The following is a 228,168-nucleotide window of genomic DNA, read 5'->3' on the forward strand; positions in this document are numbered from 1 at the left end:
GTCGAGTGAGGCGTAGCCCTTGGTACGGCTCTTCAACTGGTCGAAGAAGTCGTAGATGATCTCGGCGAGGGGCAGCGTGTAGCGCAGTTCCACCCGGTCGGCGGAGAGGTAGTCCATGCCGAGCAGGCTGCCGCGCCGGCCCTGGCACAGCTCCATGACCGCGCCCACGTAGTCGTTGGGCGTCAGCACGGTGGCCCGCACCACCGGCTCGTACACCTCGGCGATCTTGCCGGTCGGGTACTCGCTCGGGTTAGTCACCACGATCTCGGCACCGTCGTCCTGAATCGCCCGGTACACCACGTTGGGCGCCGTGGAGATCAGGTCGAGGTTGTACTCGCGCTCCAACCGCTCCCGGATGATCTCCAGGTGGAGCAGGCCGAGGAAGCCGCAGCGGAAGCCGAAGCCGAGCGCGCCGGAGGTCTCCGGCTCGTAGTCCAGGGCGGCGTCGTTGAGCTTGAGCTTGTCCAGGGCCTCGCGCAGGTTCGGGTAGTCGGACCCGTCGATCGGGTAGAGGCCGGAGTAGACCATCGGCTTCGGGTCCTTGTACCCACCGAGGGGCTCGGCCGCCGGCTGGCTGTTGATGGTGACCGTGTCACCGACCCGGGACTGCCGGACGTCCTTCACGCCGGTGATCAGGTAGCCGACCTCGCCCACGCCGAGGCCGTCGGCCTTGACCATCTCGGGTGAGATGACGCCGATCTCCAGCAGCTCGTGCACCGCGCCGGTGGACATCATCTTGATCCGGTCGCGGGCGCTGATCCGCCCGTCGACCACCCGGACGTAGGTGACGACGCCACGGTAGACGTCGTACACCGAATCGAAGATCATGGCCCGGGCGGACGTCTCGGCGTCGCCGACCGGTGGGACGAACTGCCGGACGATCTCGTCGAGCAGGTGCGGCACGCCCTCGCCGGTCTTGCCGGAGACCCGGATGCAGTCGGCGGGGTCGCCGCCGATGAGGTGGGCCAACTCCTCGGCGTACTTCTCCGGCTGGGCGGCCGGCAGGTCGATCTTGTTGAGCACCGGGATGATGCGCAGGTCGTTCTCGAGCGCCAGGTAGAGGTTGGCGAGGGTCTGCGCCTCGATGCCCTGGGCGGCGTCGACGAGCAGCACGGCGCCCTCGCAGGCGGCCAGCGACCGGGACACCTCGTAGGTGAAGTCGACGTGCCCCGGGGTGTCGATCATGTTGAGCACGGCCTGCTCGCCGGCCCGCTCGCCCTCGCGGATGGTCCACGGCATGCGAACGGCCTGGCTCTTGATGGTGATGCCGCGTTCGCGCTCGATGTCCATCCGGTCCAGGTACTGCGCGCGCATCTGCCGGGGGTCGACCACGCCGGTGAGCTGCAACATCCGGTCGGCCAGGGTCGACTTCCCGTGGTCGATGTGGGCGATGATGCCGAAGTTCCGGATGCGACCGGGGTCGGTGGCACCAGGGGCGTTCGCGCCGGGATCGAGCTTCGGTGGCACAGCGGTCCGTTCTGGTCGGCTGACGTGAACAGGCCGGCGCGCCGCCGACCCCCTCCATGTTCCCACGCCGCCGGGGTACGCCCACTGCGCGGGCGACGGATCGGTCCCCGGGACGCCTCACTCCTCCGGCGGCTCCACGAAGAGCGCGGCCAGCCGGGGCAGCCGACGGTGGGCCTCGTCCTCGTCGTCGAAGTCCCAGAAGTCGTTCAGGTCCGGCGTCCGGATCGGCTCGCGGTCCGTCGGCAGCTCCGCCGCGGTGGCCCGGCGGTACGCGTCCCACGGCACCGCCAGCATCTGCTCGGCGGAGAACTCCTCGCCGCTGAGCGAGGCGGCCCGCACCTGGGGCAGTTCGGCCAGCGAGTCCGGGTCGCCGACGGCGCGGGCGAACACCGCCCGGCCCTGGGTCATCAGCCAGCCCCGGAAGTGCTCGAAGCCCTCCGCCGAGGCACCACCGTTGATCAGGTACGCCGCGCCCCACAGGTCCGCCTTGTGCGAGGCCGCCAGCACCTTCGCCTGGTGCTGGGCGTACCCGACGATGTCCTCCGGATCGCGCTCGGCGAGCAGCGCCACGGCCCGCGCGGCGACCGGCCCGGGCTCACCCCCGCCCCCGGCGCGGGCCTGGTCGATCAGCTGCCAGAAGTCCTCGGTCCTCATGGCTTGGCAGTCTGGCAGTGTCGCCGCGCGCCGCGCACGGACCCCGGGGCAGCATGGTGGCATGTCCTCCCCGTCGCCGTACCACGCGGGCGCGCTGCGCCCGTCGTGGTCCGAGCTGCCGGCGGCGCTGCGGGCCGCCATCGCCGACCGGCTCGGCGCGCCGGTGGTCACCGCCCGGATCGCCGCCGCCGGCTTCACCCGGGGCTTCGCAGCCGTGCTGCACACCGCCGACGGTGGCCGGGCCTTCGTCAAGGCGGCACCCGCCGTCGCGCAACCGCACCTGGTGCAGGGGTACGCCCGGGAGGCCGCGATCCTCGACCGGCTGCCGGCCGATCTACCGGTGCCCCGGCTGCGGTGGACGCTGGACGCGGCCGGCTGGTTCGCGCTCTGCGCCGAAGCGGTCGACGGCCACGTCCCACGCCTGCCCTGGACGCGTGCCGAGCTGGACGCCACCCTCGCCGCGTACGCCGAGGTCGCCGCCGCGCTCGCCGACCCACCGACCGGCCTGACCGCGCTCGGCCTGCCCCGCCTGGCCGACCTGGCCCGCTCGGACATCCTGTGGTGGGAGGAGGTCGCCGCGGGTCGGGAGCCGCCACCGGCGCTGCCCGCCGCCGCCCGGGGCCGACTCCCGGAGTTGGTGGCGCTGGAGTCCCGCCTCCCCGGGTACGCCGAGGGGGCGACCGGCGTGCTCCACGGCGACCTGCGGGTGGACAACGTGCTCGTCGACCCGGACGGCCGTGCCTGGCTCTGCGACTGGACCTGGGCCTGCACCGGGCCGGCCTGGTTCGACCTGGTCACCCTGCTGCTCACCGCGTACGGCAGCGGCCTGTACGTCGACCGGATCTTCGCCGCGCAGCCGGCCAGCGCGGGCGCTCCCCCGGACGCGCTGGACGCCACCCTCGCCGCTTTGGCCGGCTACTACCTCACCGGGGCGGACGCGACACCGGTGACGGCCTCGCCGCACCGGGCGGCGCACCAGCGGTCCAGTGGTGCGCAGGCCCTCGACTGGCTCGCCCGCCGGCAGGGCTGGCGGTGACTGCGCTGGTATCCCCCGGTGCGCCCGAGGCTGGTATCCCCCCGCGCGCCCGAGCCGTGATCCACTCGGGTTCCGGGAAGTCGGGCAGTCAGCGGACGGCGGATACCCTGGCTTCCAGGAAGCCGAGTGGATCACGACCCGAACGCCCGGGTGCACGCGGGCGGCGGAGCCGTTTTGGCTCGTCCCGGGCGACCTGGTAACCTGGCTCTTCGCGCGGCGATGACTCATGTCGTCATGTCGCGCACAAGCTGACCAACCCGAGCTATCAAGACGAGGCTGTCGCGTGGCGAACATCAAGTCCCAGATCAAGCGCAACCGGCAGAACGAGAAGGCCCGGCTGCGCAACAAGTCGGTCAAGTCGTCGCTGAAGACCGCCGTCCGGAAGTTCCACGAGGCTGCCGAGGCCGGTGACGTCGAGAAGGCGACCGCCCTCATGCTGGACGCCTCGCGCAAGCTGGACAAGGCCGTCAGCAAGGGCGTGATCCACGCCAACCAGGCCGCGAACCGCAAGTCCGCGATCGCGAAGCGCGTGGTTGCCCTCTCCGCCTGACGCTTCACCGTCAGACTGCTTCGGAAAGCCCCGGACCCTCGGTCCGGGGCTTCCGTGTGTCCGCGAACGCGCGGCAGTGATCACCGACCGGCGCACGGCCGGGGCCCGGCGGTCGGCACGGCCCGGGCCCGGCGGTCGGCACGGCCCGGGCCCGGCGGTCGGCACGGCCCGGGCCCGGCGGTCGGCACGGCCCGGGCCCGGCGGTCGGCACGGCCCGGGCCCGGCGGTCGGCACGGCCCGGGCCCGGCGGTCGGCACGGCCCGGGCCCGGCGGTCGTCAGTCCAGCGGGTCCCGACGACGCCGGGGCCGCACCGGATCGGTCGTGACCACCACCGGGGTCACGGCGCCCCACTCGACGCGGGCCCGGCCGACCACCGGCTCCATCTGCCGCCGGAAGCGGTCCCGCTCCTGCTCGGGTACGAGCGCGGCGGAACGGATCACCACCGCGGCCACCATGTCGTTGAGCTTGACCATCGCCGCCACGACCACGGGTAGCACCAGCACCGCCCACCAGGTGACCAGCTCCGCGAGGGCGAGCAGCACGGCCAGGGCGATGGTGCCCTCGAAGAACAGGAAGCAGAGCACCCCACCGGGGTTGACGAACCGCAGGCCGAGGAGGCGGGCGTAGAGCGGCCGGTACCGCTCCTCGTCGGCGGACACGGTGGCCCACGCCGTACGGTTCGGCCCGGTCACCGGATGCTGCCCTGCCGGGCCGCCGCGACCGAGAAGACAGCCCGTTCCAGGGCGTACGCCCGGTCGTCCGAGCCCCCCTTGACGGCCGCGTTGCACTCCGCGGCGACCTGCATGGCCCGGACCAGACCTTCCGGGGTCCAGCCGCGCCCCTGTCGCTGCGCCCGCTCGATCTTCCACGCCGGCATCCCGAGGCTGCTGGCGAGCTGGTACGCGTTGCCCCGCCCGGCCGACGCCACCCGGGCCACGGTCCGTACCCCGTCGGCGAGGGCGTCGGCGATGGGCACCGGGTCGACACCGACGTGCAGGGCCCAGCGCAGCGCCTCCAGGGCGGCCGGCACGTCACCGACCATGGTGGCGTCGGCCACGGTGAAGCCGGTCACCTCGACGCGCCCCCGGTAGTAACGGGAGACCGTCTCGGCGCTGATCCGCCCGTCGGTGTCGGCCATGAGCTGGGAACAGGCGGCGGCCAGCTCACGCAGGTCGTTGCCGACCGCCGCGATCAGCGCCTCGGCGGCGTCGTCGGCGCATCGACCACCGGCCCGGCGGATCTCGTCACGGACGAAGGCGACCCGATCGCGGTGACCCTTGAGCTTGGCCGCCGGGACCACCGTGGCGCCGGCCGACCGCAGCCCGTCGGCGAACGCCTTGCCCTTGGCGCCGCCCAGGTGCAGCACCAGGAGCTGTACCTCCGGGTCGGGATTCTTCGCGTACGCGAGCAGCGCGGCGACCAGGTCCTTGCGGGCGTCCTGGCCGGAGCGCAGGATGAGCAGCCGCCGGCCGCCGAACAGCGACGGGCTGAGCATCTCGGCGATCTCGCCGACGGTGAGCGCACCCGCCTGGTACTCGCGGACGTCCACCTCGGGGTCGGTGGCGCGGGCTCGTTCGACAGCTTCGGAGACCGCGCGCGTGGCGAGCAGCTCCTCGTCGCCGAGGACGAGCACAATGGGGGCGAGGCTGGCGGGGGTCACGTCGCCCATATTCGCACGGCCTGCGGCGGGTACGGGCCTGCTCATTCGTCGCCCGGTCAGCGCAGCCCGCACTTAGCGCAAATCCAGACATTTATCTCGGTTCACCATCCAATCCGCAAATCGATGGGATTTCGGGTCGAGTGCGCGCAATTTCCACGCGTCTCCAACGGTGGTGGCCGTCCCGGCGGTGCCCCTCGACGAGCCACCGCCAGCCCGTCGGTCGTCCGGATCGCCGCCACGTCGCCGTCGGTGTCGGTCCGCAGGACCCGGGCGCCGTTCCTGCTCAGCCGGGCCAGCAGCGCCGGATTCGGGTGCCCGTACGTGTTGCCCGTGCCGACCGGCACCAGCGCGACGGCCGGCCGTACGGCGGCCAGGAAGCCCTCGTCCTGGTACGCCGAGCCGTGGTGCGCGACCTTCAACACGTCCGCCCGGAGCTGCTCGGGCGGCGTCCGGGCCAGGACGGCGTGCTGCTCCTCGGTCTCGGCGTCGCCCGGCAGCAGGACCGAGACGCCGGCGACCGTGGCGCGCAGCACCAGCGAGTTGTTGTTCGGGTCCGAACGGGTGCCGCCCAGCGGGTACGGCGGACCCAGCACCAGCAACTCGACACCGCCGACCCGGTGACGTGCCCCGGCCGTGGCCTCCCGCATCGTGGCCCGGCCGGCGGCCGCCGCCGCGCGGACCGCCGCCCGGCCGCTCGCCGGCTCCGTCGCGGATGGGGTCAGCACGGCGCCCACCCGTCGCCCCCGGAACACCCCGGTCACTCCGCCCACGTGGTCGAGGTGGAAGTGGCTGACCACCAGCAGCGCCACCTCCCGGATGCCGAGCCGCCGCAGACAGCCGTCCACCGCGCCCGGCTCCGGCCCCGCGTCGACGAGCACCGCCCGGCCGGGCGCGACGGGCAGGACGAGGGCGTCACCCTGCCCCACGGCGCAGGCCACCACCACCCAGCCGGGCGGCGGCCAGCCGCTGGCCACGAACCGGACCCCGAGGGCGCCGACCAGGGCGGCGACGGCGACCACCGCCACCAACCGGCGTACCAGCGGTCGGCGTGCCGCCACCAGCAGCGCCACGGTCAGCCCGGCCAGCAACAGGGCACCCCGGACCCCGCCCGGCCACCCCAGGGTGCCGGCCGGGAGGCGGGCGCCGTGGCGGGCGATGACGACCAGCCACCAGGCCGGCCAGCTCGCCAGCCACGCGACGAACCCGGCCCCGGCCGGCCAGACCGGCGACAGCACGGCGGCCGTCACGCCCAGCACCGTCGCCGGTGCGATGGCCGGCACCGCCAGCAGGTTGGCCGGCACCGCCACCAGGCTGACCGTGCTCGAGATCCCCGCGACGACCGGTCCGCAGGCCACCTGGGCGGCCGCCGGCACCGCCAACGCCTCGGCCAACCCGGCCGGTACGCCCCGGCGGCGCAGCCCGTCCCGCCAGCGCGGCGCGAGCAGCAGCAACCCTCCGGTGGCCAGGACGGAGAGCGCGAACCCGGCGTCGCCGGCCAGTTCGGGGTCGACGAGCACCAGCACGGTGACGGCGGCGGCCAGCGCCGGCAGCGCGGCCCGGGGTCGGCCGACGGCCAACCCGACGAGCCCGATCGCCCCCATCGTGGCGGCCCGTACGACGCTCGGCGACGGACGTACCAGGATGACGAAGCCCACCAGCGCCACCCCGCAGAGCAGGCCGGCGAGCCATGGACCGGCGCGCGCCCAGCGGGCGACCAGCAGCACCGCGCCCACCACGATCGCGACGTTGCTGCCCGAGACGGCGTTCAGGTGCGTCATGCCGGTCGCCCGGAAGTCCTCCTCGACGGCGGGCGGCAGGCGGCTGGTGTCCCCCACCACCAGCCCCGGAAGCAGGCCGCCCGGGTCGTCGGGCAGCGGCGCGCAGGACCGTTGCAGACCCGCGCGCAGGGTGCCGGCGGCGCGCTGCGCCCACGAGGGCGTACCCCGCCGCTCAGGTGGACCGGTGGTGGCGAGGACCGCCGCGGTGAGGTCGCCGCCGCGCGGCACGCCGAGCCGCCCCTCGGCGGTCAGCCGCTGCCCCGGCAACAGCCCGCGCCAGGCCGGGTCGGTGGCGAGGACCAGCACCCGCACCGACGCCCGGAGCCGCTGGCCGTCCGGACCGGTCAGCCGGATCAGCTCGCCCGACACCAGCAGCATGCCGGGACGCCCGGCGGAGCGGATCGGGCGCGGATCGTCCCGCACGACGAGGTCGGCGGTGACCGGGGCACGCTGCTCGGCCAGTGCGCGGACCGGCGGCGCGTCCCGGACGAGCAGCCGGGCGGAGGTCGCCGCCGCACCGCAGAGCACGCCGAGGCCGACCGCGACGACGATCCAGCCGTACCGGCCGGCGAGCGCCCCGGGGCGACCGAGCCGGCCGAGCAGGCGCAGGGTGCACAGCGCCGTCGACACGGCCGCCCCGGCCGCCACGAGCAGCAGCGGTCGGGGGCCGAGGTGCAGGCCGGTGAGCGCGGTGAGCCAGGCGGCCACGGCCAGCCCGGCGAGCCGGAGATCCGGTGGCGGCGGGTCACCGACGACGGGTGCGCCGGTCACACCGTCACCAGGTCCTTGAGCTGCTCGTACCGCGCGTCGCCGATCCCGTCGACGTGGCGCAGGTCGCCGACGGCCGCGAACCCGCCGTGCTGGTCCCGGTAGGCGAGGATGCGCTGGGCGAGCACCGGCCCCACCCCTGGCAACGCGTCGAGCTGGGTGAGGGTGGCGGTGTTGAGGTTCAGCACCGCGCCGGGGGCCGGCGCTCCACCGGCAGCGGGACCGGCCGCGGGGCCCGGTGCCGGTGGCGGCGTCACCCCGACGACGATCAACTCACCGTCGGTGACCTTGCGGGCGGGGTTGAGCAGCGCCACGTCGACGCCGGGCAGCGGGCCACCGGCCTCGGACAGGGCGTCGGCGACCCGGGCCCCGGCCGGTACGCGGACCAGGCCCGGTTTGCGTACCTTGCCGGCGACCGCCACCACCAGCTCGCCGGACGCCGTCGCGCTGGCCGACCCGGCCACGACGGCCGAGGTGGTCACGCCGAGCGGTGGGGTGAGCGGTTCCGCGTGCGGTCGGGACCGCCAGGCCCAGCCGGCGGCGGCCAGCACCACCACGAGGGCCACGGCCGCCAACGCCCGCACACCGCGTCTGCCGGGGTCGAACGCTCCGGGGCCGGGCAGCCGTGCCGCACCGCCGCCGAGACCGGCGGGCCCGTCGGCCGCCGACGGACCACCGTCCGACGACGTCGGCGACACACCGCTGCCCGACGACGTCGGCGACACACCGCTGCCCGACGAAGTGGGCGGCGGGCCACCCGTCGCGGCCGTCAGCCGGCGCAGACGCTGCCGTACCGCTGTCTCCTCGTCCTCTGCCACGCCGCGACGCTAGGACGCCGGACGCCACGACGGGTGCGTCGCGGCGCCGGCCTGTGGACAGTCGACGCCTCTGTGGACAACGCCCTGATCATGCTCGTGTCTGCTACGGCGCGAGGACCGCCGGGAGGTAGCGCGCATTCATGGACGGGGATTAATGTTAGCGCTATCACGCGTGACATCACCCCCACCACCACCGCCGCACCGCAAGGGGAATCCATGGACGTGAAGACAAGGCTGCGCCGTCTGCTGGCCGCGGCGGGGACCCTGCTGGTCCTCGTCGCCGGCGCCGGCGTCTATCTGGTCACGGAGACGCCCGGCGTCGCCCGGGCGGCCGGCACCGGCCCGTGCGACATCTACGCCGCCGGCGGCACGCCGTGCGTCGCCGCGCACAGCACCACCCGAGCCCTGTACGGCGCGTACAACGGCCCGCTCTACCAGGTCCGCAGATCGTCGGACAACACCACCCGTGACGTCGGCGTACTCAGCGCGGGTGGCGTCGCCAACGCGGCCACCCAGGACACCTTCTGCGCCAACACGAGCTGCGTGATCACGGTCATCTACGACCAGTCCGGCCGCAACAACCGCCTGACCCAGGCACCTCCGGGCGGCTTCACCGGCCCGGCGCCCGGCGGGTACGACAACCTCGCCGACGCGAAGGCAGCACCGGTCACCATCAGCGGCCAGAAGGCGTACGGCGTCTACATCGCCCCCGGCACCGGCTACCGCAACAACAACACCAACGGCGTCGCGACCGGCGACCAGCCCGAGGGCATCTACGCCGTCGTCGACGGCACGCACTACAACCAGTGGTGCTGCTTCGACTACGGCAACGCGCAGACAAACGTGCAGGCCGACGAACGCGCCATCATGGAGACGGTCTACTTCGGCGCGAACAAGCAGTGGGGCTACGGCGCGGGAGCGGGTCCCTGGATCATGGCCGACCTGGAGTGGGGCCTTTTCTCCGGCGTGAACGCGGGCTACAACAACATCGCGTCCATCAACCACCGCTTCGTGACGGCCATCGTCAAGGGCGAGCCGAACCACTGGGCGATCCGCGGCGGCAACGCGCAGTCCGGTGGTCTGACCACCTACTTCGACGGTCGCCGGCCCAACGGCTACAACCCGATGAAGAAGGAGGGGGCCATCCTCCTCGGCATCGGCGGCGACAACAGCATCACCGGTCGCGGCACCTTCTTCGAGGGTGTGTTGACCTCCGGCTACCCGTCGGCCGCCACCGAGGATGCCGTCCAGGCCAACATCGCCGCTGCCGCCTACACGCCGGCCAGCGGCGGCAACCCGCAGCAGAACGCCCAGATGGTGGGCGCGCAGTCGGGTCGCTGCGTCGACGTGCCGAACGGCACCACCACCAACGGCACCCAGGTGCAACTGTGGGACTGCATCAGCAACAGCACCGCGCAACGCTGGACCTACACGGCCGGCAAGCAGCTCCAGGTGTACGGCAACAAGTGCCTCGACGCCAACGGCCAGGGCACCGCGAACGGCACCCAGGTCATCATCTGGGACTGCCACGGCGGCACGAACCAGCAGTGGAACGTCAATGCCAACGGCACGGTGACCGGCGTCCAGTCCGGGCTCTGCCTGGACGCCAACGGCGCCGCCACCGCCAACGGCACGAAACTCATCCTCTGGGCCTGCAACGGGCAACAGAACCAGCAGTGGTCCCTGCGTAGCTGAGCGGGCAGCCGTCGGGCCGCCTCCCGATGGAGGCGGCCCGACGGCACCGGATCAGCGGGCCTCCGGGTCGAGGCCGAGCACCGCCCGTCCCCCGTCCACCGGCAGGGTCACCCCGTTGACGAAGCTCGCGGCCGACGACAGCAGGTACGCGACCGCCTCCGCCACCTCGTCGGCACGCCCGATCCGGCCCACCGGGTGCAGCCGGGCCAGCTCGGCGTCGATCCACTCGGCCCGGGCGGGCTCCTGCGCGGCCAGGAACTCGGCGTGCCGCTCGGTGGCGATCGAGCCGAGCGCGACGGCGTTGGCGCGGATGCCGTGCCGCCCGTACTCGACGGCCAGCGCCCGGGTCAGTCCCTCCACGGCGGCCTTTGCCGTGGCGTACGGCAGGGCACCCGGCACCGGCCGACGGGCCTGGTGCGACGAGACGTTCACGATGGCGCCGCCGGTGCCGGCGGCCAGGAACCGGCGTACCGCCACGGCGGCGCCCACCACGGCCGGGCGCAGGTTCAGCCCGATCAGGTCCAGCACGGTGTCGGCCGACGCGGTGTGCAGGTCCGCGTCCCGGAAGACCGCCGCGTTGTTCACCCAGCCGGTGAGCGGGGCGACGCGTTCGGCCACCTCGGCGGCGTGCGCGGCCACCCGCTCGTCACCGGCGTCACCGACCACCGCACGCAGCCGGTCGACGGCCGGATGTCCGGCGAGCCAGTCCACCGCCTCGGCGTCGCGTTCCACCACGACGACCGTGACGCCGGCCGTAGCCAGCCGGTGCGTCACGGCCCGGCCGACGCCACGGCCGCCACCGGTCACCACGCACGCGCCGGCCACTCCGGTCAGCTCCGGGGCCGACGGTGCACCACCACGCACGCCAGGCCCGGCCCGGCGTGCGCGGCGACGACCGCCCCCGCCTCGGAGACGTACGTGTCGCGCACCCGTTCGCTCAGCCGGGTGGTGAGCGCGGCGAGCAGCGCCTCGGCGCGCTGCGGCGCGGCCAGGTGGTGGACGCCGAGGTCGACGTCGTCGTCGCCGGCCGCCTCGACGGCCAGGTCGACGAGCCGGGCGACTCCCCGGCTGGCGGTACGCACCTTCTCGCGCAGCACGATAGCGCCGTCCGGCATGTGCATGATCGGCTTGACCGACAGGGCGGTGCCGAGCAGCGCCTCGGCGGCGTTGATCCGGCCGCCCCGGCGCAGGAACTCCAGCGTGTCGACGTAGAACCAGACGGTGGTCCGGGCGACCGCGGCGAGCGCCGCGTCGCGTACGCCGGCCAGGTCCGCCCCGGCCTCGGCGGCGGTGGCGGCGGCGATGGCCGGGAAGCCGAGCCCCATGCCGGTGGAGCGACTGTCGACGACCTCGACCCGACCGCCGACCTCGACGGCGGCCAGTCGGGCCGCCTCGACGGTGCCGGACAGACCGGCGGACAGGTGCACCGAGACCACGCCGTCGGCGCCCTCGTCGAGAAGGCGGCGGTAGGTCCGGGCGAACTGTTCGGGCGCCGGGCGGGAGGTGCTGGCCGACACCCGCCGCCCGCTGAGCGCGCGGGTGGCGTCGGCGGGTTGGGTCTCCACCCCCTCCAGCCCTTCCGCGCCGTTGAGCACGACGGTCAGCGGGACGACGGTCAGCCGGTGCCGCCGCACCAGCTCGGGCGGGAGGTAGGCGGTGGAGTCGGTGACGACCGCGACGGGCATGCCCGGCACGCTAGCCGATCACGACGCGCTGCGCCGAGGTGCGCGCGGCGGCCCGGGTGGGATCGGCGCTCAGACCGCGTCGACGACGGCCGGGGCGGTGACGAGGCCGACGTTGTGCCCGCGGAGCTGCCAGCCCCGGACGTCGTCGTGCCGCACCTCGGTCCAGTGGCAGTTGGCCAGCGAGCCGATGGTGCGCAGCACCTCGGGAGGCCAGCCGAGCAGGTGGCCGACGCCCTGGCGGGAGGCGCCGCCGTGGGTGGCGAGGACCACCGTTCCGCCGGGTGTCGCGTCGGCCGCCGCCAGGAACGCGGCGGCGACCCGCTCACCGAGATCGTGCAGCGGCTCCAGATCCGCGCCCGGGGCCGGGTCGCCGGCCCGCCAGCGGGCGTACTCGCCGGGGAACCGCTCGGCGACCTCGGTGAGGTGCAGGCCCTGCCACCGGCCGAAGTGCCGTTCGCGCAGTCGGGCGTCGGTGCGTACCCCGAGCCCGGTCAGCGCGGCCAGCGCCGCAGCCGTCTCCGCGGCGCGGCCCAGGTCGCTGGAGACGATGGCGTCCGGACGCAGCGACGCGAGCAGCGGCGCGGCGGCGCGGGCCTGGTCGCGGCCCAGTTCGTTGAGGGGTACGTCGGTCTGCCCCTGGACGCGGTTCGCGGCGTTCCAGTCGGTGTTGCCGTGCCGCCAGACGATCAGCCGGGTCATTCGGCTGCGGCGGACCCGCTGGCGTCGGCCTCGACCAGGTCGCGGTCGACGAACGGGATGGTGGGGCAGTCCTTCCAGAGGCGGTCGAGCCCGTAGAACTCGCGCTCCTCGGTGTGCTGGACGTGCACCACGATGTCGACGTAGTCGAGCAGCACCCAGCGGCCACCGCGCTCACCCTCGCGGCGCACCGGCTTCGCCTTCTCCGGCAGCTCCAGCAGGCGCTCCTCGATGGCGTCGACGATGGCGAGCACCTGACGCTCGTTGGGGGCGGCGGCGAGCAGGAACGCGTCGGTGATGGCGAGCTGGTCGCCGACGTCGATGATCGCGATGTCCTGCGCCTTCTTGTCGGCGGCGGCCTGGGCGGCGGCGATCGCCAGCTCGTGCGCGCGTTCGGAAACTGTCACCGTTCTCCTTCGATCAGGCGTGCGATCCTCCAAGCGTCTCACACCCGGCGCGGTCCCGACCCGTCAGTTCTGGTCGGTTAGGCCCACGAACCGGCGCATACCGGGCGCAATCAGGGCTGATACAGGCGTCGCTTGGCGATGTACTGCACCACACCGTCGGGCACCAGGTACCAGACCGGCTCACCCCGGGCGACCCGGGCACGGCAGTCGGTCGACGAGATGGACATCGCGGGCACCTGGATCAGGCTGACCGTGTCCGCCGGAAGGTGCTTGTCGGTCAGCGCGAAACCGGGCCGGGTCACCCCGATGAAGTGGGCCAGCTCGAAGATCTCGTCGAGGTCCTTCCAGGACAGGATGCGTTGCAGCGCGTCCGCCCCGGTGATGAAGAAGAGCTGCACCTTGGGGCCGTACTCGGCCTGCAGGTCGCGCAACGTGTCGACCGTGTAGGTCGGACCGCTGCGGTCGATGTCGACCCGACTGACCTGGAAGCGGGGATTGGAGGCGGTGGCGATGACCGTCATGAGGTACCGGTCCTCGGCGGGGCTGACCGGCTCGTCGGCCTTCTGCCACGGCTGCCCGGTGGGGACGAAGACCACCTCGTCCAGGCCGAACCGGTCCGCCACCTCGCTGGCCGCGACGAGGTGCCCGTGGTGGATCGGGTCGAAGGTGCCACCCATGATCCCGATCCGCCGGATATCTTCCTCCACCCCGTGATCGTAGGCCGGACGTCCGAGCCGGTCGTGTCGGCCCGAGGGCTGGTGGCGCGGATACTCGCATGCGTATACTCGTCGACAAGTATTTGGGAGGTGCGTCATGCCGAAACGACGCAAGGTCGGCAACCTGCTGGCGCTGGCCGTGCTCTCCGCGCTCGTCCAGCGGCCGATGCACCCCTACGAGATGGCCAGCACGCTGCGCGCCTGGGGCAAGGACCAGGACATGGAGTTCAAGTGGGGCTCCTTCTACACGGTGATCCGCAACCTGGACAAACACCAGTTGATCGTCGCCGTGGAGAGCGTCCGCGAGGGCCGACGCCCGGAACGCACCGTCTACCGGATCACCGACGCGGGGCGGGCCGAGCTGGTCGACTGGGCACGCGAACTGGTCGGCACACCCATGCCGGAGCATCCCCGCTTCCGGGCCGGCCTCTCCGTACTCGCCGCCCTGCATCCCGACGAGGCCATCGACCTGCTCCGGCAGCGGCTCGACCGGCTGGACGACGCGCTCCGCCGCGACCGCGACACGCTCGACGCCCACCTGCGGGAGATCCCGCGCCTGTTCCTCGTGGAGAGCGAGTACGACCTGGCCATCCGGGACGCCGAGGCCACCTGGCTCCGCGCCCTGCTGGCCGAGCTGACCTCGGGCAGCTACCCGGGGCTGGACACCTGGCGGGCCTTCCACGAGACCGGCGAGATGCCGGCCGAACTGACCGAACTGGCCGCGAGGACCAGCGAGCCCGACACCGCCGACTGACTAAAAAGCTCCGGCGGGGTGCGCCAACACCCCGCCGGAGCCCTACCTCGAACCGACACCTGAGCAGGCACCCGGCCCGAAGCGGCAACCACGAGGATAACCGGGTTCCCTCCCAGGACGGTTCGTCCGCACCCACGCGACGACACCAGGGAGAAAGAGCATGACAACGGTACGAACCGCGCTCGTCATCGGCGGCGGCATCGCCGGGCCGGTGGCGGCCCTCGCGCTGCACCGCGCCGGCATCACCGCCACCGTCGCCGAGGCGTACCCGGCGACCGCCACCGGCGCGGGCGGCATCGGCGGCACCCTCGCGCTCGCGCCCAACGGCGTGGCCGCCCTGGGGGCGGTCGACGCGGACGAGGCGGTGACGGCGATCGCCACACCCATTCACCGCAGCGTCATGGCCGTCGGCGCCCGACGCATCGACCTGCCGACGCTGGCCGGGGTGCCGCCGCTGCGCGTGGTGCACCGGGCCGAACTGCACCGGGTGCTGCACGACCGGGCGGTCGCCGAGGGCGTCACCTTCACGTACGGCAGACGACTTGTCGACGTCACGCAGACCGACGACGGCGTGACCGCGCGCTTCGAGGACGGCACCACGGCGACCGCCGACGTCCTGGTCGGCGCGGACGGCATCCGGTCCACGGTCCGTGGCCTCATCGACCCGGCCGCGCCCGGCCCCCGGTTCACCGGCCTGCTCGGCTTCGAGGCGGTCGCCCGGCACCAGGTGGACGCCGAGGCCGGAACGATGACGTTCGCCTTCGGGCGACGCGGCTACTACCTGTACTGGCCGGAGCCGGGTGGCGGCACCCGCTGGGGCGCCAACCTGCCGGGGCAACGGCCGATGAGCCTCGTCGAGGCCCGTGCGGTGCCCGCGTCGCAATGGCTGGACACGTTGCGCGCCACCTACGGCGACGACGACCCGGGCCGGGAGCTGATGGCCACCAGCTCCGCCGACGATCTCCAGACGGTCGGCGCGTTGCAGATCATGCCGCCCGTGCCGCACTGGCACCGGGGCCGCATGGTGCTGGTCGGCGACGCCGCGCACGCGCCGTCGAACAGCTCCGGGCAGGGCGCGTCGCTGGCCATCGAGAGCGCGGTGCAGCTCGCCCGGTGCCTACGGGACCTGCCCGACGTGACGTCGGCGTTCGAGGCGTACGTGCGGCTGCGGCGTACCCGGGTCGAGAAGGTCGCCGCCCGCGCGGCGCGGATCAACCACGCCAAGGCCCCCGGACCGGTCGCCCGGACGCTGATGCCGCTGCTGATGCCGCTGCTGATGCGCACCGCGATGGACCCGGAGCGGACCATCGCGCACGAGCAGCGCTACGTCATCGACTTCGACGCCCCGGTCACGGCCGAGCCCGCACTTCGCTGAGCACGGGCGCGGGGTGACCGGCGGGCCACCCCGCGCCCGACCGCTCCGGGGGTGGCCGGCTCGGACTCGACCGGGCCGGCCACGCCACCCCGTCGACCTCAGGCCGAGGCGGCGGCCACCGCCGTGCGGGCCACGAGCGCCCGCCGCAGGTCGTCGTCGGCGTCGGTGACCACCCGCCGCAGGCCCGCCGTCAGGTCGTCGCGGGCCAGCAGCGCCGCGGCCGCCTCCCGGGTCGGCTGCGCCACGGCGTAGCGGGGAAACGCCAGCTTCGCCACCCGGTCGGCCGTCCAGGAGGTACGCCGACGAGCGGCGGCCGGCATCTCGGCGAAGTACCGCTGGACGTACCCGGCGGTCAGGTCGGCCTGCTCGGGCTGCCAGAACCCCTCGGCCGTCGCCTCCAGCAGTCGGTTGGACAGCTCGGCGTCGCGCACGATGATCTCCCAGGCCGCCTGCTTCGCGGCCGGGTCGCCCACGGCGGCCCGGCAGTACGCGGCCTGTTCCGCCCCGGCGGCACTGACGTCGGCCCGCGCCTCGGCGGCGATCTCCGCCTCGCCCGCCGCGCCCAGCACCACGAGCCGGCGCAGTACCGCCCAGCGCAGCTCCGCGTCGACGGCCAGCCCGGCCGGCACGTCCCGGCCGGCGAGCCACCCGACGAGCAGGTCGCTGTCGGTGGTCGCGGCGATCCAGCCGCGCGCGGCGGCGAGCTGCAGCGACTCCCCCGCCGGCGCGCCGTCGAGCAGACGCCGGCACGCCTCGGCGATCCGGGCCAGCGCCGCCGTCCGGGCCAACGGGTCGAGATACCGGTCCACCAGCGAACGGCTGAGGACCAGCACGTCCTCCGCGATGATCACCTCGGTCTCGGCGGGCAGCGCCGCGACCATCAGATCGACCAGGCCGCCGACCGGCCGTTCACCATCGGTCACCGCGTCCAGCGCCTCACCCCAGAGCACCGCCCGGGCCAACGGGTCGGTCAGGCCCGGCAGCACCAGCGCGACGGCGTCCGCCGACGCCGCGTCGAGGCGCACCTTGGCGTAGGTGAGGTCACCGTCGTTGGGCAGCAGCACCTGGGCCGCCGGCTCGCCGGTCAACGCGCCGAGCACGGTACGACCACCGTCGACGGCCGGATCGAGATCCACCTCCGTGCGCTGGACGGTGCCGTCCGCCGCGTACCGGCCCACGCCGATGCGGTGCGGACGCAGCACCGGGTGGGACTCGGGGGCGGTCTGCACCACGGCGACCTCGGTGTAGCGGCCGTCGGCGTCGACGCCGACCTCGGCCCGCAACGTGTTGACCTGCGGCCGACGCAGCCACAGCTCGGCCCAGCCGGACAGGTCCCGGCCGCTGGCGGCGGAGAGGCTGGCCAGCAGGTCGGCCAGGGTGGCGTTGCCGAAACGGTGCGCGGCGAAGTGCGCGTTCAGGCCGGCGAGGAAGGCCTCGTCGCCGAGCCAGGCGACCAGTTGCCGCAGCACGGCGGCGCCCTTGGCGTACGAGATGCCGTCGAAGTTGAGCAGCCCCTCGTCGGCGTCGGCCACCTCCTGCGGCGCGACCGGGTGGGTGGAGGGACGCTGGTCGGCCGCGTACCCCCAGGCCTTGCGGCGCATGGCGAACGTCGTCCACGCCTGGTCGAAGCGGGTCGCCTCGGCGGTGACCCGGTAGCCCAGGTACTCGGCGAAGGACTCGTTGAGCCACAGGTCGTCCCACCAGCGCATGGTGACCAGGTCACCGAACCACATGTGCGCCATCTCGTGGGCGATCGTGCTGGCCCGCAGCTCGCGCTGGCTGTCGGTGACCGCCGACCGGAACACGTACTCGTCGCGGAAGGTGACGATGCCCGGGTTCTCCATCGCGCCGGCGTTGAACTCCGGCACGAACGCCTGGTCGTACTTGCCGAACGGGTAGCGCTCGGTGAAGAGCTGGTGGAACCGGTCCAGGCACCGCCCGGTGATGTCGAAGATCTCCTCGGCGTCGGTGTCCAGGTGCTCGGCGAGCGACCGTCGACAGTAGATCGCCATCGGGATGCCGTCGTGCTCGGCCCGGCGCACGTGGTACGGCCCCGCGATCAGCGAGAAGAAGTACGTGGCCAGTGGCGCGGTCGGGGCGAACTCCCAGCGCCCGGGGGCCGGGTTGGCGGCCACCTCGGCGTTGCTGGAGACCGTCCACTCCGGCGGCGCGGTGACCGAGAGGGTGAACGGGGCCTTGAGGTCGGGCTGGTCGAACGCGGCGAAGATGCGCTGGACGTTGTCGAGGAACGTCACCGCGTAGAGGTAGGTCTCGCCGTCCGCCGGGTCGACGAAACGGTGCAGCCCCTCCCCGGTGTTGGAGTAGACCATCTCCGCCTCGACGACGAGGGTGTTCGTCGGGTCGAGGTCGGCCAGCGGCAGCCGGTTGTCGGTCAGGGTGGCGGGGTCGACGGGGCGGTCGTTGAGGCGTACCGAAAGCAGGTTTGCGGGCTTGACCTCGGCGAAGGTGGCGGCGCCGGCGGTCGCCCGGAACCGGATCTCGACGCGGGACCGGAACAGATCCCCGTCGCCGGTCAGGTCGAGGTCCACCTGATAGGACTCGACAGTAATCGCCACGCCACGCGCGGTCGCCTCTACACGGGTCAGGCTCGGCATCCGCTTATCCTGCCCGATGGGGATCGGCAGGCGGTCCCCACCTGGCTCCGGCAGTGGAGGAAAGAAGCATGGCGCAGCACCCCAAGGGCGATTTCGACCTCTCCCGAGCGGTTTGGCAACGGGCCGAGGGGGACACCTCCGAGAGCGCTGTCGAGGTCGCCTTCGTCGACGACCTGATCGGGATGCGCAACTCCGCCGAACCCGAGGGCCCGGTGCTGGTCTTCACCCAGGCCGAGTGGGACGCGTTCGTGGCCGGCGCGCAGGACGGCGAATTCGACCTGGACTGAGCCACCGGCGATCGTCGCCCGTGCCGGCGTCTTCGCGGCGAGGACGCCGGCACGGGCGACACCCGATGGGTCACACCGTGTGCGGAAGGACGCTCAACCGCGCTCGGGCCGGTCGCCGTCGCCCCAGCCCAGACCGCCCGGGCCCGGCGCGTGGTGGAAGCCGGGGTGGTCGGCGACGTCGACGCAGCGCTCGCCGTCCGGGCCGACCGCGCCGCAGAACAATCGGGCGGCCCGGTGCCAGGCGTCGGCCGGCGACAGGGCCGCCGCCCCGAGCGCCAACTCCGGGCGGAGCAGGCTCAACGCCTCCGCGTACGCCACCGCCTGCTCACGGGCGTCGACCGGGCCCGGCGCGGTGAAGCCGAGGTGCACGGTGAAGAACCGGCGCGGTCGTGCCGGCCGTCCGGGCGGGCCGATCAGCGGCCGGGCGGAGCGGCCCGCGCCCGGCGTCTCGACCGCCCGCCGCCGCCAGCGCGGTGACCTGTTGTCGTGCATGTCGCCCTCCCCGTGGTCGTGGACCGTCGGCCCGGCGGGGTCGCGCCCGTCGACCGGTGCTGCCGACCGGCGACGTCCCCACCGGCCAGCAAACCAGGTTCCGCCGCCCGTGGGAGGGGCCAGCGGACGTGCGGTGGACGCGGGGATTGCGCGGCGGCGACGGGGGTAGACGTGCCACGGCGGCGACGCGGGCCGCCGCCGGAACCTCGAGGAGTCCCGATGGCGACCATGCCGGCCGACCGCAGCCCGGACAGCACCCTCGCCCTGCTGCGCGCCGGCTACCGGTTCATCGGCGAGCGCTGCGAGCGCCTCGGCAGCGACGTCTTCGCCACCCGGATCCTGCTCGCACCGGCCATCTGCCTGCGCGGGCGGCCGGCCGCGGCGCTGTTCTACGACACCGAGCGCTTCCAGCGCGAGGGCGCCATGCCGCTGCGGGTGCAGCGGACGCTCACCGGCCGGGGCGGCGTGCAGGGGTTGGACGGCGCGGCGCACGCCGAGCGCAAGGCCATGTTCATGTCGATCATGACGCCGAGCGCGATCGGGCGGCTCGGGCACCTCTTCGACGCCGAGTGGCGGGCCCGGATTCCCGCCTGGGAGGCGGCCGGCGCGGTGCCGCTCTACGACGAACTGGGTCGGCTGTTGACCCGGGTGGTCTGCGCCTGGGCCGGCGTGCCACTGGAGACTGCGCAGGTCGACCGCCGCGCCGTCGACCTGCACGCCATGATCGAGGGCCCGGCGGTCGTTGGCCCACGGCACTGGCGGGGCCTGCTCGCCCGCCGCCGCGCCGAACGCTGGATCGGCGACCTCGTCGAGCGGACCCGCAGCGGCATCCACCCGGCTCCGGCCGACAGCCCGCTACAGGTCGTCGCCGAACACCGCGACGCGCACGGGGCGCTGCTCCCCCGCCGGATCGCCGCCGTCGAACTGCTCAACCTGCTGCGTCCCACCGTCGCCGTGGACCGGTACATCGTCTTCGCCGCACTCGCCCTGCACGACCATCCCGCCTGGCGACAGCGGCTCCATGGCGACGACGAGGCCACCGAGCAGTTCGTCCAGGAGGTACGCCGCTACTACCCGTTCTTCCCGATGGCCGCGGCCCGGGTCCGGCGCTCCTTCGACTGGCAGGGCCACCACTTCCCGCAGGGCCGCCGGGTGCTGCTCGACCTCTACGGCACCAACCACCACCCGGCGCTCTGGCCCGAACCGGAACTCTTCCGGCCCGAGCGGTTCGCCGACCGCCGGGTGGACCCGTTCGCGCTGATCGCACAGGGCGGCGGCGACCACACCACCGGGCACCGCTGCGCCGGCGAGTGGATCACCATCGACCTGATGAAGCGGGCGGTCACCCACCTGACGGACAGCATGCGGTACGACGTACCGCCGCAGGACCTCCGCCTGGACCTGCGCCGGATGCCCGCGCTGCCGCCCAGCGGCATGACCCTCACCAACGTCCGCCGCGCCTGACCCGGGTGCGGCCGGCCCAGCGGACGGCCGTTGACCGCACCCACCCGCCCAGGAGACCCCGATGCCCGCTGCTGACGCCCGTCGAGCCGGGCGCGACGACGGGTCGCCGCCGGTCGCCGTACCGTCGACGGCCCTGCCGATGGCGTACGTCCTGCCGCTGCGCTGGCACACCGACGCCGACCTGGACGAGCTGACCGGCTACCTGCGCCGGCTGGGCGGTCTCGTGGACGTGATCGTGGTCGACGGGTCACCGCCGGAGCTGTTCGCCCGGCACGCGGCGGCCTGGCACGGGCTGGTCCGGCACCTGCGGCCCGACCCCGCCGGACGAGGGCTCAACGGCAAGGTGGTCGGGGTGCACACGGGAGTCGACGCAGCCCGCCACGAGCACGTGGTGATCGCCGACGACGACGTCCGGTACGACGAGGCCGGGCTGCACGCGGTGCACCGGCTGCTGCACCGGGTCGACCTGGTCCGGCCGCAGAACTACTTCGATCCGCTCCCCTGGCACGCCTGGTGGGACACCGGGCGGACGCTGCTCAACCGGGCCCTCGGCAACGACTATCCCGGCACCCTCGCGGTACGCCGCAGCACGTTCCTCGCCATGGGCGGGTACGACCCGGACGTGCTCTTCGAGAACCTGGAGCTGATCCGCACCGTGCGCGCGTACGGCGGAAGCGAGGCCGCGCCGCCCTGGCTGTACGTACGACGGCTGCCGCCGGACGCGGCGCACTTTCGCGGCCAGCGGGTCCGGCAGGCGTACGACGATCTGGCCCAGCCGGCCCGCCTGCTGACCGCGCTCGCGGTGCTGCCGGCGCTCGGCGCGGCGGTCGCGTTCCGCCGGCCGCGGCTGCTGCTCGGCGCGGCGGCCGTCGTCGTCGCGCTGGCCGAGGCGGGCCGTCGCCGCGCCGCCGGCACCGCAGTCTTTCCGCCGACCACGGCGCTGGCCGCCCCGCTCTGGCTGCTGGAGCGCGGCACCTGCAGCTGGCTGGCACTGACCCAACGCGTTCTACGAGGTGGCACCCCCTACGCCGGAACCAGAATCCGCACCCCAGCCCAGCCCCACCCCCTGGTCCCCGCGATCTTGCACTTTCCGCTGGGACAAAAGCCTCGCTAAGCGACATAACAGCAACAGAAAGTGCAAGATCGCGGGGAGATGCGGCGACGGCTCGCAGCCACCGGGGTGGCCGCGAGCCGTCGTCGACGTCGGTGTCTCTAGGAACTCACCTGCTGGCGGGCCTGCTGGGCCTGGTTCTTGACGTCTTCGGCGGCCGAGGCGCCGTCGTCCTTGACCGTGTGCACAGCGTCCTGGGCGGTGCTCTTCACCGACTCGGCGGCGTGCTGGGCCGGCTCGCGCAGCTCGTCCTTGAGCTCACTGGCCACCTCGCCCAGCTTCTCCTTGACGACGCCGCTGTGCTCGCCGACCTTCTCCTTCACCTGGGCGGCGGCCTGCTGCTCCCGGCGGGAGGCCGGGATGAGCGAGGAGGCCAGCCAGCCCACGCCGAAGGCGATCAGGCCGGCGGCGAGGGGGTTGCCCTGCGACTTCTGCCGGATGACCCGGGGCGCGCTGTGGGCGGCGTCGCTGACGGAGGAGGCCGCCGAGTGCGCGGCGTCGCTGACGCTGGACGCCGCCGACGACGCCCGGTCGCCCACCGAGTGGGCGGCGTGGCCGGTACCGTGGCCGAGGTCGGTAGCGGTTCCCATGACCTTGTCCCTCACATTCTGCAGCGCGGAGCGGGCCCGCTGCTTACGGTCGTCGACGATGCGGCTGGGGCTGACCTTGTACGCCAGCGCGTCCACATCGGAGCTGAGGCTGTTGCGGGTGGCTTCGATCTCCCGGCGGATCTGGTCGGGGTCGGTGCTCATCGGGTGACTCCCTCCGGGTGGGGCTTGAGCGCGTCGGGGATCCGCTGCACGCTGTCGTTGGTCTGCTTGAGCCCGCGTACGTGCTGGGCGTTCTTCTTGGCCGCCGAGTAGAGGACGGCGGCGACCACGGCCCAGATCACGGCCACGATCAGCGCGGCGAGACCGGAGTCCATGACGTTGTCCAGGAACTGCCAGATGGCGATCGACACGAACAGGGCCACCATGTAGCCGCCGAAGCCGGCGCCACCGAAGAGGCCCGCGGCCTTGCCGGCCTTCTTGCCCTCCTGGCGGATCTCGGCCTTGGCCAGCTCGACCTCCTGGCGCATCAGCGTCGACAGGTCGGTGGTGACCTGGCGCATCAGGTCACCGAGCGAGCTGCCCTTCACCTCCGCAGCGGTGTGCGGCGCACCCGCGTCGGGGTGGTATCCGGAGTCCAGTCCGGACCCCTGCGTCGGCATGGTCATGCCGCCGCCTCCCTTCGGATGACTCGGTGGCTCACGGGCGGGGGCTGGACGGCACGCCCGGCAGCGGGTCCGTCTGGGTCACCGGCGGCAACGGCTGACCGGTGCCGGCCGGCTCGGTGTAGCCACCCGGCGTCGGCTCGGCGTAACCGCCGGAGGCCGGCTCCCGGTAGGTGCCCGGGGTCGGCTCGGCGTAGGTGCCCGGGGTCGGGTCGAGGTAGCCACCGGCCGGGGTGGCGTCCGCGGCGGTACGGGGCGCCGGCGGCGGCGTCGGGATCACGGCGGTGCGCTCCGGGTCGTACGCGCCCGCGCCACGGTAACCAGCGGAACCGTTGCCGGAGTCGTCGCCGGCGGCGGAGATGCCCCGGGTCAGTCGACCGGCCAGCACACCGAGGACCGCCGCGCCGACCAGGAAGGTGCCCGGGTTACGCCGCGCGTAGTCGCGTACCTCGTTGATCAGGTCGCCGGGCTCGCGCTCCTCCAGCCAGCCGGCCACGCCGTGCACCCGGTCGGCGGCCTGGCGGGCCAGCTCGCTCACCGGGCCGGCCTGGCCACCCTGCTCGGCCATCGAACGCATCTCGTCGGCGATCGACCGCAGCCCGCCGGCCGCGCGGCGCTGCTGCTCACCGGTCTGGCTGGCGAGCTGGCTGCGGGCCTCGCCGTAGAGGTTGCGGGCCTGCCGGACGGCCTCGCGACCGACCTCGGTGCCCTGCTCCTTGGTGGTCTGGGCGACCGCGCCACCGGCGTGCGCCGCCTCGGACCCGACGTGCCGGGCCTGCTCGCGGACACCGCCGCCGTTGCTGGACTCCTGGCCGTACGTGGCGGTCGTGGGGGACAGATCGTAAGTCATGATTTGCCTTCCGCTCGGAAGTGTCTTCGCGGTTGTGCTGGGGGGATGCGGCCGCGTCGCCGTGGCCGCTGACAACTCACCTACCCGGCGTTCTGCCTTCCATACCTGTTCGTGCATTTCTCTGCGGGAGCGCCGGGACGGACTTCAAAATGGAGGATCGTCGGGCTGCGTCACGTCGCCGCTGCGGACAGCGACGTTCGCGGGACCGGGCAGATCCACGAAAGGGGCACCGATGGCACGAGACGCGCGAGGTCGCCGACCCGCCGCGCCCCGACCCCGGGTGCAGGTCGCCGCGCTGGTCGTGGCCGGGGTCTTCCTGCTGATCGGCGTCCTGGGCTTCATCCCCGGCATCACGACCGACTACGGCGAGCTGAGCTTCGCCGGGCACCACTCCGAGGCCAAACTGCTCGGCGTGTTCCAGGTCTCGATCCTGCACAACGCCGTACACCTGCTGTTCGGGCTGGTGGGCCTGGCGCTGGCCCGCAGCGTCGCGGGCGCGCGGGTCTTCCTGGCCGGCGGCGGCGCGATCTACCTCGCCCTCTGGCTGTACGGGCTGGCGATCGAGGCGGTCGACGAGAGCGGCGGCGCGAACATCCTGCCGGTCAACGACGCCGACAACTGGCTGCACCTCGCGCTCGGCTTCGGCATGCTGGCGCTCGGCCTGCTGCTGTCGAACGAGGCCGGGACCGGCGGTCGCCTCGACACCCCTGTCGACCGGCCCTGAGCTGCTGCTTCACACGTTTGACGGCGGCAGTGCGGCCGACCGGTCGGCCGGTGGCCCGTCAGGCCGCGACCGGGAGCCGCTTGGCGAAACAGACGCTGTACGGATTGCCGACGTACTCGCCGTACACCGGGATCGGTTCGTAGCCGCACGACGTGTACAGCCCGATGGCCGCCGGCAGGTACGTGCCGGTCTCCAGGCAGACCACCGTGTGCCCCTGCCGGAACGCGCACTCCTCCAGGGCGGCGAGCAGTTGCCGGGCGATGCCCCTGCCCCGGTACGCCGGCCGGACGTACATCCGCTTGATCTCACCGGTGACGGCGTCCAGCGACTGGAGTCCGCCGCAGGCGACCGCCCGACCGCGCACCACCACTGCCAGGTAGCGGATGTCGTCGTGGGTGACGGTGACCTGCCCGTCCAACCCCCCGTCCGCCTCGCGCAGCTCACGCTGCTGGGCGACGACCAGGGCGGCGATCTCGGGATCGATGGCGGGCCGCGACTCGATCAGCATCACCCGACGCTAGGCGGGGTGGATTTCGCGGAGGTTTCCGGCAGTCAACCCGATCACGGAGCGCAATCGGCTACTCGGCGTCATCCTCGATGTCGTCGTCGCCCACGTCCGCGCCCATCTCGTCCGCGCCCATCTCGTCCTCCGGGCGCACCCGGCGGGCCTTGCGGGCGGCGAGCCGCTCCGCCGCCGACGCCCGGCTCGACTTCTCCTCCAGGCGTACGTCGGTGCCCCGGTTGCCGGGCACGAACTCGACACCCGCGTACAGCGTCGGCTGCCAGTCGAACTCGCGCTCACCGATCCGGACCAGGTCACCGGGCTCGGCGCCGGCCTTGGCGAGCTTGTCCTCCACGCCGAGTCGGGCCAGCCGGTCGGCGAGGTAGCCGACCGCCTCGTCGTTGTCGAAGTTGGTCTGCTTGACCCACCGCTCCGGGCGCACGCCGCGCACGGTGAACGACCCGTCGGCCTCGGCCGTGATGGTGAAGCCGGCGTCGTCCACGGCAGTCGGCCGGATCACGATCCGGGTCGGCTCGGCCGGCGGGGCGGCCTTACGCTCGGCCTCGACCAGCTCGGCCATCGCGTACGTCAGCTCCTTGAGGCCCTCGCGGGTGGCCGCCGAGACCTCGAACACCCGGTAGCCGCGCTCCTCGAGGTCGGGACGGACGATCTCGGCGAGGTCCCGCCCGTCCGGCACGTCGACCTTGTTCACGGCCACCAGTCGGGGGCGGTCGGCCAGCCCGCCGTACTGGCTCAGCTCGGCCTCGATCGCGTCGATGTCGGCGACCGGGTCGCGGCCCGGCTCCAGGGTCGCCGAGTCGATCACGTGCACCAGGACCGCGCAGCGCTCGATGTGCCGCAGGAACTCCAGGCCCAGACCCTTGCCGGTGGCCGCGCCGGGGATCAGGCCCGGCACGTCGGCGACGGTGAAGGTGTGGTTGTCCAGCCGGACCACGCCGAGGTTGGGCACGAGGGTGGTGAACGGGTAGTCGGCGATCTTCGGCTTCGCGGCGGAGATCACCGAGATCAGCGACGACTTGCCGGCCGACGGGAAACCCACCAGGCCCACGTCGGCGACGCTCTTCAGCTCCAGCACGATGTCGAGCTGGTCACCGGGCTCCCCCAGCTCGGCGAAGCCGGGCGCCTTGCGCCGGGCGTTGGCCAGCGACGCGTTGCCGCGCCCGCCACGCCCGCCCCGGGCCACCTCGAAGGTGGTGCCGGCACCGACCATGTCGGCCAGCACGGTGCCGTCGGTGGTCTGCACGACCGTGCCGTTGGGCACCTTGAGCACCAGGTTGTGGCCGTTGGCCCCGTCCCGGTTCGACCCGGCGCCGCCCTTGCCGTTGTCGGCCTTGACGTGCGGGTGGAAGTGGAAGTCGAGCAGCGTGGTCACCTGCGGGTCGACCACCAGCGACACGCTGCCGCCGTGACCGCCGTTGCCGCCGTCCGGCCCGCCGAAGGGCTTGAACTTCTCGCGGTGGATCGAGACACAACCGTGCCCACCATCGCCGGCCTGCAGATGCAGGACGACCCGGTCAACGAACGTCGCCACGGCGTCAATCCTTCCAGCGAGGGTCGACCCCGCACTACGAAAAAGCGAAGCGGGCCGGGACCCGGAGGTCCGCGGCCCGCCCAGCGAGAGAGCTACTGCTGCGGAACGATGCTGACGGTCTTGCGACCGCGCTTGGTGCCGAACAGGACCGAGCCGGCGGCCAGGGCGAACAGCGTGTCGTCGCCGCCACGGCCGACCAGGTCACCGGGGTGGAACTTGGTGCCACGCTGCCGGATGAGGATCTCACCGGCGCTGACGACCTGACCACCGAAGCGCTTCACGCCGAGTCGCTGGGCCGCGGAATCGCGACCGTTACGCGAGCTGGACGCACCCTTTTTGTGAGCCATTGGAGGACGACCTACTTCCCGCTGGAGATGCCGGTCACCTTGACCTGGGTCAACGGCTGGCGGTGACCCTGGCGCTTGTGGTAGCCGGTCTTGTTCTTGAACTTGTGGATCCGGATCTTCGGGCCCTTGGTGTGCGCGGCGATCTCGCCGGACACCGCGACCTCGGCAAGCTTCGCCGCGTCGGTCACCAGGTCGTCACCGTCGACGAGGAGCACCGCGGTGAGCTTCACCGCGTCACCGGGGGCACCGGTGAGCTTCTCGACCTCGATCACGTCGCCCTCGGCGACCTTGTACTGCTTGCCGCCGGTCTTGACGATCGCGTACATCGGAGGCGGACTCCCTGTCGTTGAGGCTGCTGACTGGTCGTCCCCGCGGCGGCTCGCCGGGTAGCAGTGCACGGCGGCGCGGGCACGCGGGAACTCGGCACACCAAAGGTGGGCCGTAGGCAAGAGTACGGCATCGCCGCCGTGGACCCCAAACCGGCCCGCCCGGCTCACTGCGCGCAGAGCTGATCGAGGCGCTGCTGGAGCCGGTCCAGCTCGGTCTCGTCGATCGACTCGACGTCTCCGCCGAGCGCGGCGACCTCCGTGCCGAGGTCACTGAGCAGCATCCTGAGCTGCGCGTCGGCGGCCCGTGCCCGCTGCTCCCGCAGCGCGGCCTGCCAGCCGGCCAGCGCCGCCTGCGCCCGGGCCCGGGCCGCGTCGGCCGTCGCGGTGTCACCCGCGCCCGCCGCCGCGACCATCCGGCCCAGCTCCTCGACGTACTCCCGGACCGCGGTGGCCCCGGCCCGCCGCGCCTCGGCGCAGACCTGGACGTCACCGCCCGCCACCCGATCGACCGGGGTACCGGTCGACGGCGCGGACCCGGCCGGGTCCGCGCCACCCGAGCGGCCGTCGGAACAGCCCGCTCCGGCCACGAGTACGACCACCAGCACGGTACGAGCGAGCAGGCGACGCATCTTCTTCTCCTGACCGGGGCCGACCGTTCCCGCGTCGGGGTGACCCGAGCGACGAGGTCCCTCCCGGCAGCACATTGCCGAAGAAGGGACCTCGTCAAACACCGGGCCGGTCAGCCGTCAGGGACGGGTCCGCCGGCGGGCGCCACCCCGGCGGGAACGACGACGTCCGCTGCCACCCTCGGCGGCCTCCTCGTCGCCGTCGGCGTCGGCGAGCGCGTCCGGGTCGTCCGCAGCGGCCAGCCGGGCCGACTCGCCCCGCTGGCTGTCGGACACCGCCGGGGCGGCCTCCGTCTCCGTCTCGTACCGGGACAGGTCGTACCCCATGGTGTCCTGGTAGTCGGCGTCCGGTTCGGCGTGGTTGTCGGTGTCGACGACCTCGACCACGGCGCGCTCGGCCGGGGCGCTCTTGCGCGCCCGGCGGCGGGCGGACGGCGTGCCGTTCTCCGCGGCCGGGGCGGCCGGCGCCGACGACGCGACGGCCTTGACCTTCTCCGCGGCCCCGCCGTTGCGCGGCTTCTCCGGCACCGGCTCGGTGTGGATGATGACGCCCCGACCCTTGCAGCACTCGCAGGTCTCGCTGAACGCCTCCAGCAGGCCCGCGCCGATCCGCTTGCGGGTCATCTGCACCAGGCCGAGCGAGGTGATCTCGGTGACCTGGTGCTTGGTGCGGTCCCGACCCAGGCACTCGGTGAGCCGGCGCAGCACCAGCTCCCGGTTCGACTCGAGCACCATGTCGATGAAGTCGATCACCACGATGCCGCCGATGTCCCGCAGCCGGAGCTGGCGGACGATCTCCTCGGCCGCCTCCAGGTTGTTGCGGGTGACCGTCTCCTCCAGGTTGCCGCCGGAACCGGTGTACTTGCCGGTGTTCACGTCGACGACCGTCATGGCCTCGGTCTTGTCGATCACCAGCGAGCCGCCGGACGGCAGGAAGACCTTGCGATCCAGCCCCTTGATGATCTGCTCGTCGATCCGGTACTCGGCGAACACGTCGTTCGTGCCGACGTGCCGGCGGACCCGGTCGACCAGGTCCGGGGAGACGTGCGACAGGTACGACTCGACCATGCCGTACGACTGCTCGCCCTCGATGACCAGCTCGCGGAAGTCCTCGTTGAACAGGTCCCGGACCACCCGGATGACCAGGTCGGGCTCCTCGTAGAGCAGCACCGGGGCGCCACCCTCGGCGGCCTTGGCCTGGATGTCCTCCCACTGCGCCTGCAACCGCTTGACGTCGCGGGCCAGCTCGTCCTCGCTGGCGCCCTCGGCGGCCGTCCGGACGATCACGCCGGCGCCGTCCGGGACCAGCTTCTTGAGCACGTCCCGCAGCCGCTTGCGCTCGGTGTCCGGCAGCTTGCGGCTGATCCCGGACGCGTTGCCGTTGGGCACGTAGACCAGGTGCCGGCCGGAGAGCGCGATGTGGCTGGTCAGCCGCGCGCCCTTGTGCCCGATCGGGTCCTTGGTGACCTGGACCAGCACCGAGTCGCCGGAGCGCAGCGCCTGCTCGATCGAGCGGGCCCGCCCCTCCAGCCCGGAGCTGTCCCAGTTGACCTCACCGGCGTAGAGCACCGCGTTGCGGCCCCGGCCGACGTCGACGAACGCCGCCTCCATGCTGGGCAGCACGTTCTGGACCTTGCCCAGGTAGACGTTGCCGGCCATGGTGCCGGAGGAGTTGCGGGTGACGTAGTGCTCGACCAGCACACCGTCCTCCAGGACGGCGATCTGGGTACGGTCACCGCGCTGCCGGACCGCCATCACCCGGTCCACCGACTCGCGCCGGGCCAGGAACTCCGACTCGCTGAGGATCGGCGGGCGGGTACGCCGCTGCTCCCGGCCGTCCCGGCGGCGCTGGCGCTTGGCCTCCAGCCGGGTCGAGCCGGACACGCCCTGGACCTCGTCGACCGTACGGCGGGGTTCGCGGATCTTGACCACGGTCGGCACGCCGTCGTCGGCGGCCCCCTCGGTGTCACCCGCGCCCCGGCGACGGCGACGGCGGCGACGGCGGGTCATCCCGTCCCCGCCCTCGGACTCCTCATCCTCGTCGCCCTCGGCCTCGGCCTCGGCGGTCTCCTCCTCGGCCTGCGCCGCCTCGTCGGACTCCTCGTCCTCGGCCTCGTCGGCGCCACCCTTGCCCCGGCCCCGACCACGGCGACCACGGCGACGGCGACGGCGCGCGGCGGCGCTGTCCTCGTCGTCCTCGTCCACCTCGGTGGTCTCGTCGGGCTCCTCGGTGGGCTCCTCCTCCGCCTCGACGGACTCGACCGGCTCCACCGGCTCCGCGTCGCGGCGGCCGCGCCGACGCCGACGGGACGGCTCGGCCTCGACGGCCGGCTCCTCGGCGACCGGCTCGGGCTCCGCCGGGCGGCTCACCGGCACGGCGTCCGGCTGGGGCGCCATGAACAACACGGTGGGCGCGGAGAGCGCGGCGCGTCGGCGACGGGTCTTCGGCGGCTCCGCCTCGATGGCCTCAGCGGGCTCGATCGGCTCGTCCGTCACATTGGCCACCGCGACACCGGGCGCCACGTCGCCGAACGCCTGCTCGGCCGCGCCCGGCGGGGTCTGCTCCTCGTCCAGCTCGGCTTCGGCCTCCCGCAGGTCGGACTCCGCCGGGTTCTCGTCGGCCGGGACGGCCGCCTCGGGCTCGGGCTCGGTGACGCCGGCCGGCTCCTCGACGGCCGGCTCCGGCTCGACGACAGCGGCGGGCTCGGGCTCGGTGACGGCGGGCGTCGCCTTCTTACGCCGGGTGCGGGTCACCTTGACCGGCGGAACGACCTCGGGGGACGCCAGCTCCGCGCTGGCCGCGACCAGCGGCTCCTCGGCGGTCGTCTCGACCGGGGCGGCCTTGCGGCGGCGGCGGGGGGCCTTCGGGGGGACGTCCAGATCACCGGAGATCGGCGCGAAGACCTCCGCCTGCGGCGACTCGACGGCGCCGACCCCGCCGGTGGACGCCTCGACGGGCGCCTCGGCCTGCTCCGGCTGGTTGAGCGGGGCGGCCCGACGCCGCGTGGTCCGCGCCCGGCGCGGCTTGGCGGCCGGCTCGCCGCTCTCGGCCGCGGCCTGCTCCGCTCCGGCGGTCTGCTCCGCTCCGGCGGTCTGCTCCGCGCCGGTGGCGCTGTCGGTGGTGCTGCTCTGCTCAGCGGTGTCGCCGGCCGGCTGTGAACCGGTCCGTTCGCCGCCCTCGGGCTCGTTCTCGAGCATGGACGTTCTCCAGTTCTGGCTGCCCCGGGCGCGGGTGAGCGCTGCCACGCAGGGTCGCCGCAAAAGTGTTTCCGCCGGGCGCGCGTGGTGCGCGACCGCCGAAGTCTGCCTGCAAGAGCGCTGACCGTCGGTCAGTGCCCAACGATGGCTGCCCCGTCGCGGTCCGCATCCAACGGATCCACGATCGCACCCTGCGCGGTCAGCGTGCCCTGAGCCAGCCGGGTCACCCTCGGCGAGACCGGCGGCTCCAGGTCGGCCACCACGCGGAGGCCGGAAAGGACGTCATCGGGCCGCACGGACGGGGTGACCTGCCGCACGACCAGTTCGAGTATCGCACACGGTACGGCCGGCACCCCGGAAGGCGTCAGCGTCGGGGAGAGGACATCGATCGACATGACGGCCGCTCGGGCGTCGAAGGTCCGTCGTCCCTGCTTGGTCATCCGCTCGACCATCACCTCGTCGGCGGCGGTGAAGGCGTCCACGGCGGCGCGCAGCGTCGCCGTCTCGACCTCGGGCAACTCGATCCGCCAGTGCGACGCCTCGATGCGGTCGGCCAGGCTGCCCCCCTCGGCGATCACCACCTCCAGCACGTCCAGCCCGGGCGAGAGCGCGGCGTCGAGCGCGACGCGCAGCGCCTCCGGGTCGACCGGCGCCTGGAGGCCGATCTCCAGGTACTCCGCCTCGCTCGCCACCCCGGTGGGCGCGGCGCTGGCGTAGGAGATCTTCGGGTGCGGGGTGAAGCCCTGGGAGAAGGCGATGGGTACGGCGGCACGGCGCAGCGCGCGCTCGAAGGCTCGGGCGAAGTCCCGGTGCGAGGTGAACCGCAGCGGCCCGCGCTTGGCGTACCGGATGCGGGCGCGCTGGACGACCGGCGCCTGCCCACCTTCCGGCTGGTTTCTCTTACTGATCGTCTCGCTCCTCGAAACTCAGCACCGCACCTGAACGGAATCGGGTCAGGAGGCGGGGGTTCTCAGGGGGGTGATCGGCGTCAGGGGCAGGAGTTTCTTGCCGGTCGGGCCGATCTGGATCTCGGTGTCCATCGACGGGCAGACGCCGCAGTCGAAGCACGGGGTCCAGCGACAGTCGTCCTGCTCGAACTCGCTCAGCGAATCCTGCCAGTCCTGCCAGAGCCAGTCCTTGTCCAGGCCCGAGTCCAGATGGTCCCAGGGCAGGACCTCCAGCTCGTCGCGCTGACGGGTGGTGTACCAGTCGAGGTCCACCCCGAAGGTGGGCAGCGTCTCGGCCGCCGCGTCCACCCAGCGCTGGTACGAGAAGTGCTCGCTCCACCCGTCGAACCGGCCACCGTTCTCCCAGACCCGGCGGATCACCGCGCCGACCCGGCGGTCACCCCGGGAGAGCAGGCCCTCGATCAGCGACGGCTCGCCGTCGTGGTAGCGGAAGCCGATCGCCCGACCCAGCGAACGGTCCGCGTTGATGGCCTGCTTGAGCAGCTTGAGCCGGTGGTCGATGACCTCGGGACGCTCCATCGAGGCCCACTGGAACGGGGTGTGCGGCTTCGGCACGAACCCGCCGATGGAGACCGTGCAGCGGATGTCCTTGGAGCCCGTCGCGGCCCGACCGGCCCGGATCACCTCGTGGGCCATCTCCGCGATCTCGAGGACGTCGTCGTCGGTCTCGGTGGGCAGGCCACACATGAAGTAGAGCTTCACCTGCCGCCACCCGTTGCTGTACGCGGTGACGACCGTGCGGATCAGGTCTTCCTTCGACACCATCTTGTTGATGACCTTGCGGATCCGCTCCGACCCGCCCTCCGGGGCGAAGGTCAGACCGGTACGCCGCCCGTTGCGGGACAGCTCCTGCGCGAGGTCGATGTTGAAGGCGTCCACCCGGGTCGACGGCAGCGACAGCGAGACGTTGGTGCCCTCGTACTGCTGGGCGAGGCCCGAGCACATGTCGCCGATCTCGGAGTGGTCGGCGGAGGAGAGCGACAACAGGCCCACCTCGGAGAAGCCGGAGAACTCCAGGCCCTCCCGCACCATCTGCCCCACGGTGGTGATCGACCGCTCCCGCACCGGGCGGGTGATCATGCCGGCCTGGCAGAAGCGGCAGCCCCGGGTGCAGCCCCGGAAGATCTCCACGGCGTACCGCTCGTGCACCGTCTCGGCGAGCGGCACGAGAGGCTTCTTCGGGTACGGCCACGCGTCCAGGTCCATCGTCGTGCGCTTGTGCACCCGGAACGGCACGTCCGCCCGGTTCGGCACGACCCGCTGGATCCGGCCGTCCGGGAGGTAGTCGACGTCGTAGAAGCGCGGCACGTAGACGCTCTCGGTACGCGCCAGCCGCAGCAGCAGCTCGTCCCGGCCACCCGGGGAGCCCTCGGCCTTCCACTCCCGGACGATCGCGGTGATCTCCAGGACGGCCTCCTCGCCGTCGCCGAGCACCGCGGCGTCGATGAAGTCGGCGATCGGCTCCGGGTTGAAGGCGGCGTGCCCACCGGCCACGATCACCGGGTCGGCGTCGGTGCGGTCGGCCGCCAGCAACGGAATGCCGGCCAGGTCGATCGCCGTGAGCATGTTCGTGTAGCCCAGCTCGGTGGAGAAGGAGATGCCGAACACGTCGAACTCGCGCACCGGCCGGTGCGCGTCGACCGTGAACTGCGGCACGCCGTGGGTGCGCATCAGGCTCTCCAGGTCCGGCCAGACCGCGTACGTCCGCTCGGCGAGGGTGTCCGGCAGCTCGTTGAGCACCTCGTAGAGGATCTGCACGCCCTGGTTGGGCAGGCCCACCTCGTACGCGTCGGGGTACATCAGCGCCCAGCGCACCGTCGCCGCGTCCCAGTCCTTGACGACCGCGCCCAGCTCACCGCCGACGTACTGGATCGGCTTGGAGATCTGTGGGAGCAACGGCTCGAGCCGGGGCCACACCGAATTGGTCGCGGTTGCGCGAGGTGTCGTGGACGGGGCACTCATGATGCCCAAGGGTACGCGCCCGCCCGGAGGGGACCGCGCGCACGCCACGATGCCGGCCGACCGGCCACCCTCGGCTCCGCGCTCCGGTGCCCGGGCGGCGGTGGTGGCGGCGCGGTACTAACCTCGGACCGGCGCGAGAGGAGATTGCCGCGATGCCGGAGCCCCAGCCGGGAGCACGGCCGGCCGACGGGCGCACCCCTGGCCCGGAGCCGGACGACGCGCCGGCGGTCGCCGACGAGTCGACCTCCCCACCCGTACCCCCGGACCAGCCTGCCGCCCCCGACCAGCCGGAACCCGCGGCCGACCGGACCGCGACGGCCCCGGCGGACCCGACGACGCCCGAGCCCGCGGCCACGCAGGACCCGACGACGCCAGAGCCGAAAGCGGAGCCGGAGCCGACGGCGTCCGAGCCGAAAGCGGAGCCGGAGCCGACGGCGTCCGAGCCGAAAGCGGAGCCGGAGCCGACGGCGTCCGAGGCGGCAGCAGGGCCGGAGCCGACGGTCAAGGAGCCGGTGGCCGAGCCCGGGCCGGCCGCCGGACCCGACCCGACGGCCCGCGAGCGCGTGGGTGACCGCCCCGACTCCCCCGCCGCGCCACCCACGCCCGCACCCGCACCGCCCGAGCCCGCGCCCCGGTGGAGCGGGTCCGCGCCGGTACCGCCGCCGCTACCGCGTCGGCGCGCCTGGGGGGAATCGGCCGAGCCGACCCCGCCGCCACCGCTGCCGGAGCAGCCGCCCGAGCACCGCACCCCGGTCGACCCGTGGGCCGGGGTGGACACCGGCGGCTGGGACCTGCCGTCCGCCGAGCTGCCGCCGCTGCCGCCGACGCTCGACTATCCGGTCCCGCCGGCCACCCGGCAGTGGTCCGCGCCGCCGGTCGGCACGCACCCCGTCTCGCCGCCGCCGATCGGGACGCACCCCGTCTCACCGCCGGCCCACCAGCCGCCGGTGGCCTACCCGCCGCCGCACGCCCGATCCGCCCCACCGCCACCACCGATCGCCGGCCGACCCGCCGCGCCGGTCCGGCCGGCGCCGCCGGCTCCGGTGCCGAAACAGCGCCGGGGGCGGGGTCCGGCCACGCCACCGCCGGGCCGGGAGGCCCCCAAGGGGTACCCGCCCCCTCGACCACGTCGCCGGCGGCGGCGCTGGCCGTGGCTGCTGCTGTTCACCCTGGCCTGCTGCTGCGGCTGCCCCGCCTACTACGGTCTGCCGATCTCGTCCCAGTACCCGGCCAGCGCCGCGCTGCCCGAGCAGGTCGCCGACCTCAGCCTGCGGCAGGACGACGGCAGCGCCGAGACGGCCAAGCAGTTGGAGCGGGAGGTACGTCAGGAGCACCTGCTCGCCGAGGACACCTTCGCCGGTGTCTACCGGACGGCGGACGGCAAACAGGTGACGGTCTTCGGCGGCACCGGCTTCCGGCTGACCCCCGAGGCGGACGCGGACGAGGAGATCACGCGGCTCGGTGAGCGCTACGCGCTGGAGGCGTCCGAAACGGTGCGGACCGGCGTACGGGGTCGCTACGAGCGCTGTGCGGTCGGCCGGCCCGCCGAGGGCGAGGTGGTGGTGTGCACCTCAGTGGACCACGGCAGCATCGCCACCGGCGTGTTCACCCGGCTCTCCGTCGCCGACAGCGCGACCTTGCTGGACACCCTGCGTACGCAGATCGTCCAACCGAAGCAGGGCTGAGCCGCATCCGTGACGCTGCGTGAGGTCACGCGGACGGCTCGGGCCAGTGAGCCTGATGCCTGTGAGTCATATTTATGACTGACAGGCATCAGGCTCACTGGAGCGAGCGCCTCCCCGCGGGGCGTGCGGGGTCCGGTTGGCGCCCGAGGCAGGGAACGCGGGTCAGATCTCGGCGGCCGGGTCGGTGTCGGCGCGCTTCGGGGCGTAGCGCGGGACGTACTCCTGGCCGGTGAGCTTCTGGATCTCGCTCATCACCTCGTCGGTCATCTGCCGCAGCGAGGTGCGATCGTCCGGGCGGCCGGTGAAGTCCAGCGGCTTACCGAACTTCACAGTGATCTTGGCGGTGCCGGGGCGGGGCACCCGAGCCCCGATGGGCTGCGCCTTGTCCGTGCCGATGGTGCCCACCGGAATGATCGGCACACCGGCGGCGATCGCCAGCCGGGCCGCTCCGGTCCGACCCCGGTAGAGCTTGCCGTCCGGGGAGCGGGTGCCCTCCGGGTAGACCACCACCAGGTCACCGCCGCGCAACGCCGGGATGGCGGCGTCGAACGCGGACAGCGCGGCACGCCCACCGGCCCGCTCGACCGGGATCGCACCCAGACCGGTGAGGACGAACTTCGAGAACGCGCCCTTCGCGCCGGTGCCGGTGAAGTACTCCGACTTGGCCCAGAACGCCAGGTGCCTCGGCACCACCGTGCCGAGGAACAGCTCGTCCGCCACCGAGAGGTGGTTGCCGGCGAAGATGGCGCCGCCGGTCTCCGGCACGTGTTCCAGACCCTCCACGGTCGGGCGGAACGCCAACCGCAGCGCGGGCGCCACGGTGAGCTTGCCGATGGTGTAGAGCAGGGGCACTGGTCCTCCGGCAGATGAGGTGCGAGCAGGCGGTGTCACCGTAGCGGACGCCTCCACACCCCGCAGACGGAGGTGTGGAGGCATCCGTGTCCGTGTTCTACGACCGACGGACGGTGACCGTCACCCGCTCGCCCTCGCCCACCTCACCGGCGAAACCGTCGAGGCCCTCGGCGAAGTCGACCGAGTCGGCCAGCACCTCACCCGACACGAACTCCCGGTACGCGGCCACCGCGGCGCGCACCTCCTCGGACGCCGACACCGACACCACGATCCGGTCCGAGACGTCCAGGTCGGCGTCGCGGCGGGCCTGCTGCACCACCCGCACCACGTCGCGGGCCAGGCCCTCGGCGGCCAACTCCGGGGTGACCTCGGTGTCGAGCACCACCACGCCCTCGCCGCCGGGCAGCGGCGCGGAGTGCTCGGCGTCGGCGGCCACGAGACGAAGCTCGTACTCGCCCTCGGCCAGGGTGATGCCGGCGGCCACCGGTGCGCCGTCGACAAGCTCCCAGTCGCCCGCCTTGACCGCCTTGATCACCTGCTGGACCTGCTTGCCGACGCGCGGGCCGAGCGCCCGGGGCACCACGGTCAACACCTGCTCGCAGTACGCAGCCAGTTCGGCGCTGAACTCCACCGCCTTCACGTTGACCTCGTCGGCGATCAGGTCGGCGAACGGACGCAGCTGATCCGCCGCCGGGGACGCCACGGTCAACGTCGACAGCGGCAGCCGTACCCGCAGCCCCTTGGCCTTGCGCAGCGACAGCGCCGCCGAGGCCACCGCCCGAACGTTGTCCATGGCCGCCACCAGGTCGTGGTCGGCCGGGAACTCCTCGGCGGACGGCCAGTCGGTCAGGTGCACCGACCGCTCGCCCGTCAGGCCACGCCAGATCTCCTCCGCGGTCAACGGCGCGAGCGGCGCCACCACCCGGCAGAGCGTCTCCAGCACGGTCGACAGCGTGTCGAAGGCGTTGGCGTCACCCGACCAGAACCGGTCCCGGGACCGACGCACGTACCAGTTGGTCAGCGCGTCCAGGTAGGACCGGACGGTGGCGCACGCCCCCGAGATGTCGTACGCGTCCATCTGCGCGCCGACCGTCGACACCAGCTCGTTGGTCTTCGCCAGGATGTACCTGTCGAGCAGGTGCGTCGAGTCCGTGCGCCGCCGGGCGGTGTACCCGTCGGCGTTGGCGTAGAGCGAGAAGAAGTACCAGACGTTCCAGAGCGGCAGCAGCACCTGCCGCACGGCGTCCCGGATCAGCGTCTCGGTGACCGCCATGTCACCGCCGCGCAGCACCGGCGAGGACATCAGCATCCAGCGCATCGCGTCCGACCCGTACGAGTCGAAGACGTGGTAGACGTCCGGGTAGTTGCGCAGGCTCTTGGACATCTTGCGCCCGTCCGAGCCGAGCAGGATGCCGTGACTCAGGCAGTTGCGGAACGCCGGCCGGTCGAACAGCGCGGTGGCCAGCACGTGCATCGTGTAGAACCAGCCACGGGTCTGCCCGATGTACTCGACGATGAAGTCACCCGGGTAGTGGTGCTCGAACCAGTCCGCGTTCTCGAACGGGTAGTGCACCTGGGCGAACGGCATCGACCCGGACTCGAACCAGCAGTCCAGCACCTCCGGCACCCGGCGCATCATCGACGTGCCGGTCGGGTCGTCCGGGTTGGGGCGGACCAGGTCGTCCACCGCCGGCCGGTGCAGGTCGCTCAGGCGTACGCCGAAGTCCCGCTCGATGTCGGCGAGCGAGCCGTAGACGTCCAGGCGCGGGTAGTTCGGGTCGTCGGACTTCCACACCGGGATCGGCGAGCCCCAGAACCGGTTCCGGCTGATCGACCAGTCCCGGGCGTTGGCCAGCCACTTGCCGAACGAGCCGTCCTTGATGTGCCCGGGCGTCCAGTTGATCTCCTGGTTCAGCTCGACCATCCGGTCCCGGAACTGGGTCACCGCGACGAACCACGACGACACCGCCTTGTAGACCAGCGGGGTGTCGCAGCGCCAGCAGTGCGGGTACGAGTGGGTGTAGGTGTCCTGCCGGAGCACCACCCCCCGCTCCTTCAGCTCCCGGATCACCGGCTTGTTGACGTCGAAGACCTGCTCACCCTGGTACGGCGGAACCAGCGCGGTGAACCGGGTGTGGTCGTCCACGGTCACGATGGTGGGGATGCCGGCGGCGTTGCAGACGTTCTGGTCGTCCTCGCCGAACGCCGGGGCCAGGTGCACGATCCCGGTGCCGTCCTCGGTGGTGACGAACTCCGCGCCGAGCACCTGGTACGCGTTCTCGCCGGCCTGCTCGACCAGGAAGTCGAACAGCGGCGTGTAGCGGCGTCCGACCAGGTCCCGGCCGTACACCGTGCCGACCTGCTCGAACCCGTCCAGCTCCTTGGAGTACGCGCCGAGGCGCGCCGCGCCGACGACGTACCGCTCCCCGTCGCGGTCGAGCACCGCGTACTCGATGTCCGGGCCGACGGCGAGCGCCAGGTTCGACGGCAGGGTCCACGGCGTGGTGGTCCAGACGCCCAGCTTGACCGGCCCGCGCAGCAGTTCCGGCGCGGACTCGTCGGCGGTCAGCCCGAACCAAACGGTCAGAGTGGGGTCGTGGCGGTCCCGGTAGACGTCGTCCATCCGGGTCTCGGTGTTCGACAGCGGGGTCTCACAGCGCCAGCAGTAGGCCAGCACCCGGAAACCCTCGTAGATCAGACCCTTGTCGTGCAGGGTCTTGAAGGCCCACATGACGCTTTCCATGTAGTCCAGGTCGAGCGTCTTGTAGTCGTTGGTGAAGTCGACCCAGCGAGCCTGCCGGTTGATGTACCGCTCCCAGTCCTGGGTGAACTCCAGCACCGAGGTGCGGCAGGCCTCGTTGAACCGTGCCACGCCCAGGTCGATGATCTCGGCCTTGCTGGTGATGCCGAGCTGCTTCTCGGCCACCACCTCGGCGGGCAGGCCGTGGCAGTCCCAGCCGAAGCGCCGCTCGACGTGCCGGCCGCGCATGGTCTGGTAGCGCGGCACCACGTCCTTGACGTACCCGGTGAACAGGTGGCCGTAGTGCGGCAGGCCGTTGGCGAACGGCGGGCCGTCGTAGAAGACGTACTCGTTCTTGCCGTCGGTCCCGGCGGGACGGGCCTCGACCGACGCCTCGAAGGTCTTGTCGGCCGTCCAGTGCTCCAGCACCCGGCGCTCGACCGCGGGCAGGTCCGGGCTCGCCGGGACACCGGCGGCGGTCGGGTCGTGCAACGGATAGGCCATCGCCTGTCGCTCTCCTCAGCAGCTCACGCAACGTGGGTCTGCGAGGACGAACCGTCCGGGGTACGCCGACGACGCTCCCCGGGTGGCCCGCGGTACCACCCCGCTTGGCGGTCAGGATCGACCGCCCGCTCATTGGCCGGCTGTGACGGGCCGGACCCGTCCGGTTCTACTGGGCCGGTCACCCGGCTGTTCTTCCGGAGGCTCACCGGTGATGGCCGGGTCATCGCCTTACGACCCCCAACGATACAAGACCCGCCCCCGACTCCGCCGCCGAGTAAACCCGCCGCCGCCCCCACCCGCCCCCGGTGATCAAGAGGTTTGCGTCAGATCCGCGCCGAATCCTGACGCGAACCTCTTGATCACCAGAGCGACGTCCCCGGGGCCAGGGCCGGGGTCAGGGGGTTGGGAGGGTGGTGGTCCAGAGGGAGGCGCCGTCGCGGTCGCGGAGGTTCACCGTCAGGGCACCGGACTCGCCGTCGATCTGGACGTCGCCGAAGTGTTGGAAGCCCTCGGCCGGCCCGGTGTTCGCCCTCGGCGGGGCGTGCACGAAGACCGCCTGCGGTCCGAACGTGCCGTCGAGGGCGTTCGGGCCGAACGCGCCGGCGTGCGCCGGGCCGGAGACGAACTCCCAGAACGGCGTGAAGTCACCGACCGCCGCCCGGGACGGGTCGTAGTGGTGGGCGGCGGAGTAGTGCACGTCGGCGGTGAGGAAGACCATGCCGGTCACCCCGGCCCGGTGGGTGGCCCGCAGCACCTCGGCGAACTCCAGCTCACGCCCGGCCGGCGCGCCCGGGTCACCTTGCGCCACGCCCTCCTGCGCGCCCGGGCCGTCCGGCACCACGACGCCGATCGGCAGGTCGTTGGCGATCACCTTCCAGGTCGCGGTGGAGCGCTTCAGCTCCCGGATCAGCCACTCCCGTTGCTCGCGGCCGAGCAGCCCGCGCCTCGGGTCGGCGTACGTGTTGCCGTCGTTGGGGTCCTTGTGGGTCCGCATGTCGAGCACGAAGACGTCCAGCAGCGGCCCGTACGGGATCCGCCGGTACAGCGGCCCGTCGTCCGGCACCGGCAGCCACTCGTGGAACGCCTGGCTGGCCCGCGCCGCGAGCACGTCGACCCGCCGCTCGGTGTAGCGCGGGTCGTCCAGGATCTCCCCCGGGTACCAGTTGTTGAGCACCTCGTGGTCGTCCCACTGGTTGATCTGCGGCACCGCCGCCGCGAACTCCCGCAGGTGCTCGTCGAGCAGGTTGTAGGCGAACTGCCCCCGGTACTCGGTCAGCGTCTCGGCGACCTTGCTCTTCTCGGGGGTGACCAGGTTGCGCCAGATCCGCCCGTCGGGCAGGGTCACCGACTCGACGAGCGGACCGTCGGCGTACACCGTGTCGCCGCTGCACAGGTAGAAGTCCGGACGGACCGCGCGCATCGCCCGGAAGATCGACAGCCCGCCGAAGGCGGGGTCGATCCCCCAGCCCTGCCCGACGATGTCCCCGGTCCAGACGAACCGCACGTCCCGGCGGCGGTGCCGGTCCGGCGCGGTGGTGAACGACCCGGTTCGTGGCTCGCTGACCACTCCGTGGCGGTCCAGGCTCTCCACCCGCACCCGGTAGTGCAGCCGCTCGGCGTCCGGCAGACCCCGCAGCCGGACCTTGCCGGTGAAGTCCGCGTTCGGCCCGAGCACCGGGCCACGCAACTGCCGCGCGCCCCGGAAGTCGGGGCGGCGGCTCACCTCGACCAACATCCGACCCGGGCGGTCGGCCCGCGTCCAGACCAGCGCCGAGTCCGCGGTCACGTCGCCGCTCTGCACCCCGTGGGTGAGCACCGGGCGTCCCGCCGGGCGCCAGGCCGGGGCGGCGTTCGCGCCGGCGCCGCCCAGCAGCGCGCCGCCGGCGACTCCGGCTCCGGCCACCAGGCCGGCCCGCAGCAGGGTACGTCGATCAAGCTCGGTCATGCTTCCTCCCGGTCATGGGTTGACCCCGTGGGTCTACCGGGCGCAGATGACCGCGGCCGGCGGTCCGGGTGACAGCCGACCGAACGCCTGTTGTCCGACGGGCGCGAGCGGGCGGCCTGCGCGGCTTGACCCCGGTGACGGGCTCGAGCAGACTTCGCCGGTGCGTCCGCTCAACCATGACGAGTTCCAGGCCATGCGTCGGTTCCCCGCGTTGGACGGCCTGCGGGCCGTGGCGGCCGTGATGGTCTTCGCCTTCCACTTCGGCGGCCCGTCCTGGGCCTGGTTGACCGGCTGGATCGGCGTACACCTCTTCTTCGTGCTCTCCGGCTTCCTGATCACGACGCTGCTGTTGCGGGAGGAACACCGCTACGGCCGGGTCTCGCTGCGCGCCTTCTACCTGCGGCGGTTCTTCCGGATCATGCCGATGTACCTGCTCGTGCTGTTCCTGACCTGGGTCCTGGCCCGGCTCAGCGGCACCGCCGACGCGGTCGAACGCTCGCTGCGCTACTACCTGCTGCTGCTCAACGACTTCCTGCCGGCGAACGCCCCCTACCTGCACTCCTGGACGATCGGTATCGAGCAGAAGTTCTACCTGCTCTGGCCGGCGATCGCCTTCGTGCTGGTGACCGGCGTCTTCCGTCGGCGGCTCGCCGTCACCCTCGGGCTCCTCGTGCTCCTCGTCGCGCTGATCCCACCGCAGATCGCCTGGCTGAGCTGGCCGATCCACTACGTGGCGATCCTGCTCGGCTGCCTGATCGCCGTGCTGATGCACCACCCGCGCGGCTTCGCCCTGCTCCGGCCGCTGACCCACCCGGTCACCGCCAGCGTGGTGATCGTGGCCTTCGCCGCGGTGCAGGTGGCCGTGCGGTACTGGCCGGCCCGCTTCGGCCAGGAGGCGCTGATCGGCAGCTACGCGGCGGCGACCGCGCTGCTCCTGCCGGCGCTGCTGTCGCGCAGCGTCCTGGCCCGCGTGCTGGGACTGCCGCCGCTGGTGTTCGTGGGCGAACGGTCGTACTCGATGTATCTGGTCCAGTCCATCGCCGCGCACGCGGCGGTCGGCCTGCTGCCCACGCTGGGTCGGCACAGCACCGGCATCTTCGTGGCCGCCGTGGTGGTGGCGTTGGTCCTCGCGGACGTGCTCTACCGCTGGGTCGAGCTACCGATGATCAGGGTGGGCCGCGAGCTGGCCGCCCGGGTGTCCCGGCCCACGCCACGCGACCAGGACGGCCCGTCCGACGGCGACGGCGTCGTGCGGATCCCCCGCCCCCGCGAGGTGCTCCCGGACAGCGTCCCCGCGCGATGACGTGACCGGGCTCATAGCCCCGGTTGTCACAGCGCGACCGACCGGACCGTCGTAGCGGTGTCGAACCGATCAGGGAGGTTGCCGTGCAACGGATGAAGCTCTTCGAGGTGGCGCCGCAGGGATACCAGGCCGTGTCGGGCCTGGAGAAGTACGTCCGGGCGAACGTCGATCCCACCGTGTTGGAGCTGGTCAAGGTCCGCGCGTCGATGTCGAACGGGTGCGCGTTCTGCGTGGACATGCACAGCCGCGAGGCACTGGCCAACGGCGAGTCGGACCGGCGGCTGTTCGCCGTGGCCGCCTGGCGCGAGGCCCCGTTCTTCGACGAGCGGGAGCGGGCGGCGCTGGCGCTCACCGACGCGGTGACCCGCCTCGGCGAGCACGGCGTGCCGGACGACGTGTGGGACGCCGCCGCGAAGGTCTGGTCGGAGAAGGAACTGGCCGACCTGATCCTCGCGATCGCCACAATCAACGTGTGGAATCGCATCGCGGTGACGACGCGCATGGAGCCTCCGGCCCAGGCGTGACGACCACGGCGGCAGAGGCGGCCGGTGCGCTCCAGGCGCACCGGCCGATGCTGCTCGGGCTCGCCTACCGGCTGCTCGGCAGTCGACACGACGCCGAGGACGTGCTCCAGGAGACGTACCTGCGCTGGTTGGGCGTGGACCGCTCGACGGTGGCCGAGCCCCGCCGTTACCTGTCCCGCGTGGTGACCCGGCTCGCGCTGGACCGGCTGCGGGCCCGGCAGGCGGCCCGCGAGACGTACGTCGGGCCGTGGCTGCCCGAGCCGGTGCCGACCGAGCCCTCGCCGTTCGGCCCGCTGGACCGCGCGGAGTTGCGTGACTCGCTCTCCACCGCGCTGCTGCACGTGCTGGAACGGCTCACCCCGCCGGAGCGCGCCGTGTACGTCCTGCGCACCGCGTTCGACCTGCCGTACACCGAGATCGCGGAGATCCTGGACCGGACCCCGCAGGACTGCCGTCAGCTGTACCACCGGGCGACGACCCGGGTACACCAGGAGGACCGCCGCTTCACCGCCAGCCGTCCCGAACGCGAGCGGCTGCTGGAGGCGTTCCTCGCCGCCGCCCGGAACGGGGACCTGGCGACGCTCACCCACCTGATGGCCGCGGACGTCACGGCGTGGAACGACGGTGGTGGTCGGGTCCGCTCGGCACGCAACCCGGTGCGGGGCGCGGACCGGGTCGCCCGGTACTACGCCGGGATCTACGGCCCGCGCCGGGCGTGGACGGCGCATCGGCTGGAGCTGAACGGCGAACCCGCCCTGCTGCTCGTGCGCGGCTCCGACGGTGGCCGGTACACGCTGACCGTGGCCGCGGCAGCCGGCCGGATCACCGAGGTCTACGTGGTGGGCAACCCGGAAAAGCTACCGCCGGCCGACTGAACGACGCGGCGTCAGCCCAGCTCGGGGAACCAGAGCGCGATCTCGCGCTTGGCGCTGTCCGGCGAGTCGGAGGCGTGCACTAGGTTCTCCCGGTTGGAGAGCGACAGGTCGCCCCGGATCGTGCCGGCGGCGGCCTTACGGCCGTCGGTCGCGCCGACCAGCCCACGCACCACGTCGATGACCTGGTCGCCGGAGAGGACCAGGGCGACCAGCGGGCCGCCGGTCATGAAGTCCTTCAGCGGCGGGTAGAACGCCTTGTCGACGTGCTCGGCGTAGTGCGCGTCCGCGAGCTCGGCGTCCATCGTCCGGTGCACCATCGCGTCGATCCGCAGCCCCTTGCGCTCGAAGCGGGAGAGGACCTCGCCGACCAGGCCGCGGCGGACCGCGTCGGGCTTGATCAGCACGAGGCTGCGCTCTTCCGGGCTGTTGCTGGACACGCTGGGTTCCTCCTGTACGCGCAGAACGCTTGGGCTCGGTACGGTCAGCCTAGCGACCCGGTCCCGGCGCCGGCGCGGCGGCCGGTCTTTCCTCCGGTGGCCGATCCGGCCTAGCCTGGCCCTGACCCCCGGGAGGTCCACTGTGGCGAATGGCGGGAACCGGCCCATCGCGCCGGTACGCAAGCTGATCGGCACGGTGCTCGGCACCGTGGCCACCTTCGTCGTCCTCTTCGGGCTGGGCATGACCAGCTGGGCCATCGTCGCGCTCGGCGTCGCCCTGCTGGTGCTGGCGATCGCGCTGGCCACCGTGAAGGGCGGCGGACGCACCTGGGTGGTCGGCGTGGCGCACGTGCACAGCGCCTCCGAACCACCCACCCAGTACGCGTTCGGCCGGTGTGAGCTGCAACTGGTCATCGACGCGCCCGGCCTGCCACCGCGCTCCAAGAAGATCATCGAGCCGCGGGTGCCGGTGTCCAAGTGGCCGTCGCTGGGGCAGACCCTGCCCATCCGGGTCGCGCTCGACGACCAGCGGCACGTCAAGGTCCTCTGGGACGAGGTGCCCACCCACGCCGAGACCGCCGCGGCCGTGGCGGACCTCCCGCCCGAGTTCGGCGACGTCGACGCCGTGGACGACGTGCTGATCCAGCAGGACGCCCCGCCGTGGGCGGACCGCGCGCCCGACGACGACTTCCGGGACGCGCGCGGCGGCGACCCGCTCGGCCCCGATCCGTTCCGCGATCCGCGCGGCGGTGATCCGTTCCGTGACCCACGCGGCGGCGATCCCCTGCGCGAGGACCGGTCCGGCCTCCCCGACGAGCGCGAGCCGGTGGTGGTGAGCCAGTCCCCGGGCGGTCCGGTGGTCCTCGAAGGCGTCGTCGTCGAGCAGCAGCCCGGCGCGGGCCTGCCCCGACGGGCCACTCCCGCACCCCGACCTCCGGCCGAGGAGCACTTCGAGCAGCCCGACGCCGACCCGGCCGGCCCGGGTGACGACCGCCCCACCGAGTCCGACGACGACCGCCCGGACACGCCGGCGCAGGCCCGGTCCGCGCCCGGCGCGGACCGGACGACCGAGGCCCCGCCGACGCAGCGGACCGGCCCGGTCGTGGTGGATCCGCTGGACCCGCTGGACCTGCCGCTCGACGATCCGACCCCGGTGGGAGCGGTCCGCGAGACGGTCACCGCCGAGACCCTGGACGAGGCGATCTTCGGGTACGACGGGGCGTCCGCGGCGGACCCGGCCGGCCCGATCAGTGGCGTCGGCCTGACCCTGCTGGTCACCGACCTGGCCCGGTCGCTCGGCTTCTACCGCGACATGCTCGGCTTCACCGAGGTCGACCAGGGCACCGGCAACGCGGTGCTCGCCTTCGGCGCGACCCGGCTGGTGCTGCGCGAGGTGACCGGGGCGGCCCCGATCAGCCGGCGGCTCGTGCACGTCAACCTCGAGGTCGACGACATCGAAGCGGCGTACGGGCGGCTGCGTGACTCCGGTGTCCGCTTCACGTACGCCCCGCGGGTGGTGAACCGGGGCAGCAAGCTGGAGGTGTGGGCGGCGGCCTTCCGGGACCCGGACGGCCACGGCATCGCCCTGACCCAGTGGCGCGAACGGGCCGACGCCTGACCCGTGGCCGCCCCGGGCGTCAGCCGAGGATGACCCGGCGGACGTGCAGTGCGTACGCCCAGACCAGGGCGAAGATGATGCCCAGCACGAGCAGGGACCAGTGCAGCAGCCCGGCCAGTATCAGCAGGCCCTGCAACACGGTGCCGGCGTGCCAGGCCCAGGGGCGGCGCATCATGCCGGCCAGCAGGATGGCGGCCACCGCCAGGGCCACCACCACGGCGATCGCGGCCCCGTCGAGGTCACCGCCAACCACCCGGATCGGCTGGATGGCCAGCAGCAGCACCAGCGCCTCCAGGCCGAGCGTGCCGGCGCCCAGACCCCGGACGGCCGCCTGCGGGTTCCGGAGCCCGGAGCGTCGTACCTGCCCGGCCTCCGGCTCCCCGGAGCCCGCTGCGGGTACGCCCTGGACCGGCCCGCCGGCCCCGGCGTCCGCGTCGGTCGGGTTGTCGGTGGCGCGGGGGTCGCGCTCGGGGCCGGTCATCGCTTCAGCAGCCGGCGGGCGTCGGCGACCGTGACCACCGAACCCGTCACCAGGACACCGACGCCGCTGAGCTCACCAGGTACGTCCTCCTCGGCCAGCGCGACCGCCAACTCGATCGCGTCGGGCATGTCCTCGGCCACCTCGACGCGCTCCTCGCCGAAGATCTCGGCGGCCAGGGCGGCGAGTTCCTTCGTCGGCATCGCCCGGGGCGAGCTGTTGCGGGTCACCACCACCAGGTCGGCCACCGGCTCCAACAGCTCCAGCAGGCTGCTCGCGTCCTTGTCGGCGAGGACACCCACCAGAGCGACCAGCTTGCTGAACGCGAACTCCTCCTGCAGGGCGGTCACCGTGGCGGCCATGCCGTGCGGGTTGTGCGCGCCGTCCAGCAGGACGGTCGGGGCGCTGCGGACCCGCTCCAACCGGCCCGGGGAGCTGGCCGTGGCGAACCCTTCCCGGACGGCCTCGATGTCCAACTGGCGGCGGGCCCCGGCCCCGAGGAACGCCTCGACGGCGGCCAGCGCCACCGCCGCGTTCTGCGCCTGGTGCGCCCCGTGCAGGGGGATGAACACGTCGTCGTAGACGCCGCCGAGCCCCTGCAGCTTGAGCACCTGACCACCGACGGCCACCGCCCGGCTCAGCACGCCGAACTCGGCGCCCTCGCGGGCGATGGTGGCGCCCACCTCGGCGCAGCGTTCGAGCAGCGGACGCGCGGCCTCCTCCTCCTGCGCGGCGGCGATCACGGTGGCACCCGGGTGGATGATGCCGGCCTTGGCCAGCGCGATGTCCTGGAGCGTGTCGCCGAGCCACTCGGTGTGGTCCAGGCCGATCGGAGTGATCACGCAGACGCCGGCCTGGATGACGTTCGTGGCGTCCTCGGCGCCGCCGAGCCCCACCTCGACCACGGCGATGTCGACAGGCGCGTCGGCGAACGTGGCGAACGCCAACGCGGTCGTCATGTCGAAGTACGTCAGCGGCTCGTCCGACCGCGCGTCGACCAGCTCGGCCAGCGGCTTGATCTCGCCGTACACCGTGGCGAACCGTTCTTCGCTCACCGGTTCGCCGTCCAGGCTGATCCGCTCCCGGACGGTCTCCAGGTGCGGACTCGTGTACCGGCCGGTGTGCAACCCGAACGCCCGCAGCAGCGAGTCGATCATCCGGGCGGTGGACGTCTTGCCGTTGGTGCCGGTGAGGTGGATCGACGGGTACGCCCGCTGCGGACTGCCGAGCAGGTCGAGCAGCGACTCGATGCGGTCCAGCTCGAACACCGTGCGGGTGAACCCGCGGGCGTTCAGTTCGGCTTCGGCGGCGGCGAAATCGGTACGGTCGGTCACGAGGTAAGTGTCTCCAGAGCAGCGTCGATCCGGACCAGGTCGGCCTCGGCGGTGGCGAGCCGTTCGCGGATCTTCGCGACGACCGGCTCGGGGGCCTTGCCGACGAAGGCCGGGTTGTCGAGCTTCGCCCGGGCCTGCGCGACCTCCTTCTCGGCGGCGGCGCGGTCCTTGGTCAGCCGGGCCCGCTCGGCGGCCACGTCGATCGACCCCCGGGTGTCCAACGCGACACCGACCGCGCCGGGCATGGCCAACGTCGCGCTGGCCTGGAAGTCGTCGCCGGCGGGGTCGAGGCGCACCAGCGATCGGATCAGCGGCTCGTGGGCCGCGATGCCGGCCCCGGCCAGGCCGTCCAGCCGGGCCGCGACCCGCTGCGTCGGGCGCAGCCCCTGGTCGGAACGGAACCGGCGGATCTCGGTGACGACCCGCTGCACGGCGGACAGCTCGACCTCGGCGGCGTCGTCGACAAGCGACCGGTCGGCCACCGGCCAGGCGACGGCCTGCACCGTCTCGCCGCCGGTCAGCGCGAGCCACAACTCCTCGGTGACGAACGGGATGACCGGGTGCAGCAGCCGCAGCAACTGGTCCAGGACGTGCCCGAGCACCCGACGGGTGACCTCCGCCTGTGCACCGCCCTCGGCGAGCACCGGCTTGCTCAGCTCGACGTACCAGTCGCAGACGTCGTCCCAGGCGAAGTGGTAGAGCAGGTCGCACACCTTGGCGAACTCGTACGCCTCGAACTGCTCGTCGACCTCGGCGGTGACATGCGCGAGTCGGGACAGGACCCACCGGTCGACGGTGGAGAGCTGCTCGACGGCCGGCAGGTCGCCGCTCGTGTGCGCGCCGTTCATCAGCGCGAACCGGGTGGCGTTCCAGAGCTTGTTGCAGAAGTTGCGCGAGCCCTGGCACCACTCCTCGCTGACCGGCACGTCCTGGCCGGGGTTCGCGCCCCGGGCCAGGGTGAACCGGGTGGCGTCGGCGCCGTACCTGTCGATCCAGTCCAGCGGGTCGACCACGTTGCCGAACGACTTCGACATCTTCTTGCCGAACTGGTCCCGCACCATGCCGTGCAGCGCGACCACGTCGAAGGGCGGCCGGCCGTCCATCGCGTAGAGACCGAACATCATCATCCGGGCTACCCAGAAGAACAGGATGTCGTACCCGGTGACCAGCACGCTGGTCGGATAGAACTTCGCCAGGTCCGGGGTCTCCTCCGGCCAGCCCAGGGTGGAGAACGGCCACAGCCCGCTGGAGAACCAGGTGTCCAGGACGTCCTCGTCCTGGTGCCAGCCCTCGCCGGTCGGCGGCGTCTCGTCGGGGCCGACACACACGATCTCGCCGGCAGGGCCGTACCAGACCGGGATGCGGTGCCCCCACCAGAGCTGGCGGGAGATGCACCAGTCGTGCATGTTGTCGACCCAGGCGAAGTAGCGCTTCGCCAGCTCGGCCGGCTCGATCCGCACCCGGCCGTCGCGCACCGCGTCACCGGCGGCCTGGGCGAGCGGGGCGGTGTTCACGAACCACTGCAACGACAGCCGCGGCTCGACGGTCGTCTTGCAGCGCGAACAGTGACCGACCGCGTGCACGTACGGGCGCTTCTCGGCGACGATCAGGCCCTGCTCGCGCAGCGCGGCCACGATCGCCGGCCGCGCCTCGAACCGGTCCAGCCCCTCGAACGGGCCGGGCACGGTGATGACGCCGCGCTCGTCCATCACGGTCAGCGAGGGCAGGTCGTGCCGCTGCCCGATCTCGAAGTCGTTCGGATCGTGGGCGGGGGTGACCTTGACCATGCCGGTGCCGAAGGACGGGTCGACGTGCGCGTCGGCGACGATCGGGATCCGCCGGCCGGTGAGCGGCAGCTCGACCTCGGTGCCGATGAGGTGCTGGTAGCGCTCGTCGTCGGGGTGCACCGCCACGGCGGTGTCACCGAGCATCGTCTCGGCCCGGGTGGTGGCCACCACGACCTCGTCGCTGTAGCGGATGGAGATCAGCTCACCGTCGTCGTCGGTGTGCTCGACCTCGATGTCCGACAGCGCTGTCAGGCAGCGCGGGCACCAGTTGATGATCCGGTTGGCCCGGTAGATGAGGCCGTCGTCGAAGAGCTTCTTGAAGATCGTCTGGACCGCCCGGCTGAGGCCGGCGTCCATGGTGAAGCGCTCCCGGTCCCAGTCGACGGAGTCGCCGAGGCGGCGCATCTGGCCGAGGATCTTGCCGCCGGACTCGGCCTTCCACTGCCAGACCCGCTCGACGAACTTCTCCCGACCCAGGTCGTGCCGGGACAGGCCCTCGGCGGCGAGCTGACGCTCGACCAGGTTCTGGGTGGCGATGCCCGCGTGGTCCATGCCGGGCAGCCAGAGCGCCTCGAAGCCCTGCATCCGCTTACGCCGGGTCAGGGCGTCCATCAGCGTGTGCTCGAACGCGTGGCCCATGTGCAGCGACCCGGTGACGTTCGGCGGCGGAATGACGATGGTGAAGGGGGGCTTGTCGCTGTCGGCGGAGGCCCGGAAGTGCCCAGCGGCTACCCACTGCTCGTACCGTCGCTGCTCTACCTCGCCGGGCTGGTACTGGCCGGCAAGGGTCGGAACGTCGGGGCGTCGGGCATCCAGTCTCTCGGTCACCTGACAAGTCTACGAAGGGCTTCCGCGGACCTGACGTGCGCCACCTGTCGTTCGCGTACGGTGTCGGCTATGTCCGACGCACATCTCACCGACCGGTCGCTCGACCACGGCCCTGAGCCGGTCGAACTGACCGAGGAGCCGATCCAGCTGAGCACGCGGGACACCGGCGGCGACCCCGACGAGCGCTCCGGAGGCTGGTCCCGCCGTCGCAAGATCGGCTGGACGGTCGCGCTGGTCGTCGGTCTCGCGGGCGCGGGTGTGCTGGGGGTCGGCGGGTGGCGTGTGGCCCAGCAGAAGGACACCCGGCTGACCTCGCCCGATCAGGTGGCGGGGTTGACCCGGGACGACAGCGAGCGGGCCAAGAGCACGGCGGACTACCTGCGCAGCGGCCTGGCCGCCGACATCGACCTGGACCGCAGCTTCGGGACCGTCTACCGCGACCCCGCGGACGACAAGCGGTCGGTCCTGGTCTTCGGCGGCACCACCCTGCTCTGGCAGCCCGAACGCGACCTGGACAGCCTCTTCGGCCTGATGTCCGACGAGACGGGTGCGGTCACCGGACTGCGCGAGGTGGACGCCGGCGAACTGGGTGGCGTCATGAAGTGCGGCAGTACGAGTGGTGAGGGCGGCGACTTCGCGGTGTGCGGCTGGGCCGACCACGGCAGCGTCGTGATGGCGATGTTCCCCGGCAGGTCGGTGACCGACGCCGGCGCCCTGCTCCGCGACCTCCGCACCGACATGCAAACCCGCAACTAGATCGCCGAGCCGCCCACCGGACCCCGGCCTGTCGTGATCGAGACGACGTCGCCGATGTGGGGGTGTCCCGCTGGCCTGACCGGCCGATGTCGCCGATCTGGAGTCGATCACCGACGGATCGCGCCTTCGCCAACTCCACCCCTGCCTCCGCGAGTGCCGGCACCTGGCGCAAGCGCCCAACCCCCCCGCCACCGCCACGCCCGCCCTCTCGCCCTCTCGCCCTCTCGCCCTCTCGCCCTCTCGCCCTCTCGCCCTCTCGCCCTCTCGCCGGGGTGATCATGAAGTTATTGCCATGACACGCCGGTGCCGGTGGCAATAACTTCATGATCACCCCGCGGGTCGCGCAGTGCGAGGCGCGCGGGCCCGGGGATGGGGCCGGCGCGGGTTGAAGGGCCCGCACGGTTTTGGGCGGGAATGCAGAAAAGGCCACCCCAACGGGGGTGGCCTTTTCTGGAAGATTGTCCGGCGGTGTCCTACTCTCCCACACCCTCACGAGTGCAGTACCATCGGCGCTGGAGGGCTTAGCTTCCGGGTTCGGAATGTAACCGGGCGTTTCCCCTCCGCCATGACCGCCGTAACTCTATGAACATATCAACCAACCCGGCACAACACTCACGGGTGGGTGTTTGTTCAGAGTTGCACAGTGGACGCGTAGCAGCTTAGTAGTCAAGTCCTCGGCCTATTAGTACCGGTCAACTGAACCCGTTACCGGGCTTACATTTCCGGCCTATCAACCCAGTCGTCTAGCTGGGGGCCTTACCCCACCAAAGGTGGGTGGGATACCTCATCTTGAAGCAGGCTTCCCGCTTAGATGCTTTCAGCGGTTATCCCTTCCGAACGTAGCTAACCAGCCGTGCCCCTGGCGGGACAACTGGCACACCAGAGGTTCGTCCGTCCCGGTCCTCTCGTACTAGGGACAGCCCTTCTCAAGTATCCTACGCGCACGGCGGATAGGGACCGAACTGTCTCACGACGTTCTAAACCCAGCTCGCGTACCGCTTTAATGGGCGAACAGCCCAACCCTTGGGACCTGCTACAGCCCCAGGATGCGACGAGCCGACATCGAGGTGCCAAACCATCCCGTCGATATGGACTCTTGGGGAAGATCAGCCTGTTATCCCCGGGGTACCTTTTATCCGTTGAGCGACACCGCTTCCACTCGCAAGTGCCGGATCACTAGTCCCGACTTTCGTCCCTGCTCGACCTGTCAGTCTCACAGTCAAGCTCCCTTGTGTACTTGCACTCAACACCTGATTGCCAACCAGGCTGAGGGAACCTTTGGGCGCCTCCGTTACCCTTTAGGAGGCAACCGCCCCAGTTAAACTACCCACCAGACACTGTCCCTGAACCGGATAACGGTCCGAAGTTAGATACCCAAATCAACCAGAGTGGTATTTCAAGATTGCCTCCACCCATACTGGCGTATGAGCTTCACCGGCTCCCACCTATCCTACACAAGCTAACTCAAGTACCAATGTCAAGCTATAGTAAAGGTCCCGGGGTCTTTCCGTCCTGCCGCGCGTAACGAGCATCTTTACTCGTACTGCAATTTCGCCGGGCCTGTGGTTGAGACAGTGGGGAAGTCGTTACGCCATTCGTGCAGGTCGGAACTTACCCGACAAGGAATTTCGCTACCTTAGGATGGTTATAGTTACCACCGCCGTTTACTGGCGCTTAAGTTCTCCGCTTCGCCCCAAAAGAGCTAACAGGTCCCCTTAACGTTCCAGCACCGGGCAGGCGTCAGTCCATATACATCGAATTACTTCTTCGCATGGACCTGTGTTTTTAGTAAACAGTCGCTTCCCCCTGCTCTCTGCGGCCATACAACGCTCCACCCGCGCGGGGCTTCACGTCTCCGGCCCCCCTTCTCCCTAAGTTACGGGGGCAATTTGCCGAGTTCCTTAACCACAGTTCGCCCGATCGCCTCGGTATTCTCTACCTGACCACCTGTGTCGGTTTGGGGTACGGGCCGCTAAGAACTCGCTAGAGGCTTTTCTCGGCAGCATAGGATCACTGACTTCACCTGAATCGGCTCGGCATCACGTCTCAGCCCCATGGTGTGCGGATTTGCCTACACACCGGCCTACACGCTTACCCCGGCACAACCACCGGCCGGGCTCAGCTACCTTCCTGCGTCACCCCATCGCTTGACTACTACCCGCCAGGTTCCCACGCTCCCCACCATCCGTCCGAAGACATCAGCTGGTTCGGGTGGTTAGCACAACGAGGTTCATCAGGGACGCTCTTTCGCGGGTACGGGAATATCAACCCGTTGTCCATCGACTACGCCTCTCGGCCTCGCCTTAGGTCCCGACTCACCCAGGGCGGATTAGCCTGGCCCTGGAACCCTTGGTCATCCGGCGGAAGGGTTTCTCACCCTTCTTTCGCTACTCATGCCTGCATTCTCACTCGTGCCGCGTCCACAACTGGGTCACCCCGCTGCTTCACCCCCGGCACGACGCTCCCCTACCCATCCACACACCTGCACGGCACATCAAGGCGCCGCGAAGTAAAAATGTGAATGCCACAGCTTCGGCGGTGTGCTTGAGCCCCGCTACATTGTCGGCGCGGAACCACTTGACCAGTGAGCTATTACGCACTCTTTAAAGGGTGGCTGCTTCTAAGCCAACCTCCTGGTTGTCTATGCGACCCCACATCCTTTTCCACTTAGCACACGCTTAGGGGCCTTAGCTGGTGATCTGGGCTGTTTCCCTCTCGACTACGAAGCTTATCCCCCGCAGTCTCACTGCCGCGCTCTCACTTACCGGCATTCGGAGTTTGGCTGATTTCGGTAAGCTTGTGGGCCCCCTAGACCATCCAGTGCTCTACCTCCGGCAAGAAACACGCGACGCTGCACCTAAATGCATTTCGGGGAGAACCAGCTATCACGGAGTTTGATTGGCCTTTCACCCCTAACCACAGGTCATCCCCCAACTTTTCAACGTTGGTGGGTTCGGCCCTCCACGCGGTCTTACCCGCGCTTCAGCCTGCCCATGGCTAGATCACTCCGCTTCGGGTCTAGAGCATGCGACTACGATCGCCCTATTCAGACTCGCTTTCGCTACGGCTCCCCCACACGGGTTAACCTCGCCACATGCCACTAACTCGCAGGCTCATTCTTCAAAAGGCACGCCGTCACCCCGCAAGGCTCCGACGGATTGTAGGCGAACGGTTTCAGGTACTATTTCACTCCCCTCCCGGGGTACTTTTCACCATTCCCTCACGGTACTCGTCCGCTATCGGTCACCAGGAAGTATTTAGGCTTACCAGGTGGTCCTGGCAGATTCACGGCAGATTTCAGGGGTCCGCCGCTACTCGGGAACACCCACAGAAGACCAGCCACTTTCACCTACCGGACTATCACCGCCTACGGTTGGCTTTTCCACACCATTCGGCTAGCAGCTGGCTTTATAACTCCTCGAGCGCATGTCAGTACACTCAGCGGGGTCCCACAACCCCGACCACGCAACCCCTGACAGGTATCACACGCAGCCGGTTTAGCCTCAATCCGCTTTCGCTCGCCACTACTCACGGAATCACTAAATTGTTTTCTCTTCCTACGGGTACTGAGATGTTTCACTTCCCCGCGTTCCCTCCACACACCCTATGTGTTCAGGTGTGGGTGACACCACATGACTGGTGCCAGGTTTCCCCATTCGGACACCCTGGGATCACAGCTCGGTTGACAGCTCCCCCAGGCCTATCGCGGCCTCCCACGTCCTTCATCGGCTCCTGGTGCCAAGGCATCCACCGTTCGCCCTTGACAACTTGACCACAAAGATGCTCGCGTCCACTGTGCAATTCTCAACAAACAACCAACCCACAACCCACAAGCCCCACACCAGCAACCACACCCCACAGGGCGCCATCCGGTATGCGAGACCAGGCCATGCCTGGCAGACTCCCGAGATCATCAACCTCGGATCAGTCTCTGAAAGACAACCACCGGTTGTTCTTTCAGGACCCAACAGGGTGCTTACATTCTTCCTCAGCCGCACCAGAATCATGTCCGTTCCCACCACCGAAGTGGCTGTACTAGGTGATCCCGGCCGTTGCCGAGGACAAACTTGCCAGTGTCTCCGCCATTGAGCACCCCACCACCACATTCGGGCAGTGCGGGCTCCTTACCGACTTTCGTCGGAAGGTGCTCCTTAGAAAGGAGGTGATCCAGCCGCACCTTCCGGTACGGCTACCTTGTTACGACTTCGTCCCAATCGCCAGCCCCACCTTCGACGGCTCCCTCCACAAGGGTTGGGCCACCGGCTTCGGGTGTTGCCGACTTTCGTGACGTGACGGGCGGTGTGTACAAGGCCCGGGAACGTATTCACCGCAGCGTTGCTGATCTGCGATTACTAGCGACTCCGACTTCACGGGGTCGAGTTGCAGACCCCGATCCGAACTGAGACCGGCTTTTTGGGATTCGCTCCACCTCACGGTATCGCAGCCCATTGTACCGGCCATTGTAGCATGCGTGAAGCCCTGGACATAAGGGGCATGATGACTTGACGTCATCCCCACCTTCCTCCGAGTTGACCCCGGCAGTCTTCGATGAGTCCCCGCCATAACGCGCTGGCAACATCGAACGAGGGTTGCGCTCGTTGCGGGACTTAACCCAACATCTCACGACACGAGCTGACGACAGCCATGCACCACCTGTGACCGCCCCCGAAGGACCCCCCATCTCTGGAGGTTTTGCGGCCATGTCAAACCCAGGTAAGGTTCTTCGCGTTGCATCGAATTAATCCGCATGCTCCGCCGCTTGTGCGGGCCCCCGTCAATTCCTTTGAGTTTTAGCCTTGCGGCCGTACTCCCCAGGCGGGGCGCTTAATGCGTTAGCTGCGGCACAGGGAACCGGAGAGGCCCCCCACACCTAGCGCCCAACGTTTACAGCGTGGACTACCAGGGTATCTAATCCTGTTCGCTCCCCACGCTTTCGCTCCTCAGCGTCAGTATCGGCCCAGAGACCCGCCTTCGCCACCGGTGTTCCTCCTGATATCTGCGCATTTCACCGCTACACCAGGAATTCCAGTCTCCCCTACCGAACTCTAGCCTGCCCGTATCGACCGCAGGCTTGGGGTTGAGCCCCAAGTTTTCACGGTCGACGCGACAAGCCGCCTACGAGCTCTTTACGCCCAATAAATCCGGACAACGCTCGCGCCCTACGTCTTACCGCGGCTGCTGGCACGTAGTTGGCCGGCGCTTCTTCTGCAGGTACCGTCACTTCCGCTTCGTCCCTGCTGAAAGAGGTTTACAACCCGAAGGCCGTCATCCCTCACGCGGCGTCGCTGCATCAGGCTTCCGCCCATTGTGCAATATTCCCCACTGCTGCCTCCCGTAGGAGTCTGGGCCGTGTCTCAGTCCCAGTGTGGCCGGTCGCCCTCTCAGGCCGGCTACCCGTCGTCGCCTTGGTAGGCCATCACCCCACCAACAAGCTGATAGGCCGCGAGCCCATCCCAAGCCGAAAAACTTTCCACCCCCAGCCATGCGGCCAGAAGTAATATTCGGTATTAGCCCCCGTTTCCGAGGGTTATCCCAAAGCTTGGGGCAGGTTGCTCACGTGTTACTCACCCGTTCGCCGCTCGAGTACCCCGAAGGGCCTTTCCGCTCGACTTGCATGTGTTAAGCACGCCGCCAGCGTTCGTCCTGAGCCAGGATCAAACTCTCCAACAAAAACTTGTCGAACAGTCATCCCGACAACAAAATGTTGCCAAAGGAATCCCAACCAACAACCCACCAAAGCAGGCTGCCAGTCCGGGGTATAAATCATAATTGGCACTGGCTTTACAAGCACCCTGTTGAGTTCTCAAAGAACAACCACACACCGATCAGAAGCCCCACATTCCGTGGAACCCCGTTTCGGGGCAACCGCTCAAACCTACTTGGTCGAACTTGCATTGTCAACCTCGTATTCGAGGCGATCAATCTGGTTCGTCCGGACCCACGATGACGCACGCCGTATCCGGCGGTCGTTACTGTCGTGGGAAGCCGCAGACCGGCCGATCGCCGCTTCGCGGCTCTCCGCCCGGCTCCTGCCGGCTTCAGCACTCTACCCGGTCGGCTTCGCGTCCGCAACCCCGTCTCCGAGGTGTTTCGCACCGCCCGATCTCAGTCTCGCTCGGCGTCTCCGCCACGAGCCTGGCGCCCGCTCTCGGCCGGTTTGTCCGGCCTCCCTCGTGCAGAGAGAAAGTTACGCGGACGGCCCGGAGAAGGCAAATCAGGGTTCATCACTGGTTCGGGGCGAGCCGATCGGCGCGGTGTGCGCCGTGGTCGGCGACGCGACGCGCGTCGACGTGCCAGAGTGTCAGTCATGGATGAGTCCGGGCTGAAAACCGCGGTGTTCGCCGAGGAAGCACTGCTCGGCGTCCTGCTGCCGTTCTGGCAACTGGTGATCGGCGCGGTCGTGCTGGTGGTCCTGGTCTTCTCGGTAGGCCGACTGGCCCGGCGGGGCCGATCCCGGATGACCACCGCCCTGCTGGTCACCGCCGCCGTCATCGCCGGCCTCGCGACGATCGGCGTTCTGCTCGAGGGCTGAGTCTCAGAGCCGGCGGTTGGCGAGGCTCGGCAGCTCGGCCCGGATCACGGCGAGCCGGTCGAGGTCGAGGTCGGCGACGGCCACCCCAGGCCCGTCGGGCAGTTGGGTCAGGATCGTCCCCCACGGGTCGACCACCATGCTGCGCCCGAAGCAGGTGCGGCCCGGCTCGTGGTCACCGGTCTGACCGGCCGCCGCCACGAAGCACTGGTTCTCGATGGCCCGCGCCCGCAGCAGAACCTCCCAGTGATCCCGCCCGGTGTGCATCATGAACGCCGCCGGCACCACCAGGAGCTGGGCGCCGCCCTCGGTGGCGAGCCGCCGGTACAGCTCCGGGAAGCGCAGGTCGTAGCAGATCGACAGCCCGACCCGAAGACCCTCCACGTCCACCACGACGGGCTGACTGCCGGGCGCGACGGTCTCCGACTCCCGGTAGGAGACGCGGCCGGGGATCTCCACGTCGTACAGGTGGATTTTGCGGTAGCTGGCGGCCAGGCTGCCGGTGCGGTCGAAGACCAGCGACGTGTTCCAGGTGTGCGCCGGGTCGGGGCCGGCCTCGTGGAACGAGCCGGCCAACACCCACATGCCCAACCGCCGCGCGACGCCCGCGAAGAAGCTGCCCACCTCACCGTCGACCGGCTCCGGCTCGGGCAGTCCGGCCTCGGGGCCGAGATAGTCGACGTACTCGGGAAGGATGGCCAGGTCCGCGCCGCCGGCGGCGGCGCGTTCCAGCAGCAGCTCCGCGGCGGCCAGGTTGGCCTTGCGGTCGTCCCGGGCGTTGAGCTGGCAGACGGCGACGCGCATGAGCCCAGAGTACGACCGGACAGGCCGGTGTGGACAGCCTCAGATGCTGGCCAGCACCAGCGCGCCCGCGGCGAACCCGAGGCCGGCGAATTGGACCGGCCGGAGCCGTTCGCGGTCGACGGCGAGCGCGAGCAGCACCGTGCTGGCGGGGTAGAGCGCCGCGATCGCCGCCACGATGCTGAGGTGTCCACGGGCGGCGGCGGCCAGGAAGAGCGCGTTGGCGGCGCTGTCGAGGAGGCCGGCGACGGCCGCCCAGCCCAGCACCCGTCGTCCGAGCCGCAGCCGCACCCCGGTGCCGGCGGCGAGGAGCAGGCCGAACGCGATCGAGCTGGCCCGGACCGCCGCCACCGGCCACATGCCCGCGTCCTCGCTGGCCTGTCCGAGCAGGGTGAAGAAGACGCCGAAGAGCGCGCCGGCCGCGAGGGCGAGCCCGACCAGTCGGGCGGGGACGCTCCGGCGGCCGCCGCCCTCGCCGAGGCTGACCAGGGCGATCGCGACCACCGCGAGGCCGGCGCCGGTGAGCGCCGGGGCGCCGGGGAAGGTCGAGGTGAACAGGCCCGCGACGATCGGCACCACGGCGGCGGTGATCGCGGTGACCGGTGCCACCACGGCCATCATCCCGCCGGAGAGTGCCCGGTAGAGCAGCACGATGCCGCCGGCGCCCGCTACCCCCGCGCAGAGTCCCCAGGCGATGTCGGTGGCGGTCGGTGACCCCGGCACCACGAGCACCAGAGCGACCAGCAGCGGGACGCTCAGCAACTGGGAGACCACGGTCACCGCGATCGGGTCGGCGCGGCGGGACGCCTTGCCGCCGGAGAAGTCGGCGGTGCCGAACGCGACTGCGGACACCGCTGCCAGGAGAATGGAGAACATAGCACTGTCGTACCACAATAGTGACCGTGAAGGATAGTTTGATGACCGACGCAGGTGACCGGGTCAGTGCCGTGACAGCCGCGGTGGCCCGACAGGTACGGGAGCTGCGCGCCGCCCGCGGCTGGTCCTTCGAGGAGCTGGCCGGCCGGTCCGGGGTGAGCAAGGCGATGCTGGTGCAGATCGAGAACTCGCGCACCAACCCCAGCGTCGGCACACTGTGCCGGGTCGCCGACGCGTTCGGCGTCAACATCGCCCGGCTGCTCGAGCCCGACGAGGAGCAGACCGTACGGATCAGCTCCACGGCCGAGGCGCCCGTGCTCTGGCAGGGCGAGCACGGCGGCACCGGCCACCTGCTCAGCGGGCTCGGCGAGCCCGACCTCGTCGAGCTGTGGGACTGGCGGCTGGAACCCGGAGAGCGACACCGCTCGGCCGACCATCCCCGGGGTACCCGGGAGGTGCTGCACGTCCTCGCCGGAACGGTGGTCGTCCGCGTGGACGGGCAGGATCACACCGTACGGGCCGGGGAGACCATCGAGTTCCACGCCGACCGGGAGCACGGCTACCGCAACGACGCCGACGAACCAGCTCGGCTGATGATGGTGACGGTCACCCCGTCGGGCGAGTGGGACCGCCGTACACGGTCACGCCGGCCGCGTCAGTGACGAACGGCCGGCGTGACGTGGAGCGGTTCAGGCCGACTTCTCCTCGCGGTCCCGCCGGGCCCTACGGCCGGTGAACTCGCGCGGAACGATCGTCGGGTTGACGTTCTCCAGGACGACCTCGCGGGTGATCAGCACCCGGGCGGCGTCCGGGTTGCTCGGCACCTCGTACATCGCGGAGAGCAGGACCTCCTCGATGATGGCCCGCAGACCACGGGCGCCGGTGCCCCGCAGCATGGCCTGGTCGGCGATGGCCTCCAGCGCCGCCTCGTCGAACTCCAGCTCGACGCCGTCCAGTTCGAACAGACGCTGGTACTGCCGGACCAGGGCGTTACGCGGCTCGGTGAGGATGCGCACCAGGGCGCTCCGGTCCAGGCTGCGCACGTTGGTGATCACGGGGAGCCGGCCGACGAACTCGGGGATGAGCCCGAACTTGAGCATGTCCTCCGGCATGACCTGGCTGAAGATGTCATCGGTCGACCGCTCGGACACCGACCGCAGCCGGGCACCGAAGCCGGTGCCGCCCTGGCCGGTGCGGGACTCGATGATCTGGTCGAGGCCGGCGAACGCGCCACCGCAGATGAACAGCACGTTCGTGGTGTCGATCTGGATGAACTCCTGGTGGGGGTGCTTGCGACCGCCCTGCGGCGGGACGTTGGCGACCGTGCCCTCGAGCATCTTGAGCAGGGCCTGCTGCACACCCTCGCCGGAGACGTCCCGGGTGATCGACGGGTTCTCCGACTTACGGGCGATCTTGTCGACCTCGTCGATGTAGATGATGCCGGTCTCGGCGCGCTTGATGTCGTAGTCGGCGGCCTGGATCAGCTTGAGGAGGATGTTCTCCACGTCCTCGCCGACGTAGCCCGCCTCGGTCAGCGCCGTGGCGTCGGCGATCGCGAACGGGACGTTCAGCATCCGGGCGAGGGTCTGCGCCAGGTGGGTCTTGCCGCACCCGGTCGGGCCGAGCAGCAGGATGTTGGACTTCGCCAGCTCGACGGCGTCACTGCCGGAGCCCGGCGCGCCGGCCGCCTCGGCCTGGATGCGCTTGTAGTGGTTGTAGACCGCGACGGCGAGCGCCTTCTTGGCCTGGTCCTGCCCCACGACGTAGTTGTCGAGGAACTGGCAGATCTCCATCGGCTTGGGAAGCTCTTCCCACTTCACCTCGCCGGACTCGGCCAACTCCTCTTCGATGATCTCGTTACAGAGATCGATGCACTCGTCGCAGATGTAGACCCCGGGGCCCGCAATGAGCTTCTTGACCTGCTTCTGCGACTTACCGCAGAAGGAGCATTTCAGTAGGTCGCCGCCGTCACCGATCCGTGCCACCTACGTTCTCCCTGCACTCGTCGGCCGGAGACCCGGCCCTGACCTGCGGACGCTGCGCGCCGCCCGGCTTGGTTCACTTCGTCGACCCGACCGGCGAAGCGGTACGGACCCGACGTTACCCGCTGGCGGGGCATTCTCCGACCCCCAAAACGGGTGTGTCAGAGGCCGGCCGGGAACTTCACGCCCCGGCCAACCTCTGACCCGGTACAGCTCAGCTGGCGGAGTGGGTCGCCAGCAGACCCTTCTTCCGGCTGGTCAGAATCGTGTCGACCAGCCCGTACTCCTTGGACTCCTCGGCCGTCATGATCTTGTCACGGTCGATGTCCTTGCGGACCTGCTCGATGGGACGGTTGCAGTGGCGGGACAGCATGTCCTCCAGCTGCGTCCGCATCCGCAGGATCTCCCGGGCCTGGATCTCGATGTCCGAGCCCTGCCCGTAGCCGCCCTCGGTGGCCGGCTGGTGGATGATGATCCGCGAGTTCGGCAGCGCCATCCGCTTGCCCGGGGTGCCCGCCGACAGCAACACGGCCGCGGCGCTGGCCGCCTGCCCGAGGCAGACCGTCTGGATGTCGGGGCGGACGTACTGCATGGTGTCGTAGATCGCCGTCATCGCGGTGAACGAGCCACCCGGCGAGTTGATGTACATGATGATGTCGCGGTCCGGGTCGGTGCCCTCCAGCGTCAGCAGCTGGGCCATCACGTCGTTGGCCGACGCGTCGTCCACCTGGACGCCGAGGAAGATGATCCGGTCCTCGAAGAGCTTGTTGTACGGGTTCGACTCCTTGACCCCGTACGACGTGCGCTCGACGAACGACGGCAGCACGTAGCGGTTGTGCACGGCCGCGAACTGGGGCGGCAGGCTCAGGTCGGTCATCGTCAGCTCCTCAGCTCAGGGTCCCGGCGCCATCCGGAACCTGAGCGGCCCCGATGATCACCTTGTCGATGAAGCCGTAGTCCATGGCCTCCTGGGCGGTGAACCAACGGTCCCGGTCCGAGTCCGCCTCGATCTGCGACTGGTCTTGGCCGGTGTGGTGCGCGACCCGCTCCTGGAACATCCGCTTCGTGTAGAGCATCTGCTCCGCCTGGATGGCGATGTCGGACGCCGTGCCGCCCAGACCACCGGACGGCTGGTGCATCATGATCCGGGCGTGCGGCAGGGCGTAGCGCTTGCCCTTGGTGCCCGCGCAGAGCAGCAGCTGACCCATCGAGGCCGCCATGCCCATCGCCACGGTCGACACGTCGTTGTCGATGAACTGCATGGTGTCGTAGATCGCCATGCCCGAGTAGACCGAGCCACCCGGCGAGTTGATCCACAGGTTGATGTCGCGGTCCGGGTCCTCCGCGGCGAGCAGCAGCAGCTGCGCGCAGATGCGGTTGGCGACCTGGTCGGTCACCTCACTGCCCAGGAAGATGATGCGCTCCTTGAGCAACCGGTTGTAGACCGAGTCGTCGAGGTTGCCAATGGAGTCGCCACCGCGCGCGTCAATCGCCCGGAGCGACTTCTTGGGGATGTGCATGTCGGTCATGGCAGCCCTTCGCTCTCCGTACCGTCTTTCCCGACACTAACCGCTGTGCGGGGCGGCAGAGTCCCGGTCGGGGCACTGTTCGCTCTCAGCGCAGTCGCGTCGGGGCGTACCCGGAAAAGGGTTTGGCCGCCGTGCACCGCGCAGCGGCGGACGGCGGCCGCACCCGACGATCAGTGCTCGTGGTTGTGCTCGGCCTCGTTGGCGGCGCGCAGCGCGTCCAGGGTGACCGGGTTTCCGGCCGAGTCCTTGATCGTGATGCGCTCCATGACGGCCGCGAGCGCCTTGCCACGCCGCACGTCACCGAAGACCGCGGCGGCGGCGCCGGAGCGCACCAGCTGGTCGTAGTACTGCTGCGGGGCCATCCCGGCGCGCTGCGCCCGGTGCACGATCTCGTGCCCGAACTCGTCGTCGGAGACCTGCACGTCCTCCGCGTCGGCCAGCGTGTCGAGCAGGAGCTGCACCTTGACGCCCTCGGTGGCCGCCTCGGTCAGCTCGGTGTCGATCTGCTCCTCGGTCTTCTCCTCGGCCGCGAGGTATTCCTCCAGGGAGGCGCCGATCCGCTCGAGCTGGTCGACCATCGCCTGCTTGCGGCTGGCGACCTCCTCGCGCACCACGCCCTCCGGCGCCGGCACCTCGGCGGCCTCGACCAGCTGCGCCAGCGCCTTGTCGCGGGCGGCGTAGATCTGCTCGACCTGCTTGCCCTGGGTGACCCGGGCCCGCAGGTCGCCGCGCAGCTCCTCGATCGTGTCGAACTCGCTGGCCATCTGCGCGAACTCGTCGTTCAGCTCCGGCAGCTCCTTCTCCTTGACCGTGCGCACGGTCACCGCCACGTCGGCGTCGCGGCCGGCGAAGTCGCCGCCCACGAGCTGGGTGGTGAAGGTGGTGCTGTCACCGGCGGCGAGGCCGACCACAGCCTCGTCCAGGCCCGGCAGGAGCTGCTTGCTGCCCACCTCGTGGGAGATGTTGCTGGCCTGACCGCCCGGCACGTCCTCGCCGTCGACGGTGGCGTTCAGGTCGATCTGCACGTAGTCGCCCTCGGCGGCGGCCCGCTCGACCGTCTTGAGGGTGGCGAACCGCTCCCGCAGGTTCTTGACCTGCTCGTCGATCTCGCTGTCGTCGATCTGCAGCTCGTCGACGGTCACCTCGATGGTCGAGGCGTCCGGGATGGTGATCTCCGGGCGGACGTCGACCTCGGCGGTGAAGTTCAGCGAGTCACCGTCGTTGAACTCGGTGATCTCGACCTCGGGACGCCCCAGCGTCTTCAGGTCGTGCTCGCGCACCGCGGCCATGATGTTCTCCGGGATGGCCTCCTGGACCGCCTCGTTGAGGACGGTGCCCCGGCCCACCCGCTGGTCGATCACCGCGGTCGGCACCTTGCCCCGGCGGAAGCCCGGGACCTGGACCTGCGAACCGATCTCCCGGTACGCCTTCTTGAGGCTCGGCTCGAGCTCGACGAACGGCACCTCGATGGCGAGCCGCACGCGCGTCGGGCTCAGAGTCTCGACGGTGCTCTTCACAGGCGTACTCCTTGACGGATCTGGGTTTGATTCTGGGCCTTCGATTGGCCCATCGAGTGTAGGCGAGCCGGCAGGGCCGGCTCGCAGCGCCCGGGGCGACCCGGACGCGGACGACAGTCGGGGTGGCGGGATTTGAACCCACGGCCCCTCGCTCCCAAAGCGAGTGCGCTACCAAGCTGCGCCACACCCCGTGGCGACGTGCAGTCTATGCCGTCGCCGCGCCTCAGGCAGTGCCGGGGCGTCCGTCACCCGGACAGATCACCCATCCCGCCCCATCCTGCCCGTCAAGATCCGCGCGCGCCGCGCGCCGCAAGATCCGCCCGCGACGCGCGCCGCAAGATCCGCGCAACATCGCGGAAACTGCGGCTTCCCGGCGCGGGGATGCCACAACTTCGGTGTTGTTGTGCGGATCTTGAGGGGCGTCGCGCGACGTCGCGACGACACGACGCCGCGGGGGCGGCGGCGCGGTCGCGCGCCCACGACCGGCATTGGGTACGCTGTCCGCGCGCCCCGTTCCGGCGGGGCCGAGCGCGGGCGTAGCTCAATGGCAGAGCTTCAGTCTTCCAAACTGACGGTGCGGGTTCGATTCCCGTCGCCCGCTCCAGCAACAACGGCCCAGGCAGACCGCATGATCGCGGCGCCTGGGCCGCTCGCTTCTCCCCCCGCCCGATCGGCACGAGATACGGCGCAACATCATCAACCGGGCAGCTTCGCGGCGAGCAATGTCGTGGTGCTACGAGACGTCGAACAGTCGTAGGCCGTCGTACTCGGCGAAGTCGGCGTAGTCCTTGCCGTTGAAGGTCGCCAGCGGCAGCCGGTCGACCAGGCAGCAGGCCGCGATCCAGGAGTCGTTCGTCGGCCGGGGCCGCCCCCGGTGCTGCGCCCGCGCCTGAAGCTGGCCCCAGGTCGTCGCCACCGAATCGTCGAAGGGCAGCAGGACCACGGCGGATCGCCACTGCGCCAGGTCAGCCAGCTTGCGCGGCCCCCAACTCCGCAGGACGGTCCACTTGGTCAGTTCGCCGAGCGTGACGAACGTGATGCACAAGGTCCTACCGGCGAGCCGGGCACGAAGTCGATCATGCAGACGGCCGCGCAGGATCGCCGACGCGACGTCGGTATCCAGGACGACCAGGCTCACGCGGCGCTGGCCCGCCGAGAGGCGTACAGATCAGCGAGGAATTCGTCCAACTCTTCGTCGGACTCGAACAGGTCCGGCCGGGCCAGGTCGTCGACGGAGGCGACCGGTCGCACACCCTGCCGGCGGGCCAACTCCTCGGCGGGCACATGCTCAGCGGTCGGCCACTCGGGCATTCGCTCGGCGCCGCTCGACATCACGACCCACCTCCTCCATCACACACCGCCACTCATTGTCGCACGGTCAGTACCGGCAGCGCCGTCACTCGGCGCCTCGTGGACGCTCACGGCGGCGCGGTGGTGGCGGGGCGTCTCCACCTCGTCGAGCAGCGCGACCGCGAAGTCCGGGTAGCTGATCCGGCTGGCCGGGTCACCGTGCTCGGCGAACCGGTAGCGGCCGGTACGCGTGCCGCCGTGGTCGAAGTCGCCGGCGGGTGCCACGTACGCCCAGTCGAGGTCGCAGGCCCGGAGCTCGTCCAGGCCCGCCGCGTGGCCGAGGTAGAAGGAGCGGTACTCGTCGGGGTAGCCGGGCTCGTCCATCAGGGCGACGCCGGACGCGCCGGGCATGATCGAGGCGAGGCCGACGACCAGCAGGCGGCGTACGCCCGCCTCCGCGAGGCCGGTGGCCAGGGCGCGGGACGAGGTCGAGAAGAAGTCGTGCGGTGGCCGGGACAGGTCGACGGCGGCACTGATCGCGGCGTCCTGCCCGACGGCCGCGTGTGCGACGCTCGCGGCGTCCGTGACGTCACCGGGCACCAGGTGCGCGTCGACCAGGCCGGCGTGGGCCGCCGGGTCGCGCACCACGGCGGTGACCCGGTGGCCGCGTCGGTGCGCCTCGGCGACGGCCTGCCGCCCGGCCCGGCCGCCCGCGCCGAAAACCACGATGTTCATGCCGAACGCCTTTCCCCAGGGCCGGAGCCCGTGCGCCCGGCCGGTTCGGCGACGCTATCGCCGGGCCTGGTTACCACCGGGATACCAGCTACCGTCGGACCATGAGGCAACCCCTGCCCGCCGACATGTTCGACGAGCTGTGCCCCTCCTCGCTCAATCCGATCCGGTTCGGTGACAAGTGGGCGGCGCTCATCATCCGCTGCCTGGAACACGGGCCGCGCCGGTTCTCCGAGCTGCGCGTGCCGCTGCGTCGCGTCACCCCGAAGGTCCTCACCCAGTCGCTGCGCTCGCTCGAACGGGACGGGTTGGTCACCCGCACCGTCCACGCCGGATCTGCCGCGCACGTCGAGTACGAGCTGACGCCGGTGGGCCGCAGCATGCTCGAACCGATCGCGGTCGCGTGCGCCTGGGTCGCGCAGCACTGGGACGAGCTGCTCGACGCCCGTGAGGCGTACGACAGCGGGACGGACGCACGGTGACCGGCACCCGTCCCGCGGGGGCGGGACGGACGCCGGTCTCCCCCGTTGCTGGTCAGTTCGTCGGCACCAGCAGGTAGGCCCGGCGCGCGCGGTCACCGCCCTGGGCGCAGTCGGTCGGGCAGGCGAAGCCGACGATGACGCCGTCGTCGTTGACGTCCTCGGCGGAGCGGAGCGTCACCGTCGACGGGAGGTTCGCAACGCGGGTGTTCAGGTCGACCATCCGACCGCCCTGCCACAGGAACGCCCGCTCGTTGTAGGACCCGTCGCCGCTGGTCCGGGCGATGCCCACCACCTGGCCGGTCTCGTTCACGGCCCGCGCCTCGGAGTAGTTGCCGCCGAGGGAGCCGAGGTCGCGGATGGTGCCGTTGCGCCAGAGCGTGGCGCGCAGCTGGCCGCTCGTGTTCTGCGAGATGCCGACGACGTGGCCCCGGTCGTTGATGTCCCGGGCGTACGTCGACTCCGTGACACCGCCCAGGGTGCCGAGGTCCGTGAGCGCCCCGCCGGAGTAGACGAAGGCGTGCAGGCCACCGCCGGGCACGGCGGCGCCGCCCACGACGTGCCCGGCGGAGTTCACGCCGTACGCGATGCTGTCCGTGCCCCACGGGCCGGCCTGACCGCCGAGCGTGCCCAGGTCGATGACCTTGCCGTCGCGCCAGACGACCGCCCGGGTCGGTGCCCCCTGCTGCTCGAACCGGGTGCCGACCACCACGCCGTCGTCGTTGACGTCGTTCGCCGCGCTGCCGCTGCCCGGCCCGTAGCCGGTGCCGAGGTCGGCCATCATCCCGCCGGAGTACCGGAAGGCGTGCGGAGGGTCGGTGGCGTTGACGTGGGTGGCCCCGACGACGACGCCCCGCTCGTTGATACCGGCGGCGGAACTCGCGCCGTACGTGCCGGCGTACCGGGCGCCGAGGTCGCTCAGCACCCCGTTCGTCCAGGCGAACGCGTGGAAGTTGTAGACACCGTCGATCGTGGAGACGCCCACCACGGTACGGGCGTTGTTGAGGGCGTAGCCGTCGCTGGTGCGCGGCTCCCCCGTACTCGGCACACCGAGCGTGCCCAGGTCCACGAAGGTGTACGTGGGCAGCGCCACGGCTGCCGTCGCGACCCCCGGCGCGGTCGCCACCGCGCTGGTGAGCACGATCAGGAAGGCCAGGCTTCTGCGTAGTCGACTCATCGACGGTCCCCTCGTTGGCTACGTGTGAGGGAATGATGTCCGTCGACGCGACCGGACGACCTTACGCCGCCCTTACCGATCAGCGCCCTTGACATGTGCCGATCCGTGCACTGGTGTAAGGACCAGATGCATCGACGTCCGTCACAGGAGGGCACATGATCGTCCGACGACGGTGGACGGCTGCCGCCACCACAGCGATCCTGATCAGCGCGGCGCTGTCCCATCCCGGTCCCGCGACGGCGGCGCCCGCCGCCGACAGCACACCGATCACCCTGGCCGCCACCGAGACCGCGCTGGTCCGGGTGCAGTTACGCGACCAGGCCCAGCTCGACCGGCTCGTCGCCACCGGCGCCGACCTGGCCAACCGACCCCGGGCCCGGGACGGGCGGATCCTCGCCGACCTGGTGCTGACCGGCGCGCAGCTCGCCGACCTCACCGCCCAGGACGCCACCGCCACGCAGGTCGTGCAGCGGGCCGGCGACGGCAGCCGGCACTTCGCCGAGAGTGTCCGCGCGGCGCGGGCGCGTACCGCCGCCGGTCTGGGCGCCCCGGCCGCCGGTCAGCGGACGGCAGGGGCCGTCGGGGTCGACACCCTCGCGGTGCAGCAGGCGTACTGGTGGACCACCGGTGGGCAGACGTTCCTCCAGGCGCAGGTGGCCACCACCGCCACCGACGACCCGGACGTCGAGATCACCGTCAGCTGGCGGACCGCGGACGGCGCCACCGGGTCGTTCCCGCTCTACCGGTTCGAGGACTCGGGTGAGTACCAGTACCACTACAACCTCCCCCAGCCGGTACCGAGCCGGCCGGTCCAGTTGACCGCGACCTCCAGCCTCGGCGGGGTCAGTCGGGCCGTCACACCGACGCTGTGGCCGAACGCCACCCCGCCGCCGCTGCCCGCCGGCTACCAGAAGGACTTCATCGACGCGTACCTGACGCCGGTGGACATCCAGGCGCGGATCAAGCGGCTCGCGCGCCAGTACCGGGACCTCGTCGACGTCATCGACCTGCCGAACAAGACCCAGGGGTACCGGCGGACCGCCGTCGCGTACCTGGGCGACCCGGCGGTCGCCGCCGTGGTCGTGGAGTCGGTCCGCTTCGGCGACCAGGGCATGAACGGCGTCCAGGTGCGCACGGTCGACCCGGGTCGCCCCAACCGGCCACTGTCCGTCGGCTACCGCGACCGGGTCCTCACGGTCAGCCTCGCCACCGACGCCGCCGGCAAGACGGTGAGCACCACCGACGACGTCGCGGCGGCCATCAACGCCCGGCAGGCGAACCGGTTCCGGGCCACCGTCGAGGACGGCTCGACGGGGCTGCCGATGCCGGTCGCCGGCCCGGCCCGCCTCGACGACGGGCTCCAGGGCACCGAGGTGCCGGCGAAGCCGTGGACGGTGCAGGCGCTACGCCTCGGCGTGCACCGGGACGGCTCCCGGATCGGCGTGCTGGCGTACTCCCAGGAGCACGCCCGGGAGTGGGCCACCCCGCTGGTGACGCTGGAGTTCGCCGAACGGATGCTGGCGAACGCCCGTACCGACCCGGCCACCCGTGAACTGCTGGAACAGGTCGACGTGTTCGTCATCCCGACGGTCAACCCGGACGGGGCGAACTACTCGTTCAACGACTACAACTTCCAACGCAAGAACCTGGTCAACCACTGCACCGGGTCGGCCCGGGACCCGAGGTACCGCACCTCGTGGGGCGTCGACCTGAACCGCAACTACACCGTCGGCTCGTACTTCGACGGGTACGTGGGGGCCAGCGGAAACTGCCTCTCCGGCAACTACGCCGGCACCGCGGAGCTGTCCGAGGCCGAGAGCGGCAACGTGATCGCGCTGGCCAAGGCCCACCCGAACATCAGGTTCGCGATGAACGTGCACTCCTACGGCGGGTACTTCATGTGGCCGCCGGGCGCGTACCGGGCCGACGGGCGGATCACCCTGCCCCGGCCGTCGATCGACGAGTCGACCCTGTTCCTGAACAGCGCCCGACGGATCGTCGGCGCCATCGCGCAGGAACGCGGCACGGTCACCTGGCCGTCGCAGACCGGCCCGGTCGCCGACGTGCTCTACTCCGCCGCCGGCAACTCGGCCGACCAGCTCTACTACGAGCTGGGCATCTTCGCCTGGGACTTCGAGGTCGGCAACGACCGCTGGAACCCGGCCACCGGCGAGTGGGAGGGCGTCGGCTTCCAGCCACCGTTCGACGAGGCGCACGGCGAGTCCCAGGAGTACGCGGGCGGTCTGGTCGAACTGGTCCGGGTGGCCCGCGACCACGCCGCCGCCGAGGCCGCCCGGGGCTGACCTCCCCGGCCGTGGACCCCGAACGACGGACACACCGGCCGGCCGCGGATGAACCGTGGCCGGACGGGTAAGCAGCGGCCTTGCCTGGTGGGGAGACGACCGGGTGCACGGGCGGGCGGCGCTACGCCGGCCCGCCCGTGCACGCCTCGTCACACGTTCGAGGTGATCCAGTTCCAGGCCGAGACGACCCACTCGGTCTGCTGGAGCCAGGCCACGCCCAGACCGACGAGGAAGACCGCGGTGGCCAGGTGCGCGCCCCGCGCGCTGCGCCGTACCCGCCCGAGCTGCCGCTCCAGCACCAACCGGCCGACCGCCCGGGCCAGCGCGAACAGGCCGACCGCCACCAGCAGGCTCAGCACCAGCACCAGCAGCGGGCCGGACAGGTCACCGCCGCCGGAGAGCGCCCAGATGCCCCAGCACACGAAGGCGAACAGGCCACCCGCCGCGCTCCACTCGCCGCCGCGCCGCAGTTGCGCCAGACGCCAGCTCAGCGGCCGGCGCGGGGTCGGCTCGCCCGGCCAACCGGTACCGGTCGGCTCCTGCTCGACCACCGGGAACGGCTCGGTACGTGGGCTGCGCGGTTGGCCCACCGGCGCGACACCCCGGCGGAAGCCGTCCCGCTGCGGCGGCACCCCGACGCCGGCCTGCGGTGGAACCTCGACGGTGCGCTCCGCCCACGGCTGCGTCTGGTCTGCCATCTCGTCCTCCCCCTGACGGGCGGCGTCAGCACCACCCGAATCCGAGGGTAGCCAGCCGGCAAATCGGTCGCCGACCGCCGTCCGGCGCGAACCCGGCACGACCGTGCCGAATCCCACACCGCGCGAGGTACGGTCGGACGATGGGTGACCCGGACCGACGCAGGCGACGGCTGCGCCACCACTCCGACTCCGACCCGGCCGCGCGGAGCACCGACGGCTCGACGGCCAGCACGGCCGGCGTCCACGACGGCGGGGACCCACCGCCGCGCCGTCGCGGGGGCGGTGGCGACGACCGCGACGGCGAACGGGGACTACGCGGGCTGGTCGGCTCCGGCTCGTCCCAGGTGGGTCTGAGCGCGGCGCTACGGGCCCGGGACGCCGCCCGGCCGAGCGACGACGACCTCGCCGAGGCGGAGGCCCGGGTGGTGGTGGTACGCCGCAACTGGGTGCCCCGCGAGGACCTGCCCCGCTCGCCGCGCTGACGACGAGCGGACCAGACAAACAACGCGGTCAGGGCAGGTCGGGCAACTCCCGGGTCTGCTCGTACGCGGCGACCTGCGTGATCCGGCGGGCGTGCCGCTCGTTGCCGGAGAACGGCGTGTTCAGGAACGCCTCGACGATGCCGGTGGCCTCGTCCAGGGTGTGCTGGCGGGCACCCACCGCGACGACGTTCGCGTCGTTGTGCTGCCGGGCGAGCTGAGCCGTCTCGACGCTCCACGCCAGGGCGGCACGGACCCCGGCGACCTTGTTCGCGGCGATCTGCTCGCCGTTGCCGGAGCCGCCGATGACGACTCCCAGGGAGGTCTCGTCGGCGACCACCCGGTCACCGGTGTGCAGGCAGAACGTCGGGTAGTCGTCGTCCGGGTCGTAGCTGTGCGGGCCGACGTCGACCACGTCGTACCCCTGCTTGGCCAGGTGGTTGGCCAGGTGCACCTTCAACTCGAAACCGGCGTGGTCGGATCCCAGGTAGACGCGCATACGGGGCAGTCTGTCAGGCCGCGTTCCGAAGCGCCGCAGGGGCGGCGCTTCGGAGGCGGGTACGTCACACGGTCGGGCGGTGCGCGGTCAGTGCGGCAGTTCGGCGACCACCAGGCCGCCGCGTGCCTTCGGGGTGAACCAGGTGCTCTTGCGGGGCATCTTCTCTCGGGCCAGGTTCACCGCGACGAAGTCCGCCACGGTCACCGGCGCGATGAGGATGGCCAGCTCGGCCCGGCCGGCGTCGACCTCCCCGGTGAGCCAGCTCGCCGGGTAGTCGCCGCCCACGTAGGTGATCCGCTTGTCGCCCGGGTCCAGCCCGAGGGCGTCGCGCAGCAGCAGCCGCTCGACCAGGGCGTGGTCCAGGTTTTTCAGGCGGGCGTCGGCGGTGGCGGGCAGGCGTACCGCGTACCCCTGGTCGGGGAGCCGGAGGTGGACGGTGCCGCCGGCCGCCGGGACCTCGACCGGGCCGTCGATCGGCGCGACCTCGGCGCCCGCGGCGCGCAACCGGTCGAGCAGCTCGCCCGGCGTGGTGGTCAGCTCGCTGACCAGCCGGTTGTAGGGCTGGATGGCCACCGACGCCGGGGTGGTCACCACGGCCAGGAAGCGCGACAACCCGCCGGTCTGGGCGGCCAGGCTGCGGTGGTTGCCGTCGGCGACGACCAGCTCGCCGCCGCCCGCCAGGGCGGTCAGCGCGTCCTGCTCGGCGCCCGGGCCGAGCAGCCAGATGGCGTGGGTGCGGCCCGCCTGGTCGGTGTCGGTCGCGGCCGGCGCCCCGGCCGCGTCGGTCGCCGCCGCGAGCGCGGCGTGCAGCTCGTCGCCACTTCCGGTCTGCAGCAGGAGTACGGGTGAGAGCAGGTGACCCAGCGCCTCGGCCAGGGCGACGCGCTCGCGCACCTTGGCGATGAACACGTCCTCGTTGCGGATGACCAGGCCGGGCTCGTCGGCGCTGGTGGAGATCTGGTCGGTGTCCACCATCGCGAACAGCCCGTACGCGGGCTCCTCACCCGGGGCACTGATCCGGTACAGCACGATCACCTGCTCGGCGGGGGTGTAGCTGCCGTCGGCCTTGGCCTCGGCGAGCCGGGCCACCGAGGCCGGCAACGCGTCGAGGAACGACGTCCCCAGGCTCTCCGGAGCACGGTGCGGCATCTCGATGCCGAGGGCACTGTGCGGGTTCGCCTCGATGATCGCGGTGATCTCCGCGTCGTCGGCGAACTCGTCGTAGTTCTGCGCGCCGGTGCCGCCAGTGGTGATCCAGGCCCGGGCGATCGGATGCACGACCGTCATGCCCCTGACGCTACCGGCGTCGACGTTCCGGACGACGGGGACCCGCGCGGCGTCCACCAGTTGAAAGCGCCCGGGGCGTCGGTCTGCGGTCAGCCGGCGCGGCCGGACGCGCCGTTGTGCCGGCGGTGCCGCCCGGCGACCACCGGTCCGGCGTTGCCGCGCCGGCCGCCCCCGACGGGCCCGGCGATGGCGTTGCGGCGCGGCGTGGCGGGCGGCCCCGGCACGGGACGCTCGGGCGGCGGCGCCGGCACGGGCCGCGGGTTCAGCGGCGGGGTCGGCACGGGACGCGGCGCGGTGGGTGCCGGCGGGGGTGGGGCGGGCTCGGCCGGCGCGGCCGCCACCCCGACCGGTTCCGGCGTCGGCACGACCGAGGTCGCCGGCACCGGCGTGGACATCGCCGGCGCGGACGACACCGGCACGGGCGCGACCCGCGCGGGTGTCAGGCGCGAGGTGACCGGCACCCGGGCCACGCCGACCACGATGGGTGGCGCGAGCAGGTCCGCCACGTCGGCGGGAAGGTCGGGGCGGACCGTCGGCCAGCGGGAACCGTCGACCGACCAGTACGCCGCGCCGGGGGTCTCGATCACCCCCTGCCGGGTCAACTGATCGTCACCGGACGCACGGTGCTTGGCCATCGGGACTGCCTCCACGAGCTGCGGTGTGCGGCCCTGCGGGTCGCTGCGGCGGACACCGAGGGAAACGACGCCGCCCGCCCACCGGTGACGCCAGGACCGCGTGGTGTGTCCCCGCGCCCGGCGCGGCGCGCCCCGCCCACGTGGGTGGACGGGGCGCGTGCGGTCGTGGTCAGTCGAAGATCGGGTCCTGCTCGCGGGTGCGCTTGAGCTCGTAGAAGCCGGGGGTGCCGGCGACCAGCAGCACGCCGTCCCACAGGCGACCCGCCGCCTCGCCCTTGGGCGCGGGCGTGATCACCGGGCCGAAGAAGGCGACCTGGGCGCCGTCCGGGCCGGGCGCGTGGATCACCGGAGTGCCCACGTCCTGGCCGACCGGCCGCATCCCGGCCTCGTGGCTGGCACGCAGCGCCTCGTCGTACTCGGTGCTGTCCGCGGCGGCGGCCAGCGCCGGGTCGAGACCGGCCTCGGTCAGCGCGGCCACGTACAGCTCGTGGTTCCGCTCCTGTTTGCCCAGGTGGATCCGGGTGCCGAGCGCGGTGTAGAGCTTGCGCAGGACGTCGTTGCCGTACCGCTGCTCGGCGGCGATGCAGATCCGCACCGGGCCCCAGGCGGTGCTCAGGAAGGTCTTGTAGTCCTCGGACAGGTGGTCCCGACCGTCATTGAGCACGGACAGGCTCATGACGTGGAAGCGGATGTCCACATCCCGGATCTGCTCGACCTCGAGCAGCCAGCGAGACGTGATCCACGCCCACGGGCAGGCCGGGTCGAACCACATGTCTACGGCGACACGTTCGGACACGGTGCGGTCCCTTCGCGACGGGGTGACGCCGGCGTTCCGGCGTCTGAGAGAAATCCTCTCTCCGGGCGCCGCCGGCCGGCACCGGAATGAGAGCGTGACCTCGACCACCGATGGCCGGCCGTACGTGGAAGACTCGGACCGGGCCGGACGTCACAAGCGGTCGGCAGACGGGCGCCGCCGGGCGTACGGCGAGACGTGGGATGGAGACGAACAGTGCCGGGAGTGCGTAACCTGACGCAGGTCGAGGCGACCGAGCGGGCCCGCCTGCTCGAGGTGACCGGGTACGACATCAGGCTGGACCTGTCGACCGCCGTGCTGGCCGCCGACGGCCGCACCTTCCGGTCGACGACCGAGGTCAGGTTCCGCTGCGCCGAACCGGGGGCGAGCACGTTCATCGAGGTGGCCGCCGAGTCGGTGCGCTCCGCCACGCTGAACGGCGCACCGGTGGACCTGGCCGACTGGTCGGCCGAGAAGGGCCTGACCCTGTCCGGGCTGGCCGGCGAGAACACCCTGGTCGTCGACGCGGACTTCGCCTACTCCAACAGCGGGCAGGGGCTGCACCGCACGGTCGACCCGGTCGACGGGGAGACGTACCTCTACAGCCAGTTCGAGACGGCCGACGCGCAGCGGGTCTTCGCCTGCTTCGACCAGCCCGACCTCAAGAGCGTCTACACCTGGCACGCGACGGTCCCGGCGCACTGGCGGGTCGTGTCCAACATGCCGGTGCAGCGCGAGGAGCCGGCCGGCGAGGACCTGAAGACCCTCCACTTCACCGAGTCGCCCCGGATGAGCACCTACATCACCGCGCTCTGCGCCGGCCCGTACCACGAGGTGCGCGACACCCACGACGGCATCGACCTGGGGGTGTTCTGCCGAGCGTCGATGTCGCGCTACCTGGACTCCGACGACCTGTTCCTCATCACCAAGCAGGGCTTCGACTTCTTCCACGAGAAGTTCGGGGTGCGCTACCCGCTGCCGAAGTACGACCAGCTCTGGGTGCCCGACTTCAACGCCGGCGCGATGGAGAACTTCGGTTGCGTGACGCACGCCGAGTCGCACTACCTGTACCGCTCGCAGGTCACCGACTACGAGTACGAGCAGCGGGCCAACACGATCCTGCACGAGCTGGCGCACATGTGGTTCGGTGACCTGGTCACCATGCGCTGGTGGAACGACCTGTGGCTGAACGAGTCGTTCGCCGAGTGGGCCAGCCACTGGTGCAACACCAACGCCACCCGGTTCACCGAGGCGTGGACGACGTTCCTGTCGATCCGCAAGAACTGGGGTTACCGGCAGGACCAGCTCTCCTCCACCCACCCGGTCTACACCGAGATGCCGGACATGGAGGCCGTCGAGGTCAACTTCGACGGCATCACCTACGCCAAGGGCGCGAGCGTGCTCAAGCAGCTCGTCGCGTACGTGGGCGAGGAGCCGTTCGTGGCCGGGCTGCGGGCGTACTTCGGCAAGCACGCGTGGGGCAACGCCACCTTCGACGATCTGCTCACCGAGCTGGAGGCGGCCTCGGGCCGGGAGCTGCGCAAGTTCGCGGCGCAGTGGCTGGAGACCGCGCAGGTGAACACGCTGCGCCCGGAGGTGACCATCGGCGCCGACGGCACGTACGAGCAGGTGGTCGTCCGGCAGGAGGCGCCGACGGCGTACCCGACGCTGCGTACGCACCGGATCGGCGTGGGCCTGTACGACCTGGCCGACGGTCGGCTGGTCCGCCGCGAACGGTACGAGGTGGACGTGACCGGTGAGCGGACCGACCTCACCGAGCTGCGGGGCGTCCGGGCGGCCGACGTGCTGCTGCTCAACGACGACGACCTGAGCTACACCAAGCTGCGCCTGGACGACCGGTCGATGGCGACGGTGGTGCAGCACATCGGCGGCTTCGACTCGTCGCTGGCCCGCGCGCTGTGCTGGACCGCGGCGTGGGACATGACCCGGGACGCCGAGCTGGCGACCCGCGACTACGTGGCGCTGGTGCTGGCCGGGCTGCCCGCCGAGACCGACATCAACCTGGTCACCGCCACCCTGCGCCAGGCCACCACCGCGCTGACCCTCTACGCCGACCCGGCGTGGGCGGCCACCGGCTGGGCCGGGCTGGCCCGGACGGCCAAGGACGCGCTCGCCGCCGCCGAGCCGGGCAGCGGCTTCCAGCTCGCCTGGGCCCGGGCGTTCACCTCGGCCGCCCGCTCCGAGGAGGACCTGGCCACCCTGCGCGGCTGGCTGGACGGGACCGGCACGCCGGACGGGCTCACCGTGGACACCGAGCTGCGCTGGACGGTGCTCGGCGCGCTGGTCGCCAACGGCGCGGCCGGCGCCCCCGAGATCGAGGCGGAACTGGCCGGCGACCGTACGGCCAGCGGCGAGCGGGAGGCCGCGTACGCGCACGCGTTGGTGCCGACGGCGGAGAACAAGGCCGCCGTGTGGGCGCTGCTGACCGGCCCGGACGCGCTGCCGAACTGGCGGAACCGGGCGCTGTTGCAGGGCCTGGCCCACCCGGCGCAGGTGGAGCTGGTCACCCCGTACCGGGAGAAGTACTTCGCGACGGTCGGCCAGGTGTGGGCCAGCCGGGACAGCGAGCCGGCGCAGGAGTTCGCCCAGCTCGCGTACCCGACGTACCTGGTGGACGACGACACCGTGGCCGCCACCGACGCGTGGCTGGCCGGGGACGGCAACCCGGCGCCGCTGCGTCGCCTGGTCGCCGAAGGCCGGGACGGCGTGCTGCGGGCGCTCAAGGCCCGCGCCAAGGACGCCGAGCTGAGCTGAGCTGAGCAGGGAGTACGCGGCCCGGGCCGGCGTGGGTGCGAACCCGCGCCGGCCCGGGCCATTATGGTGACGAGAGGAGGTGGACGCGATGGCACAGCCGACCTACGAGTGGCGGCCCCCGGAGCGGGGCTGGCGCGAGCAGGACCTGTTCGACCTGCCCGAGGACGGAAACCGCTACGAGATCATCGACGGGAGCCTGCACGTGACCCCTCCAGCCGGTCCCGAGCACCACGAGCTGGCGGACGACATCCGGATGGCGATCCGCCAGACGGCACCTAGCGGTTGGCGGGTGATCCGGGAGATCGGGGTGCGGGTCCCCGGAGGCAACCTCATCCCCGACCTGACGGTGTTGCGGCCGAGCGCACCGCGCGAGCGGATGTGGGCCGAACCGGTGGACATCGCGCTCGTCCTGGAAGTCGAGTCGACGAGCAGTCGTCGTCACGATCGCTTCACCAAGCCGGCGCTCTACGCCGAGGCGGGTATCGCGCACTACTGGCGGGTGGAGCGCGGTGACTTCGGTCCGGTCGTCTACCGCTACCGACTGGTCAAGGACGTGCACTACGACCTGGTCGGCACCATCGGGCCGGACGACGCGGTGACCGTGGACGAGCCGTGGCAGATGCGGTTGGACCCGAGCGCCTGGCCGCGCTGAGGCACCCGGACACACCGAAGCCCGGCCCGCTTGCGAGCGGGCCGGGCTTCGACGTGCGAGGAGTGAAGGATCAGCCCTTGCCGGCGTGGCTGGCGAGCTGGTCGAGGCCGTTGATGATGCCGCCGGCCAGGTCGCCGCCGCTGAACGCGCCGACCATGGAGAGCGCGGCGAGCTTGGCGTACGTGTCGGGGATGCGCTTGCGCGCGTGCCGCCCGGTGACGATCTCCAACTGGCGCTGGTTCGGCGACACGGCGATCAGCACCGACTTGTCCGGGTCGGCGAGCTGGCGGTGCAGCCGCTGGGCGTGCTCGCGGATCGGCTCGTCGAGGCCGCCGACGAACACCGAGAAGACCAGCCCGGTGCCCTGGTCGGCCAGGCGCAGGGCCTCGTCGATGCGCAGCAGCTGTCGGGTCGAGAAGGGCCCGTCCAGCACCTCGGGCGGATTCTCCGTCCCGGTCTGCTTCTCACCAACGGTCACTTGCGCCTCCGGTTCCACCGGCCGGCGCCTCGACGCTGGCCTGCTCAAGCTTGTGGCTGGTCAGCGCGGGCGCCTGCGCGCCCGCCGTCAGCGCGGTGCCGGCCGAGTCGGCCAGCTGCTCCGGGCGGCCCAGGAACCAGACCGGAGTGAAGTCGAAGGGCCGGCCCGGCCGGTAGCGCTTGGCGCCACCACCACCGCCGGTGGCACCCCCACGGCTACCGGCGTACGACAGGCCGGCGATCACCAGCACTGCCGCCAACGGGATGCCGACGAAGACCAGCACCGTCTCGGTAACAGACAATCCCAACGCCCCCAGGCGGAAGAAGGACCTCGAACAAGCGGGTCGGATGGACGATCATGATGGCGACCGGCCAACTCCGTCGCCATTCACGTTAGCGGAGTCGACGGCCCGCCAGATTGCGGGGTGCCGATCCCATCCGTCACTGGCGTGCTCCAGTTGCGCAGCGGTAGCGATCAGCCGCGCGTCGTCGCCGTACCGGCCGGTGAGCAGCACCCCGACGGGCAGGCCGTCGGTGGTCGTGGTGGCCAGGGGCAGCGAGACCGAGGGGTCTCCGGTGACGTTGAAGATGGCGCAGTAGGGCGAGAATCGGCGCTGCCGGTCGAAATCGGCCGCCGGGTCGCCGTCGGCGGTGAACCAGCCGACGGGTGCCTGCGGGGCAGCCAGGGTGGGACAGAGCAGCAGGTCGCAGTCGGCGGTGCGGGCCGCGCCGAGGCGCACCTGCGCCTGTAGCTCGCCGAGGGTCGCGGTGAGCGTCCCGGCGGACACCTCGGCGCCCCGGGCGCGCAGCAGCCGGGTCAGCGGCAACAACTCCGGCTCACGGTGCGCCGGCACCGGGGCGAGCGCCAGGACGTACCAGATGATCTCGAACAGCGGCCACACCGCCGGCGTGAGCGGCGGCGGCACCTCGACCACCTCGTGGCCGGCGGCGGTGAGCAGCGCGGCGGCGGAGTCGACGGCCGCGACGCAGTCGGGGTGCACCGGCTCGTCGGCGAGCATCGGCGTGGTGAACCGGCCGATCCGCAGGCGGCCGGGCTCGGCCCGGCGGGCGGCGGCCAGGTATCCGCCGGGCGGCGCGGGCGGCGGCAGGTAGGGCTCGCCGGGCACCGGGACGGCCATGACGTCGAGCAGCGCGGCGACGTCGGCCACCGTCCGCCCGAGCGGACCGCTGGTGGGCAGCCCGAACGCGCCGGAGCCGAGCGGCCCGCCGGAGACCAGGCCACGGCTGGGCTTGTAGCCGACCAGACCGCAGAGCGACGCCGGGATGCGCAGCGAGCCGCCACCGTCGGACCCCTGGGCGACCGGCACCAGGCCGGCCGCGACCGCCGCCGCCGCGCCGCCGCTGGAACCACCGGCGGTGTACGCCAACTGCCACGGATTGCGGGCCGGTGGCGCGACGCGGCCCTCCGAGTAGAGCGAACAGCCCAGCTCGGAGGTGGTCGTCTTGCCGAGGCTGACCATGCCGGCGGCCTTCATGAACCGGACCACGTCGGCGTCGACCGGCGGGACGAAGTCGGCGAAGGCGGCCGAGCCGAAGGTGGTGCGTACCCCGGCGGTGAGGGTGAGGTCCTTGAAGGCGGTCGGTACGCCGTGCAGCGGGCCGCGCGCCTCGACGGGCACCGCGTCGGCGGCGCGCGCGGCCTGCCGGGCGGGGTCCGGCGTGACCGTGACGAACGCGCCCACGGTGTCGCCGAGCGCCGCGACCCGGCGCAGGTGATGCTCGACCAGCTCGACGCTGGACAGCTCTCCGCGGGCGATGGCGGCGGCCTGCTCCAACGCGGTCAGGTCGTGCGGCTCGGCCATGCCCTCCATCCTGCCCGCTGGAACCGTTCGTCAGCGGGCCGACACGGCGGTCGGGCGTTGTGGCGCAGGCTGCGGCTCCCGATGCCGACTCCGGCCGTGTCGGCCTGCGCTGCCCTGCCGGCGTCCTTTGCTCTGCTTCAACGGACGCAACAGCCGATGTCCGTTAATCGGACACGTGGCGTTGCGTGGATTGAAGCAGAGCAAAGGCAACAGAACAGGGTCCGTCGGCCCGTCGCCGCCGTCCGCCGCCCGAGGCCACCACCAGGGGGTACGCCCTCAGCGTCGCCCGTACAGGAAGCGCAGGGCGTTGGTGGAGCGGAGCTTGTCGCGCTGGGCGTCGGTCAGGAAGTCGGCCGCGTCGACCACCGCGCCGACGGGCCGCTCCCCCAGCGGGTACGGGTAGTCGCTGCCCACCAGCACCCGGTCCTCCCCCAGGGTGTCCACCAGCAGCCGCAGCGCCGGTGCCGCGAACACCACCGAGTCGACGAGGAACCGGTCGAGGTAGCTGCTCGGCGGGGCGGCGGACGCACCCCGGACCAGGTCACCCCGGCGGTGCCAGGCGTTGTCGGCGCGGCCGAGCCAGAACGGGAAGCTGCCGCCGCCGTGCGCGAAGCAGATCCGCAGCGTTTCAGGCACCCGGTCGAAGACACCGCCCAGGATCATCGCCAGCACCGACAGGTGCGTCTCGGCGGGCATGCCGGTGAGCCAGCGGGCCATCCAGCGGTCCAGCCGAGGGCTGCCCGGCATGTCCCACGGATGGACGAAGACCGGGGCACCCACCTCGGCGCAGTGCTGAAGGAAGGTGACCACTCCGGCGTCGTCCAGGTCCCGGTCCCCGACGTGGTTGCCGATCTCCACGCCCACGTGCCCGGCGGCCAGGCTGCGGTCCAGCTCGGCGCAGGCGGCGTCCGGATCCTGTAGGGGCACCTGGCAGAACGGCACCAGCCGGTCGCCACCGTCGGCGGTGACCTCCAGGGTCAGGTCGTTGAAGATCCGGGCTACCTTCACCGCCTGGTCGGCCGGCCGGTCGTAGCTGAAGAAGACCGGCGTCGGCGAGACCACCTGCACGGCGACACCGTCGGCGTCCATGTCGGCGAGTCGGCGGGACGCGTCCCAGCACTCCGCGCCGATCGGGCGGAACTCCGTCTCCCCCACCATGATCATGGCGGCGCGTTCGGAGTCCACCCGCAACCACGGCCAGCCGGACCCGCCGCACGCCGCGCCGAGGTCCGGCCACCCCTTCGGTACGACGTGCGTGTGCACGTCGACCACACCAGCCGGCATCAGCCCTTGCCCGGGTGCAGGGTGCCGCAGTTGGCGCAGGTACGCGCCGACTCGTCGGCGTAGAACGCCTGGAACACCGGGGGCAGGTCGGCTGCGATGTCGCGGACCTGCAACTCCACCTCGTGCACCTTGTGCCCGCACTCCGGGCAGTACCACTGGAACGTCTCCAGCGTGCCCTCCTCGCGGACCCGCTCCACGACCACACCGATCGAGCCGGCCTCCGGTCGCTGCGGCGAGTGCGGGGTGTTGCGCGGCAGCATCCACATCTGACCCTCGCGCACGTGCACCGTACGCGGCCCCTGCGGGGTCATCAGGTTGATGTGCATGTTGCCCTTGACCTGGTAGAAGAACTCCTCGTACGGGTCCACGTGGAAGTCGGTGCGCTGGTTGGGCCCGCCCACCACCATCACGATGAAGTCGTCCCCGCCGGGGAACATCTCCTTGTTGCCCACCGGGGGCTTCAGCAGGTGCTGGTTCTCCGCGATCCAGCCCGGAAAGCTGAACGGCTCGGCGATCTCACTCACGACTGACCTCCCGAGGGAAGAAGGGCCACGGCCTGGATCTCGATGAGCAGGTGTGGGTGCGGCAACTGGTGCACCGCCACCGTCGTACGGGTCGGCCCGGACGCGTCGAAGAACTCCGCCCAGACCTCGTTGTAGCCACCGAAGTCGTTCATGTTGACCAGGTACGACGTCACCTGGACGAGGTCGGTGAGGTCCGCGCCGACCGAGCGCAGCAGGTCACCGATGTTCTCGATCACGGCCCGGGTCTGCGCCCGGATGTCGAGGTTCGTGGTGCCGAACTCGTCCACCTCGACACCCGCGAAGCTGTTGTCCGGCCGGCGGGACGACGTACCGGAGACGAAGACGAACCCGCCCGCCACCTTGACGTGCGGAAACGCCCCCCGGGGCACGGCCTTGCCGGCCACCACCACGCCGCTCACGACGACGCCCGCAACGAGGCGGTGCCGAGCTTCTCGACGACCGCACGAACGTGCGCGCCCGGACGCAGCGGCACGGCGGCGGTGGCCGCGCCGGCCAGGAAGACCCAACCCGACTCCAGCCGCACGCCGTGCCGGCCGGCCAGCCGGATGCCCTCGTCGAGCGCTCGGCGTGGATCGCCGAGGATCGCCGCCGTCGAGCCGACCTGGGCCACCCGCCCGTCGACCTCCAACAGCACGCCCAGGTTGTCCAGCCCCGAGGGCACCGGCGACCACGGGCCGATCACGAACGCGGCGGCCGAGGTGTTGTCCGCGACGACGTCCGGCAGCGAGAAGCGGAAGTCCGCGTACCGGGAGTCGATCAGCTCGATGGCCGGGGCGACCGCGCGGACCGCCGTGGCGAAGTCGCCGACCGGCTCGCCCGGCTCGGGCAGCCGGTCCAGCAGGAACGCCACCTCCGGCTCGACCCGGGGATGGATGAACGCGTACACCTCGACCGCGCCCCCGTCGGGTATCCGCATCGAGTCGGTGAGCCGTCCCCAGATCACCTCGTCCACGCCGACCTGGGCCATCTTCGCCCGGCTGGTCAGCCCCATCTTCAGCCCGACCAGCCGCTCGCCGGCGTCGACCCGACGCTGCACCAGCGCGGCCTGCACGGCGTACGCGGCGTCCACGTCGAGGCCGGTCTCGGCGGCGAGCTGCGGGATCGCGGTGGCCGTGGCGGCGGCCGCGCCCAACTTCTCGGCGATCCCCGCGATGTCCGGTCCGATCATGCTGCGTCATCCTCCGTTCGCGGCTGCGGGGCGCGCGCACCAGCCTCCGCACCGGCCAGGTCCAGTGCCACGTCGACGATCATGTCCTCCTGGCCGCCGACCATCCGACGCCGGCCCAGCTCGACCAGGATCGAGCGCACGTCCACGCCGTACTTGGCCGAGGCCCGCTCGGCGTGCCGCAGGAAGCTGGAGTAGACCCCGGCGTACCCCAGGGAGAGGGTCTCCCGGTCGACCTGGACGGGCCGGTCCTGCAACGGGCGGACGAGGTCGTCGGCGGCGTCCATCAGCGCGAACACGTCACAGCCGTGCTTCCAGCCGTGCAGCTCGGCAACCGCGACGAAGACCTCCAGCGGGGCGTTGCCAGCGCCCGCGCCCATGCCCGCGAGCGACGCGTCGACCCGGACGGTCCGACCCGACGGCGACCCGAGTGGACCGTCACCGAGGATCCGGCCGTGCTCGACGGCGAGCACGCTGTTCGCCACCCCGAGGGACAGGTTGTGGTGGGCGTGGATGCCGATCTGCGTCTGGGGGTCGAGGACCTGCCGGTACGCGTCGACCCGCTGCGCCACGTCGGACATCAGCAGCCGGCCGCCGGAGTCGGTGACGTAGACGCAGTGCGCCCCGTACGACTCCATCAGCTTGGCCTGCCCGGCCAACCCGGCCGGATCGTTCATGTGCGACATCATCAGGAACCCGGCCACGTCCATGCCGTTCTCCCGGGCCCAGGAGATGTGCTGGGCGGAGATGTCCGCCTCCGTGCAGTGGGTGGCGATGCGGACGCTCGTCACCCCGAGCGCCTTGGCCGCCTTGAGGTCGGCGATGGTGCCGATGCCGGGCAGCAGCAGGGTGGTCAGGTTCGCCGAGGTCAGCACCTCGGCGGCTGCGGAGATCCACTCGGCGTCGCTGGCCGCGCCGTGGCCGTAGTTGACGCTGGACCCGGCGAGCCCGTCGCCGTGCGCGACCTCGATGGCGGCCACCCCGGCGGCGTCCAGCGCGGCCGCGATGGTGCGTACCTGGTCGACGGTGTAGCGGTGGGCGATGGCGTGCATGCCGTCGCGCAGGGTCACGTCCTGGATGTACAGGTCGGTCATGCCACCGCTCCCGTCGCGCGCAGGGCCACCAGCCGCTCGGCGGTGCGCAGCGCGGCCGACGTCATGATGTCCAGGTTGCCGGCGTACGCGGGCAGGTAGTGCCCGGCGCCGGAGACCTCCAGGAAGACCGACACCTGCAGGGCGGTGAGCTGACGCCCGAGCGACGGCAGGTACGCCTGCACCCGGTCGAACTGCACGTCCTGCTTGAGCCGGTAGCCGGGGACGTACTCCTGCACCGCGGCGACCATCTCGCCGACCGAGGCGGCGATCGCGGCGCGGTCGGCGTCGGCGTCCGGGCAGAGGCAGTAAACGGTGTCGCGCATGAGCAGCGGCGGGTCCGCCGGGTTCAGCACGATGATCGCCTTGCCCCGCTCGGCCCCGCCGACCACCTCGATGGCCCGGGCGGTGGTCTCGGTGAACTCGTCGATGTTGGCCCGGGTGCCCGGCCCGGCCGACTTCGAGGCGATCGACGCGACGATCTCGCCGTACGCCACCGGGGTCACCCGACCGACGGCGGCGACGATCGGCACGGTCGCCTGCCCGCCGCAGGTCACCATGTTCACGTTCGGCTCGTGCAGGTGCTCGTCCAGGTTGACCGGCGGCACCACGTACGGGCCGATCGCGGCCGGGGTCAGGTCGACCACCGTCCGGCCGTGTGCCCGCAGCACCTCGTCGTGGCGGCGGTGCGCGCCGGCCGAGGTGGCGTCGAAGACCAGTTCGACGTCGGCGAACTCGGGCAACGCGACGAGGCCGTCCACGCCGTCGGCGGTGGTGACGACACCGAGGCGGCGGGCGCGGGCCAGGCCGTCCGAGGCCGGGTCGATGCCGGCCATCGCCACCATCCGCAGAGTGTCGCTCAGCCGCAACACCTTGATCATCAGGTCGGTGCCGATGTTTCCCGATCCCAGCACCGCCACACCGGTGGTCATGACGAGACCTCCTTGCTGAAGGACGTGCGGACCGAGCCGAGCCCGGAGATCCGCGCCTCGTACGCGGCCCCGGGGGTGACCGGGACCATCGGGCCGAGCGCCCCGGAGAGCACCACGTCCCCGGCGCGCAGCGGATCACCGGCCCGGGCGAGGGTGGCGGCCAGCCAGTGCAGGGCGTGCAGCGGGTTGCCCAGGCAGGCCGCGCCCGCACCGACCGACACCGGCTCACCGGCGTGCTCCAGCACCATCCCGCACAGCCGCAGGTCGACGTCCGCGAGCCGACGAGGCGTGGTACCCAGCACGAACAGCCCGCTGGAGGCGTTGTCGGCGATCGTGTCCACGATGGAGATGTCCCAGCCGGCGACCCGTGAGTCGACGATCTCGATGGCCGGCAGCACATGGTCGACCGCGCGGATCAGGTCGACAGTGGTGATCCGCTCCTCGGTGAGGTCGCCGCCCAGCACGAACGCGACCTCCGCCTCGACCCGCGGTTGGAGCAGCCGGTCGATGGGCACCTCGACCCCGTCGCCGACGGCCATCTCGTCGGTCAGCAACCCGAAGTCCGGCTGGAACACCCCGAAGGTCTCCTGCACCGCCCGGGAGGTCAGCCCGATCTTCGCGCCGACGCGGCGCTCGCCCCGGCCCTGCCAGGCCCGCGTCTGCAACTGCTGCACGCGGTACGCGGACTCGACGTCCCCCTCCGGCAGCAACCGGCCGCGCAGCGGCGGGCAGGGCTTGCCGCTGCTCCGCGCCTCGGCCAACTCCCGGTTCGCGGCCTCGATGTCGGCTTCCATGCCCGCTCCCTCGTTACGGCTCACGACAGGTCCACGCAGACGTTCGTGAGCTCGGAGTAGAAGTCCAGCGAGTGCACGCCGCCCTCGCGGCCGATGCCGGACGCCTTCACCCCACCGAACGGGGTCCGCAGGTCCCGCAGGAACCAGGTGTTGACCCAGACGATGCCGGCGTCCAGCCGCGCCCCGGCCCGATGCGCCACCCCGACGTCCCGGGTCCACACCGTCGCCGCCAGGCCGTAGTCGGTGCCGTTGGCCAGCGCGTACGCCTCGTCCTCGGTGTCGAACGGCGCGACGTGCACGACCGGCCCGAAGATCTCCTCCCGGTTGGTGCGGGCGTCCGCGCCGAGGCCGGCGAGCACGGTGGGCTGCACGTACGAGCCACCGTCCCGGGCGTCGCCGAAGGTGGGCGCACCCCCGCCGGTCAGCACCTCGGCGCCCTCGGACCGGGCCAGGTCGTACGCCCCGAGCACCTTGGCACGGTGCTGCGGGGAGATGAGCGGCATGGTGGCGGTGGCCTCGTCGGTCGGCCAGCCGTACGCCAGCTCGCCGGCCCGCTTGGCCAGCCGGGCGGTGAACTCCTCGAAGACCGGCCGCTGCACGTAGATGCGTTCGGTGCACAGGCACACCTGGCCGCCGTTGGTGAAGCTGGACCGCACCGAGCCGGCGACCGCCGCGTCCAGATCGGCGTCGGCGAAGACCAGACCGGCGTTCTTGCCGCCCAACTCGAAGCTGACCGCCTTCACCCCGTCGGCGGCGGCCCGCATGATCGCGCCGCCGGTCGCCGACTCACCGGTGAAGGTGATCGCGTCCACGCCGGGGTGGCGGGTCAGGAACTCACCCGCCGAGTCCGGGCCGAAGCCGTGCACGAGGTTGAACACCCCCTCCGGTACGCCGGCGGCGGCCATCACCTCGGCCAGCACCGTCGCCGAGGCGGGCGTCTCCTCGCTGGGCTTGACCACCACGGCGTTGCCGCAGGCCAGTGCCGGGGCGACCTTCCAGGTGAGCAGCAGCAGCGGCAGGTTCCACGGCACGATGACCGCGACCACGCCGACCGGCTTGCGGACCGCGTAGTTCAGGGCGCGCCCGCCCGTCGGGGTGACCGTGGTGAACGACTCGGTGGGCGCGGTCGCCACGATCTCGGCGAACGCCCGGAAGTTCGCCGCGCCGCGCGGAATGTCCAGCGTGCGGGCCTGGGCGATGGACTTGCCGGTGTCGGCGACCTCGGCGGTCACCAGGTCGTCGAAGCGGCGTTCCAACTCGTCGGCGACGCGACGCAGCACCTCGGCGCGCTCCCGCTCGCCCATCCGACCCCACGGGCCGCGCAGCGCCGCACGGGCGGCGGCGACCGCGTCGTCCACGGTGGACCGGGACGCCTCGGCCACCTCGAAGACCGGCTCCCCGGTCACCGGGCTGACCTTGGTGAACGTCGTCCCGCCGTCGACGAACCCGCCACCCACGAAGTTACGCAGCCGCGGCGGCCCGTCCGGGGCGTGGCCGGTCATCAACGTCGGGTCCCAGAGATTCGTCACGCGCGCCTCCCTCGGTTGAACACCGCCGTGATCGCGCCGGCCAGCAGCAGCGCCGCCCCACCGGCGACCGCACCGAGCACCCGGTGCTGCCGGCGCACCCGGCGGCGCACCTCGGCGTACGGGGTGGTGGAGAAGGACACCAGCTCGTACTGCGAAACGTACCGGCCGGGCAGGACCCGTTCCAGTGCGTGCTCCACCCGTCGCCGGGTCTGGAAGACCGGTGAGGCGACCTTGTCGCGCATCTCCACGAAGTTGGTCAGCGCCATCTGCGCGATCGCCTCGGCGTTCTCCTGGCGGCGACGCTGGAACAGCGGCAGCGCCGCCGACCACTCGTCGGCGCACTCGTCCAGGCAGCGGTCCAACTCGACGACATCCTCGAAGGCGCAGTTCGCGCCCTGGCCGTAGAACGGCACGATGGCGTGCGCGGCGTCGCCGATCAGGCCGACGGTGCCGTTGACCTGCCAGGGCGTGGCACGGACCGTGCCCAGCACGCCCACCGGGTTGTGCTGGTAGTCGTCCACCAGGTTCGGGGCCAGCGGGACCACGTCCGGATACCGCTGCGCGAAGTGCGCCCTGATCGCGGCCGGGTTGTCCAGGGCGGCGAAGCTGCCGGCCCCCTCGTTGGGCCAGAACAGCGTGCAGGTGAACGAGCGGTCCGGGTTCGGCAGCGCGATCATCATCGAGGTGCCCCGGGGCCAGATGTGCAGGGCGTCCGGGTCCAGGGCGAAGTCCCCACCCAGCGGCGGGATGGTCAGCTCCTTGTAGCCGTAGTCCAGGAAGTCCACGCTCTCGCGCAGCGACCCGTGTGCCAGGAGTTGCCCGCGTACGGCGGAGCCGGCGCCGTCCGCGCCCAGCACCACGGACGCCTTGGCGGCGACCGTGCCGTGCGGGGTGTCGAAGCTCAGCGAGCCGTCGGTCGGGTCGAGCGCGACGAGACGGTGGTCGAAGACGACCCGTACCCCGGGCAGCGCGCTCGCGGCGTCCAGCAGGGCGTTGTTCAACGCGCCCCGGCTGATCGAGTTGATCGCCCGGTCACCGGCCGCGCTGTACGACTGGAACTGCGGCTCCCCCTCGACCGGGTGGATCATCCGGCCGCGCATCGGCAGCGCGTCGGCCATCACCTGGTCGGCCAGGCCGATCCGGCGCAGCGCGTCCAGCCCGCGCTCGGAGAGCGCCAGGTTGATCGAACGCCCCCGCTCGGCCGTGCCGGTACGCGGGTCCGGCCGCCGCTCGTAGAGCGCTACCGGATAACCCCGCCGGGCCAGGAAGCAGGCGGCCAGACAGCCGGCCAGGCCGGCGCCGATGATCGCGATCTCGTCGCGCCGCGCGGTCACGGGTTCACCTGTCCCACGGTGGCCTCCAGCGCGGCGGCGGCCCGCCAACAGTCGAGGTACGTCGAGTAGAGCGGCACCGGGGCGAAGCGGACCACGTCCGGCTCCCGGGCGTCGGCGATGACGCCGTGTTCGTACCGTAGGCGTTTGGTCAGCTCGGCGGCGTTGCCGGCACCGACGCGGACCGAGAGTTGGCAGCCCCGCCGGGCCGGGTCGCGCGGGGTGACCACCCGCAGCGGCCGGTCGGCGGTGACCTCGTCGAGCAGCGACTCCAGCCAGCCGGTGAGGCGCAGGCTGCGGGCGCGCAGCGCCGGCATGCCGACCGCGTCGAACAGCTCCAGCGAGGTACGCACCGGACCCATCGCGAAGATCGGCGGGTTGGAGATCTGCCACGCCTCCACGGTGGACGGTGGGCGGGACACCGGCGTCATCTCGAACCGGGTGGCCGCCGCGGTGCTCCACCAGCCCTCGAAGCGGGGCAGGTCGGGATCGCCCAGGTGGCGCTCGTGCACGAAGACGCCGGCCAGGGCGCCGGGCCCTGCGTTCAGGTACTTGTAGGAGCACCAGGCCGCGAAGTCGACGTCCCAGTCGTGCAGCGCGAGGGGCACGTTGCCGACCGCGTGGGCCAGGTCCCAACCGACCACCGCGCCGGCCGCCCGGCCCGCGGCGGTGATCGCCGGGATGTCCAGCAGCTCACCGGTCAGGTAGTTGACGCCACCCAGGAGCACCAGCGCCACCCGGTCGCCCTCGGCGGCCAGGTAGTCGGTGACGTCCTCGGTGCGCAGCGCGTCCTCCCCGGGGCGGGGGCGCAGCCGGACCACGGTGTCGTCCGGGTCCAGGCCGTGGAACCGGGCCTGGCTACGCACGGCGTAACTGTCCGAGGGGAAGGCGCTGTCCTCGATGACGATGCGGGTGCGCGCGCCGGCCGGGCGGTAGAAGCTGACCATCAGCAGGTGCAGGTTGACGGTGAGCGAGTTCATCACCACGGCCTCTGCGGGCCGGGCGCCGACCAGTCGGGCGGCCGGGCCGGTCAACAGCTCGTGGTACGGCAGCCAGGCGCGCTCGGCCTCCAGGTGCCCCTCGACGCCGAGCCGCCCCCAGGCGTCAAGATCGGCGAGGAGTTCGTCGCGGGTGGCCCGGGGTTGCAGGCCGAGCGAGTTGCCGGCCAGGTACGCCGACTCGGGGTGGTCGCCCCCGTCGGCGGGCGGCACGAGAAAGAGGTGCCGGTGACCGGGGTCGGCCTCGTCGAGGCGGTGCGCCTCGTGTTGTGGGGTGTGCATGTCTGATTCTCCGGTCACATCGCGGTGCGGGCCGACCACAGCTCCGGGAAGACCACCCGGGCCATGCTGCGTTGCAGCCAGGCCAGGCCGGCGGAGCCGCCGCTGCCGACCTTCGCGCCCATCGTCCGCTGCACCGCCTTGACGTGGTTCCAGCGCCAGTCGCCGAACTCCTCGGCGACACCGCTGAGCGCCTCGCCGAGCAGCCGCAGGTGGTTGTCCGGGCCGCCGTCAGCGTAGATCCGCACCCAGGCGGCCTCGACCTCCGGCTGCGGTTCGTGTTCCACCGCCACGTCGCGGTTCAGCAGGTCGGCGGGGATGTCGAAGCCACGCCGGGCCAGCAGCGCGACGACGTCGTCCCAGAGACTCGGTGCGGCCAGCGCGGCGCTGAGCGCGGCGTGCACCTCGGTCTGCCGACGGAACGGGCGGATCAGCGCCGGGTCGCGCAGTCCGAGCAGGAACTCGAGGTGCCGATACATGGCGGACTGGAAGCCACTGCCCTCGCCGAGCAGGTTGCGGAACCGGTTGAAGTCGGCCGGGGTCATCCAGCGCAAGCCCTGCCAGGCGGCGTTCAGCCCTTCCAGGTGCAGGGTGGCGCGGCGCAGGGGAGCCAGCGCGTCCCAGATCCGGTCGGCGCGCAGCAGCCGCTGGGTCTCCCGCAACTCGTGGCAGGTCAGCCCGAAGTACAGCTCCATGATCTGGCTGACCATGAGGAACGACATCTCGCCGGGGTCGTCGCTCAGGGGTTGCTGCAACTGGTGCAGCGCGCTCGCCCGTACGTACGCGTCGTACGGCACCAGGTCGGCGAACTCAAGGGTCGGCTCGCCACCGTTGCGCGCCGCCCGGGCCGCCCGTTGTCGCGGGGTCACCGGTCGCACCGTGGCGACGCGGTTCCCGGCCCGCCGCTCCGTCGATTCCACCAGTCGTCTCCCTTCCCCGGACTGCCGACGTCATGATCTCGCGGTGGGATCGGCGTACGGAATGCCGGATCAACGGGACTTGCCGTCCTGACCTGACGAACAGAAGGCAGCTGGGCGAATCCGGTTCACGAAAGTAAGGTTCGAGCGTGGACGACATGGACTGGGCGCTGCTGCGCGAGTTGCAGGCCGACGCCCGGCTCTCGTTCAGCGAGCTGTCCCGCCGGGTGCACCTGTCCCCGCCAGCGGTCGCCGAGCGGGTCCGCCGGCTCGAGGAGACCGGTGTGATCACCGGCTACCACGCCCACGTCGACCTGACCCGCGCCGGCCGTACGGTGGTCGCCCTGATCCGGATGTCCTGCTACGGGTCCCGCTGCATCCTGCACGACCCGGAGGTCTCCGACTGGCCGGAGATCCTGGAGATCCACCGGATCACCGGTGACGCGTGCAGCATGCTCAAGGTCGCCGCCGGCTCGATCGGGGACTTCGAGGCGGTCATCGACCGTCTGGCCCCGTACGGCCAACCGTCGAGCACCATGGTCCTCTCCTCCCCCCTCCCCTGGCACCCCATAACCCCCCACCCCTAACCCCCGCGCCCCCGCGCCTCCCCCGCACCCCCGTGCCTCCCCCACGCCTCCCACGCCCCCCGCGCCCCGCGCCCCCGCGCCCCCGCGCCCCGCCGATCTTGCACTTCCTGTTGCCGAAAAGCCCCTTGCGCCCCGCTTTGTCGCCACAGCAAGTGCAAGATCGCGGGGGCCCGCATGGTGTACGGGGTCGATCATGGAGTCGTGGTGGGTTGATGGTGGTGATATGCACCTTGTGCGGAGCACCACGACTCCATGATCGACGCGGGGCGGCGCGGGCGGCGCGGGCGGCGCGGGCGGCGCGGGCGGCGCGGGCGGGGCGGGCGGCGCGGGCGGGGCGGGGCAGGGCGGGGCGGGGCCGGGGCGCGGGGTGGGGCGAGGGCGTGGGGCGGGCGCGGGGTGGGGCGGGGTTTGCCTTTGCGGGACGGGGAAAGCAGCGCGCGTGCCCAGGGGAGGGTTCCGGCGGTCGTCGCCGGTTGGGGGGAAATCATGCAGGGTCTTCGCACGATCAACCGCGCGCTCTCGTCCGCACTGACGCTGGTCGGGCTCATCGGGGCGTTCGTCCTGCTGTCGGTCGCACCGGCCCGCGCCGGTGAGAACACCTTCGTCGAGGTGACACCGAACAGCGTCCCGGCGGGCGGCCGGGTGACGATCCGGGCGAGCTGCGACAACAACAACGACCGGCAGGCCAACGTGCACTCCGACGCGTTCGGGCACGTGATGCTCAGGCCGGACAACGGCTTCCTCAAGGGTGAGGTCACCGTTCCGGGCAACAAGGAGCCCGGTGACTACCAGGTCGACCTGCGCTGCCAGAACAACCAGACGGCCCAGACGATGCTGACCGTGCTCAACATGGCCTCGCCCAGCAAGGGGCCGGCGACCGGGGGCGGCGGCACCGCCGGCGGCCGGGGCACCGGCTCGGTCCTGGTCCTCGGCGGCGTGGCCCTGGTGGCCGCCGCGGTCGCGCTCGGCATGGTGGGCAGCCGGCGTCGGCCCGGAGCCGGCTCCTGACCCGGAGCTCCCATGACCCGCAGATCCGCGCGTGCGCGGTCGGATCGCCCTGCCCGCTCCGCGCGGTCGGGCCGTCCGGCCCGCGCCCGGGCCGCGAGGGCGCTGCGCGCCACCCGCAGGCTGATGGCCCGGCTGCGCCGGGTCGCCGGGCAGGCGGTCTTTGCGAGTGTCGCCACCACCGACCCGGACGCCCGACCGCTGCCGCCGCGCCGTCCCGGCGGGCCACCGCTGGCCCGGCATCGGCTCGCCGACCGGCCAGGGCTGCCGGTGCTGGTCATCGCCGCACTGATGGTGGTGATCGTGGCGATGCTCGGCGTCGAGCGGGTGACCGGGGTGAGTCTGCTGCCGGACCGGATCAGCGCCGGCCTGCGGCCGCCACCGAAGAAGTTCCCGGTGCTGCCGGCCAGCCGACCGACCGCCCTCGCCATCGACACGATCGACCTGCGGGCGCCGCTGCACGACGTGGGCATCGCCCCGGACGGCACCATCGCGGTGCCCGACGTGGCCCGCGCCCAGGAGGCCGGCTGGTACGACCAGGGTCCCACCCCGGGGCAGTACGGACCGGCGGTGGTCGTCGGGCACGTGGACACCACCACCGGTCCGGCGGTCTTCCACCGGCTGCGGGAACTGCGCTCCGGCGACGAGGTCGACATCACCCGGGCCGACGGTCGGGTGGCGGTCTTCGAGGTGGACTCGGTGGAGCGGTTCGACAAGGAACGGCTGCCGGTGGACGAGGTGTACGGCGACTTCAGCCGTCCCAGCCTGCGGCTGATCACCTGTGGTGGCCGGTGGGTGGGCGGTGAGACCGGCTACTCGGACAACCTGGTGGTCTTCGCCTCGCTGGTCAAGGCCCGTGACGGGTGACCGCCCGCGCCGCCGTCGAGGTACGCGGCGAGCCGGGCGGCACCGGTGAGCATGGCCCGGCCGCGCTCGGTGAGCCGTACCCGCCATTGCGCGAGCGACGCGGCCAGTGGTTCGGCACCTCCGGCGTCCCGTACCCGGCGCAGCACGTCGGCGATGTGGCTCAGTCGGTACCCGCCCCGGCGCAGCAGGTGGGCGAGTTCGGCGTCCCGGACGTCGTCGGGCGAGTAGACGCGGTGGCGGGTGACCCGATCACGCTCCGGTCGCAGGATCCCGGCCGACTCCCACTTGCGCAGCGTCGCCGGTCGTACGCCGAGTCGGTGCGCGAGCACGCTGATGGGTACCGCCTGCCGGGTCGGCGGCGCGAGCGTGCCGGCGGTGAGCGTGGTGACCGCCGCCTCGACCGCGTCCAGCGTCTCCCGGTCGCGTCGCAGCAGGTCGTGGCCGTGGTCGATGGTCCGGAACGCCGCGTCGATCTCGCCCCGGTTGACGGCGCGCATGATGTCGCCGCCGGCCGTGTGACCGTGGCCCGCGACGAGGGCGAGGTAGGCGTCCAGCGCCCGGGCGTGCACCTCGGTGAACCGGCGGTACCCGGTGCCGGTGCGCTCGGCCGGTGGCAGCGCGCCGTCGCGTTCATAGTTGCGGACGGCCTGCGCCGACAGCCCGTGCCGCCGCGCGAGGTCGATCGGTCGCCGTACCCCTGGGTTTGAGGGTTTCGTGGTTTCCACCGCGCTCCGTCACTGAAAAGTCTCAATCGCTGGTTCAACGATACGGTCGATGCAATGACCCCTCTTCTCGACCTGCTGGCCGGCCGACCGACCCTGCTCGCGCTGGGCGAGCCGACGCACGGTGAGTCCGCCTTCCTCCAGATCCGCAACGACACCTTCCTGACGCTGGCCGAGCACGGCTACCGCTCCATCGCCCTGGAGAGCGACCGGGCCGCCGGACTGGTCGCCGACGAGTTCGTGCGGGGTGGGGCGGTGCCGCTCGACCGCGCGCTCACCGAGGGGTTCAGTCACGGTTTCGGCGCCGCACCGGCCAACCGCGACCTGCTGCTGCGCATGCGCGAGTGGAACGCCGAACGGCCCGCCGCGCAGCAGCTGAGGTTCCACGGCTTCGACGCGCCGCTGGAGATGGAGGGCGCCCCGAGCCCGCGCCGGCACCTGACGCTCGTGTGCGACTTCCTCGGCCTCGACCGTGCGGCGGAGATCGACGACCTGGTCGGGGACGAGACCCGGTGGAGCGACACCGCCGCCGTCTGGGAGCCGGGCCGGTCGGTCGGACGCTCGACGGACGCCCAGCGGCTGCGGGTCCTCGCCGACGACCTGCTGACCGAGCTGTACCGCCAGGCGCACCGCCGCCCCACGGGCTGGTGGGAGGCGCATGTGCAGGCCACCTCCGCGGTCGCGTTGCTGCGCTACCACGCCGCCGCCGCGGCGGCCGACCTCGCCCAGGAGGAACGGTTCGCCTACCTGGCCGGGGTCCGGGACGCGCTGATGGCCGAGAACCTGCTCGCGATCCGGGCGGTCGAGGCGGACCGGGGACCGACGCTGGTCTTCGCGCACAACACGCACCTGCAACGCCATCCGAGCACCATGACGGTCGGTGCGGCGACGGTGTCCTGGGCCGGCGCCGGCGCGATCGTCGGGGCGCTGCTCGGCGAGCGGTACGCGGTGGTCGTCGGCAGCCTCGGCGTGAGTCCCGCGCTCGGCATCGACGCGCCCGCCGCGTCGAGCTACGAGGGCCGGCTCCAGCAGCGGGGCGACCTCCCCGGGTACGTGCGGGCCGGCGACGTCGAGCCGGCCGAGCGCAGATCGCACGATTACCGCTACGTCCCGCTGGACCAGGCGAGCATCGACAACGCGGACGCGGTGTTGCACATCCCGACCGGCGTCGACGCGGCCGTGCTGGCCGAACGCATCGGCGCGCTGCCCGGCGTCGAGCAGGTGGTGGCGAGCGCGGAGAACGGGTCACCCGAGGGCGCGTGGGGCGACCGGTTCTTCCACGTCGGGCCGGACCGTCGTCAACCGTTCGCCACCATCGTCGAGCACGACGTGCCCGGCTTCGACGAGGCCGGGCAGCTCGACCGCCCCGGCGTCTTCCGGCTCAACCTGGAGCTGGGCCGGGCCGAGTTCGAAGAGGCGTTCGGCTTCGCGCCGGCTGCCTTCGAGGAACACCGGGACGACTTCGACTACGCCCGGCTGGACACCCTCACGCCGCATCCGGGCTACGCGCTGTACGGCTTCGCCAGCATCGTGATGCCCGGTCCGCAGATGCTGCCCGAGGTCGACCGGCTGATCGCGATCGCGCATCGGCGGGCGGTCGACCGGCACGAGCGCGCGACGCGTCGGGCGGCCGACCAACAGTACTGAGCCCGACCGCCGTCGGCCGTCCCGGGCCGTCGTCCGGAGCGGCCGTCCCGGGCCGCCGGGCCCGCGCGGGTGCAGCCGGGCCCGCACGGGCACGGGTCAGGCGGCCGCTTCGGGCTCGCGCAGGTCGAGCCAGTCGGCCCAGCGCGGGTCCGGGGCGCGGTGTCCGAGGACCCGCCACGCGGTGCCCTTCGGCGCGGCGGGCAGGGCGTGCAGCCGCCAGCCCAGCTCGGCCGGGGTCTTGTCGCCCTTGGTGTGGTTGCACCGCGCGCACGCGGCGACCACGTTCTCCCAGGCGTGCCGGCCGCCCCGGCTGCGCGGGAAGACATGGTCGATGGTCTCGGCCGGCCCCCGGCAGTAGGCGCACCGCCAGCCGTCCCGGGCGAAGATGGCCCGGCGGGACAGCCCGACGTGGGTGCGGTAGGGCACCCGGACGAAGCGGGTCAGCCGGACGACCGACGGCACCGGCAGCGCGTCCCGGGCGCTGTGCAGGATGCCGTCGCCGTCGGCGACACAGACGGCCTTGGCGGAGAGGACGAGGATCGCGGCGCGACGCACCGACACGACACACAGCGGCTCGTAGGTGGCGTTGAGAACCAGCGCGCCGGAGCCCACCGCGGGTCGTATGTCAGGCATCGCGCTCACCCTCCCGGTTCAGCGGCTGCTGCGAACCCGCCGCCGACCGGAGTTGGGCACGAGGGCCCGCACCGTCGACGCCCGTTCGATCACCGACGTCCGTTGCGCCAATAGTCCCTGATCGGACCCCGGATTGCACGTACTAATCCGGGGTCGGATGCGAAGCTCTTTTCCGCACCTGTCACGATGGCCGGTTCGCCCCGGTCCGACCCGGCGCTCCGGCGCATCTCACCCGGCTGGTGGGTCGGCAGCGGCCGGCCCGGGGTGTTGCGGTACGAAGACAGGGTGAGTGCCGCCAGCGTGACGCCCCTTGCCCTGCCCGACGCCGTGTCGGTGAACTGTCAGGGCAGCACCTCCTGCGAGTTCCTCTACCGCATGACCAGGTCCGAATGGTTCGCCGAGGGCAGCTACTGGATCCTGCTCAAGCCGCTGCGGGTCGTGCTGATCCTGGCGCTGGCGATGGTGGCGCGGTGGGCGCTGCACCGGACGATCAACCGGCTGGTCCGGACGACCACCGACGGCGCGGTCCCGACGATGCTGCGGCCGCTGCGCGAACGGGTGCCCACCGCCGCGGTCGACCCGGCCGAGTTCGTGCCGGAACGGCGGCGGCAGCGGGCCGAGGCGATCGGCTCGGTGCTGCGCAGCCTGACCACGGCGTTCGTCTTCGGTATCGCGCTGTTGATGATCCTGCGCGAGTTCAGCTTCGACCTGGCGCCGCTGCTGGCCAGCGCCGGTATCGCCGGCGTCGCCCTGGGCTTCGGCGCGCAGAGCCTGGTCAAGGACCTGATCGCCGGGCTCTTCATGCTCATCGAGGACCAGTACGGCGTGGGCGACAACGTCGACCTGGGCGAGGCGACGGGCGTGGTGGAGTCGGTCGGGCTGCGCGTCACCACCGTCCGGGACGGACGCGGCGTGCTCTGGTACATCCGCAACGGCGAGATCATCCGGGTGGGCAACAAGAGCCAGGGCTGGGCGCTGGTGGTGGTGGACCTGCCGATCGGCTTCAGCGGCACGGAGGAGGCCAGCGCGGTACTGCGGACGGCCGCCGCCTCCGTGGCGGTGGACCCGGAGCTGTCACCGGAGATCGTGGAGGCACCGGAGGTGCTGGGCGTCGAGCAGATGACGGTGGACGGCGCCGTGATCCGTACGGTGGTCAAGACGACCGCCGACGGCCAGTTCGCGGTGGGCCGAGAGCTGCGGCGCCGGCTGGCCGAGGCGTTGGAGAACTCCGGCATCACCGCGCAGATCGCCGCCGCCCGCATCTATCCCGGCGTGCCGAGCCGACCGCTGTCGGAGGGCGAGACCGGTCAGGGCGGCGCCACCTGACCCGGTGACCCTGGCCGGCAATCCAGGGGTCGCGGTCCACCCGGCCCCTGGAGTATCGTCCGTTCGTTCAGTCGGGGATGCGACGAACGATCCGTTCGCCCTAGCTAGTTGTCAGACGATCGGGCAGAATCCCGAAGCACGCGTTCCGCTGGAGCGCGGTCACATCCTCGCTGATCCGCGAATCTGACGAGTGTTCCCGGCCCGGCGGCCACAAGCAGCCGCATCCGGGGGCCGATGGAGGCGACGGTGCCCGACGAGCGACCTTCCGTGGAAGGTCCGGCCACTTTTCGCGAAGTGTTCGCCCAACGTGAGTATCGGGCCGTCTTCACGGCCGGGTCCCTGTCCTGGGTCGGCGACTACGTGGCCAAGGCCGCCGTGACCCTCCTCGTCTATCAGCAGACCAGGTCCGTCGCGCTCTCCGCCGCCGCGTTCGCGGTGAGCTACCTGCCGTGGCTGCTCGGCGGTCCACTGCTCGCCGCGCTGGCCGAACGGCACCCGTACCGGCGGGTGATGGTGACGTGCGACGTCGTCCGGATGGCGCTCATGGTGCTCATCGCCCTCCCCGGACTGCCGGTCCCGGTGGTGCTCGTGCTCGTCTTCGCCGCCACCCTGGCCAACCCGCCCAGTCAGGCGGCGAAGTCCGCGCTGATGCCGCAGATCCTCGCCGGTGACCGGCTGGTGGTCGGGTTGTCGCTCAACGGCAGCGTCGGGCAGGCCGCGCAGGTCGTCGGCTACCTGCTCGGCGCCGCCGTCGCCTCGATCAACCCGCCGGTCGCGCTGCTGTTCAACGCGGCCACCTTCGGGCTGTCGGCGCTGCTGCTGCGCTTCGGCGTGCGGGACCGCCCGGCCACGATGAGGACCGCCCACCGCAGCCACCTGCTGCGGGAGACCGCCGAGGGCTTCGGGATCGTCTTCCGCACACCGGTGTTGCGGGCCATCGCGGTGCTGGTGTTCAGCGCGACGCTCTTCTCGATCGTCCCCGAAGGGCTGGCCGCCGCCTGGGCGAACGCGGACACCAGGAGCGGCATGGCCGCCGGCACGGCGCAGGCGGTGATCATGGCTGCGAGTCCGGTGGGCTTCGTCCTCGGCGGACTGCTGGTGAGCCGGCTGTTCGGCCCCACCCGCCGGCTGGCCCTGATGCGGCCGCTCGCGGTGCTCGCCCCGCTGGCGCTGGTGCCGGCGCTGTTCGATCCGCCACCGCTGGTGGTGGCGCTGCTGGCCGCCCTGTGCGGATTCGCGGTCGCGGGCATGCTCCCGATGGCCAACGGGCTGTTCGTCCAGGCGCTGCCGGACGGCTTCCGGGCTCGCGCGTTCGGCGTGATGGCCACCGGCCTACAGGTCATCCAGGGGATGGCCGTGCTGGTCACCGGCTTGCTCGCGGAGCGGTTCCCCATCCCGGTGGTGGTTGGCCTCTGGAGCGCGGCCGGGGTGCTGCTGATGACTGTCGTGGCCGTGCGCTGGCCGGACCGCCAGACGGTGGACGACGCGATATCGACAGCCAGGGCAGCCAACATCGCGCAGGCCCGCGAGACGGGCGACGTCGGTGCCAGCGGCACGCCGGCACTCGCCGATCCACGTGCGGCCGGCGGCCAGCGCCGGCACGCGGTCACCTGAGCCACGGCGTGAGCCGACGCACGGCCTCCGGGTCGGGCCCACGGCCGACGCGCCTGGCAGGATGGAACGGTGAACCCCGCAGGTGAATCCGACCGTCCCGACGCGTCGACGACGCTCTTCGAAGCCGTCGGCGGCGAACCCACCTTCCGCAGGCTGGTGGACGAGTTCTACCTCGGCGTCGCCAGCGACCCGCTGCTGCGACCCATGTACCCGGAGGAGGACCTGGGCCCGGCGGCCGACCGGCTGACCCTGTTCCTGATGCAGTACTGGGGTGGGCCGAACACGTACTCCGCGCAGCGCGGGCACCCGCGGCTGCGGATGCGGCACGCGCCGTTCCGGATCGGCGCGGCCGAGCGGGACGCCTGGCTGCGGCACATGCGCCAGGCGGTGGACCGTCTCGACCTGGAACCGCAGCTCGCCGTCGCCCTCTGGGACTACCTGGAGCGGGCCGCGTACTTCATGGTCAACGTCATGGAGGACCCGGCCGAGCGCGCCTGACGGCGCGCGCACCGGGCACCCGGGCCGCGGCCGGTGTCAGAGCAGCGCGCCCTCGTCGTGCAGCCAGTCCACGAAGCTGGTCGCCACGGCCGCACCGCAGTCGAGCATCTCGACCAGCAGCGCGTCGTGCGTGCCGGCGCCGAGGGGCACCTGCAACTCGGCGTAGATCGGTAGCTGCCCGCGCTCGGTCGGATCGCCGATGTACGCCTTGCAGAAGCGGCGGGTGTGGTTCCACTCGTTGACCACCCGGTAGGCCCGGTCGGCCCAGTCCGGCGGAACCGTGGCGTGCGGACGGGCCCGCATCACCAGGATCTCGTCCTCCGGGCCCTCGAGGGTCACCAGCACGGCGTGGCGCTCCCACATGGCCAGCAGGTTGCCGTCGCCGTCGGCCAGGTACCGCACGTCGAGCAGGTCGAGTGCGTCGCAGACCCGACGCAGGCTCACCGGCTCGATGGTGGCCGCCATCTCGGCCAGTGCGGGCCGGTCGCTGCCCGGGCAGTCGTCTCCCGGCTGGCGAGGACTCGGCGGCCCGACCCGGACCGCGCTCTCCACTGTGATCCCGCTTCGGGTTTCCGGATCACCGCCGTCGGCGGGACCGGGGCGCCATGACCACCACGGCATCGCTCGTCGCACCTCACTCCCCAGCGGATCCAGCCGCCTACGGTGCGTTGGATCCGAGGATGGACGGTACCCGGACAGCCGGGTTGAAGCACCCCCCCAACGACCCCACCGGCCCAGAAGAATGAACGGGGGTCATCCGTTCGGACGAGGAGTGAGGGGGGTCACGGCAAGATCGGTGGCCTTCTGCAACCAGGCCGCTCCGTACGGTCCCACCAGGCCCACCCAGCGGCCGGCGACCCGTACCCGCACCCCGGCACGCGCCGAAGGGGCGCTCGGGTCGTCGACCGCACCCAGGAAGCCCATCCGGACCAGCCCCTGCACCAGCCGCTGCGGCACCTCGACCGGCGGGCCCGGCCGATCGTCCGGGGTGACCACCACGGCCACGTGGTCGAGCAGCGCGTCGCGTAGGGCCCGCTGACCCACCGCGCGGCCCGCCACCCCCTCCTGGCTCGCCGTCCGCAGGGTGCCCGCCGCCGCCACGGCGATCCGGCGCACCTCGACGCCGGGCAGCACCTCGACCGGCTCGCTGCGCGACGGTGGCAGGGGCCAGCGCCACTGCGCGTCCCGGCGCTCGGGCAGCGCCGCACCGCCGCGTCCCAACTCGGCCAGCAGGTCGGCCGCACCCACGGTGACGTCCCCGGCGGCGTCGCCGGCCACCGTGCGGGTGACCAGCACCTGCCACGGCAGCCGGGCCCAGAGGACGACCCGCCCGGGAGCGCCGGCCGGGCGCAGCCGCACCGGCGCGACCGGGTCCAGCCGGACCAGCCGGGCCAGGAAGGCACCGGCGTCGGCAACGCCGGCCAGGCCATGACCGGACGGCGACGCCACCCGGTCCGCTCCCGGCCGCGTCACGATCCGCCGCCCTGCGGGGCGTACGTCAGCAGGAAGTCCCGCTCCTCGACGGTGATGCGGCGGGGCACCTGACGGGTCAGGTCGAACGGCACCAGCACCGAGCGGGCCCGGCTGGCCAGCACGTCACCGTCGTACAACTCGTAGGCGACGGTGAACCGCGACGCCTTGATCTCCTCCACCCACAACTCGATGCGGACCGTGGGCGCGGCCTCGGCGGTGGCCCGACCCAGCGCGTAGTCGACCGGGCGCAGGTAGTCGACCTCGTGCCGGCGGATCACCACCCCGTCGGCGAACGAACCCACTCCCCAGGCCCGGCCGCCGGCGAACATCAACGCCACCCGCGCCTCCTCGTACAGGGTGAGGAAGCGCGAGTTGTTGACGTGGCCGTACGCGTCCAGGTCGGACCAGCGCAGCGTGCAGTGGTAGATGAAACGGTCAGTCACGGGTCAGCTTGCGGTAGGTCACCCGGTGCGGTCGGGCGGCCTCTGCGCCGAGACGGTCGATCTTGTTCTTCTCGTACGCCTCGAAGTTGCCCTCGAACCAGAACCACTTGGCCGGATTCTGGTCGTCGCCCTCCCAGGCCAGGATGTGCGTGGCGACCCGGTCCAGGAACATCCGGTCGTGGGAGATGACCACGGCGCAGCCGGGGAACTCCAGCAGGGCGTTCTCCAGGCTGGACAGCGTCTCCACGTCCAGGTCGTTCGTCGGCTCGTCGAGCAGGATGACGTTGCCGCCGATCTTCAGGGTCAGCGCCAGGTTGAGCCGGTTGCGCTCGCCGCCGGAGAGCACCTTGGTCGGCTTCTGCTGGTCCGGGCCCTTGAAGCCGAACGCCGCGATGTACGCCCGCGACGGCATCTCGACCTTGCCCACCATCAGGTAGTCGAGACCGTCGGAGACGACCTCCCAGACGGTCTTGTCGCCGTTGAGGCCCTCGCGGTTCTGGTCGACGTACGACAGCGAGACGGTCGGACCGACCCGCACCTCGCCGCCGGTCGGCTCCTCCAGCCCGACGATCGTCTTGAACAGCGTGGTCTTGCCGACGCCGTTGGGGCCGATGATGCCGACGATGCCGTTACGCGGCAGCGAGAACGACAGGTTGTCGATGAGCAGCCGGTCGCCGAAGCCCTTGCTGAGGTTGTTCGCCTCGATGACCGTGCCGCCCAGACGCGGGCCCGGCGGGATCTGGATCTCCTCGAAGTCCAGCTTGCGGGTCTTCTCCGCCTCGGCGGCCATCTCGTCGTACCGGTCCAGGCGAGCCTTGGACTTGGTCTGCCGGGCCTTGGCGTTGGAGCGGACCCACTCCAGCTCCTCGGTGAGGCGCTTCTTCATCTTGGCGTCGCGGCGGCCCTCGACGGCCAGCCGGGCGGCCTTCTTCTCCAGGTAGGTGGAGTAGTTGCCCTCGTACGGGTAGGTCCGGCCGCGGTCCAGCTCGAGGATCCAGTTGGCCACGTTGTCGAGGAAGTACCGGTCGTGGGTGATCGCCATGACCGTGCCGGCGTACTTGGCCAGGTGCTGCTCCAGCCAGGAGACGCTCTCCGCGTCCAGGTGGTTGGTCGGCTCGTCGAGCAGCAGCAGGTCGGGTGCCTCCAGCAGCAGCTTGCAGAGCGCGACGCGGCGGCGCTCACCACCGGAGAGCTGGGTCACGTCGGCGTCCGGCGGCGGGCACCGCAGGGCGTCCATGGCCAGTTCGAGCTTGGAGTCGATGTCCCACGCGTCGAGGTGGTCCAGCTCCTCCTGGAGCTTGCCCATCTCCTCCATCAGCTCGTCGGAGTAGTCGGTCGCCATCTGCTCGGCGATCTTGTTGAAGCGCTCCAGCTTGGCCTTGGTCTCGGCGACCGCCTCCTCGACGTTGCCGAGCACCGTCTTGGCGTCGTTGAGCGGGGGCTCCTGCGCGAGCATGCCGACGGTGTAGCCGGGCATGAGCCGGGCCTCGCCGTTGCTCGGCTTGTCCATGCCTGCCATGATCTTGAGGAGGCTGGACTTACCGGCGCCGTTCGGGCCGACCACACCGATCTTGGCGCCCGGCAGGAAGTTCAGCGTCACGTTGTCCAGCACGACCTTGTCGCCGTGCGCCTTGCGCGCCTTTTCCAGGACGTAGATGAACTGGGCCACGGTGCGGGCTACCTCCGTCGGTTTGCTGTCGCCTGAGTGGGCGGCGCGGCGCGAGCTGAGACCTCCGCCCGCCGCCGCCGGCCGGGAGCCGGCCGCGCGCACGCCATCGTCAATCCTGACAGGTACGGCGCGCTTCGCCCACATCACCCCGCCTCAGGAGTACGCCGGCGAGCCGCGCCGCCCCTGACCGTCGGGCTGTCGACAAGATCACCTTAAGGATTCGCCGCACGCGGGGCGGGTAGGAGACTCCGGCACGGGGGCCCAGACACCGCAGCTACGCTCAGTACGCTCATCGCGGTGGACCCGTCAGTACCCGGAGGTGGCCGATCGTGACCGTCCGTAGCTCCTTTGTCGTAGTGGCGAACCGTCTGCCGGTCGACGAGGTGAGCACACCCGAGGGACGGCAGTGGCGACGCAGCCCCGGCGGGCTCGTCACCGCGCTGCATCCCGTACTCGCCGAGCACCAGGGCACCTGGGTCGGCTGGGCCGGTGGCACCGGCGCCGCGCCCGAGCCGTTCGACCTGGAGGGCATCCGGCTGCACCCGGTCCCGCTCAGCGCCGAGGAGTTGGAGCGCTACTACGAGGGCCAGTCCAACGCGACGATCTGGCCGCTCTACCACGACGCCGTGGAGACACCGGCGTACAAGCGTCGCTGGCGTGAGGCGTACCGGTTGGTCAACGCCCGGTTCGCGGAGGCCGCGGCCGACGTGGCGGCCGAGGGCGCGACCGTCTGGGTGCAGGACTACCAGCTCCAGCTGGTGCCGGCCATGCTCCGCGAGCTACGCCCGGACCTGCGGATCGGCTTCTTCCTGCACATCCCGTTCCCGCCGATCGAGCTGTTCATGCAGATGCCGTTCCGCACCGAGCTGCTGCGCGGTCTGCTCGGCGCGGACCTGGTGGGCTTCCAGCAGCGACTGGCCGCGCAGAACTTCGTCCGGCTGGCCCGACACCTGCTCGGGCTCCGCTACGAGGGTCAGATGATCCAGGTCGACGGCCGGCAGGTGAAGGCGGGCGCCTTCCCCATCTCCATCGACACGCAGGAGATGGAGCGGATGGCGGCCGACCCGGCGGTCCAGGCGCGGGCCAAGCAGATCCGCGCCGAGCTGGGGGACCCGAAGACGATAATCCTGGGCGTGGACCGGCTCGACTACACCAAGGGCATCGAGTTGCGCCTCAAGGCGTTCCGGGAGTTGCTGTCTGACGGAAAGTTGACAGTTCCGGACGCCGTTATGGTGCAGGTCGCCACGCCGAGCCGCGAGCGCGTCGAGCACTACCAGGCACTTCGGGTCAAGGTCGAGCGCGAAGTTGGTCGGATTAATGGCGAATTCGGCCGAGTCGGCGTGCCGGCCGTGCATTACCTGCATCAGTCGTACAGTCGCAGTGAACTGGCCGCGATGTACGTTGCTGCGGACGTGATGATGGTTACCCCGCTGCGAGACGGCATGAATCTCGTGGCCAAGGAGTACGTCGCATCCCGTGCCGACCAGGGCGGTGCGCTCGTGCTCAGCGAGTTCGCTGGCGCCGCAACGGAGCTGCGCCAGGCATTCCTTTGTAACCCGCACGACCCGGACGCGGTCAAGGACGCCCTGCTCCGGGCCGTGCACGTGGAGAAAACCGAGGCACGCCGCCGGATGCGGACAATGCAACGTCACCTGCGTACCCACGACGTGGGGCACTGGGCCAAGTCTTTCCTCTCCGAACTGGGAGTTTCCGAGGCGGAGGCCGCGTGAACACGGCCGTCAACGACGGAACGGCGATCGACACCGGGGTGATGGACCCCGAGCTGCGAGCCGCCATCGGCCGGATCGCCCGGGTTCCGCAGCTCCTGATCGCCTGCGACTACGACGGCACACTCGCGCCGATCGTGGAGGATCCCAGCACCGCCGTACCGCTGCCCGAGTCGGTGGCCGCGATCCGCGCGCTCGCCGCCCTGCCGCAGACGAGCGTGGCCGTGGTCTCCGGCCGCGCCCTGCGCGACCTGGCCGCGCTCTCCCGACTGCCCAGCGAGGTGCACCTCGTCGGCAGCCACGGCTCCGAGTTCGACATCGGCTTCGTCGAGCGCCTCTCCCCCGAGCTGGTCGCGGTCCGCACCCAGGTGCGCAACGCGCTGCGCGAGATCGCCGCCGAACACCCGGGCATCCGGCTCGAACGCAAGCCGGCCAGCGTCGCGGTGCACACCCGTGGCGTCGACCCGCAGGTCGCCGCCGCCGCCATCGAGGCCGTGCGCAACGGCCCGGCCGCCTTCGACGGCGTCACCGTGACGCAGGGCAAGGAGGTCATCGAGCTGTCCGTGGTGGCCACCCACAAGGGCACGGCCGTCGACCAGCTACGGACCCAGCTCTCGGCCAGCGCGGTGCTCTTCATCGGCGACGACGTCACCGACGAGAACGCCTTCGGCAACCTGCACGGGCCGGACCTCGGCATCAAGATCGGTCCGGGCGAGACCAAGGCCGCCTTCCGGGTGGCCGAGCCCATCGAGGCCGCCCGCGCGCTCGGGCTGCTGCTGGAGACCCGCCGGCACTGGCTGTTCGGCGAGCGCGCGGTACCCATCGAGCGGCACTCCATGTTGTCCAACGGTCGTACCGTCGCGCTGCTCACCCCCGAGGCGAAGGTGAGCTGGCTCTGCCACCCCAAGCCGGACTCGGCGGCGATCTTCGCCGACCTGGTCGGCGGCAGCCCGGCCGGCCACTTCAGCATCGCCCCGGAGCGGGGTGGCATCCCGCTGGGCCAGCGCTACCGCTCCGGCACCATGACGGTCGAGACCCGGTGGTCCGGCCTCACCGTCACCGACTGGCTGGACAAGCCGGCCCGCGAGACGACGCCGGACGGCCCGGCCGTGGTGACCGGCGACTCGACCCTGGTGCGGGTGCTCAGCGGCAACGGCCGGGTCCGGGTGGAGTTCGCGCCGCGTCCCGAGTTCGGCCAGGTGGCCGTGCAGTTGCAGCCCGTCGGCGACGGCCTGCTGGTGCTCGGCTCGAACGAGCCGGTCGCCCTCTACGCCCCCGGCGTGGAGTGGCAGGTCAACAACGACGGCGGGTACGAGACCGCCAAGGCGGTCGTCGACCTCTCCGCCGCGGGCGGGCAGGTCGTGCTGGAGCTGCGCTTCGGCACGCACAGCCTGGAGCACCACCGGGTACCGATCCACGAGCGGCAGGCCGCGGCCGAGCAGCCGTGGAAGGACTGGGTGGCCTCGCTGCGGTTGCCGTCCACCTCCCGTGACCTGGTCGCGCGCAGCGCCCTCACCCTGCGCGGGCTCTGCCACGAGGCCACCGGCTCGATCCTCGCCGCCGCCACCACCTCCCTGCCGGAGGAGCTGGGCGGCGTCCGCAACTGGGACTACCGCTACTGCTGGCTGCGCGACGCCGCGCTGACCGCCCGCGCGCTCGTCGACCTCGGCTCCGTCACGGAGGCCGAGGCGTTCCTGCGCTGGGTGGACGGCTGCATCGAGCGCACCGGCGGTCACCCGGAACGGCTGCACCCGCTCTACACCATCGACGGGTACGAGCTGGGCGCCGAGGCGGTCATCGACACGCTGCCCGGGTACGCCGGTTCCCGGCCGGTCCGGGTCGGCAACCTCGCCAACCACCAGCTCCAGCTCGACGTGTTCGGCCCGATCGCCGATCTGATCGCGGCCGTCGCCGACGCGCGCGGCTCGGTCCGCGACGACGAGTGGCGGGTCCTGGAGAACATGGTCGAGGCGGTCCGCCGCCGCTGGCACGAGCCCGACCACGGCATCTGGGAGGCGCGGCTGCCACCCCGGCACCACGTGTTCTCCAAGGTGATGTGCTGGATGACCGTCGACCGGGCGCTGCACGTCATGCGTCAGCACGGTGGCGAGGACCGGCCCGAGTGGAAGGACCTGCGCGACCGGATCGGCGCCAACGTGCTGGAGCACGGCTGGCACGACGACGTCGAGGCGTACAGCGTCGCGTACGGGGACGAGGACATGGACGCCTCGTCGCTCTGGATCGGCCTCTCCGGCCTGCTCCCGGGTGACGACCCGCGCTTCCTGTCCACGGTCCTGAAGATCGAGGCGGACCTGCGCAGCGGCCCGGTCGTCTACCGGTACCACTGGGACGACGGCCTGCCCGGCCGCGAGGGCGGTTTCCACATCTGCACGGCGTGGCTGATCGAGGCGTACCTGCGCACCGGCCGCCGCACCGACGCCGAGGAACTGTTCGCGCAGATGGTGCTGACCGCCGGGCCGACCGGCCTGCTCCCCGAGCAGTACGACCCGCTCGCCGAGCGCGGCCTGGGCAATCACCCCCAGGCGTACAGCCACCTCGGGCTGATCCGCTGCGCCCTGCTGCTGGACAACATGCTCAAGCAGTAATTGGCTGTCAGTTCGATGACGGGCCGGAGCAGGCTGCTCCGGCCCGTTATTGATGCCAGTTGACGAGACGTGTTCATCAACGTCCTCCGGAGATGCCATCGCGCCCGGCCGACGCCCCCCCAAGCGTCTCCTGCGCGTCCTTTGCTCTGCTTCACTCCACGCACCACAAACGCCTTCTCCGTGTTGCGTCGGTTGAAGCAGAGCAAAGGACGCGTACAGACCAGTTGGTCCCTGCCGCCCACCGCCTCCGAAGGTCCACTCCACGTCCGCACGACCCCCGGGCCGCTGCGCGCCCCTCGCGGGCCGTGCCGCCCGTCACCGGTCGAGGGCCGCCACCACATCGCCCACCACGACGACGGCGGGCGGGCGCACCTCGGCCGTCAGCACGTCGGCGGCGACCGCTTCGAGCGTCGAGCGGAGCACCCGCTGGGCACCCGTGGTGGCCTCCTGAATCACGGCGGCCGGGGTCTGCGGCGGTTTGCCGTGCGCGATCAGGGTGGCCGTGATGGCGGCGAGGTTCTTGAGCCCCATCAGGATCACCAGGGTGCCGCGCAGGCCGGCGAGGGCGTCCCAGCGCACCAGCGAGGCCGGTGAGTCGGGAGCGACGTGCCCGGAGACCACGGTGAACTCGTGCGCCATCCCCCGGTGGGTGACCGGGATGCCGGCCGCGGCGGGCGCGGCGATCGAGCTGGTCACCCCGGGGACCACGGTCACCGGTACGCCGGCCGCCGCGCAGGCCAGCAACTCCTCGCCGCCTCGACCGAAGACGTACGGGTCGCCGCCCTTGAGCCGCACGACGGCAGCGCCCGCCAGCGCACGGTCGACCAGGATCTGGTTGATCTCCTCCTGGGCCCGCGACGGGCCGTAGGGGATCTTCGAGGCGTCCACCAGCTCGACGTCGGGGCGCAGCTCGTCCAGGAGCAGGCCGGGCACCAGCCGGTCGGCGACCACCACGTCCGCCTCGGTGAGCAGCCGCCAACCCTTCACGGTGATCAGCTCCGGGTCGCCCGGCCCGGATCCGACAAGTGCCACCCGTCCGCCGGTCGCCTCGGCCTCGCGCCGGGCCTCCGGCGGTGCGGAGTCGCGCACAGCCAGCAGGTCGCGGATGGCGTCCCGGACACTCATCGCCCGCCGCGGGTCGCCGCCACCGAGCACCGCCACGGTGACCGGCCCCTGCCGGGTCACCGCCGGAGTCCAGGCGGTGGCGGCCGCCCGGTCGTCGGCGCGTACGCAGAAGATCCGTCGCTCGGCCGCCACGGCGCTGACCGCGGCCGCCGCGATCGGGTCGTCGATCGCCACCTGGACCAGCCAGGCCCCGTCCAGGTCCTCGGGCACGAACCGGCGCGGCACCCAGCGCAGCCGACCCGCGTCGACCCGAGCCTGCAACGCCGGGGTCAGCTCCGGTGCCACCAGCAGCACGTCCGCGCCGGCGTCCAGCAGCGCCGGCACCCGCCGGGTGGCGACCGCGCCGCCACCCACCACGACCACGCGCCGGCCGTCGAGCCGCAGACCAAGGGGGTACGGGTTGGCGCTCATCCGGCACCACCCGACCGCTCGCCGGACGCGCTCACTTCTCGGCCACGCCGGCCGAGTCGAACGTGGCCACCTCGTGCAGCACCCGGACCGCGCCGGTGACCACCGGCAGCGCCAGCAGGGCGCCGGTGCCCTCGCCGAGGCGCAGCCCCAGGTCGATGAGCGGGTCGAGACCGAGGTGCCGCAACGCCACCGTCGCGCCCGGCTCGGCCGAGCGGTGTCCGGCGACCATGGCGGCGACCGCGTCCGGCGCGAACGCGGCGGCGGCGAGCGCGGCGGACACCGCGATCACCCCGTCCAGCAGGACCGGGGTACGGCGCGCGGCGGCGCCCAGGATCAGCCCGGCCAGCGCGGCGTGCTCCAGGCCACCGACGGCGGCCAGCACTCCGAGCGGGTCGGACGGGTCGGGGGTGTGCCGGGCCAGCGCGGCCCGCACCACGGCCACCTTGTGGGCGTACGTCTCGTCGTCCACGCCGGTGCCCCGACCGGTGGCGTCGAGCGGGTCGGCGCCGGTGAACGCGGCGATCAGCGCGGCGGCCGGAGTGGTGTTGCCGATGCCCATGTCCCCGGTGAGCAGGATGTCTGCGCCGGCGTCGATCAGCTCGTCGGCGACCCAGACGCCGGTCAGGACCGCCGCCAGCGCCTCGTCCCGGGTGAGCGCGGCGGTCACCGACAGGTCCCGGGTGCCCCGCCGCACCGAGGCGTCGATCAGCCGCGGCGCGGCCAGGTCCGACGAGGGGACGGCGGGGCCGGACGCGGCTGACCCGGACGCGGGCGCGGGCGCGGGCACGGGCTCAGGCACGGGCAGCGGATGGGCCACCCCGACGTCGACCACGGTGACCGACGCGCCGGCCTGCCGGGCGAACGCGTTGACGACCGCGCCGCCGGCCAGGAAGTTGCCGATCATCTGCGCGGTGACCTCCTGCGGCCACGGGGTGACCCGCTGGGCGTGCACCCCGTGGTCGCCCGCGAAGATCGCCACGGCGGCCGGTTCGGGCACAGGGGGCGGGCAGACCCCGGCCAGCCCGGCGAGGCGTACCGACAGGTCCTCCAGCAGGCCCAGCGAGCCCGCCGGCTTGGTCAGCCGGCTGTGCAGCTCGCGGGCGGCGGCCATCGCCGCCTCGTCCGGGGGCCGGATCGCCGACGTCGTGGTCTCCAGCATCATGCCTCCATGATCTCGCGCAGCACCGCGATGAACGCGTCGGTGGTGTGTCGGTCCCGTACCGCCACCCGCAGCCAGTCCGGGCCGAGCCCGGGGAAGGTGTCACCCCGGCGGACCGCCCAGCCCCGCTCGCGCAGGGCGGCCCGTACCCCTGTCGCGTCGGGCAGGCGCAGCAGGACGAACGCGCTGGCGGGGCGGCCGGCGACGCGTACCCCCGGCAGGTCGGACAGGCGGGCGACCAGGTGGTCGCGGTCGGCGGCGAGTTCGGCGGCGATCGCGCGTTCGGCCTGGACCGCGACGGGCGTGGCGCAGGCCTCGGCGGCGGCCAGCGCGGGCGTGGAGACGGCCCAGAGCGGCTGGACGGCGGCCAGCCGGGACAGCAGGGCCGCCTCGCCGAGCAGGTAGCCGATCCGCAGCCCGGCCAGCCCCCAGGTCTTGGTGAGGCTGCGCAGGACGAGCAGCCCGGGCAGGTCGCGCCGCTCGGCGAGCGACTCCGGTTCGCCGGTGTCCCCGCCGTCCGTGGTGTCGGCGAACGCCTCGTCGACCACCAGCACCCGGCCGGGACGGGCGAGCGCGGCGATGGTCCGCGCGGGGTGCAGCACCGAGGTGGGGTTCGTCGGGTTGCCGATCATGACCAGGTCCGCGTCGGCGGGCACCTGGGACGCGTCGAGGCGGAAGCCGTCGGCCGGGTCCAGCAGTACCCGCTCCACCGGGTGCCCGGCGGCCCGCAACGCCGCCTCCGGTTCGGTGAACTGCGGGTGCACCACCACGGGCCGGTGCACGCCGCGCAGCGCCTGGGCGATCAGCACGAAGCCCTCGGCGGCCCCGGCGGTGAGCAGTACCTCGTCCGGGGGACGCCGGTGCCGGGCGGCGACGGCGGCGCGGGCCGGCGCCGGGTCCGGATAGCGGGCCAGATCGGTGAGGGTGGCGGCGATCGGATCGGCCAACCAGGCCGGCATCGGCGCCCGGCGGACGTTGACGGCGAGGTCGACCAGACCGGCACTGGCCTCGGCGTCGCCGTGGTGCGCCAGGTCGGGCCCGGCACCGGCGAACGGCGACATGCCGCTCGGCTGATCACGCATGTCCGCGATCCTGCCGGGAAGGTGGCCGCCAGGACAGTCGATGTCGACGTAAGCCATGTCACCACCTCGCGGGTTTATGAGTTCTTCTCATGTACGAATCGGAAATGTCATAACTTGGCGACGTGAGCAACCGACCCCTTGCTGCCGCCGGTCGACTCGTTCCTCTCCTGCGCGCCGGGCTCATCGCCGGCATCGTGATCGCCGCCGCCGCCTATCCGCTGGTCGCCCTCACCGGGCTCGGCGCGAAGGCCACCGCCCACGCCACGGAGCAGAAGACCCGGCTGCTGACCAGAGCCCTGCCCGCCGAGACCTCCTACCTGTACGCCCCGGACGGCAAGACCGTGCTGACCATGTTCTACGAGGAGTACCGGCAGTACACGAAGCTGTCGGACATGTCGCCGAACATCCAGCAGGCGATCGTCGCTGCCGAGGACTCCCGCTTCTACCAGCACCACGGTGTCGACCCGAAGGGCGTGGCCCGCGCGTTCGTGGCCAACGCCCACTCCAGTGGGGTGTCCCAGGGCGCGTCGACGCTGACCATGCAGTACGTCCGGATGGCTCTGCGGGACAGCGCCACCACCCCCAAGGAGGTCCAGGAGGCCACCCAGCAGACCAGCCTGCGCAAGGTCAAGGAGATGCGCATGGCGCTGGACCTGGAGAAGGAGATGAGCAAGGAAGACATCATGGAGCGGTACCTGAACTCGGCGTACTTCGGTCACCGGGCGTACGGCATCTACGCGGCCAGCGAGATCTTCTTCTCCAAGACCCCGAAGGACCTCACCCCGGTCGAGGCGGCCACCCTCGCCGGCCTGGTCAAGTCCCCGTCCGAGTACGACCCGGCGGACTCCGACCAGAAGGAGGCCACCGGGCGGCGCAACTACGTCCTGGACCGGATGAGCCAGCTCGGCTACATGTCCCCCGACTCGGCCGCCGCCGCCAAGTCCGAACCGATCCGGCTGAAGCTCACCACGCCACCGAGCGACTGCGCCTCGATCGTCGAGAAGTACCAGAGCTGGGGCTTCGCCTGCGACTACGTGAAGAACTGGTGGAGCGCCCAACCGGCGTTCGGCAGCAACCGCCTCGAACGGATGGACAAGCTGCGCCGGGGCGGGTACCGGATCGTGCTCAGCCTCGACCCCAAGGTCCAGGAGGCGGCCGAGAAGAACGTCGGCGCGAAGGAGGGCACCGGCAGCCCGTTCGCCAACGGCATCGTGGTCTCCGAGCCGGGCACCGGGCGGGTCAAGGCGATGGCGGTGAACCGGAACTACTCCCTGGACCTGGCCGACAATCCACCCAGCTCCAACCCCGAGGCCGGGCCGAAGGTGAAGGCCAACTACCCGAACACGGTGGCGCCGCTGCTCGGCGGCGGTGACCTGCCGGGCTACCAGGCCGGGTCGACGTTCAAGATGTTCCCGATGCTGGCCGCGTTGGACTCCGGGATGACGCTCTCCACCTCGTTCAACGCCCCGTACCGCTACAAGTCGTCCGTCTACGACGGCTGGGCGCCGTCGAACGCCAGCGGCGCGATGACCGGCCAGCAGACCATGTGGTCCGGCTTCGGCAAGTCCGTCAACACGTACTTCGTGTGGCTGGAGGAGAAGGTGGGCGCGGAGAAGGCGGTCCGGCTCGCCGAACAGCTCGGCCTGCGCTGGCGCACCGACGTCGACCGGGAGCAGGCGTCCCCGGGCAAGGCCAACAAGTGGGGCGCGTTCACCCTGGGCGTCTCCGACGCCACCCCGCTGGAGATGGCGAACGCGTACGCGGCCATCGCGGCCGACGGCCGCTACTGCGAGGCGATACCCGTGCAGGCGATCATGAACCGGGACGGCACACCCGCCACCTACGCCACCCCGGGCGGCATCCAGCGCGAGGTGGCCAAGCCCCGCTGCCGCCAGGTGGTCAGCGCCGACGCCGCCCGCGCGGCCACCGACGCCGCCCGCTGCCCGACCGGGGACACCCCGGCCCGCGGTGGCTGCGGCGGGTGGTCGACGGCCGACAGCGTCCGGGGTACGGTCGGCCGCCCGGTCGCCGGCAAGACGGGTACCACCGACAGCACCCGGTCCGCCTGGTTCGTCGGCTACACACCGGAACTGGCCGCGGCGAGCTTCATCTCCGACCCGGACAACCCGTTCAACGCGGTCGGTGACGGGCAGTCCCAGATCCCGATCGCGGCGGTGGCACAAACCCTGCGCGACGGCCTGAAGGGCACACCGACCCGGCAGTTCACGCCACCCTCGGACGCCATCGTCGGGTGACGGCCGACGCAGGTCCGTCGTGGCGGCGGACCTGCGCAGGTCCGACGCCGGGTCCGCAGGGGTCAGCGCAGGTCCGCCGCCACGAACGACCAGAGTTCGAGGTCGACCCGGCCACCGCCGACGAACCCGGCGTTGCGCAGCAGACCCTCGTAGGTGAAGCCGGCCTTCTCGGCGACCCGGCGGGACGCCAGGTTGCCGGGCGCGACCCGCAGCTCGACCCGCTGGAAGCCGTGCTCCAGGATCAGCGCGATGGCCACCGCGTCCACCGCCTCGGCGGCCAGGCCGAAGCCCCGGGCGTGGGGGGCCATCGCGTAGGAGACCTCGGTGAGACGGGCGCCCCAGTCGGTACGCCGGGTCCAGAGGGAACCGACCACCTCGTCGTCCTCCCGGCGGATCACCGCGTAGTGGTCGCCCTCGCCGCTGTCGCGTCGCTGCCGGGCCAGGTCGGTGCACCAGGCGTGCCCGTCGATGGGGCCGGAGTCGTCGGGCAGCGGCAGCCAACGCCGGGTCAGCTTGTCGGCGAAGATCTCGCCGGCCGCCGCCGCGTCAGCCGCGGTGAGCCGGCGCACCTCGGTACGCGGGGTGGAGACGGTCAACGCCGGAAACCGGCGGACCGCCATCTCACCGATCACGCGGGAACCACCGGCGGCGACACCGCCTCGGCTGCTGGCTCGCCGACCGCCGCGGCCACCACCCGGGCGGCCGTCGCCGGATGACCGGCCCAGTGCAGGGTGAGCTGCGAGGCGTGCACGTTGCGCCAGACGAACCCCTCCGGCGTGCCGCCGTCCCAGCTCCACGCCGGTCGCTGACCGGCGCGCGGGGTGAGCACCGCCCGGTGGTCCTTGTGCCCGACGATTACCGTGCCGGTCGCGGCGACCACGCTGTCGGTCTTGGCGGTCGCCTCCCGGTAGCCCACGACAAGTCCGTCCCGGCTCGCGCCGACCGCGTCCAGCACACCGCACATGGGCAGCCCGTCCAGCTCGCGGGCCAGCCAGAGCAGACCGGCGCCCTCGGCGACGATCGGCCGGCCGGTACGCGCCAACTCGGCCACCGCGATGCAGAGCCGCCGGTTGGCCGACAACTGCTCGGCGTACGCCTCGGGCAGCGCTCCCCCGACGACCAGCGCCCGGGTGCCGACCGGCAACGCCTCGTCGCGCAGCGGATCGACGGTGACCACCTCGGCCCCGGCCGCCGACAGCAACTCGGCCGTCTCCGGGTGGCTGAAGCTGCCGCCCGGACCACCCGCCACCGCGACCAGCGGACGCTGCGCCGGCACGACCAGCTCGCCGAGCACGTCCCCCGGTGACCAGGCCACCGCCGGCAAGGGCGGAGCGGAACGGGCCAGCCCGAGCAGGCGTTCCAGGTCGACGGTGGCGGCGACGGCCTCACCCAGTCGACGCACCGCGCGGACCGCGTCGGCCGAGGCGTCGACCACCGGCGCGACCCCGTGCCGGCGGGACGGCAGCACGGCCGGCAGGTCCTGGCGGCGCAGCGCGCCGTAGACGGGCACCCCCACGTCGTCCAACGCCTCGCGCAGCATCGCCTCGTGCCGCGACGACGCCACCCGGTTGAGGATCACCCCGCCCAGCCACAACTGCTCGTCGTACGAGCGGAACCCGTGCACCAGCGCGGCCACCGACTGACCCATCGCGGCCACGTCGACCACCAACACCACCGGGCTGCGCAGCGCCGCCGCGGCGGCGGCCGTGGACTCCTGCTCGGGACGGCCGCCCACCGAGTCGTACAGGCCCATGCTGCCCTGCACCACGGCGAGCCCGGCACCGGCGGCGCCGTGTGCGACAAGCGGGGCGAGCCGGTCGACGCCGACCAGCCGGGGGTCGATCACCCGACCCGGGCGACCGGCGGCGAGACCGAGGTACGCGGCGTCGACGTGGTCCGGGCCGAGCTTGAACCCGGCGACGTCGACACCCCGCTCGGCCAGGGCGGCGAGCAGCCCGATCGCCAGCGCGTTCTTGCCGTGTCCGGAGGACGGCGCGCTGAGCACCAGGCGCGGCACGACGGTCATCATCGACTCCTCGCGGGCGGCGGCGGGTACGCGACGAACAACCGGGAAGGTCGATCCGTCGGCGTGACGATACCCGTCCGATCCGACCGGCGAGCACCGCCAACCGGGGGTCGGCGGACCGTCCCGGCCCGGTCGCGGTGAGTGGCCCCGGTCATACGGGTAGCCTCGGTGCCGTGTACCGGTTCCTGCTGAGCCCACGCTGGTTGGGCGCCCTCGCGTTGACGCTGGTCGCCGCCGCCGTCATGGTGTGGCTCGGCAACTGGCAACTGGACCGCTACCGGGGTCGTACCGAGATCAACGAGCGGATCGACGCGGGCGAGCGGATGCCCCCGGCACCCCTGGCCGACGCATTCCGCCCGCCGACCGGTGGACCCGGCACCGCCGGCCCGGCCCCCGCCAAGGACCGGGTCTGGACCCGGATCACCGCCACCGGCCGGTACGACACGTCGAACACCGTCCTGGTCCGCGGCCGGACGGTCGACAGCCGGGTCGGCTTCGAGGTGCTCACCCCGCTCGTGCTCGCCGACGGCACCGCGCTGCTGGTGGACCGGGGCTGGATCCCGCCCGCTCCGGGCGGCGCGACCGCCCAGCCGTCGGTGCCCACCCCGCCCGGCGGCGACGTCACGGTCAGCGGCCGGGTGCACGAGACCGAGAGCGGCGCCGGTGCGGTGGACCGCCGCGACGGGCGGCTCGAGACCCGGCGGATCGCCGTACCGCGGCTGGCCCGCGAGCTGCCCTACCCGGTCTACGGCGGCTACCTGCTGCTGGACGAGCAGACCCCGGCCGCCGACCCGGCGTTCAAGGCCGTTCCGGTCGGGCACACCAACAACTGGCAGAACTTCGGCTACGTCGTGCAGTGGTGGCTCTTCGCCGCGATGGCGATCTTCGGTTACGGCTGGGTGGCCCGCCGCGAGGCACGCCGGGCCGCCGGCCTCGGCCCCACGTCGACGCCACAGGACCGGGCGGCCGAGCCGACCGCCGGCGCGTCCGCCTGACCCCGGGCGGCTGGACTCGGACCGGCGTCAGCCGGTGGTCCGGCCCGCGTGGATGGCGCGGACGGCGTCGATGGTGTCGGCTTCGGCGGCGGACTTGTCGTCCCGGTAGCGGACCACGCGGGCGAACCGCAGCGCCATCCCGCCCGGATAGCGGGTGCTCGTCTGCACCCCGTCGAACGCGATCTCCACGACCTGCTCGGGGCGCACCCGGACCACCCAGTCGCCGCGCTCGACGGCCAGGCCGAGGAACCGCTCGGTCTGCCAGCGCAGCAGCTCGTCGGTGAGCCCCTTGAACGTCTTGCCGAGCATCACGAAGTCGCCGGTGCGCGGGTCACGGGCACCGAGGTGCAGGTTGGAGAGCCAGCCCTTACGCCGACCGCTGCCCCACTCCACGGCGAGTACCACCAGGTCGAGGGTGTGTCGGGGTTTGACCTTGACCCAGGCGGCGCCCCGTCGGCCGGCGTCGTACGGGGCGTCCGGCGCCTTGACCACCACGCCCTCCTGACCCGCGTCGATCGCGGCGGCGAACGCCGCGCCGGCCTGCTCCGGACCGTCGACCTCCATCCGTCCGACCAGCAACGACGCGTCCACCGCGCCGGCGAGCGCGGCCCACCGCTCCCGGCCGGGCAGGTCGATCAGATCCTCACCGTCGAGGTGCAGCAGGTCGAAGAAGTACGGGGTGAGCACCGTCGTGCCGGTGCTGGCGGCGGCCGCGAGCACCGCCGGGGCGACCGGCGTACGGCCGGTGGTGCTCGGTGTGGTGCGCCGGGCGGCCCGGCTGGAGGTCTGTTGGAACGGCAGCGGGCGGCCCGTCTCGTCCAGCCCGATCGCCTCCCCGTCGAGCACCAGCTCCCGACCGGGCAGGGCGCGCACCGCCGCGACGACCTCGGGCACCCGGTTGGTGATCTCGTCGAGGCTGCGGGTGAACACGGCGATGTCGGCGCCGGAGCGGTGCACCTGGATGCGGATGCCGTCGAGCTTCACGTCGACCACGGCGGGCGTGCCGGTCGCGGCCAGCGCCTCGTCGACCGAGGGGGCGCTCTGGGCGAGCATCGGCGCGAGCGGCCGGCCGACCCGCAGGCCGAACCCGGCCAACGCGGCCTCGCCACCGGACAACGCGGCCACCGCCACGGCGCGCAGGTCACCGGCGAGCAGCAGGGCACGGCGGACGGTGGCGACCGGCACCTCGGCGGCCCGGGCCACCGCGTCGGCGAGCAGCCCGGCCTGCGCTCCCTGGCGCAGCTCGCCGCCGAACAGGCCGGTCAGCAGCCGTTGCTCCTCGGCGGTGGCCGCCGCGTAGAGGGCGCCGAGCAGAGCGCGTCGGCGAGCCTGCGACCCCGAGCCGTGCACGGCGGCGATCTGCGCGATGGCCGCATCGACGGCGGCCACGGTCAGCGTCGGCTCGGCGGCCGGCGGAGGCAGGTCCCGCAGGCTCGCGTAACCCACGCCGGTCTGGCGTTGCCGCAGCTCACCGGCGAGGTAGCCGGCACCGGGCTCCACCTCGGCCGGGTCAAGCCGGCGCAGCGCGTCGGCGAGCAGCTCCACCTTGGCCCGCCGGCCGCTGGTGGCGCCCACGGCGGCGGAGGTGGCCGCCAGTTCGATGAACCGCACGAGGCTCATCCTGCCAGTCACCTCCGACACCGCCCGGGCATTGCCGTGCCCGGGCGGTGTCGGCGCGGTGCCGCAGCCCGCTCGTGCCGGTCTCGTGCGGGCGGTCGCCCTTGTCGAACCGGCACGAGGGGGGCGGGAATCAGGCGGAGACGGGCTCCTCGATGCGCAACCCTCGGGCGCGGACCTCACCGGCCACCCGGGAGAGCACCGAGTCGAGGGCGACCAGGGCTGCGGAGAGCTCACCGAGCTGCTCGTTGAGCGTGTCCTCGGACCACGCGGAGACGTCGACGTCCCCCAGTGCGCTGACGGCGGCCCCCAACCGGGCCATCACCTCGTTCGTACTCATGTTCGAAAGCCTATAGCAATCTCATCGACGACACGCCGTAAACGCGCAGATCAGCCGCAAACTTGCCGTTACTACTCGGCTGCGGCGGCCACCTTGCCCAGCAGCAGCGCCTCGGCCAGGCAGACCTTGGCGAACTCGCCCAGGTGCAGGCTCTCGTTCGGGCCGTGCGCGCGGGCGTGCGGGTCCTCCACGCCGGTCACCAGGATCGCCGCCTGCGGGAACATCTCCTGGAACGTGGCGATGAACGGGATCGAGCCGCCGACGCCGATGTCCACCGGGTCGGTGCCGTCCCAGGCGGTCCGGAACGCCGAACGGGCGGCGTCGAACATCGGCCCGGACGCGTCGATCACGCACGGGTCGCCGTCGTGCTCGAAGGTGACCGTCACCTGGGCGCCCCACGGGGCGTGCTTCTCCAGGTGGGCGCGCACCGCCGCGTACGCCCGCTTGGGGTCGTCGCCGGGGGCGAGGCGGAGGTTGAGCTTCGCCTTCGCGGCCGGCACCAGGGCGTTCGGCGCCTCGCCGGTGGCCGGCGCGTCGATACCGAGCACGGCCAGCGCCGGCTTGGTCCAGAGCCGGTCGGTGAGCCGGCCGGTGCCGATGAACTGCACACCCTCGGCCAGCCCGGCCTCGGCGCGTACCCGGTCCTCCGGGTAGTCGACGGCGGCGCCCACCCGACCGACAAGCCCGTCGACCGCCACGTCGCCGGCGTCGTCGTGCAGGGTGGCCAGCAGCCGGACCAGCGCGGTCAGCGCGTCCGGGACGGCACCGCCGAACATGCCGCTGTGTACCGCGTGCTCGAGCGTGCGCACCTCGACGAAGCAGTTCACGATGCCGCGCAGCGAGGTGGTCAGCGCCGGTACGCCGATGTCCCAGTTGCCGGAGTCGGCGATCACGATGACATCCGAGGCGATCTCGTCCCGGTGCTCGGCGAGCAGCCGCTCCAACGAGTCGGAGCCGAACTCCTCCTCGCCCTCGATGAACAGCACCACACCGACCGGCAGCGCGTCACCGTACGCCCGCAGGGCCGCGACGTGCGCCATGATGCCGGCCTTGTCGTCGGCCGCGCCCCGGCCGTACAGGCGGCCGTCACGTTCCACCGGCTCGAACGGGTCGGACTCCCACAGCGACCGGTCGCCGACCGGCTGCACGTCGTGGTGGGCGTAGAGCAGCACGGTGGGTGCGCCGGGCGGGGCCGCGCGACGGCCGATCACGGCGGGCTGCCCGCCGGAACGCACGATGTCGACGTCCAGGCCGCAGCCGCGCAGCAGCTCGGCGACCGCCTCGGCGGAACGCTCGACGTGCGAGTGGTCGAAGCCGTCGAAGGCGATGCCGGGAATGCGGACGAGACGTTCGAGGTCGGCCCGTACGCCGGGCATCTCCCGCTCGACGGCGGCCCGCACCTCGGACTCGGACATGATCGGTGAGGTCATGACCGGCATCGTATGCCGGCCTTACCCCGGGCTGCCGGCGGAGCCCGTACCCGCTGTGTGGACCCGCACGAAGTAGCGCGACGTGTCCAGCGGCAACGCCGGTGCGCCGTCGACCACCAGGTCGGCGTGCGCGGCGGTGTCGTCGACGGCGAAGTGCGCCCGCTCACCGGCATGCCAGCGGCGCAGCTCCGGCAGGATCTCCGGCCCGTCCCGCTCGACGGCACGGGCCAGCCGCAGCGGCGCGGGCGCGGTCACGAAGACGGCGAGCGTCAGCTCCGGCCGGACGACGGCCCGGGCGGCACTGACCCCCTCCACGATCAACACCGGCGTCACCGGCACCGGCACCGGGCGGGGCAGGAAGCACCGCCGCACCCAGCTGTACCGCCGGTACGCGCCCGGCTCACCCCGGCGCAACCGGGCCAGCACCTCGCCGTCGAGTCGCGGCCAGAAGGTGAGCTGGTCGTCCCAGCCGTCGAGCAGGTCGTCGGTGTGCACCACCGGCGGCCGCCCGCCGGGCAGCGCCGCGAGGGCGTCTGCGAGGTGCGCCGCGAACCGGCTCTTGCCCGCGCCGCTCGGCCCGTCGACGGCGACGAGCCGGGTCCGTCCCAGCCGCGCCGGGCCCGCGAGCACCCGGCGTGCCACCTCGGTGTACGCCTCGACGACCGCCACCGGCACCACCTGCGCGGCGGGATGCCCGGTCGGCCCGACGGCGTCGCCCCGGTGTCGAAGGGTCCCGGGGTCACGCAGCGGCGGACCCTTGCGGCCGAGCGGTCCCCTGGCGACGAGTCCGTGCACGACCGCAGTATGCCCCCCGGCCCGCGCTCGGCCGCCGGGCCGGGCAGCAGTGATCGACTCGGTTTCACGGATGTCGGGGTCTCTCCCCGGCCCGGACACCCCGACCTCACGGAAGCCGAGTCGATCACGCCCGTCGGGGCGGTGTGCCACGTCCGGCTGAGCCCGCCCGGCGGCCACTCTCACGTCCGGGGGAATTGGGGTGGCGACGGGTGACGGGCGGCCCGTTCGCCGCGCGGGCCGGTAGCCGAGTCGGCATGATCGGGTGGTGCTCCGAGACGTGATGAGCCCCGGCATCGACGCCCTGCTCGAACAGGCCCGCGCCGGGCTGCACCGACTGACTCCACAGCAGACCGTCGAGGCGGTCCGTGGTGGCGCTCTGCTTGTCGACACCCGTACCGACACGCAGCGCCGCGAACAGGGCGACCTTCCGGGAGCGGTCGTCATCGACCGCACGGTGCTGGAGTGGCGGCTCGACCCGGCCAGCGCCTGGCGCATCCCGGAGGCCACCGCGTACGACCGGGAGATCATCGTGGTGTGCCGCCAGGGCTACAGCTCCAGCCTGGCCGCCGCCAGCCTCCAGACCCTCGGCCTGCGCCGGGCCACCGACATGATCGGTGGCGTCGACGCCTGGCTGGCCGCCGGTCTGCCCACCACCGACCGCCCCGCCGACATCCGCCTCTGACAGCGGGTCTGACAGCGGGTCTGCGCGGCGTCGGTCACGCGGTGCAACCGGGCGCGATTTCGTGGCGGTCATGGCCGCGTGGGTTCAGGTGGGCGGCGCCCCGGGCGGGATGAAGGGTAGGTCCGCGGGTGCGCCCGTCTCGATGAGACGCCAGAGGGCATCGGTGTCCAGGTGCTCCTCGACGAGGTCGCCGAGCAGGTCGAGCGAGCGTTCCCGGGCGGCGGCGAAGCTGGTGCCCGGCGCGACCTGGAAGCCGGTACGCCCGGCCAGCCGCGCCGCCTCGCTGAGGAACCAGCGGCGGAACCCGTCGGACTCGAACGCGCCGTGCCAGTGCGTGCCGTGCACCGCGCCGAGCACCGCTCCCTCCCCCGCGCCGTCGGCCCCGGTCAGCAGCGGGGTCAGGGTCGGGTCGGTCTGCGAGACGTACCCGTGGTGGATCTCGTAGCCGCGGACCGTCACATCGCCGGGGCCGACGCCCACCGACTGCCGGACGGTCTTGCGGGGATCGAAGGTGATCTCGATCGGTAGCAGACCGAGCCCGGGCACACTGCCCTGCCGACTCTCGACCGAATCGTGGATGGCTCGGCCGAGCATCTGGAAGCCGCCGCAGAGGCCGAGCAGCGGCTTACCGGCTGCGGCGTGGGCGGTTACCGCGTCGGCGAGCCCGGTCTCGCGGAGCCAGGCCAGGTCCGCGACGGTCGACTTCGAGCCGGGCAGGACGATCAGGTCGGCGGAGGCCAGTTCGGCCGGCTCGACGGTGAGGCGTACCCGGACACCCGGCTCGGTGGCGAGCGCCTCCACGTCGGTGGCGTTGCTGATCCGGGGCAGCCGGACGACGGCCACGTCCAACCACGAGCTGCCGTGCGGGGCGGCCGGACGGCCGAGCACCCGGCCGTAGGCGAGGGAGTCCTCCGCGTCCAGCCACAGGTCGAGCGACCAGGGCAGCACCCCGTACGTGGGACGGCCGGTCACTTGCCGCAGCATGTCCAGCCCCGGCTGGAGCAGACCCCGGTCACCCCGGAACTTGTTGATCACGAAGCCGGCGACGAGGGCCTGGTCGGCCGGATCGAGCAGGGCCACCGTGCCGAACATCGAAGCGAAGACGCCACCCCGGTCGATGTCGCCGACCACGATGGCGGGCAGGTTGGCGTGCCGGGCGAGCCCCATGTTGACGTAGTCCCCGGCCCGCAGATTGATCTCCGCCGGGCTGCCCGCCCCCTCGCAGATCACCACGTCGTACGCGGCGCGCAGCTCGGCCAGCGCCGCATACGCGGTCTCGGCGAGCCGGGGTCGCAGCTGCCGGAAGGTGCCCGCGGTGATGGTGTCGACCGCTTCGCCGAGCAGAACCACCTGGCTGGCGAGGTCACTGCCCGGCTTGAGCAGCACCGGATTGAAGCGCAGGTCCGGTGCGAGCCCACACGCCGCGGCCTGCATGGCCTGGGCGCGGCCGATCTCCCCACCACGCCCGTCCGGCCCGACGACGACGGCCGAATTGTTCGACATGTTTTGCGCCTTGAACGGCGCCACCTTCACGCCCTGCCGGTGCAGCCAGCGGCAGATGCCGGCGGTGAGCACGCTCTTGCCGGCGTCCGAGGTGGTCCCGGCGACCAGCAGCCCGCCGCTCACCGGCCGATCCTCCGCCCCGCGACGCCGCCGGAACGGCCGTGCTCCGACCCGACCGGCAGCCGGCCGCCTGCCCAAAGGCCACGCTCCGTGCTGACGGACAGCGGGCCGCCTGCCCAAAGGCCAGGCCGAAACGCCTCCCGGGCCGGTGCAGGGCGGCTGCGCCGCCCCCTCACCGCGCGCAGGCCCCGTCGCGCGGCGGCGTCGGCGAGGCGGCCGACCGTCAGCGGGTAGGCGGCGGCCAGCCCGAGGGCGGCCAGGCCGACAGCGCCGGAGATGCGCGCGGCCCGCTTGAGGTGTCGCGCCTCGGGACGCGGGCCGTCGCCCAGGAACGGGCGGACCTCGGAGCGCCCGAAGTACCTGTTGCGGCCACCGAGGCGGACGCCGAGCGCGCCGGCCATCGCCGCTTCGCACTGCCCGGCGTTGGGGCTCGGGTGGTCGTTGCGGTCCCGCCGCCACACCCGCCAGGCGCGCTCCCGGTCGCCGTGCGCGACCGGCGCGACGGCGATGGTGAGCAGCCCGGTCAACCGGGACGGTACGAGGTTGAGCAGGTCGTCCAGCCGGGCGGCCGGGGTGCCGAACCGGGCGTACCGCTCCGACCGGTGCCCGACCATCGCGTCCAGGGTGTTGGCGGCGCGGTAACCGAGCAGCCCGGGCAGGCCGGCGACCGCACCCCAGAGCAGCGGGCCGACCACCGCGTCGGAGGTGTTCTCCGCGACCGACTCGACGGTGGCGCGGGCCAATTCCGACTCGTCCAGGGTCGACGGGTCCCGGCCGCAGAGGTTGCCGAGGCGTTCCCGGGCGGCCGGCAGGTCACCGCCGCGCAGCGTCCGACCCATGACGGCGGCCTCGCGGCGCAGGGTACGGCCGCCCAGCACGGTCCAGGTGCCGGCGGCGACGAGCACCGCGCGGCTCACCGGTCGGCGTCGGGTGGCCACCGCGGCGACCACCCCGAGGGCCACCGGACCGCCGACCGCCAGCGCGGTGAACGCTGCCCCGGCGGCCCGGTCCGGCCGGTGCAGGCGACGTTCCAGAGCGCCGGCCAGCTGACCGAACCCGGCGACCGGGTGCCACCGGCGAGGGTCGCCGAGCAGCCCGTCCAGCGCGTAACCGGCCACCAGGCCCACCGCGTTCGCCACCGGTGCTGTCCGTCGCACGCTCACCACCCCCGGCCGGCCAGCCTAGACGAGCACCGCACGAGCCAGCCGCGCCTGCCGTACTCCATCGCACTCTCCTTCGCCGGTTTCTGCCCACGCGGGGTGACGACGCCGACCGCGCCGCCACCCCGCCCCCGTCGTGCCACCGGCACGCACCGGCCTCTCAGGCGGCCGTGCCGCCGCCCCGGGAACGGACGCTCACGCCGGCTGCGGAACCCGACCCCGGCCCCGCCGCCCCCGACCGGACGACGGGGCGTCCGGCTGACCCTCGTCGGACACCGGCCCCAACTCGTCGTCGGCGTCGCCCTCCGGGTCGGCGTCGCCCGCCGCCGCGAGGGCCAGCCCGTCGTCGTCCAGGGCCGCCGGACCGGCACCGATGCCGTCCAGGGAGGCGTCGAGCGGACCGCGACCCAGTGCGCCGGTACGCGGCGCGGCGTACTCGGGCAGCTCGAAGTCGTCGTCGAGCGGGCCGTCGTCGGGCAGCGCCGGTGCCTCCTCGGCGGGTACCGCCTCGGTGGGCTCGCCGTGCACGCGGCTCTCGGCGGCGGCGTCCTCGACGGCGCTCGTGGTCATGGTCGGCCGGTTCCGCAGGAAGCGGGCGCGGCCCCGGGACAGGTCGTGGCCGACCGCGACCGCCTCCAGTTCGTAGAGGGTGCGGTGGGTGCCGGCCTCGTCGATCCAGTCGCGGGTGTAGAGGCGACCGCAGACCACCACCGGGTCGCCGACCATCACCGACGCGGCCACGCCCTCGGCGAGCTTGCGCCAGCAGTTGACGCGGACGCGCAGCGAATTCCCGTCGACCCAACGGCCGCTGTCGCGGTCGAGCCGGCGGGCGGTGGAGGCGACCTTGAAGTTGGCCACCAGCGTGTTGCTCTCCTTCGTCCGGCGCCACTCGGGTGCCGTCAGAATGTTGCCGACGATCGTGACGTACGTGTCGAACATCGTCCCTCCAGGGGATCCGGGGTCTGCCAGCGCGAGTCGACTCGGCATCGAGCCTGTGCGATGTCGACGGCCACCGCCAGCGCCGCCACCCGGACCTGTGGACAACGGGCCACCTGTGGACAACGCCCTGATCAAGCCCTTGTTGTGGTACGGCCGACCCACCCGAGCGGCGAATGGCGGTTCCGGAGCCGACCGAACTGGGTATGGATTTGATCAACGCACCACCGACAAGCTCCACGTCGACGAGAGGTCAGCACCATGACGATCACTACTTTCGGCACCGCGACTGCTTCCGAGGTGCGGCGATGAGCGCCGTGGCGAACCCGGCGACCGTGGGCGAGTGCCTGCGGGTCGGCGCGGGGTTCTCGCAGGGCGACCGCAACTGGATCGCCGAGCAGTTCGCCACCCTCGACGCCCGGCTGGCCGGTTTCCACGCCGACGCCACCGAGCTGGAGGTGTCGGTGAAGGACCGCGAGGCCCGGGGCCAGAAGGTCACCCTGGAGTGCTGGATCGCCGGCCGGCAGAAGATCGTCACCACCTCCACCGAGGAGGACCTGCACGCGGCCCTCAACGACGTCCGCGACGACCTGCGCCGCAAGCTCAACGACGCCAAGACCCGCCAGGAGCCGCGGAACAACAAGCACCTGCGCGACATCCCCCAGCCCCAGGGCGAGACCGACCCGATCGACGAGGCGCCAACCCGCGCCGACGCCGAAACCGCCTGACCCACACCCGCCCAACGCGCCACGCCACGCGCCCGCGATCTTGCACTTTCGGATGCCAATTTGCGGCTTTCCAGAGGTTATGCCGCGACAGAAAGTGCAAGATCGGCGGGGCGTCGCGCGGGGCGTCACGCGAGGGCGCGTCGCGCGGGCCGTCACGCGAGGGCGCGGGGCGCGGGGTGTGGGCTACCGCTGGGTAGGGGTGCGGGCGTAGCGTCGCGGGCGTGGAAGCGGACGTGTTGGGGCCGCCGTACGAGCGGCAGACGATCGACCTGGGCACCGACGACGAAGGTCCCGTTGTCGCGACCCTGGTCCGGCGGCGGGCCGAGCGTCCGACCGGGCGGGCGGTGCTCTACGTGCACGGGTTCGTCGACTACTTCTTCCAGACCCACCTGGCCGACTTCTTCGCCGCGCGTGGTTGGGACTTCTACGCGCTCGACCTGCGCAAATACGGCCGCAGTCTGCTCGCGCACCAGACGCCGAACTTCTGCCGCGACATCAGCGACTACTTCCCCGAGCTGGACGCCGCCGCCGAGATCATCCGCGGTGCGGACGAGCACGACACCCTGCTGGTGATGGGCCACTCCACCGGCGGCCTGATCATCTCGCTCTGGGCCGACGCCCGCCGCGACGCCGGCGTCGTCGACGGCCTGGTCCTCAACAGCCCCTTCTTCGACCTGAACGCTCCCTGGGCGGTCCGTCGACCCCTCGCGGCCGCCGTCGCCCGGCTGGGCCGCAGGGCGCCGCACCGCATCCTGCCGTTGGGCCTGGGCACGGTGTACGGCGAGAGCCTGCACTCCGACCACCGCGGCGAGTGGACCTATGACCTGGCCTGGAAGCCGCTGGCCGGGTTCCCGGTACGGGCCGGCTGGCTGAACGCGATCCGCACCGGCCAGCGTCGGCTGCGCGCCGGTCTGAACATCCCGGTGCCGGTGCTGCTGGCCTGCTCGACCCGCTCCTTCCGGGGTACCAGGTGGCACGACAACGCCACCCTCGCCGACGCGGTGCTGGACGTCGAACACATGGTCAAGTACGCGCCCCGCCTCGGCCAGCACGTCACCCTGGCCCGCTTCGACGGCGGGTTGCACGACCTCACCCTCTCCGGCCCCGCCGTACGCGCCAAGGTCTTCGACGAGGTCGGCCGCTGGGCCGAGGCGTTCCTGGCCGCCGGCCCCACCGCCCCAGCCGACGACAACACCGACACCGAGACGCCCACGCTGCCACAGAGCCGCCGCCCGTCGACCGACACCGCCGAGGCAACGGCGGTCGGCGACTGATCCGACCAGCTCGGACGACCGCCCGCGCCCAAGCTACGGCCGGCGACTTGTTCGACGGCCCGAACGAGCGGGACGCCCCGGGGCGACGGCGCTCGGCGGCCGAGCAGCCCCGGAAACGTCGGCGCGTTCGCGCGACTGTTCTGTCCCGACCGGCGGGCCAGCAGCGCCGGCGCACTCGTGCGACTGGCCGGCTACGCGCGACCCAGCGGCCCCGATGCGCTCGTGCGACTGGCCGGTCACGCGCGCGACCCAGCAGCGCCGAAGCGAAGGCGGGCGGTGACTGAGTGGTCGAGCGGGTTCAGGCGTCGCCGTGCGCGGCCGACAGGAAGGCGGCGATCCGGTCGAAGGTCGCCACCGGGTGCCCGCCGACGCCGGGCAGGACCAGGCCGAGGCAGTACAGCGACACGTCGCCCGCAGGGTCGGCCCGCACGACGAAGACGGGCGCGCCGACGTACCCCGGGGGTAGTTCCGTGGTGATCCGCACGTCGTCCCCGTCCCGGACCACGCGCTCGATCGCCACCTCCAGCGGGCGGGAGCCGTCCTCGCGTACCCCATGGGCCAGGACGAAGGCGGAGCTGGCGTCGGCGACGGCCTCGGGCCCGGCGGCGATCCCCGCCGGTACCGGCTGCACCCGCCACCGCCAGCCTCCGTCGCCGGCGTGGCGGTGCAGGCCAGCGGTCGGCAGCACCGCGACCCCGGCACCCGGAAAATTCGACCAACCGGGCACGATCTCGCCCTGCGCGACGGCGTCCGGTGCGACGCCGGCCGGCTCGGTGACGCTCGCCCGCAGGCCCAACTCACCGCCCGCCGCACCGATAAGGTCGGCCGCCGTCAGCAGCGCCTCCCCCACCGGGTCGTCGCCGCCCTGGAAGAAGAAGGCGGTGCCGTAGGCGTCGGCCGTGCGGTAGGGCAGGATCGCCCGACCGACGACCTGGCACAGCTCGTAGGCGACGCTGCTCTCGGCGTCGGGGTCCAGCAACACCAGCCGAGGGTACGGGGAGACGACCGGCCTCCTCGCGGGAACCCGGATGCCGACCGGAGCCGCCTCGTGAGACTCTGCACGGCAACGTGGAGGCGGCACCCATCGACCCGATGCGCGGTGGGTCGGCGGTACCCTTCTGGCGCGACTTCCACGCCGCGCGCCCGTAGCTCAGCGGATAGAGCAGGGGACTTCTAATCCCAAGGCCGCAGGTTCGAATCCTGCCGGGCGCACCTTCTCCACCGCAGGTCGGCGGTTCGGCGCTTTCGGTCGAATCGATCAGCACGGCCTCCCGACGAGGAGATCAACTCCAACGCGTGGCGGTCCGCCACTAGGGTGCGACGGTGCTCACCATCCGGATGAACGAGGCCGCCGCAACCGCACTACAACCACTGGCAGCCACCGGCTTGCCAACCTTGAGCGGCACCCTCGACCAGGATCTGCAAAACCTGCTCGCGTCGGGAGTCACGGACAACGAAGGCGCTCTGATCTTCACCGCCCACACGGACCGATGGCCTGCTGCGCCAGCCTCCGCATCCGACGCCGTCGCCACGATGGGCTGGCAGGATCTGACCGGCTACGAGTGCAACTACAACAGCTTCCATCTGGAGGACTACGCCCCGGTACAGGTCACCATCCGTGACGATGGGCAGCCCCAGATCCGCACCGGCGACCAAGTCGTACTGCTCCGGCTCGGCATGGTCGTGGCTGACGCCGTGCTTGGCCTCGTCCGAGCCCTACCACAACCGCCAGCCGTACGCTGCATCATCCTGGCGAACGACACCAACGGCACGTTCCGATTTCACCGAATCCGACCGGGCGAAGACTGGATCGACCTTGCGGACCTGGAGCGGTATCCGAGCGAGATGACCGTCGTCGTCGACAGCCAGCCGTGACGGATCAGGGAGTCGGCCGGTTCGAGGCAATGTGCCAGCAGGCGTCGCGTGCCTCGGTCAACTGTTCGGGGCTGACGTCCGCGAAGGTTCTCAGGAGCCGGCCCGCACGTTGACGCATCACCAGGTTGACCTGGTGGGTACCCGCACGGGTGAGGCGCACGAGTGTCGCGGCTCCGGGCACGTCACCCGTTACGCGTTGCAGGATGCCGGCATGCTCAGCTTCTGTGACGCGTTCGAGGAGTTTCACGTCGGAGCCGTGGACAAGGTCGCTGAGCGGTCGGCCGTCCTCGTGCCCGGAGAGCTGGCCCAGGATCTGGGTCAGGGGGTCGGCGATGGTGGTGCGTAGGTCCTGGATCAGCGGGTCCAGTGTGATCGCGGCGGTCTGCAGCGCGTGAAGGGTTTCGGTCTCGAGCGTCTGCTCGGGTTGCAGTGTCGATGCGACCCCCTGCCGGACCTCCGGTGCGTGGAGATGGCCGGCGTCGTCGAGGGCCAGGGACAGGCGCGGCAGACGCGCCATCCCGTGGTACGCCCAGTTGGAGATCGTCGTCAGGCAGACGTGGCGGGTAACCGTCATCTGGTCGGCGTCCAGACCACGCAGCAGCGGGGCGAGCTGACGATGCTGCCAGAGTGGGGAGGTCTGATCGTGGTGGCAGCGAGCTGGCAGGGCACTGTGCACCGTGGTCACGGCGAGCGACGCCGCATTGATGGCAAGCAGCGTCTCGCACCTGATGACATGTTCGGGTCCGGCGAATGCCGGCACCAGTTCGCATGCTGTCACCTGGTCCAGACCGCGGACGGCGGCGACCGGCGGTGGCGAAGCCTTCTGCGGTTCGGTGTGCCAGACGACGCTGACGTACCAGTCCGACGGCGACTGCCCGTGCTCGTGCCAATCGTGATAGAGCGAAACGCTGCCACCCGCACCGCCCCGACGCAGCGAATACCTGACCATGCACGTCTTGTCGACGTACTCTGCGATCTCGGCCGCAGGCACGGCGGCCAGGTCACATCCGAAGGCCCGCAACCGCTCCAGGTATTCAGTCAATGGCCGACCCGCGCGCCGCCACGCGGCGTGTTCCCGGGTGCCGTCGCGGGCCTCTTCGGCGAGCACAAGGACGGCATCCTGCGGTACGGGGAACCCGACGGGAAAGTGTGGCGGCAGCCCTCGGGCGTCCAACTCCAGCAGCCGCGCCATACCGGAGAAGATGTCCGCCTGGGCGTCATAGTCGAAGGGCGGCCGTGGTGGCCTCCTGGGCTCGAGTCGACCGTCGATGCCGGCGGCGTCGAGCTCATCGAGGATGATCCGAACGGCCTGCTCGGCGTACTGACTCTCATCCTTGAGGTCCAGGCGGAACACCGGAACGGCGTCCTCCATCAGTACGGTGCACCAGCTCGGCAACGGATCCTCGGGCTCGTCCGGATGCGGAATCCGGCTGACCGCCCGAGCCGCACGCCGCAGCGCCGCGACGCCCGCGGCCTGGTCTGTCGTGCCCTGCAACGCCAGAGCTACCCCGGAGCAGTGCTCAGTGACGTAGGCAGTGAGGTCCGCTTCGTCATAGCGCAGCATCGATCGATGCTCCCACGCGCCTACCGGGTGCCACCTGTCGGTCCCTGGTTCTCATCACCCGAGGTTCAGCATGAAAGGCGATCCGGGGTGATCCGGCTGCCACCCAAGGTCAAGCGCTTGTCGTATGGCATTGGCGACCGCCGACGGCAGCACCGGAGACGACGGAGCATTCATCCAGTTGGCCGGATGGGGTGACGCCACCTGGACGACGAGAACCGCGCGGCCAGGCGGGTCCGTCCGTTCAACAGCAAAGCTGAGTGGCGAGGAGGTCAAACCCTGGCTGTACGTCGGCTTCCGGCGGACGATCCAGCGATAGCCCTTGCCATCGACAACGATCGGCTTACTGCCGCGCTTGTTGACTGCCACCGATCCTCCCACCATGCCGCAGCAGCACTTCGCGCTCTACCAGCACCCTTACCATCGTGGTGCGGTACCAGGCGATCATGACAGCCACGGTTGCTTTGTCGAGGACGGAGAAAGCCAGCGGCGCCCGGCATACTTCCCCGCATGAGCTATGACCTGGCGGTGTGGGAGGGCGATGTGCCCGCCGACGACGATGCGGCCGGCGAGCGGTACGAAGCGCTGTACCAGCGGTACTTCGAGCACGAGGAGCTGTCGCCCACGCCCCGGATACGCGCTTACGTCGACGCCGTCGCGGAGCGCTGGCCCGACCTGTACGGCCACGATGCCCAGCTCTACCCCCTGTCGAACGGACTCATCGACGAGGCGTCCGGCCCGATGGTCTACTTCACGATCCCCTTCAACCGGGCCGACGAGGTTTCCGCCGCAGCAGCGCAGATCGCCGCCGACCACGGGCTCGTCTGCTACGACCCGCAGGGGGAACACCTACGCCCAGCTGCCGGTCACGAAACCTGACCCTGTTCCTGGTGTTTCTGATCCACGCCAGTGCAAGCGAGCACGGACGCCGCGTCGGCCGTCAGGAGTCCCCGATGAACCGAGGGGCTCCGCCCCACGCCCGGCCCTCGCAGTGCTCCCGGGTGACTGTTCGGTCATCCATCAGCCGAGCCTGCCTCCGACCGTGACGTCGCACGACGGCGTGGGTCCGCTGATAGCGTCGCTACGTGTCGATGTTCCGAACTCCTCAGGTGATTCTCTTCAGCGAGGACGTCCCGCGCGCCGCCCAGTTCTATGGCGGTCTCGGCTTCACCGAGACCTTCCGGGTGCCGACCGAGGGCGAGCCGATCCACATCGACCTGACGCTCGACGGCTACAAGATCGGCATCGCATCGGTGACCTCCACGCGCGAGGACCACGGACTCGAACCCGTGCCGCAGGGTCAGCGGGCGGCGGTGATCCTCTGGACCGACGACACCGCCGGCGCGTACGCGGCCCTCACGACGAGGGGTGCCCCCGCCCTGGCCGCACCGCACCGGTGGCTCGACCGCCTGCTGATCGCGTGGACGGCCGACCCGGACGGCAACCCGATCCAGATCGTCCAGCAGCTCTGACGACTCCATTCGTTTGCGGCGAAAGGCGTAGCGTCTACTCGTAGAAGCAGCCGGCACGCAGGGCGTCCGCGACGAGTTGCCAGGTCGGTTGCGCCGGGAGAGGTTGGCCGGCCCGCTTCTGCAGGCGGCTTCGATCCTGGAGGAACGCCGCGCACGCCTCCAGGTAGCGGTCTGTGGTCATGTTCTCGACCGCGTCTGGATCGCGAGCGACATCATCAGCTAGCCACCGCAGCAAGGTGACCAAGTCGTCCAGGCTCTCGACCCGCTTCAGCGGGTGGTTGTCGTCCTCGGCCATTACCGCCTCCGCTGCATCCCCGCCGCCACCATTCGATGTTCTTCTCATCGGAACGCCACGGGATCGAATCCTGCCAGGGCAGCCCAACACCGCAGGTCACCGGGCTTGTCCCACCGGCCCGATCAACCACCACAACTCGTGGCTGGTCCCGGGGGCGATGTGGTGATTGCCGCCTCTCGGGATTGGTAGTGAACCGGCGGAAGGATCTTCTCCCGCATTGTGCCGGTCCAACCGTCGGGCACCGACGTACGGCAGGCTGGCACGATGCGGAAACTGACCTTCGGTATGAGCGTGAGCCTGGACGGCTACGTCGCCGCGCCCGGTGACGACCTCGGGTGGGGTGTGCCGAGCGACGAGTTGTTCCAGTGGTGGTCCGACCGGGTGGCGGCAACCGGCACGGCGCTGTACGGGCGCAAACTGTGGGAGGCGATGAGTTCCCACTGGCCGACCGCCGATCAGCAGCCGGGTGCCACACCGGCCGCGATCGAGTTCGCCGGCCGCTGGCGGGACATGCCGAAGGTGGTCTTCTCGTCGACGATCGACACGGTCGACTGGAACGCCCGTCTGCACACCGGCGACGCGGTCACCGAGATCACCCGGCTCAAGGACGGGGACGGCGGTCCGTTGGACATCGCCGGCGCAACCCTCGCGGCGGCCGCGATGCGGGAAGGGCTCATCGACGAGTACGCAATCGTCACCCATCCGGTCCTGATCGGCGGTGGCACACCGTTCTTCACGGCCCTCGACAAGTGGGTGAACCTGACCCTGGTGGAGACCCGGACTTTCCCGGGCGGCGTGTTGCTGACCAGGTACGAGACCAAGAACTGAGGCCGTACCTCTGTCGGGGTCAGGGGCGGTGTTGGCTCAGGTCGGCGTACTGCTGGACCGGCCCGCTGTATTCGGTGAGCGTGAACCGACGATGATCATCCTGGACGGGATGGACGGTGACCGCGCCACCTCCTCGCGGATTCGTCGTGCTCACCCCGCCCGCCGGCGCCCGCGCACCGACCTGCGCCGATCCTGCTTCTCAGCGCCACCGACGAACGTCGTGATGGCGTCGCGAAGGAGGCGGTCCGGGTCGCGCGGCTTGAGGTCGGGATCGGAGAACGGGGGTACGGCAAGGAGTTGCGTCAAGACCGCCGTCAGCCGCTCCCGTTCCACTCGTAGGCTCGACCACGCCGCATCAGGTAGCCGCAGCACGTTGGCGAGCAGGTCCCCCGGGTAGTAGTCGCCCTCCGCCAGCGGATCGCGGAGCAGGACGTCGACTGCGCGAGGCAGCAGGGCGGACACCCCGATCTCCTGCCCGAGCATGATCCTCAGGTCTTCGACCGTGAACTCAGCCAACGGCTTATGCCGCAGCTGCGTGCAGCGCGTGACAAGAAAGGTGGCGTCCGGACCGGGATCCGGCCAAACGTCCCGCTCAAGCACCTCGATCGTTGTCACGGTGTTCAGGGTAGACACGACCAGTCGGAAGATGTCACAGCCCGCCGGTACCTTCTCCCGGTCACTCTGAGGGTGGCGAGATGACAGCCGACCGGGAGGCTTCTGTGGGTGTCCTGTACGACTACTTCCGCGCTTCTGACGACGAGGCCGTCGCAAAGCTGATGGCCGACACCGATGGCGAGCCGGTGGTACGCGAGGGAGGCTCTTCCGTCGAGGATGCTGTGGACGGCAAGGGCATCGATCCGAACGTCATCCTCGGCAAGGTGGTCTCGTTCGCCCTCGACGTGCCATGGACTTCCGACCTTGTCGGGGAACGACTCCTCTGGCCCGACGGTGCCGCTGAGGACCGTGAGTACGAAGGGCCATGGGTCGTGGTATTGGGCGAAGGCGCGCGGGACGTGCTTGCCGAGATCCCGGATGACCGCGTGGCGCCCTTAGCGGAACAGTGGTCACGGATCGAAGAACTGTCCCACTACAGCGACACGCAGCCGGAGGCCATGCTGTCGCGGTTGCGTGAGTTCGTTGGCCTGGCACGCAGAGCACGCGCGAGCGGGCAGAACATCTATTGCTGGATCTGTCTCTAGCCGCCAGCCGCCGCCAGGTCACCCAACTCTGAGAGGGTTGGCCCTCCGAAGCTCCGGCACACGGGTCACAACGCCGGGTGCGGTCAACCTTGTTCGGCTACGAACGTCCCGCGCGCATGCACGGTGACGACCAGACCGCGCTCACGCAGCTCGCGCATCGCCATCCGGACGGTTCCGCGCGCCACGCCGTACGTCTGCTGCAAGTGAAGTTCGCTCGGCAAGGGCTGTCCGGGTCGAAGCTTGCCCTCCTCGATCTGCTTGGCGAGCAGGTCAGCCAACTGCCGGTAGAGCGGCATGTTGTTGAGCGGACTCGTCATGGGCGGCAGCGTAGACCCCGTCAGTTCGAAGGTGAGGCAGAGACCTCGCTGGATCACCGATCACTGCGAAAGCACAGTCGTAGGACGGTCTTCTTCGTTGCGCTGGGCCTGCGACGCATGCCCGGGCACTTTCCGACCCACGCGCCGCATCCGAGGTGACGCCGGGCTACAAGCCCTGATGCCCGCGCTGCGCACATAGACCTCCCGCTTGTCGGTGGCCATGCCCTTCGCATCGAGGACGTAGCCGGTCAACCACACCCAGCCGTGGTACGGGTCGGCTGCGCCGATCGACACGAGCCGGACGCGGAGCGCCCTGTCCCCGCTGAACTGCACTGAGCACTCCGGACCGATCAACACGAGATCACCGGCCTCGAACGCGGTCACCGGACCCATCCGAGGAAGCGGAGCCGAAGGGCCTCCGGCGGCGCCCAGCTCATGTCCTGACGGGCAGAGGCGAGGCACATGCCCATGTAGAGCTTCAGCGCGCACGAAGCTTCCGCGTACTCGGCCCGCAGTTCCTCTCGTCGCGCTAGGCACGGCCAGGGCCGGTCGCACGTCTCGCACGGCCAGAGAGGCAGGGTCGGTCCATGCCGCGTCATTGGTCCTCGCCCGGCCAGTGGCGCCGATTGATGGGGATGCGGTGACGAGAGTGGCAGGGCAGCTCCGCACCACAGCGGCATATGTAGCGCAAACGTCGCCAACTCCATGCCGGCCGGTGACGGCGCGCGAGGGTGAGTGCCGTCGACAGCAAATAGTCATCGAAACGAACCTTTCGCATCCGACCCCCTACCGATTGCCACCCTCTCCATCACCACCGTAGCTCTATACGTATGTGTACGTCTATAGACGTACCACAGGTCTAGACGTCCATGGACGTGCCATAGGTTGCGTTCATGATCGATCCGCTGTCTCCGACGCCGATGTACGTGCAGCTCGCAGACGTGATCGCCAAACGGATCGAGACCGGCGAGCTGCCACCGAAGCGACCGATCCCCAGCGAGTCCACGCTTCAGCAGGAGTACGGCGTCGCCCGCGGCACGGTCCGGGCAGCAGTGCGCCTGCTGCGCGAACGCGGGCTGGTCATGACCGTGCCGCAGCGCGGGACCTACGTCAGCGACAGGTAGGGATGCCGCCGCGTAACTAGTACCGAGCGGCTGTCTACGGGCGGCCCGTGCCCCGGCGTTAATAGGGCGTGACGTTCGAGGAATACGCGTTCGCCCGCACTTCGGCGCTGGTGCGGCTCGCGCGGTTGTTGACCGGCGACGAGCACAGGGCCGAGGACCTGGTCCAGGATGTTCTGGCCCGGGCGTACGCCCGCTGGGGTCGTATCTCGCGGACGGATCAGCCGGACGCCTACGTCCGGCGCATGCTCGTCAACGCCCACCACTCGTGGTGGCGTCGGCGCAGCAGCCGGGAGGTCAGCGTCGCGGACGTACTCGATCGGGCGGGCGACGTGGACGAGGCCGCCGGCGTCGCCGAGCGCGACGCGCTGTGGCGGCTCGTCCGTGACCTGCCGGCCCGGCAGCGCACCGTGATCGTCCTGCGCTACTACGAGGATCTCGACGACACGTCGATCGCCGAGATCCTCGCCTGCTCGACCGGCACGGTACGCACGCACGCGAAGCGCGCCCTGACGGCGCTGCGCAGACGGCAGGAAGCACCGACCCTCGCACGGGCAGGAGACCTCTGATGGTCAGCGACCTCGATCGGCAGCTCACCGCCACGCTCGCGCATCGCGCCGGTGGCGACGTCGACCCGACGCCCATCGTCGAGCAGGCCCGGCATCGCGGTCGCCGGCTGCGGCGGCGTCGCCGTGGGCTGCTCGCCGCGGGCACGGCGGCGGCGTGTGTCGCCCTCGCCACGCTGGTCAGCACCATCCCGACGGCCGGAGACCCAAGGCCGGCAGCCACGACGCTCCTGCTGCCGGAGGCAACCGTGCAGAACGGGCTGGCCGTTGGCGCAGACCCCACCACCGTGCACTTCTCGGCGGACGCGCTCATGAACGGCGCCGAATCCGCGACGTGGCGCGCGGGGCGGGGCTCCGAGAGTGTCGAGTTCCGGGGCCCGGACGGCTCGGCGCGTTTCGCGCTGGCCCGTAGCGTCGCGGCGCTGGACGCGTTGCCGCAGACCCTGTCCTCGTCCGGCCGGCCGCAGCCCCGGACCGACGTGCGGGTCGGTGACCGGCCCGGGGTCGCCTGGTTCGATCCGTCCGGCGACCAGCGGCTGTGGTTCGTCCGCTGGCAGCCGGCCGACGGGCTCTGGGCGCAGTTGGACACGTACGCGACCACCAGCGACGAGGCGATTGCGACGGCGGGCCGGGTGCGGTTCGACAGCGCTCGCCGCTGCGTGGTGCCGTTCCGCCTGGAGTCGCTTCCGGCCGGCGCACGGCTGCTCGAATGCTCGATCACCCTCGGCCGGTCGGAGAAAGCCCCCTTTGTCGAGGGTTCGCTCGTCGTCGGCGACGACGCCGGCCGCTGGCTGACAGTCCGGGCGCAACCCGCTCCGGGCCATCGGATCAGGTCGGCGGACCTCGTCGCGGGCCCCTACCGGGCCCGCCGACAGGGTGCCGACGTCGTGGAGATGACCGTCGAAACCTGCTTCATCGAGGCGTTCCGCAAGGGCTGGGGGGACGGCTACACCGAGGCGGAGGCGCTGACGATCCTCGGCGGGTACCGTCCCGCCCCCGACCTCGACCGCCCCGGCACCTGGTGACGCCGACCGTTGCGCACACGGTGGACGATGGCCCGGTGTCCAGACGACGGCGTCGACCGCCGCCACCTGCTCCGACCGGTCTGCGTCCGCGCATGCGGGTGCTGCTGATCGCGCTGCCCGTGCTGCTAGGAGGGTTGGGCCTGGCCATTGGTGCGGGGGCCTACCGCTGGCACGTCTCGTCGGAGGCGACTCGCCTGCGGGCGGACGGCGTGCCGGTCACGGCCTACGTCACCGATCGGGCCGGGGGCCACGGCCGGGGCAGCGGGATCGACCGGATCGAGGTCTCCTATCTGTACGGGTCGAGGTCGTACAGCACGTGGATTCCCTGCGCGGGCGGGACCGGCTGCCACCGGACTCCCGGCCCGACGATGGACCTGTGGGTGGATCCGGCCGCTCCCGAGAAGTTCGTAGCAGCCAACGGGCACACCAACGGCTCGATGTCGTTCCTGATGACCTGGACGATCCCCCCGATCGGGCTCGCGTTCGCCGCGCTCGGCGTCGTCCTGCTGGTGCTCGTCGTCCGCACGAGGGACGACCAGTGGCGGTAAGGCCGGCCGAACCGCACCGTAAGCCGGTGCCGGTCCGTCGCGGCGGTGCCATATGCTGCCCGCGTTCGACACGGGGGCACGGGGAGAAACACATGCGACGGTACGGCTGGGCGGCGCTCACGGCTGCGTTGATCACGGTGGCGTTGGCGGGCTGCGGCACGCCGGCCGGCACCGATGGCGACCTGGCCGACGACTGGCGGCCGATGGCGGCGGCGCAACAGTTCGTCCCGAAGGCCGACGAGTGCCACCTCATCGACGCGGCCACGTCGTACCTGGTCAGCTACTCCCCCGTCGACTGCGCCAAGACCCACAAGGTCGAGACCTTCTACGTGGGCACCTTCACCGGCGCGCTCGCCGACCGAACCGCGCCGCCCAAGACGGAGTCGGCGACGCTACGGTCGACCTTTGCCGACTGTGACAGCCGCGCCAAGAAGTTCGTGGCCGGCGAGTGGCGCGACGCCCGACTGTCGCTACAGGTCGTGCCGGCGTCGCCGGCCGCCTGGTCGGGTGGGGCGCGCTGGTACCGGTGCGACATCTACGAGTTGAACGAGGTCAGCGGCCCGAACGGCGACAGTGACGCGGCGATCGAGCGGGCCGGCTCGCTGCGGAACGCCCTGGCCAGCCGCTCCCCGCTGCACTACGGATGCATGAACGAAGACAAGTGGAAGATGCTGCGGACGGTCGCCTGCACCGCCGGGCACCAGTTCGAGTACGCGGGCACCTGGACGGCCCCGGATCGCTCCTGGGCGGATGCGACCCGGGACCAGGACCCCGTCCACGCGGCCTGCCGGAAGGTCATCGCGCGGTACGCGAAGGTGCCGGTGGACGCCAATCTGGTCTACCGCACCGGCACCTCGTACCGCTTCCCGAACCGCCTGCTGTGGGAGCGCGGTGATCGCGGCGTGCGCTGCTACTACTGGTCCGGTGGCACCATGGTCAAGCGGTCGATCGCCGGCGGCGGCACGAAGGCCCTGCCGATCCAGTAGGGCGGCTCAGCTCGGCCCCAGCAGCGCCGCCAGCGCGGCGTCGCCCTGCCCGAGCTGTGACCCACCGGGTGACGCCACCACCAGGAACCGCCGGCAGGCGTCGAGTTCCACGTACCACTGGGGCCCGCTGTCGTCGACGGCCCGGAGCACCGCGAAGCGGGACGCCGGGATGGTGCAGTCGGCCGCCGGTCGGGTGCCGGCCAGGGCCCGCAGCACGTCCGCCTGCCGCTCGGGTGTGAGCGGTCGGCCGTACACGAAGTCACCGGCCGGTTTGCCGCCGCCGCGCTCGGACGGGGGCACCTGGTAGACGCAGAGGCGCAGCGGCCCGACCTTCGGGCCGGCGGCGCCGGGCGCGACGCGGCCGGGACGGCCCAGGGTGCTCTCCACCCACACCATGTCCGCCCACTGCTGCGCGCATCCGGCGGCCTCCGCCTCCGGGGATTCGACCTGCCCGACGGTACGGCTGTCGACGGTGGTCAGCCGCAGTCCGTCCAGCGCCGCGCGGACCTCCGGGCGCGGCTTGCCGCAGGCGTCCGTCGGCAGGTGCGGCCGCAGCCACCGGCCCTTCTCGTCGAGCAGCGCCAGCCAGGGCGGGACCAGCATGTCGGCCGTGCAGCGGATCTCCCCCCGACCCCGTTCCTCGTCGGCCAGTCCCAGCGCGGTGACCAGCGGGCCGATGTCGTCGGCGCGGCGCTCGACGGCCACCTGCTCCCGGCCACCGGCGGCCCCCGGCACGACGTCGCGGCCGCAGAGCACGGCGGTGACCGGGGTGAACGTCGGGTCGATCCGTCCGACGCGCGGCTCGCCGCCGGCCGGTGGCGACGTCCCCGGTCCCCGGGGCACGGGCAGGACGCCCGCCTGCGGCGCGATCTCGGCGCACGAGGTCCAGTTCTCGGCGATCTCGGCCGGGCCCGGGCCCTTCGGCGGATCACCCGGCCCGGCGCAGCCGGTCAGTGCCAGGCCGCACAGCCCCAGGCCGAGCAGCGTCGCCACAAGTGTCGTTCCGCCCGAGCGCATCCCGCTCACCACCTCTCCGCCGCCACATACGACGGACGGGTGTCCGCCGGGGTTCCCGCGTGACGTCGCCGACCATCGCCGACGCCCCCGGCGGCGCCGGAGTGCCCGTTGCGCAGAATGGGCTGATGGCACATCTGGGACTGGTCGCGGTGCTGGTGAACGAGTACGACGAGGCGATCGACTTCTACGTCGGCGGGCTCGGCTTCGAGTTGGTGGAGGACACGCCCCGCCCGGACGGCTCACGCTGGGTGGTCGTACGCCCTCCCGGGGCGCGGGAGACTGCCCTGCTGCTGGCTCGGGCGAGCACCGCCGAACAGCGGGCGCGGGTGGGCGACCAGACCGGTGGAAGGGTCGGCCTGTTCCTGCACACCGAGGACTTCGCCGCAGCTCACGCCCGGATGGTCGCGGCCGGCGTACGGTTTTTGGAGGAGCCTCGACACGAGGCGTACGGCTCGGTGGCGGTCTTCGTCGACCTCTACGGCAACCGCTGGGACCTGATCCAGCCCCGCAGCGCAGAGTGACGACAAGGCGACACCACGCATCCGGTAGGTGAACGCTCACCATCCGCCATGCTATTCTCCGATGTCGATCTCCGCCGTGCGGACCCGGGACCGGGTCGTTGTCGGAAGGACGCCTCCCGATGCCGGCGACAGCCGCCCCGCCCATGCCACCGCCCGCCCTCGACAATCCGGCCGGCGGGGCGTTCAGTTTCATCTTCACCACCCTGCCGGCTCTGCTGCGGCTGACCTGCGGACTGGTCGGCGCCGCCGTGGCGTTGTCGGTGCGTACCCCGCCGGTGGACGCGGCCCTGCTGCTGCCCGGTGTGGCCGCGCTGACCGGGTGGTCGCTCTGGTACGCGGTCCGCGCGCTACGCCACGGGATCACGCCGGCGCTGGTCGCCGGTGACATCGCGATCACCGCGGCGGCCTGCCTGCTCATCCCCCGCCTGGTGGCGCCCGAGGTGCTGCCCGGCGAGGGCAGCTGGATCGCGGTGCTCGCCAGCACCACGGTGATCAACGCGCAGGCCACCGCCAGGGCCCGCTGGTCGATCCCGGCCGGCCTGCTGGTCACCGCCACGTACGTGGTGGGCGTGCAGGCGGCCGGCAACGTCACCGAGGCCCGGGCGCACGCCGCCACCCTGCTCGTGCAGACGGCCTGCACCGCGATGATGACGGCGGTGATGCGCCGCCGGATCGGTCGGGCCGACCACGCGTTCGCCGAGCACCAGCGGCTCACCCGGGAGGCGCTTGTCGCCCGGACCGCCCGGGAGGCGGAGCGCCAGCAGAACCGGGACCTGCACGACACGGTGCTCGGCACCCTGACCATGGTGGGGCTGGGCGCGGTCCCCGGTCCGTCGGCCACGTTCCGTGAACGGTGCGCCGCCGACCTGCGTACCCTCGTCGCGTTGACCGACCCCAACCCGGCGCCCGGCGACGGGCCGGTGCCGCTCGACGAGCGGTTGCGCACGGTGCCCGACCGGCTGCCCGAGCTGCCGGTGAGCCTGGAGCTGGCCGCCTGCGCGGTACCCGCCGGGGTGGCCGACGCGATCACCGAGAGCGCCTACGCGGCGCTGTCCAACGTGGTCCGGCACGCCCCGGGCGCGCGGGCCACGCTGCGGCTGAGCCGCGACGCGGCCGCCGTCGTGGCCGAGGTGGTCGACGACGGCCCGGGGTTCGACCCGGCCACCGTCCCCGCGCACCGGTACGGGCTGCGCGAGTCGATCCACGGGCGGATGGCGGCGGTCGGCGGGCGGGCCGAGGTGTGTTCCGCGCCCGGCGCCGGCACCCGGATTCGACTGGAGTGGCCCGGTGACGGCTGACCTCGGCGCGACGGCGGACCGCGCCGGCATCCGTGCCCTGCCGGTGCCTCGACCCGGCCCGGTCGACGGGCCCGAGCAGCCGGTGCTCGCCGCGCCGGCCGCCGTGGCCCAGGCCTCCGACCGGGGAGCCCGGATCGTCGCCGTCGCCATCGCGCTGGCCTGGCACGTCGCAATCGGGTTGCCGGCGGTGTTGGCGACCCGCACGCAGTTCGCCGCGCCCACGGTGGTGGTGGGTGGCTGGGTGCTGGTCGCGGTGACCGGGGCGGTGGCCGGTGTCCGGCTGCTGCGCGGCACACCGCTGCCGCCGTGGCCGCTCGCCGGGGTACTGGTCGCCGTCGACGCGGCGGTCTTCGCCGCGGTCGGCGAGCAGCAGCTGTTCACCGCCGCCAACTGGGTGTGGGGCACGCTCGGCTGGTTCTTCGTGCTCGCGCTCTGGGGGCGGCGGGTCAGCGGGCTCGTCGCGCTGCTGAGCGCCCACGCGATGATCGCGCTCGCCGCCGTCCTCGCGTACGCGCCGAGCGCGGCCGACCTGGCCCGCTACACCATGTACGTCTACGGCACGTTCTCGCTGCCGGTGGCAGTCTTCGCCGGTAGCGCGGTAATCGTCGGCCTGGCCCGGGACCGGGCCGCCGCCGCCGCGGCGATGCACACGATCGCCGCCGAGCGGGCCGCCGCCGAGCAGGGCCGGCAGGACCGCCGCGACCGGCTCGCCCTGGTGGGCGCGGCGGCCGGACGGGTGCTCGGCGAGCTGGCCGCCGGCGAGGCGGACCCGGCCGACCCGGAGGTGCAGCGCCGGTCCGTGTTGGCCGCGGCCCGGCTGCGCCGCCTGATCGCCGAATCCGACGACGTGCCCGACCCGCTCCTGCACGAGCTACGGGCCGCCGCCGACCTGGCCGAACGCAACGGGCTGCCGATCGACCTGGTCGCCATCGGCAACCCGCCGCCGTTGCCGGTCCAGGTCCGCCGCCGGTTGGCCGACCCGCTCACCAGCCTGCTCGCCGACGCCCGGGGGTGGGCCCGTCTGACCGTGGTGTCCGGCCCGGACGAGGTGGTGGTCAGCCTCGTCACGCCGGACCGGGAGGGACCGGACGCGACCGGCCCGCCCAGGGAACCGGACGACGGGCCGGTGCAGCACCTTTACGAACGGGACGGGGACATCAGATGGGCGCAGACCCGGTGGGCGGGGTGACCGGTGACCGGCCGGTCGGGGTGGCGATCGTCGACGACCACCCGGTGGTCGTCGAGGGGGTACGCGCCTGGCTCGCCAGTGAACCGCGACTGACCGTGCTGGCCACCGGCGACGATCCGGACGAGGTGCTGCGCGCCGCGCCGGACGCCGACGTGGTCCTGCTCGACCTGCGACTGCACGGCCGGATGGCGCTGGACAAGCTGGCCGAGCTGAGCGCCACCGGGCGGCGGGTGGTGGTCTACTCGGAGCACACCGACCCGGAGACGATGCTCGCCGCGCTGGACGCCGGGGCGGTGGCGTTCCTGGCCAAGCACGAGGGCCGCGAGCACTGCGTGGCGACCGTGCTGGCCGCGGCGAGCGACCGCCCGTACGTGCCTCCGGCGCTGGCCGGGGCGATGGTCGGCGACCCGAGACCGGACCGGCCGATGCTGTCCGACAAGGAGCGGGAAGCCCTGCTGCTCTGGTTCCAGTCGATGTCCAAGGCGTCGGTGGCGCGTCGCATGCAGATCAGCGAGCACACCGTGAAGCAGTACGTCGACCGCGCGCGGATCAAGTACACCCGGGCGGGGCGACCGGCAGCCACAAAGGCGGCGCTGCTCGCCCGTGCGATCGAGGACGGCCTCGTCCGCCCGGAGGAGATCGGCATCTACCGGTCACAGGCGACGCACGACCGGCCGACCCCCTAACGGGCGTCATGACAGTGGCCGACGGATCGGCGAAGCTCAACGCACAGCCAGTTCACCGGGAGGTCGTGACGATGCATGCCGACGCGTCCCCCTTCTTCATCGGCCCGCACCGGTTCGACGCGCCGGACGACGACGCCGGCCCCGCCCTCGACCGGCGGTACGACATGCGCCCGCTGCCGGGCGAGAAGGTGCTCGGGCGGCACCGGCTGCTCGTGGCCGGCTACCTGCTCGGGCCGACGGAGACACGGCGCGCCTGGCAGCTCCCCGGCCCCGTCACGGTGACCGTCACCGACCAGCGGATCTGCTGGGTGGGCACCGGCTCACAGCTCTCGCTGGTCGCCGACGACGCGCCCCGGCCCCGGCCCACCGGGCGGCTGACCGGGTTGATGACCGGCCAGATCCGCTGGCAGTGGCCGTCCCGGCTGGAGCTTCCGCCCACGGACCCGGCGCAGCTGATGATCGTCTGCGACGCGTTGCGGACCATCCAGCAGCCGGCGCTGAGCCTGGGCGGGTCACCGGGCGAGGTTGTCGCGCTGGCCCGGCAGGTCCGCCGGGCGGTGGCCACGTTCCGGCTCACCCGCCCGCAACTGGTGGACCTCTCCGCGCAGGAGCGCGACGTGCTGCTGCTGCGGGCCGGCCCCGCGCTGCTCGCCGGGGAACCCCGGATCACCCTCCCCGGCTCGCTGCCGGTGGAGTTCCGCTCCCGCGACGACTACTACCGGTCGGGACCGGAGCCCAGCTCCTGGGACGGCTTCGCCGACGGCACGTCCGGACGTCACTGACGCGGAGTCCGGCCGTACCCGGGTGTCGTTGGTGGCGTACCCCGGCGTCGCCGACAGCCTGCGCGCGGCCGGCAGCAGATCCAGGCGGCGGCCGGCGGCAGATCCGGGCGGCGGCCGGCGGCAGATCCGGGCGGCGGCCGGGCGTCGTCAGACGCTGGCGGCGCGTTCCTCGCCGTCGGCGTCCAGCGCGGCGGCCTCCTCGGGCGTCGGCGCGCTCCCGCCGAGGTGAGCCGGCAGCCACCAGGTGTCCTCCGGACCGGCCGGCGCATCCGGGTACTCGCGCTGAGCCCGATCCACGAGCGCGCTCAGGCGGGTCGTCAGCTCGGCGGCCAGCACGTTCGGGTCCGGGAAGTCCGCCGGCAGGATCGGCTCGCCGATGAGGATCGTGATGGGCGTGTGCCGGCGGGTGAGCGTGCGGGACCGGCCCTTGGTCCAGAGCCGCTGGGTGCCCCACAGCGCGACCGGCAGCACCGGCACCTTCGCCGAACGGGCCATCCGGACGGTACCGCTCTTGAGTTCCTTGACCGTGAACGACCGGCTGATGGTGGCCTCCGGGAAGACGCCCACCACCTCGCCGCGCTTGAGCGCGTCGACGGCCGCCCGGAACGAGGCCGCGCCGGCCTGCCGGTCCACCGGGATGTGGCGCATGCCGCGCATCAGCGGGCCGGAGATCCGGTGTGCGAACACCGACTGCTTGGCCATGAAGCGGACGAGCCGACCCGAGGGGTTCGCGCCCAGGCCCGCGAAGATGAAGTCGAGGTAGCTGACGTGGTTGCTGGCCAGCACCGCCCCGCCCGTGCGGGGTACGTGGTGGGCACCCTCGATGGTGATCTTCAGGTCGAGGACCCGGAACAGCGTCTTGGCAGCGGCGATAACGGGCGGGTACACGAGCTCCGGCATCCGCAGAATCTACCGTGTCCGGCTGGGGATCGCCTGGGTGGCGGCCCGGCGGCGACGCGGATGCCGCGCCGCCGCCGATGTGCCTCGCGCGCGGCTCAGTCGGCGAGACTGTGCAGGTCGAGCCGTCCCCGGGCGAAGGCGTCCACCCGCCCCCAACGACCCGGAATGTCCAGGACCTCGATCCGGCCCATCCCGACCGGCAGACGCGGTTCGACCGCCAGGTGCCCGTCGTGCGGTTCGAGACCGAGCATGGTACGCAGCAGCAGCAGCGGCGTACCTGTCGACCAGGCCTGCGGGCTGCACGCCGTCGGGTACTCGACCGGGAACTTGGTCAGCTCCCGCGGATAGCCGCCGAACGCCTCCGGTAGCCGGCCGTCGAAGTAGGTGGCCGCGTCGAGCATGCCGTTGGCGATGGTGGCGGCCTCCTCGGCGAAGCCGTACCGCCGCAGGCCCCAGGCGATGAACGAGTTGTCGAACGGCCAGATCGTGCCGTTGTGGTAGCCGATGGGGTTGTACCGGGCCTCCCCCTCGGCGAGCGTGCGCACCCCCCAGCCGGAGAACAGTCGCGGTCCGACCAGGTGCGCCGCGAGCTTCTCGGCCCGCGCCGGGTCGACGATCCCGCTCCACAGCAGGTGGCCGATGTTGGAGCTGAGGATGTCGCACTGGCGACCGTCCGGGTCCAGGGCCAACGCGTAGTACTCGCCGTCGGCCACCCACCAGTCCCGGTTGAACCGCTCCTTCAGCTCCGCCGCCTCCCGCTCCAACTGGTCCGCGAACTCCGGGTCGTCCCAGAACAGGCGGGCCATCCGCGCCGCGCGAACCTTCGCGTCGTACGCGTACCCCTGCACCTCGCAGGTGGCCCGCGGGAACGGCGGCAGGGTGCCGTCGGAGTAGGAGATCGAGTCCCAGGAGTCCTTCCAGCACTGGTTCTCCAGGCCGGTCTCGGTGTTGCGGCGCTCGTACCAGATGTAGCCGTTGCCGATCAGGTCGGCGTAGCTGTCGATCCACTTGAGCGCGGCCCGGGACTCCTGCTCCAACTCCTTGACCAGCGCGACGTCCCCGCTCCACCGCTCGTACTCGTCGAGCAGCACGAGGAACAACGGGGTGGCGTCCACCGATCCGTAGTACGGCGAGTGCGGCTGCTCCTCGAAGGCGGCGGTCTCGCCATAGCGCATCTCGTGCAGGATCCGCCCCGGATCCTCGTCCCGGAAGTCGTCGAACCGGCTGCCCTGCAGGGACGCCAGGATGCGCAGCGTCGTCTTCGACAGCTGCGGCGTGAACGGCAGCGTCTGGAGGCAGGTGAGGATGCTGTCCCGACCGAACATGGTCATGAACCAGGGCAGACCGGCCGCGGGCAGGGTCGCGCCCCCGAGCGACAGCGGCGAGAAGCGCAGCGCCGCCAGGTCGATCAGACTGCGGCGGTACGTGGCGGCGACCCGACCGTGCTCGCTGTTGACCTTCGGCGCGTCGGCGATCCACTGCTCCAGGTCGTGTTGCAGGGCCAGCCGCTCGCCACCGTGCACGCGCACGCCCATCCGCAGGTCCCGGTCCCCCGGTCCGACCGCGCGCGTCTGCACGTCGATCGTCGCGTCCCACTGCTCGTTCGGTTCGAGGTGGATGGTGTACGCGAAACCCCGGTTGTCGTAGCGGGCCGGCACCGACGACAAGATGATCGTCTCGCGCCGGAAGTTGCCCCGGCGGTAGCCCAGGCGCAGCCTGTCCGCCTCGACCTCGGTGTAGGTCTCGCCCTTCTTGTTCAGGATCTCGTCCTTGACCTGGAACAGGTCGGCGAAGTCGGACGCCGCGTCCATCCGGATCTCCAGGTCGACAGCCTTCTCGTCGTGGTTGAGAATGGTGAGCTGTTCCCGGAAGCTGCCGCCGACCGCCCGCTCGCGGATGATCGACAACTTCGCGTCCACGTAGTGCGTGGCCATCCCCGGCACCAGGAAGAACCGGGACTCGAAGTACTGCAGATCGTCGTACGACAGTGAGTTGAGGCGTTCGCCGTTGACGCTCAGCACCCAGGTGGACAGGAACCGGGTGTCGAGTGAGAAGAGTCCGGTCGGTTCGCTCGGCGTCGCCTCGATGTCGCCGGTGTCCTCACAGACGACGAACGTGCTGCCGTCCAGGATCCGGATCGTGTTGCTCTGACCCATCACCGCACCTCCCCTGCGAAGCGGCGACGCGGCCCACGGGCGTCCGGCGACCCGGGGAGGATCCGCTCCACCTGCACCAACAGCCGGGCGTCCCCCGACACCGTCATGTCCCCGCGCAACACGGCGGCCAGGCCGTGCTCGCGACCGGCCGCTATCTCGTCGAACAGCATCGGGTCGGCGCCGATCACCGTGTCGGCCTCCCGGTCCTCCTGGCTCACGTCGAGCCGCCCATGGTCGATCTTCAGCAGCCAGTGCCGGGTCTGCGCCCCCTCGTGCAGGTCGATCCGCAGTGTCCCGGAAGTTTTCGCCAGCAGGGGCTCGTACCCCCGCCGGTCCAGGTCCTCGAAGAACCTCGTGGTCGCGTCCACCATCGGGTCCACTCCTCCCCCAGTCGGCCGGACCGCCGCAACCCACGCGGCAGCCTTCACGGCCGGCGTCCCACGTCCCCGCACAAGTCCCCGCACCCCACAACCCCAACCTCGCCCAATTAGGGTGACCAGCCCCGCCCCCGCCCCTCCGCCCCCGCCGCTCTGCCCCCGCCGCTCCGCCCCCGCCGCTCTGCCCCGGCCGCTCCGCCCCCGCCGCTCCGCCCCGGTGATCAAGAGGTTGGCGTCACCGCTTCCGGCGTGTCGTGACGCCAATCTCTTGATCACCGGGGGCGAGCGAGGTCGGGCGGGGTCAGGCAGGGGGCGGGGGTGGGGGGCAGGGACGGGGGCGCCGGCCCTTCCTGGACGGGAAGGGCCGGCGCTTCGTGCGTTTGCTGCGTCAGTTGTTCGGGTCGTCGGCGCTGATGTCGGCCAGCACCGACTGCGGCTCACGCTCGACCGCGAGGTCGCCCATCGAGACCAGGCCGATCAGGCGGCCCTCGTCCACCACCGGCAGTCGGCGTACGGCGTAGGTGCGCATCAGGTCCGCGGCGGACACCGCGTCGTCGTACTGGCTCACGGTGATCACATCGCGGCTGGTGATCTGGTTCAGCCGGGTCGAGCCCGGGTCCATGTTCTCCGCGACACCCCGGACCGTGATGTCCCGGTCCGTGACGATACCGACGACACTGTCGCCATCGGTCACCACCACGTCACCAATGGCGCTGTCGCGCATCTCCTGCGCGGCTGCGATGAGCGTGTCGTTGCCGTCCATCGTCACCAACCGGGTCGTCATGAACTCTCCGACCGTTGTCATGGTGCTCCCCTCTCGGTGTCGGCACGGCTCGTCTACCCGCCGCCTCGCAGGGGGTAACGCGGTCGGTTCGACGGCTATCCGTCCGGCCGGCGCAGGCGGCGCAGCAGGAAGATCGCCATCGCGAACAGCGGTTCGGTGACGAACACAGGGGGCAGCGTGCTCCGGCGACGCCGCCTACCGTGGATGGGGTGCTGACGGGCGAGCGTGACCTGCGGGAGTTGGTCGCCGGCAACGCCTGGCTGACCCGGGCGCTGACGGTGGTCCGCGACTCCGGCCTGCCCGACGCCTGGATCGGCGCGGGTGCCCTGCGCGACCTGGTCTGGGGCGAGCGGTACGGCGACGGCTTCGACCCGAGCACGGTCCGCGACGTGGACGTGGTCTTCTTCGACCCGGCGCGGTTGTCCCGCGAGGACGACCAGCGGGCCACCGATCGCCTGGCCGCCGCCTGGCCGGCCCTACGGTGGCAGGCACGCGACCAGGCGGCGGTACACACCTGGTACGCCGCGAAGTTCGGTGGCGACCCGATCGCCCCGTACCGCAGCGTCGCCGAGGCGGTGGCCACCTGGCCGGAGTACGCCACGGCCGTGGCCGTGCGCCTACCAGCGGACGGTGAGCTGGAGATCTGCGCACCGTACGGCCTTGCGGACCTGCTGGGCGGGGTGTGGCGGCACAACCCGAGCCGGGTGGACGTCGCGCTGTCCCGGCAGCGGCTGGCCCGCCACCGGCCCGCGCAACGCTGGCCCGGGGTGACCGTGATCGCGCCGGGGTGACCGGCGGCCGGAACCGCGGCGCACCGGAAAGAGAGTGGGGGACGCCGCGAGCCGTCAGGAGCGGGGCGGGATTCCGTAGATCCGCTCGACGTGCAGGCGCAACACCAGCCGCTGCTCGGCGACCATGGCGCTGCGGTATTCGGCCCAGTCGGGGTGCTCGCCGCGCAAGGACCGGTAGAGCCCGACCAACTCCTCGACCGTGTCGTCGTCGACGTCGGCCGCCGGAGCGGTCAACTCGGCCCGCCCCTCGACGACCGCGTACGCCCAGCCGTCCTCGCTGCTGACGTGGAAGCTGGCGCGCGGGTCCCGACGGAGGTTGGCGGTCTTGGCCCGGCTCTCGGTGACGGATACCCGGATCAGGCCGGCCGCGGGATCGAACGAGTAGACCACGGTGGACATCTGCGGTCGTCCGTCGCGTTTGATGGTGGCGAGCACGCCCATCGAACGACCGGCGATCAGGTCGGTCAACGCCTGCTGGTTGGGGTCCTCCGGCACGGCTTCCTCCAGGTGGCACGGTCGGCTTCGTCAAGTGGCACGGTCGGCTTCGTTCCATCCAAACATGACCGGCACGCGTCCGCTCCCGACGTGCCGGTGCCCACCACGGACCGCGGGCCCGGACCGTGACCGGCCGGGCCCGCAGCAGACGGTGGTCCTCAGCGCCGTCCGGCGGCCACCAACTCGGCGAGCTGTACGGCGTTGAGCGCCGCGCCCTTGCGCAGGTTGTCGTTGGAGCAGAACAGCGCCAGCCCGTACTCGACGGTCTCGTCGGCGCGGATGCGGCCCACGTAGGTCGGGTCCTGCCCGGCGGCCTGCAACGGCGTCGGCACGGCGGTCAGCGCGACACCGGGCGCGTCGGCCAGCAGCTCGTGAGCCCGCTGCGGCGTGATCGGCCGCGCGAAGCGGGCGTTGATCTGGAGCGAGTGGCCGGTGAAGACCGGCACCCGGACGCAGGTGCCGGAGACCTTGAGGTCGGGGATCTCCAGGATCTTGCGGCTCTCGTTGCGGAGCTTCTGCTCCTCGTCGGTCTCGAACGAGCCGTCGTCGACGATCGAGCCGGCCAGCGGGAGCACGTTGAAGGCGATCGGCTCGGCGAACGAGCGGGGCGCGGGGAACTCCACGGCCGAACCGTCGAAGGCGAGCCCGGCGGCGTGCTCGGCGACCTTGCGGACCTGCTCGTCGAGCTCGGCGACGCCGGCCAGCCCGGCGCCGGAGACCGCCTGGTACGTCGAGACGACCAGGCCGATCAGGCCGGCCTCGGCGTGCAGCGGGCGCAGCACCGGCATCGCGGCCATGGTGGTGCAGTTGGGGTTGGCGATGATGCCCTTCGGCCGGTCGGTGGCGGCGTGTGGGTTGACCTCGGCAACGACCAGCGGCACCAGCGGGTCCATCCGGAACGCCGACGAGTTGTCGATCACCACGGCGCCGGCCTCGGCGACCCGCGGAGCGAGCTCCCTGGCCGTGCCCTTACCGGCCGAGAAGAGCACGATGTCCAGCCCGGAGTAGTCCGCCGTCGCGGCGTCCTCGACGGTCACCTCTTCGTCGCGCCACGGCAGCGTACGCCCGGCGGACCGCGCCGAGGCGAACAACCGCACCTGCTCCGCCGGGAACTCCCGCTCCGCCAGCACCTGCCGCATCACGCCACCGACCTGGCCGGTGGCCCCCACAATGCCGATCCTCATGCCCCGGAGGCTACCCACCCCACCCCGGAAACCGGGACCCCTTTCCCACCCCCCGGGTCCCACCTCACATCGGGCCGGCCCGGAACGTTGATCAAGAGGCTCGTGTCACGAAGCGCGTGGGATCTGACGCGAACCTCTTGATCAACGCGTCCAAACCCGGGTCAGGGGAGCAGGTGCAGGTCTCCCAGGTTTGCCGACTCGAGGTCTTCGCGGATCACCGCCGCGTCGCCCTCGACGACCAGGGTCATCGCGTCGGGGTGCAGGTGGGTGGCCGCCGCGGCGGAGATCTGGTCCACGTCGGCGTTGAGCAGTTCCTCGCGCAGCCGGGCGTGGTAGTCGTCCGGCAGGTCGTGCACGACGAGCGTGGTCAGGGCGGACGCGATCGCCCGCGGGCTCTGCAACTCGACCGAGAGCTGCCCGGCCCGCCACGAGCGGGCCACCGCCAGCTCGTCCTCGGTCACGCCCTCGGCCTGCGTACGGGCGATCTCGCCCACCGCCTCGACCAGGGCCGGCGTGGTGACCGCGGTCTGCACGCCGGAGCTGACCGCGAACCGGCCGAACCGGCGGGACGAGGCGAATTCGCCCCGGATGCCGTACGTGTAGCCGCGCACCTCGCGGATCAGGTGGTTGAGGCGGGAGGTGAACGCGCCGCCCAGGACCGTGCCGGCCAGGGTCATCGGTACGTGGTCGGGGTGCCCCCGGTGCGGCGACGGGTGACCCAGCCGCAGCGTGGACTGCACCGAGCCCGGCCGGTCCACCAGGATGATCCGCCGGCCGGCGCGCAGCGGCACCTCGATCGGGCCGCCCTGCTCGGCCGGGCCGCCGCCGGTGCCGGCGAACGCCGCCGCCGCCAGCGCGTCCAGGTCGATCCGGTCCAGGTCACCGGCGACGACGAGGGTGCCCGGCCGCAGGAACCACTCGGAGTGGAAGACGGTGATGTCCTCCACGTCCAGGGCGGCCACCGAGTCCGGGTCGCCGTACATCGGTCGACCCCACCGAGTGTCGGCGCCGAACAGGTCGGCGCGCAGCGCGGCGTCGGCGCGCGGACCGGGGTTGGCCCAGTCCATCCGCAGCGCGTTCGCCTCGTCGTCGCGGACCCGACGCACGTCCGCCGGGTCGAGCCGGGGCGTCCGGACGGCCTCGGCGAGCAGTTCCACGGCGGCGGTCAGCCGGTCCACCGGGACCTGGACGCTGACCTGGAACGAGTCCCAGTCCAGCCCGGTCACCAGTTCGGTGCCGAGCGCCTCGATGGCCAGCGCGTACGCGGTCCCGTCCCGCTGCGCGGTGCCCTCCTCCATGGCCTTGGCGAGGACGCCGCCCAGCCCTTCCTTGCCGGTCAACTCCCGGCCGGCGCCGGCGTCGAGCAGCAGCAGCGCGACGGCGAGGTTCTGCCCGGGCAGGTGCGCGGCGACCACCTGGCCACCGCCCACCGCACGGCGGACCACCGGCGGAAACCGGTACGGGCGAGCGGCACCCGGGCCGGGACGGGCGGTGATCAGCGTCATGCGGTCTCCTCGGGCACGTAGGTCAGGGTCACCCGGTCGGCGGCGCCGAGCACCTCGGCGGCCGTCTCGGCGATCTGCTCGGCGGTCACGGCGAGCCAGGCGGGCAGCCGGTCGGCGGCCCGCGTCGGGTCACCGAACTGGGTGGCGTACCGGCCGAGCGTGTCCGCGCGGCCGTCCACCGTCGACATCTGCCGCCACCACGCGGTGCTCAGCAGCGCCTTGGCGCGGTCCAGTTCGGCGGCGGTGACCGGCACGGTGGCCAACTCGTCGACGACCTCGGCGAGCCCTTCGGCCAGCCGTTCGGCGCTCACCCCGGGCCGGGCCGTGGCGGTGGCGATCAGTGGCGCGGGCGCGTGCGCGAGGTCCACCCCGTACGCACCGACGAGGTCGGGTTGGGCGATCCGCTCACCGTCGGCGAGGCGCTGGTAGAGCCGGCTGCCACGACCGCTGCCGAGGACGGTCGCGAGCACGGTGAGCACGTCGTACCCGGGGGTGCCGAACGGGTGACCGCGGTGCGCGACGTAGACGCGCGGCGCGGGCACGTCGGCGGTCACCGTCTCCACGGCGGGCTGCCCGGTGGCCGGCACGTTCCGCCCGTCCGGGGCGGCCGGGATGTCGTCCCGGGCGGGCAGCGCGCCGAAGTACTTCTCGGCCAGCGCGAACACCTCGGTGGCGGGGGCGTCGCCGACGACGGTCAGCACCGCGTTGTTGGGCGCGTAGTACTTCTCGTGGAACGCCTGGAACGTCGCGAGGTCGGCGGCGTTCAGGTCTTCCATCGAGCCGATCGTCGAGTGGTGGTACGGGTGCCCCGGCGGATAGAGCAGCGGCAGCAGCCGCAGCCAGGCATCCCCGTACGGAACGTTCTCGTAGCGCTGCCGGCGCTCGTTCTTGACCACCTCGCGCTGGTTGTCCAGCGTCTCCTGGGTGAGCGCCGGGACCAGGCCACCCATCCGGTCGGCCTCCAGCCAGAGCGCCAACTCCAGGTGCTCGGCCGGGACCGTCTCGAAGTAGTTCGTCCGGTCCGGGTTCGTGGTGGCGTTGAGCGAGCCGCCGGAGCCCTGGATCAGCTTCATGTGTTCGGTCTTCGCCACGTTCACCGAGCCCTCGAACATGAGGTGTTCGAAGAGGTGGGCGAAGCCGGTCTGCCCGGCCGGCTCGTGCCGGGATCCGACGTCGTACCAGAGGTTCACGGCCACCGCGGGCGCGGTCCGATCCTCGCTCACCACCACACGCAGGCCGTTGTCCAGTCGGGACGTCTCGATGGGCCAGGGGTAACCACTGTCGGGCATGGCACGACGCTATCCGATCTCGCGGGCGGAAAGGTGACGTGCGGTGCGTCGGCGAGCCGACCCACCCGCCCGCATCGAGTCCGCCGCTCGGGGTACCGCAGGGGTATGACCCCACCAACCGCCGGACCGGCCGCCCGCGCCGTCGAACGCGCGAGCGCCGCGCTCGGCCGCCTGCGCCGCGGCCGGTTGCTGCATCCGGCGGGCGCGTCGTTCGCCGCCCAGGTGACGATCTGGGGTACGCCCGGACCGCCCGTCGGGGTCGGCCTGCTGGACAACCCCGGTGTGTACGCGGGCACGGTCCGCCTGTCCCGGGGGACGCCCACGCCAGGCGGCTGGCCGGACGTGCTGGGCCTGGCGCTGCGCGTGCACGTCGAGGCGGGGCCTCCGTTCGACCTGCTGGTGAGTTCCAGCGGCGCCGCTCCGGTGCTGCGGAACCTGCCGCTGCCCCGCCGCGACTTCTCCGGGACGTACAGCACGATCATGGGCTACCGGACCGGCCGCCGCCGGCTCTGGTTGGCCGCGCTGGCCGACCCGGAGGCGGTCGACCTCGGTCGCACCCTGTCCGCCGTCACGGCCGTGGCCCGGGCGGACGCGCCGCGGCTGGTGCTCGCGGTCGCGTCCGCCGTGGGGCCGTGGCGGCCGGTCGGTCAGGTCGGCATCGGCGCCCCGCTGGACGCCCGCCAGGACGCCGCGCTGGCGTTCGACCCGGTGCGCAACCTGCCGGCCGGGCTGTGGGCGGCAGGTCCGCTCGCCTGGCTGCGCGAGCAGACCTACCGGGGGTCACGTCGGGCCCGCGGGGCGTCGACTCAGTCCGGCGGTTCGACGGCGGCCACCGTCTGATCGGAGGTACGCCGTTCCAGCACCGTGTCCGGGGCCGCGTTCTGGTCCGCCTCGCGCAGGTCCGATTCGGCGAGGATGGCCTCGGCCTGCGCCTGCGGATCGTCGCTGCCCACCGCGGCCTCCTCGGGAAGGAGGTGGTGGGCGCGGGACTCCGCCCGCTCCTGATCGCTCTGCTCGTCAGTCATGGCACCCCTGTTACCCCGGGCCCGGCATTCGCACGCGGTGTTCACTCCGCATCCTGGGACGAGGGACCGGCGAGCCCGGTTCGGTCGGGTAGGCTGGCCGGGTGATGAGGACGTATCCATGGTTTAGGCAGCCGGCTCGCACGCCGGTGACTTCACCATGATCTGACGTCACCACGGACCGAGCCGGCCGGGCAGGAACTGTCGTTCCCGCCTCTCTGCGTACGAGCAGCCGGCTCGTCCCGGGCACCGGCCCCGGGCACGGTCGGCGAAAGGATGCCCACCGTGACGACCCCGGAGACCGATCGGGTCAGCGACCAGCGGATCGACCGCGTCGTGCCGCTGACCACACCCGCCCTGCTGCACCACGAGTTGCCCCTGGACGCCCCACTCGCCGCGGCCGTGTTGACCGACCGCCGCGCGGTGAGTCGCGTGCTCGACCGCGAGGACGACCGCCTGCTGGTGGTCGTCGGCCCGTGCTCGGTGCACGACCCGGCGGCCGCGCTGGAGTACGCCGAGCGGCTGCGCGCCGCCGCCGACCGGCTGGCCGACGACCTGCTCATCGTCATGCGGGTCTACTTCGAGAAGCCCCGCTCGACGGTCGGTTGGAAGGGCCTGATCAACGACCCCGGGCTGGACGGCAGCGGCGACGTCAACACCGGCCTGCGCCGGGCCCGGGCGCTGCTGCTCGACGTCCTGCGCCTCGGCCTGCCGGTGGGCTGCGAGTTCCTCGACCCGATCACCCCGCAGTACATCGCCGACACGGTGGGCTGGGGCGCGATCGGCGCCCGGACCGTGGAGAGCCAGGTGCACCGGCAGCTCGCCTCCGGCCTGTCCATGCCGATCGGCATGAAGAACCGCCCCGACGGCAGCATCGGCACGGCCGTGGACGCGATCCGCGCCGCCGGAGTGCCGCACGTCTTCCCCGGCATCGACTTCTCGGGCACCCCGGCGATCATGCACACCCGGGGCAACACCGACGGTCACCTGGTGCTGCGCGGCGGCGGCGGTCGGCCCAACTACGACGCGGCGTCGGTGGCCGGGGCGCTCGACCTGCTCCGCGCCGCCGGACTGCCCGAGCGCCTGGTGATCGACGCCAGCCACGCCAACAGCGGCAAGGACCACCGCAACCAGCCACGGGTCGCCGCCGACGTGGCCGCTCAACTGGCCGCCGGCCAGCGCGGCATCACCGGCGTGATGCTGGAGTCGTTCCTCCTGCCCGGCCGGCAGGACCTCGACCCCACCCGCGAGCTGGTGTACGGCCGCTCGGTGACCGATGCCTGCCTCGGCTGGGACGACACCGCCGAGGTGCTCGCCGAGTTGGCCGCCGCCGTACGCGCCCGCCGGGCCGCCCTGCCCACGCACGCCTGAGAGGTGTGATGGCCGGCACTGCGGTGCACGGAACACGAGCGGGCGGTGCCTGGTTAACTGAGGTGTCGGTGTGCTCAGTGTCCCCGGGCCTCACCTAAATAGCCCTCGCGGAATACCGTTCGGCTGGAGCCGCGTCGCGCCACTCGCCGAGAGGCGACATACACACCGACACCAGCGCCGCCCCCGGCTCACGAGGCCGGGGGCGGCGCTGTCTGTCCCGGGCGGACGTGACGTTTGACCGATTCCGGCCCGGGTAGCTGATCGGCGTGACCGACGACGCTTCCGTGGCCGATGAGCCGGACACCCGCGCCCTCGACGACCTGCTCGACGACCTCTACCGGGGTCAGGAACGCATCACCCAGGCGGAGATCTACCGCCGGGCCGTCGCCACCGAACTTCCGCCGGAGCTGCTCGCTCGGATCGACGCGCTGCCGGAGGGCGAGTACGCGGTGGACGAGGCCAGCGACCTGCTGGGTGGCAACGTCGGGTGAGCGGAACGAGCGCAGCCAGCGAGCCCAGCGACGCGAAGGGACGACACGCCATGACGCACCACGAGGACCACGAGGAGAAGGTCCCGGCGCTGGGCCAGCCGCCGGAGGGCAGGGACACCACGCCCGAGCCGGACTTCGCCAACGAACACGACCGCACGGCGGTGGACCGCGACATCATCACGGGCGCGGACGAGGACGAACGGGAGCCGGAGTCGCCGCACGGCTGGTCCGGCATGCAGCGTTGACGCGGGTACGACAGCGGGGGCCGGCGAATCCGCCGGCCCCCGTCGCGTCGTACCCGTCGTCGGTTCAGTCGTCGTCGTGCCCGCCCTCGGCGGCCTGTTGCGCCGTGGCGTACGCCATCTGGAGGAAGTCGGACGCGGCCACGGCGGTGAGCGCGGTGGCCACCAGGCGCGTCAGCCGGGGGGCGAGCACCAGTCCTCCGGTCAGTCCGGTCGCCACCCAGACCGCCAGGCAGAACGGGCAGCTCAGCAACTCGCCGATGGCGTGCCGGGTGGAGCTGCCCGAGTCGCGGACCTGCTCCATCACCTCGCCGCTGCCGATCGGCCGGTCGTACCGGGTGAACGGGGCGCGCAACGGGCTGGTCACCGCATCCTTGGACAGCAGCCGGCTGAGCTTGTGCGTGGCGATGGAGAGCAGCACCACGTCGGCGGCGGCGGGACGCTCGGGCACCGGCCGGCCGGTCACCTTGACCAGGCCGGCGAGCGCTCCGGTGACGCCCGCGTAGGTGCCCATCGCCGCCAGGTAGCCGCCGAGCGGACGGTGCTCGTGCGGCGCGTACGCCCGGCGCAGCCGCGCCACCCTCTGTCGCAGGCCAGTGTCGGTCACCGGTCTCCTTCCATGTCGTCGTGGTTCCAACGTTCCGGGCTGTCGGTGGTCTCACCCGGCCTGGAGGTTGTCGGCGACCTCGCGGACCAGGTTGGTCAACGCCTCGTCGGCCAACTGGTCCGGGTCGGTGCCCGAGCCGTCGCTCAGGTCGAGCTGGATCCGCGCACCGCCGGAGTCGGCCGGAGCCACCCGGATCTCGGCCGCCCAGTCGGCGTCGCCCCAGCGGGCCCGCAGCTCCTCGCCACTGACCTCGGCCGGCGGGCTACCGTCGTTGCGCAGCGGCGCCGGCAACCAGGCCGATGCCCGGGCCGGGTCGGTGGCCGTGTTGAAGACCACCTCGGGTGGCGCGGACATGCCGCGCACGACTCGCGCCGCCATCAGGCGTCCCGCAGACGGCTCGGGTCGACCTCCCGGCCCGGGTGCCGGGCCAGGTACTCGGTCTCCAGCTCCGCGGTGCGCCGCAGGTGGTTCGCGAGCGCGGAGTCCGCCGCGTGCCGCAGCGTGTCCAGCCGGGTGCGGTGCAGGCTGTGCATCTCGCGGATCAGATCGTCGTCGGTCAGCTCCGTCGGGTCGACGCCGACCGCGTCGCCGTCGAGGTCGGCACCGACCGCGTCCCCGTCGAGGTCGGCGAGGTGGTCGCCGCCCCACTCGGGCACCCTCTGCTCCGGGCTCATTTCCGTACCGCCGCTGGACGGGAAGCCGTCCTCGCGTACCGATCCGGTCATCATCGCCCCCTGGTCTCGTTTGGGCTGGCGTCTAGACGGATGCCCACACCGGGTGACGCCAAACCCTCCCGTCCACGCGCCAGCTACGACACCGTGTCGGAGACCGCCGCCGGTCCCGGTACCCTCGACGCCATGAGGTGGCTCTGGACCCCGGCGTGGATCGCACGTCACGTGGCCATGGTCGTGCTGGTCGGGAGCTTCCTCGGGCTGGGCTGGTGGCAGATCAGCCGGGCCACCGCCGGCAACGACCTCAGCTGGGGGTACGCCGTCGAGTGGCCGATCTTCGCCGGCTTCGTGGTGTACGTCTGGTGGCGCGAGGTGCGCCTGGCCCGCCGCGCCGCGCAGGGCGCCACCGAGCCTCCCGGCGCGCCGGCCGACGAGTCGACCCCGGCCGTGGGGGCCGATTCCCGACCGGCGGTACGCCGACCGGTGCGGGTGCGGAGGGCACCGGTCAGCGCTACGCACGGTGACGACGCGGCGCTGGCCGCGTACAACGACTACCTGTCATGGTTGAACGCCAATCCGGGCGCCCGGCCCGGTGACTATCCCGGCTGAGCCGGGCCTGAAGAAGGACGGACGACGTGGGCGCAGCCCTTACCCGGTACCGCGTGATCGCCTGGATCGTGGGCGTGGTGCTGATCCTGCTGGTCGTGATCGGGATGCCGCTGAAGTACGCGTTCGACAACCCGGTCGTGGTGGAGACGGTCGGCCCGGCGCACGGCTTCCTCTACATGATCTACCTGGTTGCCGCGTTCGATCTGAGCCGCCGGGCCGACTGGCCGCTGAAGCGGATGCTCCTGGTGATGCTGGCCGGCACCGTGCCGTTCGTCTCGTTCTACGCCGAGCGTCGCGTCACCGCCTGGCTGGACCGACCCGCCACCCGTACGCCGGAGCCGGTCGCCGGCTGAACGGGCGGCGGAGGCCCGTCAGCGGTTCGGCCGCCAGGGGTCGGCCGAGGCGAGCGGGTCCACCCACCCGCCGTACCGGTTGACCTCCCGGGCCCGCAGCAGCGCCCGGGTGACCTGACCGAACTGCCGCTCGTCGTCGGCGCTGAAGAGCAGCACCTCCGCGCCCCGGTGCCAACCCCACAGCTCGTACGGCGGTGGCCGCCAACGGTCACCGACGAGGGCGAGCGCGGCCGGTAGCAGGAGCACCGCGCCGAGGATGAGGTACGCCCCGGCCGTCAGCCGTTGCAGGCCGCCGCTGAAGCCGAGGAGCAGGCCGACCACGCCGATCATGGACGCGGTGATCCCGACGGCCCGGACGGCGATCCGGTCGTGCGGGCCTCGGGTGGTACGCAGGTGGGTCAGGTCGGGGACGCGGTAGCTGGTGCGGCCGACGGTGAACCGGTCGACGGTGACGATGATGCCGGGTCGCGCGTAGAGCAGCGTGGACCTGGCACCGGGCACCGTTCGCTGCGGTCGCGTCGTTGCGCCTTCACGATTCACGGTTCCTCCCGCGGGTGCGGTCTGTGGGAGTCGGTCCGTCACCACGGGCGTGAGTGTTCGATGACGGGATTCCCGGCCCCGAACTCCATTGTGTTGGGGCGCTGCCACTCCACCTGGGCATTTACGGCGGACCGACCGGTCACCCCCTCGGGCGACATGGCCGGGGAACAGCATCCATTTCATCTTTTATCGGGTATGGCGCGCTGTTAACCGGCGGCATGCGCCGGGAACGACGAAAGTCGCATATCGGTCATATTGCGGTAAACGGACGCTGTCCAGCCTTCTCCCCCGTGTCGGCAGCCCCGTTGACGCTGTCGTTCCGCAGCGGCACTTCCTGCCACTTGGTCAACATTCGCCCCTGCTTCAACTGCGCAGCACAACCGTCCCGGGTTAGGTTGGGCGAGCCGGTCCGGCCCAGTGCCGTCCACCAGGACGACCCCGGCCGGTGTCGCCGAGGGCGTCAGCAGCCCCGTCGGCGGCCGTGGGAGAGGAGCCTCTCGCTCTTGTCATCCCTGAGAACCCTGCTGCGTACCGTGGCGCTGGTCGGCCTGTCGGCCGCCCTGATCGCCCCGACGGCGGCGGCGCACGCCGAGCCGTCCCCCGCAGACCTGACCCGCCGGATCGAGACGTCCTCGGCCGAGCTGGAGCGGGTCGTGGAGTCGTACAACAAGCTCACGGAGGACATCAAGGTCAACAAAGCCGCGGTGGCCCGATTACAGGCCCGCATCGGCCCGCTCGAACAGCAGGCCGAGCAGAGCCGGGCGGACGTCACCGCACTCGCCAACAGCGCGTACAAGAGTGGTGGTCTGCGTACCGCCGACGCGCTGCTCCGGCCCGGCGGATCGGCCGCCCTGCTGGACCGGCTCGGCACCCTGGACCAGCTGACCCGTCAGCGCCAGGAGCGCATCTCCGGCTTCACCGACAACCAGCGACGGCTGCTCGCGGAGAAGAAGCGGCTGGACGCCACGCTGGCCCGGCAGGCCGCGCAGGCCCGCGAGTTGGCGGCGGGCAAGACGCGCATCGAGAAGGACCTGGCCGAGCTGTACGAGCTGCGCCGACAGGCGTACGGGGCGGCCACCGAGCGACCCGCGCCCAAAGCGGCCGAGGTCGAGGCCCGCAAGGCGCCGGCCGTCGCCGGGGACGCCGGCACGGCGGTGCGGTACGCCTACGGCGCGATCGGCAAGCCGTACGTCTGGGCGGGCGAAGGGCCCGGTGGGTACGACTGCTCCGGGCTCACCCTGGCAGCCTGGCGGGCGGCCGGACGGTCGCTGCCGCACAGCGCGCGGATGCAGTGGGGCGCGGTCGCGCACATCGGTAAGGGCGACCTGCGCCCGGGTGACCTCGTCTTCTACAGCGGCCTCGGGCACGTCGCGCTCTACGTGGGCGACGGACAGGTGATCGACGCGCCGAGCGCCGGTCGCAACGTGCTCAAGCGCGGCATGAACATGATGTCGATCCACGGCTACGGCCGGGTCCGTTAGCCCGACCCGATACGGCGAACGGCCGGCGTCCCCCTATCGGACGCCGGCCGTTCGCCGTCATTACTACCAGGTCAGGCTGCCTGCAGCCCCTCCGCCCGGGCCAGCTCGCGGAGCCGGCCGAGGGCCTGGATCTCGAGCTGCCGGATCCGCTCGCGGGACAGCGAGAAGCGGGACGCGACCTCGGTCAGCGAGTGCTCGCGGCCGTCCTCCAGCCCGTAGCGGGCCCGCATGATGCCGGCCGAACGGTCGTCCAGGTGGTTGAGCAGCCCCTCGATGCGCTGCCGCTCCAGACCGCTGAGGACGATGTCCTCCGGGGACGGCGCGTCGCTGTCGGCGACCAGGTCACCGAGGTTGGTGTCGCCGTCGTCGCCGACCGGGGTGTCCAGCGAGACCGTGTCCTGCGACCAGCGGCGCAGTTCGTTGACCCGCTCGACGGTGACGCCGAGCGACGCCGCGATCTGCTCCGGCTCCGGGTCGCTGCCCAGCTCACGGGTGAGCTGCCGGGTCACGTTGCGCATCCGGTTGACGTCCTCCACCAGGTGCACCGGCAGTCGGACGGTGCGCTCCTGCTGGGCGATCGCCCGGCTGATGGCCTGGCGGATCCACCAGGTGGCGTAGGTGGAGAACTTGTAGCCGCGCTCGTAGTCGAACTTCTCGACCGCCCGGACGAGGCCGGTGTTGCCCTCCTGGATCAGGTCCAGCATGGGCATCCCCGAGCGCACGTAGCGACGTGCGATCGACACGACCAGTCGCAGGTTGGCGCGGATGAAGAGATCCTTCGCGCGCTCACCCTCGGCGACCAGCCGATCCAGGTCGGCCCGGTCGACACCGTCGGGAACGGCATCCTCGCCGAGCAGGTGCTCGGCGTAGAGGCCCGCCTCGATCGCCTTGGAGAGATCGACCTCCTTGGCGGCGTCCAGCAGTGGCGTCCGGGAGATCTCGTGCAGGTAGACGCCGACCAGGTCCCGCTCCTCGGCGACCTCGTCGGTACGCATGCCGATGTTCTTGTCCACGTTGCCCACGGTCCCCTCGCTCGCGCCGGTTGCCCGGTTCCTTGCCATTCCCCACGTCGGTCAGCCCCTGGTAACTTCTGCTGTGCCCACCGGTGCTGACACCTACACAACAGATGAGACGTGTCGGGTGTTCCATTTCGTGAGTCGAAAGTGTCACGAATGCCTGAGTAGTTGCTGAGAGCACGGTCCATGTTTGCTGTCAGCACCCGTCGGGTGGCGCGCCACTGGGCACCTCGAACGGGCTGGTGGATCGACGAATCACCGATCGCCCGCACCATAGGCAACACCGCCCGCCGCGCTGGCACAGCGACCCGGGTCACCACCGCGCTGCGATCCTGGTCACTGCCAGATACGCAGCGGTGGACCGGTCGGTTCATCCACGAGGGTGTTATTACCCTCCGGCCGGTTGAACAATCCGGAGGCCCGTTCGCTTCCCGGGCGGGGCGGGCTCAGGAGGCGAGCAGGGCGAGGGCGCCGCGCACCTGGTCCGCGGAGCGGGCGAGGGCGGCCCGCGCGGCGGCCACCCCGGCACCGGAGACGAGGGTGACGAGCGCCGTTTTCAGGTCGCCGTCGGCCTCGCCGAGGGCCCGCCGGGAAACCTCCTCGGAACACCCGGTCGCCTCGACCAGGATCGAGATCATTCGGCCCCGGAGTTTGGCGTTGGTGGCAACCATGTCGATCATGAGGTTCGAGTAGACCCGCCCCAGGCGCACCATGACGGCGGTCGAGAACGCGTTCAGCACCAACTTCTGCGCCGTGCCCGCCTTCATCCGGGTCGACCCGGTGACCACCTCCGGTCCGGTGTCCACCCCGATGAACACGTCGACCGACGGGGCGGCCTCCGCCTCCGGATTGGCGCAGAGCAGCACCGTCGAGGCACCCGTGGCGCGGGACGCGGCGAGCGCCCCGAGGACGTACGGGGTGCGTCCGCTGGCAGCCAGACCGACCACGAGGTCACCCGCACGCACACAACCGGCCGCTTCGAGCGCACCGCCCCGGTCGTCGTCCTCGGCGTCCTCCACGGCGCGCACCATGGCGTCCGGGCCGCCGGCGAGGTGCGCGCAGAACCAGTCCCGGGGCGAGTTGAAGGTCGGTGCCAGCTCGGCCGCGTCGAGCACGCCCAGCCGACCGGAGGTGCCGGCCCCGAAGTAGTGCACCCGGTTGCCGCCACGCAGCGCCGCGACGGCCAGGTCGACCGTGGCGGCGATCTCGTCGAGCACTGCCGCGACCGCCGCCGGCACCCGCCGGTCGGCCTCGTTGATCACCGTGAGGACGTCCCGGGTCGACATCAGGTCGAGGTCGGTGCTGAGCGGGTTACGCCGTTCGGTGGGGGCGCCCACCCGGACCGCCGGTCGGGTGCGCGGTGCTGCCATGTCCTTGTCCGGCTCCACCGAGCCGGGCGTCATGCCCGCCTCCGACTTCCGCCCACCCGGTGCGACTGGACCGCCTCGGCGGTCGCCTCCAGGGCCTTGCGGGCGCGGGACCGGTTGCGGGCGGCCACCCCGACGAAGAGGCAGTCCACGACCGTGAGCTGCGCCAACCGGCTGGCCGTGGCACCCGAACGGTAGGTCGTCTCGCGGGCCGCTGTGGTCAGCACGAAGTCGGCGACCTCGGTGATCGGCGAGCGCGGGAAGTTGGTCAGCGCCACGGTGCTCGCGCCGCGCGTCCGGGCCTGCTCCAGCACCTCGATCACGTCCGAGGTGGTGCCGGTGTGCGAGATGCCGATCGCCACGTCGCCACGACCGAGCAGGGCGGCCGAGGTCAGCGCGGTGTGCACGTCCGGGAAGTAGAAGGCGATCCGGCCGATGCGGTGCAGCTTCTGCTGGAAGTCCGAGGCGACGAAGCCACTGGCCCCGGCCCCGTAGATGTCGATCCGGCCGGCGCCGGCGATCGCCTCGACGACCTGCTCGCAGACGGCCGGGTCGAGCTGTTCGGCGGTCTCCTCGACGGCTCGCGCGTCGTTGAACGCGATGGTGGCGATGATCTGGGCGAGGTCGGCACCGGGCGGGATGTCACCGCCGACGACACGGGCGTCCGGCGGCTCGACGCGGCGGGCGGCCTCGGCGGCGAGCCGGATGCGCAGCTGCGGGTAGCCGTCCATGCCGACCGACCGGCAGAACCGGATGACGGTCGCTTCCGATGTCTCCGCTGCGGTGGCGAGGTCGGTGATGGTCCGCCGGGCGGCGGCCGCCGGGTCGGACACGACCAGTCGGGCGACCCGCTGCTCGGCGGGCGACAACGACGGCAGCAAGCCGCTGATGTGGACGATCAGTCCACCGGGCTCGTGACTCGCAGAAATCTTCGGACTCTTCGCCACGGGTGAAACTTACTTTCACGAAGCGTGAGCGTCAACCATCACCGTATGTGGTGGGAAAGTGTCGACGATCCGGATCAAGCCTTTCGCACAGCCTGCCACGTACCCAGGATCGCCGCCTCATCCGCCGGGTCGAGTCCACCCTGCCGTACGTCGCCCGGGTGGGCGCTCATCCAGGAGGCCGTCGCCCGAACGGTGTCACCCAGCGGACGGACCGTCAGCCCGGCCTCCAGCGCCGGGTCGGCGTCCCGGTCCATCAGGCCGGCCCACTCCGGCAGCCGTACCCAGAGGGGCAGCGCGCGCTCCCCCGACCACTCGCGTACGTCGTGGGCCAGCAGGAAGTCCTGGTCGACCCAGGTCAGATGCGCGTTGGGGCCGTTGAGTGCGGCCGCCACGCCCGCGAGCAGGTCGGCCCGGGACATCGCCGGACCGGTGCCGTCGTACGTGCCCACGAGCCGGGTGTCGGCGGCGTGCAGCAGCCAGGCAGCCAGGTCCGCGACGTCCACGAACTGCACCCGGTCGGTCGGCTGTCCCGGCGCAAGGACCTCGCCGCCCCGCGCCAGCCGTCGCACCCAGTACGGGAAGCGGTCGCTGGGATCCTCGGCCCCGACGAGCAGGCCCGCCCGGCAGATGAACGAGCGGTCCTCGCCCATCCGCTCCCGGACCAGTCCCTCGATGCTGACCTTGCACTCGCCGTACCAGCGGTGCTCCGGGCCGACGGGCGCGTCCACCTCCGGCGGGGCGGGCGGCAGCACCGGGGCGTCCGCCGCTCGCTGACCCGGGGTCGCGTTGTCCGCGTACACCGAGATCGTCGAGACGAACGACCAGTGACCGACGTGGTCGGCCAGCGCGGCGAGCGCGTGCCGGGCGTAGCTGACCTGGCGGGTCACGTCCACCACCGCGTCGAAACCCCGGCGGGCCAGCGCTGCCAGCGCCGCCGGGTCGTCGCGGTCCACCGGCACCAACCGCGCGCCCTCGGGTACGGCGCCGGACACGCCCCGGGCCGCACAGGTCACCTCGTGCCCCCGCGCGACGGCGAGCCGAGCCACCGCCCGACCAAGAAACCGGGTACCCCCGAGAACCAGAATCCGCGCCATCCCCCGATCCTGCGCCGCCCCACCCCGAAAAACCCAACCCCTCTGCCAAGGGCAGACACCCCACCCCCCCTGCCCCACCCCACCCCCAGCCCGTCGATCATGAAGTTATTGCCGCGACACGCCGGTCCGGAGGGCAACAACTTCATGATCGACGCGCTGCGGGGAGGGTGGAGGTGGGGCAGGGCGGGGTGGGTGGGGTTAGCGTTTGGGACATGGTGGGACGGAGTGTGGTGGTCACCGGTGGGGGCGGCGGGTTGGGCGGCGCGGTGGTCGCCTCGTTCGTCGAGGCGGGCTGGCGGGTGGTCGTACCGCGACGGGGTGGCCCTGCCGGGTCGGAGCCGGCGGCGGACGGGCTGGTCCGGGTCGGCGCGGACCTGACCGAGCCGGCGGACGTGGCGCGGGTGGTCGAGGCCGCCACGGCCGACCAGGCCGCGCCGCTGCGGGCGGTGGTGAACCTGGTCGGCGGGTACGCGAGCGGCGGCCTGGTGCACGAGACGCCGGTCGAGGAGTTCGAGCGGATGTTGACCCTCAACCTGCGCCCCACGTACCTGGTGACGCAGGCCGCGCTGCCGCATCTGGTGGCGGCCGGCGGCGGCGCGGTGGTGTGCGTCTCCGCCCGGGCGGCGGTCAGCCCGTTCGCCGGGGCGGCCGGTTACGTCACGGCCAAGGCGGCGGTGCTGGCCTTCGCCAACGCCGTCGCGGTGGAGTACCGCGCCCGCGGCGTCCGCTGCAACACCGTGCTGCCCAGCGTCATCGACACCCCGGCGAACCGGGCAGCGCAGCCCGAGGCCGACCACTCCCGCTGGGTCGGCCCGGACGAGATCGCGCCGGTGATCCGCTTTCTCGCCTCGCCGGACTCGGCACCGACAAGTGGGGCCACCGTCCCGGTCTACGGACGCGCCTGAACCAGCAGCGGCACGTCGCCGGGCCCGGCCCGCCCCGGCGCCTCCGGCGTCCCCGTCGACGGCTGCGCCGGGTCGGGTCGGCTGTCCGACGGCAGCCAGGACGCCAGGTGGGCCTGGATCTGCTCGGTGACCTCCTCGGCCGGACGCCCGGCGTCGACGAGCACGAAGCTCGGGTACTCGGGCAGGGTCCGGTAGGCGGTGTCCGCCGCGGTCAGCCAGCCCATCGACTCGTGGTCGGTACCGCGCTCCTCGATGCGCCGGTACGCCTCCGCCGGGTCGACGGCGAGCAGGAAGGTCACCTGCGGCGTCGGAAACAGCCGGTAGCCGGCCCGGGCCAGTCGTTCCCAGCGGTGCCCGCCGTGGGCGCGGATGCTGGCGTACTGACAGGCCGAGTAGCGGTCCATGACGGCCGTCCGCCCGGTGAGCAGGCAACTGAGCAGGGCCGCGGCGATGGCCAGCCAGCGCAGCACGGACTCCACCGCGAGGACGCCGTCGCGCCCGACGAGTCGTTGCGCGTCCGGCAGGCCGAGCCGGTGGGCGAGCCGGCCGAGCCAGCGACGGCCGCTGGCGTTGCGACGGTAGATGGCGGGACTGCCGGCGGCGGTGAGCGCGTCGGCCAGCCGGTGCGCCTGGGTGGTCTTGCCCGAGCCGTCGATGCCGATCAGAGCGACGGTGCGCAACCGGGCCTTGCGGCGTCGCGTACCCGATGGTCTGGCCACCCTCGACAGGTTATCCGACCCACGCTCGCCTACCGCGACATTCGTACCCGTTTGTTCCTGTTGGCACCCGACCGCGACCAGAGCAGGTGTGGGCGACCGGAATGCCGGGTACGGGGGTTCGAATCCAACCGCCTGTCCACCAACACGACCGACGGGAGATCCAGATGGCTGAGCGCGGGGACGAGAGTCTGGTGCACACCCTGAAGAAGGTCGCCGCCGTGCTCAAGCAGTCCGAGATCCCGTTCGCCCTGGGCGGCAGCTTCGCCGTCTACGCACACGGCGGCCACTCCAGCGACCACGACGTCGACTTCCTGATCCGCGAGGCCGACGTGGAGCGGTCGCTGGAGGCGCTGGTGGCCGCCGGCTTCCGCGCCGAACGGCCACCGGAGGACTGGCTCGTCAAGGTCTTCGACGAGGAGCGGATGGTCGACCTGATCCACCGGCCGATCGAGACGCCGGTGACCGAGGAGACGTTCGCCGACACCGTCGTACGGCCGGTGGACGCCATCCACATGCCGGTCCTGTCCGCCACCCAGCTCATGGTGCACAAGCTGCTCAGCTTCTCCCAGCACTACTGCGACTTCGCCCGCGGTCTGCCGCTGGCCCGGTCGCTGCGGGAGCAGATCGACTGGGAACGGGTACGCAAGGAGACGCAGCACTCGCCGTACGCCGAGGCGTTCCTGGTGCTGCTGGACCGGCTGGAGGTGGTGCCGGAGCCCGGCACCCCGGCAGGAGGGGAGACCCCGTGACGAACGATCAGGCCGGTGGCGCGGCGCCACCCGACGAGTACGTCGAAGCGGAGATCCAACGGTCGCTCACCGAGGATCCGGCCGTCGCCGAACAGGGGATCACCGTCGTCCGACGCGATGACGTCCTCGTGCTGCACGGCGAGGTGGAGAGCCCGCACCGGCGGGAGGAGATCCTGCGTCTCGTGTCGGAGCGTTTCCCGGACGTGCCGATCACCAGCGACATCGGGGTGATCCGCGTCCAGGCGCCCACGGAGATCGAGCAACTGCCCTGAGGGAGGTTCCATGGTGATCCGGATCGCCGCCGTGGGCGACGTACATCTGGACGAGGACGTGGTCGGCCGGTTCCGCCCGGCGCTGGAGGAGCTGCCGGAGTGCGCCGACGTGCTGCTGCTGGCCGGCGACCTGACCCGGCACGGCACCGAGGCGGAGGCCCGCTGCGTGGCGCAGGAGTTCGGTGGGCTGGCCGTACCGGTGGTCACCGTGCTGGGCAACCACGACCACCAGTGTGATCAGGTGCCACAGGTCGTGAAGGTGCTCCAGGACGCGGGCATCACCGTGTTGGAGGGCGACGGCGTCGTCCTGGACTGCGCGGGCGGCCGGCTCGGCGTCGCCGGGGTCAAGGGCTTCGGCGGCGGGTTCGCCGGCCGGTGCGCGAGCGACTTCGGCGAGCCGGAGATGAAGGCGTTCGTCCGGACCACCAACGAGAGCGCGGACCGCCTGGGCGCGGCCCTGCGCTCGCTGGACTGCGACATGCTGGTCGCGCTCACGCACTACGCCCCGGTCCCCGACACGCTGGTCGGTGAGCCGCTGGAGATCTACCCGTTCCTGGGCTCGTACCAGTTGGGGCAGGCGATCGACTCGGCGCCGACCGCCCTGGCCCTGCACGGGCACGCGCACGCCGGCACTGAGCGCGGCATGACCCCGGGCGGGGTACGCGTCCGCAACGTGGCACACCCGGTGATCAAGCAGGCCTACAGCGTCTTCCACGTCGGGGATCAACTCGACACGGACCAGGTTTCCCCACTCGGAGCGTCGGGTACTCAGAGGTCATGGAGCTGATTCTCTGGATTCTCGCAGTCGTACTCGTGGTCGCCGGCATCCTCGCGCTGTTCCGTCGGCAGATCCTGTGGGGCATCGTCCTCATCGTCGTCGGGCTGCTCGTCGGCCCGGGTGGTGTCAGCATCTTCAATTGACGCTCGCACCTCATAACCCATTCGTCACGAACACCGGGACCCGTCGGGGTCGCCGCGACCGGAGCTTCGTCCTCCCGACAGAAGCACCGGCCGCAGCGGCCCCGGCGCTTTTTCGTGGGGTTTGATCGGGCCCCTGCGCGGAAATATCTCGACCATGGAGATAACTCGGGAGGCACGGCCCACCTCCGGCCGGCGGTCGCGCTGGGCGCTCGCCGCCTTCGCGGCGGCGGTCTTCGTCGCGGCCGCGATCGGCGGGCTCGGCGTGCAGGGCACCACCGACGAGTACGCGAGCCTGCGCCAGCCGGACTGGGCGCCGCCCTCCTGGCTCTTCGGCCCGGTCTGGACGGTCCTCTACGCGCTGATCGCGGTCGCCGGTTGGCTGGTCTGGCGGCGGGTCGGCTTCTCCCCCGCCCTGTGGGCGTGGACCGCCCAACTCGTGCTCAACGCCATCTGGACGCCGCTGTTCTTCGGCGCGGGCCAGTACGGTCTGGCGTTCGCCGAGATCGTGGTGATGTGGCTGGCGATCGGCCTCACCGTGGTGCTCTTCGCCCGGGTGTCCCGGGTCGCGGCGGCGCTGCTGCTGCCGTACTGGGCGTGGGTCACCTTCGCCGCCGCGCTGAACCTGTCGATCTGGCGGCTCAACGCCTGACCGGTCCCCGGCGGGTCTCCCCGCCGGAGACCACCAGAGGTCAGCAGCGGGGCACGTTCGGGATGTAACCGTCGTAGCCGGTGTAGACGTACGCGTCGGCGATGTAGCGGCCGCTGCCGATGCGGTCCCAGATCGAGCTGGTGCCGTAGGTCCCGGTGACGGTGGTGCCGCTGGTCTGGCAGGAGATGGTCACCCGGGTGCCGTCGGCGACGGTACCCACCGAGGCGTACCCCGTGCCGGGGCCGGAGCGGACGGTCAGCGGCGTGCCACTGGTGTCGACCGTGCCGTTGCCGCTGCCCGACGAGCAACCGTTGCCGCTGGTGTAGGTCTTGGTGCCCCAGTAGAGGGCCAGGGTGCCGTTGAACCGGACCTGGATGTCGTTGCCGTTGAGGCGCTGCTCGTAGTGCAGGTGCGGGCCGGTGGATCCGCCGGTGCTGCCGACCCAGCCGATCACCTTGCCGTACCCGACGGTCTGCCCGACCGAGACGTTGAAGCCGCTCAGGTGGGCGTAGTAGGTCGTGTAACCGCCACCGTGGTCGATCCGGACGTACTTGCCGTAACTGGTGCCGCCGAGGTCGGTGACCCGGTCAACCGTGCCGGGCGCGCTCGCCACCACCGGGTCGCCCTGGTCGTCGGTGCGGTTGAAGTCGACGGCGTACGCCGGGCTGTGGTCCGACCGGGTCTGCCCCGACCAGGACTGACCGCACGGGAACGGCACCTTGAAGGTCGGCGCGGCCAACGCCGGGCTCGCCGGCGCCACGGCCCCTCCGACGAGCAGGCCCGTCACCAACAGGCTGATCCACCGCTTACGCATCCAGCTCCTCCTATGTTCAAAACCTTCGATGAGGTAGCTCTAGCCTGACAGATTTCGCCAATCTCCGGAAGAGCCCGGAGCTGCGGCTGGAAGCGCGCCCAGCCGGCGGACACGAGGTTTCGGGATTGTTACTCGCTCGTGTCTGACAGGGGGTGGACCAGACCCGATGCAAGCGCTTACATGTGTGGCACGCCCAATCGGACCGGCGCGGGTCACCAGCGGAGACCACGCCGGCTAGGAAGGAGGACGGCATGGCGGTCTTCACCAGACCACGCCAGGCCTTCGTGATCGCCGGTGTACTCGGGCTGGCGGTCACCGCCACCGCTTGCGGTACCGGCAATGACAAGAAGAGCGACAAAGCGGGCTCTGCGGAGTGTGCCGCGTACGAGAAGTACCAGGGCAACGACGGCAAGAAGGTCTCCATCTACGCGTCCATCCGTGACGCCGAGGCCGACCTGCTCGAGCGTTCCTGGTCGCAGTTCACCGACTGCACCGGCATCGAGATCGCCTACGAGGGCAGCGGTGAGTTCGAGGCGCAGCTCCCCGTCCGGGTCGACGGCGGCAACGCCCCCGACATCGCCTTCGTGCCCCAGCCGGGCCTCGTGAAGCGGTTCGCGGACGCCGGCAAGCTGAAGTCCCTCGGCGCCGACACCAAGGCCATGGCCGAGCAGAACATGCCGGCCGACTGGCTGAAGTACGGCACCGTCAACGGGACGCTCTACGGCGTGCCGCTCGGCGCCAACGTCAAGTCCTTCGTCTGGTACTCCCCCAAGACCTTCAAGGAGAAGGGCTGGGAGGTTCCGACCACCTGGGACCAGCTCATCGCGCTCAGCGACAAGATCGCGGCGAGCGGCATGAAGCCGTGGTGCGTGGGCGTCGAGTCCGGTGACGCCACCGGCTGGCCGGCCACCGACTGGATCGAGGACGTGATCCTGCGGACGCAGGGCCCCGAGGTCTACGACCAGTGGACCACCCACGCCATCCCGTTCAACGACCCGAGGATCGTCGACGCGGTCGACCGCGCCGGCAGCATCCTGAAGAACGAGAAGTACGTCAACGGCGGCTTCGGCGGCGTCAAGAGCATCACCACCACCGCCTTCCAGGAGGCGGGTCTGCCGGTGACCACCGGCAAGTGCGCGATGCACCGGCAGGCGTCGTTCTACGCCAACCAGTTCCCCGAGGGCACCAAGGTGGCCGCGGACGGTGACGCGTTCGCGTTCTACTTCCCGGCCATCGACCCGGCCAAGGGCAAGCCGGTCCTCGGCGCCGGCGAGTTCGTCGTCGCGTACGCCGACCGTCCCGAGGTGCAGGCGGTGCAGACCTACCTCGCCTCCGCCGAGTACGTGAACAGCCGCGCGAAGCTCGGCAACTGGGTCACGGCGAACAACAAGCTGGACATCGCCAACGTGGCCAGCCCGATCGACAAGCTGTCCGTCCAGATCCTCCAGGACAAGACGGGCACCTTCCGCTTCGACGGATCCGACCTGATGCCGGCCGCCGTCGGCGCGGGAACGTTCTGGAAGGGCATGGTCGACTGGCTGAACGGCAAGCAGACCGCCCCGGTGCTCCAGGGCATCGAGAGCAGCTGGCCGAAGTGATCACGGCGGTGGCCCGGTTCGCGTACGCGGACCGGGCCACCGGCCGATCCGGACCCGAGAGGGAGGGTTGATGGAGTTCGACTTCGCCGACGAGCAGCCGAAGCTCCTCATGCTGATGTACGGGCTGGTCGCCTTCGTACTGGTGGTGGGTGGTCTGCTCCTGCTGCTCGACGTCGTGCCAGCCTGGTTCGCCCGACGGCGGGAAGCCCAGCTCGTCGCCGCCTCGGTCAGCGGCACGCCACTGACCCGGCGGCCCAAGCAGCGGGAAGGGCTCTTTGCGCTGTTCTTCCTGCTGCCGACACTGCTGCTGCTCACCATCGGTCTTGTCGTACCGGCCATCCGCACCATGCTGCTCTCCCTGATGAACGGGGGCAGCACCGAATGGGTGGGGCTGCGTAACTACGGCTGGATGTTCTCCGACAGCTCCATGGTCCGGGTCCTGATCAACACCCTGGTCTGGGTGCTCCTGGTCCCGCTGGTGGCGACCGCGTTCGGCCTCATCTACGCCGTACTCGTGGACAAGGCCCGCTTCGAGGCGATCGCCAAGTCCCTGATCTTCCTGCCGATGGCCATCTCGTTCGTCGGCGCGAGCATCATCTGGAAGTTCGTCTACGCGTACCGCGGCGACGGCGACCAGATCGGCCTGCTCAACCAGATCGTCGTCAGCCTCGGCGGTGAGCCGAAGCAGTGGCTGCTCGAATCACCCCTGAACACGCTTCTGCTGATCGTCATCATGGTCTGGATCCAGGCCGGCTTCGCCATGGTGGTGCTCTCCGCGGCGATCAAGGCCATCCCCGGCGACATCGTCGAAGCCGCCCGGCTCGACGGCGTCAGCCCGTGGCAGATGTTCTGGCAGATCACCATGCCGAGCATCCGGCCGGCCCTGATCGTCGTGGTGGTGACGCTCACGATCGCCACGCTCAAGGTCTTCGACATCGTCCGGACCTCGACCAACGGCAACTACGACACGAGCGTGATCGCCAGCGAGATGTACAACCAGGCCTTCCGGTACGGCCAGAACGGGCAGGGTTCCGCGCTCGCGGTCTTCCTCTTCATCCTGGTCATCCCGGTCGTGATCTACCAGATCCGCAACCTCCGTCGTCAGCGGGAGGGCTGAGATGACGACCGCAACGCCCACCGTCGCCGCCGGCGCCCAGAAGACCGCCGGCACCGCGTCCACCACCTCGGGCCGGGTCCGCAAGCGGTTGAACAGCCGTACCGCGACGCTCGTGTCGATCGTCATCGCGGTGGTCTGGACGATCCCGACCTTCGGCCTGCTCGTCTCCTCCCTCCGACCGGAGGACGAGATCAAGACGACCGGCTGGTGGACGGCGTTCACCAACCCGCAGTTCACCCTCGAGAACTACCAGCAGGTCCTCTTCGGGCGGTCCTCGTCGTCGGGGCAGCTCGCCAGCTACTTCATCAACTCGCTGGCGATCACCATTCCGTCGGTGCTCTTCCCACTGGCCTTCGCGTCCCTGGCCGCGTACGCACTCGCGTGGATCAACTTCCGTGGGCGGGACTGGCTCTACATCGCGATCTTCGCGTTGCAGATCGTCCCGCTGCAGATGGCACTGGTGCCGCTGCTGAAGTTCTTCTCCACCGGCGTCACCCTCGGCGGCGTCACCCTGATGCCGGCCTGGGACCTGGTCGACGAGCAGAAGTTCGCCCAGGTGTGGTTCGCGCACACCTGTTTCGCGCTTCCGTTCGCGGTCTTCCTGCTGCACAACTTCATCTCGCAGCTCCCCGGAGACCTGATGGAGGCGGCCCGGGTCGACGGTGCGACGCACCCGAAGATCTTCCGCACCATCGTGCTGCCGCTGATCACCCCGGCGCTGGCCGCGTTCGGCATCTTCCAGTTCCTCTGGGTCTGGAACGACCTGCTGGTCGCGCTGATCTTCGCCGGTGGTGGCAACGAGACCGCGCCGCTCACGGTCCGGCTGGCCGAGATGGCCGGCACCCGGGGCAACGAGTGGCAACGGCTCACCGCCGGCGCGTTCGTCTCGATCGTTGTACCGCTCGTCGTATTCCTGTCCCTGCAGCGCTTCTTCGTGCGAGGTCTGCTCGCCGGCAGCGTCAAGGGCTGACCCGCGTGCCCGCCGCCGTCCGGCCCCTCAGGGCGGCGGCGGGCGACGGGTACCGAGCGGGGGAACCGTGACGAAGATTGATGATGTCGCCCGGCTGGCCGGGGTCTCCACGGCCACCGTCTCGCGGGCCCTGCGCGGGCTGCCGACGGTCTCGGCCGCCACCCGACGCCGCGTGCTGGCCGCCGCCGAACAGCTCGACTACGCGGTCTCGCCGAGCGCGTCCCGGCTCGCCGGTGGTCGCACCGGCACGGTCGCGGTGGTCGTACCCCGGATCACCCGCTGGTTCTTCAGCACCGTCGTCGAGGCCGTCGAGGAGCACCTGCACCACTCCGGCTACGACCTGCTGCTCTACAACCTCGGTGGTCGGGAGCAGATCCGCCAGCGGGTGCTGCGCACCGCCAACCTGCACAAGCGGGTGGACGCCATCATGCTGGTCGCCACGCCGCTGCGCCCGGCCGACCTGACCGCACTGGCCGCCCTGGACCTGCCCGGGGTGACCATCAGCTCGGGGAGTCGGGTGCCTCATTGGCCCTGCGTACGCATCGACGACGTGGCCGCCGCGCGCATGGCCACCCGGCACCTGCTCGACCTCGGTCACCGGCGGATCGCGCACATCTCCGGCGACCCGGACGACGAACTGGCCTACACGACCCACCTGGACCGACGCCGGGGCTTCCAGGCCGAGCTGCGGGCCGCCGGCCTGCGACCCGATCCGAGCCTGGACGTGGAGTCGTCGTTCACCATCGACGGCGGCAACCGGGCCGCCGCCGAACTACTCGCCCGCGGTGAGCCACCGACGGCGATCGTCGCGGCGTGCGACGAGATGGCGATGGGCGCCATGACCGCGCTGCGCGATGCCGGTCTGCGCGTACCGCAGGACGTCAGCGTGGTCGGTATCGACGACCACGACCTCGCCGGCGTGCTGGGCCTCAGCACCGTCGCCCAGCCGGCCGCGGAGCAGGGCCGGCTGGCCGCCCGGATACTGCTCGATCCGCTCGGGGGCCGCACCCTGGGTCCGATCGTCGGTCAACGGACCGCCGACGGCGACTCACCGGTGATCCTGCCCACTCGGCTGGTCGTCCGGGAGTCCACCGCACCGCCCCGGGCACACTGAAAAATCAACCACGGCACGACACGGGAGACGACCCTGAACACCGACCCGACGCAGCAGACCGCCACCGGCTGGTGGACCGAGGCCGCCATCTACCAGATCTACCCACGCTCCTTCGCCGACTCCAACGGCGACGGGATCGGTGACCTGCCGGGCATCACCGCCCGCCTCGACCACCTGGTCGAGCTGGGGGTGGACGCGGTGTGGCTGTCCCCGTTCTATCCGTCGCCGCAGGCCGACGCGGGCTACGACGTGGCCGACTACCGGGACGTCGACCCGCTGTTCGGCACCCTCGCCGACGCGGACAAGCTGATCGCCGAGGCGCGCTCCCGCGGCCTGCGGGTGATCGTCGACCTGGTCCCCAACCACACCTCCTCGGCGCACCGCTGGTTCCAGGAGGCCCTGGCCGCCGCACCGGGCAGCGCCGAGCGGTCCCGGTACATCTTCCGGGACGGCCTGGGGCCGGCCGGTGAGCAGCCGCCGAACGACTGGCAGAGCGTCTTCGGCGGGCCGGCGTGGACCCGCACGGTCGACCCGGACGGCCAGCCGGGCCAGTGGTACCTGCACCTGTTCGACACCGGCCAGCCGGACCTCAACTGGGACAACCCGGAGGTGCACGCCGAGTTCCTGGACGTGCTGCGGTTCTGGCTCGACCGCGGGGTGGACGGCTTCCGGGTCGACGTGGCGCACGGCCTCATCAAGCAGGCGAACCTGCCCGACTGGCAGGAGCCGCAGGAGATCCTCTCCGGCAACGAGATCGACAAGCCGCGGCCGCCGATGTGGGACCAGGAGGGCGTGCACGAGATCTACCGGCAGTGGCGGCAGGTCCTGGACGGCTACCCCGGCGAACGGGTACTGGTCGCCGAGGCCTGGGTGGAGCCGGCCGAGCGGCTGGCCCGCTACGTCCGCCCGGACGAGATGCACCAGGCGTTCAACTTCGAGTACCTGCTCGCCTCGTGGACCGCGCCGGCGCAGTACGCGGTGATCACCCGGTCCCTGGAGGCGACCGACTCGGTGGGCGCGCCGACGACCTGGGTGCTGTCCAACCACGACGTGGTGCGGCACGCCTCCCGGCTCGGCCTGGCGATCGGCGGCGGCCGACCCAACGGCATCGGTATCGGCGACCCGCAGCCGGACGCCGCGCTCGGCCTGCGCCGGGCCCGGGCGGCCACCCTGCTGATGCTCGCCCTGCCCGGCTCCGCGTACCTCTACCAGGGCGAGGAGCTGGGCCTGCCCGAGCACACCACCATGCCGGACGAGGCCCGGCAGGACCCGACCTGGGCGCGCAGCGGGCACACCCAGCGGGGCCGCGACGGCTGCCGGGTGCCGATCCCGTGGGAGGCCGACGCCCCGTCGTACGGCTTCGGACCGACCGACGCCAGTTGGCTGCCGCAGCCGCCGTCCTGGGCGGAGTACGCGCTGGACCGGCAGCGCGACGTGCCCGGCTCGACGTACGAGCTGTACCGCACGGCGTTGCGGCTGCGCCGCGCCCACGGCCTCGGCCGGGGCACCCTCGAGTGGGTGTCCTCCGGTGATGACACCCTGGTGTTCCGCAACGGCGACCTGACCGTGCTGACCAACTTCGGGGACGCCCCGGTACCGGTGCCGCCCGGTGCCGAGGTGCTGGCCGCCAGCGGTCCCCTGACCGACCAGGGCGCGGTGCCGACCGACGGGACGGTCTGGCTGCGCGGCTGACCTTCTCGATCGACCGCTGCACCGCCCATCGCCCCCATCGCCCCACCGACCCACCGCTTCCAGCGCGCTGGTTCGGTGGGGCGGTCGCGGGGAGCGGGTGTGTGCATCACGCCCTTTGCTCTGCTTCAACCCGCGCAACAGAAAAGGCCGCCGACTGTCGCGTGGGTTGAAGCAGAGCAAAGGTGACGCGGGTACCACCCGGACCCGGGATGGCCCGACGATCGGGTGGTGCGGAGCAGGTCCAGGCCCTCCGGCCGACGCAGCCCGCCCGGCAGGCCGGCGCGGGCGCTCGGCGGCGGCTTCAGAGGCGGTCGGCTCGGGTATGCAACAGGTCGTGCACGTTGTCGATGTCCGTCGGTGAGCTGCGTGAGGCGAGCCAGTACATGACGCCGGTGGGGATGAAGAAGAGTTGGAACGCGGCCAGCCCGACGGCGAAGTTCAGCGGCGGCGGGAACGCCGACCGCAGCCCCTGGAACGCCCCCCAGACCAGCCCGTTGCCGGTCGCCCGGCCGACGCCGTTGACCAGGTTGCCGAGGCTGTAGACGGTCCCCCGGTGCTCCGGCGGGTTCACGTCGGCGATCAACGCGAACCAGTTCGGCGAGTTGGCCGACGTCAACGCGAGCGCCACCACGGCGGTGAGCAGGCTCAACCCGACCGACGGCTCGGTGAACACGCTGGACAGCACGGCGCCGACGACCGCGCCGCCGCTCCCGCCGTCCGGCACGTCGATGGTCACCGGGACGAAGAACAACACCAGGTAGAACGGGAGCGCGGCGAGGATGCCGACCGCGGCGACCATCGCCCGGCCCCGGGGCGTACGCCGCTGCGCCGCGTCGCCGACGATGCCGCCCACGATGGACAGGACCCCGCCGAGCTGGAACAGGGTGGCGAAGACGCTGCCGACCACGACAGCGGTCGACTCGGAGTAGCCCTGGGCCTCGGCCCGTTCGGCGAAGAGCCTCGGCAGCCACACCAGTGAGCCGAAGGCGGCCTGCGCGGTCAGCCCCTGCAGGATCAACCACCGGTTGGTCCGCCGGTCCAGGATGCGCGGCAGGTCGGCCCGGCTGATCCGGTAGTCGTAGTCGGCCCCGGCGTCCAGCGCGCCGGCCAGTTCCGGCTCGGCCTGGCCGCGTCGGATGTCGTACGTGAACAGGTACGCCAGGGTGGCGGCCAGACCCACCCCGGTCAGCAGCAGGAACGGCCGTCGCCAGTCGTTCGCCCCGAGCAGCCCGCCGACAAGCGTGCCGGCGAGCGTACCGACGCCCTGCGAGAGCCCCCAGAAGCTCATCACCAGCCCGCGTCGGGCCGGTGTGATCAGGTCGGTGACCACCGAGAAGCCCACCGAGCCGACCGCGCCGAGACCGATCGCCGCGACAAGTTGCGCGAGCAGGAAGGTCAGGTATCCGCCGGCGAGCGCACTGCCGCCGGTGCCCGCCGCCCAGATCAGGGTGCCCACCATGAGCAGCGGTTTGCGGTTGCCGTGGTCCCCGACGTACGCCCAGCCGACCGCAGCCACCGCGCTGACCAGAAAACTGACGGCGGTGACCAGGCCCAGCAGCCCGGTCGAGGTGTCGAATGTCCGGGCGATCGGCCCGTACAGCGGCGGCACCAGCCCGATCGCCACGTTGTCGAGCGAGGCGAGCACCACGAACACCACCACGCTGTAGAGCCGGTGCGCCGGGCCACCGCCCCGGCCGCGCGAGCGTTGCTCCCGCCCGCCACTGGTCACCGTCATGACCCGCAGCCAATCAGACCCGGCCGAGCAGGTCGGCAGGCGGGTGGGCGCCGGTCACCGTTGACCGACGCCCACCCGGTCGATCCGACGCTCAGCGCCGGTCGAGCACCAGGCCGCGGGCAGCGGCGTACTGGTCACGAACGGCGGGGACGGGCTCCGCCGCGTACTCCTCGGTGCCCTTGACGTCCCACTGGGGTGGCGTCGGACCGCCCAGGGCGACCCAGGCGGCCTGACGGGCGGCCCCGTCGGCGACGTACTCCCCGGCGGGTGGGACGACGACCGGGCAGCCGAAGACCTGCGGCGCGATCCGGCGGACCGCGGCCGACCGTGCCCCACCGCCGACCAGGATGACCCGGCGGACGGTGGCCCCCTGCGCGGTCAGCGCGTCCAGACCGTCGGCGAGGGCGCAGAGCATGCCCTCCACGGCGGCCCGGGCCAGGTGCGCGGGGGTCGAGGTACGCAGGGTCAGGCCGTGTACCGCACCGGTGGCCAGCGGACGGTTGGGCGTGCGCTCCCCCTCCAGGTAGGGCACCATGACCAGCCCGTCCGCGCCGGCGGGAGCGGACAGGGCCAGCTCGGCGAGCTCGTCCAGGCTGACGCCGAGCATGGTGGCGGCGGCGTCCAGCACCCGGGCGGCGTTGAGCGTGCAGACGAGCGGCAGGAAGCGACCGGACGCGTCGGCGAAGCCGGCCACCGCGCCGCTGTCGTCGGCGGCCGGGACGTCGGCCACGCTGAACACGGTGCCGGAGGTGCCGATCGAGACGACCACGTCGCCCGGCCCGGCGCCGACGCCGAACGCGGCGGCGGCGTTGTCGCCGGTGCCCGCCCCCAGCAGGGCGTCACCCCACTCCCCCGTCAGCCGACCGGCCGACTCGGCCGGGCCCAGCACCTCGGGCACCACGAGCTGCCGGCCGAACGCCCGTTCCAGCAGGTCCGGACGGTAGCTGCCGGTGGCCGGGGACCAGTAGCCGGTGCCGCTGGCATCCCCCCGGTCGGTGCGCAGCGCCGACAGGCCGGGCGCGCCGGCCAGCCGCCAGGTCAGCCAGTCATGCGGCAGGCACACGGCAGCCACCCGGGCGGCCTGCTCCGGCTCGTGCCGGGCCAGCCAGCGCAGCTTGGTGATGGTGAAGCTCGCCACCGGCACGCTGCCGGTGGCGTCGGCCCAGAACCGACGCCCGGCCGCGCCGCCGCCGGCCTCCTCGACGAGGTCGGCGGCGGCGTCGGCGGAGCGGGTGTCGTTCCACAGCAGGGCCGGACGGACCACCGAGCCGGCCTCGTCGAGGCAGACCATGCCGTGCTGCTGGCCGGCGACCGAGACCGCCGCGACGTCGGCCAACCCACCGGCCTCGTCCACGGCGCTCCGCAGCGCCTGCCACCAGGCTTCCGGGTCGACCTCGGTGCCGTCCGGGTGCGGCGCCCGGCCCTGCCGGAGCAGGGCACCGGTCTCCGCGTCCCGGACGACCACCTTGCAGGACTGGGTGGACGAGTCAACGCCCGCGACCAGCGGCATGGCGGGGCCTCAGCGGGCGCCGAGCAGGTGCTCGACGGCGAGCTGGTTGAGCCGGACGAAGGCGAAGCCCCGGGCCGCCACCGCGTCCACGTCGACGTCCTCGAACGCGGAACGGTCGGCCAGGAACTCCTCGTAGCCCTCGCCGTCGTTGAGCGTCGGCGTGCTCAGCTCGCCGACCTTGCTGGCGGACAGCGCCTCGACCACCTCCGGGTCGGCGCGGAACGCCGCGGCGCGCTCCTTGAGCAGCAGGTACGTGCTCATGTTGGCCGCCGCCGACGCCCACACCCCGTCCATGTCCTCGGTACGCGACGGCTTGTAGTCGAAGTGCCGGGGCCCGTCGTAGGTCGGCCCGCCGCTCGGGCCACCGTTCTCCAGGAGGTCCACCAGGGCGAACGCGTTCATCAGGTCACCGTGACCGAAGACCAGGTCCTGGTCGTACTTGATGCCACGCTGGCCGTTGAGGTCCAGGTGGAACAGCTTGCCCTGCCAGAGCGCCTGGGCGATGCCGTGGGCGTAGTTGAGCCCGGCCATCTGCTCGTGCCCGACCTCCGGGTTGAGGCCGACCAGCTCCGGGTGCTCCAACTGGGAGATGAAGCCGAGCGCGTGCCCGATGGTGGGCAGCAGGATGTCGCCGCGCGGCTCGTTGGGCTTGGGCTCCAGCGCGAACCGCAGGTTGTAGCCCTTGTCGATGGAGTACTGGGTGAGCAGGTTGACGGCCTCGCGGTACCGGTCCAGGGCGGCCTGGACGTCCTTGGCGAGGTCGTACTCGGAGCCCTCGCGGCCACCCCACATGACGAAGGTGCTCGCGCCCAGTTCGGCGGCCAGGTCGACCTGGCGCAGCACCTTGCGCAGCGCGAAGCGGCGGACGTCGCGGTCGTTGCTGGTGAACCCGCCGTCCTTGAAGATCGGGTGGGTGAAGAGGTTGGTGGTGACCATGGGCACCACCAGGCCCGTCTCGTCGAGGGCCTTGCGGAACCGCGCGATGTGCTGGTCCCGGGTGGCGGCGTCCGCGCCGAACGGGATCAGGTCGTCGTCGTGGAAGGTGATGCCGTACGCGCCCAGCTCGGCGAGGCGGTGTACCGCCTCGACGGCGTCGAGCTCGGGGCGGGTCGCGTCGCCGAACGGGTCGCGGGCCTGCCAGCCCACGGTCCAGAGCCCGAAGGAGAATTTGTCGGCGGGGGTGGGACGGGGTGCCATGAGTGACCTCCGGGATGGTGGTGTCAGGTATTTGTTCAGCGATTGAATTATTTGCCCGCCCTATGGCAGTGTCAAGGGGTGAGCCCCACCCACGCCCCGGCCGGCGCGGCCCGTCAGGGCAGCCTGCGCGAACTGAACCTCGCCCTGGTCCTCGGCCGGATCGCCGCCGCCGACCGTCCCCCGTCCCGGGCCGACCTGGCCACTGCCACCGGCCTGACCCGGGCCACCGTCTCCGCGGTCGTCGAGGACCTGCTCGCGGGCCATCTGGTCAGCGAGGCCGAGCCGGCGCCCCGGGCCGGCGCCGGCCGTCCGGCCCGCGGACTGGTGCTCGCCGACCAGGGCCCGGCCGGGCTCGGGCTCGAAGTCAACGTCGACTATCTGACGGTATGCGTCGTCGACCTCGCCGGCCAGGTCCGGCACCGCACCGTGCACCGCGCCGACCTGCGACCGGTCGCGCCCGCCGACGCCCTGGCCCGCCTGGTCGACCTGGCCGGGCAGGCCCGCGCCGACGCGGCCCGGCAGGGCCTCACCCTCGCCGGAGCCGCGCTCGCCGTGCCCGGCCTGGTGGACGACTCCGGACAGGTCCGGCTCGCACCGAACCTCGGCTGGCAGGACGTACCGGTCCCCGAACTGCTGAGCGCGCACCCACCCCTCACCGATCGGGTACCGGACGTACCGGCCCTGGTGGTGGACAACGAGGCGAACCTCGCCGCGCTCGGCGAGTTGCACTCCCGGCCACCCGGCCCGGCCAGCTTCCTGCACATCTCCGGCGAGGTCGGCATCGGCGCGGGGATCGTCCTGGACGGCGCGCTGTTCCGGGGCGTACGCGGCTGGAGCGGTGAGATCGGGCACCTGCCGGTCCACCCGCAGGGGCGACCCTGCCGCTGTGGTGGGCGCGGCTGCCTGGAGCAGTACGCCGGCCAGGAGGCGATCGTGGCCGGCGCCGGACTGGTACGGGCGGAGCTCCCCGCCGACACCGCGACCGCCCGCCTGGCCGAATTGGCCGAGGCCGGCGACCCCGCCGCGCTGCGCGCCCTGCACGACGCCGGCACGGCCCTCGGGGTGGCGGTCGCCGGTGTGGTGAACCTGCTGGACCTGGACACCGTGGTCCTCGGCGGCGGGTACGCCCCGCTGGCCCCCTGGCTCTGCCCGCCGGTGCTCGCCGAGATCAAGGCCCGGGTGCTCACCGCTGCCTGGTCACCGGTCACGGTCCGCCCGTCGACCCTCGGGCCGGAGGCCGCCGCCGTGGGCGCGGCCGGCTCGGTGGTACGGCGGATCGTCGCCCGCCCCGCCGGCTGGCTGAACCGCGCCGGCTGACCCCGGCGACGCGGTCTGGGCGGGCGTCGGTACGGCTCGGTACGCTTGCCGTCGAGCAACGATCGGCAGGCGAGGAGCCCGGGAGAAGCATGCGTACAGGTCGTCGGACGCGGGCCGGCGTCGGGCGGTGACCACCACCCGACGGGGCGGCATCGCCGGTCCGGTCGGCGGAGACGGGCAGACGTCGCGCCGCCCGACCCGCCACGGCGGCAGCGGACTGCCCGCCGACCCACCGCTGGCCCGCGAGCTGCTCGACGGTCTCGCCGAGGCGGTGCTGACGACCGACGCCGCCGGCCGGGTGACCCTGGTCAACGCCCGGGCGGTCGAGTTGCTCCCGGAGATCGTCGCGGGCGTCGAGCTGTCCCGGTGCGCGATGGCGGCACTGGCCCGAGCCGTCCGCGACGGCGCCGACGCGTTCGAGGCCGAGCACCACGGCCGTCAACTGCGCGGCGCCCGGCGGCGGCTCACCGGCGACCGGTACGCCTGGTACGTCCACGACGTCACCGAGGAGCACAGCCGCACCGACGCCCTGCTGGCCGAACGCTCCCGCACCGCCTTCCTCGCCCAGGCCGGCAGCCGGCTCGGGCTCTCACTGCACCGGGACCAGACACTCCGTACCACCGTGACCCTCGCCGTGCCGTACCTGGCCGACGCCGCCGTGGCACTGCTCCGCCCACCCGCGCCGGCCGAGCCGCGTCCCCGCTTCACGCGGTACGCCGATGACGAGCCGGCCCCGGTGACCGGGGTGGCCGACGACGCGTTGACCGACCTCGTGCCCGATCTCGGCGCGGCGTTCGACGGCGACCTCGGCGAACCGACCCGCTGGCCGGACGCCGACGTCGCCGAACTGGCCGCCCTGCTTCCGCCCAGCTTCGGCCGGCCCGGCGCGGCGCTGGTCAGCCCGATGCACGGCCCCGGCGGCCCGGCCGGCGCCCTGCTGCTCGTCCGCCGTGCCGGGCGAGCCGACTTCGACCCCCGCGACCGCGAACTGGCCCGCGAGTTCGCCGCGCGGGCCGGCGCGGCGCTGGCCGCCGCCGAGCTGTACGGCGAGCAGGCCCACCTGGCCCGGGTGTTGCAGACCAGCCTGCTCCCGCCGGAGCTGCCGACGGTTCCCGGCGTACGCCTGGCCGGCGGCTACCGGTCGGCGGGCGACACGCTGCGCATCGGTGGGGACTTCTACGAGGTGTTCCCGCACCCGCGCGGCGCGCTGTTCGCGCTGGGCGACGTGTCCGGCAAGGGCGTCGGCGCGGCCGTGCTGACCGGGCGGGTCCGCCAGTCGCTGCAGACGCTCCGACTCGTCGAACAGCGCCCCCTGGAGCTGATCCACCTGCTCAACCGCACCCTGTTCGACGCGCCCGACGCGGCCCGGCGCAGCCAACTCACCACCCTGCTGCTCGGCTGGCTGGAGCACGGGCCCACGGGTGTGGATCTCCGGATCGCGGGCGGCGGGCACCCCGCGCCGTTGCTGGTCACCGCCGCCGGCGCCGTCACGAACGTCCCGGTCGGCGGGATGCCGGTCGGCGCGCTGACCGACGCCCGGTTCACCGAGGTGCGGGTGCACCTCGATCCGGGTGACCTGCTCCTCGCGTACACCGACGGGGTGACCGAGGCGAACGGTGGCCCGGGCCAGGGGGAGAAGTTCGGCGAGCACCGGCTGCGCGGCGCACTCGCCGCGGCGACCGGCCTGCCCCCGGCGGCCCTGGTCGACCGGCTGCTCCAGGTGGTCGACGAGTGGGTGGGCGGGCAGGCGCACGACGACATCGCCATGCTGGCGGTGTGCGCGGCACCGACCTGAACGCTGCGGTCGGACCGGTCAGGCGGTCCGCGCCACCGGTGGCTCTCCGGCGGGCCAGTCGCGGGGTGGGCCCACCGTCCGTTCCGGTGCCGCCGGCCCGCTCTGCCACACCGGCCGGTTCGGTTGTTCCGATGACGAACGCCCAGCCCCGTCCGGGCGGTCCGGGTCCTGCGGCCACCCGTCCGGCCGCCAGTCCTCGCGCCCACGCGGGGAGTCCTCGTCGTCCGGAGCGCTCCGCGCCCGCTGCCGGCGGGCGACCTCGTCGAACTCCCGCACCCCGCTCACCAGCGCGGCCCGGCCGGCCGGGCTCATCGCCGCCAACACGGCAGCCAGCCGCTCCTGACGGTCGTTGCGCAGCTCGGCGAGGAGCCGACGCGCCTCCGGGGTGAGGTGCAGGGAGATTTCCCGCCGGTCGAAGCGCCCGGGCTCACGTTCGAGCATGCCGGCCGCGACCAACCTGTCGCACAGCCGGCTGGCGGAACTCAGCAACATGTCCAGCCGGGCGGCGAGCCGGCGTAGGTTGATGCCGTCGTACTGCTCGACCACCATGACTGCCCGTAGCTGGGCGCCGGAGACCCGGCTGGCGGTCGCCTCGCGGGCGGAATCCCAGACGCCCAACAGGGCACCCGCCGCCGCGTCCAGTGCGGCAGCCATACTCGTCGCAGGGTCCGGTGGACCGTCGTGTTCGGCCATGGTGGCCCGAGACTACTCCGAACCCACTGGTGGTCGAGCTCTGATCAAGGAGGCCTGATGAGCGAACCGGTCAATCGGGCACGCCGCGCCCTGAACGAGACACCGGCCGACCGTCTCGTGGGTGGCGTCCGTACGGTTCTCGCCGAGGCGTACGGGATCACCGAGGCGGAGCTGTACCAGGTCGACTACCGCCTCTCGGAGCTACTGCCGCTCACCGAGGGTGACTCCCTCCGGGGCGCCGGCCACCCCGCCTGGCGGGCCTTCGATCATCAGTCGCCCGTCCTGGTCGACGGGGTCGCCTGGTTCCCGGTCAGCATGCGCGGCGAACGGCGGGGCGTGCTGCGCCTGGCGCCGGTGGCTGACGACCCGGCGGTGCTCGCCGCGCTCGCCGACATCTGCACCGCGCTGGCACACGAGGTGGCCGCCGTCTCCCCCGGCACCGACGTGTACAGCGTGGCCCGCCGCAGCCAGCGGCTCACCCTGGCCGCCGAGATGCAGTGGGATCTGCTGCCCGGCCGGAGCCGGGTCCGTCCCTCGTTCAGCCTGGCCGGACAGCTCGAACCGGCGTACGCCGTGCGCGGTGACAGCTTCGACTGGTCCGACGACGGGGAACGGCTCTGGCTGTCCACCGTCAACGGCAGCGGCGAGGGCGTCGCGGCATCCCTGCTCACGTCGCTGGCCACCCATGCGCTGCGCAACGCCCGCCGGGCCGGCCTCGGGCTGGGCGATCAGGCCGCCCTCGCCGACCAGGCCATCTACGACGAGTACCGGGGCAAGCGGCACCTCTCCGTGCTGCTGATGGAGCTGGACCTGCGCTCCGGGACGATGACCGTGGTGGACGCCGGCTCGCCACGGCTCGTCCTCCTGCGCCGGGGAGAGGTCACCGAGCAGCCGTTGGAGGCGCAGTTCCCGCTCGGCATGTTCGAGGCGACCGACTACCAGGAGCAGAGGTTCACGCTGGAACGCGGTGACCGGCTCTTCGTCGTCAGCGACGGCGTCGTGGAGGCCACCGGGCAGGACGTGCGGTACGGCGAGACGGCGCTGGACCGGTTCCTGCGACGGACCGGCCCGATGGAGCCGCTGGACGCCGTCCGGTCGCTGATCGGTGATCTGCGCGCCTTCGTGGCCGGTGACCTGGTCGACGACGCCGTGGTGGTCTGCCTGGACTGGACCGGCCCACAGCCGTGAGCGGCGCGGTCAGTAGGCGCCACGGCTGTTCAGCACCGCGCCGGCGGTCTTCCAGAGGATGGTGAGATCGGCGGCGAGCGACCAGTTCTCCACGTAGTAGAGATCGAGTCGGATGCCGTCCTCCCAGCTCAGGTCGGACCGCCCACTGACCTGCCACAGTCCGGTCATGCCGGGCTTGACCAGCAGTCGCCGGGCCACGTCGCCGTCGTAGCGGGCCACCTCGGACGGCAGCGGCGGCCGCGGTCCGACGAGGCTCATCTGGCCCAACAGCACGTTGACCAGCTGCGGCAACTCGTCGAGCGACCACTTGCGCAGCAGCCGGCCGACCCGGGTCACCCGGGGGTCGTCGCGCATCTTGAACATCAGGCCGTCGGTCTCGTTGCGGACCGCCAGCTCGGCGAGCAGCGCGTCGGCGTTGACGACCATCGTCCGGAACTTGAACACCCCGAACTCCTGCCCGCCCCGGCCCACCCGGACCTGCCGGAACAGCACCGGCCCCCGGCTGTCGAGTTTGACGGCCAGCGCGATGACCGCGATCAGCGGCAGGAGCAGGAGCAGGGCGACCGACGACATGGACCGGTCGACGAAACCCTTGACCAGCTTGCGCGCGCCACGGAACTCGGGCGCCTCGACGTGGATCAGGGGCAGCCCGGCGACCGGACGGGTGTGGATCCGCGGGCCCGCCACGTCGGTGAGCGCGGGAGCCACGACGAGGTCGACGCCGGTCCCCTCCAACTGCCAGCCGAGCCGACGCAGTCGGGCCGCGGTGAGCTCGCCGGAGGCGGTCACCGCCACGGTGTCCGCGCCGATCGCGGTCGCGGCCTCCGGGATGCCCCGGAACGACCCCACCACCGGTACGTCGCCGAGCCGCTGCGCCACCGGTGCGAGCAGCGCGTCCGGGATGCACGCCCCGACCACCTGGTAGCCGGCGTACGGCTCCCGGCGCAGGGTGTGCACCAGTTCCAGGACGTGCGCGGTGTCGCCGACGACGAGCACCTTGCGGGACCAGCCGGCGCCCTTCGAGCGTGCCCGGTGCAGCCGTTTGCGCGCCGCGAACCGGGTCACCTCCAACCCGACCGTGCCGACGGCGAAGGAGATGCCGAGGAAACCACGGGAAACGCCGACGTCGGCGATGTAACCGGCGATGGCGATCGCGCCGGCCAGCCGCAGGCTCGCCGAACTGACCCGCCGGTACTCGTCCGCCCCGTAGCCGACGACCCGGTCGTCGTAGCACCCGAGCGCCTTGAGGGAGATCAGCCAGGCCAGCACCAGGCCGGGGGCCACCAGCACGTACGGGATCTTGGAGCCGACCGGCTCCTCGTCACCGAACCTGCCGACGTACCCGACGAGCAGCGCGATGATGAGGACGGCGGTGTCGAGCACCACCAGGACGCGGATGTAGGAACGTTCGTCGGCACGGGCCACCAGCCCGCTCGGACGGTCCTCCGGCGTCGCCGAGGTGTCGGCGGGGGTCAACAGTGTCGCCGCGGTCACCGGCCCTCCCACTCTGCTCAGGACGGCCCCGGCCGACGGGTCGGGCCATAGGCGGACCGACATTGCCGGAACACGTCGACATCCTGCCCTGACAACTATGACTGCCGATTGCTTCCGACGTATTGCCGTCACTTTTCTTCAACCCTGTGGCCATAAAAGGAACCCGCCGTACCGGCTCAGCGGTACGGCGGGTTCTGGTGCGTCGGGGCGGGTCAGCGCGGGGCTGGGGGGCGCCGCGCGATGGCGGTGAGGAAGATGCTGCCGATCTCGCTCGGGTCCTTGGTGACGAAGACGTCTCCGCCGGTCACCTTCGTGATCGACTCCAGTTCGGCCTTGCTGACGCCCTCGCCGATACCGATCATGATGACCTGCACCGGCCGCTCCGGATCGGCGATCTGCTTGAGCTTGGCGAGCAACTGCTGCTGGTTGATGCCGTTGTCGTCCTCGTTCTTGCCGTCGGTGAACAGCACGATCGAGTTGACCCGCCCGGGCTGCCAGTCCTCCTGCACGGCCTGGTACGCGGCCAGCATCGTGTCGTACAGACCGGTGTCACCGTTCGACGGCTTGACGGTGGCCAGCGCCGCCTCCAGCTGGGCCCGCTGACCGGAGAGCGGCCCGATCGGCACCAGCTCCCGGTAGTCGCGGTTGCCGACCAGCTTGGTGGAGAAGGTCCACAGGCCGATGGACCAGGAGTCGTCGAAGAGCCCGAGGCCACGGCGGGCCGCGTCGACGGTGACCTCCTCCCGGCTGCGGTTGTTGGCGCTGGGCACCTCGTCCTTCATCGAGCCGGAGACGTCGATGACGGCGAGCATCCGGCCGGACTGGGTGGCGATCGACCAACTGGACACGACACGCTGTATCGCGGCCGGGTCCAGGCCACCGGCCGCGGTGCCGCCGGCCGCCGGGGCGGTCGACGCGCCACCGGCCGGACTCGGCGCGCCCTGCGGTGCGTTGAAGCCGGAACCCCAGCTGCCGTCCGGCCCGCGCAGCGACTGCGCCGCCAGGCGGTCCCGGAACTTCGGCGCGGTGAGCAGCTCGTACAGCACCTTCGCGGCTGCCGCCTTGGTCGGCTCGATGCCGGGCAGCACGGCGTACGGGTAGTCCAGCGGCATCGGGGCCGGCTCCATGTAGAGCGCGGCGAGCGGCACCGGCGGCTTCTTGCTGTTGTACGCGATCACATCTTCCTCGGACAGCGCCGCCGCACCCAGAGCGCTCGCGATGGAGGTCGGGTCCGTGGCGGTCGGGAAGCGGGCGAGGAGGTCGTTGCGGAGCGAGGAGCGACCGGTGGCCAGCGCCCGCAGCGCGCCCACCGTGTTGCGCTGGGCGTCGCCGCCCGCGCCGCTGGCGGCCGTGGTCAGCGAGAGCAGACCGGACAGTCCGGCCGCGTCCCGGGTCGGCTCGACAATTCCGGTACGCAACGGCTTGCTGCTGTTGACCTGCTTGAGCAGGTCGGTCCAGGTGAACTTGGCGTTGGGCCAGCCGAGGCGCGTGGCCACCGGCTCGGGCATCGCCACCACGACCGGGCTGCGCGCGATGGAGGCGCCGTTGGTCGGCGCGAACGCCGTCGCGTCCTTCTTGAGGCGCAGCAGCCAGGTCGAGGAGTCCGGCACCCAGACATCCGGGGTGACGGCCGTACCGCTGGCCTGCCCGACGCCCGCGAGTACGGCACCGTGCTTCGCGGCGACCACGGCAGCCACATCGACCGGGTCGGATGCCGAGACATCGACGCGGATGCAGGTGGGGCCGACGGCGGCGCCGTCCTTGACCCATTGGGAGGCGGCGGCGTCCACGGCGGGCGCGAGCTCGGAGGCGACCGCCACGGCGAGTCGGATCTCCCCTGAACAGCTGGGCTGGATCAGCTCCTTATAGCCGAACCAGACGCCGGTGGTGACGACGAGAACCGTCGCCGTCACGGCGGCGGCTGCTAGATGGAGTTTCGAACGCATTCGATGGCGGCCTGCAGACACGCTGACCATCTTGCGTATTAGGTGCCGTCTCTGCCACATCCGTTCGGACTAAAGTTACGCAGGAGAAACAGTTGATCACCGTTCAGCAACAGAGAGTGATGAATCGGCCCCACGGTGTTGCCAAACCCGTCGCGCTCTCGCATTAGCGTCCGTCGTTCCGTCCGCTCACGGCAGGACGCACGTCGGGCTCGCCACCGGCACGGGCTCGCCCACCGGAGCCGGCACGCCGGTGCTCGGGTCGCGTCGGAAGACCCGGACCATGTCCGCCCGCTCGTCGGCGACGTAGAGATGATCCCCGATCAGCGCGAAGTGGCGCGGCCACTCCCCGCCGGTGTCCACCTCGGACACCAGCGCGGGCAGCTCACCGGCCAGGTCGAAGACGGCGATGGTGCCGACGCCACGGTTCGCCACGTAGAGGAGACGGCCGTCCGGGTCGACGGCGACCTCCGACGGCTGGATGTGACCGGTCCGTCCGCTCGCGTCGACCCGGCCACGCTGGTGCAGCGATCCGTCCTCGGTCAGGTCGTACGCGGTGACCGTGCCGTCCAGCTCGCCGACCAGGTAGCAGCGCCGACCGTCGGGGTGCCGGGCCAGGTGCCGGGGCCCGGTGCCCGGCGCCGTGCGCATCCGGGGACCGCGCGGCACCAGCCGCCCGCTCGCGCCGTCCAGGTCGTACCGGTAGACCGAGTCGGTGCCGAGATCCACGGCCAGCAGGGGCTCCCGGTCGCGGCCCGGCGAGACCATGTGGGCATGCGCCCGCTCCTGGCGTTCCGGGTCGGCGCCGTGGCCCTCGTGCACCACGAGGTCGCTGCGTTCGCCGGGCACGCCCCGCGCGTCGAGCGGGAAGACCGCGACGCTGCCGCTGCTGTAGTTGGCCGCCACCAGGTGCCCACCGTCGGGCAGCACCGCCAGGTGACAGGGATCCGCGCCGCCGGTCGAGAAGCTGCCGAGCGCGTCCAGCGCGCCGTCCGACCCCACCTGCCAGGCGCTGACCTGACCCTCGGTCAACTCGTTGACCGCGTAGAGCACCGGCCGGCTGGGGTGCCGGGCGAGGAACGACGGCGACGGCGTGACCGCCACCGTGCCGAGCGGTGTCAGGGCCCCGGTCGCCGGGTCCCGGTGGGCGGCGACGATGCCATCCGCCCGCCCGCCGCTCTGCGCGGTGTAACCCCCGATGTGGACGATTCCGCCCTGACCAGTCACGCTGCACCCCTTCGCCGACATCCTGGAGTAGATCCAACCAGAGCTGCCCAGGAAGCCGGCCGGCTAACCGGCTTTTCGACGCCGGAGCGGCCCGCCGGGCACGCGGTGGCGGTTCAGGAGGCCGGCACCGGCTCGCCACGCTGCCGGGCCACGTGCTCGACCAGGGAGATGAGCACCAGCTTGCCGGACTGCCGGTCCCGGGCGTCGCAGAGCACCATCGGCACGTCCGGGTCCAGGTCGAGTGCCCGGCGTACGGTCTCCAGGTCGAAGCGACGGGTGTCCTCGAAACAGTTCACCCCCACCACGAACGGGATGCCGCGCTGCTCGAAGTAGTCGATCGAGGGGAAGCAGTCGGCCAGACGCCGGGTGTCCGCGAGCACCACCGCGCCGAGCGCGCCGAAGGCCAGCTCGTCCCAGAGGAACCAGAACCGGTCCTGGCCGGGGGTGCCGAACAGGTACACCTGGAGGTCGTCGTTGATGGTGATCCGGCCGAAGTCCATCGCCACGGTGGTGGTCGTCTTGCCCTCCACCCCCGAGAGGTCGTCGGTGCCGATGCCGGCGTCGGTCAGCACCTCCTCGGTCTGCAACGGTCGGACCTCGCTCAACGCGCTCACCAGCGTCGTCTTGCCGGCGCCGAAGCCGCCCGCGATGAGGATCTTCAGTGCCAGCGGGACGGTGACGGCTGAGCCCGCATGGTCATAGCGCACGGAGTCCACTGACCACCGCCTTGAGGATGTCGTCGTTGGGAAGATCGCGGCCGGCCGGCGGCTCGTGCACCGCGACCAGGCCCTGCGCGAGGAGGTCACCGAGCAGCACCCGGATCACCCCGACCGCGAGGTCCAGCTCGGCCGCCAGCTCGGCCACCGAGACCGGGTGACCGGCCAACTCGACCAGCCGGCGGTGCTCGGGCGGCAACTGCGGATGAGCGGCCGGGTCGAGGTCCGCGCCGGCCAGCACGAACGCGACCAGGTCGAAGCCGCCGGCGGCGGGGCGTACCCGACCGCCGGTGAGCGTGTACGGACGGACCACCGGGCCCGCGTCGCCGTCCAGCCACTCGTGCTGGGGGCCGGGCGGCTCAGTCCGCATCACCGGCGTCCGCGGACGGTCGGGCCGACGCGGTCAGGTTCTCCCCCACCCGGATGACCAGCATCGCCATCTCGTACGCGACCAGGCCGATGTCCGCGTCCGCATCGCTCACCACCGCCAGGCAGGCGCCCTGGCCGGCGGTGGTGACGAAGAGGTACGCCGACTCCATCTCCACCACGGTCTGCCGGACCGGGCCACCGTCCACGTGGTGACTCGCGCCCCGGGCCAGGCTGGAGAAGCCGGCGGCGAGCGCGCAGAGGTGCTCGGCGTCGGCGCGTTCCAACTCGGCCGAGGAGCCGAGCAGCAGTCCGTCGGCGGAAAGCACCACCGCCTCCCGGGCGGCCGGAACCCGTTGCACCAGCTCGTCGAGCAACCAGTCGAGGCTGGCGCTCTGCTTCGTCGTTTCCCGCACTAGGCGTCCCTCTCAGTCGCTGTCGGTTCGAAAGGCCTCGGGGGCCGGCGCAGCGGATTCCGCATCGGCGGCGTCCCCCGTGTCGGGGGCCGCCGCAGGTCGGTGCGCCGGGGCCGCCGTCGGCGCAGCGGCCGGGATCGCCGGCGCTGCGGGAGGCGGGGACGAGGGGGCGCGGGTCGAGGCCGCCGGGGTGACGACGGTCGCCCGACCCCGGGCGGTGCCGGCCTGCAGGGCCGCCATCACCCGACGTACCTCCTCCGGCGAGCGGGGGGACGGCGTGTCGGCGGCGGTGGACCGGGGCAGGGCGTTGGGGGTACGCCGCCGCACCCGGCGGGGCAGCCCCTCCAGGTCGTCCGGCGTCCCGTCGGAGGCCGGCCCGTCGTTCGCGGCCGGCGCGTCGGTCGCCGGGCCCGCGGGCAGGGCCAGCGTGGGCGGGTCGCTGCTGGCGACCGACGACGAGGGGGTACGAGCGGCGCGGGGCCGAGGTGCCGTGGTCCGGCGTACGGGCCGGGTCAGCCGCCGGTCACCGGGCGCGGCGGCCAGTGAGGCCGGGTCGGGGCCGGCCGGCGGCTCGGCGGTGACCAGGTCAGTGGGGATCAGCACCACGGCGGTGACGCCGCCCGTCTCGGGGGACCGCAGTCGCACGCGTACGGAGTGCCGCGCCGCCAGCCGGGCCACCACGAACAGGCCGAGGCGGGCGCTCTGCGCCGGATCGAACTCGGGCGAGCTGGTCAGCCGGGTGTTGGCGTTCTCGAGCGCGGCGGCCGACATGCCGAGCCCCTGGTCGGTGACGGACAGGACGTACCCGTCGGTGGTCTGCTCACCGGTGATGGTCACCCGGGTGTCCGGCGGGGAGAAGGCGGTGGCGTTCTCCACCAGCTCGGCGAGCAGGTGGATGATGTCGCCGACCGCCCGGCCCAGCACGCCGGCCGGCTGCACGGCGGTGATGTCCACCCGGTCGTACGCCTCGACCTCGCTGATCGCCCCACGAACCAGGTCGACCATCGCGACCGGGTTGCGCCACCCGCGGCCCGGCGCGGCGCCGGCCAGGATGACCAGGTCCTCGGCGTGCCGGCGGAGTCGAGTGGCCAGGTGGTCCACCTGGAACAGCTCGGCCAGCTCGTCCGGGTCCTCGGCGCGCCGCTCCATCCGGTCCAGCAGGTGCAACTGCCGGTGTACCAGACCCTGGCTGCGACGGGCGATGTTGAGGAACACCTCGTTGAGGCCGCGGCGCAGGGTGACCTCGTCCACGGCCGCCTGGACGGCGGTGCGCTGCACCTCGGTGAAGGCCCGCCCGACCTCTCCGATCTCGTCGTTGCCGTACTCCAGGGGTGGGGCTTCGCGGGCGACGTCGACGTGTTCGCCGCGACGCAGCCGCGCCACCACGTCGGGCAGTCGGTGCTCGGCCAGTTCCAGGGCGGCGGTACGGACTCCGCTGAGCCGCCGGACCAGGGTGCGGCCGACCCGCAGCGCCACCAGCACCGAGACCACCACGGCGACCAGGCCGAGCACCCCGGCGGCGGCGAGCCGGACCAGGATGCCGACCGCCATCGGCACCGAGCGGTCGGTGAGGTTGTCGGCCTCGGCCAGTTCGAAGTCGCGCAACTCCCGCTGAACGGCGTCATGGCTGGCCTGCCACGCCGCGGCGTCCACCGGTGGACGGCCGGACCGGTTGGCGCCGATCAACGCGTCCTGCATGGCCCGCAGGCTGGTGAAATCGGGACTCTCGCTGAGCCGCTGGTACGCGGTGCGCCCGGTCTCGGGCAGGTCGGCCACCGCGCTCTCGGTGAGCCACCGCTGGTTGCCGATGGTCTGCACGAGCAGCGCGTGCTCTCCGTTGCCGAACTTCCCGGCGGTCAGCACGCCGGCCAGCATCGCGTCGGTCTGGCCCAGCAGCTCTCGGGATCGGCCCAGCGCGGTGAGGGCCAGCGCCTGCCGGTTGATGCCGGGATCGCTCAGGTTCGCCATCGCGGAGAACGCCTGAAAGGCCGCCGAGACCATGCCGCTGTAGAGGCCGATCGCGCCCGCGCGGTCCATCATCCCGTCGTCGATGAAGTCCCGCCCGGTGGGCAGCGCCGCCAGCGCGGTGACCAGTCGGTCGACGCGGTCCTGCAGCAGGTCGTCGGCGGCGTCGCGCAACGCCTCCCCGTCCACGCGGCGGCGCAGCTCGGCCACCGCCCGGTCGGTACGCAGGCGCTGCTCGGCCAGGGCGGGCAGTTCGGTGGTGCCGGCGAGCTGCACCACCGAGAGGCGACGCTCGCGTTGCAACTCGGTGACCACCACCTCGCCGGGACGGCCCAGGTCGTAGAGCAGGGTCCGCGCGGAGAGCAGGTTCAGCGCGGGAACGAAGGTCAACGTCGTCGCGAAGATCCACAGCGCGAGGAGCGCGGTCACCGGTGCGACGACCAACGCGGTCAGCTTCGAGCGGATCGGCCAGTCGCGGGTTCTCATCAGACCTCGCCCGTCAAGGGGTGGCAGGAGGGGCGCCGGCACCGCCGGGCAGCGCGCTCGCCGGTCGCGTACCCGGCCGTCGGGCCGGGCACCGGCGCGCGCGCCTTGGGCAGGATACGTAATCATGCCCGGTTGCACTACCGCCGCCGGGCGGCATCCGCGCTGCCGAGCGCGCCTCCACCGGCAGGCGACGCGGCCCCGGCGGCGCGCTCCCCGGGCGCTGGTGCTGGGCGGGAACGGATCAGACGTTGCCGGCCAACGCGTACGACGGGGCCCAGCCCGCCCACGCGGACTATCTGGAATGAGTCAGGTTTTTGTCAGCTGCGGCGACACCGGACCGCGATCGGCGAGGAAAGTCCCTCGGATCGGGATTGGCGATCAGTAGGCGGAGGGAATACCAGATGACGAAGGAGGAGCCCATGTCGCCCACGCAGATAATCGTCATCGTGCTCGTCGTGCTGGTGATCATCGCGGCGATCGCCGTGGTCGTCCGGACGGCCGGCCGCCGTCGCGCGCTGCAGAGCCGGTTCGGACCGGAGTACGACCGGGTGGTGCAGGAGCAGGAGAGCCGGTCCGCGGCGGAGCGTGAGCTCCGCGACCGGGAACGCCGGCACGCCGAACTCACGCTCACCCCGCTCAGCCCGGAGTCGCGGGCGCGTTACGCCGCCGCCTGGGAGGAGCTCCAGATCCGCTTCATCGACTCGCCGGGCGAGACCGTGGGTGACGCGGACGAACTGGTCACCCGACTCATCGAGGAGCAGGGCTACCCGACCGGGGACTTCTCCGACCAGCTCGCCCACCTCTCCGTCGAGCACGCGCGCACCCTGACCAACTACCGCGACGCGCACGAGATCCACCTGCGCAACTCCCGGGGTGAGGCGACCACCGAGGAGCTGCGGCAGGCGGTCGTGCACTACCGGTCCCTCTTCGCCGACCTGCTCGGCGAAGAGCCGGTCGGACAGCGCACACCCGAACAGCGTTCCCACCCGGACACTCCGCACGACGCCACGAGCCGCTGAGGAGGCCACCGATGCGCCACGAAGAGCAGCAGGTGAGCAACGACCACCCGGAGGCCGTCCGGTCCGCGCCGGTACCGGTGCCGCCGAACCGCGACCGGGCCGCCCACTCCGACGTACCCGAGGACGCCCTGGACGACCGGGGCACCTTCGACGATCCGACCGTCGACGACGCGCGGACCGCCGACGACGTCCCGACCGGCGACCACGAGCGGGCCAACGGCACCGACCCGGGCGTCCGGCTCGACCGGACCGAGGACGACCGGACCGACGACGACCGGGCCGACGACGACCGCCGGAACCGGACCGACGACGAGGGTGGCTTCCACGAGCCGGGTCCGCTGCCGACCGCGTTCGGCGCGACCACGGTCGCCGACGCGGTGGCCGCGTCCGCCCTGGCCAGCCCACGTCCGCAGGACCAGCCCGACCCGCGGGCCGAGCGGACCGCCGCGCCGGGCGACGGCGCGGAGGACGGTGAGCGGGAGGGCCTGCGCGCCGACCCGACCGCCGAACTGCACCGCCGCGACGATTTCGTGGAGACCGACCGGAACGACGACGAGGTCGATGATCGGGACGACGACGGGCGGGGCGACGCGACCGACGCCTCCGCGCGGACCGTCGTCGTGCCGGGCAACCGGGACGACGCGGCCACGGCCGGCTACGGCAGCGCCACGCCGGAGATGGTGGACCCGGACGCGGACGCCGAGCCGGTCACCACCGAGGGTGTCGGCGGCTCGCTGGAGTCGGCCGGGACGTCACGGCCCGCCGGTTCGACCGTCGCCACCGACGCGGCCACGCTCCTCGACGGGGACACTGCGCAGGGTTTCCGGGACCGCTGGCGGGACGTGCAGCTTCGGTTCGTCGACGATCCGCACGCCGCGGCCGGCGAGGCGCAGGCCCTGGTCGAGGAGGCCATCCAGGCTCTCGCCTCGGCGCTGGCGGCGCAGAAGAACACGCTTGGCGGCTGGCAGGACGCCGGCTCGGCGGACACCGAGCAACTCCGGATGGCGGTCCGCAACTACCGGGACTTCCTGGACCGCGTCCTGGGTCGCTGACCCACCGGCCCACGGGGCGCTCGGCCGACACCGGCCGGGTGCCCCGTTTCGCGTCCGCGTCCGGTCCGCGTTCGCGCCCGCCGGGCCACCCGACCCACCTAACCCCACTCCACCCCTTTGCTCTGCTTCACCATAGGCAACACCTGGGGTCCGAATATCGGACGCCAGCCGTTGCCCCGGCTGAAGCAGAGCAAAGGACCTGCCCCACCCACCTGCCCCCGCCCCCGGGCATCCGCCGCCGGGGCATCGGCCGCCGACGCTTGCCGCCGCAATACGCCCCGACGCGCGTACGCGAGGAGAGTTCGCTCGGCGAGGGCGGAACCCCACGGATCAGACAGGCAGGCGTGAAAGTCCGTCCACGGGGTAATAGGGCGCGCGCATCGAATCCGGTGCCAACGTCGGACGAGGGGTGACGAGATGGACGGCGGCGGCCTGCGGCTCAACATGAACGGGCTGGACTACCTGATCCTCGCGCTGTACTTCGTCACCGTCCTCGGGGTCGGCTTCGCCGCCCGGCGGGCGATCCGGACCAGCGTCGACTTCTTCCTCTCCGGCCGTTCCCTGCCGGCCTGGGTGACCGGCCTCGCCTTCGTCTCGGCGAACCTCGGGGCGCTGGAGATCATCGGCATGGCGGCCAACGGGGCCCAGTACGGCGCGATGACGGTCCACTACTACTGGATCGGCGCGGTGCCGGCGATGGTCTTCCTGGGCATCGTGATGATGCCCTTCTACTACGGCTCCAAGGTCCGCAGCGTCCCGGAGTACCTGCGGTTGCGCTTCAACCGACCGACCCACCTGCTGAACGCGCTGAGCTTCGCCGTCGCCCAGGTGCTGATCGCCGGTGTGAACCTCTACGCGTTGGCCCTCGTCATGCAGGCGCTGCTCGGCTGGCCGCTCTGGACGGCGATCGTGGTGGGCGCGGTGATCGTGCTGGCCTACATCACCATCGGCGGGCTGTCCGGGGCGATCTACAACGAGGTGCTCCAGTTCTTCGTCATCCTGGCCGGCCTCATCCCGGTCACCGTGATCGGCCTGGTGAAGGTCGGCGGGGTGAGCGGGCTGATGGACGCGGTCCGCGACTCCCCGCTCGGCGAGGCGGGCCTGCACACCTGGCAGGACACCGGCAGCACCGCCAACCCGCTCGGCGCGCAGTGGATCGGCATCGTCTTCGGTCTCGGCTTCGTGCTCTCGTTCGGCTACTGGACGACGAACTTCGCCGAGGTGCAGCGCGCCCTGTCCGCCAAGAACATGAGCGCTGCCCGGCGTACGCCGATCATCGCCGCGTACCCGAAGCTGTTCATCCCCCTGGTCACGATCATCCCGGGTCTGGTGGCCCTGGTGACGGTGAAGGGGCTCGGCGCGGACAAGGGCGACCTGCAGTACAACAACGCCATCCCGCTGCTGATGCGGGACCTGCTGCCCAACGGCGTGCTCGGGGTGGCGGTCACCGGCCTGCTCGCGTCGTTCATGGCCGGCATGGCGGCCAACGTGAGTGGTTTCAACACCGTCTTCACCTACGACATCTGGCAGGCGTACGTCCGCCGCGGCCGGTCCGACGAGTACTACCTGCGGATCGGCCGGTGGGCGACCGTCGGGGCCGTGGTGATCGGCATCGGGACGGCGTTCATCGCGTCCGGGTTCAGCAACATCATGAACTACATCCAGGCGCTCTTCTCCCTGTTCAACGCCCCGCTGTTCGCCACCTTCATCATCGGCATGTTCTGGAAGCGAATGAGCGCGCTCGCGGGCTTCTGGTCGCTGCTGCTCGGCACCCTGGCGTCGCTGGCCACGTACCTGCTCTACAAGGGCGGCGTGGTCGACTTCAACTCCGACCTGGAGGAGAGCTTCTGGGGCGCCGGCATCGCGTTCGTCACCGTGGCGCTGGTCGCCGCCATCCTCACTCCGATCACCGCGCCCAAACGCGACGAGGAGCTGCGCGGGCTGGTCTACGGATTGGGCGGCGTCGACCTGAAGGGCGACGTGCTCGCCGGGGACGCCGTCTGGTACCGCTCCCCCGTGCTGCTCGGCGTGATCGCCGTCGCGCTCGCGGCCCTCTTCTACATCCCGGTCTTCTAGGAAAGGAGTCGGCAGATGAGCAACGACGGCGAGCCGGCGCAGGACCCGTTGATCGACGAGACGCAGGCCGAGGAGCGGCGCTCCGCCGCCGCCCGACTGTTCGACATCCGTCGGGTGATCGGTGGTCTCTTCGTGGCGTACGGGGTCATCGTGACGCTGATCGGCATCTTCGACAGCCGGGCCGAGATCGACAAGGCCGAGGGTGTCCGGATCAACCTGTGGGCGGGGCTGGCGATGCTCGCCTTCGGCCTGGTCATGCTGCTCTGGCAGTGGCTACGCCCGGCGGAGGCGCCGTCCGCGAACGAGTCGCAGCCCGACCACTGAGCCAGGTCCGCCCGCCGGCGCCGTCCACCCGGGCGGCGCCGGCGGCGCGCATGGGTGCCCGCGCACGGGGTACGCGAGGGGGATCAGGCACCGTGTCGGACACAGGAGGCAGCACCATGACCGATCGCGACCGCCGACCGCCGCTGGAGGAGAGCCCGCAAACGGCCGCCGCGGTGGACGACGACACCACCGTGCCGGAGCTGCGGACCGGGGGCGGCCCGGACCGGGACACGCCGACCTTCACCGAACCCCGCGGGCGGCAACCGGACCTCGCTCCGGAGACCGACGACCTGCTCGGCGACCCCTACGCCGCCGGAACCGGCGCGACCGGCACCGGCACCGGCGCGGGGGGCGACAACATCCGTACCGGGGCCGAGCAGCCCTGGGAGCCGGAGGACCTGGTGATGGCCCGGGGACAGGACCTCACCCCGGAGAACCTGGAGAAGGCGCGCCGCGACCTGGCCGAACACGGCCGTGCGGCGATCGAACGCACGGTGCCCTGACCTGAGCCGTAAAAGGGGGGTCCCCGGCCCGACCGTACTGGTCGGACCGGGGACCCCGGGGAAACCTGCCTCCGGCAGTGCCTCACCTACTGCCGGGGGCGGGTTGGCGCGTGAGCTGCCCGCTCAGAGCGCGGGGTAGGCGTTCTGCATCAGCTCCCGGAACTGCGCCGAGAACCACGCGCCGGAGATCGGAGCGTTCGGCAGGGCACCGGTCGGGTTGTTGCCGTTGCGGGCGTTGCCGCCGTACGTCGGGTCGCACATCCGGTCGAAGCCCTTGCCCTCGTTGTTCGGGATCTCCGAGCTGGAGCCGTCCGACTCACCCGGGGGCTTCACCCAGACGTAGGCGTCGATACCCGTGGCCGGGTTCGCCCGAGGCCGCTCGCCGAGACCCGCACCGGCCTGGTTGCACCAGTTGCCGGCGTGGTACCGACGGTCGACGCGACCACCGTTGACGTACGTGTCGACGCTGGTCGTCGCGCCCGGGCCGGTGGGCCGGTTGGCGCCGCCCCAGCCGTTGCGGGACGTGTCGATCAGCATGCCGATGTTGGAGTTGAAGCCCAGGGACACCAGCTTGGTCCGGAACGCCTGGGCGAAGGACAGCTCGTCGACGTAGTAGTTCCAGTCGATCCACTTGGACTGCCGCACCGTCTGGCCGTTGACGTTGTCGGTGACCTTGAAGTACGGCTCGGTCAGCGCCGAGTAGTTCGCGGTGTTGGTGATGAAGCCGTGCACGTTGTTGACCGTGCTGCCGGAGGCGACGGCGGCGGTCTTCAGGATCTCGGCGGACGGGCCGAAGTTGCTGTCCCAACCGAGCCAGCCGTGGTGCCCGGCGTCGATGTAGTTGTAGACGTTGCCGATCGCGCCCAGCTTGGCGAGGGCGTAGCCGACGCCGTTCACGTAGGCACCGTTGGCCTTGACCGTGTCACACATGACCGTGCCGCCGGCCTGGCCGGAGGTGTTGGTCACCAGGTTCGGCAGCGAGTCGATCTCGATGATGTTGATGATCCGGATGTTCCGGTACTTCGAGTCGCTCTGGATCGCGGCGATCGGGTCGATGTACTCGGACTTGTACCGGGGCAGCTCGTCCGGGCCCAGCTCACCGTTCGAGGCGAGCGCCGAGCAGTCGCGGCCGGGCAGGTTGTAGATGACGAACTGGATGTAGCCCGCGCCCTGGCGCAGTGCCTCGTCCAGGTGGTCCTTCACCCCGAAGGCGCCGTTGGAGCTGCTGTTCGGCGTGCCGTTGATCGCGGCGATCCGGTCCAGCCAGACGGCGGTGGGGTTGTTCGAGACGCGGCTACCGCCGGGCTCGGCGTCCGCCTTGGCCTTCCACTCCGGGTTCACGTACCCGGGCACACCGGCGTACGGGTTGTCGACCTTCACGCCGGGGGGCGGGGTGGTCGGCGGCGGCCCGGTGGTGGGCGGAGGGGTCGTGGGCGGAGGCGTGGTGGGCGGAGGCGTGGTCGGCGGGGGCGTGGTGGGCGGCGGGGTGGTCGGGTTACCGGTACCACCGTTGCAGACCACGCCGTTCAGGGTGAACGAGGTCGGCTTCGGGTTGCTGCCGCTCCACGCGCCGTTGAACCCGAGGGTCGTCGACGCACCGGTGCCAAGGGTGCCGTTGTAGGACATGCTGCGGGCCGTGACCTGGCTGCCGGACTGGGTGTACGTGGCCGACCAACCCTGCTGAACCCGCTGGCTGGAGTTGGGGAAGGTCCAGCCGAGCGTCCAACCGTTGACCGGGTCACCGAGGTTCTTGATGGTGATGTTGGCGGTGAAGCCGCCCTGCCAGTCGTTGGTCGTGTACCCGATTTCGCACTGCGTCGCGGCCTGCGCCGCGGTGACCGGGATTGTCACCAGCCCGCCGGCGACCAGAACGCCCGCGCCGGCGAGCGCGAGGGTCCGGCGTGGGCCGGACAACCTTCTCCACACATTCATGCCACTGATCTCCTTGGGCGAGACCGGGCTCGCGTACGGCCCGGCGGGACGGCCCGGTGGGCGTCCTGCACGGACGGCCTCCGGCGCCACGGGATTTTTTGGGGGTGCCCGACCCGGACGGGCGGTGGTGGTGGTTGGTGATTGGCCGGCGCGTGCCGACCGATCGGCGGCCGGTTGTCGTCCGGTGAACCGGATGCCCTCGACGCCCCGCCTGCGCGGTGTGGCTCCCCGAACCGCGTGCGCCGATTCTTGCATGGGAGCGCTTCCATGGCAATGGCTCGATGCGCGGCCGCCCTCGACCCGGACGATACCCCCGAGCGACACGGGCGGCACCTGCGGTCGGTTACCGGGCAAGCCCGCCCGGTAGCGTGCGAGGGGTCGGCAACGCCGCGAGCGACACCGGTCGGGCGCTGAGCGCCCGGGGCGGCACGCTGGGCAGAGAAAGCCGCGTACCACCCCTTTGCCTCTTACCACCAGCAAAGGTCAAAACGCGAATCTTTCACTTCATAAGTCATGAAAAGGTCTAACGTCGGTCTTAGCTCGGTTGTCGCCGGGCTCAGGACAACAGGGATGGAGTGACGCAGGTCATGGCTAAGAAGATGCTCGGGAAGGTCGTTGCGGGTGCCGCCCTCGGTGGCGCTTCGCTCCTGGTGTTCGCGCCGGGTATCGCGTTCGCTGACGGTCACCACGACGAGGACGGCAAGGTCTACGCCAAGCCCCACATCGTGAAGGCCGGCGACGAGGTCAAGCTCCTCGAGATCTGCCCGGATCGGCAGGAGCACGCGTACGTGTGGTCCAAGGTCACCGGCAAGGTCAAGCTCAAGCCGGCGCGGGACGACCGGGGCGAGGACCGCGGCGAGTGGAGCGAGGAGGAGGACTCCTACGACCACGACGACAAGGGCAAGGACGAGCACGGCAAGGACGACGACAAGGGCAAGGACGACAAGGGCAAGGACCACGAGGGCAAGGACGACAAGGGCAAGGACCACGAGGGCAAGGACGACAAGGGCAAGGACAAGGGCGAGCACGGCGACGCCCAGCCCGGTGGCCAGGGCGGCGGCGCTGCCGCCGACGCCTACGAGGACGAGGACAGCAAGGACTGGAAGGGCGAGGAGCACGGCCAGGACGGCCGGGACGACGAGGGCAAGAAGGACTGGGAGTCCAAGGACGAGGGCAAGAAGGACTGGGAGTCCAAGGACGAAGGCGACAAGGGCTGGGAGTCCAAGGACCGCGAGTACGGCTCGGACGACGAGTACGGCTCCGACAAGGGCTGGGAGTCCAAGGGCCACGAGTCCGAAGGCCGCGACTACGGCTCCGACGACGAATACGGCTCCGACAAGGGCTGGGAGTCCAAGGGCCACGAGTCCGAAGGCCGCGACTACGGCTCCGACGACGAATACGGCTCCGACAAGGGCTGGGAGTCCAAGGGCCACGAGTCCGAAGGCCGCGACTACGGCTCCGACGACGAATACGGCTCCGACAAGGGCTGGGAGTCCAAGGGCCACGAGTCCGAGGACCGCGACTACGGCTCGGACCACGGCCGGGATGAGCGTGGCCGGGACGACGAGCGCGAGTTCGTGTACTACGGCGAGGCCAAGGTCGACAAGGACGCCAAGCCGGGTCGTTACGAGCTCAAGGGCTCGTGCGGCGAGGGCGAACTGGTCGTCCTGCCCCACGGCGGGGTCGACGGTGGTGACGGTGGCGTCAGCACCGGCACCGACCGTGGCCTGGCCACCGGTGGCGCGAGCCTGCTCGGCGCTGCCGCGCTCGGCGGGATCGTGCTGATGCGTCGTCGGCGGACCGATGGTTCGCTCGCCTGACGTGACGGCGACACGGGCCGGCGGCCGTCACGGGAGACCGTGGCGTGCCGCCGGCGCGGCCGTCGTCGTCACCCTCGCCATGATCGGCGCCGGCATGATCGGCGCCTCGTTGAAAACCACGCCCGCTCCCCGACCCCCGCAGCCGCTGGCCCAGGCCGGTCCCGAGGTCACCGGGTCGGCGGTCACCGACACCGACGTCCCGGCCTCGGATACCGAGGCCGCCCCGGCCGGGCTCGCCCGGTCGGCCCCGACCACCATCGAGATCCCCCGGATCGGCGTCAACGCGACGATCATGTCGCTCGGCACCAACCCGGACGGCACCGTCCAGGTCCCCCCGCTGGAGCAGGCCGAACAGGCTGGCTGGTACGAGCCGGGCCCGAGCCCCGGTGAGACCGGCAACGCGGTCATCGTCGGACACGTGGACTCGGCCAAGCTCGGCCCGGCCGTCTTCTTCGACCTCGGCTCGCTCGTGCCCGGTGACACGATCACGGTGCGGCGGGCAGACGGTCAGCCGGCGACGTTCCGGGTCGACTCGGTGAAGTCGTACCCGAAGACGGCCTTCCCCACCGAGCTGGTGTACGGGCCGAACGACCGGCCCGGCCTGCGGGTGGTGACGTGCGGCGGCCAGTTCGACGAGACCGTCCGCAGCTACCCCGACAACATCGTCGTCTTCGCCACCCTGACGACCTGAGCGCGCGTACCCGAAAGCGGTCCGGCCGGTCGGGGTGACCCGACCGGCCGGACCGCGTACCGACTCAGGCGGCGGCGGAGGTCCGCACCAGGGTGCGGATCTGGCGCAGCAGCACGGACAGGGCGGCGAGATCCGCCCGCGACTCGTCGAACTCCCCCATCGCCCGGCGGGCGCGGTGGATCGACGTGGCGTTCGACTGCTCCCACTGCTGCACCCGCTCGTGCGGCGGCAACTCGTCCGGAGTGGAGTCGAGCACCTCGGCGGTGAGCGCGGCCAACGCGGCGTACAGGTCGTAGCGCAGCGCCATCCGGGCGAGGGTCTGCCAGCGGTCCTCCCGTGGCAGCAGGGAGATCTTCGACAGCAGCGAGTCCACCCGGAACAGGTCGGAGAGCACGAAGTAGACCGAGGCCACCTCGCCGACGTCCCGTCCGCTGCGGGTCGCGGTCTCCACCACGTCCAGCAGGCCGAAGCTGTACATCAGGCGGGTCGCCCGCTCGGCCAACTCGCGGGGCAGCCCACGCTCGGTCATCGAGTCGATGTGCGCCGCGATGGCCTGCCGCTCGCCGCCGTAGAACAGCTCCTCCAGCCCCGGCAGTAGCCGGGCCACCCCGTCGCGCAGCCGGGCGATCTCGGTGGGCACGTCGATCGGCGAGCGCCGGTTGGTGACCAGCCAGCGCACGGCGCGGTCGAGCAGCCGACGGGTGTCCAGGTAGACGCTGGTCTGCAACTCCGGCGAGACCTTGTTGTCCAGCGCCTCCACCGCGTCCCAGAGGTCACGCAACCCGAACACGTCGCGGACCACCACGTACGCCCGGATCACGTCCGCGGCGCTGGCGGCGGTCTCCTCGACCACCCGGAAGACGAACGAGATACCGCCCCGGTTGATCGCCTCGTTGACCAGCACGGTGGTCACGATGTCGCGGCGCAGCCGGTGCCGGCCCATCCGGTCGGCGAACCGCTCCCGCATCGGCGTCGGGAAGTAGTTGACCAGGACGTCGGACGTCCACTCCTCGTCGGCCAACCCGTCGGTGAGGATCTCCCGCTCAAGGACGATCTTCACGTACGCGAGCAGCACGGCGAACTCCGGCGCGCTCAGGCCGGACTCGCTCCGGACCGCCAGCTCCTCGTCCGGCGGCAGCGCCTCCAGCGACCGGTCCAACGCGCCGGACCGCTCCAGCTCGTTGATCATCCGACGGTGCACCGGGAGCAGCGACGCCGCCTGGGCCTGGGCGTTGTTGATCGCCCGAGCCTGGTCGTAGTTGTCCCGCAGCACCAGCTCGGCGACCTCGTCGGTCATCCCAGCCAGCAGTTCGTCCCGCTCGGCGGTGGTCAGCTCGCCGTCGGCCACCGCGGTGTTCAGCAGGATCTTGATGTTCACCTCGTGGTCGGAGGTGTCCACACCGGCCGCGTTGTCGATGAAGTCGGTGTAGATCCGACCACCGGTCAACGCGTACTCGATCCGGCCGAGCTGGGTCCAGCCCAGGTTGCCGCCCTCGCCCGCCACCCGGCAGCGCAGGCTGCGCCCGTCCACCCGGATCGCGTCGTTGGACTTGTCGCCCACCTCGGCGTTGGTCTGGGTGGAGGCCTTGACGTACGTGCCGATGCCGCCGTTCCAGAACAGGTCCACCGGAGCGGTGACGATCGCCTTCATCAGCTCCTGCGGCGACAGCTGCGTGACGTCGTCGTCGAGGCCGATCGCCGCCCGGACCTGCGGCGTGATCGGAATCGACTTCGCGGTACGCGGGAAGATGCCACCCCCGGCCGAGATCAGCTCCGGGTTGTAGTCCTCCCAGGAGGAACGGGGCAGGTCGAACAGCCGCCGCCGCTCCGCGTACGAGGTGGCGGCGTCCGGGTCCGGGTCCAGGAAGATGTGCCGGTGGTCGAACGCGGCCACCAACCGGATGTGCTCGGAGAGCAGCATCCCGTTGCCGAACACGTCACCGGACATGTCGCCGACGCCCACCACCGTGAAGTCCTGGGTCTGGGTGTCCAGGCCCAACTCCCGGAAGTGCCGCTTCACCGACTCCCAGGCGCCCCGGGCGGTGATGCCCATCTTCTTGTGGTCGTACCCGGCCGAACCGCCGGAGGCGAACGCGTCGCCCATCCAGAAGTTGTGCGCCAGCGAGATCTCGTTGGCGATGTCGGAGAACGTCGCGGTGCCCTTGTCCGCCGCGACCACCAGGTACGGGTCGTCGCCGTCGTGCCGGACCACGTCGTCCGGCGGCACGATCTGCCCGCTGACGATGTTGTCGGTGACGTCCAGCATCGCGCCGACGAACTCCTGGTAGCAGGCGACCGCCTCGTCCCGGTCCCCCGGCTTCTGCTTCAGCACGAAGCCGCCCTTGGCGCCCACCGGCACGATCACCGTGTTCTTCACCATCTGCGCCTTGACCAGGCCCAGCACCTCGGTCCGGAAGTCCTCCCGGCGGTCGGACCAGCGCAACCCGCCCCGGGCCACCGGCCCGAACCGCAGGTGCACGCCCTCGAACCGGGGCGAGTACACGAAGATCTCGAACTTCGGCCGGGGCGCCGGCAGGTCCGGGATGGCCTGCGGGTCCAGCTTGAACGCCACGTACGCCTTCGGCCGCCCGCCGACCGGCTTCTGGTAGAAGCTGGTGCGCAGGGTCGCCTCGATCAACGTCAGGTACGAGCGCAGGATCCGGTCCTGGTCGAGGCTGGCCACGTCGTCCAGTCCGCTCCGGATCGTCTCCACCAGCTCGCCGCTGCGCTGCTGCCGCTGCTCGGCGCTCAGCTCACCCGGCGCGAACCGGGTCTCGAACAGCTCCACCAACAGGGTGGCGAGCTTCGGGTACGCGATGAAGGTCTGCTCCATGTAGTCCTGCGAGAAGACCGTGCCGGCCTGCCGCAGGTACTTCGCGTACGCCCGCAGCACCACCACCTGTCGCCAGGTCAGTCCGGCGCGCAGCACCAGTTCGTTGAACCGGTCCACCTCGGCCTCGCCGCGCCAGGCCGCCGCGAACGCGTTCTCCACGTGCGGGCGGACCTCGGCCAACTCGTGGTGCCCCTCGGGCAGCATCAGGCCGAAGTCGTACAGGTAGACCCGACCGTCGATCCGGTCCACCTCGTACGGGTGCTCGTCGACCACCCGTACGCCGAGCGAGTGCAGCACGGGCAGCACGGCGGAGAGCATCATCGGCTCGCCGTACCGGTAGACCTTGAACCGCACGTTCATCTCGTCGGCCAGGTCGGCGCCCGGCACCCGGGTCCCCGGCCGGGGCGCGAGCTGCTTGCGGAACAGGTGCATCTCGAGCTGGCCGGGCTCCTCCAGCAGCTCCAGCTTGGCCAGGTCCTTCATCGCCTCGTACGGCGTGTGCCCGTCCTTGTAGCCCTCCGGGAACGCGTCGGCGTACCGGGCGAACAGGTGCTTGGCCTGCTCGTCGCCGAGCTTGCGCTCCAGCACCAGCCGGTAGTCGTCGTCCCAGAGCCGGGTCGCGTCGGCCAGCTCCTCGGCCAGCAGGTCGGCGTCGATCTCGCCGGGCGGCCGGGTCGGGTCGGTACGGACGATGAAGTGGATCCGGGCGAGCATCGACTCGGTGACCCGGGTGGTGTAGTCCACTCCGACACCGTTCAGCTCGCGCAACAGGATGTCCTGCATGCGCAGCCGGTTCTGCGTGGTGAACCGGTCCCGGGGCAGATAGATGAGGCAGGAGATGAACCGCCCGTACGCGTCCCGGCGCAGGAACACCCGCAGCTGCCGGCGGCCCGCCATCCGCAGCACGCCGATCACCGCGTGGTACAGGTCGTCGGTCTTGATCTGGAACAGCTCGTCGCGCGGGTAGGTCTCCAGGATCTGGAGCAGGTCCTTGCCGGAGTGGCTGCGCCGGCTCAGGCCGGAACGGTCGAGCACCTCGGCGACCTTGCGGCGCACCACCGGCAGCTCCCGGACGCTGGTCCGGTACGCGGCGGTGGAGAACAGACCCAGGAACCGCCGCTCACCGACGACCTCGCCGGACTCGTCGAAGATCTTGAAGCCGATGTAGTCCAGGTACGCCGAACGGTGCACGGTGGCCCGCGAGTTGGCCTTGGTGATGATGAGCAGGCGCTTCTCCAGCACCTTCTCGTGCGCCTCGGGGTTCATCGACGACAACGACCGGGCGTCCGGGGAGTCCGAACGCAGGATGCCCAGCCCGGTGCCGAGCACCGCTTCGAGGGCCTTGCCGTCCACCGGGTCCGCGGTGTTCCCGTCGGGGGCGTCGACCAGGCGGTACTCGCGGTAGCCGAGGAACGTGAAGTGGTCGTGCGCGAGCCAGCGCAGCAGCTCCACCGAGTCGGTGATGTCCTTCTCCGGCACGGGTGGGCGGTTGTCGGAGGTACGCGCCGAGGCCAGCTCGTCGGCGAGCGCGAGGGCCCGCTGACGCATCTTCGGCCAGTCCTCCACGGCCTCCCGTACGTCGGTGAGCACCCGTTGCAGCTCGCGGCGCAATCGGTCCCGCTCGGCCGCGTCCCGGACCGGGTCGATCTCGATCCGCATCCAGCTCTCGACGATGTCACCGGCGATAGCGTCGTCCGGCTCCACGTCCGCGGAGACCTCGGTGAGCCGACCCAACGGCTCACGCCGGACCACCACCAGCGGATGCACCAGCAGGTGGACGTCCAGGTGGTACGAGTTGAGCAGCGCGGTCACCGAGTCGACCAGGAACGGCATGTCGTCGGTGACGATCTCGACGACGGTGTGGTGCTGGTCGGCGTGCGGCTCGTGGATGCGCAGCTTCAACTCGCCCGGCACCCGCTGCTGCGCGAGGTCCCGGTGCGCCCGGGCCGCGTCGAGCATCTCCTCCGCCGTGAAGCCGACCAGTTCCTCGTCCGGGGCGAACCGCCAGAAGCGACCGACCAGGGTCGCCGCGTCGTGGTCGTCCCCGGCGAGCGCGACAGCCTGGGCCACCAGCCGCTCCGCGTTGGGTACCGGCTCGTCGAGCTCGGCGTCCTCCACGTCGTCGGTCAACGCCTCGGTCGGCAGACCCAGATCGTAGATGGTGTCGATGCTCGACCCGGTCAGCCCGGTGACGCCCGTGTCGAGCCGGCCGTAGCCGTCCCCGTCGGTCGCCGAATCGAAGCTGTCGTCGTCCCGGCCGGTGTCATCCTGCCGGAGGTCGGGTTCCGGTTTGATCGCCGGACGCCGGTCCATCGGTGCCACTCCCCTCGACCCACCGCGTTGTGGGTCACTCTGCCGCCCAGCCTATGCGTGCCGCTCGCCGCCTTCGTCAGCGGACCGCTGGCCGGACGTCGGATCGGGACTCTGTCCTTTCACCCGTTGCGGGTCCGAGGTTGGCCGGTTGCGGGATACCCCGCCGCGCGATGTTCATCACACCGGCCCGGTCCGTCTTTCCGCACGTCGAGGGCGTTACGGGACGTTGGGGACAGCGTTCGCGTACTACCGTGCAGGGCAGCACGAGATCGGAAGGACCGCTTCATGACCTTGTCCTACCCCCGCCTCCGACGGCCGAACCGCGCACGGCGGGTAGCCGCGCTCACCGCCGCCCTGCTCACCGCCGGTGTGCTGGCCGCGTGCTCGGGCGACGACGGGCCGGAGAGCAGCGTCGACGCCTTCCTCGCCGGCTGGCGCAGCGGCGACCTCCAGGCGGTCGCCATGGTCGACTCGACCGGCGCGAAGATTCCGGCGGCCGAGGTGAGCAAGGAGATCAAGGAGCTGTCCGGCGAGTTGGCCGCCACCCCACCCGCCCTGAGCCGACAGGGTGAGCCGAAGATCACCAAGAACATCGCGACCACCGCCGTGCGGGTGGACTGGTCGCTGCCGGGTCAGACCCACTGGACGTACGACCGCGAGCTGCGGCTGGTCCAGGGTGACGACGACCAGTGGCAGGTCATGTGGGAGCCACGGGTGCTGCACGAACAGCTCACCAAGGGCGACCGGCTGGGGCTGCGCCGCGACACCGGCCCCCGGGCCGGCGTGCTGGACGCGGCCGGCACCCCGATCGTGTCACCACGCCCCGTGGTGCGGGTGGGCGTGCAGCCCAGCCAGGTCACCGACATCAAGAAGCTGGTCAAGGATCTCGACGGCGCCTTCAAGGCGATCCGGCCGGCCCTGGTCCCCGGCGTCGACCTGGCCGACCTGCCCAAGCGGGTCGCCGAGGCTGACCCGGGCGCCTTCGTCGAGGTGGTGACGCTGCGCGAGGACGCGTACAAGCAGATCAAATCCCGCATCTACGACCTGCCCGGCACCAAGTTCAACTCCGACAAGATCGACCTGGCCCCGACCCGGGAGTTCGCCCGCGCGCTGCTCGGCAGCGTCGACCAGGCACAGGCCGACGACCTCGCCGCCCACCCCGACCGGTACGTCGCCGGCGACCTCGTCGGGCACGGGGGTCTGCAGGGCCGCTACGACGAGCGGTTGCGCGGCACCCCCGGGCTGACCGTCGTGGTCGAGCGCCCCGCCGAGGACGGCAAGCTGGCGCCCACCGGTGCCGAACTGTTCCACCGCGAACCGCAGCCGGGTCAGGCGCTCAAGACCACCCTGGACGTGGCCACCCAGAACGCGGCCGACGGGGCTCTGCGCGCGGAACCGCGCCGCTCCGCGCTGGTCGCGGTACGGGTCAGCGACGGCACGGTGCTCGCCGCCGCGAACGGTCCCGGCTCGGCCGGCGAGAACCTGGCCTTCACCGCACAGGTGCCGCCGGGCTCCACCTTCAAGATGGTGAGCGCGCTGGGCCTGCTGGACCGGGGCGCGGTCACCCTGGACGGCCGGGTGGAGTGCAAGAAGACCTTCACCGTCGACGGCCGGTCCTTCAAGAACTCGGACAACTTCGAGCTGGGCTCGGTGCCGTTCCGCACCGACTTCGCGAAGTCCTGCAACACGGCCTTCGCCTCGCTGGCGCCGAAGCTGGGCGGCGACGGGCTGGCCGCCGCCGGCCGCTCGGTGGGGCTGGAGGGGCAGTGGGACCTCGGCGTGGACGCCTTCACCGGCAAGGTGTCCACCGGCGGCAGCCCGGCCGAGCAGGCCGCCGCGTCGTTCGGCCAGGGCACCACGCTGGTCAGCCCGCTGGCCATGGCCGGCGCCACGGCGGCCGTCGCCCGGGGCCGCTTCGAGCAGCCGAAACTGCTCGTCGACCCGGCACCCGCCAAGCCGGCCCCGCCCGGCGAGCAGCTCAAGCCGGAGTCCGTCGCGGCGCTGCGCACGATGATGCGCGAGGTGGTCACCGCGGGTACCGCGAGCGCACTCAAGGACGTCCCGGGCGGCGAGGTGTACGGCAAGACCGGCACCGCCGAGTTCGACGACAACCCGGCCCACACGCACGCCTGGTTCGTGGGCTGGCGGGGTGACGTCGCGTTCGCCGTGTTCGTCGAGAACGGCGGCGCCAGCACCGCCACGGCCGTCCCGATCGCCGAACGCTTCCTCCGCGCCCTCCCCAAAACCTGACCGACGATCACGGTCTTGATCCACTCCGTTTCGCTGAACCGGGGTGTCCATGCTGTCCGGACACCCCGGTTTCGCTGATACCGAGTCGATCACGGTGGGGGCGTTCGCGACTGGCTCAGGCGGTGTCGGCCTGGGGCCCTTCGGGTGAGTTCGGGGCCGGCGGGGAGGGACGCCGCAGCAGACCCGGGCCGGCCGAGGCGGGCGGACCGACCGGTTCGCGCTCGACCGTGGCCGCGATCTGCGCCGCGAGGCCCGACGGCTCGGACGGGGACCGATCGCGGATCTCGGGTGGCTCGGCCTCTGCCGCGACCTCGTCGGCCACCTCACTCCTCACCGGAATCCGGGAGGAGCCGAGGCCCTCGTCGTCGTACTCACCAATCCGGGCGGTGTCTGCGACCGTGCGCGTAACGCCCTCGAAGCCGGCAGACCCCTGCACACCCGCGGCACCATCAAGCCCGGCGGGCCCGTCGTGGCGCTCGGCACGGTCGGGCCGGGCGGCGGTCGTCCGCTCGGTGGCCCGACGCGCGCCGGGCGTGGGCCGGGGTGACAGCAGCCGCGGTGGCATCGCCTCCGGGGCGGTGACCGGGGCCAGACCGGCGACCACGGTGTTGACGATCTCGGCGGCGTACGAGCCGTCCGGGTCGTAGTCGGGGTCGAAGACGGTCAGTTCGACGCCGAGGCAGTGCGGTGTGTCGACCAGGCCGGCGAGCAGGATCTCCAGCTCGGCGAAGGCGATGCCACCCGGGTCGGGGGCGTCGACGGCCGGCATCACCGCGGGGTCGAGCACGTCGACGTCGATGTGCACCCAGTAGCCCGCGCAGTCGGCGAGCTGCTCGTGCGCCCACTGCGCCGTCCGGGCGGCGCCTTCGGCGCGCAACGCCGGCACCGGCCGGGTGGTGATCCCGGCGGCCTGGAGGTCGAGCCGGTACTCGTCCTGCGCCCGGATGCCGAGCACCACCACGTCGATGTCGCGGAAGTAGGGCCGGCGACCCTCCAACGCGGCCAGGTCGGCCTGCCCGCGCCCGGTGACCAGGGCCAGATCCTCCCCGGCGGCCGCACCGACGTAGGAGGCGTTGCCGGGGTGCCGGAAGTCGGAGTGCCCGTCGACGAAGACCAGCCCGATCCGCCCGCCGACCGCCTCGCCGAGGCGGTGCATGGCGAGCGCGGACCCGAGCAGCACGGAACAGTCGCCACCGAGCACCACCGGGAACTCACCCCGGTCGATGATCGAGCCGATCCGCTCGGCGAGCGCGAGCGAGTAGTCGGCGATCTCCCGGGCGTGGCACACGCCGTCGCCGGGGCGCCAGTCACCGGGGTCGTACCGGGGTGGGGTGAGGCACCCGGCGTCGCGGGCCCGCAGCCGGGCCAGCAGGTCGTGGTCGCGCAGCGCACCGGGGGCCTTGGCGCACCCCGGCACAGAGGTGGACGTCGGCGGTCGCAGGCCGAGGTTTGTCGGCGCGTCGAGGACGGCGATCCGGCGCATCATGAGCTCCCGTCCCCTGGTGGTCGGGCGGGCCGGCGAAACGCCGGCCCGCGCTGGCGTACTACGAACTCACAGTCGTGCTGTGGACTCAGAACAGGGCGCTGGCCAGGGCTCGCCGGGCCGAGGCGACCGCCGGGTCGTCCGGGCCGGCGATGGAGAAGAGCGACACCAGGTGCTGGCGGACCGTCTCGCGGTCCTCGCCGGCGGTGCGCCGGACCAGGCCGACGAGCCGGGCGTACGCCTGCTCGGCCAACCCGCTGAGCACCTCGATGTCGGCGGCCAGCAGTTGGGCCGCGACGTCGTCGGGGGCACTCTCGGCGGCGGCCAGCGCGGTGGCCGGGTCGGCGCCCGCCACCCGGCGTGCCACGCCGACCTGGGCGAGGCCCGCCGTGGCCGCGGCGTCCGCGGGGGCATCGGCGAGGATCTTGCGGTACGCCTGCTCGGCGGCGTCCAGGTCGCCGCTCATGAGCGCGTCGTCCGCCTCGTCGAGGCGCGGGTCCTCCGGTTCGGCCACGGTCACGCCGCCGGCCTTGAGCACCGCCTGGATCCACTGGCGGAGCTGGGCCTCGGGCACCACCCCGGAGAAGGCATCGATCGGCTGGCCGCCGACGACCGCGTAGACCATCGGGATGCCCTGGACCCGGAACATCTGGGCGATCCGCGGGTTTTCCTGCACGTCGACCCGGGCCAGCACCCAGGTGCCGCCACCCTCGGCGGCCAGCCGCTCGAGCACCGGGGCGAACTCGTCGCTCTCCGGGAAGCCGGCCGCGCCGAAGAAGACGATGACGGGCGTGGCCATCGACTGCTCGAGCACCGCGGACTGGATGGTCGCTTCGGTGACGTCAACGATGGAGGCGTTGCCGCCGGCGGTCGGTGCGCCCGGCGTGCCGGCGGACGGGCCGCCCTGCGGGGGTGTGCCGGGGCGAGTACTGGCTGGTGCGGGGCCACGCAGCGTGCTGAGGTCGACCGCGCCGCGGGTGAAGATCGACGAGGTGATCCGTGGGTCGCTCATGGTTACCTAGTCTCGCACGCGAGCCCGCAATCCCGGCTCACCCACAACTCCAACGTCGCAACTCTCACGCCCCACACCCCCGCCCCCGCCCCACCCCGCCGATCTTGCGCTTTCTGTTGTCACTAAGTCCGCCTCTGCGGCATATGTCGCCGCAGAAACTGCAAGATCGACGCAGCGGGGTGGGGTGGGGGGGCGGGGCTAGAAGCGGGCCGGTTCGCGGTAGGTGCCCCACTCGGCTCGCAGGGCGTCGCAGATCTCGCCGAGCGTGGCCTCGGCGCGGACGGCGTCGAGCATGGCGGGGATCATGTTCTGATCGGTGCGGCTGACGTCGACCATCCGGGCCACCGCCGCGCGGACCGCGTCCTCGTCCCGGGCGCTCTTGCGCTCGGCGAGCACCCGGCGCTGCTCCAGCTCCACCTCGTGCGAGATGCGCAGGATCTCCAGCTCCTTGGCGACGGTGCCGGTGTGGCAGTTGACGCCGACGATCTTCTTGTCGCCCTTCTCCAGGGCCTGCTGGTAGACGAAGGCCGACTCGGCGATGTGGCCGGTGAACCAGCCGTCCTCGATGCCGCGCAGGATGCCCGAGGTCATCGGGCCGATCTGGTGCGGCCCCTCCCCGCCGAGCTGACGGATCCGGGCGAAGATCTCCTCCGCCTCGGCCTCGATCTTGTCGGTGAGCGCCTCGACGTACCAGGAGCCACCGAGCGGGTCGGCCACGTTGACCACGCCGGTCTCCTCCATCAGCACCTGCTGCGTGCGCAGGGCGATCTCGGCCGACTCGTCGGTGGGCAGCGCCAGGGTCTCGTCCAGCGCGTTGGTGTGCAGCGAGTTGGTGCCGCCGAGGACCGCGGCGAGCGCCTCCACGGCCGTCCGTACGACGTTGTTGACCGGCTGCTGCGCGGTCAGCGACACCCCGGCGGTCTGCGTGTGAAAGCGCAGCCACAGCGCCTTCTCACTGGTCGCGCCGTACACGTCGCGGAGCCAGCGGGCCCAGATCCGGCGGGCGGCGCGGAACTTGGCGATCTCCTCGAAGAAGTCGACGTGCGAGTCGAAGAAGAAGCTCAACCCCGGCGCGAACACGTTCACGTCGAGCCCGCGCGACAGCCCCAGTTCGACGTAGCCGAAGCCGTCGGCGAGGGTGTACGCCAGCTCCTGCGCGGCGGTCGAGCCGGCCTCGCGGATGTGGTAGCCGGAGACCGACAGCGGCTTGTAGCGCGGGATCTCGGCCGCGCAGAACTCCATCAGGTCGCCGATCAGGCGCAGGTGCGGCTCGGGGTCGAACAGCCACTCCTTCTGCGCGATGTACTCCTTGAAGATGTCGGTCTGCAGGGTGCCGTCCAGCGTGGACAGGTCGGCGCCCTGCCGCTCGGCGGCGACCAGGTACATGCAGAACACCGGCACGGCCGGGCCGGAGATCGTCATCGAGGTGGTGACACCGGCCAGGTCGATGCCGTCGAAGAGCGCCTCCATGTCGGTGGCGGTGTCGATGGCGACACCGCAGTGCCCGACCTCGCCGAGCGACTGCGGGTCGTCCGAGTCGCGACCCATCAGCGTCGGCATGTCGAACGCGACCGAGAGGCCGCCGCCGCCGGCACCGAGGATCATCTTGTACCGCTGGTTGGTCTGCTGGGCGTTGCCGAAGCCGGCGAACTGCCGGATCGTCCAGGTCCGACCGCGATAGCCGGTGGGATACAGACCCCGGGTGTACGGATACTCGCCCGGCCAGCCGATGCGCTCGAAACCCGGGTAGGAGGCGCCCTCGGGCGGCCCGTAGACCGGGTCGACCGGCATCCCGGAGAGCGTGGTGAAGTCGGCGTCACGCTTGCGCGCGGAGTCGTACCGGGCCTGCCAGCGTGCCCGTCCGGCGGCGATCTCGTCGGCGTCCATGCGCAGGGCTCCTCCTCGGTTCGTCGACTGGCACACCGAGTGTAGAGCCCTGGCCTGAACGATCGCTAAGTCAGCTGGTACCGGTGGGTAACCAGGTCAGAGCGTGGGAGCCGCGGGGCCACCCATCGCCACGTCGTCGACCCGGATGTTGACCTCGTCGACCCGCAGCCCGTACGCCTCGACAGCCGCCGTCACTTGGGCGCGCACCTCGCCGGTGATCTCCGGCACCGGGCGACCGCCCTCGATCACCAGCACCAGGTTGATCACGGCGGCGTCCCCCGTCAGATAGGCGGAGCAGCCCCGTCGAGCGTCGCCCAACTGGTCCAGCCCGACCCGGTCGAACACCACGTTGAAGAACCGGGCGACATCCCCGCCCAGCTCGACCACGCCGGGCACCGCCCTGGCCGCGGCGACGGCGATCTTCTCGACCACCTCGTCCGCGACCTTCGTCGTCCCGCCGACCATCGTCGATGCCATCGACAGCTCCTGCGTCACCTCGTGGTCCACCACCGCTCCCCTTCCTCGCGTCACCGCGCCGAGACACCACCCGGCCTCCACCTCGGTGGGGCGGTGCGAGCCTACAAGCCCGACGTGCCATCGGAGTGTCGTCGATGGATGCGACGCCCGACCGCTACGCCTCAGGCTCCGGCCGCCCCGGGCTGGTTCAGCTCGATGTCGTCCACAGTGACGTTGACCTGGGTGACCGTCAGGCCGTACTTCTCCACCGCCTCGATCACGGCGGCCCGCACGGCCTCGGTCACATCCGCGACGACGTGCCCGGCGTCGATCACCAGGACCACGTTGATGACGGCCGATCCACCCTTCACCTCGGCCGAGACACCCCGAGTGGCGTCGCCCACCTCGTCCAGGCCGACCTTGTCCAGCACACTGTTGAAGAACCGGGCCACGTCACCACCGAGATCGGCGACACCAGGCACCGCACGGGCGGCGGTTCCGGCGATCTTCTCCACGACCTCGTCGGAAACCGTCGTGATGCCCCGCGCCGCACCCGTCGCGGGCGGCACCGTACCGGCGTTCTCCACCGCGTCCGTCATGATCACATCTCCCCTGGTGCGACCCATGTGGACCGACCGTCTTGTCAGCCCGCCGCGGGCCGGCCTCGCTGCCGGCCACGCGCCGCGAGCCTACTAAAACCGGAGCGACCCTCGCTTCCGGGCGCGCAGCGCGCCGCCGAGGGACCACACAGGCTGATCTTGGCGACTAGGCTGCCGATCGAAACGTCCACGTTGGACCCCTTAGGCACCATGATTGAGGTCTGTTCAATGCGCAGGAAGTTGTTGAGTTTCGCCACGGCGGTCACCCTGTCGGTCAGCGCGCTGCTGGGCGCGGCCAGCCCGGCCCAGGCGGCAGAGTCGCCCAGCGCCCTCTGCGGGTCCGGGTACTACGTGATCGACAGCCACGGGCTGCCCGGCGCGACGGTGTACCTGCTCTACAAGTCCAACGGCTACAACTGCGTGGTCACCATCAAGACCGCGGACCGGGGCAAGGCCACCATGGTCGGCGCATACCTGATCCTGTCGAACGATCTGGGCGCCTTCGACGAGGACCCCTACAAGTACTACGCGGGGCCGGTGCGGGCCGCGGCCGCCGGAAAGTGCATCCAGTTCGGCGGATCCAGCCGGGGCACCGTGTGGACCAGTCCCTGGGGCCACTGCGGCTAGCACCCAGCTGACGCGGGGCCGTCGCCGGTGATCGGCGTCGGCCCCGTCGCGTTACCGGCTCAGGAGCCCAGTTGGGCGAGCAGTTCGTCCGCCGCCGCGTACGGGTCGATGGCGCCCTCGGCGACCTTGGCGGCGAGCGTGCTCAACTCCGTACCGTCGCGCAGGGAACCGATCCTGGCGCGCAGCGTGCCGAGCGCGATGGCCTCGACCTCGGCGGCGGCCCGCGCCTCCTGCCGGCGGCGCAGCTCGCCGTGCTCGACCAGCCAACCACGATGCTTGTCGAGGGCGGCGGCGATGTCGTCGATGCCCTCGCCGCGGGCCGCGATCGAGCGGACCACCTGCGGCCGCCACTGCCCCGGCCCGCGCTCGCCCAGCGCGATCATGCCCTGGATGTCGCGGACGGTGGCGTCGGCGCCGTCCCGGTCGGCCTTGTTGACCACGAACACGTCGGCGATCTCCAGGATGCCGGCCTTGACGGCCTGGATGGCGTCGCCCATGCCCGGCGCGAGCAGTACCAGCGTGGTGTCGGCCAGCGAGGCGACCTCCACCTCGGCCTGCCCGACGCCGACGGTCTCCACCAGCACCACGTCGCAGCCGGCGCCCTCCAGCACCCGGACCGCCTGCGGCGTCGCCGCCGCCAACCCGCCGAGGTGGCCCCGGCTGGACATCGACCGGATGTAGACGCCCGGGTCGGTGGCGTGGTCCTGCATCCGCACCCGGTCGCCGAGGATCGCCCCGCCGGTGAACGGGCTGGACGGGTCGACCGCCAGCACACCCACCCGGTGGCCGCGCGCCCGCAGCGCCCGGACCAGCTCGTTGGTGGTGGTCGACTTGCCCACCCCGGGCGAGCCGGTCAGCCCGACCACCTGGGCCTGCCCGGCATACGGCGCCAGCGCGGCGGCGATCTCCGGCAGCAGCGGATCGCCGTTCTCCACCAGGGTGATCAGGCGGGCCACCGCCCGCGGGTCACCGGCGCGGGCCCGCTCGACCAGCAGCGGCACGTCCCGGCTGCGGCGCACCGAGCCGGTGCCCGCCGTCGGGACGTTCTCTACCGCTTCGCTCACCGTGTCATCCTCGTTCACGACCGCGGGACCCACGGAACCGACGCACTGCTCACCGGTCGACCGCTGCGCTTCCCGGAACGTGGATGATCAGCGCGTCGCCCTGACCGCCGCCGCCGCAGAGCGCCGCCGCGCCGGTGCCGCCACCGCGCCGCTTGAGCTCCAGGGCGAGAGTGAGGACGAGACGCGCGCCGGACATGCCGATCGGGTGCCCGAGGGCGATCGCGCCGCCGTTGACGTTGACCTTGTCCGGGCTGATCCCGAGGTCACGGGTGGACTGGATGCCGACCTGCGCGAAGGCCTCGTTGATCTCGATGAGGTCGAGGTCCTCGACGCTCAGGCCGCCCTTCTTGAGGGCGTGGTTGATCGCGTTGGACGGCTGCGAGTGCAGCGAGTTGTCCGGGCCGGCCACGTTGCCGTGCGCGCCGACCTCGGCCAGCCAGGTCAGACCCAGCTCCTTGGCCTTGGCCTTGCTCATCACGACCACCGCGGCGGCGCCGTCGGAGATCGGCGAGGAGCTGCCGGCGGTGATGGTGCCGTCCTTGGTGAAGGCGGGGCGCAGCTTGGCCAGCGACTCGACGGTGGTGTCCGGCCGGATGCCCTCGTCGTCGCTGATCACCAGCGGGTCGCCCTTGCGCTGCGGGATCAGCACCGGGGTGATCTCCTCGGCGAAGTGGCCGTTCTTCTGCGCGGCGGCGGCCCGCTGGTGGCTCGTCGCGGCGAAGGCGTCCTGCTCCTCACGGCTGATGCCGTGCCGGCTGCCGAGCCGCTCGGTCGACTCGCCCATCGAGCAGCAGTCCCAGGCGTCGCTGAGCCCGTCGTGCGCCATGTGGTCCTTGACCACCACGTCGCCGTACTTGTAGCCGGTGCGCTGGCCCATCAGCAGGTGCGGGGCGTTGGTCATCGACTCCATGCCGCCGGCCACCACGATGTCGAACTCGCCGGCCCGGATGAGCTGGTCGGCGAGGGCGATCGCGTCCAGGCCGGACAGGCAGACCTTGTTGATGGTCAACGCGGGCACGGACATCGGTACGCCGGCCTCGACCGCCGCCTGTCGGGCCGGGATCTGACCGGCGCCGGCCTGGAGCACCTGACCCATGATCACGTACTGGACCTGGTCGGGGCTGACACCCGCCCGCTCCAGGGCGGCCTTGATGGCGATCCCGCCGAGCTTGGTGGCCGGGAGGTCCTTGAGGTTGCCCAGCAGCCGCCCCATGGGGGTACGCGCGCCGCTGACGATCACCGAAGCCATGCCTGCCTCCGAGGGGGGTGCCGTGCTGTACGCCTGAACGATGGTTCGGCCAGACTAACGCCATGACAGAGAACTCCCCCGTCGAGCCCGGTGCGGACTACGTCACAGACATCGGACTTCGCAAGATCGACCATGTGGGCATCGCCGTCGCGGACCTGGACGCGGCGATCGACTTCTACCAGCGGACCTTCGGGATGCGCTGCGTACACGTCGAGACCAACGCGGAGCAGGGCGTACGGGAAGCGATGCTGGCCGTCGGACCGACCACCGAGGGCGGCTGCGTGCAGTTGCTCGCCCCGCTCAGCCCGGAGTCGACGATCGCGAAGTTCCTGGACCGCAACGGGCCGGGCGTGCAGCAGGTCGCCTACACCGTGGCGGACATCGACGTGGCCTGCGCGGCGCTGCGCGAGCGGGGGATGCGGCTGCTCTACGACGAGCCGCGGCGCGGCACCGCGGACAGCCGGATCAACTTCGTCCACCCGAAGGACGCCGGCGGCGTCCTCGTCGAACTCGTCCAACCCGCCCCCTGAAACCCACCCCTCCCGCCCTTGCTGCCTTGGTGGTGATCAAGAGGTTCGCGTCAGTTCCCGGCCTCGATCTGACGCCAATCTCTTGATCACCGGGAGAACGGGGTGGGTGGCGCGCGGGGGTGCGTGGTTTTCGCGCTGGTCGGGCACCTTCACGCATCGGCGGATGCAGTTTTTCACAGAGGACTTCCGGCTTTAGCTACCGTTCAGTAACGTCCCGGCCCACAGGAGCGCGGCCGGTGCCGGATGTGTCGAATGCCGACATGGCGGTCGCGTCCCACCGGCGCCGACGATGGCAGCACCCGGGCCCGCGCGGGTGCGGGACGAACCGGAGGTCACCGTGCAGGACATCCTCGAAGCGATCATGGCGGCGGAGGAATCGAACGACCCGGACCGGGAACTGGCCGGCGTCGCCGGACTGCCCGTACCGGAGAGTTACCGAGGCGTGGTCGTCCGCGCCGAGGAGTCCCGGATGTTCGACGGCATGTCCACCCGGGACAAGGACCCCCGCAAGGCGCTGCACGTGCAGGAGGTGCCGACCCCGGAACTCGGGCCGGGCGAGGCGCTGATCGCCGTGATGGCCAGCGCGATCAACTACAACACGGTGTGGACCAGCATCTTCGAGCCGGTGTCCACCTTCCGCTTCCTCGAGCGCTACGGCCGCGTCTCCGAGCTGACCCGCCGGCACGACCTGCCGTACCACGTTGTCGGTTCGGACGCGGCCGGGGTGGTGCTGCGTACCGGGCCGGGGGTGACCCGCTGGGCGGCCGGCGACGAGGTCGTCGCGCACTGCCTCTCGGTCGAGCTGGAGGACGCCGCCGGGCACGACGACACGATGCTCGACCCGCAGCAGCGGATCTGGGGGTTCGAGACCAACTTCGGTGGGCTGGCCGAGCTCGCCGTGGTCAAGGCCAACCAGCTCATGCCCAAGCCGCGCCACCTGAGCTGGGAGGAGGCGGCCAGCCCGGGACTTGTCAACTCGACCGCGTACCGGCAGCTGGTCTCCCACCACGGCGCCAACATGAAGCAGGGCGACGTGGTGCTGATCTGGGGCGCGTCCGGTGGCCTCGGCGGGTACGCCACCCAGATGGCCCTCAACGGTGGCGCGATCCCGGTCTGCGTCGTCTCCTCCCCGGAGAAGGCCGAACTGTGCCGCAGCATGGGCGCGGAACTGGTCATCGACCGGGCCGCCGAGGGATTCCGGTTCTGGAAGGACGAGGAGACCCAGGACCCGGACGAGTGGCGGCGGTTCGGTGAGCGGATCCGCGAGCTGACCGGCGGCGAGGACCCGGACATCGTCTTCGAGCACCCCGGTCGGGAGACGTTCGGCGCGAGCGTCTACGTGGCCCGCCGCGGCGGCACCATCGTCACCTGCGCGTCCACCAGCGGGTTCCAGCACCAGTACGACAACCGCTACCTCTGGATGCACCTCAAGCGGATCGTGGGCAGCCACTTCGCCAACTACCACGAGGCGTGGCAGGCCAACCGGTTGGTCGCGCTCGGCAAGGTGCACCCCACGGTGTCCCGCACCTACTCACTGGAGCAGACCGGTCAGGCCGCGTACGAGGTGCACCGCAACGCGCACCAGGGCAAGGTCGGGGTGCGCTGCCTCGCGCCGTCGGACGGACTGGGTGTCCGCGACGGGGAGCTGCGGGCCCGGCACGAGGCGGCGATCAACCGGTTCCGGGGGCACTGAGCGGCACACCGGCCGGACGGATGAGCAGCCGATGGCCAATGCGGTGATCCGGCATTGTTCTTCCACCCCCATTAGCCCGAACCCATCCGGCTCGAACAAAGGGCCACGGGGCACAACCCCGTGGCCCTTTTTCACGTCACGCTCCGTGGCCTCAACCCGGCCCCGGAGCTGCCAAGATCGCCGATTGGTCCAACCCCGACGGCCAGGGCAGTTGACCATGTAAAGAGGAGACGAAAGCTGCGTACCGCTCTTGCGAAGCACCCTGGGGCGTCTGCCAGTATGTCCCAATGCCCCAGCAGCAGTCCTCCCCTCTCGCGTTCTTCGATAACGCGAACTCGCAGCCAGATTTCACCGTTGGCCTGCGCGGATACAACACTCACCAGGTCGATGACTTCATCGGCCGGATGACCGCCGCGCTGACCCAGTCCGAGCAGGCCCGTGCCGAGGCCGAGCAGCGGATGAACGACGCCCAGCGTCGTCTCCGGCAGGCCGAGCAGCGCATGAGTGCGCTGGAGCAGAAGCTCACCGACACCAACAAGCAGCTCGAAGAGAACAGCCGGCCCACCCTCTCCGGGCTCGGCACCCGTGTCGAGCAGATCCTCCGGCTCGCCGAGGAGCAGGCCAACGACCACCGCAACGAGGCCAAGCGCGAGTCGGAGGGCATCCTCTCCGCCGCCCGCCTCGAGGCACGGGAGATCACCGACAAGGCCCGTGCCGAGGCCGCGGCGATGAAGGCCACCGCCGAGCGCGAGGCGGGCAACCTGCGTACCGCCGCCGAGCGGGAGGCCGCCGAGGTCCGGGTGCAGGCCCGCCGCGAGGCCGACACGCTGCGCGCCGACGCCGACCGCGAGACCAAGCAGCTGCGGACGGTCACGGCACACGAGGTGGCGGAGCTGAAGTCGACCGTCGAGCGGGAGGTCGCCACGCTGCGCGCCACCGCCGAGCGGGAGATCACCCAGCAGCGGGCCAAGGCCGCCCGCGAGGCCGAGGAGAAGCGCGCCGAGGCCACCAAGCTGCTGACCGACGCGCGGGACAAGCGCGACAAGGACCTCCAGGCTCTGGAGCTGCAACTCGCCGAGCGGCGCGAGAAGGCCGAGCGCGAGGAGTCCGAGCGGCACGCCGCCCAGGTGGCGCAGACCCAGAAGATGGTCAGCGAGGCCGAGCAGCGCGCCCGCGCCGCCCAGGAGCGCGCCAAGGAGATCGAGCAGCGCGCCGAGGCCCGTCGGGTCGAGTCGGAGCGCAACGCCGCCGAGACCGTCGACAAGGCCAAGGCGCAGTCCGACAAGATGCTCAACGAGGCCAAGGCCGAGTCGCAGCGCCTGCTCACCGAGGCCCGCACCGAGGCCGAGCTGACCACCCAGGCCGCCCGCCGCGAGGTCGAGGACCTCACCCGGCAGAAGGACGCGGTCACCTCGCAGCTCGGGCAGATGCTCTCCGGGCTCGCCGGCATCGTGCCCGGCGTTCCCGCGTCGTCGCCCGCCGCGGCGACGAAGTCGGAGACGAAGAAGACCGACGGCGCGCAGGAGCGGGTCACCGCGGAGACCGCCGGCTGACGCGAGGGCGTCAGGTCGGGGCATCGACGGCGCGAGGTGACACCGGGTAACCGGTGTGACCTCGCGCCGTGTGCGTCTCACAACCCCTTGGTGTGGCGCCCTCGCCACGGAGTGAAGTAGGTCCCACAAGGGGCGTCCGTATCGCCCCAGCCGCGGGCGATGCGTGTGAGGATGGGGGCATGTCGCACGGCGAGGAACTGTTCGCTCTCGGCGGGGATGTGACCACGGAGCCCAGCTTCGAGTCCGCTCTGCGGGGGTACGAGAAGAAACAGGTTGACCGGTACGTCGCGCGTGCTGAGCACGAGATCGCGGCCCTCGCCGCCGAACGGGAACAGGCCTATACACAGATCCACAAGCTCGCCGGCCAGGTCGAGGTGCTGCAACGGGATCTGACCCAGGTCCGCAAGCAGATGAACGTGGTCGACCGGGCCTCCTTCCGGCACCTGGGCCCCCGGGTCGAGTCGATCCTCACCCTCGCCGAGGAGCAGGCCGAGCAGATCCTGTCCGCGGCCAACGAGGAGATCGACGCCCGCCGGGCCGCCGCCGAGCACATCATCGAGGAAGCCCGCGAGCAGGCCGACCGGGCATTGAAGGACTTCGAGATCGCCCTCGCCGCCCGTCGGCAGGAGGAGGAGCGGCACACCGCCGCCCGTCGCGCGGAGGCGGACGCGACGCTCCGCTCGGCCAAGGACGAGTCGGCGAAGCTGCGCAAGGCGGCCCAGGACGAGCTGACCAAGGCTCAGCAGGAGGCCACCCAGCTCCGGGACACCGCCAAGGAGATCCACACCCGGGCCCAGCAGGAGGCCACCAAGCTGCGCGAGGAGGCCCGCGAGGCGCTGGCCACCGCCCGCCAGGAGGCGGCGGAGCTGCGCGAGGCGGCGAAGGAAGTGCACGTCAAGGCGCAGCAGGAGGCCAAGCGGCTCACCGACACCGCGACCGAGGCGGGCCGGGCGACCCACGCCAAGGCCCAGCAGGAGGCCAAGCAGATCATCGACGACGCGTCGATGGCCGGCCGGGCCACCCGGGCCAAGGCCCAGCAGGAGGCGGAGCGGATCACCACGCAGGCCACCGAGGCGGCCAAGCGCAGCCGGGCGGAGACCGAGGCGTACGTGCAGCGCATGCGCAGCGAGACCGAGGCGTACGTGCAGCAGTCCCGGGCGCAGACGCAGCAGGAGCTCGGCGCCTGGCGGGCCGGCGTGGAGCAGGAGGTCAACTCCCGGCGGGAGGCGGCCGATCGGGAGCTGGCCCAGCAACGGTCCACCGCCGAGCAGGAGTTCGCCAAGCGCCGCGACGAACTCGACAAGCAGCACGAGTCCCGCCAGCAGGAGCTGGAGTCGGGCTGGACCGCGCGCCGCGACGAGCTGGAGACCGAGTACACCACCCGCAAGAACGAGATCGAGCAGGGCGCGGACGCGATCCGCCAGGCGGCCGAGACGGACGCGGCGGCCCTGCGCCAGCGCGCCGAGACCGAGGCCGCCGAGATGCTGAGCCGCGCCGAGACCGAGGCGGGCGACAAGCGGCGCAAGGCCGACGAGCACGTCGCGGCCTCGCGCCGCCAGTTCGAGGAGTACGCGGCCACCACCCAGCAGCACCTCGCGACCACGCAGCAGCACCTGGCGGCGACGCAGCAGGAGGCGGCGGCGGGCCGGCAGCAGCTCGCCCAGGTGATGTTGGAGATCGCGCAGGCCCAGCAGCAGCTCGCCGACCTGCGGCAGGAGACCTGGAAGGCCCGGCAGGAGTTCGACGAGACCGAGCGGCAGATGGCCGAGCTGCGGCTGCACAGCATCACCGGCCCGATCGACGGTCCGACGGCACCGACGGCCGGCAGTCGCCCCGACGCGCCGGTCACCGCAACGGCGACCGCGACGGCGGACGGCGGGACCGGTCCAGCCGGCGGCGACGGATCAGACGCGCCGGCCGAGCCCGCGACCGTGGCCGCCGGCGGCGGGAGCGGCCCGGGTGACGGCGCCGGTGTCGCCGGTAGCGATGCGGCCGGCGGCGGTGCGGACGGTAGCGGCGCGGCCGGCGGCGGTGCGGACGGTAGCGGCGCGGCCGGTGGTCTCAAGGCGGCGCCCGCTGACGTTCGGCAACCGGCGACCGCCAACGCCGACGAGGACGGGCAGCCCACCACTCGACCGGTGGCCGAGCCGGTGACCACGGTCGACGGTGGCACGGCCAGCGCCGGGGTGGACGGCGAGCCGACCGTGGCCGCCGTACCCGGGGAGGGCGGCCGGGGCGCCAAGCCAACCAAGATCACCAGTACCGGCGAGAACGGCAAGCGCCCCACCAAGCCGACCACCGACGAGCGCAGCGCCAAGCCCAGCAAGGTCACCATCGAGAAGGACTGACGGCACGCCTCCGACACGACATCGCTGATATCGGGCTGTCCCACTGCCTCGGACACCCCGATATCGGGGATCTCGGGTGGACCATTGCC

207 protein-coding genes, 3 tRNA genes, 3 rRNA genes and 4 pseudogenes (1 of these 217 only partly in view) are annotated in these 228,168 nt (G+C 71.8%); 88 read left to right on the top strand and 129 right to left on the bottom strand.

Annotated features, from left to right (window positions below; all coding sequences use genetic code 11):
• Both lepA and ACN263_RS23240 read right to left on the bottom strand, forming a co-directional pair.
• Positions 1-1,467: the 5' portion of a translation elongation factor 4 gene (lepA, locus tag ACN263_RS23235; RefSeq protein ID WP_422736455.1), read on the bottom strand. Its footprint begins 411 nt before the window's first position; the window shows 1,467 of its 1,878 coding nt (coding positions 1-1,467); it begins with the start codon at positions 1,465-1,467; its stop codon lies beyond the left edge, outside the window.
• A gap of 117 nt (positions 1,468-1,584) precedes the next feature.
• Positions 1,585-2,121 (bottom strand): DUF4240 domain-containing protein, encoded by a 537-nt coding sequence (locus ACN263_RS23240; protein WP_422736456.1) that lies wholly within the window; start codon positions 2,119-2,121, stop codon positions 1,585-1,587.
• A gap of 61 nt (positions 2,122-2,182) precedes the next feature.
• Here ACN263_RS23240 and ACN263_RS23245 point away from each other — a divergent pair, with 61 nt between their 5' ends.
• Together ACN263_RS23245 and rpsT are read left to right on the top strand one after the other, a co-directional pair.
• Positions 2,183-3,157, top strand: a complete 975-nt coding sequence (locus ACN263_RS23245) for a phosphotransferase (RefSeq protein WP_422736458.1) — start codon at positions 2,183-2,185, stop codon at positions 3,155-3,157.
• 283 nt (positions 3,158-3,440) lie between these two features.
• Positions 3,441-3,707, top strand: a complete 267-nt coding sequence (gene rpsT / locus ACN263_RS23250) for a 30S ribosomal protein S20 (RefSeq protein ID WP_422736459.1) — start codon at positions 3,441-3,443, stop codon at positions 3,705-3,707.
• A 276-nt stretch (positions 3,708-3,983) separates the two neighbouring features.
• Here the strand turns inward: rpsT and ACN263_RS23255 are convergent, their stop codons facing one another.
• The 4 genes and pseudogenes from ACN263_RS23255 to ACN263_RS23270 form a co-directional block, all read right to left on the bottom strand.
• Complete coding sequence (locus ACN263_RS23255) at positions 3,984-4,400, bottom strand: hypothetical protein (protein WP_422736460.1); 417 nt, start codon at positions 4,398-4,400, stop codon at positions 3,984-3,986.
• The gene (gene holA / locus ACN263_RS23260; protein WP_422736461.1) at positions 4,397-5,377 is read right to left on the bottom strand and encodes a DNA polymerase III subunit delta; all 981 of its coding nucleotides are present in this window, start codon (positions 5,375-5,377) and stop codon (positions 4,397-4,399) included. Before holA ends, ACN263_RS23255 begins: the two co-directional genes overlap by 4 nt.
• 182 nt (positions 5,378-5,559) lie before the next feature.
• A pseudogene (locus ACN263_RS23265) lies at positions 5,560-7,917 on the bottom strand (ComEC/Rec2 family competence protein); the annotation flags it as partial.
• Positions 7,914-8,732: a helix-hairpin-helix domain-containing protein gene (locus ACN263_RS23270; RefSeq protein ID WP_422736462.1), complete on the bottom strand. Its 819-nt coding sequence runs from the start codon at positions 8,730-8,732 to the stop codon at positions 7,914-7,916. The gene ACN263_RS23270 and the pseudogene ACN263_RS23265, both read right to left, overlap by 4 nt.
• A gap of 216 nt (positions 8,733-8,948) precedes the next feature.
• On the opposite strand from ACN263_RS23270, the gene ACN263_RS23275 reads away from it, so the two are divergent.
• On the top strand, positions 8,949-10,427 hold the full coding sequence (locus ACN263_RS23275) for an arabinofuranosidase catalytic domain-containing protein (RefSeq protein WP_422736463.1): 1,479 nt from the start codon (positions 8,949-8,951) through the stop codon (positions 10,425-10,427).
• Between the two features lie 51 nt (positions 10,428-10,478).
• Here ACN263_RS23275 and ACN263_RS23280 read toward each other — a convergent pair whose 3' ends face one another.
• From ACN263_RS23280 to nadD, 5 genes are all read right to left on the bottom strand, one after another.
• Positions 10,479-11,291, bottom strand: coding sequence for an SDR family NAD(P)-dependent oxidoreductase (locus tag ACN263_RS23280; protein ID WP_422736464.1), 813 nt, complete (start codon positions 11,289-11,291; stop codon positions 10,479-10,481).
• Positions 11,258-12,112, bottom strand: a complete 855-nt coding sequence (locus ACN263_RS23285) for a DegV family protein (RefSeq protein WP_422736465.1) — start codon at positions 12,110-12,112, stop codon at positions 11,258-11,260. The genes ACN263_RS23280 and ACN263_RS23285 overlap by 34 nt, the downstream gene beginning before the upstream one ends.
• A 69-nt stretch (positions 12,113-12,181) precedes the next feature.
• Positions 12,182-12,811: a histidine phosphatase family protein gene (locus ACN263_RS23290; RefSeq protein ID WP_422736466.1), complete on the bottom strand. Its 630-nt coding sequence runs from the start codon at positions 12,809-12,811 to the stop codon at positions 12,182-12,184.
• Positions 12,808-13,215: a ribosome silencing factor gene (gene rsfS, locus ACN263_RS23295; protein ID WP_053656062.1), complete on the bottom strand. Its 408-nt coding sequence runs from the start codon at positions 13,213-13,215 to the stop codon at positions 12,808-12,810. The genes ACN263_RS23290 and rsfS overlap by 4 nt, the downstream gene beginning before the upstream one ends.
• 110 nt (positions 13,216-13,325) lie before the next feature.
• Positions 13,326-13,922, bottom strand: a complete 597-nt coding sequence (gene nadD / locus ACN263_RS23300) for a nicotinate-nucleotide adenylyltransferase (RefSeq protein WP_422736467.1) — start codon at positions 13,920-13,922, stop codon at positions 13,326-13,328.
• A gap of 106 nt (positions 13,923-14,028) precedes the next feature.
• On the opposite strand from nadD, the gene ACN263_RS23305 reads away from it, so the two are divergent.
• The gene (locus ACN263_RS23305; RefSeq protein WP_422736468.1) at positions 14,029-14,685 is read left to right on the top strand and encodes a PadR family transcriptional regulator; all 657 of its coding nucleotides are present in this window, start codon (positions 14,029-14,031) and stop codon (positions 14,683-14,685) included.
• A 160-nt stretch (positions 14,686-14,845) separates the two neighbouring features.
• Positions 14,846-16,060, top strand: a complete 1,215-nt coding sequence (locus tag ACN263_RS23310; RefSeq protein WP_422736469.1) for an FAD-dependent monooxygenase — start codon at positions 14,846-14,848, stop codon at positions 16,058-16,060.
• A 98-nt stretch (positions 16,061-16,158) separates the two neighbouring features.
• Here the strand turns inward: ACN263_RS23310 and pepN (ACN263_RS23315) are convergent, their stop codons facing one another.
• Complete coding sequence (gene pepN / locus ACN263_RS23315; RefSeq protein ID WP_422736470.1) at positions 16,159-18,675, bottom strand: aminopeptidase N; 2,517 nt, start codon at positions 18,673-18,675, stop codon at positions 16,159-16,161.
• Between the two features lie 68 nt (positions 18,676-18,743).
• Between pepN (ACN263_RS23315) and ACN263_RS23320 the strand changes: the two genes are divergently transcribed.
• Positions 18,744-18,962: a DUF397 domain-containing protein gene (locus ACN263_RS23320; RefSeq protein WP_007464035.1), complete on the top strand. Its 219-nt coding sequence runs from the start codon at positions 18,744-18,746 to the stop codon at positions 18,960-18,962.
• 93 nt (positions 18,963-19,055) lie between these two features.
• On the opposite strand, the gene ACN263_RS23325 is transcribed toward ACN263_RS23320, so the two are convergent.
• Complete coding sequence (locus tag ACN263_RS23325; protein ID WP_422736471.1) at positions 19,056-19,454, bottom strand: hypothetical protein; 399 nt, start codon at positions 19,452-19,454, stop codon at positions 19,056-19,058.
• 219 nt (positions 19,455-19,673) lie between these two features.
• Between ACN263_RS23325 and ACN263_RS23330 the strand changes: the two genes are divergently transcribed.
• Together ACN263_RS23330 and ACN263_RS23335 are read left to right on the top strand one after the other, a co-directional pair.
• Positions 19,674-20,918, top strand: a complete 1,245-nt coding sequence (locus tag ACN263_RS23330) for a cytochrome P450 (protein ID WP_422736472.1) — start codon at positions 19,674-19,676, stop codon at positions 20,916-20,918.
• A gap of 61 nt (positions 20,919-20,979) precedes the next feature.
• Positions 20,980-22,032, top strand: coding sequence for a glycosyltransferase (locus ACN263_RS23335; protein WP_422736473.1), 1,053 nt, complete (start codon positions 20,980-20,982; stop codon positions 22,030-22,032).
• Between the two features lie 98 nt (positions 22,033-22,130).
• On the opposite strand, the gene ACN263_RS23340 is transcribed toward ACN263_RS23335, so the two are convergent.
• From ACN263_RS23340 to ACN263_RS23350, 3 genes are read right to left on the bottom strand one after another with little or no spacing between them, the layout of a single operon-like run.
• Positions 22,131-22,781, bottom strand: coding sequence for a DUF3618 domain-containing protein (locus ACN263_RS23340; protein ID WP_422736474.1), 651 nt, complete (start codon positions 22,779-22,781; stop codon positions 22,131-22,133).
• Complete coding sequence (locus ACN263_RS23345; RefSeq protein WP_393217203.1) at positions 22,778-23,245, bottom strand: phage holin family protein; 468 nt, start codon at positions 23,243-23,245, stop codon at positions 22,778-22,780. Before ACN263_RS23345 ends, ACN263_RS23340 begins: the two co-directional genes overlap by 4 nt.
• A 31-nt stretch (positions 23,246-23,276) precedes the next feature.
• A complete protein-coding gene (locus ACN263_RS23350) occupies positions 23,277-24,092 on the bottom strand; it encodes a hypothetical protein (protein WP_422736475.1) in 816 nt (271 codons plus the stop codon).
• A 232-nt stretch (positions 24,093-24,324) separates the two neighbouring features.
• Between ACN263_RS23350 and ACN263_RS23355 the strand changes: the two genes are divergently transcribed.
• Positions 24,325-24,816, top strand: a complete 492-nt coding sequence (locus ACN263_RS23355) for a DUF4383 domain-containing protein (RefSeq protein WP_422736476.1) — start codon at positions 24,325-24,327, stop codon at positions 24,814-24,816.
• A 58-nt stretch (positions 24,817-24,874) separates the two neighbouring features.
• On the opposite strand, the gene ACN263_RS23360 is transcribed toward ACN263_RS23355, so the two are convergent.
• The 8 genes from ACN263_RS23360 to ACN263_RS23395 all read right to left on the bottom strand — a co-directional run bounded on the left by ACN263_RS23360 (position 24,875) and on the right by ACN263_RS23395 (position 34,300).
• Positions 24,875-25,324: a GNAT family N-acetyltransferase gene (locus ACN263_RS23360; protein ID WP_422736477.1), complete on the bottom strand. Its 450-nt coding sequence runs from the start codon at positions 25,322-25,324 to the stop codon at positions 24,875-24,877.
• A 70-nt stretch (positions 25,325-25,394) separates the two neighbouring features.
• Complete coding sequence (gene obgE / locus ACN263_RS23365; RefSeq protein WP_422736478.1) at positions 25,395-26,870, bottom strand: GTPase ObgE; 1,476 nt, start codon at positions 26,868-26,870, stop codon at positions 25,395-25,397.
• Between the two features lie 92 nt (positions 26,871-26,962).
• The gene (gene rpmA / locus ACN263_RS23370; protein ID WP_043966727.1) at positions 26,963-27,217 is read right to left on the bottom strand and encodes a 50S ribosomal protein L27; all 255 of its coding nucleotides are present in this window, start codon (positions 27,215-27,217) and stop codon (positions 26,963-26,965) included.
• Between the two features lie 11 nt (positions 27,218-27,228).
• Positions 27,229-27,543, bottom strand: coding sequence for a 50S ribosomal protein L21 (gene rplU / locus ACN263_RS23375; protein ID WP_007464063.1), 315 nt, complete (start codon positions 27,541-27,543; stop codon positions 27,229-27,231).
• 167 nt (positions 27,544-27,710) lie between these two features.
• On the bottom strand, positions 27,711-28,175 hold the full coding sequence (locus tag ACN263_RS23380) for a hypothetical protein (protein WP_422736479.1): 465 nt from the start codon (positions 28,173-28,175) through the stop codon (positions 27,711-27,713).
• 117 nt (positions 28,176-28,292) lie between these two features.
• Positions 28,293-31,370, bottom strand: a complete 3,078-nt coding sequence (locus tag ACN263_RS23385) for an Rne/Rng family ribonuclease (protein ID WP_422736480.1) — start codon at positions 31,368-31,370, stop codon at positions 28,293-28,295.
• Between the two features lie 131 nt (positions 31,371-31,501).
• The gene (locus ACN263_RS23390; RefSeq protein ID WP_422740792.1) at positions 31,502-32,221 is read right to left on the bottom strand and encodes a TIGR03936 family radical SAM-associated protein; all 720 of its coding nucleotides are present in this window, start codon (positions 32,219-32,221) and stop codon (positions 31,502-31,504) included.
• Positions 32,222-32,323: 102 nt separating this feature from the next.
• Positions 32,324-34,300, bottom strand: a complete 1,977-nt coding sequence (locus tag ACN263_RS23395; protein ID WP_422736481.1) for a TIGR03960 family B12-binding radical SAM protein — start codon at positions 34,298-34,300, stop codon at positions 32,324-32,326.
• Between the two features lie 152 nt (positions 34,301-34,452).
• Between ACN263_RS23395 and ACN263_RS23400 the strand changes: the two genes are divergently transcribed.
• The gene (locus ACN263_RS23400; protein WP_422736482.1) at positions 34,453-35,985 is read left to right on the top strand and encodes a hypothetical protein; all 1,533 of its coding nucleotides are present in this window, start codon (positions 34,453-34,455) and stop codon (positions 35,983-35,985) included.
• A 162-nt stretch (positions 35,986-36,147) separates the two neighbouring features.
• Here ACN263_RS23400 and ACN263_RS23405 read toward each other — a convergent pair whose 3' ends face one another.
• The 3 genes from ACN263_RS23405 to ACN263_RS23415 all read right to left on the bottom strand — a co-directional run bounded on the left by ACN263_RS23405 (position 36,148) and on the right by ACN263_RS23415 (position 42,026).
• On the bottom strand, positions 36,148-36,837 hold the full coding sequence (locus tag ACN263_RS23405; protein WP_422736483.1) for a lysophospholipid acyltransferase family protein: 690 nt from the start codon (positions 36,835-36,837) through the stop codon (positions 36,148-36,150).
• A gap of 97 nt (positions 36,838-36,934) precedes the next feature.
• A complete protein-coding gene (ileS, locus tag ACN263_RS23410; RefSeq protein WP_422736484.1) occupies positions 36,935-40,081 on the bottom strand; it encodes an isoleucine--tRNA ligase in 3,147 nt (1,048 codons plus the stop codon).
• Between the two features lie 394 nt (positions 40,082-40,475).
• Positions 40,476-42,026: an alkaline phosphatase D family protein gene (locus ACN263_RS23415; protein WP_422736485.1), complete on the bottom strand. Its 1,551-nt coding sequence runs from the start codon at positions 42,024-42,026 to the stop codon at positions 40,476-40,478.
• 160 nt (positions 42,027-42,186) lie between these two features.
• On the opposite strand from ACN263_RS23415, the gene ACN263_RS23420 reads away from it, so the two are divergent.
• The 3 genes from ACN263_RS23420 (at position 42,187) to sigJ (ending at position 44,728) form a co-directional block, all read left to right on the top strand.
• A complete protein-coding gene (locus tag ACN263_RS23420; RefSeq protein WP_422736486.1) occupies positions 42,187-43,329 on the top strand; it encodes an acyltransferase family protein in 1,143 nt (380 codons plus the stop codon).
• 92 nt (positions 43,330-43,421) lie between these two features.
• The gene (locus ACN263_RS23425; RefSeq protein WP_422740793.1) at positions 43,422-43,853 is read left to right on the top strand and encodes a carboxymuconolactone decarboxylase family protein; all 432 of its coding nucleotides are present in this window, start codon (positions 43,422-43,424) and stop codon (positions 43,851-43,853) included.
• The gene (gene sigJ, locus ACN263_RS23430; protein ID WP_422736487.1) at positions 43,850-44,728 is read left to right on the top strand and encodes an RNA polymerase sigma factor SigJ; all 879 of its coding nucleotides are present in this window, start codon (positions 43,850-43,852) and stop codon (positions 44,726-44,728) included. Before ACN263_RS23425 ends, sigJ begins: the two co-directional genes overlap by 4 nt.
• An 11-nt stretch (positions 44,729-44,739) precedes the next feature.
• On the opposite strand, the gene ndk is transcribed toward sigJ, so the two are convergent.
• Positions 44,740-45,165 (bottom strand): nucleoside-diphosphate kinase, encoded by a 426-nt coding sequence (gene ndk / locus ACN263_RS23435; protein WP_422736488.1) that lies wholly within the window; start codon positions 45,163-45,165, stop codon positions 44,740-44,742.
• A gap of 142 nt (positions 45,166-45,307) precedes the next feature.
• On the opposite strand from ndk, the gene ACN263_RS23440 reads away from it, so the two are divergent.
• Positions 45,308-46,783, top strand: a complete 1,476-nt coding sequence (locus tag ACN263_RS23440; RefSeq protein WP_422736489.1) for a VOC family protein — start codon at positions 45,308-45,310, stop codon at positions 46,781-46,783.
• A 19-nt stretch (positions 46,784-46,802) separates the two neighbouring features.
• On the opposite strand, the gene ACN263_RS23445 is transcribed toward ACN263_RS23440, so the two are convergent.
• The 3 genes from ACN263_RS23445 to ACN263_RS23455 are packed head-to-tail and all read right to left on the bottom strand — an operon-like array spanning position 46,803 to position 51,210.
• Complete coding sequence (locus tag ACN263_RS23445; protein ID WP_422736490.1) at positions 46,803-47,264, bottom strand: DUF4233 domain-containing protein; 462 nt, start codon at positions 47,262-47,264, stop codon at positions 46,803-46,805.
• A complete protein-coding gene (locus tag ACN263_RS23450) occupies positions 47,261-48,595 on the bottom strand; it encodes a bifunctional folylpolyglutamate synthase/dihydrofolate synthase (protein ID WP_422736491.1) in 1,335 nt (444 codons plus the stop codon). Before ACN263_RS23450 ends, ACN263_RS23445 begins: the two co-directional genes overlap by 4 nt.
• Positions 48,592-51,210, bottom strand: a complete 2,619-nt coding sequence (locus ACN263_RS23455) for a valine--tRNA ligase (protein WP_422736492.1) — start codon at positions 51,208-51,210, stop codon at positions 48,592-48,594. Before ACN263_RS23455 ends, ACN263_RS23450 begins: the two co-directional genes overlap by 4 nt.
• A 69-nt stretch (positions 51,211-51,279) precedes the next feature.
• Between ACN263_RS23455 and ACN263_RS23460 the strand changes: the two genes are divergently transcribed.
• Positions 51,280-51,966: a hypothetical protein gene (locus ACN263_RS23460; protein WP_422736493.1), complete on the top strand. Its 687-nt coding sequence runs from the start codon at positions 51,280-51,282 to the stop codon at positions 51,964-51,966.
• Positions 51,967-52,426: 460 nt separating this feature from the next.
• Here ACN263_RS23460 and rrf read toward each other — a convergent pair.
• From rrf to ACN263_RS23475, 3 genes are all read right to left on the bottom strand, one after another.
• Positions 52,427-52,543 (bottom strand): 5S ribosomal RNA (gene rrf, locus ACN263_RS23465).
• A gap of 85 nt (positions 52,544-52,628) precedes the next feature.
• Positions 52,629-55,740 (bottom strand): 23S ribosomal RNA (locus ACN263_RS23470).
• A gap of 381 nt (positions 55,741-56,121) precedes the next feature.
• Positions 56,122-57,636 (bottom strand): 16S ribosomal RNA (locus tag ACN263_RS23475).
• Together the 16S, 23S and 5S rRNA genes form the textbook arrangement of a ribosomal RNA operon.
• A 637-nt stretch (positions 57,637-58,273) precedes the next feature.
• Here ACN263_RS23475 and ACN263_RS23480 point away from each other — a divergent pair.
• On the top strand, positions 58,274-58,498 hold the full coding sequence (locus ACN263_RS23480; protein ID WP_422736494.1) for a hypothetical protein: 225 nt from the start codon (positions 58,274-58,276) through the stop codon (positions 58,496-58,498).
• 3 nt (positions 58,499-58,501) lie between these two features.
• On the opposite strand, the gene ACN263_RS23485 is transcribed toward ACN263_RS23480, so the two are convergent.
• Together ACN263_RS23485 and ACN263_RS23490 are read right to left on the bottom strand one after the other, a co-directional pair.
• Entirely contained in the window at positions 58,502-59,299 is a 798-nt protein-coding gene (locus ACN263_RS23485; RefSeq protein ID WP_422736495.1) for a carbon-nitrogen hydrolase family protein, read from the bottom strand.
• Positions 59,300-59,338: 39 nt separating this feature from the next.
• Positions 59,339-60,172: an EamA family transporter gene (locus ACN263_RS23490; protein ID WP_422736496.1), complete on the bottom strand. Its 834-nt coding sequence runs from the start codon at positions 60,170-60,172 to the stop codon at positions 59,339-59,341.
• Between the two features lie 41 nt (positions 60,173-60,213).
• Between ACN263_RS23490 and ACN263_RS23495 the strand changes: the two genes are divergently transcribed.
• Positions 60,214-60,834, top strand: coding sequence for a helix-turn-helix domain-containing protein (locus tag ACN263_RS23495; RefSeq protein WP_422736497.1), 621 nt, complete (start codon positions 60,214-60,216; stop codon positions 60,832-60,834).
• A gap of 27 nt (positions 60,835-60,861) precedes the next feature.
• Here the strand turns inward: ACN263_RS23495 and clpX are convergent, their stop codons facing one another.
• The 5 genes from clpX to ACN263_RS23520 form a co-directional block, all read right to left on the bottom strand.
• On the bottom strand, positions 60,862-62,157 hold the full coding sequence (gene clpX, locus ACN263_RS23500) for an ATP-dependent Clp protease ATP-binding subunit ClpX (protein ID WP_421472742.1): 1,296 nt from the start codon (positions 62,155-62,157) through the stop codon (positions 60,862-60,864).
• 211 nt (positions 62,158-62,368) lie between these two features.
• Complete coding sequence (locus tag ACN263_RS23505) at positions 62,369-63,031, bottom strand: ATP-dependent Clp protease proteolytic subunit (protein WP_357133539.1); 663 nt, start codon at positions 63,029-63,031, stop codon at positions 62,369-62,371.
• Between the two features lie 10 nt (positions 63,032-63,041).
• Positions 63,042-63,683, bottom strand: coding sequence for an ATP-dependent Clp protease proteolytic subunit (locus tag ACN263_RS23510; protein ID WP_088988027.1), 642 nt, complete (start codon positions 63,681-63,683; stop codon positions 63,042-63,044).
• A 170-nt stretch (positions 63,684-63,853) separates the two neighbouring features.
• On the bottom strand, positions 63,854-65,200 hold the full coding sequence (gene tig, locus ACN263_RS23515; RefSeq protein ID WP_422736498.1) for a trigger factor: 1,347 nt from the start codon (positions 65,198-65,200) through the stop codon (positions 63,854-63,856).
• Between the two features lie 117 nt (positions 65,201-65,317).
• Positions 65,318-65,391, bottom strand: a tRNA-Pro gene (locus tag ACN263_RS23520).
• Between the two features lie 339 nt (positions 65,392-65,730).
• Between ACN263_RS23520 and ACN263_RS23525 the strand changes: the two genes are divergently transcribed.
• A tRNA-Gly gene (locus ACN263_RS23525) sits at positions 65,731-65,804 on the top strand.
• 129 nt (positions 65,805-65,933) lie between these two features.
• Here ACN263_RS23525 and ACN263_RS23530 read toward each other — a convergent pair.
• The 3 genes from ACN263_RS23530 to ACN263_RS23540 are packed head-to-tail and all read right to left on the bottom strand — an operon-like array spanning position 65,934 to position 67,225.
• Positions 65,934-66,338, bottom strand: coding sequence for a type II toxin-antitoxin system VapC family toxin (locus ACN263_RS23530; RefSeq protein WP_422736499.1), 405 nt, complete (start codon positions 66,336-66,338; stop codon positions 65,934-65,936).
• Positions 66,335-66,532, bottom strand: a complete 198-nt coding sequence (locus ACN263_RS23535) for a hypothetical protein (protein ID WP_422736500.1) — start codon at positions 66,530-66,532, stop codon at positions 66,335-66,337. Before ACN263_RS23535 ends, ACN263_RS23530 begins: the two co-directional genes overlap by 4 nt.
• Positions 66,533-66,550: 18 nt before the next feature.
• Positions 66,551-67,225 (bottom strand): NAD(P)-dependent oxidoreductase, encoded by a 675-nt coding sequence (locus ACN263_RS23540; protein ID WP_422736501.1) that lies wholly within the window; start codon positions 67,223-67,225, stop codon positions 66,551-66,553.
• Between the two features lie 101 nt (positions 67,226-67,326).
• On the opposite strand from ACN263_RS23540, the gene ACN263_RS23545 reads away from it, so the two are divergent.
• Positions 67,327-67,704, top strand: coding sequence for a winged helix-turn-helix transcriptional regulator (locus ACN263_RS23545; RefSeq protein ID WP_422736502.1), 378 nt, complete (start codon positions 67,327-67,329; stop codon positions 67,702-67,704).
• A 52-nt stretch (positions 67,705-67,756) separates the two neighbouring features.
• Here the strand turns inward: ACN263_RS23545 and ACN263_RS23550 are convergent, their stop codons facing one another.
• Positions 67,757-68,878 carry a hypothetical protein gene (locus tag ACN263_RS23550; protein ID WP_422736503.1) on the bottom strand — a complete coding sequence of 374 codons (1,122 nt, stop codon included), beginning with the start codon at positions 68,876-68,878 and terminating at the stop codon, positions 67,757-67,759.
• A 155-nt stretch (positions 68,879-69,033) separates the two neighbouring features.
• Between ACN263_RS23550 and ACN263_RS23555 the strand changes: the two genes are divergently transcribed.
• Positions 69,034-71,181, top strand: a complete 2,148-nt coding sequence (locus tag ACN263_RS23555; protein WP_422736504.1) for a M14 family zinc carboxypeptidase — start codon at positions 69,034-69,036, stop codon at positions 71,179-71,181.
• 149 nt (positions 71,182-71,330) lie between these two features.
• On the opposite strand, the gene ACN263_RS23560 is transcribed toward ACN263_RS23555, so the two are convergent.
• Positions 71,331-71,879 (bottom strand): hypothetical protein, encoded by a 549-nt coding sequence (locus ACN263_RS23560; protein WP_422736505.1) that lies wholly within the window; start codon positions 71,877-71,879, stop codon positions 71,331-71,333.
• Between the two features lie 140 nt (positions 71,880-72,019).
• Here ACN263_RS23560 and ACN263_RS23565 point away from each other — a divergent pair, with 140 nt between their 5' ends.
• Positions 72,020-72,361, top strand: a complete 342-nt coding sequence (locus ACN263_RS23565) for a hypothetical protein (protein ID WP_422736506.1) — start codon at positions 72,020-72,022, stop codon at positions 72,359-72,361.
• 28 nt (positions 72,362-72,389) lie between these two features.
• Here the strand turns inward: ACN263_RS23565 and ACN263_RS23570 are convergent, their stop codons facing one another.
• From ACN263_RS23570 to ACN263_RS23585, 4 genes are all read right to left on the bottom strand, one after another.
• Positions 72,390-72,857, bottom strand: coding sequence for a ribose-5-phosphate isomerase (locus tag ACN263_RS23570; RefSeq protein WP_422736507.1), 468 nt, complete (start codon positions 72,855-72,857; stop codon positions 72,390-72,392).
• Positions 72,858-72,944: 87 nt separating this feature from the next.
• Entirely contained in the window at positions 72,945-74,144 is a 1,200-nt protein-coding gene (locus tag ACN263_RS23575) for a DUF1015 family protein (RefSeq protein ID WP_422736508.1), read from the bottom strand.
• A gap of 89 nt (positions 74,145-74,233) precedes the next feature.
• Positions 74,234-74,779, bottom strand: a complete 546-nt coding sequence (locus tag ACN263_RS23580; protein WP_422736509.1) for a hypothetical protein — start codon at positions 74,777-74,779, stop codon at positions 74,234-74,236.
• Between the two features lie 169 nt (positions 74,780-74,948).
• Complete coding sequence (locus tag ACN263_RS23585) at positions 74,949-75,575, bottom strand: disulfide bond formation protein DsbA (protein WP_422736510.1); 627 nt, start codon at positions 75,573-75,575, stop codon at positions 74,949-74,951.
• A 222-nt stretch (positions 75,576-75,797) separates the two neighbouring features.
• Here ACN263_RS23585 and pepN (ACN263_RS23590) point away from each other — a divergent pair, with 222 nt between their 5' ends.
• Positions 75,798-78,347, top strand: a complete 2,550-nt coding sequence (gene pepN, locus ACN263_RS23590; protein ID WP_422736511.1) for an aminopeptidase N — start codon at positions 75,798-75,800, stop codon at positions 78,345-78,347.
• Positions 78,348-78,435: 88 nt separating this feature from the next.
• The gene (locus tag ACN263_RS23595; protein WP_422736512.1) at positions 78,436-78,999 is read left to right on the top strand and encodes a Uma2 family endonuclease; all 564 of its coding nucleotides are present in this window, start codon (positions 78,436-78,438) and stop codon (positions 78,997-78,999) included.
• Between the two features lie 70 nt (positions 79,000-79,069).
• Here the strand turns inward: ACN263_RS23595 and ACN263_RS23600 are convergent, their stop codons facing one another.
• From ACN263_RS23600 to ACN263_RS23665, 14 genes are all read right to left on the bottom strand, one after another.
• Complete coding sequence (locus ACN263_RS23600) at positions 79,070-79,477, bottom strand: DUF5130 family protein (protein WP_422736513.1); 408 nt, start codon at positions 79,475-79,477, stop codon at positions 79,070-79,072.
• Complete coding sequence (locus tag ACN263_RS23605) at positions 79,464-79,760, bottom strand: hypothetical protein (protein WP_112584149.1); 297 nt, start codon at positions 79,758-79,760, stop codon at positions 79,464-79,466. The genes ACN263_RS23600 and ACN263_RS23605 overlap by 14 nt, the downstream gene beginning before the upstream one ends.
• Positions 79,761-79,832: 72 nt before the next feature.
• A complete protein-coding gene (locus tag ACN263_RS23610; RefSeq protein ID WP_422736514.1) occupies positions 79,833-81,299 on the bottom strand; it encodes an amidase in 1,467 nt (488 codons plus the stop codon).
• A gap of 276 nt (positions 81,300-81,575) precedes the next feature.
• The gene (locus ACN263_RS23615) at positions 81,576-82,583 is read right to left on the bottom strand and encodes an amidohydrolase family protein (protein WP_422736515.1); all 1,008 of its coding nucleotides are present in this window, start codon (positions 82,581-82,583) and stop codon (positions 81,576-81,578) included.
• The gene (locus ACN263_RS23620; RefSeq protein ID WP_355052291.1) at positions 82,583-83,107 is read right to left on the bottom strand and encodes a 3-hydroxyanthranilate 3,4-dioxygenase; all 525 of its coding nucleotides are present in this window, start codon (positions 83,105-83,107) and stop codon (positions 82,583-82,585) included. The genes ACN263_RS23615 and ACN263_RS23620 overlap by 1 nt, the downstream gene beginning before the upstream one ends.
• Positions 83,104-83,526, bottom strand: a complete 423-nt coding sequence (locus ACN263_RS23625; protein WP_422736516.1) for a RidA family protein — start codon at positions 83,524-83,526, stop codon at positions 83,104-83,106. The genes ACN263_RS23620 and ACN263_RS23625 overlap by 4 nt, the downstream gene beginning before the upstream one ends.
• Positions 83,523-84,296, bottom strand: coding sequence for a 2-keto-4-pentenoate hydratase (locus tag ACN263_RS23630; RefSeq protein WP_422736517.1), 774 nt, complete (start codon positions 84,294-84,296; stop codon positions 83,523-83,525). Before ACN263_RS23630 ends, ACN263_RS23625 begins: the two co-directional genes overlap by 4 nt.
• Positions 84,293-85,387, bottom strand: a complete 1,095-nt coding sequence (gene dmpG / locus ACN263_RS23635; RefSeq protein WP_422736518.1) for a 4-hydroxy-2-oxovalerate aldolase — start codon at positions 85,385-85,387, stop codon at positions 84,293-84,295. Before dmpG ends, ACN263_RS23630 begins: the two co-directional genes overlap by 4 nt.
• The gene (locus ACN263_RS23640; RefSeq protein WP_422736519.1) at positions 85,384-86,316 is read right to left on the bottom strand and encodes an acetaldehyde dehydrogenase (acetylating); all 933 of its coding nucleotides are present in this window, start codon (positions 86,314-86,316) and stop codon (positions 85,384-85,386) included. The genes dmpG and ACN263_RS23640 overlap by 4 nt, the downstream gene beginning before the upstream one ends.
• Entirely contained in the window at positions 86,313-87,110 is a 798-nt protein-coding gene (locus tag ACN263_RS23645; protein WP_422736520.1) for a 2-keto-4-pentenoate hydratase, read from the bottom strand. The genes ACN263_RS23640 and ACN263_RS23645 overlap by 4 nt, the downstream gene beginning before the upstream one ends.
• A 20-nt stretch (positions 87,111-87,130) precedes the next feature.
• Positions 87,131-88,612, bottom strand: a complete 1,482-nt coding sequence (locus tag ACN263_RS23650) for a 2-hydroxymuconic semialdehyde dehydrogenase (protein WP_422740794.1) — start codon at positions 88,610-88,612, stop codon at positions 87,131-87,133.
• 23 nt (positions 88,613-88,635) lie between these two features.
• Positions 88,636-89,973 (bottom strand): FAD-dependent oxidoreductase, encoded by a 1,338-nt coding sequence (locus tag ACN263_RS23655; RefSeq protein ID WP_422736521.1) that lies wholly within the window; start codon positions 89,971-89,973, stop codon positions 88,636-88,638.
• On the bottom strand, positions 89,970-91,250 hold the full coding sequence (gene kynU, locus ACN263_RS23660) for a kynureninase (protein WP_422736522.1): 1,281 nt from the start codon (positions 91,248-91,250) through the stop codon (positions 89,970-89,972). Before kynU ends, ACN263_RS23655 begins: the two co-directional genes overlap by 4 nt.
• A 14-nt stretch (positions 91,251-91,264) precedes the next feature.
• On the bottom strand, positions 91,265-92,167 hold the full coding sequence (locus ACN263_RS23665) for a tryptophan 2,3-dioxygenase (RefSeq protein ID WP_422736523.1): 903 nt from the start codon (positions 92,165-92,167) through the stop codon (positions 91,265-91,267).
• Between the two features lie 155 nt (positions 92,168-92,322).
• Between ACN263_RS23665 and ACN263_RS23670 the strand changes: the two genes are divergently transcribed.
• From ACN263_RS23670 to ACN263_RS23680, 3 genes are all read left to right on the top strand, one after another.
• A complete protein-coding gene (locus tag ACN263_RS23670) occupies positions 92,323-92,751 on the top strand; it encodes an Lrp/AsnC family transcriptional regulator (RefSeq protein WP_422740795.1) in 429 nt (142 codons plus the stop codon).
• A gap of 486 nt (positions 92,752-93,237) precedes the next feature.
• The gene (locus tag ACN263_RS23675; RefSeq protein ID WP_422736524.1) at positions 93,238-93,759 is read left to right on the top strand and encodes a hypothetical protein; all 522 of its coding nucleotides are present in this window, start codon (positions 93,238-93,240) and stop codon (positions 93,757-93,759) included.
• A 12-nt stretch (positions 93,760-93,771) separates the two neighbouring features.
• The gene (locus ACN263_RS23680) at positions 93,772-94,623 is read left to right on the top strand and encodes a class F sortase (RefSeq protein ID WP_422736525.1); all 852 of its coding nucleotides are present in this window, start codon (positions 93,772-93,774) and stop codon (positions 94,621-94,623) included.
• Here the strand turns inward: ACN263_RS23680 and ACN263_RS23685 are convergent.
• Complete coding sequence (locus ACN263_RS23685) at positions 94,569-95,348, bottom strand: TioE family transcriptional regulator (protein ID WP_422736526.1); 780 nt, start codon at positions 95,346-95,348, stop codon at positions 94,569-94,571. The two genes, ACN263_RS23680 and ACN263_RS23685, sit on opposite strands and share 55 nt — an antisense overlap.
• Positions 95,349-95,402: 54 nt before the next feature.
• Between ACN263_RS23685 and ACN263_RS23690 the strand changes: the two genes are divergently transcribed.
• Positions 95,403-96,992, top strand: coding sequence for a DUF6194 family protein (locus tag ACN263_RS23690; protein ID WP_422736527.1), 1,590 nt, complete (start codon positions 95,403-95,405; stop codon positions 96,990-96,992).
• Positions 96,993-97,088: 96 nt separating this feature from the next.
• On the opposite strand, the gene ACN263_RS23695 is transcribed toward ACN263_RS23690, so the two are convergent.
• The gene (locus ACN263_RS23695) at positions 97,089-97,625 is read right to left on the bottom strand and encodes an HNH endonuclease (protein WP_422736528.1); all 537 of its coding nucleotides are present in this window, start codon (positions 97,623-97,625) and stop codon (positions 97,089-97,091) included.
• 267 nt (positions 97,626-97,892) lie between these two features.
• On the opposite strand from ACN263_RS23695, the gene ACN263_RS23700 reads away from it, so the two are divergent.
• The 3 genes from ACN263_RS23700 to ACN263_RS23710 all read left to right on the top strand — a co-directional run bounded on the left by ACN263_RS23700 (position 97,893) and on the right by ACN263_RS23710 (position 101,063).
• Positions 97,893-98,951, top strand: a complete 1,059-nt coding sequence (locus ACN263_RS23700) for a mechanosensitive ion channel family protein (protein ID WP_422740796.1) — start codon at positions 97,893-97,895, stop codon at positions 98,949-98,951.
• Between the two features lie 234 nt (positions 98,952-99,185).
• Positions 99,186-100,565 carry an MFS transporter gene (locus ACN263_RS23705; protein ID WP_422736529.1) on the top strand — a complete coding sequence of 460 codons (1,380 nt, stop codon included), beginning with the start codon at positions 99,186-99,188 and terminating at the stop codon, positions 100,563-100,565.
• A 69-nt stretch (positions 100,566-100,634) separates the two neighbouring features.
• Positions 100,635-101,063 carry a globin gene (locus tag ACN263_RS23710; protein ID WP_422736530.1) on the top strand — a complete coding sequence of 143 codons (429 nt, stop codon included), beginning with the start codon at positions 100,635-100,637 and terminating at the stop codon, positions 101,061-101,063.
• A 36-nt stretch (positions 101,064-101,099) separates the two neighbouring features.
• Here ACN263_RS23710 and ACN263_RS23715 read toward each other — a convergent pair whose 3' ends face one another.
• The 4 genes from ACN263_RS23715 to ettA form a co-directional block, all read right to left on the bottom strand.
• Positions 101,100-101,684, bottom strand: coding sequence for a YbjN domain-containing protein (locus tag ACN263_RS23715; protein ID WP_422736531.1), 585 nt, complete (start codon positions 101,682-101,684; stop codon positions 101,100-101,102).
• Between the two features lie 132 nt (positions 101,685-101,816).
• Entirely contained in the window at positions 101,817-102,536 is a 720-nt protein-coding gene (locus ACN263_RS23720) for a hypothetical protein (protein WP_422736532.1), read from the bottom strand.
• Positions 102,533-102,979, bottom strand: coding sequence for an acyl-CoA thioesterase (locus ACN263_RS23725; protein ID WP_422736533.1), 447 nt, complete (start codon positions 102,977-102,979; stop codon positions 102,533-102,535). The genes ACN263_RS23720 and ACN263_RS23725 overlap by 4 nt, the downstream gene beginning before the upstream one ends.
• Positions 102,972-104,648, bottom strand: coding sequence for an energy-dependent translational throttle protein EttA (gene ettA / locus ACN263_RS23730; RefSeq protein WP_422736534.1), 1,677 nt, complete (start codon positions 104,646-104,648; stop codon positions 102,972-102,974). Before ettA ends, ACN263_RS23725 begins: the two co-directional genes overlap by 8 nt.
• 329 nt (positions 104,649-104,977) lie before the next feature.
• On the opposite strand from ettA, the gene ACN263_RS23735 reads away from it, so the two are divergent.
• Together ACN263_RS23735 and otsB are read left to right on the top strand one after the other, a co-directional pair.
• Positions 104,978-106,378, top strand: coding sequence for an alpha,alpha-trehalose-phosphate synthase (UDP-forming) (locus ACN263_RS23735; protein WP_422736535.1), 1,401 nt, complete (start codon positions 104,978-104,980; stop codon positions 106,376-106,378).
• A gap of 41 nt (positions 106,379-106,419) precedes the next feature.
• Entirely contained in the window at positions 106,420-108,981 is a 2,562-nt protein-coding gene (otsB, locus tag ACN263_RS23740) for a trehalose-phosphatase (protein ID WP_422740797.1), read from the top strand.
• Between the two features lie 315 nt (positions 108,982-109,296).
• Here otsB and cobA read toward each other — a convergent pair whose 3' ends face one another.
• Genes cobA through cobC form a run of 3 tightly spaced genes read right to left on the bottom strand, consistent with a single transcriptional unit; the run spans position 109,297 to position 112,758 of the window.
• Entirely contained in the window at positions 109,297-110,517 is a 1,221-nt protein-coding gene (cobA, locus tag ACN263_RS23745) for a uroporphyrinogen-III C-methyltransferase (RefSeq protein WP_422736536.1), read from the bottom strand.
• Positions 110,518-110,548: 31 nt separating this feature from the next.
• Positions 110,549-111,676 (bottom strand): nicotinate-nucleotide--dimethylbenzimidazole phosphoribosyltransferase, encoded by a 1,128-nt coding sequence (gene cobT / locus ACN263_RS23750; protein ID WP_422740798.1) that lies wholly within the window; start codon positions 111,674-111,676, stop codon positions 110,549-110,551.
• On the bottom strand, positions 111,676-112,758 hold the full coding sequence (gene cobC / locus ACN263_RS23755; protein ID WP_422736537.1) for an Rv2231c family pyridoxal phosphate-dependent protein CobC: 1,083 nt from the start codon (positions 112,756-112,758) through the stop codon (positions 111,676-111,678). The genes cobT and cobC overlap by 1 nt, the downstream gene beginning before the upstream one ends.
• Positions 112,759-112,880: 122 nt before the next feature.
• On the opposite strand from cobC, the gene ACN263_RS23760 reads away from it, so the two are divergent.
• Entirely contained in the window at positions 112,881-115,013 is a 2,133-nt protein-coding gene (locus tag ACN263_RS23760; protein WP_422736538.1) for a transglycosylase domain-containing protein, read from the top strand.
• 62 nt (positions 115,014-115,075) lie between these two features.
• On the opposite strand, the gene ACN263_RS23765 is transcribed toward ACN263_RS23760, so the two are convergent.
• Both ACN263_RS23765 and ACN263_RS23770 read right to left on the bottom strand, forming a co-directional pair.
• Positions 115,076-115,645 carry a GNAT family N-acetyltransferase gene (locus ACN263_RS23765; RefSeq protein WP_422736539.1) on the bottom strand — a complete coding sequence of 190 codons (570 nt, stop codon included), beginning with the start codon at positions 115,643-115,645 and terminating at the stop codon, positions 115,076-115,078.
• Complete coding sequence (locus tag ACN263_RS23770; protein ID WP_422736540.1) at positions 115,642-117,039, bottom strand: cobyrinate a,c-diamide synthase; 1,398 nt, start codon at positions 117,037-117,039, stop codon at positions 115,642-115,644. Before ACN263_RS23770 ends, ACN263_RS23765 begins: the two co-directional genes overlap by 4 nt.
• Before the next feature lie 173 nt (positions 117,040-117,212).
• Here ACN263_RS23770 and ACN263_RS23775 point away from each other — a divergent pair, with 173 nt between their 5' ends.
• A complete protein-coding gene (locus ACN263_RS23775; RefSeq protein WP_422736541.1) occupies positions 117,213-118,034 on the top strand; it encodes an SURF1 family protein in 822 nt (273 codons plus the stop codon).
• 27 nt (positions 118,035-118,061) lie between these two features.
• Here the strand turns inward: ACN263_RS23775 and ACN263_RS23780 are convergent, their stop codons facing one another.
• The 4 genes and pseudogenes from ACN263_RS23780 to ACN263_RS23795 form a co-directional block, all read right to left on the bottom strand.
• Complete coding sequence (locus tag ACN263_RS23780; protein ID WP_422736542.1) at positions 118,062-119,654, bottom strand: ATP-dependent DNA ligase; 1,593 nt, start codon at positions 119,652-119,654, stop codon at positions 118,062-118,064.
• 130 nt (positions 119,655-119,784) lie between these two features.
• The gene (locus tag ACN263_RS23785) at positions 119,785-119,991 is read right to left on the bottom strand and encodes a hypothetical protein (protein WP_030333429.1); all 207 of its coding nucleotides are present in this window, start codon (positions 119,989-119,991) and stop codon (positions 119,785-119,787) included.
• A 71-nt stretch (positions 119,992-120,062) separates the two neighbouring features.
• A complete protein-coding gene (locus ACN263_RS23790; protein ID WP_422740800.1) occupies positions 120,063-121,406 on the bottom strand; it encodes a dipeptidase in 1,344 nt (447 codons plus the stop codon).
• Positions 121,399-122,270: pseudogene (locus ACN263_RS23795) on the bottom strand (uridine kinase family protein); the annotation flags it as partial. The gene ACN263_RS23790 and the pseudogene ACN263_RS23795, both read right to left, overlap by 8 nt.
• Before the next feature lie 226 nt (positions 122,271-122,496).
• Between ACN263_RS23795 and ACN263_RS23800 the strand changes: the two are divergent.
• On the top strand, positions 122,497-122,898 hold the full coding sequence (locus tag ACN263_RS23800) for a rhodanese-like domain-containing protein (RefSeq protein WP_355052319.1): 402 nt from the start codon (positions 122,497-122,499) through the stop codon (positions 122,896-122,898).
• 84 nt (positions 122,899-122,982) lie between these two features.
• On the opposite strand, the gene ACN263_RS23805 is transcribed toward ACN263_RS23800, so the two are convergent.
• The 3 genes and pseudogenes from ACN263_RS23805 to ACN263_RS23815 form a co-directional block, all read right to left on the bottom strand.
• Complete coding sequence (locus tag ACN263_RS23805) at positions 122,983-124,524, bottom strand: cobyric acid synthase (RefSeq protein WP_422736543.1); 1,542 nt, start codon at positions 124,522-124,524, stop codon at positions 122,983-122,985.
• A gap of 161 nt (positions 124,525-124,685) precedes the next feature.
• A pseudogene (locus ACN263_RS23810) lies at positions 124,686-125,678 on the bottom strand (cobalamin biosynthesis protein); the annotation flags it as partial.
• Between the two features lie 198 nt (positions 125,679-125,876).
• Positions 125,877-126,620: a single-stranded DNA-binding protein gene (locus ACN263_RS23815; protein WP_422736544.1), complete on the bottom strand. Its 744-nt coding sequence runs from the start codon at positions 126,618-126,620 to the stop codon at positions 125,877-125,879.
• A gap of 305 nt (positions 126,621-126,925) precedes the next feature.
• On the opposite strand from ACN263_RS23815, the gene ACN263_RS23820 reads away from it, so the two are divergent.
• Together ACN263_RS23820 and ACN263_RS23825 are read left to right on the top strand one after the other, a co-directional pair.
• A complete protein-coding gene (locus ACN263_RS23820; RefSeq protein WP_422736545.1) occupies positions 126,926-127,345 on the top strand; it encodes an HPF/RaiA family ribosome-associated protein in 420 nt (139 codons plus the stop codon).
• Positions 127,346-127,566: 221 nt separating this feature from the next.
• A complete protein-coding gene (locus ACN263_RS23825) occupies positions 127,567-128,619 on the top strand; it encodes an alpha/beta hydrolase (RefSeq protein WP_422736546.1) in 1,053 nt (350 codons plus the stop codon).
• Positions 128,620-128,917: 298 nt separating this feature from the next.
• Here the strand turns inward: ACN263_RS23825 and ACN263_RS23830 are convergent, their stop codons facing one another.
• Complete coding sequence (locus ACN263_RS23830) at positions 128,918-129,601, bottom strand: hypothetical protein (protein WP_422736547.1); 684 nt, start codon at positions 129,599-129,601, stop codon at positions 128,918-128,920.
• A 157-nt stretch (positions 129,602-129,758) separates the two neighbouring features.
• Between ACN263_RS23830 and ACN263_RS23835 the strand changes: the two genes are divergently transcribed.
• Together ACN263_RS23835 and ACN263_RS23840 are read left to right on the top strand one after the other, a co-directional pair.
• Positions 129,759-129,831, top strand: a tRNA-Arg gene (locus tag ACN263_RS23835).
• 111 nt (positions 129,832-129,942) lie between these two features.
• On the top strand, positions 129,943-130,494 hold the full coding sequence (locus ACN263_RS23840; RefSeq protein WP_422736548.1) for a hypothetical protein: 552 nt from the start codon (positions 129,943-129,945) through the stop codon (positions 130,492-130,494).
• Between the two features lie 4 nt (positions 130,495-130,498).
• On the opposite strand, the gene ACN263_RS23845 is transcribed toward ACN263_RS23840, so the two are convergent.
• Positions 130,499-132,058, bottom strand: a complete 1,560-nt coding sequence (locus ACN263_RS23845) for a hypothetical protein (protein WP_422736549.1) — start codon at positions 132,056-132,058, stop codon at positions 130,499-130,501.
• A gap of 54 nt (positions 132,059-132,112) precedes the next feature.
• The gene (locus ACN263_RS23850) at positions 132,113-132,424 is read right to left on the bottom strand and encodes a hypothetical protein (RefSeq protein WP_422736550.1); all 312 of its coding nucleotides are present in this window, start codon (positions 132,422-132,424) and stop codon (positions 132,113-132,115) included.
• Between the two features lie 141 nt (positions 132,425-132,565).
• Between ACN263_RS23850 and ACN263_RS23855 the strand changes: the two genes are divergently transcribed.
• Together ACN263_RS23855 and ACN263_RS23860 are read left to right on the top strand one after the other, a co-directional pair.
• On the top strand, positions 132,566-132,934 hold the full coding sequence (locus ACN263_RS23855; protein ID WP_422736551.1) for a hypothetical protein: 369 nt from the start codon (positions 132,566-132,568) through the stop codon (positions 132,932-132,934).
• A 212-nt stretch (positions 132,935-133,146) separates the two neighbouring features.
• Entirely contained in the window at positions 133,147-133,527 is a 381-nt protein-coding gene (locus ACN263_RS23860; protein ID WP_422740801.1) for a VOC family protein, read from the top strand.
• Between the two features lie 34 nt (positions 133,528-133,561).
• Here ACN263_RS23860 and ACN263_RS23865 read toward each other — a convergent pair whose 3' ends face one another.
• A complete protein-coding gene (locus ACN263_RS23865; protein ID WP_422736552.1) occupies positions 133,562-133,822 on the bottom strand; it encodes a DUF7660 family protein in 261 nt (86 codons plus the stop codon).
• Between the two features lie 264 nt (positions 133,823-134,086).
• On the opposite strand from ACN263_RS23865, the gene ACN263_RS23870 reads away from it, so the two are divergent.
• Positions 134,087-134,650 (top strand): dihydrofolate reductase family protein, encoded by a 564-nt coding sequence (locus ACN263_RS23870; protein ID WP_422736553.1) that lies wholly within the window; start codon positions 134,087-134,089, stop codon positions 134,648-134,650.
• A gap of 150 nt (positions 134,651-134,800) precedes the next feature.
• On the opposite strand, the gene ACN263_RS23875 is transcribed toward ACN263_RS23870, so the two are convergent.
• Entirely contained in the window at positions 134,801-135,265 is a 465-nt protein-coding gene (locus ACN263_RS23875) for a contact-dependent growth inhibition system immunity protein (protein ID WP_422736554.1), read from the bottom strand.
• 80 nt (positions 135,266-135,345) lie between these two features.
• On the opposite strand from ACN263_RS23875, the gene ACN263_RS23880 reads away from it, so the two are divergent.
• Positions 135,346-135,849 (top strand): hypothetical protein, encoded by a 504-nt coding sequence (locus tag ACN263_RS23880; RefSeq protein WP_422736555.1) that lies wholly within the window; start codon positions 135,346-135,348, stop codon positions 135,847-135,849.
• Between the two features lie 83 nt (positions 135,850-135,932).
• On the opposite strand, the gene ACN263_RS23885 is transcribed toward ACN263_RS23880, so the two are convergent.
• Together ACN263_RS23885 and ACN263_RS23890 are read right to left on the bottom strand one after the other, a co-directional pair.
• The gene (locus tag ACN263_RS23885; protein WP_421472799.1) at positions 135,933-136,166 is read right to left on the bottom strand and encodes a GntR family transcriptional regulator; all 234 of its coding nucleotides are present in this window, start codon (positions 136,164-136,166) and stop codon (positions 135,933-135,935) included.
• A 60-nt stretch (positions 136,167-136,226) separates the two neighbouring features.
• Positions 136,227-136,550, bottom strand: a complete 324-nt coding sequence (locus ACN263_RS23890; protein ID WP_422736556.1) for a hypothetical protein — start codon at positions 136,548-136,550, stop codon at positions 136,227-136,229.
• Between the two features lie 509 nt (positions 136,551-137,059).
• Between ACN263_RS23890 and ACN263_RS23895 the strand changes: the two genes are divergently transcribed.
• The 5 genes from ACN263_RS23895 to ACN263_RS23915 all read left to right on the top strand — a co-directional run bounded on the left by ACN263_RS23895 (position 137,060) and on the right by ACN263_RS23915 (position 140,412).
• Positions 137,060-137,290, top strand: a complete 231-nt coding sequence (locus ACN263_RS23895; RefSeq protein WP_422736557.1) for a GntR family transcriptional regulator — start codon at positions 137,060-137,062, stop codon at positions 137,288-137,290.
• A gap of 68 nt (positions 137,291-137,358) precedes the next feature.
• The gene (locus ACN263_RS23900) at positions 137,359-137,856 is read left to right on the top strand and encodes a SigE family RNA polymerase sigma factor (RefSeq protein WP_422736558.1); all 498 of its coding nucleotides are present in this window, start codon (positions 137,359-137,361) and stop codon (positions 137,854-137,856) included.
• Positions 137,856-138,878 (top strand): hypothetical protein, encoded by a 1,023-nt coding sequence (locus tag ACN263_RS23905; protein WP_422736559.1) that lies wholly within the window; start codon positions 137,856-137,858, stop codon positions 138,876-138,878. The genes ACN263_RS23900 and ACN263_RS23905 overlap by 1 nt, the downstream gene beginning before the upstream one ends.
• Positions 138,879-138,913: 35 nt before the next feature.
• Positions 138,914-139,426 (top strand): hypothetical protein, encoded by a 513-nt coding sequence (locus tag ACN263_RS23910; RefSeq protein ID WP_422736560.1) that lies wholly within the window; start codon positions 138,914-138,916, stop codon positions 139,424-139,426.
• Positions 139,427-139,518: 92 nt separating this feature from the next.
• Complete coding sequence (locus tag ACN263_RS23915; RefSeq protein ID WP_422736561.1) at positions 139,519-140,412, top strand: septum formation family protein; 894 nt, start codon at positions 139,519-139,521, stop codon at positions 140,410-140,412.
• A gap of 6 nt (positions 140,413-140,418) precedes the next feature.
• Here the strand turns inward: ACN263_RS23915 and ACN263_RS23920 are convergent, their stop codons facing one another.
• Positions 140,419-141,438: a hypothetical protein gene (locus ACN263_RS23920; protein WP_422736562.1), complete on the bottom strand. Its 1,020-nt coding sequence runs from the start codon at positions 141,436-141,438 to the stop codon at positions 140,419-140,421.
• Positions 141,439-141,554: 116 nt separating this feature from the next.
• Here ACN263_RS23920 and ACN263_RS23925 point away from each other — a divergent pair, with 116 nt between their 5' ends.
• The 5 genes from ACN263_RS23925 (at position 141,555) to ACN263_RS23945 (ending at position 145,905) form a co-directional block, all read left to right on the top strand.
• Positions 141,555-141,950, top strand: coding sequence for a VOC family protein (locus tag ACN263_RS23925; RefSeq protein ID WP_422736563.1), 396 nt, complete (start codon positions 141,555-141,557; stop codon positions 141,948-141,950).
• 119 nt (positions 141,951-142,069) lie between these two features.
• Positions 142,070-143,248 (top strand): sensor histidine kinase, encoded by a 1,179-nt coding sequence (locus ACN263_RS23930; RefSeq protein WP_422736564.1) that lies wholly within the window; start codon positions 142,070-142,072, stop codon positions 143,246-143,248.
• On the top strand, positions 143,238-144,437 hold the full coding sequence (locus tag ACN263_RS23935; RefSeq protein WP_422736565.1) for a hypothetical protein: 1,200 nt from the start codon (positions 143,238-143,240) through the stop codon (positions 144,435-144,437). Before ACN263_RS23930 ends, ACN263_RS23935 begins: the two co-directional genes overlap by 11 nt.
• Positions 144,410-145,123, top strand: coding sequence for a response regulator (locus ACN263_RS23940; RefSeq protein ID WP_422736566.1), 714 nt, complete (start codon positions 144,410-144,412; stop codon positions 145,121-145,123). The genes ACN263_RS23935 and ACN263_RS23940 overlap by 28 nt, the downstream gene beginning before the upstream one ends.
• A gap of 71 nt (positions 145,124-145,194) precedes the next feature.
• Positions 145,195-145,905, top strand: coding sequence for a hypothetical protein (locus tag ACN263_RS23945; RefSeq protein ID WP_422736567.1), 711 nt, complete (start codon positions 145,195-145,197; stop codon positions 145,903-145,905).
• 147 nt (positions 145,906-146,052) lie between these two features.
• On the opposite strand, the gene ACN263_RS23950 is transcribed toward ACN263_RS23945, so the two are convergent.
• The 4 genes from ACN263_RS23950 to ACN263_RS23965 form a co-directional block, all read right to left on the bottom strand.
• Complete coding sequence (locus tag ACN263_RS23950) at positions 146,053-146,805, bottom strand: lysophospholipid acyltransferase family protein (protein ID WP_422736568.1); 753 nt, start codon at positions 146,803-146,805, stop codon at positions 146,053-146,055.
• Between the two features lie 95 nt (positions 146,806-146,900).
• Entirely contained in the window at positions 146,901-148,961 is a 2,061-nt protein-coding gene (locus ACN263_RS23955) for a glycogen debranching N-terminal domain-containing protein (protein ID WP_422736569.1), read from the bottom strand.
• Entirely contained in the window at positions 148,961-149,332 is a 372-nt protein-coding gene (locus ACN263_RS23960; RefSeq protein WP_422736570.1) for an SCP2 sterol-binding domain-containing protein, read from the bottom strand. Before ACN263_RS23960 ends, ACN263_RS23955 begins: the two co-directional genes overlap by 1 nt.
• 394 nt (positions 149,333-149,726) lie before the next feature.
• On the bottom strand, positions 149,727-150,143 hold the full coding sequence (locus tag ACN263_RS23965; RefSeq protein ID WP_422736571.1) for a CBS domain-containing protein: 417 nt from the start codon (positions 150,141-150,143) through the stop codon (positions 149,727-149,729).
• A gap of 188 nt (positions 150,144-150,331) precedes the next feature.
• Here ACN263_RS23965 and ACN263_RS23970 point away from each other — a divergent pair, with 188 nt between their 5' ends.
• The gene (locus ACN263_RS23970) at positions 150,332-150,913 is read left to right on the top strand and encodes a nucleotidyltransferase family protein (RefSeq protein WP_422736572.1); all 582 of its coding nucleotides are present in this window, start codon (positions 150,332-150,334) and stop codon (positions 150,911-150,913) included.
• Between the two features lie 54 nt (positions 150,914-150,967).
• On the opposite strand, the gene ACN263_RS23975 is transcribed toward ACN263_RS23970, so the two are convergent.
• The 4 genes from ACN263_RS23975 to ACN263_RS23990 form a co-directional block, all read right to left on the bottom strand.
• Positions 150,968-151,408: a PPOX class F420-dependent oxidoreductase gene (locus ACN263_RS23975; RefSeq protein WP_422736573.1), complete on the bottom strand. Its 441-nt coding sequence runs from the start codon at positions 151,406-151,408 to the stop codon at positions 150,968-150,970.
• Positions 151,409-151,566: 158 nt separating this feature from the next.
• Positions 151,567-152,592, bottom strand: coding sequence for an aspartate-semialdehyde dehydrogenase (locus ACN263_RS23980; protein WP_422736574.1), 1,026 nt, complete (start codon positions 152,590-152,592; stop codon positions 151,567-151,569).
• A gap of 161 nt (positions 152,593-152,753) precedes the next feature.
• Positions 152,754-154,097, bottom strand: a complete 1,344-nt coding sequence (locus tag ACN263_RS23985; protein ID WP_422736575.1) for a M16 family metallopeptidase — start codon at positions 154,095-154,097, stop codon at positions 152,754-152,756.
• Positions 154,094-155,386, bottom strand: coding sequence for a M16 family metallopeptidase (locus tag ACN263_RS23990; RefSeq protein WP_422736576.1), 1,293 nt, complete (start codon positions 155,384-155,386; stop codon positions 154,094-154,096). Before ACN263_RS23990 ends, ACN263_RS23985 begins: the two co-directional genes overlap by 4 nt.
• A gap of 105 nt (positions 155,387-155,491) precedes the next feature.
• Here ACN263_RS23990 and ACN263_RS23995 point away from each other — a divergent pair, with 105 nt between their 5' ends.
• Positions 155,492-156,226, top strand: coding sequence for a phosphodiesterase (locus tag ACN263_RS23995; RefSeq protein ID WP_422736577.1), 735 nt, complete (start codon positions 155,492-155,494; stop codon positions 156,224-156,226).
• Here the strand turns inward: ACN263_RS23995 and ACN263_RS24000 are convergent.
• Positions 156,193-156,411: a hypothetical protein gene (locus tag ACN263_RS24000; RefSeq protein WP_422736578.1), complete on the bottom strand. Its 219-nt coding sequence runs from the start codon at positions 156,409-156,411 to the stop codon at positions 156,193-156,195. The genes ACN263_RS23995 and ACN263_RS24000 overlap by 34 nt on opposite strands.
• A 273-nt stretch (positions 156,412-156,684) precedes the next feature.
• Between ACN263_RS24000 and ACN263_RS24005 the strand changes: the two genes are divergently transcribed.
• From ACN263_RS24005 to ACN263_RS24015, 3 genes are all read left to right on the top strand, one after another.
• Positions 156,685-157,779: a 3-deoxy-7-phosphoheptulonate synthase gene (locus ACN263_RS24005; RefSeq protein ID WP_422736579.1), complete on the top strand. Its 1,095-nt coding sequence runs from the start codon at positions 156,685-156,687 to the stop codon at positions 157,777-157,779.
• A 257-nt stretch (positions 157,780-158,036) separates the two neighbouring features.
• Positions 158,037-158,270 (top strand): hypothetical protein, encoded by a 234-nt coding sequence (locus ACN263_RS24010; RefSeq protein ID WP_422740802.1) that lies wholly within the window; start codon positions 158,037-158,039, stop codon positions 158,268-158,270.
• 50 nt (positions 158,271-158,320) lie between these two features.
• Positions 158,321-158,515 (top strand): hypothetical protein, encoded by a 195-nt coding sequence (locus ACN263_RS24015; RefSeq protein WP_421472824.1) that lies wholly within the window; start codon positions 158,321-158,323, stop codon positions 158,513-158,515.
• Positions 158,516-158,579: 64 nt separating this feature from the next.
• On the opposite strand, the gene ACN263_RS24020 is transcribed toward ACN263_RS24015, so the two are convergent.
• The 3 genes from ACN263_RS24020 to ACN263_RS24030 are packed head-to-tail and all read right to left on the bottom strand — an operon-like array spanning position 158,580 to position 159,847.
• Positions 158,580-159,119 carry a DUF1360 domain-containing protein gene (locus ACN263_RS24020; protein WP_422736580.1) on the bottom strand — a complete coding sequence of 180 codons (540 nt, stop codon included), beginning with the start codon at positions 159,117-159,119 and terminating at the stop codon, positions 158,580-158,582.
• Between the two features lie 51 nt (positions 159,120-159,170).
• Positions 159,171-159,497 (bottom strand): hypothetical protein, encoded by a 327-nt coding sequence (locus ACN263_RS24025; protein ID WP_422736581.1) that lies wholly within the window; start codon positions 159,495-159,497, stop codon positions 159,171-159,173.
• A complete protein-coding gene (locus tag ACN263_RS24030) occupies positions 159,497-159,847 on the bottom strand; it encodes a DUF6158 family protein (protein WP_422736582.1) in 351 nt (116 codons plus the stop codon). The genes ACN263_RS24025 and ACN263_RS24030 overlap by 1 nt, the downstream gene beginning before the upstream one ends.
• A gap of 129 nt (positions 159,848-159,976) precedes the next feature.
• On the opposite strand from ACN263_RS24030, the gene ACN263_RS24035 reads away from it, so the two are divergent.
• Positions 159,977-160,399, top strand: a complete 423-nt coding sequence (locus ACN263_RS24035) for a hypothetical protein (protein WP_422736583.1) — start codon at positions 159,977-159,979, stop codon at positions 160,397-160,399.
• A 26-nt stretch (positions 160,400-160,425) separates the two neighbouring features.
• Positions 160,426-160,752, top strand: a complete 327-nt coding sequence (locus ACN263_RS24040; protein WP_422736584.1) for a DUF3817 domain-containing protein — start codon at positions 160,426-160,428, stop codon at positions 160,750-160,752.
• An 18-nt stretch (positions 160,753-160,770) separates the two neighbouring features.
• On the opposite strand, the gene ACN263_RS24045 is transcribed toward ACN263_RS24040, so the two are convergent.
• A complete protein-coding gene (locus ACN263_RS24045) occupies positions 160,771-161,253 on the bottom strand; it encodes a DUF6232 family protein (protein WP_422736585.1) in 483 nt (160 codons plus the stop codon).
• A 542-nt stretch (positions 161,254-161,795) separates the two neighbouring features.
• Here ACN263_RS24045 and ACN263_RS24050 point away from each other — a divergent pair.
• Positions 161,796-162,773, top strand: a complete 978-nt coding sequence (locus tag ACN263_RS24050; RefSeq protein WP_422736586.1) for an NlpC/P60 family protein — start codon at positions 161,796-161,798, stop codon at positions 162,771-162,773.
• Between the two features lie 71 nt (positions 162,774-162,844).
• On the opposite strand, the gene ACN263_RS24055 is transcribed toward ACN263_RS24050, so the two are convergent.
• From ACN263_RS24055 to ACN263_RS24070, 4 genes are all read right to left on the bottom strand, one after another.
• The gene (locus ACN263_RS24055; RefSeq protein WP_355052221.1) at positions 162,845-163,834 is read right to left on the bottom strand and encodes a sigma-70 family RNA polymerase sigma factor; all 990 of its coding nucleotides are present in this window, start codon (positions 163,832-163,834) and stop codon (positions 162,845-162,847) included.
• Between the two features lie 401 nt (positions 163,835-164,235).
• The gene (locus tag ACN263_RS24060; protein ID WP_422736587.1) at positions 164,236-165,192 is read right to left on the bottom strand and encodes an N-acetylmuramic acid 6-phosphate etherase; all 957 of its coding nucleotides are present in this window, start codon (positions 165,190-165,192) and stop codon (positions 164,236-164,238) included.
• Positions 165,189-166,103 carry a MurR/RpiR family transcriptional regulator gene (locus ACN263_RS24065; RefSeq protein ID WP_422736588.1) on the bottom strand — a complete coding sequence of 305 codons (915 nt, stop codon included), beginning with the start codon at positions 166,101-166,103 and terminating at the stop codon, positions 165,189-165,191. The genes ACN263_RS24060 and ACN263_RS24065 overlap by 4 nt, the downstream gene beginning before the upstream one ends.
• Before the next feature lie 74 nt (positions 166,104-166,177).
• A complete protein-coding gene (locus tag ACN263_RS24070) occupies positions 166,178-167,197 on the bottom strand; it encodes an NAD-dependent epimerase/dehydratase family protein (protein ID WP_422736589.1) in 1,020 nt (339 codons plus the stop codon).
• A 212-nt stretch (positions 167,198-167,409) separates the two neighbouring features.
• Between ACN263_RS24070 and ACN263_RS24075 the strand changes: the two genes are divergently transcribed.
• On the top strand, positions 167,410-168,102 hold the full coding sequence (locus ACN263_RS24075) for an SDR family NAD(P)-dependent oxidoreductase (RefSeq protein ID WP_422736590.1): 693 nt from the start codon (positions 167,410-167,412) through the stop codon (positions 168,100-168,102).
• On the opposite strand, the gene ACN263_RS24080 is transcribed toward ACN263_RS24075, so the two are convergent.
• The gene (locus ACN263_RS24080) at positions 168,087-168,821 is read right to left on the bottom strand and encodes a dTMP kinase (RefSeq protein WP_422736591.1); all 735 of its coding nucleotides are present in this window, start codon (positions 168,819-168,821) and stop codon (positions 168,087-168,089) included. The two genes, ACN263_RS24075 and ACN263_RS24080, sit on opposite strands and share 16 nt — an antisense overlap.
• A 101-nt stretch (positions 168,822-168,922) precedes the next feature.
• On the opposite strand from ACN263_RS24080, the gene ACN263_RS24085 reads away from it, so the two are divergent.
• The 5 genes from ACN263_RS24085 (at position 168,923) to ACN263_RS24105 (ending at position 171,412) form a co-directional block, all read left to right on the top strand.
• Positions 168,923-169,570, top strand: coding sequence for a nucleotidyltransferase (locus ACN263_RS24085; protein ID WP_422740804.1), 648 nt, complete (start codon positions 168,923-168,925; stop codon positions 169,568-169,570).
• Positions 169,567-169,842 carry a hypothetical protein gene (locus tag ACN263_RS24090; RefSeq protein WP_422736592.1) on the top strand — a complete coding sequence of 92 codons (276 nt, stop codon included), beginning with the start codon at positions 169,567-169,569 and terminating at the stop codon, positions 169,840-169,842. The genes ACN263_RS24085 and ACN263_RS24090 overlap by 4 nt, the downstream gene beginning before the upstream one ends.
• Positions 169,843-169,852: 10 nt before the next feature.
• Complete coding sequence (locus ACN263_RS24095) at positions 169,853-170,629, top strand: metallophosphoesterase family protein (RefSeq protein ID WP_422736593.1); 777 nt, start codon at positions 169,853-169,855, stop codon at positions 170,627-170,629.
• Positions 170,620-170,763, top strand: coding sequence for a GPGG-motif small membrane protein (locus tag ACN263_RS24100; RefSeq protein WP_007464364.1), 144 nt, complete (start codon positions 170,620-170,622; stop codon positions 170,761-170,763). The genes ACN263_RS24095 and ACN263_RS24100 overlap by 10 nt, the downstream gene beginning before the upstream one ends.
• 154 nt (positions 170,764-170,917) lie before the next feature.
• The gene (locus tag ACN263_RS24105) at positions 170,918-171,412 is read left to right on the top strand and encodes a TspO/MBR family protein (RefSeq protein ID WP_422736594.1); all 495 of its coding nucleotides are present in this window, start codon (positions 170,918-170,920) and stop codon (positions 171,410-171,412) included.
• A 40-nt stretch (positions 171,413-171,452) separates the two neighbouring features.
• Here ACN263_RS24105 and ACN263_RS24110 read toward each other — a convergent pair whose 3' ends face one another.
• Complete coding sequence (locus ACN263_RS24110; protein ID WP_422736595.1) at positions 171,453-172,226, bottom strand: peptidoglycan DD-metalloendopeptidase family protein; 774 nt, start codon at positions 172,224-172,226, stop codon at positions 171,453-171,455.
• A gap of 251 nt (positions 172,227-172,477) precedes the next feature.
• Between ACN263_RS24110 and ACN263_RS24115 the strand changes: the two genes are divergently transcribed.
• The 5 genes from ACN263_RS24115 (at position 172,478) to ACN263_RS24135 (ending at position 178,717) form a co-directional block, all read left to right on the top strand.
• Positions 172,478-173,824 carry an ABC transporter substrate-binding protein gene (locus ACN263_RS24115; RefSeq protein ID WP_422736596.1) on the top strand — a complete coding sequence of 449 codons (1,347 nt, stop codon included), beginning with the start codon at positions 172,478-172,480 and terminating at the stop codon, positions 173,822-173,824.
• A gap of 70 nt (positions 173,825-173,894) precedes the next feature.
• Entirely contained in the window at positions 173,895-174,941 is a 1,047-nt protein-coding gene (locus ACN263_RS24120) for a carbohydrate ABC transporter permease (RefSeq protein WP_422736597.1), read from the top strand.
• A gap of 1 nt (position 174,942) precedes the next feature.
• Complete coding sequence (locus tag ACN263_RS24125; protein ID WP_422736598.1) at positions 174,943-175,911, top strand: carbohydrate ABC transporter permease; 969 nt, start codon at positions 174,943-174,945, stop codon at positions 175,909-175,911.
• A gap of 67 nt (positions 175,912-175,978) precedes the next feature.
• Positions 175,979-177,025, top strand: coding sequence for a LacI family DNA-binding transcriptional regulator (locus ACN263_RS24130; protein WP_422736599.1), 1,047 nt, complete (start codon positions 175,979-175,981; stop codon positions 177,023-177,025).
• A 33-nt stretch (positions 177,026-177,058) separates the two neighbouring features.
• Complete coding sequence (locus tag ACN263_RS24135; RefSeq protein ID WP_422740805.1) at positions 177,059-178,717, top strand: glycoside hydrolase family 13 protein; 1,659 nt, start codon at positions 177,059-177,061, stop codon at positions 178,715-178,717.
• A gap of 301 nt (positions 178,718-179,018) precedes the next feature.
• Here ACN263_RS24135 and ACN263_RS24140 read toward each other — a convergent pair whose 3' ends face one another.
• The 3 genes from ACN263_RS24140 to xylA form a co-directional block, all read right to left on the bottom strand.
• Positions 179,019-180,452 carry an MFS transporter gene (locus tag ACN263_RS24140; RefSeq protein WP_422736600.1) on the bottom strand — a complete coding sequence of 478 codons (1,434 nt, stop codon included), beginning with the start codon at positions 180,450-180,452 and terminating at the stop codon, positions 179,019-179,021.
• 91 nt (positions 180,453-180,543) lie between these two features.
• Positions 180,544-181,962 carry a xylulokinase gene (xylB, locus tag ACN263_RS24145; protein WP_422736601.1) on the bottom strand — a complete coding sequence of 473 codons (1,419 nt, stop codon included), beginning with the start codon at positions 181,960-181,962 and terminating at the stop codon, positions 180,544-180,546.
• 9 nt (positions 181,963-181,971) lie between these two features.
• Positions 181,972-183,159 (bottom strand): xylose isomerase, encoded by a 1,188-nt coding sequence (gene xylA / locus ACN263_RS24150; protein WP_422736602.1) that lies wholly within the window; start codon positions 183,157-183,159, stop codon positions 181,972-181,974.
• A 78-nt stretch (positions 183,160-183,237) separates the two neighbouring features.
• Here xylA and ACN263_RS24155 point away from each other — a divergent pair, with 78 nt between their 5' ends.
• Positions 183,238-184,476, top strand: a complete 1,239-nt coding sequence (locus ACN263_RS24155; RefSeq protein ID WP_422736603.1) for an ROK family protein — start codon at positions 183,238-183,240, stop codon at positions 184,474-184,476.
• Between the two features lie 127 nt (positions 184,477-184,603).
• The gene (locus ACN263_RS24160; RefSeq protein ID WP_422736604.1) at positions 184,604-186,271 is read left to right on the top strand and encodes a SpoIIE family protein phosphatase; all 1,668 of its coding nucleotides are present in this window, start codon (positions 184,604-184,606) and stop codon (positions 186,269-186,271) included.
• An 18-nt stretch (positions 186,272-186,289) separates the two neighbouring features.
• Here the strand turns inward: ACN263_RS24160 and ACN263_RS24165 are convergent, their stop codons facing one another.
• A complete protein-coding gene (locus ACN263_RS24165) occupies positions 186,290-186,925 on the bottom strand; it encodes a MarR family winged helix-turn-helix transcriptional regulator (RefSeq protein WP_422736605.1) in 636 nt (211 codons plus the stop codon).
• 96 nt (positions 186,926-187,021) lie between these two features.
• Here ACN263_RS24165 and ACN263_RS24170 point away from each other — a divergent pair, with 96 nt between their 5' ends.
• On the top strand, positions 187,022-188,152 hold the full coding sequence (locus ACN263_RS24170) for a PP2C family protein-serine/threonine phosphatase (RefSeq protein ID WP_422736606.1): 1,131 nt from the start codon (positions 187,022-187,024) through the stop codon (positions 188,150-188,152).
• 9 nt (positions 188,153-188,161) lie between these two features.
• Here ACN263_RS24170 and ACN263_RS24175 read toward each other — a convergent pair whose 3' ends face one another.
• From ACN263_RS24175 to ACN263_RS24205, 7 genes are all read right to left on the bottom strand, one after another.
• Positions 188,162-189,646: a sugar transferase gene (locus ACN263_RS24175; RefSeq protein ID WP_422736607.1), complete on the bottom strand. Its 1,485-nt coding sequence runs from the start codon at positions 189,644-189,646 to the stop codon at positions 188,162-188,164.
• Between the two features lie 212 nt (positions 189,647-189,858).
• The gene (locus ACN263_RS24180; protein WP_422736608.1) at positions 189,859-191,613 is read right to left on the bottom strand and encodes a substrate-binding domain-containing protein; all 1,755 of its coding nucleotides are present in this window, start codon (positions 191,611-191,613) and stop codon (positions 189,859-189,861) included.
• Positions 191,614-191,778: 165 nt separating this feature from the next.
• Positions 191,779-192,816 carry a lactonase family protein gene (locus ACN263_RS24185; protein WP_422736609.1) on the bottom strand — a complete coding sequence of 346 codons (1,038 nt, stop codon included), beginning with the start codon at positions 192,814-192,816 and terminating at the stop codon, positions 191,779-191,781.
• A gap of 113 nt (positions 192,817-192,929) precedes the next feature.
• On the bottom strand, positions 192,930-193,532 hold the full coding sequence (locus tag ACN263_RS24190; RefSeq protein WP_421472855.1) for a GTP-binding protein: 603 nt from the start codon (positions 193,530-193,532) through the stop codon (positions 192,930-192,932).
• Positions 193,513-193,902, bottom strand: coding sequence for a DUF742 domain-containing protein (locus tag ACN263_RS24195; RefSeq protein ID WP_422736610.1), 390 nt, complete (start codon positions 193,900-193,902; stop codon positions 193,513-193,515). The genes ACN263_RS24190 and ACN263_RS24195 overlap by 20 nt, the downstream gene beginning before the upstream one ends.
• Positions 193,892-194,314 carry a roadblock/LC7 domain-containing protein gene (locus tag ACN263_RS24200; protein WP_396804272.1) on the bottom strand — a complete coding sequence of 141 codons (423 nt, stop codon included), beginning with the start codon at positions 194,312-194,314 and terminating at the stop codon, positions 193,892-193,894. Before ACN263_RS24200 ends, ACN263_RS24195 begins: the two co-directional genes overlap by 11 nt.
• A 12-nt stretch (positions 194,315-194,326) precedes the next feature.
• A complete protein-coding gene (locus ACN263_RS24205) occupies positions 194,327-196,765 on the bottom strand; it encodes a nitrate- and nitrite sensing domain-containing protein (protein WP_422736611.1) in 2,439 nt (812 codons plus the stop codon).
• Positions 196,766-197,184: 419 nt separating this feature from the next.
• Between ACN263_RS24205 and ACN263_RS24210 the strand changes: the two genes are divergently transcribed.
• The 5 genes from ACN263_RS24210 to ACN263_RS24230 all read left to right on the top strand — a co-directional run bounded on the left by ACN263_RS24210 (position 197,185) and on the right by ACN263_RS24230 (position 201,739).
• Positions 197,185-197,784 (top strand): hypothetical protein, encoded by a 600-nt coding sequence (locus tag ACN263_RS24210; protein WP_422740806.1) that lies wholly within the window; start codon positions 197,185-197,187, stop codon positions 197,782-197,784.
• Between the two features lie 11 nt (positions 197,785-197,795).
• The gene (locus tag ACN263_RS24215; RefSeq protein WP_422736612.1) at positions 197,796-198,836 is read left to right on the top strand and encodes a hypothetical protein; all 1,041 of its coding nucleotides are present in this window, start codon (positions 197,796-197,798) and stop codon (positions 198,834-198,836) included.
• 417 nt (positions 198,837-199,253) lie between these two features.
• Positions 199,254-200,912, top strand: a complete 1,659-nt coding sequence (locus ACN263_RS24220; protein ID WP_422736613.1) for a sodium:solute symporter family protein — start codon at positions 199,254-199,256, stop codon at positions 200,910-200,912.
• A 15-nt stretch (positions 200,913-200,927) separates the two neighbouring features.
• Entirely contained in the window at positions 200,928-201,236 is a 309-nt protein-coding gene (locus tag ACN263_RS24225) for a hypothetical protein (protein WP_422736614.1), read from the top strand.
• Between the two features lie 116 nt (positions 201,237-201,352).
• Positions 201,353-201,739, top strand: coding sequence for a hypothetical protein (locus ACN263_RS24230; RefSeq protein WP_422736615.1), 387 nt, complete (start codon positions 201,353-201,355; stop codon positions 201,737-201,739).
• A 123-nt stretch (positions 201,740-201,862) separates the two neighbouring features.
• Here ACN263_RS24230 and ACN263_RS24235 read toward each other — a convergent pair whose 3' ends face one another.
• The gene (locus tag ACN263_RS24235; RefSeq protein WP_422736616.1) at positions 201,863-203,671 is read right to left on the bottom strand and encodes a glycoside hydrolase family 6 protein; all 1,809 of its coding nucleotides are present in this window, start codon (positions 203,669-203,671) and stop codon (positions 201,863-201,865) included.
• Positions 203,672-204,258: 587 nt separating this feature from the next.
• On the opposite strand from ACN263_RS24235, the gene ACN263_RS24240 reads away from it, so the two are divergent.
• Entirely contained in the window at positions 204,259-205,491 is a 1,233-nt protein-coding gene (locus ACN263_RS24240) for a hypothetical protein (protein WP_422736617.1), read from the top strand.
• 1 nt (position 205,492) lies between these two features.
• On the top strand, positions 205,493-206,182 hold the full coding sequence (locus tag ACN263_RS24245) for a class F sortase (protein WP_422736618.1): 690 nt from the start codon (positions 205,493-205,495) through the stop codon (positions 206,180-206,182).
• A gap of 64 nt (positions 206,183-206,246) precedes the next feature.
• On the opposite strand, the gene ACN263_RS24250 is transcribed toward ACN263_RS24245, so the two are convergent.
• Positions 206,247-211,328, bottom strand: a complete 5,082-nt coding sequence (locus tag ACN263_RS24250) for an NAD-glutamate dehydrogenase (RefSeq protein WP_422736619.1) — start codon at positions 211,326-211,328, stop codon at positions 206,247-206,249.
• Positions 211,329-211,613: 285 nt separating this feature from the next.
• Between ACN263_RS24250 and ACN263_RS24255 the strand changes: the two genes are divergently transcribed.
• A complete protein-coding gene (locus ACN263_RS24255) occupies positions 211,614-213,578 on the top strand; it encodes a penicillin-binding transpeptidase domain-containing protein (protein ID WP_422736620.1) in 1,965 nt (654 codons plus the stop codon).
• A gap of 433 nt (positions 213,579-214,011) precedes the next feature.
• Here ACN263_RS24255 and ACN263_RS24260 read toward each other — a convergent pair.
• The 5 genes and pseudogenes from ACN263_RS24260 to ACN263_RS24280 all read right to left on the bottom strand — a co-directional run.
• A pseudogene (locus ACN263_RS24260) lies at positions 214,012-215,064 on the bottom strand (arginase family protein); the annotation flags it as partial.
• Positions 215,065-215,149: 85 nt separating this feature from the next.
• Positions 215,150-216,073 carry a tetratricopeptide repeat protein gene (locus tag ACN263_RS24265; protein ID WP_422736621.1) on the bottom strand — a complete coding sequence of 308 codons (924 nt, stop codon included), beginning with the start codon at positions 216,071-216,073 and terminating at the stop codon, positions 215,150-215,152.
• 198 nt (positions 216,074-216,271) lie between these two features.
• A complete protein-coding gene (locus ACN263_RS24270) occupies positions 216,272-217,960 on the bottom strand; it encodes an acyl-CoA mutase large subunit family protein (RefSeq protein ID WP_422736622.1) in 1,689 nt (562 codons plus the stop codon).
• Between the two features lie 96 nt (positions 217,961-218,056).
• Entirely contained in the window at positions 218,057-218,467 is a 411-nt protein-coding gene (locus ACN263_RS24275; RefSeq protein ID WP_422736623.1) for an Asp23/Gls24 family envelope stress response protein, read from the bottom strand.
• A 131-nt stretch (positions 218,468-218,598) separates the two neighbouring features.
• The gene (locus ACN263_RS24280) at positions 218,599-219,015 is read right to left on the bottom strand and encodes an Asp23/Gls24 family envelope stress response protein (protein ID WP_422736624.1); all 417 of its coding nucleotides are present in this window, start codon (positions 219,013-219,015) and stop codon (positions 218,599-218,601) included.
• Between the two features lie 228 nt (positions 219,016-219,243).
• Here ACN263_RS24280 and ACN263_RS24285 point away from each other — a divergent pair, with 228 nt between their 5' ends.
• Positions 219,244-219,642: a hypothetical protein gene (locus ACN263_RS24285; RefSeq protein ID WP_422736625.1), complete on the top strand. Its 399-nt coding sequence runs from the start codon at positions 219,244-219,246 to the stop codon at positions 219,640-219,642.
• A 59-nt stretch (positions 219,643-219,701) separates the two neighbouring features.
• Here the strand turns inward: ACN263_RS24285 and meaB are convergent, their stop codons facing one another.
• Complete coding sequence (gene meaB / locus ACN263_RS24290; protein ID WP_422736626.1) at positions 219,702-220,706, bottom strand: methylmalonyl Co-A mutase-associated GTPase MeaB; 1,005 nt, start codon at positions 220,704-220,706, stop codon at positions 219,702-219,704.
• A 49-nt stretch (positions 220,707-220,755) separates the two neighbouring features.
• Positions 220,756-221,955 (bottom strand): acetyl-CoA C-acetyltransferase, encoded by a 1,200-nt coding sequence (locus tag ACN263_RS24295; RefSeq protein ID WP_422736627.1) that lies wholly within the window; start codon positions 221,953-221,955, stop codon positions 220,756-220,758.
• A 62-nt stretch (positions 221,956-222,017) separates the two neighbouring features.
• Between ACN263_RS24295 and mce the strand changes: the two genes are divergently transcribed.
• From mce to ACN263_RS24315, 4 genes are all read left to right on the top strand, one after another.
• Positions 222,018-222,485, top strand: coding sequence for a methylmalonyl-CoA epimerase (mce, locus tag ACN263_RS24300; protein WP_422736628.1), 468 nt, complete (start codon positions 222,018-222,020; stop codon positions 222,483-222,485).
• Between the two features lie 337 nt (positions 222,486-222,822).
• A complete protein-coding gene (gene ccrA / locus ACN263_RS24305; protein WP_422740807.1) occupies positions 222,823-224,178 on the top strand; it encodes a crotonyl-CoA carboxylase/reductase in 1,356 nt (451 codons plus the stop codon).
• A gap of 287 nt (positions 224,179-224,465) precedes the next feature.
• Entirely contained in the window at positions 224,466-225,731 is a 1,266-nt protein-coding gene (locus ACN263_RS24310; protein WP_422736629.1) for a cell division protein DivIVA, read from the top strand.
• 179 nt (positions 225,732-225,910) lie between these two features.
• Complete coding sequence (locus ACN263_RS24315; RefSeq protein WP_422736630.1) at positions 225,911-228,079, top strand: hypothetical protein; 2,169 nt, start codon at positions 225,911-225,913, stop codon at positions 228,077-228,079.
• Positions 228,080-228,168: the final 89 nt, after the last annotated feature.

Source organism: Micromonospora sp. WMMD729, assembly GCF_049315225.1.
Classification (GTDB): Bacteria; Actinomycetota; Actinomycetes; order Mycobacteriales; family Micromonosporaceae; genus Micromonospora.

Bases quoted from the DNA above. Each gene is read 5' to 3' on its own strand.
- ACN263_RS24095 (WP_422736593.1), top strand. From the start codon at position 169,853: ATGGTGATCCGGATCGCCGCCGTGGGCGACGTACATCTGGACGAGGAC.
- ACN263_RS23800 (WP_355052319.1), top strand. From the start codon at position 122,497: ATGAGCCCCGGCATCGACGCCCTGCTCGAACAGGCCCGCGCCGGGCTG.
- ACN263_RS23855 (WP_422736551.1), top strand. From the start codon at position 132,566: ATGAGCTATGACCTGGCGGTGTGGGAGGGCGATGTGCCCGCCGACGAC.
- rplU (WP_007464063.1), bottom strand. From the start codon at position 27,543: ATGTACGCGATCGTCAAGACCGGCGGCAAGCAGTACAAGGTCGCCGAG.
- ACN263_RS23960 (WP_422736570.1), bottom strand. From the start codon at position 149,332: ATGGTGGACGCGACCACGAGGTTCTTCGAGGACCTGGACCGGCGGGGG.
- ACN263_RS23345 (WP_393217203.1), bottom strand. From the start codon at position 23,245: ATGACCATGCCGACGCAGGGGTCCGGACTGGACTCCGGATACCACCCC.
- ACN263_RS23865 (WP_422736552.1), bottom strand. From the start codon at position 133,822: ATGGCCGAGGACGACAACCACCCGCTGAAGCGGGTCGAGAGCCTGGAC.
- ACN263_RS23335 (WP_422736473.1), top strand. From the start codon at position 20,980: ATGCCCGCTGCTGACGCCCGTCGAGCCGGGCGCGACGACGGGTCGCCG.
- ACN263_RS24280 (WP_422736624.1), bottom strand. From the start codon at position 219,015: ATGACGGACGCGGTGGAGAACGCCGGTACGGTGCCGCCCGCGACGGGT.
- ACN263_RS24285 (WP_422736625.1), top strand. From the start codon at position 219,244: ATGCGCAGGAAGTTGTTGAGTTTCGCCACGGCGGTCACCCTGTCGGTC.
- ACN263_RS23565 (WP_422736506.1), top strand. From the start codon at position 72,020: ATGGGTGACCCGGACCGACGCAGGCGACGGCTGCGCCACCACTCCGAC.
- ACN263_RS24005 (WP_422736579.1), top strand. From the start codon at position 156,685: ATGCCCACCGTGACGACCCCGGAGACCGATCGGGTCAGCGACCAGCGG.
- ACN263_RS23380 (WP_422736479.1), bottom strand. From the start codon at position 28,175: ATGCGTCGCCTGCTCGCTCGTACCGTGCTGGTGGTCGTACTCGTGGCC.
- ACN263_RS24165 (WP_422736605.1), bottom strand. From the start codon at position 186,925: ATGGCTGCCGCACTGGACGCGGCGGCGGGTGCCCTGTTGGGCGTCTGG.
- ACN263_RS23640 (WP_422736519.1), bottom strand. From the start codon at position 86,316: ATGACCACCGGTGTGGCGGTGCTGGGATCGGGAAACATCGGCACCGAC.
- ACN263_RS23305 (WP_422736468.1), top strand. From the start codon at position 14,029: ATGCCGAAACGACGCAAGGTCGGCAACCTGCTGGCGCTGGCCGTGCTC.
- ACN263_RS23995 (WP_422736577.1), top strand. From the start codon at position 155,492: ATGACCCCACCAACCGCCGGACCGGCCGCCCGCGCCGTCGAACGCGCG.
- ACN263_RS23320 (WP_007464035.1), top strand. From the start codon at position 18,744: ATGGCGCAGCACCCCAAGGGCGATTTCGACCTCTCCCGAGCGGTTTGG.
- ACN263_RS23495 (WP_422736497.1), top strand. From the start codon at position 60,214: ATGACCGACGCAGGTGACCGGGTCAGTGCCGTGACAGCCGCGGTGGCC.
- ACN263_RS23945 (WP_422736567.1), top strand. From the start codon at position 145,195: ATGCATGCCGACGCGTCCCCCTTCTTCATCGGCCCGCACCGGTTCGAC.
- ACN263_RS23245 (WP_422736458.1), top strand. From the start codon at position 2,183: ATGTCCTCCCCGTCGCCGTACCACGCGGGCGCGCTGCGCCCGTCGTGG.
- ACN263_RS23955 (WP_422736569.1), bottom strand. From the start codon at position 148,961: ATGGGTCAGAGCAACACGATCCGGATCCTGGACGGCAGCACGTTCGTC.
- ACN263_RS24310 (WP_422736629.1), top strand. From the start codon at position 224,466: ATGCCCCAGCAGCAGTCCTCCCCTCTCGCGTTCTTCGATAACGCGAAC.
- ACN263_RS23395 (WP_422736481.1), bottom strand. From the start codon at position 34,300: ATGAGTGCCCCGTCCACGACACCTCGCGCAACCGCGACCAATTCGGTG.
- ACN263_RS23615 (WP_422736515.1), bottom strand. From the start codon at position 82,583: ATGCCGGCTGGTGTGGTCGACGTGCACACGCACGTCGTACCGAAGGGG.
- otsB (WP_422740797.1), top strand. From the start codon at position 106,420: ATGGACCCCGAGCTGCGAGCCGCCATCGGCCGGATCGCCCGGGTTCCG.
- ACN263_RS24195 (WP_422736610.1), bottom strand. From the start codon at position 193,902: ATGCGGACTGAGCCGCCCGGCCCCCAGCACGAGTGGCTGGACGGCGAC.
- kynU (WP_422736522.1), bottom strand. From the start codon at position 91,250: ATGCACACCCCACAACACGAGGCGCACCGCCTCGACGAGGCCGACCCC.
- cobC (WP_422736537.1), bottom strand. From the start codon at position 112,758: ATGCGTGATCAGCCGAGCGGCATGTCGCCGTTCGCCGGTGCCGGGCCC.
- ACN263_RS24315 (WP_422736630.1), top strand. From the start codon at position 225,911: ATGTCGCACGGCGAGGAACTGTTCGCTCTCGGCGGGGATGTGACCACG.
- ACN263_RS23715 (WP_422736531.1), bottom strand. From the start codon at position 101,684: ATGCCGTGGTGGTCATGGCGCCCCGGTCCCGCCGACGGCGGTGATCCG.
- ACN263_RS23870 (WP_422736553.1), top strand. From the start codon at position 134,087: ATGCGGAAACTGACCTTCGGTATGAGCGTGAGCCTGGACGGCTACGTC.
- ACN263_RS23540 (WP_422736501.1), bottom strand. From the start codon at position 67,225: ATGAACATCGTGGTTTTCGGCGCGGGCGGCCGGGCCGGGCGGCAGGCC.
- ACN263_RS24215 (WP_422736612.1), top strand. From the start codon at position 197,796: ATGCGCCACGAAGAGCAGCAGGTGAGCAACGACCACCCGGAGGCCGTC.
- ACN263_RS24025 (WP_422736581.1), bottom strand. From the start codon at position 159,497: ATGGCGGCGCGAGTCGTGCGCGGCATGTCCGCGCCACCCGAGGTGGTC.
- ACN263_RS23860 (WP_422740801.1), top strand. From the start codon at position 133,147: ATGTTCCGAACTCCTCAGGTGATTCTCTTCAGCGAGGACGTCCCGCGC.
- ACN263_RS23770 (WP_422736540.1), bottom strand. From the start codon at position 117,039: ATGACCGTCGTGCCGCGCCTGGTGCTCAGCGCGCCGTCCTCCGGACAC.
- ACN263_RS24030 (WP_422736582.1), bottom strand. From the start codon at position 159,847: ATGATGACCGGATCGGTACGCGAGGACGGCTTCCCGTCCAGCGGCGGT.
- ACN263_RS23415 (WP_422736485.1), bottom strand. From the start codon at position 42,026: ATGACCGAGCTTGATCGACGTACCCTGCTGCGGGCCGGCCTGGTGGCC.
- ACN263_RS24250 (WP_422736619.1), bottom strand. From the start codon at position 211,328: ATGGACCGGCGTCCGGCGATCAAACCGGAACCCGACCTCCGGCAGGAT.
- xylA (WP_422736602.1), bottom strand. From the start codon at position 183,159: ATGGCACCCCGTCCCACCCCCGCCGACAAATTCTCCTTCGGGCTCTGG.
- ACN263_RS23595 (WP_422736512.1), top strand. From the start codon at position 78,436: ATGGCACAGCCGACCTACGAGTGGCGGCCCCCGGAGCGGGGCTGGCGC.
- ACN263_RS24060 (WP_422736587.1), bottom strand. From the start codon at position 165,192: ATGACGCCCGGCTCGGTGGAGCCGGACAAGGACATGGCAGCACCGCGC.
- ACN263_RS23690 (WP_422736527.1), top strand. From the start codon at position 95,403: ATGACCCCTCTTCTCGACCTGCTGGCCGGCCGACCGACCCTGCTCGCG.
- cobT (WP_422740798.1), bottom strand. From the start codon at position 111,676: ATGCTGGAGACCACGACGTCGGCGATCCGGCCCCCGGACGAGGCGGCG.
- ACN263_RS24055 (WP_355052221.1), bottom strand. From the start codon at position 163,834: ATGGCAAGGAACCGGGCAACCGGCGCGAGCGAGGGGACCGTGGGCAAC.
- xylB (WP_422736601.1), bottom strand. From the start codon at position 181,962: ATGCCGCTGGTCGCGGGCGTTGACTCGTCCACCCAGTCCTGCAAGGTG.
- ACN263_RS23400 (WP_422736482.1), top strand. From the start codon at position 34,453: ATGCCGGAGCCCCAGCCGGGAGCACGGCCGGCCGACGGGCGCACCCCT.
- ACN263_RS23705 (WP_422736529.1), top strand. From the start codon at position 99,186: ATGGAGGCGACGGTGCCCGACGAGCGACCTTCCGTGGAAGGTCCGGCC.
- ACN263_RS23425 (WP_422740793.1), top strand. From the start codon at position 43,422: ATGAAGCTCTTCGAGGTGGCGCCGCAGGGATACCAGGCCGTGTCGGGC.
- ACN263_RS23290 (WP_422736466.1), bottom strand. From the start codon at position 12,811: ATGACCCGGCTGATCGTCTGGCGGCACGGCAACACCGACTGGAACGCC.
- ACN263_RS23785 (WP_030333429.1), bottom strand. From the start codon at position 119,991: ATGAGTACGAACGAGGTGATGGCCCGGTTGGGGGCCGCCGTCAGCGCA.
- ACN263_RS23350 (WP_422736475.1), bottom strand. From the start codon at position 24,092: ATGACTTACGATCTGTCCCCCACGACCGCCACGTACGGCCAGGAGTCC.
- ACN263_RS23905 (WP_422736559.1), top strand. From the start codon at position 137,856: ATGGTCAGCGACCTCGATCGGCAGCTCACCGCCACGCTCGCGCATCGC.
- ACN263_RS23990 (WP_422736576.1), bottom strand. From the start codon at position 155,386: ATGCCCGACAGTGGTTACCCCTGGCCCATCGAGACGTCCCGACTGGAC.
- ACN263_RS23575 (WP_422736508.1), bottom strand. From the start codon at position 74,144: ATGACGGTCGTGCATCCGATCGCCCGGGCCTGGATCACCACTGGCGGC.
- ACN263_RS24205 (WP_422736611.1), bottom strand. From the start codon at position 196,765: ATGAGAACCCGCGACTGGCCGATCCGCTCGAAGCTGACCGCGTTGGTC.
- ACN263_RS24000 (WP_422736578.1), bottom strand. From the start codon at position 156,411: ATGACTGACGAGCAGAGCGATCAGGAGCGGGCGGAGTCCCGCGCCCAC.
- ACN263_RS24110 (WP_422736595.1), bottom strand. From the start codon at position 172,226: ATGCGTAAGCGGTGGATCAGCCTGTTGGTGACGGGCCTGCTCGTCGGA.
- ACN263_RS23355 (WP_422736476.1), top strand. From the start codon at position 24,325: ATGGCACGAGACGCGCGAGGTCGCCGACCCGCCGCGCCCCGACCCCGG.
- ACN263_RS23340 (WP_422736474.1), bottom strand. From the start codon at position 22,781: ATGAGCACCGACCCCGACCAGATCCGCCGGGAGATCGAAGCCACCCGC.
- ACN263_RS23790 (WP_422740800.1), bottom strand. From the start codon at position 121,406: ATGTCCGAGTCCGAGGTGCGGGCCGCCGTCGAGCGGGAGATGCCCGGC.
- ACN263_RS24140 (WP_422736600.1), bottom strand. From the start codon at position 180,452: ATGACGGTGACCAGTGGCGGGCGGGAGCAACGCTCGCGCGGCCGGGGC.
- ACN263_RS23325 (WP_422736471.1), bottom strand. From the start codon at position 19,454: ATGCACGACAACAGGTCACCGCGCTGGCGGCGGCGGGCGGTCGAGACG.
- ileS (WP_422736484.1), bottom strand. From the start codon at position 40,081: ATGGCCTATCCGTTGCACGACCCGACCGCCGCCGGTGTCCCGGCGAGC.
- ACN263_RS23560 (WP_422736505.1), bottom strand. From the start codon at position 71,879: ATGGCAGACCAGACGCAGCCGTGGGCGGAGCGCACCGTCGAGGTTCCA.
- ACN263_RS23570 (WP_422736507.1), bottom strand. From the start codon at position 72,857: ATGCGCGTCTACCTGGGATCCGACCACGCCGGTTTCGAGTTGAAGGTG.
- ACN263_RS23485 (WP_422736495.1), bottom strand. From the start codon at position 59,299: ATGCGCGTCGCCGTCTGCCAGCTCAACGCCCGGGACGACCGCAAGGCC.
- ACN263_RS23930 (WP_422736564.1), top strand. From the start codon at position 142,070: ATGCCGGCGACAGCCGCCCCGCCCATGCCACCGCCCGCCCTCGACAAT.
- ACN263_RS23550 (WP_422736503.1), bottom strand. From the start codon at position 68,878: ATGAGTCGACTACGCAGAAGCCTGGCCTTCCTGATCGTGCTCACCAGC.
- ACN263_RS24240 (WP_422736617.1), top strand. From the start codon at position 204,259: ATGGCTAAGAAGATGCTCGGGAAGGTCGTTGCGGGTGCCGCCCTCGGT.
- ACN263_RS23940 (WP_422736566.1), top strand. From the start codon at position 144,410: ATGGGCGCAGACCCGGTGGGCGGGGTGACCGGTGACCGGCCGGTCGGG.
- ACN263_RS23630 (WP_422736517.1), bottom strand. From the start codon at position 84,296: ATGATCGGACCGGACATCGCGGGGATCGCCGAGAAGTTGGGCGCGGCC.
- ACN263_RS23670 (WP_422740795.1), top strand. From the start codon at position 92,323: ATGGACTGGGCGCTGCTGCGCGAGTTGCAGGCCGACGCCCGGCTCTCG.
- ACN263_RS24235 (WP_422736616.1), bottom strand. From the start codon at position 203,671: ATGAATGTGTGGAGAAGGTTGTCCGGCCCACGCCGGACCCTCGCGCTC.
- ACN263_RS24035 (WP_422736583.1), top strand. From the start codon at position 159,977: ATGAGGTGGCTCTGGACCCCGGCGTGGATCGCACGTCACGTGGCCATG.
- ACN263_RS23545 (WP_422736502.1), top strand. From the start codon at position 67,327: ATGAGGCAACCCCTGCCCGCCGACATGTTCGACGAGCTGTGCCCCTCC.
- cobA (WP_422736536.1), bottom strand. From the start codon at position 110,517: ATGAGCGCCAACCCGTACCCCCTTGGTCTGCGGCTCGACGGCCGGCGC.
- rpmA (WP_043966727.1), bottom strand. From the start codon at position 27,217: ATGGCTCACAAAAAGGGTGCGTCCAGCTCGCGTAACGGTCGCGATTCC.
- ACN263_RS23555 (WP_422736504.1), top strand. From the start codon at position 69,034: ATGATCGTCCGACGACGGTGGACGGCTGCCGCCACCACAGCGATCCTG.
- ACN263_RS23680 (WP_422736525.1), top strand. From the start codon at position 93,772: ATGACCCGCAGATCCGCGCGTGCGCGGTCGGATCGCCCTGCCCGCTCC.
- ACN263_RS23820 (WP_422736545.1), top strand. From the start codon at position 126,926: ATGAGCGCCGTGGCGAACCCGGCGACCGTGGGCGAGTGCCTGCGGGTC.
- ACN263_RS24225 (WP_422736614.1), top strand. From the start codon at position 200,928: ATGAGCAACGACGGCGAGCCGGCGCAGGACCCGTTGATCGACGAGACG.
- ACN263_RS23385 (WP_422736480.1), bottom strand. From the start codon at position 31,370: ATGCTCGAGAACGAGCCCGAGGGCGGCGAACGGACCGGTTCACAGCCG.
- ACN263_RS23925 (WP_422736563.1), top strand. From the start codon at position 141,555: ATGGCACATCTGGGACTGGTCGCGGTGCTGGTGAACGAGTACGACGAG.
- ACN263_RS23780 (WP_422736542.1), bottom strand. From the start codon at position 119,654: ATGAGCCTCGTGCGGTTCATCGAACTGGCGGCCACCTCCGCCGCCGTG.
- ACN263_RS23285 (WP_422736465.1), bottom strand. From the start codon at position 12,112: ATGCCCGTCGCGGTCGTCACCGACTCCACCGCCTACCTCCCGCCCGAG.
- ACN263_RS24105 (WP_422736594.1), top strand. From the start codon at position 170,918: ATGGAGATAACTCGGGAGGCACGGCCCACCTCCGGCCGGCGGTCGCGC.
- ACN263_RS23895 (WP_422736557.1), top strand. From the start codon at position 137,060: ATGATCGATCCGCTGTCTCCGACGCCGATGTACGTGCAGCTCGCAGAC.
- holA (WP_422736461.1), bottom strand. From the start codon at position 5,377: ATGGGCGACGTGACCCCCGCCAGCCTCGCCCCCATTGTGCTCGTCCTC.
- ACN263_RS23845 (WP_422736549.1), bottom strand. From the start codon at position 132,058: ATGCTGCGCTATGACGAAGCGGACCTCACTGCCTACGTCACTGAGCAC.
- pepN (WP_422736470.1), bottom strand. From the start codon at position 18,675: ATGCCGAGCCTGACCCGTGTAGAGGCGACCGCGCGTGGCGTGGCGATT.
- ACN263_RS23915 (WP_422736561.1), top strand. From the start codon at position 139,519: ATGCGACGGTACGGCTGGGCGGCGCTCACGGCTGCGTTGATCACGGTG.
- ACN263_RS23275 (WP_422736463.1), top strand. From the start codon at position 8,949: ATGGACGTGAAGACAAGGCTGCGCCGTCTGCTGGCCGCGGCGGGGACC.
- ACN263_RS24265 (WP_422736621.1), bottom strand. From the start codon at position 216,073: ATGAGCGACCCACGGATCACCTCGTCGATCTTCACCCGCGGCGCGGTC.
- ACN263_RS23950 (WP_422736568.1), bottom strand. From the start codon at position 146,805: ATGCCGGAGCTCGTGTACCCGCCCGTTATCGCCGCTGCCAAGACGCTG.
- dmpG (WP_422736518.1), bottom strand. From the start codon at position 85,387: ATGACCGACCTGTACATCCAGGACGTGACCCTGCGCGACGGCATGCAC.
- ACN263_RS24075 (WP_422736590.1), top strand. From the start codon at position 167,410: ATGGTGGGACGGAGTGTGGTGGTCACCGGTGGGGGCGGCGGGTTGGGC.
- ACN263_RS23240 (WP_422736456.1), bottom strand. From the start codon at position 2,121: ATGAGGACCGAGGACTTCTGGCAGCTGATCGACCAGGCCCGCGCCGGG.
- ACN263_RS23980 (WP_422736574.1), bottom strand. From the start codon at position 152,592: ATGAGGATCGGCATTGTGGGGGCCACCGGCCAGGTCGGTGGCGTGATG.
- ACN263_RS24115 (WP_422736596.1), top strand. From the start codon at position 172,478: ATGGCGGTCTTCACCAGACCACGCCAGGCCTTCGTGATCGCCGGTGTA.
- ACN263_RS23490 (WP_422736496.1), bottom strand. From the start codon at position 60,172: ATGTTCTCCATTCTCCTGGCAGCGGTGTCCGCAGTCGCGTTCGGCACC.
- ACN263_RS23535 (WP_422736500.1), bottom strand. From the start codon at position 66,532: ATGTCGAGCGGCGCCGAGCGAATGCCCGAGTGGCCGACCGCTGAGCAT.
- ACN263_RS23505 (WP_357133539.1), bottom strand. From the start codon at position 63,031: ATGACCGACCTGAGCCTGCCGCCCCAGTTCGCGGCCGTGCACAACCGC.
- ACN263_RS23460 (WP_422736493.1), top strand. From the start codon at position 51,280: ATGTCCGACGCACATCTCACCGACCGGTCGCTCGACCACGGCCCTGAG.
- ACN263_RS24015 (WP_421472824.1), top strand. From the start codon at position 158,321: ATGACGCACCACGAGGACCACGAGGAGAAGGTCCCGGCGCTGGGCCAG.
- ACN263_RS23645 (WP_422736520.1), bottom strand. From the start codon at position 87,110: ATGGAAGCCGACATCGAGGCCGCGAACCGGGAGTTGGCCGAGGCGCGG.
- ACN263_RS23480 (WP_422736494.1), top strand. From the start codon at position 58,274: ATGGATGAGTCCGGGCTGAAAACCGCGGTGTTCGCCGAGGAAGCACTG.
- ACN263_RS23815 (WP_422736544.1), bottom strand. From the start codon at position 126,620: ATGTTCGACACGTACGTCACGATCGTCGGCAACATTCTGACGGCACCC.
- ACN263_RS23360 (WP_422736477.1), bottom strand. From the start codon at position 25,324: ATGCTGATCGAGTCGCGGCCCGCCATCGATCCCGAGATCGCCGCCCTG.
- ACN263_RS24070 (WP_422736589.1), bottom strand. From the start codon at position 167,197: ATGGCGCGGATTCTGGTTCTCGGGGGTACCCGGTTTCTTGGTCGGGCG.
- ACN263_RS23650 (WP_422740794.1), bottom strand. From the start codon at position 88,612: ATGACCGGCCACGCCCCGGACGGGCCGCCGCGGCTGCGTAACTTCGTG.
- ACN263_RS24230 (WP_422736615.1), top strand. From the start codon at position 201,353: ATGACCGATCGCGACCGCCGACCGCCGCTGGAGGAGAGCCCGCAAACG.
- ACN263_RS23445 (WP_422736490.1), bottom strand. From the start codon at position 47,264: ATGACCGGCCCCGAGCGCGACCCCCGCGCCACCGACAACCCGACCGAC.
- ACN263_RS24270 (WP_422736622.1), bottom strand. From the start codon at position 217,960: ATGGACGCCGACGAGATCGCCGCCGGACGGGCACGCTGGCAGGCCCGG.
- ACN263_RS23695 (WP_422736528.1), bottom strand. From the start codon at position 97,625: ATGCCTGACATACGACCCGCGGTGGGCTCCGGCGCGCTGGTTCTCAAC.
- ACN263_RS23330 (WP_422736472.1), top strand. From the start codon at position 19,674: ATGGCGACCATGCCGGCCGACCGCAGCCCGGACAGCACCCTCGCCCTG.
- ACN263_RS23310 (WP_422736469.1), top strand. From the start codon at position 14,846: ATGACAACGGTACGAACCGCGCTCGTCATCGGCGGCGGCATCGCCGGG.
- ACN263_RS23880 (WP_422736555.1), top strand. From the start codon at position 135,346: ATGACAGCCGACCGGGAGGCTTCTGTGGGTGTCCTGTACGACTACTTC.
- ACN263_RS24255 (WP_422736620.1), top strand. From the start codon at position 211,614: ATGACCTTGTCCTACCCCCGCCTCCGACGGCCGAACCGCGCACGGCGG.
- ACN263_RS24295 (WP_422736627.1), bottom strand. From the start codon at position 221,955: ATGGCTTCGGTGATCGTCAGCGGCGCGCGTACCCCCATGGGGCGGCTG.
- ACN263_RS24120 (WP_422736597.1), top strand. From the start codon at position 173,895: ATGGAGTTCGACTTCGCCGACGAGCAGCCGAAGCTCCTCATGCTGATG.
- ACN263_RS23885 (WP_421472799.1), bottom strand. From the start codon at position 136,166: ATGACGAGTCCGCTCAACAACATGCCGCTCTACCGGCAGTTGGCTGAC.
- ACN263_RS23610 (WP_422736514.1), bottom strand. From the start codon at position 81,299: ATGGCCGAGCCGCACGACCTGACCGCGTTGGAGCAGGCCGCCGCCATC.
- ACN263_RS23580 (WP_422736509.1), bottom strand. From the start codon at position 74,779: ATGGCCAAGCACCGTGCGTCCGGTGACGATCAGTTGACCCGGCAGGGG.
- ACN263_RS23510 (WP_088988027.1), bottom strand. From the start codon at position 63,683: ATGACCGACATGCACATCCCCAAGAAGTCGCTCCGGGCGATTGACGCG.
- ACN263_RS23985 (WP_422736575.1), bottom strand. From the start codon at position 154,097: ATGACGCTGATCACCGCCCGTCCCGGCCCGGGTGCCGCTCGCCCGTAC.
- ACN263_RS24220 (WP_422736613.1), top strand. From the start codon at position 199,254: ATGGACGGCGGCGGCCTGCGGCTCAACATGAACGGGCTGGACTACCTG.
- ACN263_RS23675 (WP_422736524.1), top strand. From the start codon at position 93,238: ATGCAGGGTCTTCGCACGATCAACCGCGCGCTCTCGTCCGCACTGACG.
- ACN263_RS24085 (WP_422740804.1), top strand. From the start codon at position 168,923: ATGCCGGGTACGGGGGTTCGAATCCAACCGCCTGTCCACCAACACGAC.
- ACN263_RS24170 (WP_422736606.1), top strand. From the start codon at position 187,022: ATGAGCGAACCGGTCAATCGGGCACGCCGCGCCCTGAACGAGACACCG.
- ACN263_RS23965 (WP_422736571.1), bottom strand. From the start codon at position 150,143: ATGACAACGGTCGGAGAGTTCATGACGACCCGGTTGGTGACGATGGAC.
- ACN263_RS24125 (WP_422736598.1), top strand. From the start codon at position 174,943: ATGACGACCGCAACGCCCACCGTCGCCGCCGGCGCCCAGAAGACCGCC.
- ACN263_RS24210 (WP_422740806.1), top strand. From the start codon at position 197,185: ATGTCGCCCACGCAGATAATCGTCATCGTGCTCGTCGTGCTGGTGATC.
- ACN263_RS24100 (WP_007464364.1), top strand. From the start codon at position 170,620: ATGGAGCTGATTCTCTGGATTCTCGCAGTCGTACTCGTGGTCGCCGGC.
- mce (WP_422736628.1), top strand. From the start codon at position 222,018: ATGACAGAGAACTCCCCCGTCGAGCCCGGTGCGGACTACGTCACAGAC.